Raw genomic sequence first — 188369 nt, 5'->3', positions numbered from 1 at the left:
AGGACAATATTCAAATCTGCTGAGTAGCTGAATTGAACTTTACCCTCAGAGATACAGGTGGCTACTATCTCGTATTTTCAAACCCACAAAATGACAATTAAGGGTTCGATAATTGGTTTTTAACTAAGCAAGATGCGTTATTAAATCTAGACGATTGGCAAATTAATATCATATGGGCATTGTCAAGTTAACCGCTTGCGCCGTGTTCGGGGCAGGGATAGCGTATCGGTATGACCAGTAGATGCCCATTTAAATATTTCAAATCCAGTCGTGATGTCATCCGTTTCGCCGTGAAGTTGCGGATCCATTATGGGCTCTCGCTTCGGCAATGAGAGGATATGCTGGCCGAGCGCGGCATTGATGTCAGCGAGCCGTAGGGTAGATGATATTTGCCCACCGCTTTTGGGTGCCATGGAACTTCACGTCATTCGCTCACCCTGATGGCCGTCCCTTAGCCTTGCATCACCACTCCGTCCGCGCGCCCCTCCTTTGCGTACCAAACCCGCGTACAACCTGTACACAATTTCCAGCGGCGGGCTTTTATGAAACGGGTTAGATTTTGCTGGTCTCGCTCATAGGTAGGGTTGACCTCCTTTCCTCCATGAAATATCAGGTGAATCTGTTGAGCGGGCGTTGTGTAGTGGTAAGACCTTAGCCTTCCAAGCTAATGACGCGGGTTCGATTCCCGCCGCCCGCTCCAGAAATTCATTTCCGACAACTTACCTGCAAAAGAAAAACTTAACCTTTGTTAATGCATTGATAATACGCGGTTTATGTGTTTTTGAACGTTTGTCTTCCAATCTAATGACCCGGTTTCCATTCCCGCGGCCCGCTCCATAAATCTTCCTTTGACTTCATGGGCTAATCAATCCGCAAGCGGTTTGCTGCTACAAACGTTTATGGTTTATACGAAAGTGCGGTTGCGGGGCTACATTGGGCGGGCAGGGGGGTAGCGATGAAAACGGCGTTTCGTGATATCAGGGATGAGCTGCGGCGACGTATCATTGAAAACGAATGGCCACCCGGTGCTTTGATTCCAAATGAAATGGAGCTTTGTGCTGAGTTCAGCTGCGCGCGGGCCACGGTTAATCGGGCCATGCGCGAATTGGCCGAAGAAGGGCTGGTTGTGCGCCGTCGCAAGGCGGGCACGCGCGTGCGGGACGTACCGCGCAAGCAGGCCACGTTTGAGGTTCCGGTGGTGCGCAAAGAAATTGAGGCACGTGGCGAGCGATACAGGTTTGCATTGATCAACCGCACTACATGTCCCGCCCCTGCTTGGCTCTGTGCCCGGTTGGGACTGCCGGCGGAGGCGGCCGTTTTGCATTTGACGTGCCTGCATTCTGCGGATGACCATCCCTATCAGTATGAGGATCGCTGGATCAATCTTGCCGCCCTACCACAGGCTGAGCAAGCTGATTTCTCGACCATTGGCCCCAATGAATGGCTGCTGGCTACAGTTCCCTATACCGACGCGCAGATCAGTTTTGGTGCGGCAAATGCAGACGAAGATCTGGCGCACCACTTAGGGTGCTCGTTCGGGGATGCCTTGTTCACGGCAGAGCGGATGACATCATTTCAGGGTCAGCCGATCACCTATGTACGCATGCTACATCAGCGTGGTCATAAGATGTCGATGCAATATTAGGCTCTAATCCAGTTAATTACAGACATTCGAGCAGAGAGTGGATGGCTTTGCTATAGCGCGCAGTAATCTGCGCCCGTGCAATGTGTTGTCCTTCGCGAACCATATGCCTGCCAGCAGACCAAGTGTCAGTTATGACCTGATCGGACGCGGCAAAACATAACCCGTCCAGAACCTGAGCATCACTCAGGGCGGATAACGTTGGATGTGTTCGATCCACGGCCACTAAGTCAGCCAACTTCCCGATAGAGATCGCCCCGGCGTCGCGATTTAGTGCCTGCGCACCACCCCGTGCGGCCCCACAATATAACGCGGCACCAGTCGATCCACCATCAACGGCCAATACATTGCGCTGCATGTCGCGCAGACGTTGGGAGTATTCCAACACACGCAGTTCTTCAGTCAGGGAGATGCGCACATTCGAATCTGACCCAAGGCCAAAGTTTCCGCTATGTTGTAGATAAGTTGGACCATTGAAAGCCCCGTCGCCTAGATTGGCCTCGGTAATTGGACATAGCCCAGCCACAGCGCCGCTTTCAGCCATGGCGATGGTTTCAACTTTGGTCATGTGGGTGGCATGGATCAGACACCAGCGAGCATTAACGTCGACGTTGCTCAACAGCCATTCCACTGGCCGTTGCCCCAGTTTCGTGGACACTTCTGCCACTTCTTGCAGCTGCTCGGAAACATGAATGTGCACTGGCCCATCGGGTGCGTTCGCCAAGGTTTGCGTCAAATCGCCCGGGGAGGTTGCCCGTAGTGAATGTGGCGCAATGCCAATACGTGCGTCATCGGGGAGGGCGCTGAGGTTATGGCGACACTCTTCAACCAATCTCAAAAACCGCTCAACATCGTTGCCAAAGCGAAGTTGCCCCCCAGCCAAGGGTTCTTGGTTAACTCCGCCATAGGTATAGAGTACGGGCAGATGGGTCAGGCCGATGCCGGTTGTGGTCGCTGCGGCAAAAATACGTTGGCTCATTTCTGACAACTTGGAGTAAGCTGCCCCGCCAGGTTGGTGATGGAGGTAGTGAAATTCACCAACCGAAGCGTATCCGGTTTCCTGCATTTCCATGAACACAAGTGCCGCGATCGCTTCAACTTGTTCTGGCGTCAGGTGATCAAGGAAGCGGTACATTAGGCTGCGCCAGCTCCAGAAACTGTCTTTGCCAGTTACGCGGGTTTCGGTCATGCCCGCCATTGCGCGCTGAAAGGAATGGCTGTGCAGATTGGCGAGTGCAGGCAAGAGGCAATCAACGCCAAGATCCTCTGCCTTACGGCCAACGCCAGTGTCGATGCTGGCGATTTTACCGTCTTGTACGGTCACTCTGACATCGTTTGCCCAGTCGTTTCCCAGCAAGACGGATTGCGCGTGGATTTGCATGGTGTTTCCATTATGTATAGACAATAAATACCTACAGCGTTATAGACAAAACATCAAGGGTTCTAGGTTCTGGTAAAAATTCGATGAAAAAATGGATTTTATACAACATTCAGTTGGCAACGATGGTTGCGTCATCTCTACCTTATAGTCTGATCAAAAATGCCTCTGTTGTGATTGAGGCAGGGAAAATTGCGTGGGTTGGCCCTTTGGATGCGCTGCCGGAGACGCATCAAGCGGCTGAGCGGTGTGATCTGGGCGGCCGTCTGGTGACGCCGGGTTTGATCGATTGCCATACGCATGTAGTGTTTGGCGGCGACCGTGCGGCAGAGTTTGAGATGCGTCTGAATGGGGCTGGGTATGAAGAGATTGCTCGGGCTGGGGGCGGGATCAATTCGACAGTGCGGGCCACGCGCGCGGCCAACCTTGAAACACTGGTCACTGATGCTTTGCCGCGGGTTGATGCGCTGATCGCAGAAGGACTGACCACGATAGAGATTAAGTCCGGCTACGGGTTGGAGCGAGACGCCGAACTGAACATGCTGCGCGCCGCGCGCCGCATTGCAGACCTGCGGCCCGTTATGGTTAAAACAACATATCTGGGCGCCCATGCCGTTCCATCAGAATATGCAGGGCGCGATGACGCCTATATTGACGAGGTAGTCATTCCGACCCTGTGCGACGCCCATGCAGAAGGGTTGGTGGATGCGGTCGATGGGTTTTGTGAGGGCATCGCGTTTCAGCCAGCGCAAATCGCGCGGGTTTTTGACACGGCAAGGGCGCTGGGTCTGCCGGTCAAACTTCATGCCGAGCAGCTCTCAAATCTGGGAGGAGCTAAACTGGCCGCCTCATATGGCGCATTGTCCGCTGACCACATCGAATATCTGGATGAGGATGGCGTGATTGCCATGGCGCAGGCGAACGCAACAGGCGTGATCTTACCTGGGGCGTTCTACACGTTACGTGAAACACAACAGCCACCGATTGACCTGTTGCGCAAACATGGGGTGCCGATGGCATTGGCCACCGATTGCAATCCGGGATCATCGCCGCTGACATCTCTATTGCTGACCATGAATATGGCTTGCACCCTGTTTCGGATGACACCGGAAGAAGCGCTGGCGGGTGTGACACGCAATGCGGCTGACGCGCTGGGGCTAGATGACAGGGGTGTGATTGCGGCAGGAAAACGTGCTGATCTGGCGGTTTGGGATGTGGCGCACCCGGCCGAGCTTTCTTATCGCATCGGGTTCAACCCGCTGTATCAACGCATCTTTCAGGGACAGACAAACCCATGCTGACACTTATTCCCGGCCAAACCGATCTAGTGCAATTACACGAAATTTATTGGACTCAGCCCGCGGTCACATTAGATAACGCTTGCAAGCCACAGGTGGTGTTAGCAGCTGAAAAAGTGGCGGCAGCTGCGGCAGGTGATGTACCGGTTTACGGGGTAAACACTGGCTTTGGTAAACTTGCGTCTCTTAAAATCGAGCCGGAAAATACCGCGCAGTTGCAGCGCAACCTGATCCTGTCGCATTGCTGTGGGGTGGGTGACCCGGTTGACCGCCGGATAACGCGCCTGATGATGACATTGAAGCTGCTGTCATTTGGGCGCGGGGCCTCTGGCGTGCGTTGGGAACTGGTCCAGCTATTGCAGGAAATGCTGGCGCAGGGGGTGACACCGGTTATTCCGGCCCAAGGGTCCGTCGGGGCTTCGGGTGATCTGGCCCCGTTGGCCCATATGACGGCTGTCATCATCGGCGAAGGTGAGGCTGAATATAACGGTCAGGTGTTGCCGGGGGCCAAGGCACTGGCGCAGGCTGGGTTGGCTCCAATTGATTTGGGCCCAAAGGAAGGGCTGGCCTTCATTAATGGCACACAGTTTTCCACCGCCTATGCGCTTGCCGGCCTGTTCGAGGGTTGGCGCGCGGCGCAAAATGCACTGGTGATCTCGGCCTTGTCGACAGATGCGATCATGGGATCCACTGCACCATTGCAACCTGAAATTCACGAACTGCGCGGCCATCGTGGCCAGATCGAAGCGGCGGCTTCCATGCGTGCGGTGTTGTCGGGGTCAGAGATTCGCGAAAGCCACCGCGAAGGGGATAGCCGTGTGCAGGATCCGTATTGCATTCGTTGTCAGCCACAGGTCACTGGGGCGGCAATGGATGTACTGCGACAAGCGGCACAAACGCTGTTGATCGAGGCGAACGCAGCGACTGATAACCCGCTGGTTCTGACTGAAAGTGACATGATTGTCTCGGGTGGTAATTTTCATGCCGAACCCGTGGGTTTTGCTGCCGACATGATGGCCTTGGCCCTGTCCGAAATCGGCGCCATTTCGCAACGCCGCATCGCGCTGATGGTCGATCCGACGCTGAGTTTTGATCTGCCACCGTTCCTGACCCCCGAACCGGGGCTGAATTCTGGCCTGATGATTGCTGAAGTGACAACTGCTGCCCTGATGAGTGAAAACAAGCATCTGGCCAACCCGTGCGTGACCGATAGCACGCCAACCTCTGCCAATCAGGAAGATCATGTGTCCATGGCCGCCCACGGCGCACGGCGTTTGGGTCGGATGGTTGGGAACCTGCACTATATCCTTGGGGTCGAACTGCTTTGTGCCGCGCAGGGGGTAGAGTTTCGCGCGCCGCTCAGCACCAGCCCAGCCCTGCAAGTCGTGATTGGGCGGTTGCGGCAAGACGTCGAAACCCTTGGGGATGATCGCTATATGGCCCCTGATCTGGAAGCCGCCAAAACCCTCGTTGCAGAGGCAGCGTTGCTTGCCGATGGTGATTTACCCTTGCCGGAACTGATCTAATGCAGGTGGTCACGGTACAGCCGGGCGATAGCCCCATTGTTCTGGGTCAACCGCATGGTGGCATATCGGTGCCAGATGAAATTCTGGTGCGACTGAATCAAAATGGGCGTGTTTTGGCAGACACGGACTGGCATATCGATAGGCTCTATGATGGGCTTTTGCCCGGTGCAACGGTGGTGCAGTCGCATATCCACCGCTATGTGATTGATGCCAATCGCGATCCGCAGGGCGTGTCGCTTTATCCCGGGCAGAACACCACGACACTGGTGCCGCTGACGGATTTTGACGGCGTGCCGATTTGGCATGACGGGCAAGAACCTTCAGCAGATGAAGTCGAAGAGCGAAAAGTGTGGTTTCACACACCTTATCACGCGGCACTGACGCAGGAATTGGAGCGTGTCAAAGCCAAACACGGCGTGGCGATCTTGTTCGATTGCCATTCGATCCGTTCAAACATTCCTTTCCTGTTTGACGGTAAGTTGCCGATTTTCAATACCGGCACCAACAATGGTGAAACTTGCGCCGCCAGAATTCAGCAGATGGTTCATAGCATTGCTGAAACTTCGGGGATGTCGGCGGTTCTGAATGAACGTTTCAAAGGTGGCTGGACAACACGCCACTATGGCCGCCCTGAAACCGGCATCCACGCGGTGCAAATGGAAATCTCGCAGCGGGCTTATATGCACGAGGGTCCACATTGGAATTTCGATGCGACATACGCAGCTAAGATCAGACCGCACTTGCGGAAAATGCTTAAAAAACTCAACACACTTGCCCGTTCGGGCAGCTTGCAATCAGAAGGGAATGCCCAATGAGCGATCCTCGTAAAAACACCCGCGATGTATTTCCACCCACGGGCACGGAACTGAATGCCAAAAGCTGGCTGACCGAGGCGCCCTTGCGGATGCTGATGAACAACCTGCATCCTGACGTGGCTGAAAACCCGCATGAATTGGTGGTTTACGGCGGCATTGGGCGTGCGGCACGGACTTGGAAAGATTTTGACCTGATCTGTGAGAGCCTGAAGGATCTGGAAGAGGACGAAACCCTTGTGGTGCAGTCGGGCAAACCCGTAGCCATTGTGCGCACGCATAAGGATGCGCCGCGCGTGTTAATTGCCAACTCCAACCTTGTGCCACATTGGGCGAACTGGGATCATTTTAACGAGCTCGATAAAAAAGGCTTGATGATGTACGGGCAGATGACGGCTGGATCCTGGATCTACATCGGTAGTCAAGGTATCGTACAGGGGACATATGAGACCTTCATGGAAGCTGGTCGTCAGCATTATGGCGGTAATCTCAAGGGCCGCTGGATCCTGACTGGAGGTCTTGGCGGTATGGGTGGGGCGCAGCCCCTAGCGGCAGTGATGGCCGGGGCCTGCTGTCTTGCGGTCGAGTGTGACGAGAAAAGCGCCGAGTTCCGCAAGCGCACCCGCTATGTTGATGAGATCACTCATAGCCTTGATGATGCTTTGGGTATGATCGACCATTGGACCAAGGCAGGAGAGGCCAAATCTGTTGGCTTGATTGGTAATGCTGCAGATATTTTCCCAGAGATTTACCAACGTGGTGTGCGGCCCGACATCGTGACGGATCAGACCTCTGCGCATGATCCGGTGAATGGCTACTTGCCGCAGGGTTGGACTGTAGCGGAATGGCGCTCGCGTATCGAAACAGAGCCTAAAACAGTGGAAAAGGCCGCGCGCGCGTCGATGAAAGTGCAGGTTGCCGCAATGGTGGATTTTCACAACGGTGGCGTGCCGACAGTTGATTACGGTAACAACATCCGCCAGATGGCACTGGAGGAAGGGCTGGAAGATGCCTTTGCCTTCCCCGGCTTTGTGCCGGCTTATATTCGACCGCTGTTTTGTCGTGGCATCGGCCCGTTCCGCTGGGCGGCCTTGTCGGGCGATCCCGAGGATATCTATAAGACCGACCAAAAAGTGAAAGAGATCCTGCCGGATAACAAACACCTGCATAATTGGTTGGATATGGCGCGTGAGCGGATTGATTTCCAAGGTCTGCCTGCGCGGATCTGCTGGGTTGGTCTGGGGGACCGTCACCGTCTAGGGTTGGCCTTTAATGAGATGGTTAAAAGCGGCGAGTTGAAAGCTCCGGTTGTGATTGGGCGTGACCATTTGGATTCAGGTTCAGTTGCTTCGCCCAACCGCGAAACCGAGGCGATGCGCGATGGTTCTGATGCCGTGTCCGATTGGCCTTTGCTGAATGCGTTGGTCAATACGGCATCCGGCGCGACATGGGTGTCGCTACACCATGGCGGCGGGGTTGGCATGGGTTTCAGTCAACACTCTGGCGTTGTGATCTGTGCCGATGGCACGGATGAGGCGGCCAAGCGGCTGGAACGGGTGCTGTGGAACGATCCAGCCTCGGGCGTTTGGCGTCACGCGGATGCAGGGTATGAAAGCGCTAAGGATTGTGCGCGCCTACATGGTTTGCGCCTGCCGGGTATCCTTGGCTGACATTTGGCAATGGCATGCTGAGCAGAGAAATCAACTTGATGCCACCCATGGGGCGATGATAGAGCAAAAGCCAGCGGCGGGTATGGTGAAATGGTCTCATGCGAGCTTCCCAAGCTCTAGTTGCGGGTTCAATTCCCGCTACCCGCTCCAATGTATTCAACTTGCGGCTTCTTTGTACATTTTCAGGAAACGCTGTGCGCCATAATCTGCATAGTTTAGAGCCTTGCCATGTAGAAAGCCATTGGGAAGGGTTTCGATCGCTTCACGAATGACCGAAGAACGGCTGGATTGAAGGTCAGCTTGTTTGCGCAGGCGGCGCATCACTTTTCCTGCCAATATGCGGCTTTCCAGAAACGTATTCGAAAACACCCCGCCTGAATATTGCGATGGGGGCGCTTCGCCATTAATCGAAATGTGCAAGCAGTTTGCTAGATACTCTTTGATCAGGGCTACGTGGTGTTCGCATTTAAGGCCATGCCCGAGGCCCGACATCGCATGACGGGCATAAAACGGGCTAAGCCTTTGTCTGCCTTCGCGCGCCAGTTTTTGATTCCAGATGCCAAAACGCTTGGTCATGTAAAATCTATCCAGCATTTCGGCTTGCGATTGGCTTTGCGCAGACAGGGCGTGAACCGTTTCTGTTAACCTCTCTGATGCGCCAAATTTTTGCGTAAACGCATCAATGGCATCACCGGTGTTACGTTGAAAGAGTCTTTGGAAAGGGTGATATGGGTAAAAGTAACCGCCCCCCCCATCGCCGCATATGGTCGGCTCTGCTGCGTGTCCACGTGAGGCGAGGATAGGGTTATGATTTTTGATTTTAGCTGTGCAAGCATGGATAAAACATGATTTTATGCCCCTTCCACATCAACCTTAACCGGCTTGTTCCAGTAATTCTCTGATTTCGCGTAGTTTTTCGGCAGCCAATTCCGGTGTTTCTCGTATTTGGTCAAGGACATTTACGATTTTTTCCTTTGTAGCGTCGCCCAAAGAGCTTTCTTTCAAGGCCTGAACAGCAGTCTTGAAATCAAAGCCGTCCTCGGAAATGATACCTGTGTCCTGCCATGAGGCCACAAGATCCTTGGCTTGCTGGCTCAGGCTTTGCGCCGAGTCCGCTGCATAGTCTGCAAATTCATCCGCGGCTGATCGCAATTCCTTCTGCAGAGTTTCTTGTGTGCCTTTCACGCTATCCACAAGCGCATCCCCGACGCCAGTCGCAGCATTCCCCAAGTCCTGAAACGCGGTCCCCAGTTTTTCTGAAGGTGTTGGTTCTGGGCGGTTGAATGCCACTACAATCACTGCAAGGACTGTGACACCAATCGCCGCGAAAGTGATTTTGCTCATTGTTAACTCCACTATAATTGGGTCTGGGGCCTATCAGTCTATTGTCGAATTGCGTTTGTGGCAGCCCTAAAACAGACCAAAGCACTAGGTTTTTGAAGTATGTGCTCAGATTTACTTTACGGCACGTTGTCTGTTGATCAAGTGGGTTGCCGGCCATACGCGGCTTCCCACAAATCTGTTTTTGTGGAAGATACTGGCTCGCTTCTGCCCGTTGGGGTTGGTAACGTTTGAATATGTTCCGGGGTGTTCTTCTCTTCTTGGTGTTATTGGCGGCCTGTGGGAGGCCGCTGACCTCATCTGAGGTCTCATTTGCGAGCCAGCTTTATGGCGAGAGCCTGAACATCAATCGCATAAGGGTGATGAATGGTGCTTTGATTGGTAAGGTCACGTATGATCGCCAAAAACGCCCCCGCCTAACCTGCCGTGAACGTATTTTACCAGAGCCGACAACTGAAAAGGTGACGGTCTCAGCCGCTGCTATTGTGTTACATAATAAGGTCTTTTTTTCGAAAGACTGGTTTGAGTCGAATTTTTTGCCCGCTTATCCAGAACGTTTCAGCCTGATCCACGCGATGTTGTTTGCGCATGAGTTGGCCCATGTCTGGCAATGGCAAAACCGTGCCCTGACAGGCTATTCCCCGTTCAAGGCGGCGCGTGAGCACAGTAGCGGCAATGACCCCTATCTGTTTGATGTCGCGACCGATACGTCACTGCTGGATTATGGTTATGAGCAGCAGGCTAGTATTGTCGAAGAATATGTCTGCTGCGCCACGCTGGATCCTACGGCGCCTCGGACAAAAAGGTTAGAAACCCTTCTTCGGGGCAGCTTCCCTTTGCAGAAGCTCAGTATTCCGCAACAGGTAGCCCTGCCCTGGGGTGAGGCGCAGATCGACGGTATTTGCCGATGATCACAAAATGCTGAACAAAGGTGCTGTATCTTGCTCAAGGGGCCATAGAGGCATTAAATTTTTGACATCACATATCAGGGTAAGGTGATGGCTATGGATAACCAACTGCTCTTTTTGATCCTTCCTTTCACGGTTGGGATTATCGGCACGCTGTTTTTGTTCCGCAAACCCGCCGGACATCGTGTCTGGAAGGTGGCTGATTTGCTCTGGATCGTGTTGGGCGGATTTGGTGCATTTGGCGCTATACTGGCCGGGGTATACACCGATGACAGTTCACGGATCGAGCGCCAAATTGATATCGCCTATGCGACAACGACGGCCTTTGACCGTGATGCCGCGCGTTTTCGCCTGCATTACTGCCAATCTGATATTAACCAATATGTTTCGATTTTGTGCGACAAGGTCGATTATCTGTCGGCGTCAACGGCAGGGAATGCCGAATTACCTTTATTCATCGAAGTGACCAATCAGGTTTCTCCATTACAAGGGTTGCGTTTTGTTTTAGGTCGCCCAGGTAGTGAGAACACAGATATGGAAACCATGGTCGAAGCCGCAGATAATTTTGATCCAGACCAGTTTCTGGCCTTCGCCGCCTTTGATGAACATACCCTGATGGCGATGGGGGCCTTACGGGGTATACAGCCCGGCGTGGCTGGGGATTTTCAAATTCTTGCGCAAAGCTATGAAAAGTTGATTTCGCAGGTTCGAACACTCAAAACAGAATGGGAGTTCTTGCAAGAAAACGCGTTTCTTTTGTTGCTGCAAATTATCTCACTCTCTTTGGTGAGCTTTGCTGCGCCTTTTCGGTTGGGAAAGTCGTTGGTGGAGCTCCGTGCAGCGCGATAAATTTTGCGCCGCACGGAACGGTACCCAGTGGAGGGGTATTGGCCAACATCCGTGCACAAAACACAGAACCAGATAAAGGATGTTGGTCGCGCCCTTGATCATAAATACCAAGTTGCAATAGTTACCTTCGGGTTGGTTCCCTAATGACACGCGAGAACAGATGTTCGAATCCGAAAGTCACGAATGTCGCATTCTGCTCATGAATGGCGGGGTTGTGCAGTTCACGCTGCGCGAATTGCGAGGATTTGTTCGCAGTAAGAATATAATTGTTCTTTCTTTTGCGACATTGTTTCTACTTGTTCTAGGGAATCCAGTGCTGTTTCCGACCTTACCGCACTATACATCACGGGCATTCTATTGGGGCCTGTGTATCGTACTTTATCTTTTGATCGTGCCAAGCTGGGTCAAATATACTTTCTCACTCTGGACGAAGCTGACCTCAGCACCCTTGCCTTTGTTGTGCTGTACTCCTCTTTTAGTGGTTGCTCTTTCGTATTTTGCGGACAATTTATCCATTGCTATGGGAGACTGGGCACCAGACCGAGGTGTCGAAATGACCTGGGTCACTGTTGTAAAGAACTGCCTGATCGGTCAAATCTTAGACACGGTAAGTTTGAGTTGGCTTTTGCCACTGTATCGCGCCCGTCAAGCCGATGAACAAGGGCCAAACCAAGCCGATGATCTGCGAGTAGAAGAAACGGTCACATCCGCCGAGACGGATATGATTGGTGAATTCGTGGTCTTGAACGGGCGATCCATCCCGTGGCGCAGTGTGCTCCATGTGAAAAGTGCAGAACACTATCTGGTTGTGACGACAAAAACTGGGGCGACTGAATACCGCGCGCGGATGAAAGACTTTATCCGCCAAATGAGCGCAGAGAGCGGTTTGCAGACGCATCGATCGTACTGGGTGTCCGCAGACGATGCTTTGGAGTTGTCGGGTAACGTCATCAAAACACGATCAGGTGTTGATATTCCGGTATCTCGAGGGCGGGCAGCGGAGGTTCGTGATTGGTTTCGATCTCAAGTCAAGTTGCATTAGCCAGCGTGAGTAACCGATCATTACCCGCTCCATCTGTTGCGTTGTCGCTCCCAGTGCCACCGGTCAGGGTATCGTCGCCTATACCTCCGGTAATGGTATCGTTCCCGCCACGCCGATCAATGGCAATACCTGCCGTGTTTGTAGAAGCATAAGCGTCTCAGCAGAATCTGTGGTCAGATAGCTATCTGTGTTATCAAGTAATTCTGGCCCGGTGATATCAAAGCCATTTGTCAGTGTTGACTTAACATCAAGAAATTTGACTTCACCAATCAAGTCATCGTCTGCAGTAAAGTTAGACTTACCAAACAGGCTAGGCTCTGTGGCAAAGTTAGTTAAATTGACGTGCCGTGGATCCTCTCTCAATGATACGCAATTCACACTTCTCTTTAACCAAATCGGCGTGCTTATCAGCTATTTCGTCGGTTAGGTGCTTTGCAGCTAGCGAGCCAATGTTTTTGGCAGGAATCCGAATAGTCGACAAGCCTGGTTCAATTTCACCAGAACCTTTGAAATCGCCAATTCCCATAACCGAAAGATCTGCGGGAACATCTATAGATAGTTTCTGAGCTGCATATAGTGCACCTTGGGCGATGATGTCATTGCCACACAAAATAGCTGTGGGAATGTTGTTTTCTTTTAACAATGATAAACAGGCGCGTTTTGCCTCGGCGATATTATAAGGGGCCTCTAATATCCAATTTTCGGGGACCTCAACATCTTTGCTTCGCAATTCATTTAAGGCACCATGAAATCTATCATATGCGCGATCATTCCCTGCCGTGCTAGGGAACACGAGGCTAATTTTTCGATGTCCGAGCGATAGAAGGTGATGGGCTGCCAAGCGACCGGCTTCGGTGTTTTCTACACCTACACATGACATATTGGTGTTCTCGCTATAGTTCCAAATCGCAATAATCGGTATACCTTGTTGTTCGATCAAATGATGGGTCGCATCTGAATGCTCAAGGCCAATCACAGCCAATCCGTCAACCCGGTGCTCAAGCAGCTTGCGCAGCATTGCGTACTCACGGTCAAGATCGAACCCATGTGACGCAATCAACATTGTAAAACCACAAGCGTCGAGCTCGGTCGTAAACGACTGAATAAGTTCAGCAAATATTGCGTTATCAATTGTTGGTACAACCAGGCCAATTGTTCCACTTCTCTTGCCATGCATTACTTGAGCGGCGCGATTACGGATGTACCCAAGTTTTATGACCGCGCGTTCGACCCTCCTTCGAGTCGTTGGGTTCACCAGATCCGGGTGATTAAAGCTTCTCGATACGGTTGAAATGGAAACTCTTGCAGCCTTTGCTACATCCACAATATCTGGTTTATTATCATTAATAACAGTCATTTAGGATACATTTTTCCAATTTTTATGAAAACGTTTGCAATACTATTTTCATGACGTAACCTTTTCTGTCAATCAAAAGCTTTTGGTGGGATGAGAACTTGGAATTTCTTTATTACTTCGGAGATGTCTTTGCCCCTGTGTCCTTTGGGCTCTTAATCTTGGGCACGGTTGGTGGCTTAATTTTAGGGGCAACACCGGGGCTTTCTCCCACAATGGCAGTTGCTCTACTGATCCCGTTCACGTTTCACCTTCAACCCGTCCAAGGTTTGATTTTGTTGGGTGCTGCCTATACCTCAACGGTTGCGGGTGGTGCAGTAAGTGCAATCTTGCTCAAGATTCCCGGCGCACCAGCGAATATCGCGACAACTTTGGATGGCCACACAATGGCCAAACAAGGCAAAGGCGCAAAAGCGCTTCAACTTAGCTTTCTAGCATCGGCAGTGGGTGGGGTGATCGGAGTTCTTCTGTTGATTTTCTTGACCCCAGTTTTGTCTAAATGGGCGCTTGCTTTTGGGCCAAGTCATCTGTTTTGGCTGGCCATCCTCGGCGTCACCGTAATTGGGTCTTTGGATTCTTCATCTGTAGTGAAGGGGCTATTGTCCGGCTGTATTGGATTGTGGCTTGCCACGATTGGATTTGACGACATCATGGGCGCACAGCGCTTTATCTTTCATCCTGCGCTTGGGGGCGGGATCAACATTATAGCTGCTTTGATTGGCCTGTTCGCGATCCCTCAAGTTCTGACCATGTTTGCAAAAGGGCGTAGCGACAAAGGAGCCGAAGTGATCGCCGTTGAAAAACATTCGGTGATCGACGCTGTTCGAGAAGTCGCTCGACAACCACGCGCCCTTTCCATCGGAACTATAACCGGATCAATCATTGGACTTATTCCCGGGGTCGGAGGGCAGATCGCAGGCCTAGTTGCCTATGACCAAGCCAAAAAATTCAGCCCACACCGGGATCAATTTGGCAAGGGACACCCTGAAGGTGTCATTGCCGCAGAAGCAGCAAACAACGCCATGGTTGGCCCCAGCCTTGTGCCCTTATTGACGCTATCAATTCCTGGTTCACCAACCGCAGCCGTCTTACTTGGGGGCTTGCTGATACACGGAATTTTCCCCGGTACTGATCTTTTTGACAATCATCCAGACGTTGCTTGGACCTTCATCAACTCGATGCTGATCGGGCAAATTTTGATGTGTATTTTTGGGCTCTATGTTGCTGGGTTGGCCGCACGCGTTGCTCAAGTCCCACAGAGTGTGATGGCTGCCGTGGTTTTGGGGCTGGCAGTCTTTGGCAGCTATTCAGTCCAATCATCAATGGGCGATGTCTACGTCATGGCCGCACTTGGTGTGATGATGTATTTTCTGGAACGGTTTGGGTTTTCCGCAGCCCCACTTGTATTGGGCCTGATCCTCGGCCCAATTGCCGAAGCCAACTTCATCCAGGGCAGCATGATTGCAAGTGCCACTGACGGGCTTGGTGCGTACTTCTTGAGCGGCGCTTTGAACATCGCGCTCATCGGAGCGGTCGTCGCATCGATTATTTATTCGTCATGGATGGAAATCAAATCTCGCCGCTACACGTCAAAAGAGGAGATCATGGGATGACGGTACCTTCTTTGCCCCGCGTACAGCACATTGTCGCATCTGGAGTTATTGCAGCAGTTGGGTGCTGGGTTGCTTGGGTTAGTTACACGCAGCAACCAGCAGAAGCATTCTTGTTCCCAAGACTGATATCTACGGTCTTCGTTGTTCTTGCACTATGGACATTTGCCAAGGCGCTTATGGGATGGACCAAAGTCGGGCACGGGCTAGGCAGAACAGATGTCATCAATCTGTTTCCGGGTTTGATCATCGCTTTGATTTACGTGTTCTGGCTTGCCAAGGCGATTGGGTTTTACACTGCAGGTGCAATCGTCTTTTTCATCCTGCTTTCAATTTACGATCCGGCATCTCATCGCGAGCTAAAAACCTGGATCAAACGCATGATCATTACTGCCTGCTATTTGGTCGTTATGTACGGCCTCTTTGCCAAGCTGTTGAAAGTCTACACACCACGCGAGATCTTTTTCTAAAACGTTGCGGAAAACGCAACTGAGCAACAATCCTAGGGAGGAAAAAATGAAGAAACTTATTTTAGGAGCAACTTTAGCTCTCACAACATTAGCTGGCGGCGTAGTTTTCGCAGACGCTTACCCTGAGCGCCCCGTCATGATGATGGTCAGTTACGGCGCTGGTGGCGCGACAGACTTTCAGGCACGCATTGTGACTATGACAGCTGGCAACGAAGATGCTCTTGGCATGCCAATTGCTATCATCAACAAACCTGGTGCAGGTGGCCGTGTTGGCTGGAACTGGTTTGCGACACAAGCTGAAGCTGACGGCTACACCCTTGGGGCTTACAACGTCCCGCATTTCATTGCGCAATCAATCAAAGGCGGTGTCGAATATTCCACTGACAGTTTTGAACCAATTGCGAATTGGGGTGCGGACCCTGCCGTTTTCGTTGTGGCAACAGACAGCCCGATGAATTCTATGGATGATGTTGTCGCTTTTGCCAATGAGAACCCCGGTAAGCTTACTTTTTCTGGCGCGGGTCTGTTCGTCGGGCACCACATTGCAGCGTTACAGCTTGAAAAAGCAGCAGGTGTGAAAATGGCTTATATCCCCACCAAAGGTGGCGGGGCTGCAGCAATGAAGGCCGTGATCGCCGGCGAGGTCATAGGAGGGGTGAATAATTTGTCCGATGCCTTTCGCGCGCAAGAGGCAGGGAATGTAAAAATTCTTGGCGTGTTCGATCTTGAGCGTAATGCATTCTTACCGGACGTCCCAACCCTGAAAGAGCAAGGCTATGATATCGACAATGCCAGCGTGAATTTTCGCGGCATCATGGTGCCAAAGGGGACGCCGCAAGAGGTGATCGATACCTTGGCCGCAACAGTTCCGGAAATGTTCAAAAACGGAAAAGTTTCCAAAAAAATGGATGCGGGCGGATCCCCAATGCACATCATGACCCGCGATGAAGTCATCGAAATGTGGGCCGCTCGGGAAGAAACACTCAAAGAACTGCTGGCAGGACTTTAAGCCACTGCTCACCAAAGGACGGGGCCGATTGCTGCCCTGTCCAAACCAAGGGAGATTTCCAAGATGAACGCACATGATGACATCGCTCAGGTGGAGCTAATCATGGCGCGCGCTCGTGTCGCTCAGAAAAACTACGAGTTCGGGGCGACTCAGGGTCGATATGACCGCGCTGCTGAAGCCGCTGCATGGGCCATCATGGAACCAACGCGCAACCAGGAACTGGCCGAACTTGCGGTGAAGACAACTGGCCTTGGGAACGCTCCGGACAAGGTTACAAAAAACCACCGCAAAACACTTGGCCTGATGCGTGATATCAAGGATGTTCAAACCTGTGGAATTCTGTCCGATGATCCTGACACCGGAATTACAGAAATCGCGCGTCCTTTGGGTGTTGTGGGGGCTGTGGTGCCATCCACAAATCCCGCGGCAACGCCAGCTAACAACATCATCAATGCCCTGAAATGCGGCAATTCAATTGTCGTGGCTCCTTCGCCAAAGGGTGTTGCGTGCTGTGAAGTGTTATTAGAATACATTCATGCGGAGTTTGCTAAAATCGGGCTGGATCAGGATTTGGTTCAGATGTTGCCAGCCCCTGGTTCTAAGGCAAAGACGCAGGCGATGATGGAATTGGCCGACCGGGTGATATGTACCGGCAGTCAAAATAACGTGTATCGCGCGCAAACCTGTGGCACCCCGGCTGTTGCTGTTGGTGCAGGAAATGTCACAAGCATTGTAGATGAAACTGCTGATCTGGTAGCAGCGGCGCAAAAGATTACGGCGTCTAAAATCTTTGACAACGCAACATCGTGCTCTTCGGAAAATTCAATTATTGTTGTTGATGCAGTTTACACTGATTTTGTTACAGCTTTAGCAGCGGAAGGCGGTGCGCTTGTCACGGATGAGGCTGCGATTGTTGAAAAGCTGTGGCCAGATGGGCACCTGAACCGGGAGGTGATCGCCCAAGATGCTGATAAAATGATCGCAGCGCTTGGCATGGCGAAAAATGTGCCGTCCAACACCAAGTTCCTTGCCGTTGAAACTTCGGGCATTGGGGCAGATAATCCGCTGTCTGGTGAGAAATTGAGCCGAGTTGTCGCGGTGTACCGTGCCAGAGATTATGAAGACGCCCGAAGCATTGCCGCACGCATTTTGAATTACCAAGGTGCGGGCCATTCGCTTGGCATACACACCAGCGAAGACCAACGCGCGATTGAACTGGGTCAACAGATGCCAACTTGTCGGGTCATCGTAAATCAGGCTCATACCTTTGCCACAGGCGGGTCATTCACGAATGGCATGCCCTTCTCCCTCTCGATGGGATGCGGGAGCTGGGGCGGCAATTCGATAGACGACAATCTGCATTGGAAGCACTTTATCCAGACGACGAGGATCATTCGAGAAATTGCGCCAAGGCAACCTTCGCTTGAAGACATCTTCAGCGACTATTGGGAGGCATCAGGGCAATGATATTTGATCCTGAGATACCTCCCCTAGGAACCGTTCGTGATTGGTTAGATCATCGAGCTGCGGTATCCGGTGACACAATAGCGTATCACTTTTTTGACGGATCCCCGCCACTTAAATGGGCAAGCCTTCGAGATAAGGCGCGCAACATCGCTTGGCACTTGACCTCAACTGGATTGGAAAAAGGGGAAAGCGTCGCGATCCTTCAACCCAATGGTCAAGACGCTATCGAATGCCTTTATGGCGTTCTGTACGGAGGATTTTGTGCAGCAATTATCAACCTTGTCGCTGGGGACGAGGCGATTGGTTATGCTCTTGGTCACTGTGGTGCTCGTGTAGCTTTTGGTGGCAATCAGCAGATTGATCTCTTTGAACGTGTGCGACCGGTCAAGTTGGAACTTATGACGGATATGCCAACGCTCCAATCGGGCAAACTGCATGATATATCTTCGACAGATGCTGCATTGCTCATGTACACGTCTGGCACAACTGGGCGGCCCAAAGGTGTTGTTCACAGCCACTCCAGTTTACTTGCAGGGGGCTGGACCCCCACCGTTTCGCACAAACTGACATCCGAAGATTGTGGATTGTGTGTGCTTCCGATTTACCACATCAATGGCCTTTGCGTCACCATACTCAGTGCCCTTATCTCAGGCGGTTCTGTTGCCGTCGCTGAGAAGTTCTCCTCTCGAAATTTCTGGAATCAATGTTCTGAATCGCAAGCGACGTGGTTTTCAGTTGTTCCGACTATCATTTCTCACTTGTTGCACTCGGACGTCACGCCCGATCAAGCAACGCGCGACAGATTGCGGTTTGGACGATCTGCAAGCTCACCTCTGGCGCCCGATGTTCAAAACAGCTTTGAAAATCGATTTGAAGTTCCGATTGTCGAAACCATGGGACTGACGGAGACGGCTGCTCAGATTTTATCAAACCCTTTGCCTCCCGGAATTCGTAAAATTGGTTCCCCTGGTAAAGCCTATGGGAACGAAGCCTGTATTTTGTCGTCTGACTTCACTCCGCTGGGACCAAACATTCAGGGCGAAATTGCGGTACGCGGACCAAATGTGATGCGCGAATACCTTAACAATCCGCAGGCTACGAAAGATACTTTCACGCCCGATGGTTGGTTGCGTACCGGGGATTTGGGGCATGTCGATGAGGATGGGTATTTCTTTGTCACGGGCCGCCTGAAGGAACTTATTATTAAAGGCGGGGAAAACATCGCCCCCCGAGAAATCGATGAAGCCCTGTATTCGCACCCCGATGTAATCGAGGCCGCTGCTTTTGCGCGACCTTGCAAAATTTACGGCGAAAGGGTCGAAGCTGCTGTTAAGCTAAAAGAAGGCTCCGAATTGGGGTCAGATAGACTAATCAAAATATGCAATGACAAAGTAGGGAAGTTTAAGTCCCCCGAAATAGTGCATGTCCTAGACGACCTGCCAAAGGGACCTTCTGGTAAAATTCAGAGAAAACAGCTTGTGCATTTAACAAAGAACGCCTCTGCATAGCTTTGATTTGTAGGTGCAGCGAAAGACTGCTTCCCGACCCCCTTACCATGGGTATTCTGTCTCCTTATCTAAGTTGGTGGAGTTTAGGCGCAAAAGCCATGTGCCGCCGACCTCAAGACATTGCCCGTCATCATAGCCGGGCTCTCGACGTTCCTGCAGAACATTTCTTCGATGCGGTCATTAAGGCTGTGCCACCTGGGGAACGGATTTAACACTCTGATTTCGTGCGTTAATCACGCAATCCACAAAGGGTTTGTACGGCTTTTCGTGTGACCAAAGAGTGATCTTCGCGTCCAAAAATTTCCTCGAACCCCATACTCAAATAGAGACGGCTTCACCCCGAAAGCATCGTTGTGAAGCCGCTCAATGTACACCTTATGTATAGATAATGGACCCGAGTTTGCCCATTTGACCTCATGTAACTTATTGTTTTTACTATGACTCATATTTGAATGTGACTCTTTGGCGTCCATAAAATACACATAGCATGTACATTAATTCTAAGTACTATTTGTCATGAAATTTGAGCCCTCAGTTTGAGCTGATGGTTGTTCTGATGCCTTATGGCCCACGAAGTCGCCCTCTCGCATCACAGAAAATCAAAGACCAACTGCTGTGAGGCATTCAGCAGCCTGATTTTTCGCCCCATTGATGCTTCTGCTTTCAAAGTAACTTCGGCAGCAGCACGTGCATCTTCTCCAGCATCATGGTGTTTGAATTGAAGCCCTAACACCTTTTTGAGATTGGCCAGACCATGCCCACCATTGCCCCGCAACTCCGGCCAGGCTTGGCGAGCGATGGCAACGCTGTCTGACCATACCGACTTCAACACTTGAAGTCCTGCAAGTCGGCACGCTGCATCAAAGGCTTTCTCATCGTAACGGCTATGTTGAATAAGCGGATATGTCTCAAGAACCGGACGCAGGTCAGGCAATATTTCTGCAAATTTGGGGGCGTTCTTGATAGTTGCAGCATCAATGCCATGCAATCGCGTATTGCCTGCGGCGAATGGCGTGCGAGGATCGATGTAAGTGCTGTAAGTCGCAATTGAGTTGTCAAACCCAACAAAAGCCAGGCCGATTTGACAGATGCTCGCGATGTCATATCCGGCAGTCTCTACGTCTACAGCTATGAATCTGAGATTGTCGCTTAGCGGTTCGACCTGATTGAAACAGGTTGGTAAAGACAAAGGTGCAGCATTGGCCATGACAACGACTTTCCCACGTTCATCGATCAACGCAAAGCAGCTTTGTTGCTAATGGCCAAAGCCGGGTTTTCACTCCTGGCACGCTAAACCCGATAGCAGACATTAATGCGAAACGCAGAGAATGACGGTAGAGAGCCGACCTGAAAATCTCCTCAGAGGTCGGTAAAATTGAAAGACCAGCCGCGCATATCCACCCAAAACGCAGGTGATCCTTAGATCACTGGCTTAGAGTGCAAAAATTAAGATAGTGTGCAAATCTATAAAGAGTCGTGCGGGTCAGTGTAAAAACGAGGATCCAACTGCTAAATGGAAGGTAAATTTTTTGCAAAATGGCATCTCTGATCATCCTAGGCTACAGGATGCGGACCTGAAGCTGTTGCATGTGTTTGCTCATGTGGTCGAGGCCGGTGGGTTATCGTCAGCACAGTACAGCCTGAACATGAGCCTGCCTGCAATTAGTGCCGCCATATCAAACCTTGAAGCGCGATTGGGATTTCGGTTGTGTGATCGCGGTCGAAGTGGCTTCAAGCTTACTGAGGGTGGGCATTTAGTTGTCTCGCAGATAAAGCCATTGAGCAACGCCCTAAGCCAATTTGAAAAGTCAATTGACGCCTTCAGAGGGGATCTGCGAGGTCAGATCAAAATTGCAATGGACGACGCTATTTTGACCAATTTACGATGCCCGATCTATAAGGTTATCCGCAAATTTTCCACCCTGGCACCGGATGTGGATTTTAATATCGTTTTGATGAACGCGCCACAAATGGAACGCGCGTTGCTTAACAATGAACTAAACTTGGCAGTGGGCCCGTTCCGAGAAGTTTCCAGTGCTCTCGATTCAGTCGTGATTTACAATGAGATGCAGCTTCTGTGCTGCGGAAGCACGCATGCTGCCTTTGGAATTGAGAACAAGGATGAGTTGGCTGCTATTGTGTCGAGCTCGAAGTTTTCCGCGCGCAACTTTGATGATAGCCACAAGGAAACTAGACCCACAATTTTTGCCAAAAGTGCGACTGTTGCGACAGTTGAAGCAATGCTCGGGATGGTTCTGAGCGGGGCTTATCTTGGCTATTTGCCTAGACATGCTTGTGAACATTGGATCGATCAAAACGAAATCTGGCCGTTGTTACCCGAAATTTACTCTTACGGAACGGACATCAAAATTGTCTACCATAGAGTCAGTAACGACAAACGCGTGGACATGTTTCTGAAAGCCCTGACAGAGGTTCAGGCAATCGATTGAACTATACTTTTGCTGGGCAAAAGTTAACTTTTGTAAATTGTGATTTTAGCCGAACTAAAACTTCCCTTGAATGCTCGCAACACTCGAGGGGATTGATGAACTATGGGACGCCTTCCATCCGTTTGCGCAGCAAGTATCGTTCCGTTATTGGCGAACGGCAGTATTGATCGGGGTAAACTAATCGGCCATTGCCGTTGGCTTTTGGCCAATGGCTGCGACGGGATCGTGCTGTTTGGAACAACCGGGGAAGCTGCGTCGTTTGGACTGGCGGAACGTCGGGAAGTGCTTGAAGCCCTGATCGCATCAGGGATTAATGCAAATAGCGTGATTGTTGGAACCGGCTGTTGCTCAGTTGCTGATACAGCTCTGCTCAGTGCTCATGCGCTTGATCTGGGCTGTGCCGGAATTCTGGTTCACCCGCCATATTTTTTCCGCCCCGCATCAGATAACGGCGTGTTCGGTTTCTATTCTGAGCTGCTCGAGAGCCTGAGCGACAGCGCGCGTGATATAATCTTTTACCATTTCCCTGAGGCAACCGGCGCACCTGTCAATCCAAATGTCATAAGTCGGTTGATTGACCGCTATCCGGAGGTCTTTGTGGGCATAAAGGACAGCACCGGGTCGCTGGAAAACATGATTTACTTGGCAAAAACGTTCCCACAGCTCAAGGTCTTTTCGGGTGATGACAATTTGTTGTGGCCGTTGCTGCAAGAAGGCGGCCATGGCGCAATTACGGCGACGGCGAATCTGACGCCCAATCTTCTGGCGCGCGTATATGCCGAATGGTCAGAAAACACTCCAATGGCGCAAGAGGCACAAGATTTGCTTGTTCGGCTTTGGGAAGAAACGTTGCTGAAGTTTCCAATCAGCGAAGCGGTCAAAGACATTGTTGCGAATGCCTCTGGTGATGAGAACTGGCGTCTGGTTCGGCCGCCGCTCGAAACATTGCCGGAGGCGCGTTGCCAGCAACTTTCGGAAATGGTGGTACCGTTTTCGCCCCATTTCCCGGCTGGCCTGGGAACAATGCGATGAGGGTCCCTGCCAAATTTCTGGCGCTGCAGGATATCATGACGGCGCATCAACGGATAACGCCGATCATTCGTCGCACACCCTTGGTGTTTTCCGAAGTTTTATCTGAACGCGCTGGTTTTGAAATCTGGCTCAAATTGGAAAATCTGCAAATCACAGGAAGCTTCAAGTTAAGGGGGGCCTCCAACCGCATTCTACAACTGACCGAAGAAGAAAAATCACGCGGTGTTGTTGCCGTATCAAGTGGTAATCACGGACGGGCGGTTGCCTATCTGGCAAAGAAACTTGGGATTCAGGCAAAGATTGTAGTGTGCGATCTCTGTCCCGAAAACAAACGGAAGGCGATGCGTTCGTATGGGGCCGAGGTGATTGTCCATGGTGATAGCCAGGACGAGGCCCAGGCCCATGCAGATCAGTTGATAGAGACACACGGATACACTTGGGCCGATCCATATGATGACCTGAGAGTTATTGCGGGGCAGGGCACCATTGCACTTGAGGCTCTGACCGATCTGCCAGACGCTGATATGATCGTAGCCCCTCTTTCTGGTGGAGGATTGTTGTCGGGTATTGCACTTGCGGCCAAATCGGTTTCCCCAAACCTGACCGTCGTTGGTTCGTCAATGGAGATCGAACCGGGAATGGTTCGCAGCCTAGAGGCGGGTAAGCCGGTACATGTGGATGAATTTCCCAGTCTGGCAAGTTGCATTACCGGGGCGATCGGTATGCGGAACACTCACACCTTTCCGATTGTACGAGATTTCATGGACAGGGCTGTCCTTGTTTCCGAAGAAAGTCTGGCACCGGAAATGCATCACTTTGCTGACAGCGAAGGGCTGATTGTCGAGGGCGGTTCAATCACTTCGGTTATCGCTGCACTAAGTCCCGAAGTTCGCGAACATAACCCGGATCGCGCGATTGTGGTGATCAGCGGCCGCAACATCGACTTACCCACATTCACATCGGCAATTAATGGAGCGAGCTGAACCATGAACTCAACCAAAAAAATAATTGAGCACGGTAAGCCAAGCGAAGAAGACTTGCCATATTCTACCTATGTCCGGGCCGGGGATATGATCTACGTTTCCGGCTTGGTTGGGTTTGGCGCAGACTTTGAGATCGTACGGGGCGGTGTTGTCGCTGAAACTCATCAGATCTTGGCAGATGCCAAACGTATCCTCGCACAGGCGGGTGCCACGCTAGGAGACGTCATCAAGACAAATGTTTGCTTGCCGAATGCGGATGACTTCGACGCGTTTAATGCCGCCTATACAGAGTACTTCAAATCAAACGCCCCGGCACGCGCGATAATTTGTGCGGGTCTAACAATCGGCGCTGCGGTGGAAATCGAGTTCATCGCCTACTGCCCCCCAAATTAACAGCAATAAAAGAGATCCGCGGATGCGGCACCACGACAGAGGAGAAAACTCATGAAAACCATCGTCAAATCACTTGTAGGACTGGCAGTCCTCACATCTCTTTCAGCTACAGCAGTCAATGCTCAGGATACACTGCGTCTGGGTACTGAAGGTGCCTTTCCCCCCTTTAACTATATCGATTCCTCCGGTCAACTTGCTGGTTTTGATGTAGATATTGGTCTTGCGCTTTGTGAAGAGATGGGTCGCGAATGTGAATTGGTTGCACAGGATTGGGACGGAATTATTCCCGGCCTGATTGCCAACAAATATGATTTTGTGATTGCCTCGATGTTCATCACTGAAGAGCGCAAAAAGCAGGTAGCCTTCTCGGACCCGTACTATCTGGCAGCAATGAGCTATGTTGCCGCAAAAGATGCAGGCATCACCGACTTTTCGCCTGAGGCCCTGTCTAACAGGACTTTTGGCGCGCAAAGCGGAACGACACAGGCGGATTTTATTCAAGCGGTCTATCCGCAAGCTGACCTTCGACTTTATGCAAGCCAGGATGACGCCAATCTGGATATGGCAAGCGGTCGGTTGGACCTGATGGTGGGCGACACGATTCCCCTTTCAGATTGGACGTTGAAAACCGAAGATGGTGCTTGTTGCGAAATCATTGGTGACCCAATCACGGACCCAGAATTTGTTGGGGATGGTGTCGGCATCGCTATCCGCCAGGCAGATACGGATCTTGTTGAGGCCATTAATGCAGCCCTTGCCACGATCATCGAGAATGGAACCTACAAGGAAATCAACGACCAATACTTCGATATCAATGTTCGAACCATGAAAGCTGAGTGATAGAATCTGATGCTTGAATTGTTTGCATATGGAGACACGGGGTGGGGAGATGAGCTATTGGCAGGCCTCGGCATCACGCTGCAGCTTGCCATACTAGCACTGCCTGTCGGGCTACTGCTGGGGTTCGTTTTTTCCGGCATGTCTTTGGCAAACTCAAGAGCTCTAAGGGCGGGCGCGCGTCTGTACACAACGACAATGCGCGGCCTGCCTGAAATTCTAACACTGTTCGTGATTTATAATGGCGCAGGGATTCTTCTGAACGCGATTATGAGTACGATGGGCGCTGAACCGGTAGAGTTCTCGCCAATGGCGGCAGGCGTTATTGCACTTGGCATGGTGTTTGGTGCGTTTGCGGCCGAGGTTCTGCGCGGGGCGTTTCAATCGCTTGACCCGGGTCAGACCGAGGCAGCTCAAGCCATCGGCATGACACGGTGGCAGATTTTCATACGTGTCAAAGTTCCTCAAGTCTGGCGGTTTGCTCTACCTGGGCTTGGCAACCTTTGGATCAATCTTTTGAAAGACACGGCACTTGTCTCGGTCATCGCGCTCGACGATCTGATGCGCATGACTAAGGTTGCCGCCGGTTTCACAAAACTTCCGTTTAACTTCTATCTGGCAGCCTGCCTGATATATTGGGTTCTGTGCCTTGCCTCCGAGGTCGGGTTAGCGAAATTGGAACGCCGAGCCAATCGCGGTGTACGGAGGGCAGGCGCATGAACCCGATTGAGCTGCTCATACAATATTGGCCGAAATACCTGGAAGGGCTTTGGGTCACGATCCAACTGGCAGGGATTGGCGCGATTTTGGCGGCGATCATCGCGCCGGGGTTGGCGTTGGTGCGACTGAATGGTCCTGCAATGTTCAGCGTTCCAGTGCGCGTCTATGTCTCTTTTATTCGCGGCACCCCGATGCTGGCACAGTTGTTCCTGATCTACTACGGCTCAGGACAGTTCAGACCGTTCCTGCAGGACTGGGGGCTGTGGTCGTTATTCAGAGAGCCCTACAACTGTGCGATGCTGACCTTTGTCATCAGTTCCACCGCTTACCAAATCGAGATTTTGCGCGGAGGCCTTATGGGGGTTCCCTATGGCGAAATCGAAGCTGCGAAAGCTGTTGGTATGTCACCAATTACACGCTACCGCCGAGTGATCTTTCCACACGCTTATCGTATCGCCTGGCCAGCACTTGGTAACGAGGTCATCCTGTTAGTCAAGGCCAGCGCTCTGGCAAGTGTAGTCACAATCTTCGATCTTCTGGGTGAAACCCGGCTGATCTTTTCGAAGACCTTCGATTTGTCGGCCTATCTCTGGGCAGCGTTGCTTTATCTGGCTTTGACGGCAGTCCTTGTTTGGGTTTGGTGTCGTGCAGAAATTTTACTGAATCCACAGTTTTTCAAATCTGACCGCGTGTAGGGGGAAATCTCATGCAAGAACAAGACGCAGTCGTAAAGGCCGAAGGCATTCGGAAATCCTTTGGGGCCATAGAAGTACTGAAGGGGATCGACCTGACAGCCAATGCACACGATGTAATTTCGATATTGGGATCAAGCGGTTCAGGCAAAAGCACATTTCTGCGTTGCCTGAACGCACTCGAAGTTCCCTCTGGTGGGCGCATCCACGTTCATGGCGAAGAGATCGCGTTCAAGGATGGAAAACCGGCAGACCGGAAGGCCATAGAACGGCTACGACAACGCCTTGGTATGGTGTTTCAACAGTTTAATTTGTGGACCCACCGGACCGTCATCGAAAACGTCATGGAAGGACCTGTCCAGGTACTGAAAAAAAGCAGGCAGGAAGCACGCGAAGAGGCCGAACACATTCTGAACCGCGTCGGTTTGAGCGAGCGAATGGAGATGTATCCCTCCGCCCTGTCCGGGGGGCAACAGCAACGGGTTGCCATTGCACGGGCATTGGCAATGGAACCAGATGCGATCCTCTTTGACGAACCAACTTCAGCGCTTGACCCGGAACTAGTTGGCGAAGTTCTGAAGGTTATGAAAGAACTGGCTGGTGAAGGCCGTACGATGATCATCGTGACCCATGAAATGGCATTTGCCCGGGATGTATCCACCGAGGTTGTGTTTCTTCATCAGGGGGAAATAGCAGAGCGCGGTGCACCCCAAAAAATGTTTACGAACCCCGATACTGAGGTTTTCGCAAACTTCATCTCAGACTTCAAATAGCACAGACATTAGAAGATAGGACGAGCTTCATGAGTGAACACGGATATGAATCAGGTCGGCTGGACCTGCCATTTGTCGGCATTTCGACTTTTGGCAAAAACTCTTATGTTCAGGACTGGGATGCAATTGACGCCGATGTGGCAATTCTGGGAGCACCATTCGATTTTGGCACCCAGTTTCGGTCTGGAGCACGTTTCGGTCCACGCGCCATCCGTGAGGCATCGACTTTGTTCTCATTTGGCCATGGCGGGGCTTATGACCACGAGGGCGATATAACTTATCTGCCTGCCGGTGAGATAAATATCGTCGATATCGGCGATGCAGACATCGTGCACACCGATACAATCAAAAGCCACGCCAATATCGAATATGGCGTGCGTCAGATACTCAAAGCTGGTGCCATTCCGATCACTCTGGGCGGAGATCATTCAATCAATATCCCCTGTGTCAACGCCTTTGATGATCAGGAACCCATTCATATCGTTCAGATCGACGCGCATCTGGACTTTGTCGATGAACGCCACGGCGTGCGCTATGGTCATGGAAACCCCATGCGCCGCGCGGCTGAAAAGCCTTATGTCACAGGGCTCAGCCAGATTGGTATTCGTAATGTCTCGTCCACTGCGAAAGACGGCTATGACGATGCCCGCGCTATGGGGTCAGACATCCTAAGCGTCCGGCAATTCCGCAAACTAGGCGTGGGCAATGTACTGTCACGTATTCCCGAAGGCGTACGTTATTACGTGACTATCGACATTGACGGGTTCGACCCCTCCATCGCGCCGGGCACCGGAACGCCCAGCCATGGCGGTTTTCTCTATTATGAGGTGCTGGAGCTGTTTGATGGGCTGTGCAAACGGGGCAATATCGTTGGGCTTGATTTGGTTGAGGTTGCCCCGGATTACGACCACACGGGTACCACATCCATCCTAGCCGCTCAGATACTGATGAACACGATCGGGCGGATGCTGCATCACCGTGGCGAGCGCAACAATGACTGAACTTCACAACAATTTTTCTGGCAAAACAGTTTTGGTCACCGGTGGCAGCAGGGGCATCGGATTTGGCATCGCCGAAGGTTTTGCTGCCGCTGGGGCCAACGTGACGCTGTTGGCTGACGATCCGCAGGTGAAACAGTCCGCCGCCCGACTGAGCGCGCAAAGCGGTGCCACTGTAGCTGGGATCGAATGCGATATAACCGACTCTGCTGGCGTGCAGCGTGCGCTTTCGCAGATAGACCGGATCGATGTGCTTATCAACAATGCCGGGCTGGAGCGGATTACGCCCCTGCTGGATGATGATCCGGCCGTCGAGAACATGTTTCGCAGGATTGTTGACATTAACATAATGGGCACCTTCCTGATGACTCGCCACAGCGTATCTAAAATGGATTCTGGCGGGCGGATTATCCTGACCGGATCGATCTGGAGTCGCACAGCTGTACCCGAGTTTTCCGCCTATTGCTGCACCAAACATGCAAATCTCGGCTTCATGCGATCCATCGCGAAGGAACTTGGACCCAGAGGAATTACGGTTAATGCGGTTTGCCCCGGTTGGGTTAGAACCGAAGCCTCGATGCTTTCCTTGAAAAACATGTCGCTTCAAAGCGGGCGCAGCGAAGAAGAACTTCTGGATGAGATCACCGGTGCGCAAGTGATTGGCGGGCTGTTAGAGCCGCAGGATATGGCTTCAATCTATCTTTATCTGGCGTCAGACGCGGCGCGAAATATCACCGGGCAGGCGTGGAACGTCGACCGAGGCGAGGTGATGGCATGATCGGCATTGCAGGAAAATCTGTCCTTGTGACAGGGGCCTATGGCGGCATCGGGGCTGCCGTCGCGAAGGCTTATGCCGCTGCCGGTGCAAAAGTCCTGTGTGCGGACTTGAAAAACCCGACGTCTACGGTTGAACAGATCACACAGGCTGGCGGCACGGCCGCTGGCATTCAATGCGATGTTGCTGATGAAGTGTCGGTCGTCGAAATGATGAACCAATTGCAGTCCCACCAAGGGGCTGTGGATGTTGTGGTGCATTGCGCTGGTGTCATTCACGAACGCCCGCTACTTGATACGCCGGCGGCCGAGTTCGACAAGGTGATCGCCGTCAACCTGCGCGGCAGTTTTCTGGTGGGACAAGCCGCGATCCGCCAAATGCACAGCCGATCAGGCCGGGTGATCCTGACCTCGTCGGATCTGGGCTATTCCGGACGCGAGACATTTTCGCCCTATGTCGCCTCAAAACACGGTGTCATGGGATTGGTTCGATCCTGGGCCAAGGAGTTCTCGCCTGACATTCAGGTAAATGCTTTATGCCCTGGTCCTATTGATACAGAAATGCTGGGGGCCGAACAGATGACTGAGAAATGGCGGCAAAAAGAGTTGGATATTCCTGCGGCGCGATTTGGTTCTGCAGAAGAAATCGCACATATGGCACTGTTTTTAGGCAGCGACATGGCGAGCTTCATCACCGGCCAGGGGGTCGGCATCAATGGTGGGAGTGTCATGCCATGATCAAGAATCCAATTCCGTGGCCAAACGACGCAAAATGTGCGGCCTGTGTAACATTTGATATGGATGCGGACAGTCTGATCCACATCGCGCATCCAAATGACGGACATCGGCGGTTGTCTGGCATTTCAATGCTTCAATACGGGCCCAAGGTGGCTATCGCGCGCATCGTTGAAACTTACCGCAAGCTTGGCATTCGCCAAACTTTTTACATCCCAGCTTGGTGCATTGAAAACTATCCCGAAGCGATAGAGATCATTCTCGAAGGCGGGCACGAGATAGCCCATCATGGTTATCTGCATGAACATCCCAACGAACTCCCACCCGAAGAAGAAGCCTATTGGCTTGACCGTGGAATTGCCGTGATCGAAAAAGCCACGGGCCAGCGCCCACGCGGCTGGCGCGCACCACTTTACAATATTTCTGACGTATCACCCGCGTTGTTGGTCGACCGGGGCTTTCAGTACGATGCCTCGCTGATGGGCGATGATATCCCTTACATTCTGAAGACCGATAATGGTTCCCTGGTTGAGTTACCTACCCACTGGGGCTTGGATGACTGGCCGCAATATGTGCAATCTGCCGATCTTGACTACATGATGCCGATCCGTGCACCACGTACCGGTTTCGATGCATTCCGCCAGGAATATCAAGTCATCAAAAAATACGGCGGCCTATGGGTGCCGGTCGTGCATCCTTTTGCTACGGGCCGTTTGGCCCGGTGGGAAGTGTTCGCAGAATTTCTTGAACAAGAAGTCACCGCTGGTGAAACTTGGTTTGCTCCGATGGAGGAGATTGCTGCATACGTTCGTTCCGTCAAAAAATCCGGCGAAGTGCATCTGAGAACTGAATCTGTGCCCGCCTACACAGGACCCATCGATGTCGTAAAAGGTTAGTATTGGACGAACTTATTATATGATAAATTGAGGCTTTGCCGTTGATGTTCATTGCGTAAAAATGACCCTCCGAAAAGTACTTAGGCCTTACAATTCACGGTTGCTCGCGGTAATGATTGCCCACATTCAATCAATGAAAAAGTTACGTAAAAGGCCAAGTTGTCATTGAAAAAATGGCTGCAAACCAATTTAGAGTGGATGGCGAAAATGCCATCTAAACAGCCGTTCGTGTTTGCGCAACAAAGGCTCGCTATGTCCGCACCTTACCAGTTCAGACAGCACGCAGCGAATGCCGTTATTTCCCGAACCGGCCACTCATGACCAGCGCGGCGAAGGTGCCGGGAGAGCCCATATTTTCAAATGCTGTCCCGCAGCGTATCGAACGTGCGGAAAATTCAGCCTGTTGGGCCGCGGCCCGTTGGTGCCGTTGGCCAACCTGTCAAGATGCTGCGGCGCGGTCAGCCAGAGGTGACATTCGCTGCACGCGCGAAATCGGGCAATCTGCGAACTGGTAGTCTGCGGTACGAAGCAGGCCTTTGCTGGGGCAACTTTCGCAATTGCTTCCAGTCACAAGGGCGCCTCGGCAATCTGTATCCGGCTCCCCGTCAAAACGTGTGGGATCTATGCCCCAATCAATCCCGAGCGTAGTGGCACAACGTATTTAGCTGGTTCTGAGGTCCATCCTGCAATTCAACGAAGTGCGAGATAGAATCCCAGGGAAGTTCCAGTGTTGGCTTGTGATCATGGTTGCCAACGACCAGATGACGCTCAGCACCCGGCAACTGATTGAATATCTGCTCAACATAAACGCTGTCCTTGGCTTTGGAACCAAAAGCGAAGTCGCCCATAATCCATAGCTGGTCTTCCGGGCCAACCACCTTCCACATGTTTTCCAGCATCGCGGCATCCATCTGTGATGTCGAAACGGAAGGGCGGTTACAAAACCGCATGATGTTTTCATGGCCGAAATGCGTGTCAGCCGTATACCAGATTGTCATTGTGTGTTCTTTCGGTTCGGTCGGCCCGCCAGAGCCCGTAAATCCCAAAATCTCTCACAAGCAGCCTTGGCAGAGCGGTTAAGGTGTCATCAATCGTTCGTCGCGCGGATCGAGTCGGGGCAGCGGCGTATTGATGTGCCAGAATTGGTGATCATTGCGCGAGCGCTCGATGTTCCTGCGGAACACTTTTTCGAAGCCGTCATTAAGGCAGTGCCACCGGGTGAACGGATTTAAGGATCTGATTTCGTTTACTAACCATGCAATCTACAAAGGGCTTGTACGGTTTTGGGTGTGACCGAAGCATGATTTTCGCGTCCAAAATCCACTCAAGCCCCATACTCAAAATAGAGACGGCTTCACCCCGAAAGCATCGTTTTGAAACCACTCAATGTACAACCTATGTGTAGATAGTGTACCCAAGTTAGAACGAAATGGGCAAACTATGGGTCACTTCACAGTTCTGTAAAATCGCTTGATTATAACCCATATCCATCAAGTATGATCTCGGTAAGGTATTGAATTATAATGATATATTAATTTGGGTAAACCTTTGTAACGGCCAAATCACCCATTCCTCCAACCCATTGTCACCCACAAAAGAATTTTCAGTTAGCAACAAAAAAACCGCCCCGAAGGGCGGCGTGAACTCATCTGAGTTAAGATTTAGAGATCTTGTCTTCTATAGATTTCTGATCCCAAGTTCTTAGGATCCCAAACCGGCAACACCCCGTTTTCTTGCAGCGTTTTCCTTGCAACAGGTTTGGGCAAATTCAAGTTCTTGGCGACATCAGTTAGCCTTCGAAACCCTAACCTGAATTTTGTGATGCTGCAGGGATCCACCAGTTTTCGAAACTTTCCCATGTGTCGAAATTGACCGCAAATTTGCAAGACTGGGGCTTCACCGTTTGGAGAAGCCTGCATAAGAAATTCCACGGTGCGGCTCGACAATCCGAGTGTCCGTGCCGTTTCCGAAAGCGTCATTCCCGGCTTGCCTTCCAACACTCCAAGTTTGGCTGCGACCTCATCGACGTGGACAAGAATGGAATCAAATTTCGGATCGACCCCCAAAAGTTCAACCTGTTCGAGATTTCTGTCTAGAATTTTCTTAACGATATCGAAAGTCTGAACTCTCAGTTTTTCGGCCGTTTTTGTAACAGAGTGCATCCTGTGCGACGGCTTAAGAACGCAACTGCCAGATACTCTAATTAGACCCAAAAAGGCATCTAGATCTGCTGCGTGAATACCCTGCGCGATGCTGCGTCGACCATCTCTGCCCCCAGCAATTGGTTTGAGAATACCTTCTTGAAGCAATGCTGTAACGAGGGGCCTTTTACAGCCCAGGTACTCTGGAACGCGAGAAACTGGAACTGAATGCTTCAGCTTATTCAATAGGGCTTCCGCCTTAGCAGCAGATACATCCCCAAGATCTCTTGCTGGATCGTAGTTTTGGTCAAGCAGTCCACCAACCATCAAAGCGTTCTGAACCGTTTTGGGATTCATGTTGTGCTTACGGCTGAGAGAAGAAACCGAATGCCTTCGTCGATGTGCAACAGGCTCCCCAAATAAATTCACACCCGTAGCCAACGGAATCGTATCCAAAATATGCTCTCTGAATACATCTCGAAATGGCCCAACAGGTTTGGTGTTTTTTTTGAATTGAATCCACTGGTAGAGAACGCCAAAGACAGCTTGTGGCCCGGCATGGATCTTTGAACATGATGCAACTCTTTGGACTTCCTCAAGGCCTTCCATGATGCCTTGCTCGCCTTGGCTGACATACTCAAATCCGATACTAGCCGCCGTGTCCCATTGCGCTTGATTTAACGTCGGCAAATTTACGAAGGCGCCAAAAGCGATACAGGCACCCAACATCTCGGTCGCCCGAGTGGCTAGGTCAATTTGCTGCCCGTCCAACCAACTGGGTCCTGAGCCGCCTGCCAATCTATTCTCAACATACATTTGAAGGCTTGAAGCTTCCCGCTTTTCAGAAAGATCCACAATTTTGGATAGTTTTGCCCGATCAGGTAAGTGGGCGGCGACATCCAAGAAGGGAATTCCGGCCTTCAAGGTTCGTTCCCGTACCAATGGGCTCGAATGGGCAGTGCAAGTTCGCACAGGTGAGAATGCCCAATTGATTAAACCTACCGGTAGCCCCTCAGAGCATTGAGAAGCTTCGAGGTTGTTTAAGATGCATTGAGGGCAATAGGTAATACGGTTTGCCGCTAGAAATTCTGAATGGAATTCTTCGCCTCTGTGAAGATAATAGCGAGGTCCGATTTTTTGATAACTGCCTTGCATAAGTCGGTCAGTCGAAATCCCGGATAACTCATGCATCCGTTCAACAACGTAATCTTTCACGCAGACCACATCTTGACGTTTCATGCCCATAAAAGGCGAAAACGCCATTGCAGACATATTGCAGTGATAACGACCATATCGGCTGACCAAAGAGACGAGACTTTCCCCAGGTAGCATCGGTAGAAAAGGCTGTAAGCGTTTCATTGTTTTATCCCCGCCCTACTTGCCGGCGCTGCCGAGATGTTCGTTCCCCTTCAAACTCATCAGCTTCAGCATCCAGATCCAGTGACGCCCAATCTTTGCAAACAAAAACGTTTTGGTCCCAAGAACACGCCTCCTGAATGGTCCAGGCTTCGGCAAAATGTTGAATGCTAAGGGTAGAGCTTTCATCGTACAAAGCGCTTTCAATGGCAGCCAGAATGATTTCGATGGCTCTTCCGAACCTAAATCGACTGCCATGAATTAGACGCATGATTGCGTTTTGGTCAATTTGTGGCTTTAGCCTCGCGAGTTCACAATACGTCTCGACCAACTGCAAAATTTTCGGCTCGTCGTGCCCAATGGCTAGAGGAGCGGTGACAACTTTTCGAAATCGGCGATCAACTTGCTGGTCGTATCGAGCTACATCAAGCAAGCGATCTGTACCGCTCAAAATGACGATGACGGCCCCGTCTCCCTGCATTAATGACTTCAGAGTTTTCAGCATGTCGTCGATTTCTCGAGCGGACTTAGAAAGGAAAACGTCTTGAGCTTCGTCAATCCACAGCACCACGATACCGAGTAATTTTAGCCGGTGCCCAATAGCGCTCCAGATATCCATAGCTGAAGTGCGATCCGAAACCCCTGTTACGCCAAGTGCCGCCAAAATCGCTTTCCCGAGGCTTTTTAGTGTCGCCGGACTAGGAACTATGATCCTCACATATTTTGGAGAACTGGCGTCATTTGCTTCCCCTAGTGCAGGATGTTGCCTGAGCACTCTTGCAATAGCGGTTGTCTTCCCATCGCCTGATTTAGCCGCGATCAAGAACCCCTTGGTCTCCAGATTGTCAGTGAAGCGAACGGGAACGGCAATCTGAGGGTCTCTCTCATCGACGCTCAAAAGTCGATCCAACTCGCGCTGAATTTGGCGATGCCGTTGTGTTTTGAAGTACTTCGAACGCAATTTCTGCATGATTGACTGAGGGTCATGGCTATCGATCATCTGGTTCATTTCTCGTCCCCCTCGTCCAGTTCCCAGGTGTCATTCAGTTGACTTGGTGGACCGAATTTTGCCACATCTTCAGGCTCCACGAGCCATTCCGGTTTTTCTGGAATAACTGTTTCACCAAACTGACCTGCATTTGCATGAATGGCTTTTGGCGCCTTCGAGACTTCGAAGCTGGAATAGAGCTCATGTTCCAGTGATTTCATACGTTTGGGCCCCCAATCTTGAGTGACCATACGAAATTCAAGTGACCGCTTCAGGTTCATTGCATCGATTGCTTCTACTGCTGCTGATACTGTTTCAAGGTCCCATGATTTACGAGATGGGTCGGAAATTTTCATCTGGCGACGTGCCGCCACCCATTGCTGTGCATCGACGCCGTTAAACTCTTCATAGACCGCGGGAACTTCATGCCACTCGCCATCTAACAACGCCTCGATGGACCCAATATTATCAGGCAACCAACGCACATCGATTTTCTGCGATCCAAACCGACTAAATGATTTTGCCAACTCTTTTGAGTGATACGACACTCCAAGTACTGCGATGCCTTTCTTGCGTACCTTACGGGTTAGCTTGGATCCGAAATTCAAACGCTGGCGGCGCAAATCAGGGAGAGCACGAGTAGGAAAGTTCCCTTCGGCCATGTCCGTTTCCCATTGCTGCAAAGGCGTGCGCCCGTGGAGCTCTGCGTGAGGGGTGTTATGGTAGATGTCTACGACCCAACGAACTAGGGCAGTACACAGGTCGTCTGTGTTTAAGACCGCACGAGCATCGGTTGGATGGCTCCCGCGTTCTGCTGCAGAAGAAAAGGTTCGGCCATACAAGCGAGAGCAAAGGTTTACAGAGGATGTTTTGAAAAAACGCTCCACGGTCGCTCGCAGATCTGGTGTTTCCGCTGTCGTTCGGAGGTGAGTAATGCCAAGGTCAAGGCAAGTATTGGTGAAGTCTTGCGCCTTGTATCCAGGCCCATTGTCCGTTGCCAGCACCTCAGGTACACCAAACATATCCCAGTTTGAAACCGCCCCAACTGCATCTTTCCAAGCGCCTTTGTCCCGCATCGCCATCTTCAGAGAATCGATTGCAGTTGCAGCTTTTGTGCTCTTCGTTAGATTCATGGCCAAGATGCATCGTGTCCGGCAGTCGATAATGACTGAAAGCCACCACCGTGTCTTTTTTCCCTTTTTATCAGGGTAATACCCAAGCTTTTTCAGTTCTTTCTTGGAAAAGATAGGGCTCAGTTGGGAGTCTGAGATAATTGTGCGGAGATCAATCTTCCATTCATCCATCTCACAGCGCTCAAGAGGTCGATAGACCTCGATTCCCCGCTGAACTGGTTTGCAGCGTTTCATCGCCTCTTTATACCCGAGGCGAGCCACGTCGGTTTCAAACTTTCCGAAATTGTTAATACACCTATGCACCGCGTCACGACTGGGTACGCGTAACTGCGCAAGGCCCTGTTGCTCTCTTTCTGTGTTGACCTTTGCAAATGCGCGCTGAACATCATCGACCGTCTGTTTCTTGGTGGGTCGATTGAGATGGAGATAAAATTCGCGTGTTTTTTCTGCTAGAAGTTCGCGTTCTTCAGTTGAAAAATAGCTATATCGATTGCCTCGGTTGTGCACGCAATCGACTAACCCAAGCCACCCCAATCGGGCATGATTTTTAACCCATTTTCTCAAAGTTGTCGGGTGAACCTCAATGGCTAGTTTCGCTTGCCGATTCCCACCTTGTCGGCCTCTACGCTTTTCAATGCTAATCTCTTCATCGCGGATCAAATCATCCGGGTTAGGAAGCTTAGCCTGCATGTATGTGTCAGCCAATTTACAAATGTCATCCATCGCATCTGCGATGGATCGGTCGTTTGGTAAAACCTTCTTCTGTTCTTGCAAATCAAGAAAGGCTTTTACCAAAGCGTACCTCTGCGAGAACCGTTCAAGCTGTTTTTCGGTCAAATCAAAAATGGAATTGGTGTTGAGTTTTGGCTGAGGTTTTGCTTCTTCGGGAAGATAGTAACCTTTCTCATGGTCAATCTCACCAGCTGCATTGAGGCGGCTAAGCTGCTCATAGCAATACAACTGCGACAATCCTTCTCCATTAGCCGGGTAAAGGATGTACCCTTCAGAGGTCTTCTGGCTCAACCGCATGTGCTGCCCATAAATGGTAACCCTGTCATCTGGTGTGATGATAAAACGACTCTTTGACGAAGTGTCGGCGATGCGCGTTGCACGAGAAACATTGTCGAGGAGGTCAGTGTGAATACTCATTGGAAAACTTCTTTCTTTTGAACCAGAGTTTTAGGGGTAATAATTTCGTGTTTGAGTGGGATCAGATGCTGAACGACGATCAGTCGAACCAAGGCTCGGTAACCTTCTGCGCCGGCCTCTGTTTGAATGCTCAAGTCACGAAGCGAGGTCGTACCATGAAGATCCGAAGCTACCCTACGCGCTCGACGATCTGCGTCGTCATTGGGCTCACGTACGGCCCAAAAAAGCTGCGCATTTCGCTGTTCAATCCGATCACAACTATGTTCGGTGAGAATGCGGACCTCTGAACAAAACCCCGAACTTTCAGCAAACCATGCAATTTCCTGCATTTTCTTCAGGAAATCGGGAGATTCTGCGCGAAAGGCTGGCTTGACAGCAAACCCAATTTTCTTGCCGTTACGCAGCCGTGCAACGTAGTCAAAGAAATGCTTATGCAACTTACCGATCTGATCACGCCAAACAAAAAGCACTTGGTCAAAGATCTCTTCAACATCGAGTTTTGCGTTGAGAACAAAAAGGTTTACGAGCTCGAGATGCGAATCCGCTTGAATGCGGACTCCGGCTTCTGATCCTAAAACCGTGAATGCTTTACAGTTGTGTTTGGATACGCTTTGGACACTACGGTCGCCGCGAAATTGGGCGGGGAGCTTGATCCCCTTAATGTCTTTCTTACTCATGGGAGTACCTCACGACTATCGAGCGCCGTCGAACCAAGTCGACGAAGTTGCTCGAAGTTGAATTTTTGTGGGATTGGGGCGGCCGAGACCGCTGGGATCACACAGCTATTCGCGTGAAGCGATGAGTGTCATGGATTACACTATTCAGTCGCAGCTGCCACAAAGGGTCAGATGCAAAGCAATCTTCCAGAGTGTGTAAAAAACAAAGAGCCATAATAACGGTCCAAAATCGATAGTCATTCGAAATGGTTGCTCGAGGATAGTTTTGAGAGATTTGACGAAAGCTCAAGCAGCCAAAGATACAGGGAATTAGCCCCGTATTTGATTGGATCCGTAGATGATGCGTGCGTTTGTCATGAGTGCGATAACACAACAAAAGGCATATGAAAGTCAATCGGCAATTTTTCGATTCTCTCAAATATTTTCAACCTTGGGGAGTGGCGATGTTTTCGCAACTGCTCCGTATGTCAAATCATAATCAGTGAGGTGTAGCTCGCATCCAGGAAATATTAGGCCATTCATCTGTTGCCCACATACCTGTGCAGCCAGGGATGGACTTTGATCAAGTCATAAGCCTGTTGCGCAGATTGAGCTAAACGGGATGTCATAAGAGTCAGAGATCCCTCCGAGCAAACGATTGTAGCATGCTGAGTGTCCAAGAATAACGACTGGATTGGCCTTCTGTTTTACCAATTTATCCTTCACTGAAAAGGAAGAATAATTCAGATATCTGCCCATCTATTCTTGAAAACTATCCGGCCTTAAATTTGGGCTATGCCCAAATTCGGGTGCCCCGAGTTTATTTTATATATAATTTCCAAGAATAGATATTAAAAACAATTAGTTATTGACTCGAATCGATTCCGAGATCACACTGAGTGGCAACTGAAATCGATGACGCTAGGGGCTCTCTCCCGTGGTGTTGGCAGCGAAAAGGAGGCCTTGAATGTCTAAGCTTAAGAGGGTTTCGAATTGCGTTTGCGTGCTGACGTTTAAAGATCCATTGAATAGTGAAGCCTTGAGAGCGTCTTCCGTGGAGTTTCAATAGGCAGTCTTCTGCTAGAAGGCGCTAATGGCAATCTCAGGAATATGGCATGCGGACTTCTGCAGAACGTGGTGTTCGCATTGCTTAATGATTGGCGAAAGTTTTAACCAAACAAACACTACCAAATTTTTCAGTGAACTAATCTAAGATCAATTAAAGGCGCAATGTGAAACCTCATTGCCCTGTGCGCTCAGTGTTTTGAAAACCATTGATGTTGAATTCAAAGAAACTGCCGATAAACCACAGGCTGAGCAGAATCCAGAGTAAATTTTGGCAATATTAGTGCGTTAAACGGTGACAAATTTGGCCGTTTCAAGCTCTTTCTTTCATCCGAGATGGAGGACTTAAAATGCAATACTATCGTCCGCTGCGGCTAAGGCCAGGCAATCAGAAACGCCCATGCAAAAGTTACCAGTTTGGGGCCAACTGCGCCTTAAGCTATTTCCTCTTACTTAAGGCCCTTCAGTCAATACGGATTGACCATAGAAGGGCGGAAGGCGGACTTTCACTGCATTGTGCGCTAACATCAACTGAGTGGTCAAAACTGCCGTTTAATGCTTTGATACCTATGTCTGCTTTGAGGCCGCTGAGGTCAATGCAAAGAGGAGAGTGACACAGAATACTTTTTGCCCCTAAATTTCGGAAAATGTTCGATTGGTAAATCAATAGTAGTTTTAAGAGATCATGGCATTTTTAGACAGTTCAGTTTTCATTAGTGCCAAAAAAGCTGCCGCGACCTTTGAAACTGGTTTATCCTGGGGTGTCAGAACGCCAATTTGGTACTGAATGGAGGGCTTGAACGGTATGCTGACCAGTTCTTCATCTAGGCCTTGTCTGTTGATGGGGTCGACCAGTGCAACCGCGTTTCCTGACCGTACAAATTCTATTAACGATGCAAAGTACTGCGCTTCCAGAACTACATTCCAGTGAGCCTTCGCATCCGAAAATGCTCGGGCTATCTGATAGGTGGTCATGTGATCGCGAAACAATGCCGCGAATGGGACACCGTCCAGATTGCGCGGTGTCAAAAGCTCTTGTTTTGCCAGCGGGTGATCAGGCGCCATAATGCAGTGACATCTATAGGTGAATTGCTCGGCATCGACTCCAACAAACTGTGATGGCTTTTCCGCCACGGCAATGTCGAACATCTGACTTGGAAGTTGCTCAATGAGGATGTGTGAGCTTCGGGACAACAGGCGGATTTTCACATTCTCTCGGGTTGCCAAAAAACGGCTGATTAAGTCAGGCAGGAACTTGATCGATACTCCGGGAAAGGCAGAGATGGTCAAATGACCAGATTCTCCTTGTCGCAGTCGAGTTGCCGCCTCGTTCGCCCGCACCACGGCCTCAAGCAACCTCTGCGCATCTTCATAAAAAATCATAGCTTCAGGTGTAGGTTGCAGCCGCCCTGACTTGCGCAGAAACAACTGAAATCCTAGCCTATGCTCTAATGTTGATATCGTATTGCTGACTGCTGGTTGCGATATTCCCAGCATTTGTGCCGCCCGCGTCATGGTCCCGGCAGTCATAATGGCTTGAAAGCATTCAATTTCTCGGATTTGCATATCACTACTATAATTATTTATTATAACTAAGCCAACTAAAATTATTATATTTGATTGCCCCGACTTCGTAAATTACCGACGTTTCCGGTCAAATCTCGAGGGAGGATAAAATGAGGAAATTTATAACAACATCAGCGTTGGCTGCTTTAGTGTCGCTTGGCGTATCGGCCCCAGCACAAGCTGAAAACCAATTCATTACAATAGGCACTGGCGGACCAACTGGCGTCTACTTTGTCGCAGGAAATGCGATCTGCCGCATGATTCACAAGGAGGCCGCGGAAGGACGCAAAGAAGGGCGAAAGCACGGCTTTCGTTGTGCGGCCCCGTCGAGCAATGGCTCGACATATAACTTAGCCCAAATATCGCAGGGAGAGTTCGAATTCGGCGTTTCTCAATCTGACTGGCAGTACTACGCCGTCAACGGAACCTCGGACAAAGTGGTAAATGACGAAGGATTTCGCGCGGTATTTTCAGTTCACCCTGAGCCGTTTCAGCTGATCGTTTCAGCCGATTCAGGTATCAAATCCTGGATGGACCTCGAGGGTAAAAAGTTGAATATCGGCAATCCTGGTTCGGGCCAGCGCGGAACCACCGAGTTGTTGATGGAGCGCTATGGAACTGATCGGGATTTTTACGGCCTGGTTACAGAAATGACATCATCAGAGCATGCGAGTGCACTGTGTGATGGCAATATTGATGCCTTCACTTATGTCGTAGGCGTACCCAACTCCGGTGTTGCGGTTGCAACAGAGGGTTGCGGCGCACAGATCGTTTCGCTGAACACGGAAGTCGAGCAAGCTCTTATTGAAGAGCGTCCGTTTTATGCCGCAACAAGCATCCCTGCGGGAGTGTATTCTTCCCAAAAAGAAGATGTGACCACATTCGGGGGGTATGCGACGATTGTATCGCACGAAAGCGTAGATCCGGAAGTCGTTTATGAGGTTGTGCGCGCTGTGTTCGAAAATCTCGATGACTTTCGTGGGTTGCACCCGGCATTCGCAAATCTCGATCCCGAGAGCATGATCAACAATGGCAACTCGGCGCCATTGCACGAAGGCGCGGCACGGTATTACCGCGAACAAGGCTGGATCGAATAAGCTCTCCCTCCCGTTCGATCCACTCAGGTCTCTGCCATAACGGCAGAGACTAACCACACACACATTTAAATCGGGAAAAGTTATGTCCGAGAAATCACTGCAACAAGAAGCCGTAGAAGAGGCGTTGAAAATTGAGCGCCGCGACTATTTTGGCGCCTGGCCCAAAACCTTTATCACTTTCGGGGCGCTTTGGTCTTTGTACCAGCTCTGGATCGCTTCTCCGCTCCCTTATTCACTGGGGTGGGGGATTTTCGTGGATTTGCCTGCACGAGGGGTACACTTGGCGTTTGGTCTGTTCCTTTGTTTTCTCCTTTTCCCAGCCAAGTTTGAAGAGAAGCGCAGCGGAAAGGCTTGGTTCAGTCTTGTTTTGGCTACTATTGCGGCAGCCAGTGCCATGTATGTTTACTTTGGCTATGATGGCATTGTTCTTCGCGCCGGCATTTTGCTGAATATTGATTTCTTAGGGTTTAGCATTCCCATCGAAGTTATAATATCGGCGGTTGGCATGCTGTTGCTGCTGGAAGCAACACGACGCGGTGTCGGATTGCCGTTGGTGATCGTATGCGGCGTGTTTATGATCTATTCTCTCTTCGGCCCTCATATGCCTGAGATTATCTCGCATAGAGGCGTCTCGCTTTCCCGTATGGTTGGATACAACTGGTTGACCAGCGAGGCAATTTTCGGCATCCCCATTGCTGTTTCACTAAGCTATGTTTTTCTGTTCGTTCTGTTTGGCGCTTTCATGGATACCGCCGGGGCAGGAAAGTTCTTTCTCGATATGTCCTTTGCAGCAGTTGGCAAATACCGAGGTGGTCCCGCCAAAGCGGCGATCCTGGCATCCGGTTTGACTGGTATGATTTCTGGATCGTCGATAGCAAATACTGTCACCACTGGTGCATTTACTATTCCAGTGATGAAGAAAACGGGTTTCCCTGGAGACAAGGCCGGCGCCATTGAGGTCTCTGCTTCAATCAACGGTCAGCTTATGCCGCCGATCATGGGGGCATCGGCCTTTATCATCGCTGAATTCATCGGAATATCATACTACGATGTGATTGTGCATGCGATGATCCCAGCATTTATTGCTTACATCTCGCTGTTCTATATCTCGCATTTGGAAAGCTTGAAGATGGGCCTTGTGGGCCTCCCCAAAGCTGATTTGCCAGCCATGCGTAAGACCTTCAAAGAGGGGGCCTATTTTCTTGTTCCAATCGGGATGTTGGTCTATCTGCTCTTGGTCAAACGTTGGAGCCCCGGCAGTGCGGTATTCTGGTCCATCATGATGATGGCCGGTATAATCGTGATCCAGCAGGTTTTGCTGGCCCGTGAACACAAACTGTCCGTGCTTAAAGGGGTGAAATCTGGCGGGATTATCATTTTCTATTCGCTGGTCGCTGGCGCCAAATCGATGACAGCGGTTACTGCGGCTGTCGGTGCTGCGGGCATTATCGTTGGCATCGTGTCTTCGACGGGCTTGAACAATGCAATGCTGGGTATTGTAGAGGCGCTATCACAGGGCAATATTTATATCCTCTTGTTTTTGGTCGCCGTGGTTTCCATCGTGCTGGGGATGGGGTTGCCAACAACCGCGAACTACATTGTTGTGGCGTCGTTAATGGCCGGGGTGATGGTCGAACTTGGCAATGCTTCTGGCCTTGTACTGCCCCTGATCGCGGTGCACCTTTACGTATTTTACTTCGGGCTTATGGCAGATGCGACGCCACCGGTCTGTCTGGCGGCCTTTGCCGCATCGGCAATCTCTGGCGCTGATCCGATGAAAACAGGCGTTCAATCCTTTAAATACGCGATCCGCACAGCGATCCTGCCAGTTGTGTTCATCTTCAATCCCGAACTTTTGTTAGTTGGCGTTGAGAGCATCTGGCATGGCATCATGATCTTTGTTGTTGCGCTGATGGCAATCTTTGCCTTCTCTTCGTTGACGCTCCAATGGATGTTTGTGCGCCTCAAACTGGTCGAGGCTGTTTTGCTTGTCTTCGTGGTGATTAGCTTATTTCGACCTGACTTTGTGCTGGATCGTTTCAGCCCTGCCTTCAGTGATGTGCCGATGGCGCAGGTTGTGGCAAACGAAACCCCTGTGGAAGCGGGGCAAAAGGTGCGCCTCTATGTCACCCGCGAAACGGAATATGGGGATCGCTTCAAGCTCTTTACCGCAACAGTTCCGACAGCATCCAAGAATGTACTGGAGGCAGTTGGCGTATCCCTTGGTACAGAGGATGATGGCCGCACGAGTGTTTCGGATGTGGCGTTCAATGGCCCCGCTGAACAGCTGGGGATTACTTGGGGCGACTATGTGACATCCGTTGGCCTTGAACAATCCGGTCGCATGCCAAAGGAAATCATCTATATTTTCGGTATTTTGGCCTATGCCGCCGTCGTTGTGATGCAGCGTCGCCGATTGAAGGCAATCGAAGAAACCGATTTGGTGAAAGCGTGACAATGGAACTGAACAAAACTGAACAGAACTTGCGCAATAAGATTTGGTTTTGGCTCAATGAAAACCGCAATCAAGTTGTCGACCTGACGTTACGTCTGGTGAAAATCAAAAGCCAACAGCCCGAAGGCGATGTTCGGGCGATGGCGAATGAGATTGAAACCATCGCCAGAGAGATACCCGGAACCATAGTAGAGCGCTTTATTTCAGAAGAGCCTGTGCACAATCTGGTCATCCGTCTCCCGGGCAATCGCCCGGGAAAGCGCCTGATATTCAATGGGCACATGGATACATTCCCTGCCGGGGATCTATCTGGCTGGACGCGTGATCCAAAGGGCGAAGTCGATGGTGACAAAGCCTATGGCCTGGGTATTTCTGACATGAAAGGCGGTATTGCGGCCAGCCTTCTGGCGATGAAATGTCTCGCTGAGACCGGTGCGGATTTTCCGGGAGAAATTGTCGGCACATTCGCAGGTGACGAGGAAACCATGGGTGTGTTGGGGACGCAATTTCTGCTTGATAATGTCCCGCATGCGGTTGGTGATGCGATGATCAGCGGTGATGTCGGTTCGCCCCACATTTTGCGCTTTGGCGAAAAGGGGATGGTTTGGGCAAAGGTCACTGCAAAAGGCAGGTCAACTCATGCGGCACATGTGCACCGTGGCGAAAGCGCAATCGAGAAGTTGACTGCCGTTATGGAAAGTTTCAAATCCTTGCGGTCATTTCCAACAGACACCACGGGTCACAACGTTGTGTCGGCGATTGATCACTGGTCTGAGAGGTCTGAAAACCTGTCGGGCGAAGGTGAAACGAATGTCTTGAAGAACGTCACAGTTACTTTTGGCACCATGAATGGCGGAAGGCTGTCCAACCTGGTCGCAGATCGAGCAGAGTTCACCTGTGATGTCCGCTTGCCGGTTGGCGTTTCCGTTGCACAAGTCGAAGCAGAGATGATGCGCCTTTGCGAGGCCGATGAGGGAATCGAGCTAGAAATTACGCGCCGCTATGAACCCAGCTGGACCGCCCCAGATCACCCGGTGATAGAAGCGGTTCGCCAGAATTGCACAACGGTTCTGGGGAAGGAGCCCGCAGTGACTATGCGCGTAGGCGCATCTGATGCGAGGCTCTATCGGTATGCTGGAGTCCCCTCTGTTGTGTGCGGTTTGATGGCCTACAACCTTGGCGCGGCAGATGAACATATCATGCTTGATGAGCTATACGCATTGGTGGATATCTTCGCATTGTCTGCTCATGATTATCTGGTGCATAATGCTTGATGTTGTCCTGATCTCTCTCGCTGCCTTTTTCGCGGGTGTTTTGAATGCGATTGCCGGGGGTGGCAGCTTTCTGACCTTCCCTGCGCTTGTCTTTATTGGTGTGCCTGCTATTGCGGCGAATGCAACAAGTGCCGTCGCGGTTTTCCCCGGGTATCTGAGTGGCGCTGCGGGTTTTTTATCAGAGATTAAGGCCTTTGACCGGCGAGAGCTTTATTGGCTGTTAGGTTTGTCCGTCATCGGTGGCGTCGCAGGGGCTCTCTTGCTGCTTGTCACACCATCAGAAGTGTTCAGTTTCATTGTCCCGTGGTTGTTGCTTTTTGCAACGCTACTTTTTGCCTTTGACAAAAAGATACGCGCTTGGACCAAAGGTGACAAAGACACAAACCCCATCGGTAAGACCGCCGCCACATTGGCCGTCACGACCTACGGTGGTTACTTCAATGGCGGATTGGGAATTGTTCTGCTTGCATTGTTTTCAGGCTTGGGCTTTCGCGACATGAACCTGATGAACGGCCTCAAGAATGCATTGTCCTTCATTTTGTCCGGCGCATCGGTTGTGACCTTTTTACTGGCGGGCATCGTTTATATGCGAGAAGCGGCGATTATGATGATGGCCGCAACAATCGGAGGTTATGTGGGTGCAAGACTGGCCCGAAAATTACCTGTCCCCGTGATCCGGGCAATCGTAATTATGGTCGGTCTGAGTATGACGGTAGTATTTTTGGCCAGAAGCTAAAATTGGTAAGTGGCGCATTTCTCACTTTAATCATCACCCAGTTCTTGCGCTCAACAGCATAAAGGTCGTGGTGTAGAGTTTCTTCTCAAATTCAGGCTTTTGACTAAATACAATTCACAATGTTTTGGCTGCGAATACCACAGTCATTGCTAAACCAATACAAACAACGATTGCCCGAACGACGCCCGCCGAAAGACGCCGTGCGACGATAGCACCGCAATAGCCGCCAATAGTTGCGGCAACCATCATCAATAAGGCCTGCGGCCAGACTACGATGCCGGCCAAGGCGAAAGTAACAACCGATGCGCCAGACAGTACGAATGACATACCATTCTTAAGCCCATTCATCAGGTTGATGTCGCGCATGCCCAACGCAGAAAATAATGCCAAAAGGACGATGCCCAGACCACCATTGAAGTAGCCGCCGTAGATACAAACCAACAACGTTGCGAAGTTTCCAGTGAAGCCTTCAGCCTTTATGTTTCGCTCAGCCCAGGCCGAGACGCGGTAACCGAGGGCGAATATGAGGGTCGCAAACCCTAGAAGCCAGGGCACTACGGCCGCAAACACACTTGCGGGTGTTATCAATAGCAACAGCGCTCCCAGCACGCCGCCCAGTAATGACAACCCTAAGAGCACCAGCCATTGCCGGAGCGGGAAGTCCCGCAACTCTTTAAGAAAGCCTAATGCGCCGCTGAGATAACCAGGGAAGACAGCCACAGCACTCGTGGCGTTGGCGGCAATGGTCGGCACGCCCGTGAACACTAACGCGGGGAAGGTCAGAAAGCTGCCGCCACCCGCAATCGAATTAACGATGCCAGCAAAGAATGCGGCCATAGCCAGTAGAGATATGTCAAAGATAGTCAATTCCTCAATCCGCTTTAACTTGTTTGGCAGCAACAGATTTTTCGCTTTGTGTTTCTGTCCGTGCCTTCATGGCTATTAGAGTGGCGCACTCCATCGCAACCGTTCCGGCTAGAAATGCGGTCATGCCTCCTACGTCATGATCGGGACTGACGGTATTGATATCCACTGCGACGATGTTTAACTCGGACAGCCATCGCAACAAGGTCAATCCCTCGCGCGCCGTCGGGCCACCCCAGGTCGGTGTACAGACACCCGGCGCACAGGACGGATCAAAAAAGTCCATGTCAAAGCATAGATAAACCGGCTTGTTGCCAATGGTTTGATGCACCTCTTCTGCGACGTTTGGAATTCCACGCTCAAGCATTACATCAGTTGTGATCAATTGATATCCTAGTCCCTGAGCGTGCTTGTATGTTCCTTGCAGCGGCAAAGTCCCTCTCGCACCGATGTGAAATGAGCGGGACGTATCCACTAGGCCTTCGTCAGCGGCTCGGGTGAAGGTGGTCGCGGTGTTGTAGCGATCATCGTAGTTTGGTCCATCGCCGATGCTGGCATCCGCATGAGCATCTAAATGCACAACGCACAATTCAGGATACTTGCGGTAGACCGACCGCAACTGAGGAAGTGTCACCGCCCCATCGCCGCCAAATGTGATGGGCACCGCTGAGTTTTTGAGTATATAATCTAAGGACGCCTCAATCTGCTGTGATGCGTCTTCAAGTTTGGCTGACGTTACTGATACATCTCCCATGTCAACAACATTTAGTTCTTCCAAGGGGTCGAAATCAGCGAAGGGTGGCTGATATCGCCTTACTAAAGAAGATTGTGCACGGATTGCACGGGGCCCACCACGGGCCCCGATACGTGTTGGGTGCTGGCCGCAATCAAAGGGGATGCCCAGGATTGCAGCCTCACATGTTTTCAGATCCGATGAGAATGGCACGCCCATGAAGGTCGCGGGTTCACTCATGCCATGCAGGAAAGGAAGTTCACTCTTGTTGGTCATTGAAATCTCCTAGTCCAGCGATGGGCCCATGACGAGATCGGGCAACCAGGTCACCCAGTCTCCCCAGAAGCAGAGAAGAACGATGATGAAAAGGTAAGGGATCAACAGTGGAATAACGCCCACTGAGATATCCTCGACGGATGTTTTTGTCAGTTTGGAGGCAACAAAGAGGTTCACTCCAATAGGTGGCGTTAAGAAACCTACCTCGCAAGCCATCACGGTGAAGACACCAAACACAATCGGATCAACACCAATTTGGGTCGTGATTGGCAGCATGACCGCAGTGAAGATGATGATCTGTGGGATTGATTCCAACCACATACCAACAAAGATGTAGACCACACCGATACAAAGCATCACCAGCCAAGGATAATCAATGATGCCTGAGAAGGCAGCGCCAACCATGTCCGGGATGTCAAAGATCGTGACCAGTTGACCAAAGGCTTTGGTTGAACCCAGAATGAACAGGATGGAACCAGCAAGGAGCGCCGTAAACCGCAGGGATTCGTAGACACCGCGCCAGGTCAGGCCACGATAGATAAAGAGGCCGACAAAAAGCCCATAGAAAACGGCGGCCGCAGCGGCTTCTGAAGGTGTGAAGAAACCAGCATAGATACCACCCAGAATAAAGACTGGTGCACCGATGGCCCATTTTCCTTCCCAAAGTGCCCACAGGAGAGGGACAAGCGTGAACCTATCGCCGGTGCCGCCATAGTTATTCTTTTTGGCTATGCCGTAAGTAACGACGCAAAGCAGGAAGCCTAGGAACAACCCTGGAACAATGCCCGCCAGGAAGAGACGCGGAATGCTCTCGTCTGTAACGAGGCCATAGATGATCAGCAGGTTGCTGGGCGGTATCATACTGCCCATCGCTCCTGCCGCCGCTGCTACCGCACCAGCGAAACGAGGGCGGTATTTTTCCTTTAGCATGGTCGGAATGGTGATCGACCCGATAGCGGCAGTTGTTGCTGGACCAGATCCGGAAAGAGCCGAGAAAAACATGCAGGCTACAACGGTCACAAGACCAATGCCACCCTTGTAGGCCCCGATCATCCGTTGAGCGATCTCGATCAGTTTTTCGGACATACCACCCTTTTCCATGAGCTGGCCTGCCAGAACGAAAAGCGGAATTGTGGTCAGTGGAAAGGGCTCAAATGCGTTGTAGGCACTCTGCGCCAACAGCGTGAGCGGGATATCGGCAATATAGAGGCCAATAACCGTTGCGATACCCGCAGCGAAGGGGATTGGGACCCCGATAACGATGGTGAACAGAAAGACTGCCGCCATCCACGTTGGACCGTTCATAGCGGCAATCCTTCTTTGTTGTCCCGAATGATCCACCGGTAGTAGACTTGAATCATGCGTCCGATCATTAGACACAAGGCAAGTGGGACTACAGATTGGGGGTATTTTTGATCAATTCCCAAGGCGGGTGATATGTAATCAAACTGGATCAACAGCTGGATCCAGGCGATGCTTTCTTTGAGCAACAGCAGAATGAATGCAAACCAAAGCAGATCTGCCATGACGATACAAAAGACTTGCCCTTTGTGCGGAAGCTTTTCGACGAGGAAGGTAATCCGGATATGCGCGCGTTCGCGAATGGCCATTGAACATCCAAGATAAACGGCGGTCACCATGCCGTAGACAGCGAGTTCTTCCGCGCCGTGAAACGCGGATTCAAAGAACACACGCAGAACGACTTGCGCAAAGATGCATGTGGCCATGACCGACAGGCCAATAACGCAGAATATCTCTTCGAAACGCGTATCCAATTTATGCAGAGCATTCGCAAACATGCTTGTCTCCAATTCTGAAAAAGGGGGTGCGCATATTTCACGCACCCCAAAAGGTGGACCCAAAAAGCCACGGGAGGTGTGCTCGTTATTCGGCCGCCGCGCGAATATCGAGGATCAGCGTCTTGGTCGCCTCATTGGCACCTTCTTCGATGAACGTGTCCTGCACTTCGATACCTGCAGCGATAAAGCCTTCCTTGTCCGGGAAGGTGATTGTCATGCCACCGTCTGCCGCTAGGAATTCACGGGCTTCTTCCAACTGACGCGCCATTTCTTCACGCTGGTGTTGTCCCGCATCCAGCGCGGCTCGGCGCACAGCGTCTTTTTGGGCTTCGTCCAACTTGCCCATAATCCGGCTGCTCGCGAGCATCGGTGTGAAAAAGGCAAAATGTTCAAGCACGGCCAGATTGTCAGCGATCTCGTAAAACTTTTGTGACTTAACAAAAGACGCGCCACTGTCACCCGCAGAAACGGCTCCGGTTTGCAAAGCGGCCAGAGTTTCGGACCACGCAATCGGCAATGGCACTGACCCGAATGCTTCGTGCGTTTTGATCATCACATTGTTTTGTGGAACGCGCACGCGGATACCCTTGATATCGTCGATGCTGTTGATAGGGCGTTCGGTATTGTAAAAATCGCGGTATTCGACGTAACCGAAGGTCAGCAATTCCAGTGACGTCTTCTGCTTGATTTGCGCGGCTATCCCTGCACCAACTTCGCCGTCCAACACGGCATAGGCGTGATCCGTGCTCTGGAAGATATACGGCAGTACAAACGCTTCCATCGGCGCAAAGTGGGGCGAAATATTGTTGTGGGTCATGATGTACATGTCCACCGTGCCCAATTGCATTGCTTTGAAAGCTTCGTCTTCAGTGGCGAGTTGTGTACAGCACCGGACTTTCACATCGATGGTCCCGCCCGAGTATTCCTCCGCCAGTTCTTCGAATTTCGCGGCTAGAACGCCATAGGCGCTTTCTACCGGCGCTGCAAATCCTAAGTTTATTGCGACTTCATCTGCATATGCAGCACTCGAACCAATGGCAAAAGCCAGGCCCGACAAAGTAAATTTGATTTTATTGATCATGGTTCGCTCCCCTAGCATTCATGCTTATCATTTGGTGAGCGTAGCCAAGATTAATATACAATAATAATAATATAATTTGCGTTTAGTATACGATATTAAAATACCTGTATTGAGCCGACACGAGGGACTAGATGAATTTAAAACAGCTTCAATGCTTTAAGATGATCATGGCGCACAAAACGGTCTCGAAAGCAGCCGTCGCGCTCAACATGTCCCAACCCGGCGTCAGCACAATGATCGCAAATCTGGAACATCAATTGGGCTTTTTGCTTTTTGATCGTCGATCAGGTCGGCTGCATCCAACGGTTGAAGCCACATACTTCTATGAAGTCACTGACCGTCTTTTAGGCGATTTGGACCTTGCCAACCAAGTCGCCAGCCAGATCCGTCAGGGAAAATTTGGCGCCATTACGATAGCCACGCTTCCCGGTTATGGTTTGACCGTATTGCCACAAGCGATTGCCCGAATGCACCTCAATTATCCAGATGTGAAATTCGATATCCAGACCCGAAGTTCCCACATGGTCCGCAGCCTGTTTCCTTCTCAGCAATATGACATTGCCTTGGTCGAACCGCCGGTGGAACCGTCAGGAAATGTCTACCGTGAAATTAGCCTGCGATGTGTTTGTGCTGTCCCAGCAGGCCATAAGTTGGCCGGGCGGGATGTTTTGTCTGTCGAAGATCTGGTATCTGAAAAACTGGTGGCGCTATTTAGCGATCACTCCACGAGCCGGCAGCTATCTGCAGCTTTTGCGCTTGCCGGCTTCGACTGGGCGCCGTCGATACACACTCAGTTCTTTGCAACCAATTGCGAATTGGTTGCAAAAGGTGTCGGGATTTCAATTATTGATCCTATTACTGCGGCACATTTTCAAAACAGAAATCTTGTAGTTGTTCCAATCGAGATGGAAGTATTTCACGAAGTCGTTCTTCTTCACCCTCCACCAGGAGAGGCATCAGACCTTGTTGGTGAATTCGTCCGCGAATTGTTGGCCGTTGTTTCCCAGTATGAAAAATAAAAATGTCGTTTCAACAGGCTTACGACGTGACACTGCTCAACCAATAAATACAAATGATCGCTTATTTCCGGTCTTGCCCTTGGTATACTTTAGGCCAATGGCAGTTTTGTACGCTAGACGGTAAGTTCGCATAACCCCAGACTTTGCCATCGCAGCGAAAGTCCGCAATGACGGGTCGCTTCGCAGCATCCTGATAGCTGGGTCAATGTCAGGTTTGGGCCGTTTGCGTCGCAAGATCTTGCGTATTACGGTGCAGATGCAGCACCGCATCCGTGACTGGCAGAGAGCCCATAATGACCAATGCTGCGCCGAGCGTGAATAGCCGAATTGCCAGTAAATTGCGCTGTTAATGGAGTACCTTTCTCCGAGAGAGTCTAATAGCAACATCATCCAGTATGGCGGGAAGGAAACCGCGTACGTTACATCACGCGGTGCCACTCGGCCGCAAAATGATCAGGCCGCCCAATCCTCCGACCGTTCCAAGAACATGGTTCATTTCGGCAGTAATGTTTGGGGCATGCAGGCCCCAGATCGGCCATGCCGCCCACCAACCTAGGTAGTAGAAAACGGTCATGAAGGTCACGATGCTCCAACCTTCTCGCGTGAGTTTTGCGGCGTTGAACGCGACCCAGACGAGAAGCAGGTTAACTCCGAGCGCCAGCATAGCGCCGCGAAATGCATGATAGTTTGCGTGCGTCGGCGCATCTGGAAGGTTTACGGACTGAAACTCAGGATTCCATGTGAAGCTGACCGTGTACCAGAAACTAATAAAGCCCCCGATAAGACCAAGCAGGATTAAAAACCGACCGATCAACAGTCTTGCGTTCATTTCGATTTTCCTTTGATGCAGCGCGTAATCGCATATGTCGTTCCTCGGCTGCGAACCTCATCAACACACGGCAAAATGTGGCCGTTGCCAGAGAGCGCCGCGCCCTTCAATGCGGGCTTTACAAGGGGGCGCGTCGCGACGCCTTATCGTTTGTTAAGAGAGTGCGATCTTTTTTCGAATACGGCTGAGCGAGACCGGCGTGATCCCAAGATATGACGCGATGTAGTGCAGCGGCACTATGTCGAGAATGGCGGGGTCTTCTTCGATCAAGGCACGATAGCGCTCTTCCGGTGCTTTGGCGATCCGGTCGACAAACAGGTCCTGATAGTTCACCAGGCAGTGCACCATGACCGATGAGATGTAATCCTTCAGGCCAGGCGTTTCAGCCGCTTCTCGCTCCAGTTCAGATTTGTCCAACATGCTCACCACACAGGGGGTAATGGTTTCGAGCTCGTATTTACTGGGTTCTTCGCGATGCATGCTTTGCAAGGAGGCGCAAAGCTCGCCGGGTAGAAAGAACTTCACGGAGACATCTGCGCCGTCGTTGTTGTGCCAGAGGCGAATACAACCGGTTTCGATGAAGTAGGCGTGTCGGCTTACGTCGCCCTCATGCAAAAGAGTGAAGCGTTTCGGGAATGTTTTGGCAACGCCGAGCCGTGAAAACAGTCCTTGTAGCTCCTGCGAAATCTTCATGTGTAATTCCCCATCAATTTGTCACGCATGAGTACAGTCCTTTTCATACGAAGTAGCACTTCGTAACACGCAAGTTGACAGCATGTTCGCGGCAGAATGTTAGCCGATCAAGCGCTAAGGTTTCAGTTTAGTTTGCAAAACCCGCAAGTAAAGTTATCCTTTTTTCCGTTTTTTGCCGAAGATTACCTCACTAACGTCACCCCAATTAATTTGGCCAGCCTTGACGGTCGAACCAACAAAAATGGGTAGATGCCACAATGAAATACCTGGAAGACAACCCGACATTCTCTGGGATCATCGATGCCGGACGACAGCGCAGGATATCGCGACGCAGCTTTATAGGCCATGCCACGGCTGCAGGTTTGACGACAAGCACCGCCTCAACCCTCTGGTCAAATCAAGTCGCTGCGGCCACGCCTCAACAAGGTGGAACGTTTCGCGTGGGCGTCCATGAGGCCGCCACGACGGATTCCATGGATCCGGCGCATTATGTCACGATATTCATGATTCAGCTGGCACATGCCTCGCGCAGCTATCTAACCCTTATCGAACCCGATGGGTCGCTTGGCCCGGACCTTGCCGACAGCTGGAGTGCGACGCCAGATGCAATGGTTTGGACGTTCGAGTTGAACACAAATGCCACGTTCCACGATGGGCGCCCTGTCACGTCGAGAGATGTAATAGCGTCGATTCAGCATCATATCAGCGAAGACAGCTCGTCAGCGGCAAAGTCGCTTTTGGCCGCTGTTGTGGATGTACGAGCGGATGGCGATCACGCGGTTATCATGGAATTGGACAGCGGCGTTGCAGATCTTCCATATATTCTGACCGACTATCACATCGCTATGGTTCCAGCGGATGCCGATGGGAAAGCTGACTGGAAAGGCGGCATGGGATCGGGACCTTACCGGATCGAAAATTTCAATCCTGGGGTCGGTGCAAGTTTGGTCAAGCATGACGGCTGGCACAGAGAAGGTGCCTGGTTTGACGCTCTTGAGCTGATCGCCATCAACGACCCGAACGCACGTCAGACCGCGCTGGTGTCGGGTGATGTGGATGCGGTGAGTTCTGTCGATCTTAAAACACTTGCTCTGCTTCAACGTCGGTCAGGTGTTGAGGTTCTCAACATTCCGTCGGGATCAACCGTTACCTTGCCGATGCTTACCAATGCTGCACCTTTTGACAATAATGATGTGCGCATGGCCATGAAATTTGCCATCGACCGCGAAGAAATCATCGGAAAAATCATGTTCGGGACGGCGACGCTCGGGAACGACTTCCACATCTCACCGAACATGCCATATTTCCCTGACGATATTCCGCAGCGCGGCTATGATCCTGACAAAGCCAAATGGCACCTCAAGCAAGCCGGTCTGGACAGCCTAGATACTGCATTGTCGGCAGCCGACGGGGTGATGCCTGGCGCGGTTGATCTGGCCGCGCTCTATTCCGAGCAGGCCAAGGCTGCAAATATCAACCTCAAGCCGGTTCGCGAACCAAATGATGGATATTGGGACAGCGTTTGGCAGAAAAAGCCTTTCGTCTTTTCAAAGTGGGGTGCACGGCCCACGCCTGATATGATCTTCTCACTCACCTACAAGTCCGGCACTGACTGGTCCGAGACGTTCTGGGGCAATGACCGTTTTGACGAGCTTCTTGGCATGGCCAAAGGCGAGCTGGACGATGTGAAACGGGCGGAAATCTATCGGGAAATGTGCATGATTTCCCGTGATGAAGGGGCCACCCTCATACCGATGTTCACAAACTACGTCTATGCGCATTCTGACAAGGTTGGTCATGCTGAAACAATAGGTTCGACCTGGGAACTTGACGGCGGACGTGCCTTTGAGCGTTGGTGGTTCAAAAGCTAGCTTCCAGGATAATAAATCAGTCCTTTCCCAGTTTTTGAGAAATGGAAAAGGAAGGTTTTGAGACCCTTCTGCCGCACCGCATCCCGGCGATAGGCAAGGTAGAACTGAACAAAGAAGGGAGCTTCCTTGACTGGAAGCTCGACCACGTCATCTCGGTGGACGGATTCGACGAATTTTACAGGCATCAACGCGCATCCCGCGCCAGAAAGTACGGCCGCAAGAACCGCTTCGAGATTTTCACACCGGCTGACGACGCTAAGTGGATAGCGTTCTTCAAACTTTTTGAAGCCATCCGTCTGCTCTCTTCGTGCGATGTAGGGTAGCGGTTTTTTTATTTCTGTGGGGGCTTTACCCAGAGAGCGTCGAACTTCATCCAAAAGCGGGCAGTTGGTTCCAACATAAAGGCGATGCTCTTCCAGAAAGAGCTTTGTATACTGTAACGGCTGCAGCCACGCGGGCTGTCCGGTTACACCGACATCCAGACGCCTTTCTCGTATCGATACGTCGAGTGTGGTTGTTTCATGCACGCTGACATTTATCAGGGTGTCAGGAAATTTTTTCCGCATTTGGACCATGGCCGCGACCAAGCCACTGTCGGTATTTGCAATAAGGTGGTCGTTGATCCCTATATTGAAACTGTCCGAGACAACATCCTTGGCCGCCTGCACCTCAAGCTCAAAAACCTGTATGCGTTTTTGCAAGTCGACTGCAGCACGATAAATTGCCTCGCCTTGAAGGGTAAGGGAAAATCCACCCCGTCCACGATTGCACAGCTTTACACCCAAGCGCTCCTCCAACGATGTGAGGTCGCGGCTGATGGTCGACAAAGCAACGCCATTAGCAAACGCGGCGGCGCTCACCCCTTCATTTTCCACAACGGAGATGAAGACGCGCAGATGCCGGAGATCAAAATTGGATAGATTAAAAGAATTCATTTAGCTCCTTACTTGCAAAAAGCGCAAGTGAAGTGTTCATATTTATTGTTCAAAGTCGAGCTAAATCTTACTAGCGTGACGTAGCATCAATAGACGTATGGCGACCCGGGAACTATCGTCGCGAAACTCACTGTTCGATGCGGACCAGCACGAATGTGGCCCGAGCGGCCCTGCAGTTTGAGAAACTAAAAAGGAGATCAGCATGTCGGAGAAACTCGTAAAACGCCCATCCCAGGGCCCGAGCACTTATATGGGTTTTCCGTTTGAGGGTGATCTAGACAATCTGAGCGCAGATATTGCGATTTTGGGGATTCCGTTCGGAATGCCTTATTCTCCCGATGCCATGGCGAATGATCAAAGCTTCGCACCTGATGCGCTGCGCCACGACATTTCCGAAGCCGATGCTTTCTACGATCTCAATCATTATGATTTTGACGTGGGCGGACCCCTACTGGACAACCGCGACATCAAAGTCGTCGATTGCGGGAACGTCGTTGCAGACATGGGCGATCACGCCGCGCATTACCGTAACGCCGAAGCGGCTGTTCGCAAGATCATGAAATCCGGCAGTACGCTGATCTCGATTGGGGGCGATCATGGTATCCCAATTCCGATACTGCGTGGTATGGAAGAGCTGGGTGAGAAAATTACGCTTGTGCAGGTCGATGCCCATATCGACTGGCGTGATGATGTGAACGGCGAAACCAACGGTTACTCCAGCCCGATCCGCCGCGCCTCGGAAATGGATTGGATCGGTGATATCGTTCAGATCGGCATTCGCGGAACCGGCAGCGCCCGTACTGGCGAAGTCGAACTTGCCAAGTCTTACGGCGCTGACATCATAACCGCCTATGAAATGCATGACATGGGTATGCAGGCGGTGCTGGACCGCATTCCCGATGGCGGTCCATATTATCTGACGGTGGACGCGGATGGGCTTGACCCAACCATCATGCCCGCCGTAATCACACAAGCGCCAGGCGGACTGTCCTGGGTTCAGATGCACAAGCTGATCCATGGGTTGGTGAACAAAGGCCGTGTGGTGGGTATGGACCTGGTGGAAATCGCTCCAAGCAAGGACGTCGGCAACACCACGATGGTGCATGCAAGGAGGCTGATTAACAACTTCATCGGGGCAACTGTCAGAGCCAACTATTATGAAAAGAAAGCTTAGAAGGTTCTTCTTTGATCCTGGCGTCGAGCTGCGTTGAGTTCTGAAAGCGGACTTTGGCACAGCTGCAGCAAAAGCCCGTAATGTCCCGCTCCATTCTTTTTCTGCCAGCAAGCAGCGAAAGGGTAGATTGGATTTCGGATCTGGTGATGGGTTTTAACGACCGCTTCGATGACAATGACAGCATCGCTGCAAAAGTCTGCCGCAGGTGCGAGGAAATACTGCGTCAGCAATAGCGGCGCCGGCAAAAGGCAAGTTTGTCCACACTGCCGTCAATTCTGTTCCTAGAATGCTGCACGATGAACGAACGGCTGGTCTTGTGAAGCCGCACTGCGGCGTGAGGCATAGCGATCAAGATCTCCTAGGGCCGATCTTGCTTCCACCTACGGCTTGAAGGGGATGACGTTTGACCCGCCATTGGCAAATGCAAGGGCACCTTCAGTGCGAATGGTTGTAAGTGCCTCTTCAAGGGCTGCCTGGTCGTCGTCGAAAAGATCATCCCAGACAATGGATGTTCCATCTTCGGTCACAACTTCCAGCGACCAGCCATCGCCACTTTCCAATTTGTAGATATCCACTTTGAACGGCACACCATCCTCAATGATGCGCTGTGAGGCGCTTGATATGACAAGATTGGGTTCACGTTCCATCTGAATGCCTCGCTGGTCTGCCGGAGCTTTATAGGATCGTTGAGTGCAGAAGCCAATGTCTGCAATGAGGATGCTACTTAGCAGCATTTTTATAGCTGCTCAAAGACCGGAAAGGGCCGTTTGCGTCGCAAGATCTTGCGTATTACGGTGCAGATGCAGCGCCGCATCCGTGACTGGCAGAGAGCCCATATTGACCAATGCTGCGCCAAGCGTGAATAGCCGAATTGCCAGCAAATTGCACTATTAATTATGTGCCTTTCTCCGAGAGAGGCTAATAGCAACATCATCCAGTCTGGCGGGAAGGAATATGGGCTTGTACTCAGGATTTGTATGCGCCGCGTTTCGAATGATTTGTTCGACAAACAATTGGGAGTTCTGCATTGTAGACAATCACGAGGGCATGTTCCAAAATTCCGAAACTTGCTCAGTGATTGATATAAAAGCAGGTAAGTTTCGATGAGTAATGACAACCTAAAAGCCAATCTTCGGTTGTTGTTCAGCTATGGAACTTCAATCACGAAAACGAGCGACATTCTCGGGATCAATCGACAACAAATTCACCGGTACCTCAACGGAGAAAACCGACCTTCGATGCGGGTCATGCGAGAGATTTGTGACTACTTTGGTGTTGAGGAGAGTGAATTGCTTCTCGATCATGCATCGTTCAAGTCTTTAATCTCGCTTCGAAAACCACGCGTTGCCGAGATGGATCCATTTGGCGAGTACATCGCGAAAATCCATCGGATCAATCCTGACGCTTACGAGAACATGAAGCCCTATTTAGGCTACTATAGATCCTACTTCTTGCCTGCTGATTTTCCGGGCAAAATTCTTTGCTCATTAGTGAAGCTGCATTCAAAACACGGGTTTGTGTATCTGAAGAACGTTGAAAATTATTCTTCCGCCACACGGCGGTCGCGTCGTACTCTTAAGTTTACGGGTGTCGTATTTCATACGGGTGAACGCATCATGGCCCATGAACGCGAAGTGAAAGCCGGTCAGATGATGTGGACAACAGTTCTTCATCCGCCCAATACAGATCAGACAAACCTCCTGACTGGGCTTACAATGGGTGTGAGCAGTTCTGCTATCCGCGACATTGCTTGCTACCGCGTCGTTTGGGAGCCATTGCCTGCACCAGTGAATCTCAGAAATGCATTGGGATCCTGTGGACTTTTTGATGTTACTGATGAATGCATTCCTTCAGACATAAGAGAAGCAATTCGCAACGACGTTCGAGATGACGAAAGCGCGTTCGTTGGCAGGGCTTGGCAACATCAATAGCCATTTATTCAAATTATATATGTAACGTTATGTACCGTTATTAACGACAATTAGCGACTTCCTCAGCCGTGCATCTTTCTCTTAACTGAGCGTAGTGTGAGCCGTTCTAAGTGGGCGAAGTCTATCAATTGACGGATGCCAACTCTTCCGGTTCTCAAAAACAAACACACTATAAACAGGTGAGGGGAACATGGACAGCTTGATGACTTTTATTGTTGGGGCAACCGTCCTGACGTCAATCGTTTTAACGGGATTGGTCCTGTTAAGATATGGAAACATGCGCGTAGCTGGGAAATATCCTCTGGGTATGTTTCCCTTTGTGGCCGTACTTTTTTGTTCAGGCTTGGATATCGCAATCATAACATACCCGCTAACAGAGTTCCCGATCTATGAGGAAGACGCAGCATATAGTTTTGCATCTCCCATCGCGATTGAGATCGGATTTTGGGGTTTTATAATTTGGAGTTTCTACTTCCTCACCGCATTTTATTTTCTTTGCATAGAACCTCGGTTGAAGCTGTTTGAAATACTCTGGATTAAAGTGATCAACAACTTTGTGGTCATGGCCACCTGTGCATTTGGCGGATATGTATTGCTTACATCTCTTCCATCTTATTTTCCTGGCCTGCCTGATTGGTCGCCCATAGTCATCACAGCTATCGTTATTATCGTTGCCTGCTATTCGGCCTCTGACATTATCTTCATGAAATGGTTGTCGATCTGCTCGATGTACGGCTTTTTTGCGCTGATTGTTGGGATGTGGTTCAATTCCGGAGGTGATGTGGTGTTACTAGGGCAAACCCTCGGGGAGGCGTCAGAGTACATCGTGAATATATACCGATTCATATTGCCGCTTGGAGAATATCACGAGTTTTACCTTCTATGGTGGTTCGCCTGGAGCATTATGATCGGCCAATTCATGTCAAAATTTGCGACACCAACGAGTGTACGCATGTTGTTCGTGATGATGGTGATATTTCCGTCAATCCCACTGTCGATCTGGTTTTCGGTTCTTTACATCTATCACTCCGGCGGCATTGAAATCTCACCAACCTGGAACCTGGCGATGATGACTATTGGTATTGTGTTCGTGATCAATACTTTCGACAGTTTGATCCGGCTCTACACAGACAGCCTGAACTTGACGACCGAGCGGTTAGGCCGGGGCAAGTTCATCGGTGGAAACTTTGCCATCATGGCTGGATTGACCGCCGCATACGCCTTCCTTGGGTTGAAAATGGAATATGTCGGGTTGACGGTGATCTTCATCTACGGCGTCGTTTACTTTAACATTTTGCGGAACCGCCAGACAGTTTTCACAAATCTGAACTGCCCCGAAGTCGAGGGGGAAAGTGAGCAAGAAAAGATGGCGTAGCGCTGCCATGTTTCAGATACAACCAATGCTTTTCGACTGCTGACGGAGGTGGTCGAAAAGTCCGGGTCGCCTACTCGTCCCTGTGTGGGCGGCCCAACGACTTAGAAATTAGGTAACACGCCCTAAACTGACAATCGTTTGTCGGCTAAATTCGGAAGGTAAAGTATGATGAACCCGGATGAGCTTGAACTCTGCTTTGCGTCGGCAACCAACCTTTTGCAACGATTCAAATCCAAAGACTTATCTCCGGTTGATGTTGTAGCCGCCATGATCAAACGGGCTGAAGAAATCACGCCCTCGGTCAACCCATATGCAGATACTTTTTTCGAACAAGCCTATGACACGGCAGTACTTGCAGAGCAACGATACCAAAAAGGGACCGCCCTACCTTTGGATGGTCTACCGTTATTGATCAAAGACAATGTTCCTATAAAAGGCACCCGCGCAACCGTCGGATCAAATATACATGTGAATTCCGTGGCAGATGCCTCTGACCCTTCGGTGGATCGCCTTTTGCACAATGGTTCTATTTTCTTGGCGCGCAGTACATGCCCTGAATTTTGCTGGTTGTATTGTTGTTATTCACGCTTGTGGGGCGTTACTCGAAACCCCTGGAGGCTTGATATATCACCCGGTGGGTCGTCCGGTGGGTCTGCTGCGGCACTGGCCTGTGGGGGAACCACATTAGCAATTGGAACGGATAGTACTGGTTCAACTCGTCAACCGGCGTCGCAGTGTGGAGTGGTTGGATACAAGCCGCCATTTGGCCGCAATCCGGCTCATTATGCTGCGTCTTACCTGACATACAACAGTGCAGGTCCTATGGCGCGGACAGTGAATGATATTGTCCTCATGCAAAATGTAATGTCCGGGCAGCATGCGCTCGATCCGTATTCCCAGCCAAAAGATGAGACGCTTGTTGTCCCAACGGGCGATATCAAAGGAAAACGAATTGCGTGTTCGATGGATCTGGGATGTTACGAGATTGATCCAGATGTGCGACAAAGCCTGCAAGATACCATCGCAGTTTTGGAAGATGCGGGGGCAACAGTCGAACACGTCGAGATCGACTGGGCAGAAGAGGCGATTGAGCTGGCGCACAAGAGTGAGATTTTCCTGATGCTCAATGTCTTCGAAGACGTAGCGGAAAATCATCTGGACCAGGTCAGCGGCTATATGCACGACGTCATCGCACGTGCACGTTCTGTTTCACCTTTGGACTATGGTCGGGCAAAGTCTATCGCTGGAGAGGTATGGCATACACACCTCGGCCCACTCTTTGAACAGTATGACGCTTTGATAACGCCTACTGTTTCATGTCCCGAAGTGCCCGTCGAAAATGGGCCGTTCGATCCCATTGAAGTTAATGGGAAAAAGGTTACCGACACCGATACTTCGATGAATGCACTTTTCAACATGTTCAATCAATGTCCAGCGCTGAGCGTCCCTTGTGGGTTAACCAGAAGGGGTTTGCCTGTAGGTGCGCAGGTAGTATCGAAACCTTACGATGATCAAACAGTAATGGATATCGGGCGGGCAATTGAGAGTGGCGTCTCACCCCTTGGGCTTCCCAAGATCTAAGGTGCGACATCAGTTTATCATACGACGTGATATGGAGAAAATCATGCCGCAAAAATTCACCGAACGCCCTTTACGCGTTCCGAGCACATATATGAATTTCCCATTTGAAGGCGATCTGGACAGGCTAAATGCCGATATTGCGGTTTTGGGTGTACCGTTTGGCATGCCCTACGCGCCGTATGCCATGGCCAATGAAGAAAGCTCTGCACCCGATGCATTGCATTTGGCTTTCAGCGAAGAGGATTCGTCTTACTTCATCAATCACTACGATTTCGATCTAGGTGGGCCTTTTCTGGATAATCGCGACATCAAGATTGTTGATTGTTGATTGTTGATTGTTGATTGTTGATTGTTGATTGTGGAAATGTGGCGGCAGATATGCACCCTTCTTGTCGGCTTGCCCCGTAAGATCGATCACGTGATGCACAAGGAACGCCTCAATCCAAGACAGGGCGTAGTCTCGGATATTTCAGTACGCTGAAAAGATCGATCATGTTGCTAAAACTTGTCGGTATTTTTGGATTGGCTAGCATAGCTATAGGCTTTCTTGAACAGGTGTGCGTCCTCTTCAAGAAAACGTGGCCCTGTACCATTTTCACCAATTTCATCTTTAGGATTGAGCAGGTTGCAACGTTTCATCGAAAGACACCCACAACCAATGCACTCGGCCATGCCATCACGCAATCGCTGGAGTCGTGAGATTCGATCATCGAGCCGTTCTGTCCATCGTGCTGAAAGTTTCGCCCAGTCTCTTTGTTGTATCTTCGCTTCTGGCGGCAAGAAAGACATCGTTTCCGCGATCTCCTTTAAAGGTATGCCTGCTCTTTGTGCTACCTGGATTACTGCGATTTTTCGCAACACTGATGGCGCATATCGACGATGGTTCGCGGGTGTTCGATCAGAGTGAACCAGCCCTTTGCGCTCGTAAAAATGAATTGCTGACACCGCAATTCCGCTTCGTTCAGAGACTTCCCCGACAGTTAAACCGCCCGCCATTATCTTCGTCCTTTTTTCTCTTGACCTAAACTAATGTTGAGGAATTAGAAGGTCAACACAGCAACGAATCTGACTATTTGAAAGGACAAGAGATGAAGAGAACTGGCTATGAACATAAGAACCTGTCGACACTGCCGTGGTTCCATTGGGGGCTGAACGTCGAAGGAGCAAAAGAGTTCTTTTTCGTTACAGGCCAATGTGACTACGACAAAGATAGCGTGACCAAACACATGAACGACCCAGTTGGTCAGGCCCGCCACATTCTTCAGCAGATGGAAGAGACATACGCCCAGGCAGGATACACTCGTGACAACATCATCAAAATCAACTGGTGCGTCACGAAAGATGTAACAGAAGTGCAAACTACGGAAATTCTCGACGTATGGGCCGACTTTATAAAAGATAATGAAGTCAAACCAATGGGCGGGACATGGAAACGTATCCATGGTCTGATCCATCCAAACATGATGGTCGAGCTTGAAGTGGTCTTAGCTAGATAGTGATATCAGGCTGAATATCGCGCCCTGCTCAATAGGTCGGCTTAAGCAAAAACGGTTCTTCCGGGTCAAGTATTCGGTAGAACGCACATTCAAGTTTGAAGGAAAATGGACCTTAACCGTCATGAACGTCGAAGCCTATCTAAAGAGAATCAAGTACTCCCAAAAAGTAAAACCAGACCTAGCGACGCTTAACGGTCTGGTTCAGGCACAGTTGAGTGCCCTTCCATTCGAGAACCTTGATCAGCAAATGGGCGTCAAGGTTTCGACCGCTGTAAACCGTGTTTATGAAAAGGTGGTTATTGGAAACCGTGGCGGCTGGTGTTTCGAACTCAATGGGCTGTTGGGATGGGCGCTGAAAGAAATCGGTTTTGACGTCACCATGCTTGCGGCTCATGTTGGATCAGACAAGCCGGAAATGAACGAAGCCAATGACCACATGTTACTGCTCGTGAATTGTGGTGGTTCATTGCTTGTTGATGTCGGTTTTGGCGGCGGGCCAATCGAACCAATCCCGCTGCGTCCCATCACGCTATCACAGCGACCCTATAAAATTTCCATCAGCAAGGAAGGTGACGGGTTTTACAGATATGCAGAACGGGCTGGCGGAAATGAAGGAAGCTACTGGTTTACCTTGACCGAAGTGGACACCGATTATTTCGATGGGGCAAACCATCGCTTGCAATCTGACCCTAATTCACCGTTTAGACGCACCCTCACAGCGCAACGGCGTCTGAAGAACAAGCATATTGTTCTCCGCGGACTTGTAAAGAAAACGATTGATGAAACCGGTACCAAAACGGAACTGTTGTCGGATGAAAAAGAGCTTGTCGAATGCCTGCTGATAGATTTCAATTTAGATGTTCCGGGAATCTCAACCTATTGGCCAACAATTAGACTACGCCACCAAGAATTGTTTGGAACCTAGAAATAGAATCCATATTCACCGCAGTTTCGCCTCGAACTGCCGTGAATCCGCGAAAGCGGATGTTGGCGCAATTACAGCGAAATTCGGTAATGTCCCGCGAAATCGTTATGCAGTGAGTAGACAATAGTGCTGTTGCAGCGAATGTCCGGATTGACGCTCCGCACGGCAGCATCGAATTTGCGCGCCCAATGTCCGGTTTGGGCCGGTATCGACGCTCTCGCCGACCCTAACGGAGGAGATGCTGTACCGCATCCGAGGCCCGTTATGAGCCCAAACCCACTGAACTGACTCCATGATTGCATCCTGCCGTGAGCGCATCAGAAGGATTTGTTACAGTAAGATGTTAGCACCGATTTTCTATATTTTCTGTGTGTTCTGATCCAATTCTCTATTTAGGAATATCTTCAGAGTACGACCATTGTCTTGCGTTGCAATTTCTACGCTATGACAACCGTGCTTTACAAATTCTCGGCCTTTTTCACTTATAATCTCTACGCGAGTTACTTCGGTTGTAGCTTCAGTTTTATCCTGCATTTTCGCCCTCAATTCTTTGATCTGTGTTCCCCGGTCTGTTCCTATACGAAGGACAACTTTGACGAAAGTGGTGGATTTATTGATGATGGTCGATTGGCAAAAAGTCCGCTTTGCAGAACGACAAGAAAGGGCCGACTGCGCCGCTGGTCAGAGCTTGGCTGGTTTGCCACTTTCAAGAAGCTTCTCCAGAGGCACTGGGATGTTAACCTACAAAAAATAATTTGTAGGTTAACTGCAAAGGCTAATTAATGCCCGCTTGGTTGGGAAAGCGGTAATATAACACGAGTGTAATATTACATCAGTGTTATATTGAAAAAGCTCATTAAAATCATGCTCGTTACCTGTGTTTATACCGCACTCTGATGGCCGACATGATCTACGCACGGCCCAAATCACCCTGACGTAAATCCACCAAAATTCGAATAAGCTCTTTAGACCGACGCAGGCTGGTGTGTTGAGTGAAGTCATCAATCACCGCCTCACGATCTTCCAATGTCAGGGGGATCATTCTTGGGTCGACACCTCGTTCATCTGCATAGGCCGCATGCATTGACCGCAGGATCGCGGGGAGTTGGCTCTGTGTCGGTGCACCCATCTTATAGATGACACAGCGGCTTCTCAGTGCCTCCGGGATGCGTTCAAGGGAATTGGCCGTGAACACCCAGCTGATGGCGGAACAGTCGGTGGCCGTTGACAGGAATTTGTCGCGGTAGGTTTTGGCATCCGTTGGCTCAGTGAGAAGGAGTAGTTCCGCATAGATGTCACCGTTGTGCGAGGGGCGCACCTTGTCGATCTCATCTACAACCAAAACAGGGTTCAGGACGCCCTGTTTTAGAATAGCTGTCGTCATGACGCTGGGCATGGCACTGCTCCAACCGGCAGAGACACCGAAGATCTGAGAGTCGTTGTGGCCGGCAACGGAGATAATTTCTGGTACAACACCAAGACCTTCCAGCATGGCCCGCACCATTGTGGTTTTCCCAACACCTGGGGCGCCAAGAATGATGGTTGGGCGAATGCGAATAGTGTCATCAGCCAAAGAAAACCCGCGCCGCATTTCCCCTAAAAGGCCGTCAACCACGTTGCCCGCATTCGGAAAACGCTCTTTGATAGCGGATGCATTCGAGAGCGCCTCTTGGTCAAAACGAGCGACATTGCGAATTTCAAAGAGCCTTTCACAATTGTCCAAACCATTTCGAACAGACCGGGGGAATTCATATTGGTTTTGGGTACCCGTAATGTAGCGCCTCCCGGGCGTTTCCTGATCAGAGGGCATTTGCACCCTCAGCGCTTCGGCAAGTGTGCGAAACTCTGATTCATTGGTGATGCGTTGCAGTCTTCTCAACAGGGCCACTGTCTCTCTTACATTGGCGTAGCCGGCCGACTTCCATGCCACGCCATAATGGACCTCCCAGGCCATGGCCCATTGCTCATCTTCTTGCCATTGCGCGTGATCCAGCCTCTCTCTCAGTTGTTGGCGGGTGCTGGCGGCTTGAATGGCTGCTTCGACAAGCAGGAAGTCCACGTGATCCCAGCCTTGAAAGAGATCCTTCAGCACGGTGAACTCCACAACGCCAAAAGCTTCGAGTTTCCTGAGTTCGGCTTTAAGTCCTTTTTCCATATCCGCCTCATAAAATGTCATTGGTAAATGGTAGGAGGCGTCGGACTTGAACCGACTCGTGCACTCTAATCTGGAGCTACAGGGTTATAAGTCCCGCCCGCATACCCATGCTGCCTCCCGTGATCCGGGGTTATCGGTTGGTCACCGATATTCGTTGGCAGGAGAGGATGGGTAGGAGGGGCATAAACTGATCTTTATATTGGGTAGCCGTTGTCGGCTGATTTACAAAATTCAGACTTTAATCTGAAAAGGTGTCGCGAGGACAAACCTGTTTGCAGCTTTAACGTTATGATTTCAGGATGCTTCTAACCCGCGCCTGAATGCGCGACTGATCATATGACGTCAGTTCCAGGCCATTGGTGAGGTCCTGTTCAAAGCGTGCGAAATCACCTCCAACAATGTTACTAGAAAAATCGTCATCTCCTCGAAGGACAAGCGCTAGATTGCGTTTACGTGTTTTGAGTAAGAAATTGGAGAAGCGTTCAGTGAGTTTGACGAATTGGATGTTCTCACCGACATTTGTCAGATTGGTTGCTTTTGTCATTTTGGATTTTCCTAAGGGGTTCGATCTCTAGCTAAGTCGTGTTGAGCGACAAGCTCGGCACACTAATGTTCAGCAAACAAATGCTGGTTGTATGCGACGTATGAGTTTTCTCGAATCCATGCACCTAGAATGAGCAATTACGACTTTCTGTCAACTGGCCAGCTTTTCCCCATTGCTTGCACTCTGACATGCGTTCTACCCAAGAAGACCCAGAATTCTGATTTTAAATCAATGACTAAAGCCTGGCTGTGCGCTGAATTTCCATTTCGCGGTTGAACCTGAAAGGTCCAGACAAAAGGTGCCCAAAATGACAAATCCCTAAGTTGTTTTAAATCAACAACTTAGGGATTTGTGGGTATTAATGACCCGCCATATGGGCGGAGAATTCGCAATTATGGGCTATTTATGCCCGTTGTAACAAGTTCCACAAAAAGCAAAACGATGTGCTACCCACACTTGCTGTGACCACAACTGCCGCAGGTCATGCAGCCTTCGACCATACGCATGTCGTATTGGCCGCAGGCGGGGCAGGCGGGGCCGCGGTTATTGCCAAGATTGACGACCTGCGCTTGGGGGTCGGATTTGAGCCCCAGACCTTCGCCCTCTAAGAACCCGGTGCGAACCAGATGTTGCTCCAGAATGCCGCCGATGGCCGCTAAGATCGAAGGCACGTATTTGCCGCCCATCCATGCGCCGCCGCGCGGGTCGAACACGGCTTTCAGCTCTTCGACGACAAAGCTGACGTCACCACCGCGACGGAACACGGCCGAGATCATCCGCGTCAGGGCCACGGTCCAAGCGTAGTGCTCCATGTTCTTGGAGTTGATAAACACCTCGAACGGACGGCGACGCCCGTTGAGCAGAATGTCGTTCACAGTGACATAGATCGCATGGTTGCTGTCGGGCCATTTGAGCTTGTAAGTCGCGCCGTCCAGCTCCTCGGGGCGGCCCAGTGGATCGGCCATATAGACAACATCGCCGCCCTCAGATGGCATTGCGCCTTCAACCTGCGCCGGGGCTTCGCCGGGGGCTTTGTCGGTGTTTTCCGACACGCTCAGAACAGACCCTGTCACATCATTCGGGCGATATGTGGTGCACCCTTTGCAACCCGAATCCCACGCTTGCATGTAAACGTCTTTGAACGCTTCAAAGCTGATGTCTTCGGGGCAGTTGATGGTCTTGGAAATAGAGCTATCGACCCACTTTTGCGCCGCCGCCTGCATTTTGACATGCGCGCCGGGGGCCAGTGTTTGCGCGTTGACGAAATAGTCCGGTAGCTCTTTGTCACCAAACTTTTCACGCCACAGTTTCACGGCGTAATCAACAACCTCTTCCTCGGTCCGGCTGCCGTCTTTTTGCAGAACTTTACGCGTATAAGAATAGGCAAAGACCGGCTCGATGCCGGAACTCACGTTGCCCGCATAAAGGCTGATTGTTCCTGTCGGCGCGATCGAGGTCAAAAGTGCGTTGCGAATGCCATGTTTCTTGACGGCCGCCCGCACATCTTCGTCCATGCCCTGCATGGTGCCACTGGCCAGATAGGCCTTAGCGTCAAACAGCGGAAAGGCACCCTTTTCTTTGGCCAGATCAGTGGACGCCAGATAAGACGCCCGTGCAATCGCCTTCAGCCATGCCTCGCATTGTGCTGCGGCCTCATCCGTTCCGTATTCCAGCCCAACCATCAACAGCGCGTCAGCCAACCCAGTCACGCCCAAACCAATCCGACGCTTGGCTTCGGCTTCGCGCGCCTGTGCCTCCAATGGGAAGCGGCTGGCATCAACAACGTTGTCCATCATCCGCACGGATGTGGCGACCAAGTCGGTCAGCTCGGCCTCGTCCAGATGCGCACCGGCCTCGAACGGCTCTTTGACCAGTCGCGCCAGGTTGATGCTGCCCAACAGGCAGGCTCCATAAGGGGGCAGGGGCTGTTCGCCACACGGGTTGGTTGCCGCAATCGTTTCGCAATAGGCCAGATTGTTGGCGGTATTGATCCGGTCGATGAAAATCACGCCGGGTTCGGCGAAATCATAGGTGGCCTGCATGATCTTGTTCCACAGATCGCGCGCTTGCAGCGTGTGGTAAACCTTGCCGTCAAACACCAGCTCCCATGAGCCATCTGATTTGACCGCTTCCATAAAGGCATCGGTCACTAGAACCGACAGGTTGAACATGCGCAAACGTGCCGCATCGGACTTGGCGCTGATGAATTGTTCAATATCCGGGTGGTCGCAACGCATCGTTGCCATCATCGCACCACGACGGCTACCGGCCGACATAATAGTGCGGCACATCGCATCCCAAACATCCATAAAGCTGAGCGGTCCACTGGCGTCTGCAGCCACACCTTTGACCTCGGCACCCTTGGGGCGGATGGTGGAAAAGTCGTAACCGATTCCCCCACCTTGCTGCATCGTCAGCGCCGCCTCGCGCAGCCCGTCAAAGATGCCACTCATGTTGTCCGGGACTGTGCCCATGACAAAACAGTTGAACAGCGTAACAGACCGGCCCGTGCCCGCACCCGCCGTGATCCGGCCGGCTGGCAGAAACTTGAAATCCTCCAAGGCACTGTAAAACTTGTCTTCCCAGCTCTCAGGGTCATTTTCCACCACGGCCAACGCCCGCGCAATCCGGCGCCAGCTGTCCTCAACGGTGCGATCCTCCGGCGTGCCATCTGCCGCCTTCAGGCGGTATTTCATGTCCCAAATGGACTCGGCAATCGGGGCGGAGAATCGGCTCATATCAGGCTCTCATATAAATAAGGGTAGTAGTGCGACAGGCTAAAGACACTACCCCTTGCGGCGTCACCGGTCAATAAACAGATTGTGAATTTCAGACGTTACGTATCGGAAAATCCAGCCCGGACGGCCGTCAGATACGCCTCTCGCAATTTGAGCGTCACAGGACCCGCCGACCCATCTCCGATCTGCTGGCCATCCACATGGCTGACCGGCTGCACATAGGACGACGCCCCGGTGACAAAGGCCTCATTGGCATCAAAGATCTCTTCCAGTTTGTAGCGATTGTCCCTGATCTCCAGCCCCAACTCCTCGGCCACGCGCAGCATGCTCGCACGGGTCACGCCGGGCAGCAGTTCGCCGCGCAACGGGCGGGCATAAAGTACTCCATCCTTGACCATGAAGAACGACACAGCCCCGCCTTCGGTGACATAGCCCTCCGGGTCGATCATCAGGGCTTCATCCGCCCCGGCATCCCGCGCCGCCACCTTGGCCAGCACCTGACCTAGCAGGTTGGTGGTCTTGATATCCCGCCGGGCCCAGCGAATGTCAGGTGCCGTGCCCAATCTCAAAGCTTCGGGTGCCTCATCCGCACCACCACCATGTTGCGGTTGGGTAAACGCGAACATGTTTGGCTTTAGCCCATCCGGGTACAAATAATCCCGGTCATGTACTCCGCGGGTGATATGCAGATAGATGAACCCTTCTTCCACTTCATTGCGCGCAATCAACTCGCTTAGAATGGCCTTCCATTCAGCCTCACCCATCGGCTCATCTATCTTGAGCTCGGACAAAGACCGCTTCAGTCGCGCCATGTGATAGGGTAAATCGACAATCTGCCCATCCAGCACGCCCAGCCCCTCGTAAACCGCATCGGCAAACAGCAATCCACGATCAAAGATAGGCACCTGCGCCTGATCTTCCGTCATGAACGCCCCATTCATCCAAATCGTTCTGCTCATCACATGTCCTCTAGCTTAGAAATGCGCCTGCGCGCGTGGTTGTCTGTTGCCCATCCGCCAGGGCCAGTGCCCCGTTTACCATCACATGGCTGATCCCCCGACTGGGCCGGGTAGGGTGATCAAAATCCGCCATATCCGCCACCTGATCGGGGTCAAAGATGACCAGATCGGCGATACATCCGGCACGCACCACGCCCCGATCTATCATGCCGAACTGTGTTGCCGACAGGCCTGTCATCTTGTGAATCGCCTGCGTAAGCTCCAGCAGTTTCAATTCACGCACATAACGTCCCAGAACACGCGGGAAAGTTCCCCAAAGGCGTGGGTGCGGCTTATCTACGCCCGGCAAGCCGTCTGATCCGATCATCGCCGCTGGGTGCTGCATGATCCGCTGCAAGTCACCTTCATCCATGTCGAAATAAATCGCCCCGGCTGGCTGCAGCCGCGTAACCGCCATTTCTCGGCTCACGCCCCAATCTGCCGCAATCTCGTTCAGCATCCGCCCGTCCTGTTCAGGATGCGGCGTGGACCAGATCACCTTGATATCTTCGGCTGAGGGCAGGAAGCGTTCGATCAATGATGTCGATGAGGCCACGTAAGGGTAAACATCCAGCGCCACCTCATGACCGCACCGCGCCGCATCAATCAGCTTCAACGTCTCAACGCTTTTGCCAAAGTTCGCCTTGCCCGCGCATTTATGATGCGAGATCACCACCCGCGCGCCAGACCGTTGCCCGGTTTCCAGCGTTTCGCGAACTGAGGCGATCACCGTGTCGCTCTCATCCCGCATATGACTGGTATAAACCGCTCGGTCATGGCCCTTCAGAACACCTGCCAGCTCGATCATTTCCTCCATCGGCGCGGATAAAGCTGCCGGATAATCCAGTCCACTCGACAGGCCTGCCGCGCCTTGTCGCAAGGCCAGCTCCAGCGCGTCTCTCATTGCGTTAATTTCAGATTCCGTCGCGGCCCGCTCCAGATCTGCCCCCATCACACTGGCCCTGAGCGATGAATGCCCGGCCAACAGGCGCACATTCACCGCTGGGCGTGCCTCAGTCACAGCGCTGGCATAGGCCTCCACTGTGTCAAACCGCCCCGCGGAAATACCCGGAATCACATCAAACGGCGCTGGTAAATCGCCCTTGGCCGAAAACGGCGCGGCACTGATCCCGCAATTTCCTGCCACCACGCTGGTCACCCCTTGGGTCACCTTGAACGCCATATCTGGCGTCGCTAACAATGCCCAATCGTCATGCGTGTGCACATCAATGAACCCGGGCGCAATCACCTGACCCGAGGCATCAATCACCTCATCAGCCTTGATCTCGCTGCAATCCCCGACATGCAGAATGCGACCGCCTTCCATCGCCACATCGGCGCGCTGCGCTGTCGCTCCGGTGCCATCAATTACCGTGCCATCTTGTAGTATGATATCACAACGCTGCATGGCTCTTATCCTTGCCTTGAACCAAGCCACCCTAGCAACGAACTCAGCAAAGTCATCCAAGAATTTTGCACGATCTCTCTCCCCAGAAGCTGTTTACCATATGCAGCTGGTGGCGGATAAATGGCGCGGTATTGACATCTTTGTGACATAATCTAAGAGGGTCAACGGATCATAATCCATAAGCACGCACGTAAGTCGCCAGCCAGAAATGTTCACTGGAATTGGAGACTACATGAATACTCATTCCATATATTTATTTGCTACCTTGTCTGTTTTGCCGGTTTTGTCCAATGCGGCGACTGTATCTTTGCTGGTTGGCGATTTGAGAAACGAGGGCATTTACCGTTTTTCCGATCTAGACGGTGATGGACAGGCCTCTGGGCACGAAGGGACAGTCTATTTCGATGGTTCTTCCCTCGGTTTGGATGGGCTAAGCGTCTTCACCATCGAAGGCAAAAACGGCGTTTACTACGCGGGAGAGGGGGATACAGACACAGTGTACCGCCTTGAAGATACCGATGGGAATGGCAACGCCAATGGTAACGGAGAGGCCAGTGTCTGGTTCTCATCTGACAACGCCGAAGGCTACAAACTCCACACACCTAACGGGATGGCGATCGGGTCTGATGGAGCCATTTACATAACAGAGGCGGACGTCTTGTCAGATCAAAGCGGTGATTTCATCTATCGCACGGTTGATTTGGATGGTGATGGAGATGCCAATGATGCAGGTGAAGTTACGCCTTGGCTCGACCTAAAAGCGCTAAATGACAAATCCTCACCGTTCGAGATCTCTTTTGATGGCGATGTCGCTTATATCACTGATACTGTTGGGACGGACGATAACGTTATTTATCGGGCCGAAGATATCGATGGTTCGGGTATTGTCGAAGCAGATGAGGTTTCGATCTTTATCTCAGAGTCAGAATCTTTTGGTGCCCCGATTGATTTTGGCATGACGGCCTTGGACGGAACTGTCTATTCGCTCGAATTATTCGATTTCCTGAACCCGGCATCGCTCTATGGGTTAAATGATCTGAATGGAAACGGCGTGATCGATTCTGAAGATGAAGTGACCGAGGTTTGGAACGGATCATTCCTGCCCGAAGGGTTCGGTATCGATTTTGGGTTCGACCTGAATTCAAATGGAACCGATACGCTGACAATCGTCTCAAACGGGTTAACTCCGGAAACGAACGGGGTATTTTTGCTGACCGATCTCAACGGGGATCAGGATTTCTTCGATGAAGGTGAAACAACCGTATTCGCCTCTGAGCAGGCTTTCCCGGGTATCTTTGGAAAGCCGCGTCCAGTTGCGTTCTACGATGGCATGGTGCCAGCTGTTGTTCCGCTTCCTGCTGGATTGCCACTCTTGATTTGCGGTGTGGCGGGGCTTGCTCTTGTGCGCCGTCGAAAAACCCAAAGGTAAGGTACCTGTTCAAATTCAATGTGCGACGAATGATTGTTGCAAAGGCCCCCGATCAGTGGGGGCCTTTTTTGTCGCTCTGAGGGGCAAGTTCCGAAATGTCATCATTGAACTTTCCCCCCCATGCCATAGTGTTAACAAACACCGAACTGGAGAGCCGCCGTGTCCGATCCAAAACTCCATCTGATCAAGCTGAGTGTCGGCTCTGAAAGCGTCGATAGCCTGATCGAATGGCAGGCCGAAAAGCGCACAGATTGGCCCGAGGGCCTGCCGCGTCATGTCACCCGCATGTGGCCGCGCCGCGAGGAAGAACTGCTACAAGGTGGGTCGATCTTTTGGGTGGTGCAGGGGCTGGTGCAATGTCGCCAACGTATCCTGCGGCTGGACGAGGTGATCGGCAGCGACGGTATCCGCCGTTGCGCCATCGTGTTGGAGCCTGAGGTCATTCGCACGACAACTGCTCCAAAGCGCCCATTCCAAGGCTGGCGCTATCTCAAACCCGAAGATGCGCCAGTTGACCTTCCCAAGACACGGCAATCCGAAGACACATTACCACCAGATCTCTCCGCCGCTCTGGCCGATATTGGTCTCTTATAAACTCCTTTTGGGTCTAGCGCGCGATGGCCTCATTTCAAGAGGTCACACTGCACGACTGGGTGATAACTTAGCGGAAAATACCAGTTTCAGCGGATTTTAGCGCAGCCAATTTGCGCTAATCGGCCCGTTTTGGCCGACAAGGGTTTTGCGTTCAAATCCGGCCTCACGTGCACTTGATGCACCGCGATCAGCGCCCCACTTGTCTTGCACAGACGGCAGGACGATATGCCCTGTTACCATCCGGGCCAATGCAAAAGGTCCGGTCCACATCCCTCCCGCGGTAACACGGGCATATCTGACTGATCGAAGCAGACGAAAAGGAAAACGAAATGCTTAAATCTCTTTCAATCGTAGCCGCCAGCACACTGGCCGCAGCGCCCGCATTTGCCGGTTCAGACACATCTGCACCGGTCGAACCTGCTGTAACACAGGCAGCTCCTTACAATGCCTCAACCCCAAACTGGACAGGCTTCTACGGCGGTTTGCAATTGGGTTTTGCTAATGTTGACGGTTCCGGCGTTGGCGATGACGACGGCTTCATCGGTGGTTTGATTGCTGGTTACGACTATGACCTTGGTGACTGGGTCATCGGTGCTGGCATCGACTATGATTTCACCGATACGGACGTTGGCAATTCAAATACTTCATTGGAGGAAGTCTTCCGCCTCAAGGCGCGCGGTGGTTACAAAATTGGTAATGGCCTTCTCTATGCGACAACCGGTTACGCCAATGCCGACACCAACAATCTGGGTAGCGACGATGGCTACTTCCTGGGCGGCGGTTATGAATACCTGGTCTCTGAGCAGTTCAGCGTCGGCGGCGAACTGTTGTACCATGATTTCGACAATTTCAACTCCTCCGGCACAGACGTCGAAGCCACCACCCTGCAGGTCCGCGGAACTTTCCGCTTCTAAAGCGAGCCCCACTCACGGGAAGAATGGCACCGGGTTTTCCGGTGCCATTTTTTTGCGGTCATCACTGTGTGCCTGCGATTAACCCGTCGAATAGCCGTTGTTGGCATGCTTCGCGATCTGCTGACATTTCCGGATGCCACTGCACGCCAATCAGATAGGGGTGATCGGGCACTTCCAATGCCTCAACAATTCCATCAGCGGCGGAGGCCGAAACAACCAGTCCCTCTGCCACATCCTTGATCCCTTGGTGATGGCCAGAATACGGCGCTGGGGCTTGCGCCTGCATCACCCGGTAGAGGTTCGATGCCTCCTCGACCTGCACCTCTTGCTGCGTCCACAATCCATCCGCGCCACGGTGAATATCCTGCCCCAGCGCGGATTTAATATCTTCATGCAACGTACCGCCCAAGGCGACATTCATCATCTGCATGCCCCGACACACAAACAGCGCTGGCTTATTGCGCTGTTCAAGCAACGCGCGTGTCAGGTCTAATTCTGACTGATCGCGTTTAGGCGATGCCGGAAACAGGGAAGGGTGGCCTGGATCCCCACCATAGAGCGTAGGATCAATATCTGTCCCCCCCGACACCACAAAGCCATCCGCCAGTTCCAACCACTCCGTCACATCCGACACGTCGGGGGGTAATAGAACCGGCACACCACCAGCCCGCCGCACCGCATCAACATAAAGCGCAGGCGAGGTGTAATGCCGATTATAGAGCGCATCCTGAACAACCTGGTCGTTCGGTGCATGTGTGGTGATGCCAATAATGGGGCGCATTATCTGTCTCTCTATGATGTCGGCGAAAGCCAGAAAGCCATCTTGATGCAATGTCAAGCTAGGTAGAAAAAACCATCAAGCAAAAATTAACGTGATCGACACGTGAGTGGTTCACTTTTGGGTTGTTCTTGCTGGAGAGGTGATTCTGCAGTAAGCTGAAGAGAGTGAGGATTCTCATATGGTTAAGTCTTTTGTGATCATATCTTCTGTTGCGGTGTTATGCGCTGCACCAGCGTTGTCGCAGGAATGGACCGGATTTTATGTTGGGGCCGAGCTTGGCTTTGCCGATGTCGATGCCAACTCTGCCAACTCTGCCAACTCTGCCGGCTCGGATGACGGGCTGATTGGTGGGCTTTTAACCGGCTATGACTATGATCTTGGCGAATGGGTTGTCGGGGCCGGCTTTGATTATGATTTTGCCGATATTAGCCTTGGAACAACGACGGTCGATTCTGTGTACCGGGTCAAGGCGCGTGGTGGCTACAAGGCCGGCGATGGCCTGATTTACGCAACAACAGGCTATGCCCATATTGATACTGATAACGCCGGGGATGACGGTGGGTATTTCATCGGTGGCGGGTATGAACACTTGCTGACAGATCAGTTCAGCGTGGGCGGAGAGTTGATCTACCATAAGATAGATACCTTCAATTCAGGCCCTGATGACCTTGATGCGACCTCAGTCCAGTTTCGCGGATCTTTTAGATTCTAACTCATTGAACACAGTTAAAGTGTAGAAACCCTTTCAACGGTATTTGAAACGTTGAAGGTTATCTCCGTGGCGAAAACTTCAGTGTTGGTGGTGAAATCGCATTCAACGGCTTCAACGACAGTGGAATAAGCACGATTGATATGGATGCGACAACATATCAGATCCGCGCATCATACCGCTTATGATCTGTCGTGATCTTGACCTAAAAGAGGTCGTCTCAGTTCGAGGCGACCTCTTCGTTTTTGAGCAAGATCAGCAAGGCAACAACGGTCAGAGCGACCCCAATTAAAATCAACCCTTGTGGCACCTCATGCCCCAGCGCGACCTGCCAACAGATCACCCAGCTGGGGGTCAGATAAGTATAGGCCATAACTTTGGCGCTGGGCAGGCGCAAAGAGGCAAACTGCAACAGCACAAAGGTCATCGCCGTGGCGGCAATGGCTGTGTACAAAATGGTGATCCAGACGATCGGCGGCAGGCTAGCCCAATCGGTGGCCCGGATGTCACCCCAACCCGCAATGACCAGCAAAACGACAACAGCAACGGTTGTTCCAAACGAGAACACCACCGGGCGCTCTCCTCGGTTAAGCTTGCGTACTAAAGGGGTGTAAAAGGCATGTGCCATGCAGCCAGCCAGATAGATCAACTCGCCTCGACCAATCTCAAAGGCTTGAAAGGCGCTCCAGTCAGCCTTGAATATCACCCAAAGCGCACCAACCGCACCAACCGCCAGCGCCAGGGCCATGCGCGGCGTGGTGATCTGGCGCATCAAAAAATATCCAAACACCCCAGACATTACTGGCGTTAGTGTAAAGACCGCAGCTGCAGACACCGGTGGGGCGGTTTTCAGCCCCTCGAACATCAAAACAAAGTACAAGCCCATCATCGCGCCCATCGCCAGATACCGCCAAGGCGCGGCCAGTGCTTTGCGCGGAATGCCACCAGTCAGACTGGCTGCGATCCCAACAACGATTGCTGCGATGGCAAATCGTACTGCGTTCAATGCCGTGGGTGCGATTTCACCTGCCGCTATTGATCCCAAAGCAAAGGACCCCGCGACTAGGCCGGAAAACGCCAGCATCGCCAGATGCCCACGCCATTCCTGCGTCATGAAGTTTCCCAGGATTTGGCGCGCTCTTTAAGGAATGACAAAAAGGCCTGCACTTTAGTGGTCCGGTGCAGGTCCATATGCGTGACCAGCCACAGCGGCGATTCCCACTCTGTGCGTGGCTCACAAACCTGCGTAAGACCATCGGTCTCCTCTGCGTGCTGTATTGGGGCAAATCCTATTCCAGCACCTTCTTGGATGGCGCGGCGCTGGGCGTGAATATCGTCGCTCCTGAAGACGATACAGTGATCTGGGACGGTCTCCTGCAGCCATTTGAAAAACGGCGCGCGGGAATTGCGATCATCGGCACAGACAAACCTGTGATTGACCAGATCGTCCTCGCCGGACGGCATGCCGTGCTCCTGAATGTATTCTTGGCTGGCATAGAGCGTAAATCGGTGGGTCATGAAGGGCTGCACCACGTTGTCAGGTTGATCGGGAATGTTCCCGGCCCGGATGGCAACGTGCGCTTCGCCGTATTCCAGCCGAAACAGGCGGTTCCCGGTCAGATAACGCACGATAAGCTCGGGGTGCTGGCGCTGAAAATCAGCCAATATCGGCACGAACAAGTGGCTTTGACCATCCAACGATGTCACGATCAATTCGCCACTGACATCGTTGCCGCGCCCCTTAATGCGCCCTGCCAACTGGCTGAACTGGTCATCAGTGGCTTGCGCCACACGCAGCAGGTCCTCGCCCGCTTCGGTCGGGGAATAGCCCCGTGCATGGCGTTGAAATAGCTTCACGCCCAGCCGCTCTTCAAGCGCATCAATGTGCCGGATGACAGTGGCGTGATGTACTCCCAGAACTTCTGCGGCACCACTGACCGTTCCAATACGAGCCACATTAAAGGCTGTGCGAATTTCGTCCCAATTGTCCAAGATCAACCTGTGCAGTGATTAACATTACTCTTTACTGCTTTCCGATTGCGTTAAGAAATGCAAGGTAATTCCCTAAGATGGAACTGGGAAGAATGACGGATGAAAATCAAATATGACACGCCGGACTTGTTGATTGCCGGTGAAACCCCTTGGTTCATTGCAATCATGTTGCTGTTTTTCACACTGGTTTTTGTTGGCATAGGCATGCTGGTGGTGTCCGAAGGTATTTGGGCCGGGTTGATCTTTGTGGTGGTTGGCGGGGGCCTTGGTCTCGGTGCGATGGGCGTCTTTGTCGAACGTCTTCAGGTCATACTGGATGCGCAGGCAGACACCCTCACCATGCGCAGCCGCACGCTGTTTCAATATAAGGAAGATGTCATTCCCCTCAACGATGTGGTTCGCGCAGGCACCGAAAGCAGCCTCAGCGGCACGTCCACACAAGATACCAGCAAGCCGCGTCAACGGGTTTCGCGGTTGGTATTTATATTGCACGATGGCGCGGGCACAGGTGGTACGGTTGTTCAGCCTATGACCTCTGTGATGTCCTCAGGCGGTGCGGCGGGCAATGTCACCCGTGAAATTAACGAGTGGTTAAAAGCCTTGCGCGGCGTTGATGAGCTGCCTGATCCTGAGCGAATCTAAGGAGAGACCCCTGAAGATCGAACACAACACTTCGGACTTGTTGATTGTGGGCGAAAAGCCTTGGTTCGTTTGCATCGCCACGTTCATTTTCACCATGGCTTGGGCTGTTCCTGGCGTGCTGCTTTTGACAATGGGCGATTGGGTTGGGGTTGTGATGGCACTCCTTGGGGTTGGCATGGGCGTGGCGGCTATGGGGGTCTTTGGTGAACGCCTGCAAATCATCCTCGATGTAAAAGCGGGAACAGCCACCCTGCGTAACCGTACCATATTTCGTCACAAAGAGGATGTGTTCCCGCTCAAAGATCTGCGCAAGGCAGACCGGGAAACGACCTTAACCAGCAGTGCCGCTGACCCGACCAAACTGCGCTATGTGGTGGGTCGTCCGACGCTGATACTGGACGATGGATCGGGGCAAGGGACTGTGCGCCATCTGATCACCGGAAATTATTCCAACAGCGGCAGCGCCGAAATTCTGGTCAAGGCGATCAATGATTGGCAGGAAATGCGTCAGAAAGCGTGACGTTATACAGTATCAGTCAAAGCTGAACCTTTGACTTCGAGCTGGGGTCAAAAGTGCGGGCGATAAAGCAAAGCTTTTCCAGGTCCAATGGGTAACGGGATTCCGCCGATTTTAGCCGGTTTCAAGTGCGATAATCTGCTGATTGAATTTAGAGAGATAAAAGGCATCTTTTTTGGCAAAGACATGCTGATAGATGACCTTCAGATTGGCAATGGACCGCAGGTTTTAGCTGGAACATGCAGTCGACGCTGACAGTCGATGGATGGGTGCACATGTTGTCTTTCGAGGCCATCAACAGGTGGCTTCATGATTGAAAAATGACCACAGGAGACCTGACATGAAAAAGGTTCTGATCACGACTACAGCAATTTTTGCCCTTTCCGGGCCCGCGCTTGCAGCTCTTTCAGATGTGGATACAGATGGCGACGGTGTTGTATCCTTCAATGAACTTCTTGCGGTGTACCCAACGCTCACCGAAGAAGGCTTTAGCGCCATTGACACAAATGACGACGGTGTCATCGACGATGCGGAAATGACCGCCGCACAAGAGGCGGGTATTATCCCCCAAGGATAAATTTATGTAAAATGGCCTGCGCAAGCCAGAGCAGAGAACACGCTCTGGCTTGCGCGGATTGTGGGGTCGTAGATTTAACCAAAAGACTTAGAAGTCCAACCAGTTCACCTTAGCACCCCATCGCTCAAGCACGGCCAGCAGATCGTCAGGTGTCATTGCCACGGTCCGGTCATTGACCAGCGGGTGGGCATGGATCAGCTCCGCCTCGCGCAAGGCCGGGTCCAGATAGATTTGCACGCCTGTTTGTGCACCCGTCACCATGGTCAGCGGGCTGACGGCGCCGGGGCGCACGCCCAGATGTTCCAGCAACCGATCAGCCGAGCCAAAAGACACGTTGCCGGCCCCAATTGCCGTGCCCAGCTCTTTCAGGTCAATCGTCCGGTCTTGTTCCAACACGATCAGGTAGTTGCGTTTCTTTTTGTCGCGCATATACAGGTTCTTGATATCCACCCGGCCCGTGCCTGCCGGGATCACACTGCCTTGCAAAGACTTGGCATCCTCCACTGTGCGCAGGGGGGTATGCTCGTAATACTCAAGCGCAATGCCCCAGCCGCGCAGCGTCTCCAGCAGCGCGTCTGAACTGACGGGCAAGGTATCTTGATAGGTAGATGAGGCATCCATGGGCGCGTTCTCCTAGGTTTGACTCTGCTCTAGAGAATTCGCGGTGAAAGGCAAGCGAGCGAGGCAGTTGTATCTCTATTTCCGCCATTCCATCAACATCAGATACGGGCAGGCGTCGTACCGTTGGTCATCTACGGCATTGGCGCGCGGCTCATCAAAATGCGTCAATGTTAGCCCCAACTCCAAAAAGTGCTGCATGTAAAACGATAGGGGGCGGTGCCAGTTCTGTATCCGAATGCCATCCCACTCTCCCCAATGGGCGTGCTCTTCCAAATAGCGATCTATTGTCATCGTTGTTGCGCCACGTTCGTCCCGGCTCCAGCCGCCGTGCTCTTGCGATGCGGTCACCCAACCGGTCAGATTGGTAATCAACACCCGTCCACCGGGGCGCAGGACACGTATCATTTCACGCAACGCGGTCGAAACGTCAGATATATCAATCAGTGACAGATAGCTGACAACAAGATCGAAATGCCCGTCTTTAAACGGGAGCGCCTCGGCGACGCCCTCTACGTATTCTGCACCACCTTTGCCGCGCGCCAGCTCTAACAGCCTGACAGTCGGATCAATGCCAAACACCTCCGGAATAGTCTCTGCCATCTTTCTGCAGAACCGCCCTTCGCCGCAGCCCACGTCCAGCACGCGCAGGGGGGCTGCCAATCGCACCCGTTCCAACATCGGCGAATCCAGTACGGCCCAGCGGCTGAAATCGCCGTGCTTGCCCATACTGTTGACCCATGCCTCGGCCGAGGCTTCCCACCCATTATCCATAATCCACCTCTAACCCAGCATCTGTTGACTCTTACGTCACATGTCAGTATCAGCTCTCTCAATTATCCGGAAGTCCGTCAAACTTCCGGTCCCATGGCTTATGCCGGGATCGCCCTCCGTCAGCGCGTTGCGCCCACGGGGGCAATCATGTTTGGGACGGTCTTTGACCTTGGCAATTGGGCCGGTCCGATCCTATCTTCGGGCCAGATGGAAACGGTGATAAAGGAGCCGCCGAGATGTTTGAAAACCTATCCGAACGCCTCTCAGGTGTCTTTGACCGGCTGACCAAACAGGGCGCCCTGTCCGAGGATGATGTCAAAACCGCCCTGCGCGAGGTCCGCGTGGCCCTGCTTGAGGCCGACGTTTCCCTTCCCGTTGCCCGCGAATTTATAAAGAAAGTTCAGGATCAGGCCACGGGTCAAGCCGTCACCAAATCCATCACCCCTGGCCAGCAGGTTGTCAAAATCGTGCACGATGCACTGGTTGACACGCTGACCGGTGATGTTGATCCCGGCGCCTTGAAAATTGATAGCCCCCCTGCGCCGATCCTGATGGTCGGTTTGCAAGGTTCGGGTAAAACCACCACCACCGCCAAACTGGCCAAGCGTTTGAAAGAGCGCGAAGGCAAGCGCGTGCTGATGGCGTCTTTGGACGTTAACCGCCCCGCCGCGATGGAACAGCTAGAGATCTTGGGCCGTCAGATCGGCGTCGACACGCTGCCCATTGTCAAGGGCGAAGACCCGGTTGCCATCGCCAAACGTGCCAAAACGCAGGCCGCGCTGGGTGGCTATGATGTTTATATGCTCGACACCGCTGGTCGCTTGCACATCGATGCAGAGCTGACCCAGCAGGCCGCCGATGTCCGCGATGTTGCCAACCCACGTGAAACCTTGCTGGTGGTCGATGGCCTGACTGGTCAGGATGCGGTCAATGTCGCGACCGAGTTCGACGATAAGATCGGTGTTTCCGGCGTGGTCCTGACCCGGATGGATGGTGACGGTCGCGGTGGTGCGGCGCTTTCAATGCGTGCTGTCACCGGCAAGCCGATCCGCTTTGTCGGCCTTGGCGAGAAAATGGACGCGATCGAGACGTTCGAGCCTGATCGGATCGCTGGCCGTATCCTTGGCATGGGCGACATCGTCAGCCTTGTCGAGAAAGCTCAGGAAACCATCGAGGCCGAACAGGCCGAGCGCATGATGAAGCGCTTCCAGAAGGGTCAGTTCAATATGAACGACCTGAAAATGCAGCTTGAGCAGATGCTCAAGATGGGCGGCATGGAAGGCATGATGGGCATGATGCCCGGCATGGGGAAAATGGCCAAGCAGGTGCAGGATGCCGGTTTTGACGACAAGATCATTGTCCGTCAGATCGCCCTGATCCAGTCGATGACCAAAAAAGAACGCGCCAATCCAAAGCTGCTGCAGGCCAACCGCAAAAAGCGTATCGCCAAAGGCGCGGGTCAAGAAGTGAGCGAGCTGAACAAACTGCTCAAGATGCATCGCCAGATGGGCGACATGATGAAGAAAATGGGCAAAATGGGCAAAGGCGGCATGCTGAAACAGGCCATGAAAGGCATGTTCGGCAAAGGTGGCCCTTCACCAGAAGAGATGGCCGCAGGTATGGACCCCAAAGCACTGGAACAAGCGGCCAAGGCCATGGGCGGCAAAATGCCCGGCGGTCTTCCCGGTGGCCTGCCCGGTTTGGGCGGCGGCGGATTACCTCCCGGCCTGTCTGGATTTGGCAAAAAGAAATGACAATGGCTGCGCCACATGATCGGTGCCTGACGCCAAACGCCCCTCGGTTAGAGACCGAGCGTCTGATCCTGCGTGGACCTGAGCCCGAAGATGCGGAAAAGGTCATTGCCTTTTACGCCGACAAGGACCGGTCTTGGGGCTTTGGCGGGCCTATTTCCCGCGCGGATGCATGGCGTTGGTTTGCGCTTTCTGTCGGCCATTGGGCGATGCGCGGATATGGCTTCCTGACCATGGAGCTGAAAGAATCCGGCGAAGCCTGCGGCATGACTGGCATCTGGGACCCGGATGGCTGGCCTGAACCAGAAATCGGCTGGCTCATGTTTGACGGTTTTGAAGGCAAAGGCCTCGCGATGGAGGGGGCCTTGCGCGCTCGCCAATGGGCCTTTGAGGATCTTGGGTTTACCACACTGACGTCAAATATTTTGCCCGGGAATGATCGCTCGGTTGCACTGGCCGAACGTATGGGTGCGTGGTTCGAGAAAGCCTATGACAATCCGCACATGGGTCATGATCACATGTACCGCCACCCGGGGCCGGAGGCTGCGTCATGATTACGCTATGCCAGAAAACCCGATTTGCGTACACAACCCGCGTACAGCCTGTACAGGATGTACACAATTTTACCTGTGCAGGAGGCGCCAATGTCTGATGCAAGCACCCGTGCGGCGGAGCTTTTGAAAGAGCACCGCAAATCGATCGACCGGCTGGACGCTGTGCTGGTTTACACGTTGGCTGAACGCTTCAAGCACACGCAGGCGGTTGGCGAGCTTAAGGCTCAGCACACCCTGCCACCTTCTGACCCGCTGCGCGAAAGCCAGCAGGTTGAACGCCTTCAGCGCATGGCGCTGGATGCAGAACTAGACCCCGAATTTGCCAAGAAGTTCCTGAACTTCATCATTGGCGAAGTGATCCAACATCATAAGAAACATCAGGAATGACGGGCTTGTAAGCCCTTCAAATAGCTACGTAATAGGAGAAAACATCATGGCTATGAAAATTCGTCTCGCCCGCGGCGGTTCCAAGAAACGCCCTTTCTATCGCATTGTTGCGGCTGACAGCCGTATGCCGCGTGATGGTCGTTTCATCGAGAAACTGGGTACCTACAACCCACTGCTGCCAAAAGACAGCGAAGACCGCGTGAAAATGGACATGGAGCGCGTTCAGCACTGGTTGAACGAAGGCGCGCAGCCAACCGATCGTATCAGCCGTATGCTGGAAGCAGCTGGCGTTATTGCGAAAAAAGAGCGCAACAACCCGAACAAAGGTACGCCTGGCAAGAAAGCTCAGGAACGTGTTGAAGAGAAAGCTGCTAAAGCCGCCGCTGCTGCTGAAGCCGCTGCTGCGCCTGCTGAAGAAGCTGCTGCAGCCGAAGAATAAGACAGGTAACGAACTGGAATGTCATCATTTTCCGCAGACTTCCAGAACAACTTGCTTGATCTGATGCGGTGGCGGCGCGATGTGCGCCGCTTCCGCACTGATCCGGTGGACGAGGTTGTGCTGCAAGCCTGCCTCGACACTTTTTTGTTGGCCCCCTCTGTTGGACTGTCCGAGCCATGGCGTGTTGTGCGCGTCACAAGTTCCGATGCTTTGGCGAAGGTGCTGACAAATTTTGAGGCTGCCAATGCCGAGGCCCTGAATGGGTACCAAGGCGAAAAAGCCAAACTTTACAGTAATCTAAAACTATCCGGCATGCAGGATGCACCTGTACAGCTCGCTATTTTCTGCGACGAAGATACGGAAAAAGGCGCGGGCTTGGGCGCGGCCACCATGCCCGAAATGCGCCGCTATTCTGTGGTTGGCGCGATCACTCAGTTCTGGCTGGCGGCTCGTGCGCAGGGCATTGGCGTTGGTTGGGTGTCCATTCTGGACCCTAAGCAATTATCGCGTGACTTATCTGTGCCGGAGACATGGTCTCTGGTGGCCTATCTATGTATTGGCTGGCCCGAGGACGAAAGCTTGACACCCGAACTTGAAACCGCAGGTTGGGAAGAGCGGCGTAATGGCCTGCCGGTTGAGGAGCGCTAGGCGATGTTTCGACTGATCCGTCTGGTCGTACTGTGCCTGTTTGCGTTCATTGCGGGCGTTTTCTTTGAGCGCAACGGCCAAAAAGAACAATGCACTGAGGCCAATGGAAATTGGAGCCGCAGTGGTTTTTGCCAAGTGGGGGCAAACTGATGGACGACTATATCTGTGTGGGCGCAATTGCCGGGGCATATGGCGTAAAGGGCGAGGTACGCCTCAAGAGCTTCACGGCTGAGCCTGATGCGATCGCCACCTATGGGCCTTTGCGGTCTGAAGACGGTGCACAAACGTTTGAGATTGAACTGACCCACCAGCTGAAGAACGGCTTTTCGGCGCAGATCACTGGCGTGTCCACGAAAGAGCAGGCCGATGCCCTGCAGGGCACCAAGCTTTACGTCGCGCGTGATACCTTGCCGTCGCTGCCCGATGATGAATTTTACCACAATGATCTGGTCGGGCTTGAGGTCTATGACACCGGTGGCTCACTTTTGGGGCGGGTCAAATCGGTGCAGAATCACGGCGCGGCGGACCTGCTTGAAATTCAGGGGCCAGGTCTGAAAACTGAGGTTTTGCTGCCCTTCACGCAAGAAGCTGTACCAACGGTTGACCTATCTTCGGGCCGGATTGTAGCCGACCCGCCAGAAGGGGTGTTTTGAATGGCTGAAGGCCCATCAAAATCCCACGGCCGCAAAACCATACGTCCCACATTGCAACCTCGTGAACTGATCAATCCCGTGGAGGAGTTGCATGGCGCGTGGCAGGCACGGATCATCACCCTGTTTCCGCAGGCCTTTCCGGGCGTGCTGGGTGAAAGCCTGACCGGCAAGGCCCTTAAGGATGGGCTGTGGTCATTGCATCCGATTGATCTGCGTCCTTTTGGGGATGGAAAGCATAGGAATGTTGATGATACCCCCGCTGGTGGCGGGGCTGGGATGGTCCTGCGCCCGGATGTTATGGGGCGTGCGATTGATCAGGCGATGATGGGAACGCCTTCTGACTGGCCCATCATTTACCTCAGCCCGCGCGGTAAACGCTTTGATCAGGCGATGGCGCAGGATTTGGCACAAAAGCCAGGGCTGACAATGATCTGTGGCCGGTTTGAAGGCATGGATGAACGGGTCATCGAGCATTACGGCATTCAAGAGGTCAGTCTTGGCGATTTTGTCCTGACCGGCGGCGAGATTGCCGCGCAGGCGATGATTGACGCCATCGTGCGCCTGCGCCCCGGAGTATTGGGAAATCAGGCCTCGATCGAGGAAGAGAGCTTTTCTTCTGGCTTGCTGGAACACCCACAATATACCCGCCCCTCCGAATGGAAGGGGCGTGTGATCCCTGATGTTCTGATGTCTGGACATCACGGCAAGGTGGCCGAGTGGCGCCGCGACATGAGCGAGCAAATCACCAAAGACCGCCGCCCTGATTTATGGACAGCGCATCTGGCAAAAAGTGGCAACAAAGGCACCTGAAAATCGTGACCATTGCGGCTTTGCCGAAGTCATGATTAAGTTCCGGCATAATTTGTAACCAACAGGAGTATGGGCTGTGGCCGGAAAGTTTGAACTATATACTGACAATGCAGGCGAATTCCGTTTCCGTCTAAAAGCGGGCAATGGCGAAAATATTCTGGCCAGCGAAGGCTACAAGCAAAAGGCCAGTGCAGAAAATGGCATTGCTTCTGTCCGCAGCAACGCAGGTGACGATGCACGGTACGAGCGCAAAGAAACCGCAGCTGGCAAGCACATGTTCAACCTCAAGGCCACAAATGGTCAGGTCATCGGCACATCGCAGAGCTATGCAAGTGCTTCTGGTCGTGATGGCGGCATTGAGTCGGTCAAAAAGAACGCGCCCGATGCAAAGATTGACGATCAAACCTAAGCCTCAAGGCTCATCAATGAACAGGCACAGGGCCCGCCTTTGGGGCCTTGTTGCATCATGGGTTGTTAGCGCCACAAACACCCTTGATTAACTCACTTATTCTTTTTATACACCGCCTGTCCGCCACTCTTTTGAGTCGCGGACCTGTTTTATATGGCTGATGCGTTCTTCTTCTGACGTTGGTTGTCTCGAAACAGATTATAAAGAACATACGACTGTATCTCCTGCGGGCGCTTTGGCGGACCCGATTGAAGACTAGGAGCTCTGAGACGTGCACACCTTTGCGGACCAAACCGCAAGCAGAATTAGGAGATGATCAGATGGACCTGATCGCACAGCTAGAGGCGGAGCAAATTGCCGCCCTCGGGAAAGACATTCCCGATTTCAAAGCCGGCGACACCGTGCGCGTAGGCTTTAAAGTGACCGAAGGTAGCCGGTCACGTGTTCAGAATTTCGAAGGCGTTTGCATCAGCCGTAAAGGCGGATCGGGCATTGCCGGCGCATTCACCGTTCGTAAGATCTCGTTCGGCGAAGGCGTAGAGCGTATGTTCCCGCTGCATTCGACCAACATCGACAGCATCACTGTCATTCGCCGCGGTCGTGTTCGTCGTGCGAAACTGTATTATCTGCGTGCTCGTCGCGGTAAATCCGCACGTATCGCCGAAGATACAACATACAAACCCAAAACAGACAAATCTGCGTAAGGAGTGGCACGATGAAAAAAGATATCCACCCCGACTATCACATCATCGACGTCAAAATGACCGATGGTACGATCATTCAGATGCGTTCGACCTACGGCAAAGAAGGCGACACGCTGGCACTGGACATCGACCCAACCGTACACCCGGCCTGGACCGGTGGCGGCACCCGTCTGCTGGACGCTGGTGGTCGTGTATCCAAGTTCAAAAACAAATACGCTGGTCTGGGCTTCTAAGCTTTTCACCACGCGAGTGTTTCAACGCCATCCCAACCGGGGTGGCGTTTTTCATTTGGGTGGGGAGTTCGAATTTTCCACAGAAATGCCCAGTTCAATGGCTTTCCAAACAGGTAACCACAATATATTGTGCCGCGAAACTCACGAACCATAACGTGGAACAAAGGAACGGGTCATGGCGCATATCATCGTCGTCGGAAATGAAAAGGGCGGCGCGGGCAAGTCCACGGTATCGATGCATGTGGCAACGGCGCTGGCACGTATGGGACATAAGGTCAGCGCGCTTGATCTGGACCTGCGGCAAAAGACCTTTGGTCGTTATGCCAGCAACCGCCAGAAATTTCTGGAACAATCAGGCCTTGAACTGCCCAGCCCTCGGTATCACGACTTGCCCGAGGTTGATCAGGAAGGCCTGCAGCCCGGCGAGAACATCTTTGACCGACGTTTGTCGGCGGCGGTTGCCGCTCTTGAGCCAGAGTCGGATTTCATCATTATCGACTGCCCCGGTTCCCATACGCGGTTGAGCCAAGTGGCACACAGTCTGGCGGATACATTGGTTACGCCTCTCAATGACAGTTTCATCGATTTTGATCTGCTAGCGCATATTGATACGGACGGTGTTAAGATCCTTGGCCCTTCTGTTTATTCCGAAATGGTTTGGAATGCGCGCCAGCTGCGGGCGCAGGCTGGGTTGAAACCGATTGACTGGATCGTGGTACGCAACCGTCTGGGCGCACAACAGATGGTGAACAAAAAGAAAATGGGCGATGCGCTGGATAATCTGGCAAAACGCATTGGCTTCAGAACTGCGCCCGGTTTCAATGAGCGGGTGATCTTCCGTGAACTGTTTCCACGTGGCCTGACCCTTCTTGATTTGAAAGACATTGGCGTACAGGGGCTGAACATTTCCAATGTAGCGGCCCGTCAGGAATTGCGTGATCTGATCCGCGCACTGGAACTGCCCGGTGTCGAAGTCGATTTCTAAACCATCGAGTTAAGATTGGCGTGCTTTGCGTGGCCTAAACATAACCACCAGGTTTGAGACGATCAGCGCGCCAATCACCACAAAACCACCCGCCAGCGCCCATTTGCCGGGGTTCTCATCCAGCACTGCCCAGACCAGTAATGGGGCCAAGACAGATTCCAGCAATATCAGCAAAGAGACCTCTGCTGAACTGATGTAGCGCGGGCCAAGGGTCAGAAAACACGTGGCAATTGCGATGAACGCGCCATGCGCTAAAATCAGCCCCCATTGGGTTTGTGCCGCCTCCAAAGGTGTCGTGAAAAATGCCAAAATCACAGCAGCACCGATATAGGCGATCGGGATCGCCGGGATCATCGAAATATCCTTAAGCCGACGCACAGCCGTTAATGCAGCCGCGTATGCGGCAGAAACAGCGACGGCCCAGAGATCACCTTGCCACGAGGCGATATCAGATTCCGTAGAACCATAAGCGATAATGCCCATGCCGATGATGACAACAATCATGGTGAGGGTCATGCGCAGGCTGACAGATTCGTTCAAAAAGACGCGTCCGAATATGGCAGCAAATACTGGCATTGTGGCAAAGATGAAAACGACATTGGCGACACTCGTATTAGCAACAGCCAGAACAAATCCCGCTGTGGTGAAGCCAATTAATGTTATGTAGATAAACGAGGGCCATCCACCGCGCAGAACTGCCCCAAACCCTTTGCCTCTTTGAAGTAATAGCAATCCGATTAGAATCATGCTGCCAGAGCTAAGCCCACGCCAAAAGGCCGTTGCAAGTGGTTCGGCGTCAATCAGGCGAACGAATAATGAATCGGGTACTACAAACAGAACGCCTAGCGCCGTAATTATCAAGCCTTTGAAATGCTCATCCATGCTGCAAGATGTCGCGTGATGTCCTGAGAAAGTAAAGAATTTTATTGCCTGATATGCATTTCTGGGTGTTGGGGGCAGGTTGTGACTTAACTCAGAAACCCTGCAGATGTCAGTTCGGCCTGGAGCTTTTGAAAGTTAATCGGCTCTTCAAGTGTTGTGTGAGGCGGCGAGTTGTCCAGTAGGCAGTTGATTGCGGTAACTTCGGCATCACTGAATGCTGCAATTTGTGCAACGAAGGAGTTGTACACATTTTGCCGGTTGCGACGTTGGATCAATCCAACCTTGCAATCTGGCGAAAGGAAGAAACCAGCCAAATGAAAGGCCGACCCGTCTCCGCCAACAATTATGCGGGCGGCACGGTAATGTTCGCATTGCTCTTGGATTGAGTGGAGTTGAGGATGAAAGATCGTATACCCCGCGGCCTGCATTAGCCTTTCTATCCTGTCTTCCTGATCAACGGCTGGAAGCCCTTCTTTCAGGCGTGAGCGGGAAATATAAAGCCGCGCGGGGCCGTTGGCAGTCACTTTCGAAACCAGCGTGTCTCTGACGTGTTTGCGAAACTCTGGCGTTCCAGTGATCCAGTGACCGTGACCAAAGCCGGGTGTGGGAACATGCAATTTCTCGATCTGTGTGGGATGCGTGACGAAATGAAATGGTATGCCTTGGCCTAAGGCGGAATAAAGAAAGGCATAATTTTTTGTCAGGGCCCTCTGCGGTTCATGCGTCGGGCGGTGTAGAAAAATGATACCGTCAATATCACCCCGAATTTGAGTGCTCGCCCAAAGGCGAGTGAGACTTTCCAATAGGAAATGACCAAAGTGAACGCGAGCAACGCCACCAAACAAGTATTGCCCTTTGAGCTGCTTGGTTGGGGTGTCGGGATGTCTTGCCATGTCTGAAAATCGCCGGTGCCCTAGCAAGCTGCGTGCCATTTGGCAGGAGGAACCATCAGGGCGAAAGACGCCATAGGGAAGACACGCGCCATCTTGGATCGGGGCAATGATTGCCTGATCAATGGTCTCGATCGCAGCCGTTGGTAAGTGACGTGCGGAAAGCTCTACGTTGTTAGGGTCAAGGGCCTGAGAAGCACGCCCGGATTTGTCAGCTGTCATTCGATAGCTCTGCTTTGAGAAAGCGTTCGAAGTCGTCGAGGTTAATCGCCTCAAATTGGCCAAACCCCTGCATCCAAATGCTCGTGCCGCGTAAGGCGTCGGGTTCCAGTTTGCACCATTTGACGCGCCCACGCTGTTCCTGACTTATCAGACCTGCGCGGGTCAGGATGCCTAAATGCTTGGAAATGGCGGCAAGTGACATCTCAAACGGGTCAGCTACATCGCTGACGGCCATATCATCCTCTAGCAGCATGGCAAGGATTGCCCGGCGGGTTGGGTCGGCCAATGCGGCAAATACGGTATCAAGGGGGTCTGACATGGTGTCTGGTTATCGGCTGCAAGGTGAGGTCGTCAACCATGCTTCATAAAGGCCTGATAAAGATCAACCAATCGGTTGAATATAGGATTGTAGGAGCGGTTAGCTGGATTCATCCATACCTGAAAGAATTCGGCGTCAAGTATGCGTATTATTATTGTTTTATTTCAGCACATTAGGCGGATTATTTGTTTGCAATCACTTGGGTTGACTCATTGCCCTCCGCACCTTAGCACAGGGGCAGATATTCCGAGGGGGCCGGTGTGACAGATCCTGAGCAAAGCGAGCGCATGGCGCAGCTTGAGAAACGGATCGATGCGCTGAAAAGCAAAGACACACCGAAACCCCAACAGGAAGAACACTACAGTCAGGCGCAACATGCTTGGCGAATGGTGATCGAACTTGTTGCCGGTCTGCTGATCGGTTTTGGTATGGGGTACGGCTTGGATGTCCTGTTTGGGACGATGCCGATTTTCCTCGTGCTGTTTACACTTCTAGGCCTCGCGGCCGGCGTCAAAGTAATGATTGCCAGCGCCGCAGAGATCCAGAAGGACAACGAATAGGCGGCCAAAGCGTCGCATAAAAGAACAAGACGAGGCGAGGCCTCGCGAAGGAGAGACGGAAGAAATGGGTAAGGTATTCTTTTGGATCATGGTCGCACTGGCCGTTACATCAGGCTTCCTGTTTGCACCAGAGCACGCCGGTCTTGTTATCCATCCGATGGACCAGTTCGAAGTTGCTCCACTGTTTGGTCACGGTGAGATCGGAACCTTTACGATCACCAATGTAACCTTGTGGATGGCTCTGTCGGTCGTCGCGACGATCGGCCTGCTTGTGCTGAGCACCTCAAAGCGAGCCACAATCCCGACGCGGATGCAATCCATCGCCGAGATGGCTTATGGTTTTGTCTATAAAATGGTTGAAGACGTCGCCGGTAAAGACGCGATCAAGTTCTTCCCATACATCATGACACTGTTCATGTTTATCGTGACAGCCAACTTCCTGGGTCTGATCCCAAGCAGCTTCACCACAACCTCGCACATTGCTGTAACGGCGGTACTGGCGATGTTGGTATTCCTGACAGTTACAATCGTTGGTTTCGTCAAAAACGGTTTCGGCTTCCTAGGCCTGTTCTGGGTGTCGTCTGCACCTCTCGCGCTGCGTCCCATCCTGGCAATCATCGAATTGATTTCCTACTTCGTACGCCCTGTTAGCCATTCTATTCGTCTTGCGGGTAACGTTATGGCGGGTCACGCTGTTTTGAAAGTTTTCGCCGGCTTTGCTGCGGCGTCGGCGATCATCGCACCCGTATCAATCTTTGCAATCACCGCTGTTTATGCGCTCGAATTGCTCGTGGCCTTCATTCAGGCCTACGTTTTCACCATTCTGACCTGTGTCTATCTGAAAGACGCATTGCATCCGTCACACTAAGATCGGATCGGTCTGAACCCTCATCTGCTAATTCCAACGTAAGGAGAAATTCAATGGAAGGCGATATCGCACAAATGGGTCAATTCATCGGCGCAGGCCTGGCCGCAATCGGTTCTGGCGCAGCTGCAATCGGTGTGGGCCACGTTGCTGGCAACTTCCTGTCAGGCGCTCTGCGTAACCCATCTGCCGCTGGTGGCCAAACAGCCACTCTGTTCATCGGTATCGCGTTTGCCGAAGCTCTGGGGATCTTCTCGTTCCTCGTCGCGCTTCTGCTGATGTTCGCCGTTTAATCCTGACAGAGCATCCTTACGTGCGGGTGGCCCGATAATAGGGCCCCCCGTAGTAATTGAGGTTCCTGGAGGACGAAATGGCAAACACGACGCATACTGCCGAAGACCTTGCCCACAAAGCTGAAGAAGCACATGGCGCAGCAGAAGCTGTCGGCATGCCACAGCTGGATTTTGGGACCTTTGGTAACCAAATCTTTTGGCTCGCGATTACTCTGATCGTGATCTTCTTTATCCTGACCCGGATCGCTTTGCCGCGTATTGCTGCAATTCTTGCCGAACGTCAGGGTACGATCACAAATGATCTGGCCGCTGCCGAAGATCTGAAGGCTCAGGCGCAAAACGCCGAAGAGGCCTACAAACAAGCATTGGCTGATGCCCGTGCTGAAGCTCAGAATATTGTCGCTGCCACCAAGGCAGAGATCAAAACCGAATTGGACGAAGCCACTGCCAAGGCCGACGCTGAAATTTCAGCCAAAGCTGCGGAAGGTGAAAAAGCCATTGCAGAAATACGTGCAGGCGCTGTTGAGAGCATCAACGTGGTTGCCAAGGACACGGCCAAAGCATTGGCTGCGTCACTGGGTGTCGACGCTGATGCGCGCACGATCACCGCGGCTGTGACTGCACGGATGAAAGGGTAACGAGATGCTACGTATAACTGCGACTTTTCTTGCCCTGACTGCCGCAAGCCCGGCTCTGGCGGCGTCTGGCCCGTTCTTTTCGCTCGGAAACACCAACTTTGTTGTACTTCTGGCGTTCTTGCTGTTCATCGGCGTTCTGCTCAAGCTGAACGTGCCATCGATGATTGGTGGCCTGCTGGACAAACGTGCCGAAGGCATCAAGTCCGAGCTGGATGAAGCTCGCGCCCTGCGCGATGAGGCCCAAAGCCTGCTGGCCAGTTACGAGCGCAAGCAAAAAGAAGTGCAAGAGCAAGCTGACCGGATCGTGAAACAGGCCAGCAGTGAGGCAGCTGAAGCTGCTGAACAAGCCAAATCCGATCTGAAAGCCTCGATCGCACGTCGTTTGCAAGCAGCTGAAGATCAGATTGCATCTGCAGAAACTAATGCGGTGAAAGAAGTGCGTGATAGCGCCATCAACATCGCGATTGCTGCAACAAAAGATGTGGTCGCCAAGAAGATGACAGCTGCTGAAGGCAACAAGCTGATCGATGCCGCAATTGGTGACGTAGACGCCAAGCTGCACTAAGATCAGGTTTGATTTTGATTTATAAAACCCGGGCCATGTGCCCGGGTTTTATGTTTGTGGCTTGCCCACAATGGTAAAGCATTGCTGTGCCGGACCACGAAGGGACGATGGTGCGACGGACATACTCTTGTGTCCACACGAATGACTTCCCACGTGTACCGGTTTCATACCTCAACGGCTCTCAACCCCGTCGCCCCCATCTGCGCTTCGATCTGTTTGGTCAAAGTGTTTCGTGTTGCTGATGCAAATTCATTTGGCAGAGCACCCAGTTCCTTGGTGCGTGCTACCACCGTAATTTTCCGCGACAGGCCCGCCACGGGCAAAGGGCGGATGTTCATGGGCATCTGCTCGACAAAACCATCAATCAACAGCGTCGGCGTCAGAAAGGTAAACCCCAATCCTTGTGCCACACAGGCCGTGACCATGCTGGACCGATCCGCTTGGATCAATCGGGGTACTGGCAATTTCAATCTCCGCAAATGCTGTTCGATCTGACGACCCACACTTGTGGTATCAGCAAAGCGCACCAATGGCAGACGTGTCAGGATTTCCTCCAGGCTATCCGTCGGACCATCATAGGAGGCAGGTAAAACCAGCAGAAACGATTCACTCAGCACCGGATGCCGCTCCAAACCGTCCATGTCGTAAAATGGATTCGAACTGATTACGATGTCCGCCTTCTTGGTCCGCAACAGCCCCTCATGATCACCACTTTGTCCGGCACGCAGGGATATATCCTGAACCCCGAATTTGTCCTTGGCCAGTTTCACCAACGGCACCGTAATTGTCGTTGCAATTGACGCCAGCATTCCAACGCGTAATACGCTGATTGGATGTGGTCCCTGATGTCGCAGGTCGGTGGCCAAATCAGCGACAGAATTCAGAATGCGCGTGGCATGGCGATACATCAACGCCCCGGCTTGTGTGGTCTTGATTGGGCGGGTAGAGCGGTCAATCAACTGGGTGTCGTACGCCCGCTCTAGATTGGCCAGATGCTGTGAGGCCGCCGGTTGCGTCATGCCCAGCAGACGTGCAGCCGCCGTCATCTGGCGGGTTTCTACAACCGCGACAAAGACCTCCATCGCCTTGATTAGATTGGTATCGGTTGAAATGCGATTAGACATGCAAGAACCCCCAAGAAAATTTAACAGTATTAGAAATCCTTATGATGCGCGAAGTCAATTGATCGAAACGCCTGCCCTAAGCAATATGTCCGTCAGGAGGATCACCAGATCATGGCGGACACAGCAGCGAGAAAAAGACGGCGCGGTGCACGGGTAAAGGTGCAGCAATCCGCGCCGCCCTATGTCACCCGCAATATCGGCCCGCTGAATATCCTCAGCGAGGAGGGCCTGTGTTTGATCGAAGAAAACGCCGACCGGATCTTGCAAGATACCGGAATGGAGTTCCATGATGATCCTGAGATCTTGCAAATATTCCGCGACGCGGGCTGCGATGTGCAGGAGACGCGCGTGCGGTTCGAGCCGGGATTTTGCCGCAATACCATTCAGGCAACGGCGCCAAATGAGTTCATGCAGCACGCCCGTAATTCAAAGAAATCGGTCAAGATGGGCGGTAATGCCACAGTGTTTTGTCCATCATGGGGGCCACCCTTCGTGCACGATCTGGACAAAGGGCGGCGTTATGCGACCTATGATGATTTTCAAACGCTGGTGAAACTGCACCAGACAATCCCTTGGCTGCACCATTCCGGTGGCGTGGTGTGCGAACCAGTCGATCTGCCCGCCAACAAACGCCATCTGGATATGCTCTACACCCACATCCGTTATTCAGACCGCCCTTTCATGGGGGCCTTCATCGGGGCAGAACGGGCAGGTCACGCTATCGATATGGCGCGGATCGTGTTTGGCGAGGAATATGTTGCCAACAATCCCGTGCTCTACTGCGTCTCGAACACCAACGCCCCGTTGGTGATGGACAGCCACATGTCCGGCGCATTGAAAACATATGCCCGCGCCGGTCAACCCGTGGCCACGGCCCCTTGGGTTCTGGCTGGCGCAATGAGCCCCTGCACCGTGGCGGGCACAATGGCGCAGGTTCTGGCAGAGGCGCTCGCTTGTCTGACGCTTGCGCAACTGATCAAGCCCGGGGCGCCGGTACTAATGGGTAGCTTTGCGTCGACCATGTCGATGCAATCCGGTGCGCCCACGTTTGGCACGCCGGAAGCCGGGCAAATGGTGCTGGCTGCTGGGCAATTGGCGCGACGCTTGGGCGTGCCGCTCCATACGGTGGGCACGTTGTCTGCTTCCAAGATTCCGGATGCTCAAAGCCAGCAAGAGGCCACTTGGGGGTTGATGATGTCGATGTTCGCAGGTGCGAACTTGATAAACCATGCCACGGGCTGGTTGGAGGGTGGCCTGGTCACTGGCTTCGAGAAAACCATGATTGACGCTGATCTTTGCGGCAAACTTGGTCGGTTCTTTGAGGGCATTGACCTGAGTGAAAACGCACAAGCGATGGATGCGATCGCCCAGACCGGGCCAGGGCAGCATTTCCTTGGTTCCGATCACACGCAGGCGAACTTCATGACTGCACTCTTTCGCCCTGAAACGCCAGATAACAATTCTTACGAGCAATGGCAGGCAGCCGGCGGCCTTGATGCGGCCCAACGCGCCAACGCCCTCTGGAAATCACACCTGGAGGCTTATGAGGATCCGGGGCTCGACCCGGCCATTGATGAGGAACTTCAGGATTATATCGCGCGTCGTAAGGCCGAAGTGCCTGATCAGGAGTATTTTTGATGGGCCGAACAGTCATCATCGGTGGCGGGGCCATCGGCCTCAGCCTTGCCTATCATCTGGCCAGACGTGGAGCCGAAGATGTGGTTTTGCTGGAGCGTAACCAACTGACCAGCGGCACCAGTTGGCATGCAGCGGGCATTGTTGGCCCGTTGCGAGCGACCCCGAATATGACAAAGCTTGCGATGTACGCGGTCGAGCTGTTCCCACAGCTTGAGGCCGAAACCGGGATGAGTACGGGGTACAAGCGCACTGGGGGCTATTGGTTAGCGCGCCGTCCAGAGCGGATGGATGAACTCAAGCGTATCGCCTCTTTGGGTCGTCACTTTGGGCTGACACCTGAGATCGTCACGCCCGAGGTGGCAGCGAAGGCCGTTCCCGGGCTGAATGTGGCCAGTCACGCCGGGGCGATGGCCGTGGCCGAGGATGCGAACGTCAACCCGGTTGATCTGTGTATGGTCTACGCCCGCGCTGCCAAGAATACGGGCGTGGAGATCCGGGAAAATGTTGCGGTTTCTGGGGTCGTCACCACGGCGGGTCAGGTGACAGGCGTCATGTTGGAAGACGGCAGCGTAATCGAAGCTGATCAGGTGGCAATCTGTGCTGGCGCGTGGTCGAAACCATTGGCTGCAACGGCGGGTCTGGCGCTGCCGCTACAGGCGGTCGAGCACATGTATGTGGTGACCGAACCGATGCTGGGCTTGCCCGATCCGTTCCCGGTTCTGCGGGATATGGATACAGGGATTTATATCAAAGGCGACGCTGGTAAACTGGTGATCGGTGGGTTTGAGCCGAACGCCAAATGCTGGGACGCCTTTGGCCCCGAGGGCAATCGCCCGTTTCTTGAAATGCCCGAAGACTGGGATCAGTTCATGCCCTTCATGGAAGCAGCGCTTGAGCTGATGCCCGCACTGGCAGACGTCGGCATTCAGCATTTCATGAACGGTCCGGAAAGCTTTACCAACGATACCCGACCCTTGGTGGGTGAGGCCCCATCGGTGGACGGACTCTTTGTGGCGGCCGGAATGAATTCTGTTGGCATCATGTCTTCGGCTGGAATTGGCCGCGCACTGGCCGATTGGATGGTGGATCAAACGCCTGCCATGGATCTGTGGGAGGTCGACATCGCCCGCGCTGACCCCAAGACCGCTACGCAAGACCATATGGATGCGCGGATGCAAGAGGCGGTGTCTGATCTAATGGCGATGCACTGGCCGTTCAAACAGCCTAAGGCCGGGCGTGGTTTGCGCCAATCCGCCCTGCATGATCATTGGTCAGCACAGGGCGCGGTCTTTGGCTTGGCTGGCGGTTGGGAACGCGGGCTATATTACGCTAATGATGCATCCGAGCGGGATCTGCCTTATTCCATCGCTGATCAACCGTGGTGGCCACTGGCAGAGCGCGAAGCCGCAACAATGCAAACGGGGACCGCACTGCTTGATCTGACACCATTTGGCAAGTTTGACATAGAAGGCCCAGAGGCGCTGAGCTTTTTGGAACTGCTCTGTACGGCCAGGATTGACCGGCCTCATGGGCGGGCGATCTACACGCTGGCCCTCAATGATGCTGGCGGGATCGAACTGGATGCAGCTGTCACACGGCTCGGGGAACATACCTTCCGGGTGACTTCTGGCGCGGCAACCCGTTGGCGCGATGCTGGGCTGCTCCGGCGGCGCGCGCAGGGTTTTGATGTGACCATTACAGATGTCACAGAAGCAGAGGCCGTTATTGGCGTCATGGGCGCAGGATCGCGTGATATGTTATCTGATTTGTCGCCTGATGACTGGACCCAATTCCCATTTTCAACCTGTCAGGAAATCACAATTGTAGGCATTCAATGCCGCGCCACCCGGATGAGTTTTGTCGGCGAACTGGGGTGGGAGCTTTCGCTTCCCGCAGAAGAAGCAGGGGCAGTGTTCAATGCGCTGACCAAGGCCGGGGCGAAACCGCTTGGTCACTACGCACTGGATGGTTGCCGGTTAGAGAAGGGCTTCAAACACTGGGGCCATGATCTGGGACCTGAAATCACACCGCTTGAGGCCGGTCTGGGATTTGCCATCAACTGGGATAAGACCTTCATCGGAAAATCAAGTCTTGTACAGCAACACGAGAGCGGTGTTTCCCAGCGTTTGTGTCTGTTTAAGGTCTCTGGCGGGCCGCTGATGCTGCATGATGAACTGATCGTTGAGGCTGGGCAGGTCGTCGGCCTGACCACCTCAGGCGGGCGCGGGCCGCGCACGGGGGAAACACTGGCCTTTGGTCTGATCCGCGTGGTCCCAGATGAGACACAGGCCGACACTTGTGCACGAGAGTTTGAGATTGAAGTGGCCGGAAAGCGCTACCCGGCACAGGCGCTGTTGCAACCGCCATTTGACCCGAAATCAGAAAGGATGCGCGGATGATCAAGGCGCAGGTTGTCATCATTGGTGGCGGTGCGATGGGCACCTCGCTGCTCTATCATCTGGTCAAAGCTGGGTGGTCTGATGTTGTTTTGGTCGAAAAGAACGACCTGACGCATGGCTCAACTTGGCATGCCGCCGGTCTGTGCACGCATTTCGCCCACAACCCGACCATTCAGGAACTGCGTGCCACGTCCGTGCGGCTCTATCGGGATATCTTGCCCGAAGAGACCGGCCAAAGCTGTGGCTTCCACCGTTCGGGTGCGATGCGGATCACTCGCAACCCGGATCGCATGGATGAGTTCGCCCATGTCGCGGGCCTGTCAGAGTTCACCGGCTACCCGCTTGAAGTGCTGACGCCCGAGCGGATCGCTGAGCTACATCCCTTGACCGAGCTCGATGGTCTACTAGGTGGAATATACGAGCCGGATGACGGTCACGTTGATCCTACTCTGGCCACCAACGCGATGGCGCAGGTTGCAGTTCGGGGCGGGGCAACAATCAAACGCTACAATCCGGTCCATACGATCCGGCGCGAGGGCAATGAATGGATAGTTGAGACCGCCAAAGAAACCTATCACACCACGCACATTGTGAATGCGGCGGGCACATGGGGCTGGGAAATTGGCCACATGATGGGGCTGAACATCCCCTCCGTTCCCGTGCTTCACCAGTATCTGGTCACGGACACCGTGCCAGAAGTATCTGAACGGATTGCGGCAGGCCTGCCCGAACTACCAATGATTCGCGACCCAGAGGAAAGCTGGTATATCCGGCAGGAACGCGATGGTCTGATCCTTGGCCCCTACGAGAAGGACGCACAGGTCTGGTCAGTTGATGGCGTGCCGCCTGAATTCGGTGCAGACCTGATGCCGCCGGATTTGGACCGGGTTGAGCATATCATCGAGGCGGCGATGAGCCGCGTGCCCGCCGTTGGGAATGGCGGTGTGAAATCGGTGATCAACGGCCCAATCACCTTTACCCCCGATGCCAACCCGCTGATCGGCCCGGCGCATGGCTTGGAAAACGTCTGGCTCCTGACTGGCTCCTCAATGGGCGTGATGGAGGGCGGCGGATCGGGCTGGTTCCTGGCCCATTGGATGACCCATGGCGCGCCGCCAATGGATGCACTGGCTGTTGATAGTCGCCGGTTCGGGAAGTGGGCCGATCGTGATTACCGGGTTGAAAAGGCAATCGAATGCTTTGGCTTGCAGTTCGGCGTGCACTACCCGCACGAAGAACGCCCTGCCGGGCGTGGCCTGCGCCTATCGCCCCTGCATAACTTGATGGTCGAGCGTGGCGCCGTTATGGGCGCGGCTTATGGTTGGGAACGGCCCAATTGGTTCGCGGACACATCTGAAGTTGTGGCCGATGAAACCTTCCGTCGCGCCAATTGGTTTGACCTCGTCGCACGCGAATGCCAAGCAGTGACCGAAGCCGCTGCACTGGCCGACCTGTCGGTCTTTGCGAAATTTGAGGTGACGGGCTCAGGGGCGCTCGCTTTTGTGGACAGTCTTGGGGCCAATCACGCCCCTACAAGTGGCCGGGTTGGGCTGACCCATGTTTTGACACCAGCGGGCGGGGTGACTTCAGAATTCACCGTGGCGATGCTGTCGGATGAACTGGTCTACCTGACGTCAGCGGCCGCAGCGGAAGAACGGGACTGGGATGCGCTGCAGGCACATGCCGAAAACTTCGACGTTGAAATCCACAACCGCTGCGAAGAACTGGCGGTGATTGGCCTGATGGGGCCGAAATCACGCGAGATCCTGCAAGCCTTATGCTCGGAGGATCTTGGCCCGTGGCTCAGTGTGCAACAGATCACTGTGGCGGGCATCCCTGCCCGGGCCCTGCGCGTGTCTTATGTGGGCGAGTTGGGGTGGGAACTGCATGTCGCACGCGATGACGCCGCCAAACTGTTCCTTGCGCTTGAAGAGGCTGGAAAACCTCATGGCGTAGGGCTTTACGGGGCTTATGCTGCCAACGCCATGCGGCTCGAGAAAGGTTATCGCGGTTGGGGCAGTGACCTGACGACGGAACGCACACCCGACGAAAGTGGCGTGGGTTTTCTGGCCCGTCCCGAAGGGCGCGATTTTACCGGGCGCGAGGCCATGCTGGCACGGCGCGGTGACGCAGCATGGGATATGGTTTTGCTCGAAGCCGAACCCGACGAGGTAGATCCGTTCTATGCCCATCCGGTGTACCAAGGTGACCGAGTGGTCGGTGTGGTCACCTCGGGCGCCTATGGCCACCGGACCGGCAAGGTGTTGGCGCTGGCTTATCTGCGCGATGCAAGTGCGCGCGACAATCTGAGTATTGAAATCCTGGGAAAACGACGAACGGCAGAGATCCTGTCTGAGCCGCCGTTTGATCCGCAAAATAAACGACTGAAAGCCTGACGTGAGGGACAAGACATGACACTGACAACTGATTGGTCAATTGACGCAACCGCCAAGCGACGCGACACCTACTATGCGGCAAGCCAGCGCAAGTTTGTCCCCTTTGCAGAGCCGATGGTGTTCAAGCGCGGTTCAATGCAATACCTGTGGGATGCCGAAGATCGCAAATATATCGACCTGTTGGGCATGAACGTCTGCATCTCGGTTGGTCACTCGCACCCCAAGGTGGTCGCCGCCGCAATGGAGCAGGCCCAGACCCTGACCCACTGCACGACAATGTTCTATCATCCCACACCTGCACATCTGGCCGAGGAATTGGCCGCCACCATGCCCGCAGGCCCCGAATGGGTTGTCCACTTCACCAACTCGGGTTCCGAGGCGGTGGATCTGGCGATGACCATGGCGCGCACCTATACCGGCAACCCTGATCTATTGGCGCTTCGCACGGCTTATCATGGTCCCACCGCCGCGGCGCAATCGGCCACGGGCATTAGCGGCTGGCGTCACCCGGGCATGCCGGGCAATGTGGCCTTTGTCGCGGAGCCAAACCAGTATCGCGGCATCTTTGGTGAAAACGCCGGTGCCGCGCCCTATCTGGAGGAAATCGAACGTACCATCGCCAGTGCCACGACGGGCCAAATCGCGGGCATGCTAATCGAGTCTGTTCAAGGGTACGGCGGCATCATTGAGATGCCCAAGGGTTATATGTCCGGCGCGGCAGAGCGTGTGCGTGCCGCAGGTGGCCTGTATATTGCCGACGAAGTGCAATCCGGCTTTGGCCGTACCGGCGATCACATGTGGGGATTTGAGGCTGACGGCGTCATTCCCGACATCGTTGTCATGGCCAAGGGCATCGGTAATGGCTTCCCTCTGGGCGCGGTGGTAGCACGCAAAGAAATTGCCGCCCCGATGGCTGAAAAATTCATGTTCCACACCTATGGTGCCAATCCAACCAGCTGCGCCGCCGGACGTGCAGTTCTTCAGGTGATCCGCGAAGACAAGGTGCAAGAAAATGCGCAGGTCGTTGGCGGCGCATTGCTTACGCGTCTGAATGAGCTGAAAGACAAGTATCCCGTCATCGGCGATGTCCGGGGGCGCGGGTTGATGCTGGCGATTGAGATGGTCAAAGACCGCAAAACCAAGGAACCTGACCGGGAAACAACCTCAGCTGTTTTTGAGCAATGTCGCACGCAGGGGTTGATTTTATCGAAATCAGGCCCATATCAGTCATGCCTGCGAATGGTTCCACCGATGTGTTTATCGATGGACGATGTCGCTCAGGTAGCGGATGGGCTGGACAGGGCCTTTTCTAATCTTTGAAGCATAAATGAGCGCCATAGATTTATTCCGCTTTTCCAAAATCTGACACAAGCATGACTTGTACTTGACATCTTTGGGTGGGCATTCTGCTTGTATCATGGGTTGTGACTGGCTCTGCTTTGGCGTGTCTCGCCAAGAGGGCCGATGCGAGGGGGACGTGAATGGATCTATTGTTGGAGCCGGGTCTGAAGCCGTTTGTGTTTTTTGGCGCTTTGGTGATTGGCTTTCTGCTACTCGAAGTGTTGCTGATGTCCATCGGGGTCGATACGCAGATCGGCGGCGACGCAGATGCGGATTTCGATCTGGATGCGGATTTTGATGCCGATATAGATGCAGACATAGACGCCGATTTTGACCCCAGTATGCCCACCGACCTGGGCCCTGATATTGAATTCGATGTCAGTGCTGATCTCGATGCAGAGGCTGGCGTTAAACCCAGACTTGAGACGAGTGGGGGCTTTCTTGATCTGATCGGTCTGCGCAAACTGCCACTCACAGTCTGGCTGGCGTTGTTCTCGACGTTCTTTGCCGGGGTTGGCCTGTCTGGGCAAACATTGATTTCGGTTGTGACGGGGGCGGTGCTCCCGGCTAGAATCGCTGCCCTGATGGTGCTGCCTGTAGCATTGTTTTTGACACGCTACTGCGCCGAAGCGGTGGGCAACTGGGTTCCACGCGTTGAAACCAGCGCCATTTCTGAGCGCAGCTATGGCCGTCGTAAAGGTGTGATAACAGTTGGTGCTGCCCGCCGGGGGAAGCCGGCACAGGTCCGGTTCACGGATGGGCACGGCAACATGCATTACGTCATGGCCGAACCTTTGTCAGATGAAGATACCCTGCCCGAAGGGACAGAGGTGCTGATCTTGCGCCGACGTCAGGGTGATCTGAAACTTGTCCGCATTTCGTAAAAATTGAAAGGAAAACTGAATGGAAGCTTTAATTACAGGCATATTGTTCCCAGTGGTACTGGTTCTGATCGCCTTTATGATCCTTGGGTTTGTCATGACCCGCATGTATCGTCGCTCAACCCGTGAGGTCAGCCTGGTGCGGACCGGGGCCGGTGGCCGCAAGGTGATCATGGATGGCGGTGTCTTTGTCGTGCCAGTGCTGCACGAAATTACGTTTATAAACATGAAGACCACCCGGCTGGAGGTTCGCCGTGATGGGGTGTCAGCGCTGATCACCAAAGACCGGATGCGGGTTGATGTTGGCGTGGAATTCTACGTCACGGTGCAGGGATCGTCAGAAGGGATTGCCCGTGCAGCGCAAACATTGGGCGATCGCACATTTAACACCGATGCTCTGCGTGAAATGGTCGAAGGTAAGCTGGTTGATGCCCTGCGCTCGGTTGCGGCGCAGATGTCGTTGGATGAGCTGCATGAAAACCGTTCGGACTTTGTCCAGCAGGTGCAACAGACAGTGGCCGAAGATCTGACCAAAAACGGTCTTGAACTGGAATCCGTTTCATTGACTGCGCTTGACCAGACGCCGATGGACACATTGGACGAAGACAACGTCTTCAACGCGACCGGTATGAAAAACCAGGTAGAGCGTATCGCCGAAAGCAAAAAACGCCGCGCCGAGATTGATGCCGAAACCAAGGTTGCTGTTTTGCGTTCTGTGCAAGAGGGTGAGATCAAAGCCTATGAGATTGAACGCCAGCAGGAAGAAGCCCGCGTTGCCCAAGCGATTGAGCTGGAAACCCTAAGATCACGCGAAGCCATCGACCGTGCGAAGAAAACTCAAGAGGCCGAGCGTGAGGCGGAACAAGCCCGGATTGCGCGTGAGAAATCGGTTGAGGCGGCGCAGATTGAGCGCACGAAAGAATTGGAAATCGCCGAACAAGATCGCCAGATCGCCATCCAGCAAAAGTCTGAGGAAGAAAGCCGGGCCAAAGCCGCCGCTGATACTGCGCGCGCAGAGGCAGTGAAAGCTGAGGAACAGGTTAAAACCGAACGCGACGTGGCCGAGGCTGAACGTCAGAAACGCGTGACCATTCTGATTGCCGAGCAGGAGGCCGAGGAAAAGGCCACGGGTATTCGGGTGACTGCTGCTGCAGAAAAAGAAGCGGCTGTGGACCGCGGTGCAGCCCTGCGTGAAATGGCGCAGGCGGAAGCGGACGAAAAAGCGATCGCCATTCGTGTCTCTGCGGCCGCCGCCAAAGAAGAGGCGGTTGATAGGGCAGCCGCTTTGCGTGAAATGGCACAGGCGCAAGCCGAAGAGATCACCATTCGCGCAGAGGCCCTCAAGAAAGAGAAGCTGGCTGATGCCGAGGGTAAACGCGAGCAGATCGCGGCGGAAAATACGCTGTCTGAGGCCGTTATTCAGTACCGTCTGGATATCGAGAAATATACGGTTCTGCCTGAAATCGTGCGTGAAATGGTCAAGCCCGCTGAGAAAATCAACGGCATCACTATTCATAAAGTTGATGGCCTGGGTGCTGGCGGTGGATCAAACGGCGGAAGCGGTGGAAACGGTGAAACCGGACTGGTCAATCAGGCGTTTGATGAATTGCGCGCCATGGCCTTTCAAATGCCCGCGCTCAAATCCATTGGTGAATCTGTTGGCGTGAATTTGGATAATGGCATCAATGGTGTGTTGGGCGATAACTTTGCGCCATCCAGCAAACCCGCGGGCACAGATGCCAAACCCAATGGCAAGGCCGCAGAATAAACACACATACAAAAAGAAAGGGGGCCGTTGATCGGCCCCTCATTCGTTCCTGCCACGGTATTCGTGTCAGACCTTCGGTGGCGTTTTCCTTTGTCATCAAGGAATTGGGCACACCTATCAACGCGTTGCGCGGGATGCGTATGTACACTCAAGCGCAGGTTATCTGTTGCATCAATGTATAAGCGAATCATACCGAATCGGTCAATAGAAAGTGATTTGGGTTTTCTCTTCCGTTGGACGTTCCGTGTGGTCTGATCAAACTAAAACAATGCACGCGTTGTATAGTGTATACTATAGTGGCAAAAGTGACGAAAATTTACACAAGTAAACGGTTAATGTTTTCGACCAATCAAAATTGTTCCGGTGTCATCAACCTCGATGCGGTCTGACGGTTTCGAAGCGACTTTTGGTGTTGGCGTGCTTCCTTGTTGACCGAGTACGACCCATTCGCCTTCTAGGCCGATCAACGATCCCAATCGCGACGGAGTTGTATTACGTCGCACCTCAGGCGAGTGTACCTTGTAGCGATTTTCAAAATTTACGCGGGGCTGTGCAACACCATTCGTGTCGTCGAGTTCACAAAACCACCCAGTGAGGATACCTGGGTATTCCATCTCGTGTAAAAGAGCGAATGCCGATGTGATTTCGACTGCAATAACAGAAACATTTGCATTGCCCATCGCGCTGAAGCGTGAATTCCACTCTACGAGTTCTAAGGTTTCTACATATACAAATACGCAGGTCCCACTGGCCTCTTCAGGGTGTGACGCAAGAGTGCGGCGCACTTTTTCTAGCATCCGCAGTTCATCAATAGGATCATCCGAGGTTTCCAAACTATGTTCAGTTGATTGGATCAGTAAATTATGGGTGCGTATCTCAACTTTCAGAGAAGGATCATCACTGAAAACTTTAGCAAGTGCTTGGGCTGATTGAGTATTGCCCTCAACATAGGCCAGCTCAGGAAATTCGATTTCCTCTTCGTAATCGTCGGCTAAACTTTGAAGGTATGCATATTGCAAGCTCCGCCTGTTCCAAGCGTATGTTTCAATTCGATCTCTCAGTGTTTGAAACGAAAGCCCTACAATATCAATGTCTTCTGAAAATTCGTATTGTTTGCGCTGATAGCTTTTCGTGCTGTCATTATGTAGCTCAAAGATGGTCAAGGGCCCTGGGCGTTGGGATTGGCTATCGTGAGACAGCAAAACAATATCGCTTGCTGACAAGTCATCTTTGCTTCCCAGCATGAAAATTGCTGAGGCACGGCTTGCAATGGCCTGTCGCCAGATTTTTGGCTCTGTCAAATCTCCTGAAACGACCTGAACACTCTGCCCAAAATCTAAATCTAACTGCTCTACGCCATCTGTCTCCTCGTCCACGAGTATGAAAATATCTCGCTGCGCATTTTTGTGAAATACATGTACGAACTCTTCCAGAGTCCCTTCATAACCTTCAATATCGTTCAAACAGAAAATTATGTGCGCTTCGACCAATTCCGTTGCCGCAAGTTGCTTTTGTTGTTCGGAAATTTTGCCCATAATGGGCATGAAGATAATTGCGATCATGTTTGCAATAGCCGCAAGCACGAAGATTGATGCAATGGTTGTGGTTCCCGAAGCTGCGCTATTGGGTTTTAGTGCGTCGATCACCTGTGCGATCAATTCTGCAAATTTTAGCCAAGGGTCACTACCTGCAATCAGAAACGCACAAAACAGTATGACAATCACAATGAGGACTGCAAATAAGGCGCAGCTAAGCAAGGCTGTTGCATAGGGCCGAGCAGATCGAATGAATCTTCGTATGTGCCGCCATTCAGCGAGATAGCGGAAAATTTTCGCGATGCGGATTAGACGGAATAACCGGAGTGCACGAAGCACGCCGCCTGCGCCGGTCCCGTGACTTGTGCCAAATAAACCAAGGAAAAACGCGCTCGAAACGCCGTCAATTAGGATCACCAGAAGGTCGATCAAACCCCAGGGCCGCATGTACTGCCAACCCTTTAAGAAGAAACGTATACAAAACTCGAGACAAAAGATTATGAAAAATGAGACGGTTACCCATCCGAACAAATTTGGTTTGTCTTTTAGCGGGGGGAACTCGAAATATTCAAAGACAGGGGCGGCCAGAACCAATAGTTCCCAAATCGCGAATATGATGGCTATCACTACAACAGGTGCGATACATTTGTCAGCAGGAGCGATTTTTCGGCGAGATCTTGGATAGAACTTTACCAAAAACCAATGCCAATCACGGGCGCGGGGGGGCGTTTCGCGCGCTATTTCCGCATCGCGTTTCTTAGCGTAGGCTAAGAAAATCTGGAATGGTCGTAAAAGAAATCGTAAAATGAGCAAAAACGGAAACATGAATAAGGCTGCCATTCGGCAAAGAATTACATACATTTAATAATGCTCAAAAAACGATTGAGATAAGTATGAGCCGCCGGGCCCGTGAAAGTCAATTTTTTTGGATGCGTGTAGCTCTGCATCGCGTTGCAACTTAACGGAGCGGTATAAGATGAAGCATAGATTATGGGCAAAAATCTACACTAAATCTTTGGCGGCGGGCTGTGTTGCAGGCGACCTACATTATTTTACCTTTGCATACTCCCCTTGACTTATTCCCCTAACACCCCGATATGGCCCTCAGTGCAGCATGCCCATTGATGATCAGGGGGCATTGCAATCAAATTTCCCTTTTCCACATTGCGCAGTGGTACTGATCTGGATGCATCTTGTTCTTGCACGATGTTTTCTACCAACGCGCCCCGACGATACGGCCTGAGCACCGCTTAGGGCCGTGCTATGTAATTTCCGGCGCGCAGCTGGCAGACAGGAACCTGTTGAATGAACTTTGAAGAACTGGGGCTCAAGCCCCGCCTTGTGGCCCAATTGGCTGCACAAGGCATCACTGAACCGACTCCGATCCAGTATAAGGCGATCCCCCTTGCCTTGGACGGACGTGACATTATGGGGCTGGCGCAGACCGGCACCGGTAAGACGGCGGCCTTTGCCCTGCCATTGATTGATGCCATCACCAAGATGGGCACCAAGCCGGCGCCGAAATCATCGCATGGTCTAATTTTGGCACCCACGCGCGAGCTGGCCAAGCAGATCCAAGACAACATCATCGCTATGACCAAAGGCGCGCACATCTCAACTAAGTTGATTGTTGGCGGTGTATCATTGAACCGTCAGGTTGAAGTGATGCGCAAAGGCGCGGATCTGGTTGTGGCCACGCCCGGTCGTCTGATCGATCTGATCGAACGCAAGGCTGTTGATCTGGGCCAGACCCGTTTTCTGGTGCTGGATGAGGCGGATCAAATGCTTGATCTTGGCTTTATTCATGCCCTGCGTCGGATTGCACCACTGCTGCGCAAAGAGCGCCAGACCATGTTGTTTTCCGCGACAATGCCAAAGCAGATGGCAGAGCTGTCAACAAGCTATCTGACGAGCCCGGTCCGGGTAGAGGTTGCGCGCCCCGGCCTGCCGGTTGCGAAAATCCAGCAGTCCGTGCATTTTGTGGCCCAGAAAGAAAAATACGGCCTGCTGCGCGAGTTGCTGTCAACCAAGATTGGCGAGCGCGCCATCGTATTTTCCCGCACCAAACACGGTGCTGAAAAGATGATGAAAAACCTTGAGCGTGACGGTTTTAAGGCCGGCTCGATCCATGGCAACAAAAGTCAGGGTCAACGGGACCGCGCGATCAAAGCCTTCAAAGATGGTCAGATCACTGTGCTTGTGGCCACCGATGTGGCAGCGCGCGGTATTGACATCAGTGATGTCAAATATGTCTTTAACTTCGATCTGCCCAACGTGGCTGAAAACTATGTCCACCGGATTGGCCGGACCGCACGTGCCGGTGCCGAAGGTGAGGCCATTGCGTTTTGTTCAACCGATGAAGTGTCAGAATTCAAAGCTATCCAAAAGGTTCTAAAGGCTGACATTCCTGTCGCAAGCGGCACGGTCTGGGCCGAGTTGAAAGACGCCGGAAACAAAAAGCCTGGCGGTGGCCGTGGTGGTCCCGGCCGTAACCGTCGTCGTGGTGGCGGTGGTGGACACAGTGGCGGCGGAAATGGCGGCCGTGGTCATGGTGGTGGCAACGGCGGCGGTGGAAACGGTGGTGGCGGACGGCGCAGACGCGCCGCCTGATCAGCCGTTTTCGCGTAAAATGGCCCCGGCCAGATAAAGTGACCCACAGATGAGGATCCGCGCTTGCGGGTCCTCTTTTGCAATCTGCTGGACCGCGCTAAGCGCCGTATCTGCCGTATCTGCAGTCATGCCCACAGCTTTGGCGGCTGCGGCTGTTTCATCTGCCGGAAGTGTATTTGCCTCACCGGGGATCGAAATGGCGATTAGCTTTTGCGCTCGTGCGACCAGTGGGTTCAGATACCCCGAGATATCCTTGGTGTTGAGCATCCCACAGATCAGATAAGTTGGACGTGGGGGCAGGGTGCCAAGATGCTGACCCAAAGCTTGCCCCGCAGCGGCATTATGACCGCCATCCAGCCACAACTCGGCCTCAGGTGCCGCATCAATCAATGGGCCAGTAGCCAGCTTTTGCATACGGGCAAGCCATCGCGCCTGAGAAACCGCAGCCTCATAAGCTTTGTCACCCATCTCAAGATAACGCAGGGCAGCAAGCGCGGCTCCAGCGTTCTGGATCTGGTGTGCGCCGGGCAGGTTGGGCAGGGGCAGATCGCGCAGGCCGGTTTCGTCCTGATAAATCAGCCGCCCGCGTTCTTCAGAGATATGCCAATGCTGCCCATGGGCAATCAGTGGCGCACCAAGGCGGGCGGCAGTAGCCTCGATGACGTCCATCGCCTCATCGGGCTGTGGGCCGACAACGCAGGGTACACCGCGTTTGATGATGCCTGCTTTTTCGGTGGCAATTTTGGTCAGCGTGTCACCAAGGAACTGCTCATGATCGATCGAGATCGGCGTGATCACCGACAGTGCAGGTTGATCCATCACATTGGTTGCGTCCAGACGGCCGCCAAGGCCAACCTCAAGCAAGGTGAAATCTGCAGGTGTACGCGCCATGGCCAGTAGCGCCGCGCAGGTGGTGATCTCAAAGTAGGTGATATTGCCGCCATCATTGGCAGCATAACATTCATCCAGCACGGCGGTTAGGTCAGGTTCTGAAATCAGCTCCCCGGCCAGACGGATGCGCTCATGAAAGCGCGCCAGATGTGGCGAGGTATAGGCGTGAACGTGTTTGCCTGCCGCCTCAAGCCCGGCACGGATCATCGCTTGCGTCGAGCCTTTGCCATTGGTGCCCGCCAGATGAATCACAGGTGGCAGGTCATTTTGCGGATTTCCAAGCGCATCAAGCAGACGCCAGACGCGATCCAGTGTCAGATCAATGATCTTGGGGTGCAGCGCCATCATCCGTTCAAGGACGACATCCGATGTCTGTGTGGTCATTTCTCGGTGGTCTCTTCGCTGGCGTCGGCCTCAGCCGGGGCTTCCAATGCGGCCTCAGGCGCGTCGTCAGGGGGCGGTAGGTCACCGGCAACTGCCGGGGGCAGACCCATCAACATGCGGGTGATGGTGATCAGCTCGTCGCGCATCTCGGTCCGCGATGTGACGCGGTCCAGCATGCCGTGATCCAGCAGGTATTCAGCGCGTTGGAACCCGTCGGGTAGTTTTTCGCGAATGGTCTGCTCAATCACCCGTGGGCCAGCAAAGCAGATCAGTGCATTGGGTTCGGCAATGTGCACGTCGCCCAGCATGGCATAGCTGGCAGTTACGCCGCCGGTGGTGGGGTGTGTCAGCACGACAATATAAGGCAGGTTTGCCTCTTTCAGCATCTGCAGGGCCACGGTGGTGCGCGGCATCTGCATCAAGGACAGAATGCCCTCTTGCATGCGTGCGCCACCAGCGGCGGAAAACAGGATCAGTGGGCGGTTCAGCTCAACCGCCTTTTCAGCGGCTGCGATGATGGCGTTGCCAACATACATGCCCATCGATCCGCCCATGAACGAGAAATCCTGCGCTGCGGCCACAATCGGCGTGCGGCCCATATCGCCAGTGGCGACCAGCATGGCTTCTTTTTCGCCGGTCTTGCGCTGTGCGGCTTTCATCCGATCCGGGTATTTTTTCTGATCGCGAAATTGCAACGGGTCGGTTGTTGGGGCAGGGACGTCGATCTCGGCGAAGGCACCACCATCAAACAGACCGATAAAACGATCACGCGGGGTGATGTTCATGTGGTGGCCGCAATTGGTGCAGACGTTCAAGTTGTCTTTTAACTCACGGTGAAACAGCATGGTGCTGCAGCCATCACATTTGGTCCAGAGGTTCTCAGGGACTTCACGCCGCGAGAAAATCGAGTTGATCCGCGGGCGGACGTAATTTGTGATCCAGTTCATGGGCTGCTGTCCCTAGGTAATGTTATCGCACTGAGATAATGGTCAATGTCTCGAATTGCAATCAACGTTGCAACGTGAGGCGTATGGCAAGCCAAGCGCAGAAAATCCAGAGAATATCGACGGGAGCCCAGATCAAAACGGCATCAGCATCATCCATCGAGAACGGATAGGTATAAAGCGCCAGCCCATCCAACCACCCGGTGGGTGCTGCAATCAAGATTGCACCGGCGTTATTGATGAAATGAAACGCCATCGCTGGACCAAGAGAGCCTGCGCGCGCTGTCAGATCCGCTGCAGCAAGACCAAAGAGCGTGGCCCAGCCCACGATCAGCCAGCTGTGTGCGCCGTTTAAGCTCGGATCATAGTGTACCAGTCCGAACAGTATTGACGGCAAGCCCAGCCAGATCAGAGGGTTGGCAAAACGCGCGGCCAACTGGCTTTGCATATACCCTCGAAACAGCGCCTCTTCTGCGGTGGTCTGGATCAGGACCCCGAACAGCCCCGGAGCCAAAAACGCCAACCACAGGGTGGTTGAAAGATTTCGTTGTGGCTCCATTGTATCGGGTGATGGCAAAAGTAGGATCACAAGTGACAACAGTATCAACGGCCCAAGGGCCCGACGAAACTGAAAGATGACCAGACGCGGTGGCCCAAAAATTGTCCAAAGAGGACGATCATGCACAAGCCGCAACGCCAGCCATAACGATATAAAAGCCAAAGTGAAGCCATATAGCGTCAACAGTGCTCCACCGGGCGAAGTGCCATAAATCAGATGATCCCGCGCGCTCTGGTCGGAGGGCAGAAATGGACTGATCGCCTGTGACATAAAGGATTGCAACAAGATCAGTGTGATGAATACCACCATCATCCCGCCAGCAAGGCGTGGTAACCCAGCGCTGGGTCGGGCAGGGTCCGTCAAAAAGCAATGAGCATCATATCGCATAACATCACGCTATTGCGGTGTTCTGGCAGTTACAATCGGATGTTTGCGCAGATCAGGGGGCAAAACGGTGCGAAATCAAGCCGCAGATCGTTTAGTGCCGCTTGTATCGCGCGCGCGGCGCGTCTATGCCCTTTGTGACAAGATTTCGGGAGCCCGCCATGACCAAATTTGATAAAGCAAAACTTCCCAGCCGCTATGTGACCGAAGGTCCTGCGCGCGCGCCGCACCGTTCGTATCTTTATGCGATGGGCCTGAGTGAGGAAGAAATTCACCAACCACTGGTAGGTGTTGCCACCTGTTGGAACGAGGCGGCCCCTTGTAACATCGCCCTGAACCGTCAGGCGCAATCGGTGAAGATGGGCGTCAAACAAGCGATGGGGACACCACGTGAGTTCACCACCATCACCGTCACCGACGGCATCGCGATGGGCCACGAGGGCATGCGCTCGTCACTGGCCAGCCGTGAGGCGATTGCCGACACTGTTGAGCTAACCATGCGCGGCCACGCCTATGACGCGATTGTCGGCCTTGCCGGTTGTGATAAATCCCTGCCCGGCATGATGATGGCGATGGTGCGTCTGAACACGCCATCGGTTTTCATCTACGGTGGGTCGATCCTTCCGGGCCGCTATGAAGGGCGCGATGTGACCGTTCAGGACGTATTCGAAGCCGTCGGTCAGCACCAAGCGGGCAATCTGTCGACCTGCGAGCTGGAAAAGCTCGAAGCCGTGGCCTGCCCATCTGCGGGTGCTTGTGGTGGTCAGTTTACTGCCAACACCATGGCTTGCGTATCCGAGGCGATCGGTCTTGCACTGCCAAACTCATCTGGCGCACCTGCGCCATATGAAAGCCGTGACCAATATGGCGAGGCCTCGGGCCGTGCCGTGATGAACCTGATCGCGAAAAACATCCGTGCGCGGGACATCGTGACATTGAAGTCGCTGGAAAATGCAGCGCGTGTTGTGGCCTGCACAGGTGGCTCAACCAACGCTGGTCTGCACCTGCCTGCGATTGCGCATGAGGCGGGGCTTGAGTTCTTCCTTGATGACGTCTGTGAGATCTTCAAAGACACGCCGTATTTCGTCGACCTGAAACCCGGTGGGGCCTATGTCGCCAAAGACCTTTACGAGGCGGGCGGCGTTCCTGTCGTGATGAAAGAACTGCGCAAAGCGGGCCTGATCCACGAAGACTGCATCACCGCAACCGGCCGCACCATGGGTGAAGAGCTAGATCTGGTTGAACGCGAAGCCGACGGCAAAGTGATCTATCCGGTTGCGACACCAATCACCAAAACCGGTGGTGTTGTTGGTCTCAAAGGTAATCTGGCGCCAGCCGGTGCCATCGTGAAGGTCGCGGGTATGAGCGATGAACAGCAAGTGTTCACGGGCCCTGCACGGGTGTTTGAATGCGAAGAAGATGCTTTCGCCGCTGTGCAAGAGCGCGCCTATGAAGAAGGCGAAGTTCTGGTTATCCGCAATGAAGGCCCCGCAGGCGGCCCGGGCATGCGTGAAATGCTCTCCACCACCGCCGCACTCAGCGGGCAAGGCATGGGCAAAAAGGTTGCCTTGATCACCGATGGCCGTTTCAGCGGCGCAACCCGCGGGTTCTGCGTGGGTCACGTCGGACCAGAGGCCGCGCATGGCGGACCGATTGCCATGCTGAACAACGGCGACATGATCACGATCAACGCCCTCACCGGCGAGATCAGCGTTGACCTGAGCGAAGACGATCTGGCTGAGCGCAAGAAAAACTGGGCTGGCCCGCGCGAAACGATCTACGCCAGTGGTGCTTTGTGGAAATATGCGCAGCTTGTAGGTGAGACCTACAAAGGTGCCGTAACCCACCCCGGTGGCCAGGCCGAACGTCACACCTATTTTGACGATATCTAAAACCTCACTGGCCCGGCCGCTGTTGTCGCCGGGCCAACCCACTTTGCATTGCTGACAAAACGTTAAGGATGTTAACGTGCCCGGACCGGAAATGGTGCAGGCAAGGCAAGCAGGATAGACCCAATATGAGCGAGCTGCGCAAATCGTTGAAGAAATGGCTCGGTTCATGGGCGGGAACACAATCCGGATTGCCCTCCGGGCACCTCCCTGCTGCGACGTCGTCAATCCAGCGACACATTGGCTCCGACAAATTTCTCATACCCCATGGTACAGATTGGTTCTGGCGCCCTGAGATGTGGCGGTCCGCCTTGTCTGAACCTCGCCCGAAATCGGTTCAGAACGGTGCAAAATTGGGATCTGAAGTGAAGTTGTTTCACGATTGCCGCTTGGCTGAAATTTCGCTGGGCCAAGTGCCGAGCGGCGAAATCGCTGATGCCGCGCCTTATGGACTCAGTCTAGAGGTGTCTGGGTTTGATGGATCATTTCTGTCACTGGTTCTGGACTTGCCCGAGGAGGCTCTGCAAGGATTGCAGAAACGGCATCTGATCCGGCTCGATGCGATGATTGACCTGGAAAAACCGCTACCCCTTTTCGCGCGGCTAAATATCAAACACGGCCCCAATGTCGTTCAGGTCATCCGGGAATTAACGTTAAAGCCGACTGAAATGACTGTAGAGTTCGACCTTGGCTATAGTGATCTGAATGAAAAGCGGCTTGAACGGGCATGGATCGACCTGATTTTCAAAGAGCCACAGAACAACAACGTAATGATGCGCGATATGATCTTGTGCCGCTTTCCCCGCGCGGAAGTGTAAACGATCGTGATGTTTTGAGGATTTTCTGGGTTGGCTGAGGCCAGCTTTGGGGTAAAGGTTCAATCGCTTTGGTGTGCCCTAAGTATTTGTTATAAAATAAATTTGGTGACCCCGGCAGGATTCGAACCTGCAACCTGCCCCTTAGGAGGGAGTTAGTCATATGCATATTCCTTATTTGATTTCAGTTATTTGCCGTCGTCTTTGGCCTGCAGCTGTACAAGTTTTGTACGAAACAGCGCCCTAATCTGCGCTTCATCGGTTTCTGAATGCGCATAAACTCTTAGCGGCAAGGAAACGTCGGACCAACGTCCGGCTTCAGCTGCAGTCACTGGGTCAACACCCTGTCGCACAACCAGTTCGGTATAGAATCCATGTCTGCCAGCGGCATGTGCGGAAAGATAAGGTATGTCCGCCGCGTTGCAGATCGTCTTCCACCTACCATTGTAGCCTGTCGAACTCCCATAACCGAATAGCCTTTCTTCTATGAAACCGCCGGTCTTCCGGTTCCTTGGCCTCTTTGGCTTTAACGCTGTGAGTTCGTCCATCATCTCGGGGCTGACTGCGACCAGGCATTTTGGATGCCCTTTTTGGGCTTTGAGGCTCACCGCAAGCGATTCCGGGAAGACTTCCGCCGGTTTCACTGAGATGGCCTGATCAATCCTTGCTGCAGTCTCAAACATGAAGCGAACAAGTGCCGCATTATAGGGGTCAGCCTCTCGACAGAATGCTTCGATCCATCCTCTAGTTGCTGGGACCCGCTTTACACGGCTTGTTTTCCCGCGCTTTGTGTCTTGAGCGACAACTTCGCTTGTCTTGAAAGCTCGAACTTTCAAATAGGGTGTTCTCTTCAGTTCGTGGGCATTGTTAACGACCGCACGGACGGGTGTGATTATCTCCCGCAGCCATGTATCAACTGACACGTCTGGCATTAGCTTAGGGCCTAAGCTCTTGAGAAAGGCTCCAGTGATATCGGATAGTGGCACCTCCCCAATTTCGTCGAGCAACTTTTCTATTCGAGCCGCAGTCTTGGGGTCGGGATCATAAAGCTCAAGGGCATCTAAGAACCTGAGTGCTTTATCCTCTCCAACAAGATGCTTTCGGATTTGGTATTCAGTTTCCTGAGCTATCCAGTCCCGCGCGCCAGCTTCTGTAGTCGACTCCGTGCTTTTTCGATATGGACCGGCGATCGGGCGACCGTTGTATTCGATCCAGCCGACCGCATAGTAGATGCGGTCCCTTTTCCTCGGTTCGAGCGGCAATGGGTGCCCTCCTTTAAAATTGTATCGATTTGGGCCGCTGTGATGATCATTGCATTGCCAAGCTTGTGGCAGGCACCGAGCCTGTTGGCTTTCTCACGAAGCGTTCGTTCGGTGATTGCGAGACCCCGAGATGAAAGGACCGCCACCCACTGGGTCGGCGACTTTCCGTTATCCAGAACTTCCGACCCAAGGGGCTCGATAGATTGCTTTGGCATTCTCAGCCTCCCGACGGTTGACCGTCGACGGTCTCGGAAGATGCGATGATCAAATTTTCGATCTGGAGCGGCGTAAGAAGCATCAACCTACCGATTTTGTGGAAATGCCCAGTCTTGTGCGCTTTTGCTCGGATCAAACGAGGTGAAACATGCACCCCGTGCTCCATTAGCTGCTTACTCCAAGCTTCAGGGGTTTGGCCTTTTGAAAGTAGATCTGGCATAGCTTCCTCGCAAAAATTGCAATCTCTTGCAGAGACTTGTCACCCTGATGTAATGAGTTACAAGTTGCTCACGCAACGCATATTAATCGGTACGTTCGTTCCGATCATCGGGAGGGCGAGCTTTGGCTAAATTCAAGTTAAGGTCAGAAAATACAGCTACCATCAGGAAGATTACGGACAGACTGGATAAGCTGGAGAACTTCAGAGAGGGCTACGTTCGGAACACTCCCACCTCAGCTGTGCACACAAACGTGCAAGCCTTACGCGAAAAACTTGGGCTGCAAAAAAATGAAATGGCCGAACTGCTGGGGGTAACGTCACGCACGTATTATGCGTACGAGCGTGGATTGCGACCGATACCATCCACGACACTCGTAAAACTCGCGATGGTCACTGGGGCAGATCTCAATGAAATTTTGCTGGGCCGCCCTGCTCGGACAAACTTTGAAACTGTTCGTCATGCCGTTGATGATCTAATGTCGATCAGAGCCTACTTAGTTAGCGAATACCCTGAAATGGACGAACCAACACGGACAAAAGTCGCCCGGTTCGCAGTTACAACCGATTGGCAAGGGTGGTCCCGAATGCATCCATCAGTGATCCGAGATGCCGTGAGAATGGTGACGTGTTATCGCTTTCATCCTGAAGACATACCTGCGCCTCCATATTGGGAAGAATATGAAGGAAGAACAGATGAGTACGAAGAAGCAATGACAGAGTGGCAGGCAAAGATTGATAGAGATTTTCCTCCTCAGGACGAAGAAGCTGCCCATCTCTAAGGCATTGAAGTCAATGGAGTTTATGCAGCATTCGGCGGGGAGCGGCCTTTCGCTGCGCATTGCGCTAAGGTCAGCTGTGCGGACTTTGCTGCCGTTTATGAAAGTCTATCTAAGGTCTGCTTTGCTCTGATCCCAATTCCCCAAAACCATCTTTCATCAGAGCATCGAGCATCGGACAGGCCGCTGTCCCATCATCGCAGTTCGCAGATAGGTTTAGAAGCGCTTCGCGAAGAAGCACCAGGTTTTCTATTTTGGCGTTGATCTCAACCAAGTGATCTTCCGCCAAGGTTTTCACCTCGCCACATGAACGATCTTTTTGCACGGTCAAAGACAGGAAGGTTCGGATGATCGAGATAGGGAAACCCAAATCTCTGCATCGGCGAACAAACCTCAGTTTTGCGATCTCATCGGGTGAATAGAGCCTGCGTCCGCCTGCGGTTCGTCCCGGCTTAGGCACAACGCCTTCGCGTTCATAATAGCGGATCGTTTCGATCTTCACGCCGCTTTGTTCTGATGCCTTCCCAATCGTGAACATTTTGCTTGCTCCTGTAGCCACTACAGGAATTAGAAGGGCAAAATGAACGTGAATGCAAATGAACAAACAGCGACTGAACCCGGCTTGATCGGTCGGATGCTCATGCCCCTCGCAGCAGCCCTCGCTTTGTTGTCAGCGTCATGTTGCGTTCTGCCTATCGGTCTATCGATCATTGGCCTTGGTGGCTCATGGTTGACGATGCTTGGACCGTTCATCGCTTATCGCGGTTTCATTTTGTTAGGTGTTGCCATTGCGCTTGTCTGGGCATGGTATCGGGTTGCTCGGCCAAAACCATGCGTGACGCGTAGGCGGTCCGCTATCGTCTGGACCTCTCTTGCAAGTATTGCCTTTTTGCTCGCGCTGTCTTCGCCATATTGGGAGGCCTCAGCGCAAAGGTTCATGTGGGATTTGTGGAGATCGACCCGATGAAGAACAAGTTACTGGCACTTGGAATCGGCGGCACGATCTTGGCGACCCTGTGCTGCTTCACACCGCTCTTGCCGGTCGTACTGACGGCACTTGGCCTTACCGGATTACTCGGCGTTCTATACAACGATGCCGTTCTACTGCCGGTTTTGGCAGGTTTTCTCATGTTGACGGGGTACGCGCTATGGCGACAGAAGAAACAAAAGTAGTCTTGGAATCCACTTTGACCTGTCCGTCTTGTGGGCATGTGGAGACCGAAACCATGCCCACAGATGCCTGCCAGTGGTTCTATGAATGCAAGTCCTGTCAGACAGTGCTGAAACCGCTTGAGGGTGACTGTTGCGTGTATTGCTCATACGCAACTGTTCCTTGCCCACCGATCCAAGAGGGCAAGTCTTGCTGCGCATAGCAGTCGTTCGCGACGTCGCAGCAATTTGGTAGCTATGGGCTCGATGCAGACCTTGGCTGCGAAGACCACCAATGGCCGCTATGGGCCGTCTTTGATGTTATTAACTATATCCCTAAATCCGGGCTCCAAGTGGTACAGCGCTAGATACCTTCGTCAACAAGACTGATGCGTCAGCGTCAAGTGCTCGCGATAAAATAACAAGCTCGGGGACATCGATCCGACGTTGACCCGACTCAATCCGGGCGACGAATGACTGATGACACTTCAATAATGTCGCTAACTCGGCTTGAGAAATGCCTTTGGCCTTCCTTGCCTCGACCAGAGCCCTGATGAGAGCGATATGGCCTTCTGATCTAAGAGATTTCGTCACTTTGTACCCAATTCGTAGCTTTGGGTACTTCCGATAATCTTAAAAATAGATTATCTTAAAAGTAGATAATTTGTGGTGATCATCATGCGACTATTAACTGTTTTCTTATGCTCAACACTGTCGGTAACGTCTGCGCTAGCTGACGATACTTCAGATGATTTGCACGCCCTTACACCCCCTGCTGCAGCAACGGCTCATCCGCATGCCATTCTAGGTGTGTCGCCGAATATGGATGCTGAATCTGCGCTAACTGCATTGTCGGCTCACTTAGAACGCGATCTTGTTCCAGAACAAGTTACTCTGAGCATACAATCGCCAGAGGGCCGCCAGTTCCAATATGTGTACACACAGCGCCTGACGACCCCTTGGGTGGACCCGTTCGTGCGGATGGGCAGTGATGACTATGAGGAGATTACCGTAGACCTCGCAACAGACGTGCTTGATGGACGAGTCCTCGCAATTCATCGGACAATTGCAATATTCGGCAACGATCGTCCCTCTGCAGAGGCCGTTTTTGCTCAGTTGATCGAGAGCTACGGTCAGCCCTCGGCTATGGTGACTGGGTCCTACGATTCCGAGTTGATCTATGCATATGGAACAGATGGATTCATCCCTGATCTACCAGCGCTCGAGGCGTCGATGCATCCTGTCGTCGCAGGGCAACCAATGACGGCCTCAATTTCGCGGTTTGGTTCATTCTTCCATGATGATGTGCCGTGTATTAACGCCATAGGGCGAGACGCATTCTATGAATTTCGAATGCCTCGACCCGAGGATCCGCTAGCATCTTGCGACACTGTCTTAAGGATACGTGTGCAAAGTTCAGGTCTGAAAACCATGATCCACTTTGATCTCATGGACTATCGACTGATCAGGGCTAACCGCGCTGCAACCGACCAGCAAATACTAGAGGCTCTTGATGAGGAGCAGGCACCAAGCAGGATAAAGCTATGAAAGATAACATCTGGCATCTGCGTTCGCGCATGGAAGAGGCCCTGAATCCCATATTTGAAATTTTTGACGAGCGTCAGTTTAGCTTGCTCGGAATGAAGCCGCGAACCAACTTGTCTGAGCTGCAATATGACGCGGACAAGTTGGACATGGCCCTCTTGTTGTTATGTGAGCGCATGCCCCAATACGTTATGGACCCACCAGACCAAGAGCAGAGCGCCTTGACCGCTCGTGAGGTTATTGGGTTTGTTGGAGAACACGACTTCCTGATTTCTGTGAACCAGTTCGCTGGCTACGATCTGGTGGTACGTGCCGAAAACGAAGAAAACTGGCTGCATCACAAAGGCCTAAAGCTGGCTGCGGTAATCGGTACGATATGTAGCCTTTTCTACAGCGAGATTGGTGCCGATCCGGATGACACCTACGGAATTCTCAGCTTCACGCCGGGCGAACAGTAGGGAACTAGGTCATGGACCTGTGATGAGGGATAGCCAGAATGGCTCAAAGCAGCTATGAGACCCGAATGATCACATTGCGCAAACATATCACCCAAACCTAGCGCCCCCAAACTGGCGGGCGGCTTCGCGCTGTTCGCCTCTGATGATCGTCATCTCCGCATTCGCCGTCGCCGTCCGCGCTACCAACGCACGACGGAAAAAACACATGACCAATTGGTATACAGCAGACACCCACTTCGGGCATGAGAACGTCATCGCGTTCTGTGGCCGCCCCTTCCGCAGCGCCGGACAGATGGACGCGATCCTGATCGAAAACCTATGGTCGAAGGTTGGCCCAGACGATGATCTCTGGATCGTCGGAGACTTCGCGTTTGGCCCGAACGCCAAAGATGCAACCTACCTCGAAGGGCTCTTCGGTCAGCTCCCCAGAGCGCGCAAACATTTGATCGTCGGCAACCATGATCTGGAACCGACGCTGGCGTTGCCATGGGACAGTATCTCGCACATCGCAGAGGTCAGGGACGGCCCTAAGAACCAGGCGCATACGCTGTGCCACTACCCGATGATTACCTGGAACCACGCCCGCAGGGATGCGCTCCAGATCTTCGGCCATGTTCACGGGAACTGGAAAGGTTCGAGGAACAGCGTCAACGCCGGTGTGGACGTCTGGGACTTCATGCCTGTTCGCTTCGAGGACATTGCGCGGCGGGCAAAGACGCTGCCGGTGAACAAGCACTGGCAGGACGTCGAACACAATGCGAAGGAGATTTAAGATGTCCCGATCTTACCGCAAAACACCCATTTGTGGGATGACCACGAAAGACAGCGACAAGCCGTTCAAGAAAGCAGCGCACAGACAGGCGCGGCGTGCTCTAAACGCACGTGACTTGACCCTCGACGATCCACCCGCGGCAAAGGCGTTTGGCAACCCTTGGGGCGCACCCAAAGATGGCAAGCAGTGGATCGACCCCCGTCGTTTTCCTGAGATCATGAGAAAGTGAAACTGATGGCGCGTTTTCTGGTCTGGAGTGACCTGCATGATGAATTCTGGGGCCACTTTTAACAACGCAATTCGTCTGCGACAGTGGACGGAGTTCTTATCGCTCGCGACATTCAAACCAGCGTCACGCTATATCCTGAAAAGGAAAACCGGACGTTCGTGCTACGCGCGGCGAAGGTCTCCTCAGAGCCCATTGCAGAAGTGTCAAAATTTCGCTGCATGCGCGCGCAGCAGAGATTTTTACGAAGCGGCGAAAGATTTTATGCTGCCTGGCGGCGGAAACAGCAGCCGTTCATGCAACGCGCAGCAAATCTGAAACCATGAATTCGAAAATTGCGGAACAATCCCGCCTTTTTGCTTTTGCCTCTTTCGCTGACGCAGAAAACCTTGGTAAATTCGGCGCAGAGCGCGGTGTTCTTGCAAATTTCCCCAAAACCGCCGTTCATGAGCTGAACGTCCACAGGATTTCAAGCCCGCCTCTCGCTGCGATCATTTTCAGCCCGCAACCAGTCCAAGAATGCCTCTGCGCCCTGAGACATCGGCTGGTCCGTGAAAACGACAAAGTAACCCGCGTTTTCAACTCTGACATCGGACAAGCGGACAAGCGTGCCATCGTCAATTTCTGGCGCGATCAGATCATCCCAAAGCGCCAACCCCTGACCATCCACCACCGCCTGAACGCGGCTGTTTGAGTCAGGAACCGTCAAGCTGGACCGACTGGGTGCGTACGGCAGCCCTGCAGCTTTGTGCCAGGCGCGCCACCCCGCATCGCCGGAGCTGTCACCCAAGAGCGGAAGCTGCTTGACCGCCTCAGCCAATCCAAGTTGGCTTACCTGCTCAGCAACTGCACGGCTGGCGGTTGGCACGGCAGGCAGGGACAGAAGAAGTTCGCTCTGGTGACCCTCCCAGCCGTCAATTCCCCAGAGGATTGCCATGTCGACCTTGACCGATCTCATCATGTCGACCGAATTGATCGGCTCAATGCGCAGGCTGATACCGGGATTGGCCTCAAAAAAGCGGGTGAGCCTTGGCGACAGCCAGCGTGAAGAGAAGTAGGTCAGCGCGCCAACGGTCACGGCACCCGAGGCCGTTCCGCGCAGGTCTTCGATTTCACGGTCGATCTGGCTCAGGGACGTCTGGGACACATGCCACAATCTGCGCCCTTCTTCTGTCAGTCCCAGTTTTGCGTGCGCGCGCTCGAACAGTCGAAACCCAAGCTCGGCTTCAAGCTTGTTGATTTGGTAACTGATCGACCCTTTCGATTGATGCATCTCGTCCGCCGCCTTGGTCATCGACAGAGTGCGGGCAACGGCATCAAAGATCTTGAGGGCATCATAAGAACGAAAGCGCATGAATATTGTCTAATTTTTTCGAACGACTTGTGCAAATCATTAGATTTGCGCTGAGCGCAGTCGGTCCAATATCACCAACTCAATGCGTGGCACCCATCTGTCCTTGTCGAAGATCACCCGCAGGCGTCTAACAACTCTGAACGGTGAACAATATGACAACTGACCTTTCCCACTTCCGCTTCGTCGCCAAGGCTCTCCCCAATCAGGGCGCGCGCCCGCGCGAGCTTGCCCGCACCATGCCTGCCCATCCGCTGAGCTACATGGAACTGCCCTATGATCCCGAGTACACGCTCTATAACTCGCGCTTGACGCCGGAGAAACTCGACACGGCCACAGATGACGAAATGTATTGGGCGGTGCGCACCAGCGTCATTTTCCGCCACACCGGAGAATTGCCGATCGAGATTAGCGGGCCGGATTCTGAGGCCCTGCTGAACAAAGTGTTCACCCGGAGTGTCAGCAAGGTGAAGCCGGGCCGCTGTTCCTATCAGTTTGCTTGCTACCATGATGGCGGCATGATCACCGATGGGGTGTTGCTGCGGTTGTCGCAGGACAGGTTCTGGATGGCGCAGGCAGACGGCGATCTCTTCAGTTGGTACAAGGCACACGCCGAAGGGCTGGACGTGAAAATCCACGACCCGAATGTCTGGGTCAGCCAGATTCAAGGCCCACGATCACTGGACCTGCTGGCTGCCGTGCTTGACGGTGGGGTGCCCGACCCATTCCGCTATTTCGATTGCGCCGAGGTTTCCATCGCAGGCCAGACCTGCTGGATCAGCCGCTCGGGCTTCACCAATGAACTGGGCTGGGAAGTCTACATGTTACCCGACACTGATATCCCCGCCATCGGTGACAAGATCATGGAGGCAGGTGCTGCCTTCGGTATTCTGCTGACCGGAACGCCAGTGTTCCGGGGACGGCGGATCGAGGCCGGGTTGCTCAATGCCGGGTCGGATTTCGGGGCGGACACCACGCCGTTTGAGGCAGGGCTTGGTGGTTTTGTCGAGTTTGATGATCGCGATTTTGTTGGCCGCAAAGCGCTGGAGGCAGCGGACAAATCCTGCCGAACCTGGGGCATGCGGGTCACCAGCGGTGTCGCACAGCTTGGCCGCGTCATGACCATTGATGGCGAAGAGGTCGGCCGGGTCTGTTCTTCGGGCTATTCGCCCTATCAGGGCTGCGGTGTCTGCATCGTGCGCATGGATGTCCCGGCGCAGGGTCCGGGCACGCATGTCGATGTGCTCTGCGCCGATGGCTCCACTCAAAACGGTGAACTCTGCACCCTGCCGATGTACGACGCCGACCGCCTGATACCACGCGGCAAGCTGGTGGACGTTCCAACCAAACCCATTGCTGCAGAATGACTTGGCAACTAGGCTGCGTTCGCAAGGAACCCTGCGAGTGCAGCCGCGGCCACTGACGCGCGTTCAACATGAAGGAAATGTCCGCATTCATGGAAGATTTGAAGCTGAGCCTTTGGAATAGCTTGCGCCATGGCATTGATTTCAGCGGTTTTCACCAAGCGATCTTCCTGCGATGCAAGGATCAATGTCGGGACTTGAAGCGCTGCCAACTTTGCGCTCAGGTCCAGTTTTGAACATGCAGTGAAATCGTTCAGCAGAACGTTTCCTCCTGCAGACATCATCCTTTGCTGTGTGGTCTTCACGAAGTGTTCTGGCGTTGATTTGTGCCAGCAAGAGCGGGCGATGGCGGCGACGGTATCTTCGGTTTGGTTCTGCAACCCCTTCAGCAATTCGGGTGTGACTGGCATTCGCGCCGCCCCGGCGATCAGGCATAGTGAGGAAATCCGCTCGCTAGATTGCAACGCGGCTGACAAGACAACGCCGACACCCATTGAGTGCCCCACCAGACAGACGTTTTCCAGATTGAGCGCCTGCAGGAAACCGGTGACTGCGCGGCTATGGCCAGTGATATCAGGCAAGCTTAGGCCACCCGAGCCACCATGGCCCGGAAGATCAATCGCAATCACGGGATGCGCGTGCAGCGCTTGCCCCCCTTGACCGGGCAGAACAGCCGTCATTGAGGGAAGGCCAAACGGGGCAGTCGCCTCGGCCACACTCCGCCAAGATTGCGGCCAGTCGAGTTTGGACCCTCCGGCACCGTGCACCAGAACAAGTGTGGGCCGCTCCGGCGTCACTGCAATTCCGTTGGTGCTAAAGCAGATTTTTTGCCCGCCGATGCTGACTTTTTGGTTGGCGTATGTCTCAAAGCGAGGGTGAGGCGTCATAACGATCACACCAGCTTGTGCATGGCTTCCAGATCTGTGGACCCGATCTCGTCTACAATTTTGCTGCGCAGTTTTCGCATCGCGCCCAGCCATTTGTCGTAGTTGGCAGACTTGAATTGGATGAATTGCGCGACATCCGCGTGCGGCAAAATCAGGAAGCTTTCCTGCGCAACACCCTCAACCACGGTTTGAGCAAGTGCTTCTGGTGTGATCACACCCGGCAGATCGCTTGATGCGCCTTTATCGGCATACCCCAGCATCGGGGTTGCCACATATTGCGGACAAATGACCGAAACCTTGATCCCGTCACCGCCATGGGTGATCGCGACGGATTCAGCGAACCCAATGGCCGCATGTTTGGTCGCGGAATAAGCCGCATCACCGATTTGGCTCAGCAACCCGGCAGCCGAAGACATCTGCAACAGATAGCCGCTCCCGCGTTCGATCATGCCTGGCAGAACCGCGCGGGCGGCATAGACATGCGCCATCACATGAACGTCCCAGCAAAGGCCCCAGGTGTCATTGCTGGCCGAGGCTGAATGTGATGGCTCGCCTAAACACACACCCGCGTTTGAGCAGAACATATCCACCGGGCCAAAGTGCTGCTCTGCCTGCTGAACCAACGCCTGCACATCGGCCTCCTTGGTGACGTCGCATGCCACAGCCAAACCATCAATCACGGCCGCGGTTGCACGAGCCGCACCTTCGTCCAGATCGGCGACAACAACCTTTGCACCCTCCTTGGCGAACCGAGTGGCTAAGGCCGCACCAATGCCGCGTGCACCGCCGGTGATAATGATCGTCTTATTCTTAAGATCCATGGGACTTTCCTATCGCAAATTTTTACAGAAGAGATGGCAGCCACAGCGCCATCGAGGGAAATGCAATCACAAGGCCAATCATCACGAACATGGCGAAAACGAACGGGATCGCCCCTTTGATTACGTCTTTGATTGGTCCGCTTTGGCGGATGGATTGCACAACATAGAGGTTCAGCCCAATAGGCGGTGTGATCAAAGCGGTTTCCAGCAGCAACATCAGCACCACACCGAACCAGATCGGATCGTACCCAAGGGCGACGATCACCGGCACGACAATGGGGGTCGTTGTGATCAACATGGACAGGCTCTCCATGAAACACCCCATCACTAGATAGATGGCGATAATGATCAACAACACCTGAAACGGGGACAGGCCCAGGCCTTCGATAAAGCTTTGGAATGCGGCCGCGAGGCCGATGACGGCAAGCACGAAGTTCAAGAAGGCCGCTGCCAGAATGATCAGCATGATCATCGCTGTTGTCCGCATGGTGCCTTCGAATGATTTCAGAAGCATATCCCGTGTCAGCTTGCCGTTTTTCCACGACAGCAAGAGTGCCGCAAGAACGCCCAGAGAGGCACTTTCCGTCGGCGTCGCCCAACCCGCATAAATGGAGCCGATGACCACAATGAAAATGAACAAAGGTTGCAACAGATTTGGCAGGCTCGCGAAACGCTCAGACCACGAAATTGAGATCTTTTCGCCGCCCCAGCCTTTGTTGGCGAGGCAGAGAAGGACGATGGTAAGACTGTAGAGCCCCGCCAAAACCAGCCCCGGTAAGATTCCCGCGAGGTAAAGCTTGGGCACGGATGTATTGGTCAAAAGCCCGTAGATGATCAGGCCAACGGAAGGCGGTATCAGAATGCCAAGTGTCCCACCGGCGGCAAGCGAGCCAAGAAACAGGGGTGTGTGATAGCCGCGCTTGTCGATCTGCGGCACCGCAACCGTCCCAACGGTGGCCGCCGTGGCAACGGAAGACCCAGAGGTCGCCGCAAAGATAGCGCTGGAACCGATATTGGAATGCATTAGCCCGCCCGGCAGCCATGACAGCCATTTTGCCATCGCATCATACATCTTTTCAGCGATGTCCGAGCGCAGCATGATCTCGCCCAGCATAACAAACATGGGCACCGCAACGAGCAGAAATTCGATCGAGTTTTCCCACATCATGTCACCAATGGCGCGACGCAAAGGCATGATGGAAAAGCTCTCGTCCAGCACCACACCCAACAGGCCAAGTGCTGCAGCAACCGGAATTGCAAGGAAGATGAACAGAAGTAGAAGTGAGAAAGTGACGATAAGGATCATGATTTGCCCTCCGTCTCGACCAGCTCCGCTTTGATTTCGCCTTCGATGCCTTCGGAACCGATAAGCTCAGAGACTGCATCCCAGTTGCGGCGCAGGACATTGCCTGTAACGCGAAGCGCAATCAAAACCCACATCGCCAAAGCAAGTCCGATCCCGCTGATCCAGACAATCTGAGGAATAGATAGCGGTGTGCGTAGGGGCGTGACCGAGATACGGCCGGTTTCAACCGTCCCTTTGACCAATTCAAACCCGTACCAGCCAATAAGGGCGAACAGCGCGCCAAGTGCGAGAAAGCTGAGAATGTCCAATGCAATACGCAAAGGGCGCGGCATCAGATTATAGACAACGTCGATCCGCACATTTCCTTTCTTTCTGATCACGGCGGCGTAGGACCAGGCCGTAGCTGCCGCGAAGACATAGCCTGAAATTTCATCCGCACCCCCAAGCGACGAGTTAAAAAGCTTACGCATGATGACTTCCAATCCAACCATGAAAGCTGTCATCAAAAGGGCCGCCCCTGCGACCCAAACGGCAATTTCTGAGACACGGTCAAGCGCGCCTTGTGTTCGGATCAACATGGTAAACCCCCTGCAAAGTTGGATGGCGGCACCAGCATGCCAGTGCCGCCAAGCGCGTTACTGAATGGATAGACCGTTGGCCGCGCCGATCGTGGCGTTCCACGGGCCTGCGCAGTCCGCGTCGCCGCAGCGCTCGAGCCAGCCTGGGAAGACATGGCTTTGCAGGATCCCTTTGGCCTGCGCGCTATCTTCTTCGGTCATCGGGATAAGGCTCATGCCGACGGCATCACCTTTGGAACAACCCGCGTCATCACCCGTCAGACAGGCCAACCCCTCGTTTTCTTCGGTGACATAGTTCGTCCAGGTCGTGTCTTCCCAATTGCTGATCTGCTCGGCCAGTGCGGCGCGAGATGCGTCATCAATGCTCTGCCATTTGGAAAGGTTCGCGTAGAGCCCCGCCATGCCCATGTTAATCGGCAGTTCGCCAACATAGTTGATCACCTCGTGCCAGCTAGCGTCATAGGCTGGGATCGCACCAGTGACCGCGCAATCGACGACGCCGTTCTGAATGGCAGGAACAACTTCACCGAATGCAATCGTCACGTTCGTCGCCCCTGCGCCGGACAAGAAGTCTGCGTGGGTGGCGCTTGAAGTTCTGATCTTACGGCCTTCAAGTCCGGCCAAGCCATCGAACTCGTCCTTGCAGAACACGAACTGGCGACCAAAGGGGTAATGCGCCAGCATGATCAGGTTCTGCTCCGCCAGACGTGCATTGATCACGTCGCGGTAGGCATCGGCGTTCGCGCGTGCGCTGGCCATATCGGTTGCGACACCAGCAAGATCGATGCCTTCCATCTCGGGCGTCGATCCGGTGACATAGGCAACAACCATGTTGCCCATATCGAACACACCGTTTTGTAGCAAGTTGAGCGTCTCGTACCCTTTCAAGCCCATGACAGAGATGGAGACGATTTCGCCGCTCATCTGACCTTCGGTGTTTGCAGACAAGGTTTCGGTCCAGAACGGCGCTTCGTAGTTTTTGAACTGGCTGAGACTACTCCAGGTCCCAAGCACCTTAAACTGGTGCGGCTGGATGTCGTCTGCCTCTGCCGTTCCAGCGGCGACTGCAAGACTTAGCCCTGCGATGGTGGCGAGTGATTTCAACATAAGTTTCCTCCCTTGGATGTGTTGAATATGTGCCGCTGCGGTTATTCCGAGCGGTCGTTGATGGGTGTGTTGGTGGTCCAGTCAAAACGGCCCGTGTCGCGTTCCTGAACGGCCTGTTTCCAGCCGACCGCCTCGACGCGGGCCTTGAAATTCATCCCTTCGGGCGAATGGCGGGTGATCCCGTCAAAGACGGTGGCCAATCTTTGGGTCTGGTTGATCTTTTCTTCCACAGCCGCGTTGATCACCATCTTCTGCATCGCCAGCTGGTTGATCGGAACGCTCGCCATTCGCTGCGCCAGCGCCTCGACCTCGGTATCCAATTGCGCATCTGGCACGGATTTCAGCACCAGCCCCATCTCGGCAGCCTCAATCCCGGTGATCTTGTCGCCCGTAAACATCATGCGCTTGGCTTTTTCCGGCCCCAACCGATGCACCCACATCGCCGTCGTCGGGCAGCCCCAAACACGGGTGGGCATGTAGCCGATCTGCGCTGTGTCTCCCATAATCGTAAGATCCGCGCAGAGCGCGATGTCTGACCCGCCAGCAACGGCGAAACCATGCACCTTGCAGATAACTGGTTTCATCGCTCGAAAGAGAGACATGAAGGCCTGCGTATTGGCCCACATAAACTGGAAATCCTGCATCGGATCCCAAGGCATCTCCTGCACAACCTGATTTGTGCCCTTGCCTTCGGCGTAATGCGCCAGGTCATAGCCCGAACAGAAAGCCTTGCCCGCACCCGACAAGACCATCACATGCACGTCCCTGTCGGCATCCGCTTGCGCCACCGCCGCAGCCAACTCGCCGGGCAAGTCATCGTCGATGGCATTCATCACCTCGGGACGGTTCAGGGTGATCCGACCAATGCGGCCGTCTTTCTCGTAAAGAACTTTTGGCAAGGTGCGTTGCTCCAGTTGTGACTCTCGGTTCGCTGACCGGTTATGGGAGCATGGTTGGCAAACCTGATATTTTCCATTATTAGTTTTCTATGTTTTGATAACTTTGGAATATCAATAATGCTACCAACACTTCGCCAACTCCTCGTCTTCAAAACCGTAGTTGAGCAAGGCAGTTTTCGAAAAAGCGCTGACGTCCTGAACACATCCCAGCCAGCGCTGTCGAACTCTGTTAAGGCGCTGGAGGATGTTCTGGGAACGTCGGTGTTCTTCCGAACAACACGATCTGTGGAACTGACTGCGGCTGGCACCGCGCTTTATGCGCGCATCGATCAGATTTTTGAGATGGTTGAGACTGCCACATTGGAAGCCCGCGATGCGGCAGACGGCAAAGGCGGCAGGCTACGACTAAATTACGTGGATTTTGCGATCCTGGGTGGATTGCCCGATGTGCTGGAAAATTTTCGGTCGAAAAACCCGAAGATACAGATTGACATAGGTTTCGCCCGCACGCTTGAACAGATTGAAAAAATGCAGAAAGGCCAGATAGATATCGGGTTTATTTTTGACATGGACACGCCTATTCCGCCGGATTTCCGGCGATTGGTTTTCAGTGTTGAAGGACTTGCCGCTGTTGTGCCCAGAGCGCATCGGTTGGCCAAGAGGGCCACGCTGGAGCTGGAAGAGCTCAAAGGCGAACCCATCATTGCGGGCGACGCCAGATGGGAGCGGTATACGGATATGGTCAACGAGCATTGTATTGCCCGTGGCTTCTCGCTCGAGATTTCTCAGCGGGCTTACTTGCGCGACGAGATGCTGTCCCTCGTTCTGGGCGGCATGGGGGTTCTAATCTATCCCAATTGCATCATGAACGCCGCGCGCTTTGGTTTGCGGGCTATTCCGATCAGCGATGTTGGCGATGTTATCACGACCTCACTGATTTGGCGCAGCGACAGCGCGAACCCAATTGTAGCCCCGTTTGTCGACGCTGTGCGCAAGTCGTTAGCCAACGCCGTTGATACAAAGTAATTATCAATACATAGATTTTTGATATTTGAGAATTCGCGGCACGTTGCCTCTGATATTTTATGAGAACAATGAATAATCAGAGCCACAAATGTACAACTTACACCTCGAAAAAGCGTATTTCCCAGCTCAGTCAGACATGGATGCAATCGATGTGCCTATTGGCGAAGGCCTAAGGGAGGTCACAGCAAGCAACATCTACAGGCCGGCACTGACTGAGATCCGTCAAGATGGGTCTCGGGGACGCTCCTGGACATACGGCGCGCTTTGGGATGATTGCGAACGACTAGCGCTTGCTTTGAGTTCGCGTTTTACCAAGGGCGAAAAGATTGTGGTCTGGTCTCCAAACAGCCCTGAATGGGTTTTGATGGAATATGCCTGTGCGCTTGCCGGTCTGGTGCTTGTAACGGCCAATCCATCGCTGCAAGCCAAAGAACTTCGGTATGTACTCGAGCAGTCTGGCGCTGTTGGCCTGTTCCATGTTCAGGAATTCAGGGGCAACCCTATGGCACAGATCGCCACGCTTGCCAGCGACGGCAATACGACCCTGCGGGAAGTAACTGATCTTGATGATCACGACGTTTTGTTCGCACGAGGCTCAAACGAGGCACGTCTTCCAGAAGTGTCGACCTCCGATCCGGCACAAATTCAATACACGTCAGGAACGACCGGGTTTCCAAAGGCAGCACTTTTATCCCATAGGGGGCTGTTGAACAATGCGCACTTCTATGCAAACCGCTGCGGCGTCACACAAAACAGCATCTGGATCAATATTATGCAGATGTTTCACACATCCGGCTGTGGGATGGTGACGCTGGGCGCAATGCAGGTAGGCGCGCATATGGTACTTGTCAGTTTGTTTGACGCGCCGCGCATCGTCGATCTACTTGAAAGCGAAAAGGCCGATGTCATTCTGGGCGTTCCGACAATGGTGGTCGCCCTCCTTGAGGAACAGGAACTTAACCCACGTGATACAACTGCGCTGCGCGTGATCAGCTGCGGCGGTGCAAATGTCGCCGCGGATTTGGTACGACGGGTGAAGAAAGCGTTTGGATGCGGATTTTCGACCCTCTATGGCCAAACGGAGCACTGCCCAGTTATCACCCAGCACCACTTGGACGACAGCATTGATGATATCTGCAAGACGATTGGCCAGCCGATCCCGCGAACAGACGTGTCCATCCGACGTTTGAGCGACAATTCCTGCGCTGAGCTGAACGAGCCAGGTGAAATCTGCGCGCGCGGTCCGTGCACTATGCTTGAATATCACGACAACCCGAAAGCCACGCAGGCGACGATTGACGCAGATGGTTGGCTTCATACTGGTGATTTGGGCACAATGGACGATCGAGGCTATCTAAAGATCACCGGTCGGGTCAAAGAGATGATTATTCGTGGCGGAGAGAACCACTTCCCTGCGGAAATCGAGAATGCGATGCTAACACATCCAGAGATTCAAGAAGTCGCTGTGGTCGGTATCGCCGACGAGAAGTGGGGCGAGTTAATTGCGTGTTTCCTCCGGCCATCGGGCGATGCAACTTTGAGCGCGGCGGAACTGAAATCTCATTGCCGATCCGAATTGTCTCCACAAAAAACGCCAAATCTTTGGATTGAGGTCAAAAGCTTTCCGATGACCGGGTCCGGCAAGATCCAGAAATTCGCCTTGCGCGATATGTTCGAACGCGGTGAACTCACACCTTTAACGGCATAGGTGATCCAATGACGAAATCCGAACGGGATCTGCTCACAAGCACGCATTGGGGCACCTACCGGGTGGATGTTGAGAATGGTCGTGTCACCAACCTTCGTGGGTTTGAGCATGACCCAGATCCCTCGCCAATTGGGCCGGGGATAGTGGATGTGCTTGACGGCCCAACACGGATCACGGCCCCGATGGTGCGCAAGAGCTGGCTGGAAGGTGGCCCGGGCACGGCGGGTGACAAACGCGGGTCGGACGCATTCGTGGAGGTTACCTGGGAGGAAGCCAACCGGCTGGTCGCTGCAGAGCTTACCCGCGTGCGCTCTACCCATTGCAACCGCGCGATTTATGCCGGGTCTTACGGCTGGGCAAGTGCTGGGCGGTTTCACCACGCGCAAAGCCAACTCAAACGGTTTCTGAACTGTATCGGTGGATATACCGGTTCCAAAAACACGTATTCCTTCGCTGCGGCAGAGGTGCTCGTACCTCATGTCCTCGGCACCTTCCGCGGGCATTTGGATACAACCACAAGCTGGGAAAGCATTGCATCAGATTGTGACCTGTTCGTCGCTTTCGGCGGTGTGCCTCTGAAGAACGGGCAAATCAGCCAGGGTGGGACCGGCGCACACGTACAGAAAGGCGGATTGCTTGCGGCACACAAGGCAGGCGTCAAGTTCGTCAATATCTCCCCTCTCAGGGCGGACCTGCTGGACCGGGTCAACGCAGATTGGCTGCCCATCCGGCCCAATACAGACGTGGCACTGATGCTGTCGCTGGCCCATGTGTTGCTCAACGAAGACCTGCACGATCAAGCGTTCCTTGACCGCTACACCGTCGGTTTTGCGCGTTTTGCTGACTATCTGTTGGGCAAAACGGATGGCATTCCCAAATCACCTGAATGGGCCGCAGACATTTGCGAGATTCCTGCCGACACCATCCGTGATTTGGCCCGTCGCATGGCGCGCAGCCGGACCATGATCTCAACAGCTTGGGCTTTGACACGTCAGGATCACGGCGAACAACCGTTTTGGGCGGCCATCGCACTTGCGGCGATGCTGGGGCAGATCGGCCTGCCGGGGACGGGCCTGGGTTTTGGCTATTCGGCGATGAACAACACCGGATTGAACCGCACGCCAATCCACTATGCGTCCTTTCCGCAAGGCCATAATCCTGTGCCGGATTTCATCCCCGTGGCGCGCGTGACAGACATGCTGGAGACCCCCGGGGGGAAATTCGACTATGACGGCGCGTCTTACAAGTATCCCGACATCCGGCTCGTCTGGTGGGCCGGTGGCAACCCTTTCCACCACCATCAGGATCTGAACCGTATGCGGCGGGCCTGGGCCAAGCCCGAGACCATCATCGCCAATGAATGGTGCTGGAACGCACTGGCCAAACATGCCGATATAGTGCTGCCCTGCACCACGCCGCTGGAGCGCAGCGACATCGCACTGACGCCCAAAGACCCCTATCAAGTGGTGATGGACCGCGCCATCAAACCCGTGGGACAGGCGCGTGATGATCACGAAATCCTACGTGGCATTGCCGCTGAAATGGGCGTGGAAGAGGCGTTTACCGAAGGGCGCAGCCCGCAGGATTGGCAACGCTGGATCTGGGAGGTTTCGCGCCAACAGGCCGCAGGACAACGTGTTGAGCTGCCCGGTTGGGAGAGCTTGCAGCGCGACGGCTGGGTCAAGGTACCGGTGCCGGACAAGCCCACTGTCATGCTGGACGCTTTTCGCACCGACCCAGAGGCCAACCCGCTCGCCACACCGTCGGGCAGGATCGAAATCTTTTCGCAGACCATCGCAGACTTCGGCTATGACGATTGTCCCGGCCACCCCGCGTGGATGGAACCGACCGAATGGCTGGGCGCTGCTGCCCCGGATGACCTGCACATGATATCTAACCAGCCCCGCAACAAGCTGCACAGCCAGTTAGATCACGGCGCGGTCAGCCAGGCTGACCGGCCAAAGGGCGTTGAACCGATGACGATGCACCCGAGAGACGCTGCGGTGCGCGGGCTGATCGAAGGTCAGATTGTCAAAATTCACAACACCCGCGGCGCATGCCTTGCTGAACTGCGGATCAGCGACATGACCCGACCCGGCGTTATCCAGATTGCGACCGGCGCATGGCTCTATTCTGACGGCGACCTCTGCCGCAATGGCAACCCGAACGTGCTGACCCGTGACAAAGGCACATCAAGACTGGCCCAGGGTCCCGTGGCGCATTCTTGCCTTGTCAAAGTAGAGACTATTGCAGGCAAAGATCATCGTCTAAAAAGGTGAACTGGACGCCGAACAGCAAAACAAGACTTCAAAATTCACATGAGATGACCATAGTACTTGTCCGGCTGGGCGGACCTATTTGCATTGGCTGACGCGCGCCACAAGTAAAAAAGCTGTCCAAGTCCAATCGGACACGCGTCTCTCTTGTCCGGATATCATGCGGCGAAGTGCAGTTTGAATGGTGACGCCGAGACCGGCTGGGGATGACCGCTTCGACGATTTGAATTGCGACGCCGCATGAACGCCGCTGCATGTGTTGGCTAATGCTGCGTGAGCAATAGCTGCGCCTGCACAAGTCCGGAAAGTCCGCATAGCCGACAGTCGCGATACTGGAGATAAATGTTGGCATTGCCTCCGCGCCTGAGCTTCCGGAGCTCATCATATTCGAAATTAACGCCAATATATTTAAGTCGTTGCGATTGATGGCGCTAAACAGGGGGAACACTGGTTTAGTCTGAGAGCCGATACATGCGTCCGTTCAAATGTGCGACTTCGGACAGATCATCCGCCTGCCAACGCCTGATACGAGCTCCTTCTGGGATAACAACTAACGTATGGCCACGAAAATCCAACAACTGGATACCAACCCTGTCCCGTAGTGTGATGAAATGCTCAAGCTCTTGCCGTACAGCATCTCTTTCTTGAGACATTGCAGAAATGTCCTCCCCGATTTGGGTAAGCTGTTCAGCGGCTAGTTCACTCTGACGCAACACATTGCTTTCCAGTTCAGCCAACGCCATTTCACCGTCCAGACGTGATGCCTCAACTTCGGCAGAAATTGTTTCACGAAGAAGGGAAGTTTCAATCTCGGCAGCAGCTTTGACCTTTGCCGCAGACCAGAACGCAAAAGCGACGACAAATGCTGCTGCAACAACAGAGACAACAACTCCAGCACCAACAAGCACCCAGATCTGCCGAATGCGTCGTTCTAAAGAGGAGGCGCGTTCATCAATCAGATCTGTCCGTGCATTCAGACCTCCAACGGTAAAGGACGCCTGACGGACGGCCTCGTGTAGTTCCCCAACAACTTGTTCAGCGTCACGCACCGTCGCCAAGCTGTTCGTCCGCCGCTTTGCTTCAAGGGTAGCAATCCGATTGTCGAGATCATTTGTCATGGCTGCATTCCTCCCGATTGTGGCCTTGAAATAGGCTTGAGCACCTCAGAGATTTGTTCACGTTCATGCTCAGCCTCTAAGGTGGACAGCTTCCCGGTAAGCTTGGCCCAGACCTTACTGACCAATACGACGACCTTTTCGATCACCGGTGCAATTTCCAACCGCTCCACATCCTGGGCGAGTCTAGGATCATCGAATTGTAGTTCTGATTTTTTGTCATCGAAGCGAACACTCCCGGTAAGGACGCCGATCAGAACCCGCGCTGTCACAGACGCTGCGCGTAACACAACTTCCCTTAAGAACGTCCGTTTTTCATCTTCAAACGCGAAACGGTCAGATAGAAGGCTTGATGCCTGCTGTTCCAGTGTTTCCGTTTTCTGGGCCAGCTCAGTTCGCGTCATCTGCTTCATTTCTGCACTCTCAGTCTCAGCCCGCCTTAGGATCTCTTGAGCTTCCGCCTCAGCATCGCCTCTTGCCAACAACGCCTCTTCGTAAAGCGCCTCGACACGTGCCAACTTATCCGCGACCTCGGCTGCCTTTTGATCGGCGTCCGCATCAAACTGGGCCTCAGCATCGGCGAGGTTCTCAACACGTTCAGACATTTGCTTGTGCAATTCAGCATCGCGCCGAGCCTGCTCTTTTCGTTTCTTCCACTGTTCTCGCGATAAACGCTCTCGCTTGGGCCCTAAGCGGGTCAAACCAGCAGGCAATCCAACCTCGGCAAAATACTCATCCTGTAGTTCACGACCACGCGCGCGGTAGGCGCGATTGCCAAGCTTAACGGCTTCCTTGGCTGGCTTGCCGCTCTCTCTGGCCAACGCTTCGGCTTCTTCTTTGACCTCCCAGGCTGGGTTCAAATGACGGGCAGAACAACTGGCATCTCCCAGAGGCAAAATGAACGCGTGGACGTGCGGGTACTCCTCATCTACATGCTCAACAACTGAAACAAGTCGATCGCCAAACATTTCCTTCAGCCAGCGAATATTCAGCTCAATCCAGCGTTCATATTCCGCTCGGTCAGCAGAACCCTCCTCGACCTTCGCAGTCGGCAAGGGATAGGAAGCGACGGCAGTCAGAAGGGTATGGCGATCCTTTCGGATGCCCCGCCTCGCAACGGTGCCATCCTTCAACGTCACATCGACATATCCAGTCGCTACGATTTCGTCATGCTTCTTGCGGACCTGTTGCGGCGTAATGCCGTAGACAATGTTCGGCGGTTTTGGGCTTTCGACGTGTACGGAAAATTCAGGCTCACGTGCCGCCTCATCCAAGACCTGTTGGGCGCTTTGGCCAATCTTGTTGGGTTTGCGTGAATAGCTTTGAAGGTGCAAAAACTGCGGGCCAGACATGATCAGCTGTCCCGCCAAAAGAAACACAATACTGACCGACTATTGAGTTGATAAACAACTCGCCGGGCAAGGCGCTGCGCCCCTGCACCCAACCAAGCGGCTACGCCGCCGATCCGTCCCGAATCGAAGCCGCCGGTGGCGACTGCAACCTCATCCCGCGCCAGCCTTGTCGTGGGCGCACGGTCTGATGTTGCGACGAGGTCTCGATGACAAATGAAAGCACGTGGAAGCGATGTATCATGCGCCATTTCGTTGCTCTCCCACGGTGCCAATCAGTTCCCCGAGCAGGCTGTTGACGACTAAGCCCTGACGCGCTTCTGAACGTGCCATGCCAATGAACGCAGCTGCGGCATCCCGCACTCGATAGCCATCCAGACGTTCGGCATTGCGATCTGCGATCATAAAGCAAAGCGCCGTGCGTTCCTCACCCAACACTCTGCTAAGTCGTTCCCAGACGCTGGGGTTTACCCCAAGCTGATATGCTCGCTCCTTTGCCGCCCTCTGGATTGTTTGCGGACTGAGCGCGCCACGGTTGTCTAGCGCGCTCCAGTAAAACTCGATGATCGCTCGCAGCGGCTCGCTCGCTAGCAGCGCCACTTGCGCAGGCGTTGTACGGAGCGGCTGAACATCATGCCGTTTCTCAGGCATACAGGTTTTGTTATTATTTTCCTTACTTGTATTGAGTGTGGGTGAAATGTCGCACTGGTGGGACTTTTCACCCATACCAATTCGTGCGGAAAAATCCTCCCAGACAGCTTCCAGCGCTTCGGCCACCTGCCTCAGTCGTTCGAAGCTTTGAATGGTCGAGGGACGACGATTGGGCAGGACCTCCTCAGCGGCCTCCATCGCACCTTCGAAGCAAAGTCTACGAATGTCCCCAAACAACGTTTTGATCCGGTTGCGAAGCCGTTCGGCTTCCGCTTCCTCGAAGGCAGCCTTCCGTGCGGCAGCCTGAATCTCGGTGGCGCGCGCAATCAATGGCGCAAGATTGATGCCGAACTCATGTCCAATCTTGCCATCTTTACGTGATCCAGCACGACGGCTGTGATCTGAGGCTGTCTTGATGAGAAAGCCATTTTCAATAAGCCACGCCTCGATCCGAGCAACCTGCCGCCGGTCTAGCCTCGCTCGTGCGGCGATCTTTGTGACTGAGGTCCAGAAGCTGCAAATCCTGCCTGCTGCAAAATCCTCATCCATTGTGTTTGAAATCGCGACCTTCAGATAGGCGATTGCACCCTTACTGAGGCCGAGCTGTTGGCGTGCAGCCTCAATCAACCCAAAGAACTGCCAGCGTGTCATGCCCTCAGGCAAGCCGTTGTGGGTAAGGTGTCGTGTCATTGTCGCACCTCGCCACTGGACGAGGGGTCTCTCGCGATGTTATGAAGATCGAGAAAGCTGGAGGCTTTTACTATCGAATTGATCCCGGTTTCGGTTGCCGCCGAGCCGGGATTTTTCTGTTTATGGAGTCGCTCGCATTCTTTGCTCCACAATGCTGACTGTACGGGTTTTGTACGAGTGTTCTTTACATGTTCTCGTATATGAACCGCACAATCCTGCACAATCTTGCAAATCGAATTGCAGCAAGCTCTGTAAGACACTGTATTTATTGGCAGGTTTGGTGACCCCGGCAGGATTCGAACCTGCAACCTGCCCCTTAGGAGGGGGCTGCTCTATCCAGTTGAGCCACGGGGCCACACTACTGCACATGTGTCGACAGTGGTTTGGTTTTCGCACACTGTACCGGCATGCACAACACTGTGCTCAGTAGTATGTAACGATCCGAAAAAGCCGCGCAAATTTTGCCCGAAATGCAACGGTGCGTAACTTGGAATGTGTTTCAGACCGAGCGGTTATTTTGCTTGGCGAGTGGTTTGGCACATCGCAATCTTTGAAGGGCGGTGCGAATAATAAAACCGAACTTCTCATGATTTCGCCTCGTGATGCATTTACGCCCCTTTTATGCCTTTATTGTGCCATGATTAAATCCCAACAATGACATTGTGTTGTAGGGGCTGGGGGAACGGCATCTGCGGCTAAGATTTTATAATTTTTTTATTTAAGAGAAGATCCGTGGTTAAAGAAACTTTAGACTCGCATAGCGGGGTGTCGCGGTATGCTGACACATCGCAACAGAGCAATGATACGCCGAAACATGAAACACAACGCATCGAGCAATCTGTGCGGGAACTGATGGCGCAGGAATGTCGTTCCGCCAAGCGGGACTGTTTACCAGAGCTTTCACCAGCAGATGCAATATCAGAATCGCTGCCGCTGCGCAGGGAAGTCAAGCACCCCAGGGCATCAGACAGATGGTATAGGCTCGCCCAGCACGGAAAATTGAACCGCCCGGTGCGTTCTGGCACTAATAAGCGATTTCGCTTAAGTCGGGCGCATGGAGGGATCATCCTACTGGCGATGCTGATGTTTTTATTCCCACTGTTGATCCCGACCATTTTACTGCTGACGTTTTGGTTGGTGTTGATCAGTTACCTTTCACTGGGGCCAGACCGAGTGGCAGAAGTGGCAAAAGATAAATGGTTCAAGCTGGCATATCGCCGTCCGGATATGGCGGCGCAGCTTCGCCAAAATGCCGAAGAGGCGGCGTTCAGGATCGATCGTTGCCTAGATCGTTTGCCCGACAATTGGCGGGATTCGATCAACTTGCCAGAGTTCGCAGATTCTTTGCGCGCCGAGGTCGAAGCTAAGGCTGATCCTTTTGGCCGTCTCCGGACCCAAGAGCGTCAATGACCCGTTTTCGTGCAACACACCAACGTAGGTTCGCAACGGGATAGCCTTTGTTCTTGAAATCCACAGGCACGCGGCGTATGTCGCGAACCTGAACATTTGTATTTCCGGGAAAGACAGGCGCATGGCCATCACTAATCCGCTTCAGTTTATTCAGCAGGTTCGCTCGGAAACGAGCAAAATTGTCTGGCCCACGCGGCGTGAGGTTCTGCTGACCACGATCATGGTTTTGATCATGGCAACCCTGACGGCCATTTTCTTCGCGCTTGTAGATCTGTTGATCCGTACCGGTGTGCAAGGCCTCTTGGGGTTCTTCGGTTAAGCGCCGATAAAACGCGACTTCCTCTTGAAATCTGAGGGAAATAGGGCTATTCGGCAGCTCACTTTGGAACATGGCGCGTGGCGATTCGAGTTGCGCGCCGATTTTTGTTTCAAACCGTCTGGGGCGAATGTACTTAAGCCTCTGACGATAAAATGAAATTCGGCGTAGGGCTGAGCAAGGCAAGGACGTAGGTCAAACATGGCGAAGCGGTGGTACTCGGTCAGTGTTCTCTCGAACTTTGAGAAGAAAATCGCTGAACAAATCAGAACATCGGTGATCGAAAGCGGTCTGGAAGATTCGATCGAGGAAGTTCTCGTGCCGACCGAAGAAGTGATCGAAGTGCGTCGCGGCAAAAAAGTGACCGCTGAGCGCCGCTTTATGCCTGGTTATGTTCTGGTTCGCATGGAAATGTCCGATCAGGGATATCACCTGATCAACTCAATCAACCGCGTCACAGGTTTTCTGGGCCCGCAAGGTCGCCCGATGCCGATGCGCGATGCCGAAGTGAACACGATCCTGAACCGTGTCCAAGAAGGCGAAGAAGCACCACGTACCCTGATTCACTTCGAAGTGGGTGAAAAGGTTAAGGTCAACGACGGTCCGTTTGAGGACTTCGATGGTCTGGTTGAAGAGGTTGATGATGACAATCAGCGCCTCAAGGTGACGGTTTCGATCTTTGGTCGGGAAACCCCGGTCGAGCTGGAATTCACACAGGTCACCAAACAAGGCTGATTGTGTCTGCGTGACCGCTCCGCCGTTGTGATTCTATCAACGGTGGAACGGTTCAGCATCTACTTGAGCTTGATCACAAAGTGCTTGAGTACTTTTTCTTTGATCTCCCATGTGCCGGCGAAATTTGCCTCCACGACAAAAGCATCTCCGGGGCCGACTTCATTTGGCTCCCCACCATCTGGCGTGATGACAATTTTGCCTTCGATCAGGTGCACAAATTCCCAAGCGGCATATGTGGCGTGATAGATGCCAGGCGTAGCCTCCCACCAGCCGCTGATGATTCCGCCATCTTCCGCAGTGTATTCAATCCAGGTTTTCATGCTGGGGTCATCGCTGACCTTTTTCCAACCATCAAGATCATCCACTAATGGGGCGACTTGACGATCGGCAAGTTTGGAAAAGACCGGGTGCGACATAATAGATTCCTTTATACTTGTATTAATAGGGTTACTATTCATGGTGGGAATTATTTTTTCACACTAATATATTTTTGCAAGCTGTTTTCTTGCATTGCTGGCAAGGCCGCGCTGGGCAGCTCATCCCGCTTGCAAAGCGTATTATCGTGGTGTAAAGGCGGCTGGTCGCTCTTGGGCGACACCCATGTGGGAGGTTCTTTCAATCGCGACTGAAAGACCGGACCACATCAACCCAATCCGACTGGGCGCGCCCATCGGAGTTGAAAAGGAGAAGGCCAATGGCCAAGAAACTCGCAGGTAAGATGAAGCTGCAGGTCCCTGCAGGTAAAGCTAACCCATCCCCACCAGTGGGCCCGGCGCTGGGTCAGCGCGGGATCAACATCATGGAATTCTGTAAGGCGTTCAACGCCAAGACACAGGACATGGAGCCAGGCGCACCTTGCCCAACCGTGATCACCTATTATCAGGACAAGTCCTTTGATATGGACATCAAGACGCCACCAGCGTCCTACTACCTGAAAAAAGCGGCCAAGCTGACATCCGGTGCAAAACTGCCGGGTCGCGAAACCGTTGCCTCTGTTTCACCAAAGCAACTGCGCGAAATCGCAGAAGCAAAGTGGAAAGATCTGAACGCAAACGACGTAGAACAAGCCATGAAAATCATTCAAGGCTCGGCGCGTTCCATGGGCATCGAGGTGAAGTAAGATGGCAAAATTTGGAAAACGTACAACCGCCGTTCGCGCAGCCACAGCTGGCAAAGAGAACCTGAGCGTTGAAGACGCCGTTGCGCTGATCAAAGCCAACGCAACCGCCAAATTCGACGAAACCGTTGAGATCGCGCTGAACCTGGGCGTTGACCCACGTCACGCTGACCAAATGGTTCGTGGTGTTGTTGGTCTGCCAAACGGCACCGGCAAAACCGTTCGCGTTGCGGTTTTCGCCCGTGGCCCCAAAGCTGAAGAAGCGCAGGCCGCTGGTGCAGACATCGTTGGCGCCGAAGACCTGATGGAAACCATCCAGGGCGGCACAATCGAATTTGATCGCTGCATCGCCACACCAGACATGATGCCAATCGTTGGCCGTCTGGGTAAGGTTCTGGGTCCACGTAACCTGATGCCAAACCCTCGGGTTGGCACGGTGACCATGGATGTTGCAGATGCTGTGAAAAACGCCAAAGGCGGTGAAGTACAATTCAAAGCTGAAAAAGCGGGTGTTGTGCATGCCGGTGTTGGTAAAGCATCTTTTGACGAGGCGAAGCTGGTCGAAAACGTTCGTGCCCTTGTTGGTGCGGTTGCCAAAGCCCGCCCAGCCGGTGCCAAAGGTGCCTACATGAAGAAAATCTCGCTGAGCTCCACCATGGGCGCAGGCGTAAGCATCGACGTCTCAAACGCAGTGTCCGAATAAGCTTACACCTCAGTGTGAAATTTAGAACCCCGGAGCGTGCAAACGCTCCGGGGTTTTTGTTTGTAGGGTGGGCAATTCCTGCCCACCTTTCCCATAGGAACGCAAACACAGATGGCTGTTATCTGTCCTTGTGTCACACTCATAGATTGCGCATCGCTTGAAGCCCGGGCATACTTTGCCTATGCAAACTCTTGAAGCCACTATCCCAGCCAACATTGATCCTGAAATCCTCAAAAAGATCGCCGTCCTGCGCGCGCAGGTGCGTGAAAGCTTTGGCAAGGTTGCGATGGCGATGATGGCATTGCCGCGCTACCGGCATAACACGCTGGCTGATCTGAACCATATCGTGCTCGAGCCGCTGATCCGCGACCGTATCGCCATCGCCTATGCACAGGCGGAAAAGGAAAACCCGATGGCCGATGTCGCGGGCATGGCGATCTGGGCGAGCGTGTCGGAAGAGGTGGATGCCAAGATCCGTGAGCAGATCAAGGCGAGTGTCTTCCCGGTGCGCCTGAAAGCCGATGAATGGGCCAGCGGCGAGATCAACTGGCTGCTGGACGTGATCGCGCCCGATCAGAAAACCACCACCAGCGTGATTGCCAATTTCAAACAGGTGATCAAAGATGGAGACCTGCGCCTGCACCCGATCATCACCCGGTTGGTGGATGCTGAAACGCTGCAGAAAATGGGCGCCAAACAGGCCTCTGCACAGGACGTGCTGCAATGATCTGGTATTTAAAAGAGGGTGTCGGCCCGAATGATCCCGGAGACAGCGGTCGCAGCACCGACATTGATCCCTTGGATGGAGATTGGCAACATATCCGACCGGTGGATTGGAGTATCGACATTGGGAAGTCCAAAATATCAGTCACAGCGATCTGGCAATCAGGGCGGCATTTGGACCCAACTAATCTCCCAACGCGATTGAAAGTGACGGTGTTGCGAGGCCGCAAAGATCTGCCTGCACTCTATGAGGACTATGTGGATTGGGGTGGGGGGCAACGACAACTGGCCTCTGAAGCCTTCCGTGATGTCGTCGAAGCGCATGACCCGGGCGTACATCAATTTGTACCGGTGCAGGTCGAAAACAGCAAAGGTGAGCCGGTTGAAAAACAATACTTCTGGTTTGTGCCGGGGCATCGGATTTTTGCAATGAATGCGGAAAAAACCGAACCACCGATGAAAATGTTTCCTGATACGCCAGATATCACCAACCCACACCCCGGCAGGCCAGCAGGAGTTTATCGTCCACGGCCTCCAGTCGAAGCATGGAAGCCAGTATTTTACAGGGAAATAATTGGTGACCGCGACCTGTTCTGCGATGGCGAATACCCGCGTAAAATTTTCATCTCGGATCTGTTGAAGCAAGCATTTGAGGATGCTGGTTTGATCGGGGCCTGTGGGCGCGGCCCGATCTTGGCCGAGTGATTTTTCACCACGAAATTATAAAAATTTTTGAAGGTTTGAGTTATGTGGACAACATTCAGCGGCCGGGCTGAAAATGCCAAAACATTATCCGATGAAAGAGGTGTGAGGCCAAAAGCAAGCGTAGGGTGGGCAATTTCTGCCCACCGCCACGCTCTCCACACGGGCAAACATCAATGTGAAACACATGGTGGGCAAAACTGCCCACCCTACGGGTCACTGTCGAAGAGACGAAAGATGATGCAGAACAAGAACAGCCAGTAGGGTAATCAATCAATGATTTTATTGCGGCCAGGATTTGAGCCGGGTAAAGGCCCGCGCCGTTTGCAGTGGGGTTGGAGGCTTCTGCTCTGGCTGATCGCCCTTTTGATTGTGGCGAGCACCGTAGTTCATTTGGTGATGACGCATTATTTCACCGGCTACGCCTATCATTGGAACCAGCGGATCAGCGCCGTGATCGATACCCCGCAAGGGCCGGTCACCGCCAGCAGCGTGCAGGCGGTGGAGGTGCGTTATTACCCTGACGGTATGTTCTTAGCCACGACCGAGCGTAGCTATGACTTGCGCGGCGAGGCGGTGGTCGCTGATCTGGGTGAGGGTCGGTATCTGTTTGTGCTGATCGGTGGTGATGAGATGGCCGAGCGCGCCTATTGGGATCTCAAGGGTGACGGCTCGCGCGGTGATCTGCTCAAGGCGATCCGGCGACAGCGCGACAAGGGCGCCCGCCCGATCCCACCCCGTAACCGGCCCACGCTGGTGACCTTTGCCGATATCAACGACCCAGCCACGGTGGCGCAAGTCGACCCCGATGATCTGGCCGCAACTTTTGGCGAGGGGTATGCGCTGCGATCCCTGACGATTGAAGCGACCAGAGATCCCGCGACTGTGGGGCAAGTAGAGACGACACTGCAATGGATTGCGAAGGCGCGCTTTATCGTCCCACCAGAACAACAACCACGTTATGTCAAAGATCAAACACCTGAACAAAGATTAATGCCGAGTAATTTTATTACCCGGAGTATTTTGCGTGCAGCTAAAGAAGTGAAGTAATAAATGGCGATTTCTAAAGATCTGTTTCTCTCAATCCTTGCAATGGATGCGTATAACCGAGGTTATGATGCGGGTATCAATGATGAGGGTGAGAATGATCTAGATGGCTTAGGTCATGGCCAAATTGGCAGCAGCAAGCGTAGGGTGGGCAATGTCTGCCCACCGCCACCCTAAACACACGCGTAAACATTCTTTGCGAAGCGCATGGTGGCAAAACTGCCCACCCTACAAGTCGCTACTCTGTGAGCGCCTTCGTCCGATTTGTGTACATAACCCGCGTACAGGCTGTACAACCTGTACGTAAAATGGGTCCGTAGCTCGATCTGCCAATACCCGCAAATTACCCCTTGGAAAACCCGTCTGGAGGGCCTAAAGAGGGGCACGAAGTAAAGCGTGCGATTCGTCGTGCGCTTTATTTTGTTTCGTCCAAGACGGTGGGTGGCCTCATATGAGGTCTTAATCTCCTGCCTGAGACGGGAAAGACCCAAGAATTACGAGGGCTTAGCTCTCGGGTGATTTTGGCTCCACCCCGTAATACGGACCCGAACGCCTCGGTTTTACCGGGGCAGAACTGAGCCGGGGGGAAACCCCCAAATTTGGAGTGAAACTGTGGATAGAGCCCAGAAAGAGAAATTGGTCGACGAGCTCGGCCAGATCTTCGAAAGCTCTGGCGTCGTAGTGGTTGCCCACTACGAGGGTCTGACAGTTGCAGAAATGCAAGATCTTCGTGCTCGCGCCCGCGAGTCCGAAGCATCTGTTCGCGTTGCCAAAAACAGGCTCGCCAAAATCGCCCTTGAGGGTAAGCCTTGCGCAAGCATTGCTTCTTACCTGACAGGCATGACCGTTCTGACTTTCTCGGAAGACCCTGTGGCAGCTGCCAAGGTCGCCGAGGGCTTCGCCAAGGATAACAAGAAATTTGAAATCCTCGGCGGCGCAATGGGTGAGAACGCTCTTGACCGTGCTGGTGTTGCATCCGTATCGAAAATGCCTTCGCGTGAGGAGCTTATTGCTTCGATCGTTGGCTGTATCGGTGCGCCTGCTTCGAACATCGCCGGTGCAATTGGCGCTCCTGCTTCGAACATCGCGAGCATCCTTTCGACCATCGAAGAGAAGGCCGAGGCGGCATAACGCAATTGGAACGATCCGCGTAGTGGCAAATGCCCGACGTTGGAACACAAACTTGAAAACGGAAAGAGCTGAACATGGCTGATCTGAAAAAACTTGCTGAAGAGATCGTTGGTCTGACCCTTCTCGAAGCACAAGAACTGAAAACCATCCTGAAAGACGAGTACGGCATCGAGCCTGCTGCTGGTGGCGCTGTCATGATGGCTGCTGCACCTGGCGAAGGTGGTGACGCTGCTGAAGAGCAGACAGAATTTGACGTAATCCTGAAATCTGCAGGCGCGTCAAAAATCAACGTCATCAAAGAAGTCCGCGCCATCACTGGCCTGGGTCTGAAAGAAGCCAAAGAGCTGGTCGACGCTGGCGGAAAAGCTGTCAAAGAGCAGGTTTCCAAAGACGAAGCAGAAGACATCAAGAGCAAGCTGGAAGCAGCTGGCGCAGAAGTCGAAGTGAAGTAATTCACTCCGGGGTAACCCGGAAATTCAGGCTGGATCCGGAAATTCCGGGTCCAGCCGAACCTGTCTTAGAAAGGGCTTTTTGTCTAAAGCGTAAAGCCCTTTCTAAGGCGCGGTTTAAAGATCGGGAGGCTTCTGGTGGGACAGAGGCCGGGAATGGATCAAATCGGCTGTCTCGGATGGTGGCGGTGTCGGAGCCCGACGACACGCGTGACCGGTGAGAAATGAAAGGTGACATCGACCATGGCTCAAAGCTATCTTGGCCAAAAACGTTTGCGCAGATACTTCGGCAAAATTCGCGAAGTTCTGGACATGCCAAACCTCATTGAGGTTCAAAAATCCTCTTATGATCTGTTCCTGAAATCAGGTGATCAGCCGCAGCCACTGGATGGCGAAGGTATCATGGGAGTTTTCCAATCGGTATTCCCGATCAAGGACTTTAACGAAACCAGCATTCTGGAATTCGTCAGCTATGAGCTGGAGAAACCGAAGTACGACGTTGAAGAATGTATGCAACGTGACATGACGTACAGCGCACCTTTGAAGGTGACGCTGCGTTTGATCGTGTTTGATATCGACGAAGATACCGGTGCTAAATCGGTCAAAGACATCAAAGAGCAAGACGTCTTTATGGGCGATATGCCACTGATGACGCCAAACGGCACATTTGTTGTAAACGGCACCGAGCGGGTGATCGTTTCGCAGATGCACCGCTCGCCTGGTGTGTTCTTTGATCACGACAAGGGAAAAACCCACTCTTCGGGAAAATTGCTTTTTGCTTGCCGTATTATCCCATATCGTGGCAGCTGGCTGGACTTTGAGTTCGACGCCAAAGACATCGTGTTTGCGCGCATCGACCGTCGTCGGAAGTTGCCTGTAACAACCTTGCTGTATTCGCTGGGCCTGGATCAAGAAGGCATCATGGATGCCTACTATGACACGGTTAACTTCAAGCTGAAGAAGAACAAAGGTTGGGCAACCAAGTTCTTCCCAGAGCGGGTTCGCGGTACGCGCCCTCTGTTTGATTTAGTTGACGCCAAATCCGGTGAAGTGATTGCTGAATCAGGCAAGAAGGTTACCCCACGCGCGGTTAAGAAGCTGATCGATGAAGGTGAAGTCACTGAACTGCTGGTTCCGTTTGAGCATATCGTCGGCAAGTTTGTTGCCAAGGATATCATCAACGAAGAAACTGGCGCGATCTATGTCGAAGCTGGTGATGAGCTGACGCTAGAGCGCGACAAAGACGGCGACGTGATCGGTGGATCCCTGCAAGAGCTTCTGGACGCTGGTGTAACTGATATTCCGGTTCTGGATATCGATAACATCAATGTCGGCCCCTACATGCGTAATACCATGGCGGCAGACAAAAACATGAGCCGCGAAACCGCGCTTATGGATATCTACCGCGTTATGCGCCCGGGCGAGCCGCCCACCGTAGAAGCGGCTTCGGCTCTCTTTGACACGCTGTTCTTTGATAGTGAGCGCTATGATCTGTCGGCTGTTGGCCGGGTTAAGATGAACATGCGTCTTGATCTGGATGCACCAGACACGCTGCGCACTTTGCGCCGCGAAGATATTGTTGCTTGTATCAAAGCATTGGTTGAACTGCGCGATGGCCGTGGTGATATCGACGATATTGACCACCTTGGTAACCGTCGTGTGCGTTCCGTTGGCGAGCTGATGGAAAACCAGTACCGTGTAGGCCTGCTGCGTATGGAACGCGCGATCAAAGAGCGTATGTCCAGTGTCGAAATCGACACCGTTATGCCGCAAGATCTGATCAACGCGAAACCCGCCGCTGCTGCGGTACGTGAATTCTTCGGCTCTTCGCAGCTGTCACAGTTCATGGACCAAACCAACCCATTGTCTGAAGTGACGCACAAGCGTCGCTTGTCAGCGCTTGGGCCCGGTGGTCTGACCCGTGAACGTGCTGGTTTTGAGGTGCGCGACGTTCACGCCACGCACTATGGTCGTATGTGTCCGATTGAAACGCCCGAAGGTCCAAACATTGGTTTGATCAACTCGCTGGCGACATTCGCACGGGTGAACAAATACGGCTTTATCGAAACGCCTTATCGTAAGGTGATCGAAGGTCACGTGACCGATGACGTGCAGTACATGTCAGCAACCGAAGAAATGCGCCACACTGTTGCGCAGGCCAACGCGACGCTGGATGAAAACGGCAACTTCATCAATGATCTGGTTTCGACCCGTCAATCCGGTGAATACATGCTTGCCCCACGCGAGAATGTTGACCTGATCGACGTTTCGCCCAAGCAGTTGGTCTCGGTTGCGGCTTCGCTTATTCCGTTCCTGGAAAACGATGACGCCAACCGCGCTCTGATGGGTTCGAACATGCAACGTCAGGCGGTTCCAACCCTGCGTTCCGAGGCTCCGCTTGTCGGGACTGGGATCGAAGGTGTTGTTGCACGCGACTCTGGTGCGTCAATCATGGCAAAACGTGGCGGCATTATCGACCAAGTTGATGCCCAGCGTATCGTTGTTCGTGCGACTGAGGATCTGGAACTGGGTGATGCGGGCGTAGACATCTACCGTCTGCGTAAATTCCAGCGTTCAAACCAGAACACATGTATCAACCAGCGTCCGCTGGTGAAGGTGGGTGATACGGTTGGCAAAGGCGAAGTTATTGCTGATGGTCCAAGCACCGACATGGGTGAACTAGCCTTGGGTAAAAACGTGGTCGTCGCGTTTATGCCTTGGAACGGTTACAACTACGAAGACTCGATCCTGATTTCAGAGCGTATTGCTCGTGATGATGTCTTTACTTCGGTACACATCGAAGAATTCGAAGTTGCGGCCCGTGACACAAAGCTTGGCCCTGAAGAGATCACTCGCGACATTCCGAACGTCGGTGAAGAAGCGCTGCGCAACCTCGACGAGGCTGGCATCGTTTACATCGGTGCGGATGTTGAGCCGGGCGATATTCTGGTTGGTAAAATCACCCCCAAAGGTGAATCGCCAATGACACCCGAAGAGAAACTGCTGCGGGCGATCTTTGGCGAAAAAGCCAGCGATGTGCGTGATACTTCTCTGCGCGTTAAGCCAGGTGACTTCGGGACTGTTGTTGAGGTTCGTGTCTTCAACCGCCACGGCGTTGAAAAAGACGAACGTGCCCTGCAGATCGAGCGTGAAGAGGTCGAACGTCTGGCCCGTGACCGTGATGACGAGCTGGCCATTCTGGATCGCAACATCTACGCCCGTCTGAAATCTATGGTTCTGGGTAAAGTGGCTGTCAAAGGTCCAAAAGGTGTGAAGCCGAACTCGGAAGTCACCGAAGAGCTGCTGGAAACTCTGACCAAAGGTCAGTGGTGGCAGCTGGCGCTGAAAGACGAGAAAGACGCACAGATCGTCGAAGCCCTGAACGAGCAATATGAGGCGCAAAAGCGCGTTCTGGATGCCCGTTTTGAGGACAAAGTCGAGAAAGTCCGTCGCGGCGATGACCTTCCACCGGGTGTGATGAAGATGGTCAAAGTCTTTATCGCGGTGAAGCGTAAGCTACAGCCGGGTGACAAAATGGCCGGTCGTCACGGGAACAAAGGTGTTATTTCCAAGGTCGTACCGATGGAAGACATGCCGTTCCTGGCCGATGGTACGCCAGTTGACTTCTGTTTGAACCCGCTGGGTGTTCCGTCACGGATGAACGTTGGTCAGATCCTTGAAACCCACATGGGTTGGGCCGCTCGCGGTCTGGGGATCAACGTTGACGAGGCTCTGAAAGAGTACCGTCGTTCCGGTGATCTGACGCCAGTTCGTGAAGCGATGCGTATTGCTTATGGCGATGAGGTCTACGACGAAGGCATCAGCGACATGGACGAGCGTTCGCTGGTCGAAGCCGCGGGCAATGTCACTCACGGTGTTCCGATTGCCACACCAGTGTTTGACGGTGCGAAAGAAGCCGACGTTAACGATGCGCTGCGACGTGCAGGCTTTAGCGAAAGCGGACAGTCGGTCTTGTTTGATGGTCGCTCGGGTGAGCAATTCGCCCGTCCGGTGACAGTGGGTGTTAAATACCTGCTGAAACTGCACCACCTTGTTGATGACAAGATTCACGCACGTTCAACTGGACCTTACTCGCTTGTTACACAGCAGCCGCTGGGTGGTAAGGCGCAGTTCGGTGGTCAGCGTTTCGGGGAAATGGAAGTCTGGGCTCTGGAAGCTTATGGCGCTGCATATACCCTGCAGGAAATGCTGACTGTGAAGTCGGACGATGTGGCCGGCCGGACCAAAGTCTACGAATCGATCGTCAAGGGCGAAGACAACTTCGAGGCCGGTGTGCCCGAGTCGTTCAACGTTCTCGTGAAAGAAGTTCGTGGCCTTGGCCTGAATATGGAACTCCTGGACTCGGAGGAAGGTGAGTAAGGGCGAGAATATCGCCCCACTCTACCCCCTCTGACCGAATTCAAGGATTTGAAAATGAACCAGGAACTGACAAACAACCCGTTCAACCCGAACACCCCTGCAAAGGCGTTCGATGAGATCCGCGTCTCTCTGGCTAGCCCAGAGCGCATTCTCAGCTGGTCGTATGGTGAGATCAAAAAGCCAGAAACCATCAACTATCGGACGTTCAAGCCCGAGCGTGATGGTCTGTTCTGCGCACGTATCTTTGGCCCGATCAAAGATTACGAATGTCTGTGTGGCAAATATAAGCGGATGAAATATCGCGGCGTTGTCTGCGAAAAATGCGGTGTCGAAGTCACACTGCAAAAAGTCCGTCGTGAGCGCATGGGCCACATCGAATTAGCTGCGCCTTGCGCCCACATCTGGTTTCTGAAGTCGCTGCCTTCGCGCATCGGCCTGATGCTGGACATGACCCTGCGTGATCTGGAGCGGGTTCTCTACTTTGAGAACTACGTGGTGATCGAACCCGGCCTGACAGACCTGACTTATGGTCAGATGCTGTCTGAGGAAGAGTTCATGGATGCGGAAGATGCTTACGGCATGGATGCATTCACCGCCAACATCGGTGCTGAAGCCATCCGCGAGATGCTGCAAAACATTGATCTGGAAGGCGAAGCTGAGCAACTGCGCGCTGAGCTGAAAGAAGCCACTGGCGAGCTGAAACCAAAGAAGATCATCAAACGTCTGAAAGTGGTCGAAAGCTTCATCGAATCCGGTAACCGTCCGGAATGGATGGTTCTGACAGTGATTCCGGTCATTCCTCCAGAGCTGCGCCCACTGGTGCCGCTAGATGGTGGTCGTTTCGCGACCTCAGACCTGAACGATCTGTATCGTCGTGTGATCAACCGGAATAACCGTCTGAAGCGTTTGATTGAACTGCGTGCGCCTGACATCATTGTCCGTAACGAAAAGCGGATGCTGCAGGAATCTGTTGATGCGCTGTTCGACAACGGCCGTCGTGGTCGCGTGATCACCGGTGCCAACAAGCGTCCGCTGAAATCGCTGTCTGACATGCTGAAAGGTAAGCAGGGTCGTTTCCGTCAAAACCTTTTGGGTAAACGGGTCGACTTCTCTGGCCGTTCGGTGATTGTGACGGGTCCGGAACTTAAGCTGCACCAATGTGGCCTGCCGAAAAAGATGGCGCTCGAGCTGTTCAAGCCGTTCATCTATTCACGTCTGGAGGCCAAAGGTCTGTCCAGCACCGTGAAACAGGCGAAGAAGCTGGTTGAAAAAGAACGTCCCGAAGTTTGGGACATCCTTGACGAGGTGATCCGCGAACACCCTGTCATGCTGAACCGTGCGCCTACACTGCACCGTTTGGGCATTCAGGCGTTTGAGCCGGTTCTGATCGAAGGGAAAGCTATTCAGCTGCACCCACTGGTCTGTTCCGCCTTTAACGCTGACTTTGACGGTGACCAAATGGCCGTGCACGTCCCACTGAGCTTAGAGGCTCAATTGGAAGCGCGCGTTCTGATGATGTCCACGAACAACGTTCTGTCGCCTGCAAACGGCGCACCGATCATTGTTCCATCGCAGGATATGATTCTTGGTCTGTACTATACGTCGATCATGCGTGAAGGCATGAAAGGCGAAGGTATGATCTTCTCGTCTATCGATGAAGTTCAGCACGCATTGGACGCAGGCGAAGTTCACCTGCACGCTAAAATCACCGCTCGCATTCCCCAGTTTGATGGGGAAGGCAATCAGGTGTTCGAACGTGTGGAAACCACGCCGGGTCGTGTTCGTCTGGGCGCATTGCTGCCAAAGAACGTCAAGGCTCCATTCAGCCTAGTCAACAAACTGCTGCGCAAGAAAGAAGTGCAACAGGTGATTGACACCGTCTACCGTTACTGCGGTCAGAAAGAGTCAGTTATCTTCTGTGACCAGATCATGACCATGGGTTTCCGTGAGGCTTTCAAAGCTGGGATTTCCTTTGGTAAAGACGACATGGTCATTCCAGAAACCAAATGGCCAATCGTTGAAGAAACTCGCGGTCAGGTCAAAGGTTTCGAGCAACAGTACATGGACGGTCTGATCACTCAGGGTGAGAAGTACAACAAAGTGGTTGATGCCTGGTCGAAGTGTAACGACCAAGTTACTGACGCCATGATGGGTACGATCTCGGCTGAGCGCACAGATGAAAACGGGGCAGTGATGGAGCCGAACTCGGTTTACATGATGGCTCACTCTGGTGCGCGTGGCTCGGTCACTCAGATGAAACAGCTGGGCGGTATGCGTGGTCTGATGGCCAAACCAAACGGCGACATCATCGAGACACCGATTATCTCGAACTTTAAAGAAGGTCTGACCGTTCTTGAGTACTTCAACTCAACCCACGGTGCCCGTAAGGGTCTGTCGGATACCGCTCTGAAAACAGCGAACTCGGGATACCTGACCCGTCGTTTGGTTGACGTGGCACAAGACTGTATCGTTCGTGATATTGATTGTGGCACAGATCGTGCGATCACTGCTGAAGCGGCTGTTAATGATGGCGAAGTTGTTGCTTCTCTGGCCGAGCGTGTGCTGGGCCGTGTGGCTGCCGAGGACATTGTTAACCCATCAACCGGTGAAGTTCTGGTTACTGAAGGTCAGCTGATCGACGAACTGACCTCGGATGCTATAGATGTTGCTGCAGTTCAAACGGCACGTATCCGTAGCCCGCTGACCTGTGAAGCCGATGATGGTGTTTGTGCAATGTGCTATGGTCGTGACCTGGCACGCGGTACAATGGTCAACACTGGCGAAGCTGTCGGTATCATTGCGGCGCAGTCAATCGGTGAACCTGGTACACAGTTGACGATGCGGACCTTCCACATCGGTGGCGTTGCTCAGGGTGGTCAGCAGTCCTACCTCGAAGCCAGCCAAGAGGGCACCATTTCATTCGAAGGGGCACAAACCCTTGAGAATTCTCGTGGTGAAACTTTGGTTATGGGCCGGAACATGAAGTTGCGGATCATGGGTGAAGATGGCGCAGAGCTTGCCAATCACAAGGTTGGTTATGGCTCCAAACTGTTTGTCAAAGATGGCGACAAGATCAGCCGTGGCGACAAGCTGTTTGAATGGGATCCCTACACTCTGCCGATCATCGCCGAGAAGAGCGGTACTGCGAAGTTCGTTGATCTGATTTCAGGTGTTGCTGTTCGTGACGTGACCGACGATGCCACTGGTATGACGCAGAAGATCGTGACCGACTGGCGCGCCGCGCCAAAAGGCAACGAGCTGAAGCCTGAGATCCTGATCGCAGATAGCAATGGTGAACCTGTTCGTAACGATGCAGGTAATCCGGTTACGTATCCGATGTCAGTCGACGCAATTCTGTCGATTGAAGAAGGTCAGGAGGTTCATGCAGGTGATGTTGTGGCACGTATTCCACGTGAAGGTGCCAAGACCAAAGACATTACCGGTGGTCTGCCACGTGTTGCCGAACTCTTTGAAGCGCGCCGTCCAAAGGACCACGCGATCATCGCCGAAATCGATGGTTACGTGCGTTACGGTCGCGACTACAAGAACAAGCGCCGTATCAGCATCGAGCCAGCGGACGAGTCGATGGAACCTGTCGAATACATGGTGCCCAAGGGTAAGCACATCCCGGTTGTCGAAGGTGACTTCGTTCAAAAGGGTGACTACATCATGGATGGTAACCCAGCACCGCACGACATCCTGAGCATCATGGGTGTTGAGGCGCTGGCGAACTATATGATCGACGAAGTTCAGGACGTTTATCGCCTGCAAGGTGTGAAGATCAACGATAAACATATCGAGGTTATCGTTCGTCAGATGTTGCAGAAATGGGAGATCCAGGACAGTGGCGACACAACGCTGCTGAAAGGTGAAAACGTTGACAAGGCCGAGTTTGACGCGGCCAACGAAAAGGCGTTGTCCAAAGCTGGTCGTCCGGCACAAGGTGAGCCGATCCTTCTGGGGATCACTAAGGCAAGCCTGCAGACACGTTCGTTCATCTCAGCAGCGTCGTTCCAGGAAACCACGCGTGTTCTGACCGAAGCTTCGGTTCAGGGTAAACGCGATAAACTGGTCGGCCTGAAAGAGAACGTCATCGTTGGCCGTTTGATCCCAGCCGGGACCGGTGGTGCCACGCTGGACATGCGTCAGGTTGCTCAGCAACGTGACAACGTCGTGATCGAAGCGCGCCGTGAAGAAGCAGAAGTTGCTGCAGCACTTGCAGCCCCTTCAGCAGATGATCTTTCTGCTGCGGGTGACGACTTTGAGGTCTTCATGGACCAACCGGAAAGCCGTGAAGATTAATCTTCAATGCTGTAAGATAGAAAAGCCCCGCCATTTGGCGGGGCTTTTTTTGTTGGTGAATGGCTCTTTCGCTCATAACGAAATCTTTTGAAGGGGCAGAAAACGTCTGATTATCTCACCACAATAGGTGCGAATTTCTATAGATCCTTCACAAGTCGAAGTGCATCATAGATCGCCGCATGCGTATTGCGGGCGGAAACGGCGTCACCTATGCGGAAGAGTTGGAATACGCCTGTTTCATTCCGTGTAATGGTTTGAGGCTCACCTGTTATCAAAGCGTCATGATCGACGGCCCCCTGATTTGAGCTTAGGCTTTTGAGGTCAAAATACAGTTCATCCAAGGGCAATGTCCCATAATTTAGGATGACTTGATCGTAGTCATTTTTGTGGAAATGGTCGCTGTAATCAGTGCCGATTGTTGCGGTTAATTTGTTGCCGATGCGCTCTACCCTCAGCAAGCGGCGGGTCACGGTGAAGGTGACATCTTTGTCTTGTAACGACCGCATATAAGGAACCAGGTTCATTGCCATAATATCCGGGGCAAAGGTGCGATCAGGCGTCATCACTTCGACTTTGGCGCCGCTTGCCGCAGCGATTTCGGCTGCTTGCAATGCTGGATGGTCACCACTTTCGTCATAGATCAAGACGTTTTGTGCGGGCTTTACATCACCTGAAATAATATCCCATGAGGTCACGGTGTGAGGTGTGCCGACGCCTGCTTCAAACAGCTCTGTATTAGGCATGCCACCCGTGGCGATGATCACAACATCGGGGTTGAGGTCGATGACGTCCTTGGCCTCGGCCCATGTGTTGAAATGAAAAATCACATCACGTGCGGCGCATTGTGCCATGCGCCAATCAATAATTGAGATCATTTCACGCCGGCGGGGGCTTTGAGCCGTAAGACGAATTTGACCTCCTGGGTCAGGCTGGGCTTCAAAAACAGTCACAGCATGGCCGCGCTCTGCAGCAACGCGCGCGGCCTCAAGCCCTGCAGGACCTGCCCCAACGATCACGATACTACGTTTGCTGATGGCTGGTTCGATTTCATGCGGCATCGTTAGTTCGCGGCCCGTCGCTGCGTTGTGAATACATAGGGCATCACCCGCCTGATATATCCGATCAAGGCAGTAGGTGGCACCAACACAGGGGCGAATATCCTCTTCGCGACCTTCCATTATCTTCTTGACCACATGAGGATCGGCCATATGGGCTCTGGTCATTCCAACCATGTCCAAAAGACCTGCCTCGACAGCATAGCGAGCGGTTGCGACATCAGGGATTTTTGCCGCATGGAACGTGGGCATGCCTGTGAGTTTCTTGACCTGCCCAGCGAAATCAAGATGCGGAGCATTGGCCATGCCCTGCACAGGGATCACATCGGTCATGGCCGGGTCGGTATGAATGCGGCCACGTACAACATTTAAAAAATCAAGCTGACCGGTTGCTGCAAGCTTTTGGGAGATTTCCAATCCATCTTCGATGGTGATGCCCCCGCGCTGCGCCTCGTCAGCCGTGTAACGGAATCCAACGATGAAATCAGTGCCGACGCGTTTGCGAATGGCCCCCAAAACATCAAGAGGAAACCGCATCCGGTTTTCTAAGGTATCTGCCCCATAGGGACCAACCAAATCATTGGTGAGTGGTGACCAAAATTGATCCAGCAAGTGGCCATAGACCTGCAATTCAATGCCATCCATGCCACCTGCTTTCATGCGCTCAGCCGCGTCCGCAAAGTCAGTGATGATCCTGTCGATGTCCCAGTCTTCGATCAATTTTGGAAACGCGCGATGAGCGGGCTCTCGGTGTTTCGACGACGACACTGATGGCAACCAATTACCTTTGTTCCACGTCGTTCGCCGACCAAGGTGAGTGAGCTGGATCATAACTGCGCAACCATGCTCGTGGCAGCCGTCTGTCAGATGCTGTATCCACGGAACCACCTCGTCTTTGTAGGCGAGAATATTGTTGAAGACTGGCGGACTGTCCTTGGATACTGCGGCAGAGCCTGCCGTCATCGCAAGGGCCACGCCTGCCTTTGCCCGTTCCGCGTGATAAGCCCGATAGCGATCCTTTGGCATTCCGTCTTCTGGATATGCGGGCTCATGACTGGTGGTCATGATCCTGTTTTTCAGCGTGAGATGCTTGAGTTGGTAGGGCTGCATCAATGGGTCTTTGGACATTTCAGCTTGCTCCAGGTTGGGGTTGGCGGGCTTGACAGATATGTCAGTTCGGTATCTTGGTGCAATTGACATAAGTGTCAAGTCAATTTAACTTACCTCATGTCCACACTCTCTCGCCCACCCGGTTCCAAAGACCTTTGGCTGAATGCTGCCTATGACTTGTTGATAGAAGGCGGCGTTGACGCGGTGAAAATTATGCCGCTAGCTAAGCGCCTCAACCTGACACGCACTGGGTTTTATTGGTATTTCAAGGATATCGCTGAACTCCACCGTGCAATGATTCAGCGTTGGGAGGCCAAAAATACGGGTAACTTAATTGAACAATGCGAGTTGGAAGCCGCAAGCATCTGCGAATCCCTCTTTAATCTGATGGATTGCTGGCTCGTTCCTACGCTTTTTGATGCGCGGCTTGATCTGGCTATTCGTAATTGGTCGCGCGTCGATTCGGACCTTCAACAACGGGTCAAAGAAGCAGACAATCGCCGAATAGAGGCAATCGCGCGGATGTTTAAGCGCTACGGGTATTCTGAGGAGCAGGCCGATGTGTCTAGCCTAACCGTCATTTACACGCAGATCGGATATATCTCGATGCACAGATTAGAAAGCCGAGAGGAGCGGCTTGCACGCGTTCCACATTACGTCGAGCTTTTCTCAGGCATCCGCCCTACCGCGCGGGAAGTGGTTAACTTTAATGACCGCCATCAAAAGAGCATCGAATAGGCAATCGTAGATACGTTAAAGCGGTGGTTTGCTTTATTGTTTATAGGCCCGTTCTGTGGATACACTAGCGGTGGGTATTGGTTGCCATACTAATGAAAAATCAGCCTCATCAATCGATGAATTTATGACTTACGGGCATGCGGTTTTCAGCAAGGTTTGAGCCGCAGACTTTGCATTCTTCGCGGGGTTTTCACCAAATCCCATCACGGCAGTGATGATCGCGCCCTCTTTCAATAGCATGAACTGACTTGCCAAAGTTTCGGGATCGGCCGCGCCCGCCCGGTTCGCCACATTACGCAGATGTTCAAGCAATAGGCGTTTATGATTGGCTGACTGTTGGTGGATCGGGTTGTTATGTTCTTGAAATTCAGCGCTGGCTTTGATGAACATGCAGCCGCGGAATTCAGGTTTGGCAAACCATTCTTCCAGCACGTCAAAAACAGCCAGAAGCTGCCCCCGAGGCGTGTCGGACAATTCTTCCATGCGTTGGCAGAACCATGTCCTGAACAATTCGTCACGCAATTGCAGCGCTGCCAGGATCAGGTCATCCTTGGTTTTGAAATGTTTGTACATTGATGTCTTTGACACACCGGTTTCAGCCACGAGCCTGTCCATGCCAGTGGCGTGAAAACCGTTACGATAAAACACGTCAAGAGCTTTACGAACAAGTTCATCCCGCTTGTTGGGGCGCATCAAAGGTTCCTTGTCTTGTCAGACATCAGGGTAAAAGAGCCAGGCCACGAATGTCTAGCCCCAGGTTGGGTGATACCGGCCAGCGGGAGACAGGGTGAAGATTTCAAAACCGTTCGCAGTGACCCCGATGGAGTGTTCAAATTGCGCAGACAGAGATTTGTCGCGTGTCACGGCAGTCCAATCGTCAGCCAGTACCTTGGTTTCTGAACGGCCCAAATTGACCATCGGCTCGATTGTGAAGAACATACCTTCTTCCAGTACCGGGCCGGTGCCCGCGCGCCCATAGTGCAAGACGTTTGGAGGCGAATGGAATACCCGTCCCAGACCATGGCCACAGAAATCACGGACTACCGCCATGCGGTGACCTTCGACAAAGCTTTGAATGGCATGGCCGATATCACCAAAGGTATTGCCTGGCTTGACGGCTTCAATGCCTTTGAACAGCGCGTCATGCGTGACTTGAATTAGGCGCTCGGACTTGCGGCTCAACTTGCCTGCAACATACATACGTGAAGTGTCACCAAACCAGCCGTCGACGATGACCGTGACATCAATGTTCAGAATGTCACCATCTTTCAGCTTTTTGTCACCTGGGATACCATGACAGACCACATGGTTGACGCTGATGCAGCTGGCGTGGCGATAACCCTTATAGCCAATTGTGGCGGATTTTGCACCTGCATCATTGACCCTGTCTTCGATGATGCGATCAATCTCGCCTGTGGTTTGGCCGACAAAGACATGTTCGGAAATTTCGTCAAGGATGCGCGCAGCCAGTTCACCAGCTTTGTGCATGCCTGCAAAATCTGCATCACTATGGATGCGGATGCCGTCGCGTGTCAGTCTGCCGCGGTGTTCTTCGTTCACGTCGAATCCTCGTCAAAAGGTGTGGTCTTTGTCTCTATTTATGATGGATCAAGCCAAAGGGCCAGAGCGGGAAATCATTCAACGGGAAGACGGTTCCGGATCAGAATCTCTTGCGGTGAAATCGCAGTGTCATAGGCGATGGTTTCCAACCTGGCCTTGAGGGCTGCGCGATAGGCCTCTGCATAGGTTGGGTCGATATCTGTGGCGATGCTAACGGATGCGCAATCAGTACGCTGAACAAGGTATAGGAGCACAGCGCGCTGTCCTTGCCCAGCTACCTTGGCCAATTCGCCTAAGTGTTTGGCACCACGAGCGGTGACACTATCGGGGAATTCAGCCAGTCTGGCGGTGCGGCAAAGCGTGACGGATTTCACCTCGACATAAACATCAGGCAAGCCTGTTTGCTGTAACAGAAAATCAATCCGGCTGTTTTCACCGTATTTCTGTTCCGGCAAAATAGTCTCATATTCGGCAAGTTCGGGGATTTCACGTGCCATCAAGGCCGCGCGTAAGGCGCGGTTGGGCAGGCTGGTATCGACTCCGGTGAAATGCCCGTTTTCATGATCAACCAAGCGCCAACCATATTTTAGCTTTTTCTTTGGATCATCATTTGGCTCGACCCAAATCCGCATGCCGGGTGTCGCCAGTCCCATCATTGATCCGGGGTTGGCGCAGTGGGCGGTGACCTCTTGCCCGTCCTCCAGTTGGATATCCGCGAGAAAGCGTTTGTAACGACGGATCAGTGTGGCGGGGATAAGAGGGGTTTGAAAGCGCATGCCAAGCGGCCTATACCGATCATGACCGCCATTCAAGGAGTGCGTGATGCCAAACCCAACTGCTGCCATGCTTGTGATCGGGGATGAAATTCTGTCAGGGCGCACGCGTGATGCCAATATGCACCATCTGGCGGGCGAGTTGACCAAGGCAGCGATTGATTTGGCTGAAGTGCGCGTGGTCAGCGATGATCCCGATGCTATTACAGCTGCAGTTAAAGCACTCAGCCGGTCCTACACCCACGTGTTTACCTCGGGTGGGATTGGCCCCACACATGATGATATCACCGCAGACAACGTTGCCCGTGCCTTTGATTGCTCGATTGATGTGCGCGCCGATGCGCGGGCATTGCTAGAGGCGCATTACGCCCGTACTGGGCTGGAGATCAACGAGGCCCGCCTGCGCATGGCCCGCATTCCCGATGGCGCCAGTTTGATTGATAACCCGATCAGCACAGCTCCCGGCTTTACGATCGAAAATGTGCATGTAATGGCCGGAGTTCCCGCGATATTTGAAGCCATGCTTGCCGATGTTTTGCCGCGCTTGACTGGTGGACAACCAGTTCTGTCGCAATCTTTGCAGGTTTTGCGAGGCGAGGGTGACATTGCCGGTCCATTGGCAGAATTGGCGACCCAATACTCAGACTTGTCAATCGGATCTTATCCGTTTCAGATGGATGGCCGGTTTGGCTCAAACATCGTTGTGCGGGGCCACGATGGGGCGTTGATCGATGCGGCGATGGCCGAACTGAACAGGATTTTCCCACAATGATGCCAAATGTTAAGACAGTATATGACGTTCTGGAGCGCACATGGCCGGCAGCAGGTTATGCGCTGCAGGGGCCTTGGCAAATCCGGTATGGCAAAGGTGGGGGAAAACGGGTTTGCGCTGCAACTCTTGATGGGACGCTAACTGCGGATGCATTACCTGGCGCTGAGCGGGCGATGCAAGTTTTGGGACAAGTATCGTTGTTCATGGTCCGGCATGGCGAATATGCTCTGGATACCTTGCTTGCCGGACAGGGGTATCAAGTTATTGATCCCGTCAATATCTACGTTGGTGCAACCGCGCCTTTGGCATTGCAGCCGCCGCGTACCGCAAGTTTTGCCATCTGGGAACCGATGGCCATTCAGGTAGATATCTGGGCGCAAGGCGGCATTGGTCCAGCGCGCATGGATGTCATGCGCCGTGTTCAAGGGCCCAAAACATCGCTTTTTGGTCGGTCAGACAGCCGCCCGGCGGCGACCGGCTTTGTTGCGATTCATGACGGTATTGCGATGGTACATGCACTTGAAGTGCTGTCACGTCATCGCCGCTCGGGGATGGGGCGTTACCTGATGCAGCAGGCGGCGCTTTGGGCGCAAGAACAGGGCGCGAGCCACATTTCTGCCGTTTGCACTAAAGAAAACACAAGCGCGAATGCGCTTTATACTGATCTGGGGATGACGCAGGTGGGCGGTTATCACTATCGGCTGAAACAGGAGTTGACCGAATGACTTCAAACAACGACCTTCCCACGGCACTTGATCTTCCTATGGTGGTTCCACTGCCTGAGGACACACAGAAATATTTTGATGTCTGTGTGGATAAGCTGGGGATGGTGCCGAATGTGCTAAAGGCCTACGCCTTTGACATTGATAAGCTCAACGCCTTTGCTGCCATGTATAACAATCTAATGCTGGCTGATAGCGGGTTGAGTAAGCTAGAGCGTGAAATGATCGCAGTTGTTGTCAGCTCGATTAACCGGTGCTGGTACTGTCAGGTGGCGCATGGTGCAGCGGTTCGGGCTTTATCTGGTAAACCGGAGCTGGGCGAGGCGATGGTGATGAACTGGCGCATGGCGGATCTGGATGCCCGACAGCACGCAATGTTACTGTTTTCTGAAAAGGTCACAAAGTCCAGCGCAGAGATTGAAGAACGTGATCGTCAGGCGCTCAGGGTTGTTGGGTTTACTGAGCGTGACATCTGGGACATTGTCAGCGTGGTTGGTTTTTTCAATATGTCTAACAGAATGGCTAGTGCAACTGGGATGCGGCCGAATCCAGAGTATCATGGACAGGCGCGCTGAGCAGTGAGAAATACGAGTTTATGGATGTGGAGTGTAGCCGGAGTGTTGGCCATTTGCGCGGGACCTGCCGCAACGCTTGAGCTGACGATGCCTGGAAATGCCAGGATAACAAGCGAAGTGACATCAGAAGCAGATAGCTATTTCTTTGCGACCGGCCCTTATGAGGGGCAGGCAGTTCCGTCGATTGAAAGCGAAGGTCGTATCATACAGCAAGCCTGGCGCTTGGAGGGAAGCGATCTGACGAGCCAGCAGATCATGTCGCCGATTTGGAAACAGCTGGAAAGTGCAGGATACAGTATCGTATTTGATTGCGTCGATACAGAATGCGGAAGCTTTGATTTCCGCTTTAATATTGCAGTGCTTGATGCGCCAGATATGTTCGTTGACCTGTATGACTTCAGATACTTGTCGGCTTACAAAGACGATAGATTAGGTGGAAAATCCTATGTCGCCCTTTTGGCGAGTCGAAGTGGTGCAGTGGGGCATGTGCAAATCGCACACAGCACACCGGCAGGCAGCGTTGAGCCAGAGATTGCAGCACAGATCATCGAAAGCCCGCAAGATGTAAAAGGGATTGTGACCGCGCTGGTGGCACAAGGCCATGTGGTGCTGGAAGACTTGGAGTTCGAGAGTGGCGCGGTGGCGCTTGGGGCTGGGCCTTATACATCCCTGTCTGACTTGGCACGTTATCTGACAGAAGAGAACACTCGGCGCGTGGCGTTGGTTGGCCATACAGATGCTACAGGGGGAGCGGATGCGAATGTTTTGCTGTCACGCCAAAGAGCTGCGGCAGTGGTGGAGCGCTTAGTTGATGCTCACGGTGTTGATAGGCTTCAGCTCGAGGCGAATGGAGTAGGGTATCTTTCGCCAATTGCGTCTAACCTGACGGCTGAAGGGCGCGAAGCCAACCGTAGGGTTGAGGCGGTGCACCTGAACACGGAGTAAAGCGAAATGGACGTATTATCGGCAAGTTTTGATAGCCCTTTGGGCATGGTCTCGGTTGACAGTCAGGCCGGTGAGATTGTTCAGCTCTATTGGGGAGTAAAAGCACATCAAGGACATGACAGATCACCGGAGCTGATTGAGGCGCAGCAACAGCTGACAGCTTACTTTGAGGGGCATTTAACTGTGTTTGACTTGCCGTTAAGTGTCAAAGGATCTGATTTCCAGCGCGCGGTCTGTGATGCGATGTCAGCTATCCCCTTGGGGGAGACACGAACTTATGGCGATTTGGCAAAAGGCCTTGATGCTTCAGCCCAGGCTGTTGGCAACGCTTGCGGGGGTAATCCAATCCCGATCATCATCCCTTGCCACCGGGTGTTGGGGGCGACGTCTCTGGGTGGGTTTTCTGGCGCCGGAGGGGTGGAAAGCAAGGTCTGGTTGCTGCGGCATGAGAATGCCGCCGGTTTGCTGATCTAGGAGGGATTATCGCATTTTCGGAATGATCTGCTGTGCGATACCGGCGAACAAAAGATAGACACTGGTCAATACCAAACCCCAATGCGCCCAGCTTTCAGGATGAAAATCGACCCAGGCGGCCCAGCCAGCAAAGAACGTCCAAGCAAGGGCAATGGGCAACGATAGCATGCGCCAGCGCTCGGTTCTGACCGGGTGGATAAACTTCAGTGGCAAGAACATCGCAATGGCGAGTGCTGTGACCAAGCATAGAATGACCCAGAAATTCGGCTGAATGGCGAAGATCACAAGAATGAGCATGTTCCAGCATCCGGGAAAGCCCGAAAAAGAATTGTCTTTGGTCTTCATCCGGGTATCCACGAAATACATCGCAGATGAGAAAGTAATGATGATGATCGCGAACCAACCGGTCCAGCCTGCCATCAGCCCTGATTTGAACAAGGCAAACGCCGGGATGAACACATAGGTCAGATAATCGATGATCAGATCAAGCATGACGCCGTCGAATTCAGGCGCGTTCTTTTTGACGTGATATTTGCGTGCTAGTGGGCCATCGATGCCATCAACGGCAAAGGCCACAACCAGCCACAAAAACATCAGGTCCCATTTGCCGTCTGCGGCGGCCAGCATGGACAACATCGCAAACACCGCACCGGTGGCGGTCAGCAGGTGTACGGACAGGGCTTTCATCTGATCAGTCATGCTGCGTGACATGACGGATCACAGCTATAATGACAAGCATCAGTTGCCAGCTTTGGCAAAGATATACTGATTGTGATGCTTATTGTATTTGCTTATGCCTTAGGGTGGGTCTGGTTGTAAACTTCCATCAGCCGGGCAGTATCAACTGCTGTATAGGCCTGTGTTGTTGACAAAGATGCATGTCCCAACAGCTCCTGAATCGCACGCAGGTCGCCGCCCGCATTTAACAGGTGCGTAGCAAAACTATGGCGCATCGCATGTGGCGTGGCGGTTGCTGGCAAGCCCAACTGCATGCGGACTGAGGCGACAACCTTTTGAATCGCTCGCGGATTTAACGGCCCGCCTCGCATCCCTCGGAAAATTGGCGTTTCTGGCTCGCTGGGGTAGGGGCACAGATCCAGGTAATTCTTAACTGCGTCTCGTGCGGGGGTTATCACTGGCACAACACGCTCTTTGCTGCCTTTACCAATGATCCGAATTGTTGCGCCAATTGGTGTGTCACGGCCACACAGGCCAAGCGCCTCAGATATGCGTAAGCCGCAGCCATAAAGCAAAATCACCACTGCCTGATCGCGGGCCGAGATCCACGGGGTCTCACTTTGCATGTCGATTGTATCGATCAGATCCTGTGCCGCATCAGGGGATAGTGGGCGGGGCAGTTTACGTTGGAATTTCGGCGCACGGGCAGACAGCACAGCTGTCGGGTCACATTCCTCTTTTTCAGCCAGATAGCGATAGAAGCCTTTTACGGCCGAAAGTTTGCGCGCAAGTGAGCGCGCGCCAATGTCCTGACCGCGCATGAAGGCCATCCAACTGCGCATCTCGGGCACGGTGATCCGCAGCAAAGGAGCCAACCCCATGGCCTGACCCTTGTGTTCCGTCATAAAGGTTAGAAATTCGGTTAGGTCATGGCCATAGGCCGCAATCGTATGCTCAGATGCACCCTGTAATGCCTTTTGTGTCGCAAGCCAGTTTTGCATCGCATCTCGGGCGGCGGGCGCAATCATGACAACCAGCGGCGCATCGCCCGCTCAAACACACCGGCAAAAAAGGCCAGCAGGTCCGTGCCTTGTTGCGGGCTGAATTGATGCGGATCTTTCGCCCCCATCACCAGTAGACCGGGCAGGCGCCCACGTCCGAAATCCAACTGCAGGCAGGCTTCAGAGTGCACCAGTTCCGCATCGTCTCCATAAATTTTGGTATGGCCTTGTTCAACGTGACGCAGCACGACAGGGCGGCTGGCATGGTTGGAACCAGATTGCAGATAGTTCGCGACGAACCCCGGCTTGGCTGAGATTAGAACATCACCAAGTTTCTTGAGAACTGCATCGTCATCCTCTTGCTGTGATTCGACGACCAGTTTCACATAATCCACGCGCAGGATGTTGGCGACTTCGGTGCCAAGATCCTTGAGGAAATGCTCAAAATCTGCCGGATCAAGCATGCGCAGAATGGCACGGTGAATTTGGTTGGTACCAGCTAGGTTCTCGTAGGCGGCGGCAATCACATTGCGGTGTGTTTCCTCCAATCGGTCAAGCCGGGCTTCCAGTCGCTTCATGGCGATGCCACGCAGGTCAACGATGTTGGCCCCCATGGCACGCTCATTTGCGGCGATCAGGGTTTGCATCAGCTCCTGATCTTCCAAAATGAAATCCGGGTGCGCGATAATCTTATCGCGCAACGCATCTAGGGTTTCGGGCGTACTGCTCATTTAGGCCTCGATATGTTTTTGAAGCCTTTATAACACGCCTTACAGGATTTTCTGCCCTGTTTTTTCCCAATCGGCCATAAACGACGCAAGGCCTTTGTCGGTCAGCGGGTGCTCGGCCATTTGTTTGATAACTTTTGGCGGTGCGGTCATCACATCGGATCCAACCATGGCCGCCTGATAGGCGTGGTTCACCGTACGGATTGAGGCCGACAGGATCTGCGTATCGAAACCGTAGTTGTCATAGATCTGGCGGATGTCAGCGATCAGTTCCATGCCATCAAGGTTGATGTCGTCCAGGCGACCGATGAAGGGGCTGATAAAGGTTGCGCCTGCTTTGGCTGCCAAAAGCGCCTGATTGGCTGAGAAACACAGGGTGACATTGACCATGTTGCCCTCGTCGGTCAGAATGTTGCAGGCTTTCAATCCGGCCCAAGTCAGCGGCACTTTAACAGCGATGTTTGGTGCAATCTTAGCCAGCTTGCGGCCTTCTTCGATCATCTGATCGGCTTCCAATGCGACAACTTCGGCGCTGACAGGGCCCTCGACCATTTCGGCGATCTCTTTGGTGACTTCCAGAATGTCGCGGCCCGATTTCATGATCAGAGACGGGTTGGTTGTGACCCCATCAACCATGCCCAAGGCGTTCAGTTCTGCGATCTCATCGACTTCGGCGGTATCTACGAAAAATTTCATAACAGGGCCCTTTATGCCGGTTGGGGTTTTTCTCTTCTGCATTTACCGCATAGAGTGGAAGGCCGAAACCCCCGATGAAAGCGAAAGGGCCGTAAACGTGACACCCACCGGGCCGGGTTATTTTGACGAAGGTGATCTGGTTGGCGTGTTGACGTCGCAGCCGCTTGACCGCGTGCTGGATTACCGCGCCCCCGAAGGGGGATGTCATGCAGGCGCATTTGTTGAGGTGCCATTGGGACCGCGTAAGGTTTTAGGTGTCGTTTGGGGTTCCGGGCAGGGTGATTATGACAAAGCACGCATTCGATCAATAATTCGGGTACTGGATGCTGCACCGATGCGCGAAGAGTTGCAGGTTTTTTTGCAGCGCGCCGCTGAGTATACGCTGACACCACTGACTGCGATGCTGCGCCTGGCGACGCGGGTGCCCGGGTTAAGTAATCCGCCATCGATGCAAAAAGTATACCGACTGGGCAATGGGAGACCCAATCGCGAAACCGAGGCGCGTGGGCGTGTGCTAGATGTATTGGAAGAATTTGGCGGACTATCATTTACGCTAAGTGAGCTTAGCAAACAGGCGGGTGTGACCCCATCCGTTGTCAAGGGGTTGGTGGCGCAGGATTGCGTGTTGGAAGAGGACACCCCACGTGATTTGCCGTTTGCCCGGCTGGACGTTGATTGCGGGGGTAAAACGCTCAGTGCAGATCAGGCGACTGCAGCCGGGCAATTGCGCACCGCCGCGCAAAGTGGTGGCTATGGCACAACGCTTTTGCGCGGGGTGACCGGATCAGGTAAAACCGAAGTCTATCTTGAGGCTGTGGCTGAGGCTGTGCGCCAAGGGCGACAAGCACTTGTTTTGCTGCCCGAAATTGCCCTGACAGCAGAATTTCTGAAACGATTTGAGGCACGGTTTGGCGCGCGTGCCGGTGAATGGCATTCCGGCGTTACTATGACAGAACGCCGCCGGTTGTGGAAAATAGTCGGGCAGGGCGGTTGTCAGGTTGTGGTTGGCGCGCGTTCTGCTCTGTTTTTACCATATCAAAATCTTGGTTTGATCGTGGTCGATGAAGAACACGACAGCTCTTACAAGCAAGAAGATGGTGTACTGTACAATGCGCGGGACATGGCCGTGCTGCGCGCCTCAATTTGCGGGGCGCAGGTGGTGCTGGCCTCGGCTACGCCAAGTCTTGAAAGTTGGGCCAATGCAGAAGCCGGGAAATACCAACGAATTGAGCTGAGTTCGCGGTTTGGTGCATCTGTGCTGCCGGACTTTCGCGCTATCGATATGCGTTTGGAAAAACTGCCGTCTAGCCGTTGGATTTCGCCGAGTCTTGAGGCGGCTGTTAACAATCGTATTGCCAAGGGCGAACAAGCGTTGTTGTTTATCAACCGCCGTGGCTATGCGCCGGTCACGATTTGCCGGGCTTGCGGGCATCAGGTCACGTGTAAGGATTGTGATGCTACATTGGTAGAGCATCGTTTCCAAAATCGTCTGATCTGCCATCAATGCGGCGAGAGCGAACCGGTGCCCGAGGTCTGCCCGCACTGCGAGGCCGAAGGTCGCCTGGCTGCTGTGGGTCCGGGAGTGGAACGCTTGAGCGAAGAGGCTAGTAATCTGTTTCCACAGGCGCGGGTCGCAACCCTATCATCTGATCTTTATACCTCGGCACGCGCGCTAAAACAGCAGATCGAAGAGATCGCTGCGGGAGCGGCGGATATCATCATTGGCACGCAGTTGGTGGCTAAGGGGCATAATTTCCCGAAACTGACACTGGTTGGGGTGATTGATGCGGATCTTGGTCTGCAAGGCTCTGACCTGCGGGCGGCAGAACGGACGTTTCAACTGATGCGGCAGGTGGCGGGCCGGGCCGGGCGCTCGGAAGCGCCGGGAACTGCGCTGCTGCAGACCTTTCAGCCCGAACACTCTGTGATCCGTGCCATTCTTGCCGGCGATGAGGAAGGGTTTTGGCAGACCGAAGCGGCTGAGCGCAAACAGGTGGGCATGCCACCTTATGGTCGGATGGCAGGGATTATCCTATCATCGCCAGACTTGCAGGAGGTTTTTGAAATCGGTGCAGAGCTTGCGCGCCGTGATGGGCCGATTCGTCAGATTGGCGCGCAGGTGTTCGGGCCAGCTCCTGCACCCATCGCGCGGATCAGAGGGCGGCACCGTGTGCGTCTGCTGATCAAGGCCCCAAAGGGTGTGGCCCTGCAAAAAGCGATCAGCCAATGGATCGCACAGGTCAAAACCCCTAATCAGTTTCGCCTCAGTGTTGATATCGACCCGCAGAGTTTTTACTGAATTATTAAGACGCGAAATCCCGTTAGCATTGAGTAAGTAGTGCGTTGGGTCGCTCGTCTCTTATTCTTTAATCCGCCGGGAAGGCTAACTTTTTAAGCCATTGTCAATAGGGGTAATGGCAGTTGTGCGTCATTGAAGAACCCTGTGTGCGGCGAAGGCTATCGCTATTTCGCGGGTAGAGGCGTAAGGGGGCAGTATGACACAGATAGTTCCCCTTGGTGATGCGCGACACCTGCCATTCTGGCGCCGGCCTGTGGTGTTATTGTTCGTGATGGCGGCCGCTCTGCCGATTGCGTTTTCGACATGGTTTGCACTGCTCAACAACTTTGTCATCGAGGTGGCTGACTTTGACGGTACAGATATTGGCTGGCTTCATACCGTGCGCGAAATCCCCGGATTTCTGGCTGTGGGTGTGATTGCGATCATCATTTTCATGCGAGAACAAGTGTTGGGGTTGATCTCGCTACTGATGCTTGGGGTCGCGACTGCGGTGACGGCGTGGTTCCCGACGATGGGCGGGATTTTGACCATAACCATGCTCAGCTCGATCGGGTTTCATTATTTTGAGACAGTAAACCAGTCGTTGCAATTGCAATGGATCGACAAAAAACGTGCCCCGCAGGTGTTGGGCTGGTTGGTGGCTGCGGGATCAGGGGCGACGTTGGCAGCTTATATCCTGATTGAGCGCCTGTGGGAGCTGCTGAACCTTAGCTATAATCAGGTTTATATGGTCTCAGGTGGGTTCACGGCACTGGTCGCACTGTTTTGCCTGATCGCCTATCCGCAGTTTGATAGCCCTACGCCGCAGGTGAAAAAGATGATCCTGCGTAAGCGTTATTGGCTCTATTATGCGCTGCAATTCATGGCTGGGGCGCGGCGCCAGATCTTCATCGTGTTTGCAGGTTTCATGATGGTCGAAAAGTTCGGCTTTGAAGTACATGAGATGACACGGCTTTTGATGTTAAACTTATTGGCTAATATGCTGCTGGCCCCGTTAATCGGCAAAGCCGTTGGTCGCTGGGGTGAACGCCGTGCGCTGCTGGTGGAATATGTCGGGCTTATTGGTGTATTTTTGTCCTATGGGGGGGTGTATTTCTTTGGCTGGGGCTTGATGATTGCATCTGCGCTTTATGTGATTGACCACCTGTTTTTTGCTATGGCGTTGGCGCTCAAGACCTATTTTCAGAAAATTGCAGATCCGGGGGACATTGCACCTACGGCAGCGGTGGCCTTTACCATTAACCATATAGCGGCGGTGTTTTTGCCTGCGCTGTTGGGCTATCTGTGGTTGGTGTCCCCGGCGGCGGTGTTTTTGCTGGCAGCGGGAATGGCGCTGGTGTCTTTGCTGTTGGCGTTAATGATTCCACGCCATCCTGAACGGGGTTATGAAACGGTGTTCAGTCACGGCCAGCCTAGTCCAGCAGAATAGGCATGCAAGCATGGCGTGGCTTGACCTTGTGAGGGCAAGCGACTAGGCGACACAGGTCTTGCTGAGAAAGGTCCAGCCATGCCTACGTATTCCGCGCTTACCACCCTCAAAGGAAAAGATCAGGCTGAGGCGCTGGGCGCTGCGCTGGAAGAGGTGATGCCAGAGCCAATTGGCGTGGGTGTTTTTGAGATCGAAGACGGATCGGGCCTGTGGGAAGTTGGTAGCTATTTTACCGAAAGCCCGGATGATGTGGCGTTGGCGATTTTGGCAGCTGCATTTGATGCAAAACCTTTCGTTATCTCCGAGGTGCCAGAAACCGATTGGGTGGCCAAAGTCAGGCGCGAGCTTACGCCAGTCGAAGCCGGTAGGTTTTTTGTTTATGGCAGTCACGATGCCGACAAGGTTCCGGAGGGGACTGAGGCGCTGCTAATTGAAGCGGCGATGGCTTTTGGTACCGGTCATCATGGTACGACACATGGCTGCCTGCAGGCACTTGATAATTTGGCGAACGCTGGGTTTGTCGCGAAATCCGTGGCTGATGTGGGGTGCGGTACCGCCGTTTTGGCGATGGGCGCGGCGAAAATCTGGCCGGGCACATTTTGGGCAAGTGATATCGACGAGGTTGCGGTCGACGTTGCATTGGCAAATGTCGCTGCAAACGGTTTAGAAGGACGTGTCAAATGTGTTGAGGCCGCTGGCCTGAATCACCCCGATTTGACGACGGCTGCACCGTTTGACTTGATTTTTGCCAACATTCTAAAGGGCCCTTTGATAGACCTCGCCCCGGCGCTAACCGCCGCCTTGTCTGTCGGAGGGTACCTGATTCTGTCTGGAATCTTGAACGAACAAGCCGATGAAGTGATCGCTGTTTACAGTGGTTGCGGAAACAGTCTTGCCGAACGGATTGAGATTGGTGAATGGACGACGACAGTTTTGCACCGAATTACCTGATTTTCAGGGGAAATACCTCAGCATTCGTTGATCCGCCTTGATCTTGACGCAATTGAAACTTAGTTTTTTCTCATTGCGGTGGGGGCTGCAAATTGTTGAGTGGATGTTGCTATGAGTGGAGCTTTTCAAGATTTCGACACGCGGTTGAAAAAGATAGACCGGAGCCATAATCGACTGGCGCAAGGCTATGATGCTCGTGTTTCAAAAGATGGCCTGATCGTATTTCGGCCAAAACGTCGCCAGTGGTCCATATCACTCCGAGGGGTTGCCCTTCTGATTATTGGCTTTTTGTGTTTCAAAGGATTTATTTTGGCGCACCTAGGGGCCAGCACCTATGATGCTCGTATTGCAGCGCTGCAAGAGGGTACGTTAATTGAGCAAGGCGGAGCCTATGTGATGCAGGTTGATCCGGTGTCTGAGGCGATTTCTATGAAATTGCGTCCAATTCTGAACTGATCTGAGATCTTGTGAAATACTTTTATCAAAATTGAAACAAAAAACCCTGCGCGGTGAATGCTTGCGCAGGGTTTTTAATCACATGAATGGTGATATCAAATTAGCGGTGCTCTGCGACGGCGTCGATGTCACCACGGCAAAGGCCGATGTCATCGAGTTCACGATCCGTCAGTGAAGACAGGGTTGCGCGGGTTTCGCGGGCACGGTTCCATTCAGCGATTGCGCTAAACAGTTTGGAGACGCCTGAAAAAACGCCTGAGAAACCTGCGGTGTGGTTTGTTGTTGTGTAGGCCATGATCGTCATCCTTGAAGTGGTGTTGCCATAAGGCATTTCCTTTGAAGTCCAGATAGGTTTGTAACGGCTTTGCAACAACACACGGTTTTGCATAGTTCCTATGCAATTTGTGCAAGGGTCTGATGGTGATGGCGCAGGTTGCGCTTGGTCTTTGTTCTTGTTTCGTGCTAGTTGTGAAAAAAACAACACGAGCGAGCAGCAAGATGCGTGTAATGGGAATTGATCCGGGATTGCGAAATCTGGGATGGGGCGTGATTGAGATGCGGGGCAATCGGCTGACCCATGTGGCTAACGGGGTTTGCCATTCTAGGGGGGACGATTTAGCACCCCGATTGCTGTCGCTACATCAGCAGCTGACGGATGTGATGACGCAATATCAACCCGACACGGCAGCAGTTGAATTGACATTTGTGAACAAGGATGGCGTGGCAACGCTCAAGCTAGGGCAGGCGCGAGGGATTGCCCTGCTGGTGCCAGCGCAATTTGGGCTGAGCATTGGGGAATATGCCCCCAACAAGGTCAAGAAAACCGTTGTGGGCGTGGGTCATGCAGATAAGGCGCAGATTGCCCATATGGTAAAGGTCCAGCTGCCCGGCGTTGAACTGGCCGGGCCGGATGCGGCGGATGCTTTGGCGATTGCCATATGTCACGCGCATCATCGGCCACCAGCGATAATACAAAGGATGCAGGCATGATCGGACGTATTGCCGGGCGCATAGATTACCGGGCGAGTGATCACGTGCTGATTGATGCGCGTGGTGTGGGCTATCTGGTCTATTGCTCGGATCGTACTTTGCAGGCTTTACCGCAAGCCGGGGAACATGTGGCGCTTTATACGGACCTGATTGTACGCGAAGACCTGTTGCAGCTTTATGGCTTTACCACGCTTGTCGAAAAGGAGTGGCACAGGTTGTTGATGTCCGTGCAAGGTGTCGGGGCCAAGGCTGCGTTGGCGATCATGGGCACGCTTGGGCCTGATGCCGTAGGACGCGCCATTGCGCTGGGTGATTGGAATTCGGTCAAGGCAGCCAAGGGCATCGGTCCGAAAACGGCGCAACGCGTGGTGAATGAGTTGAAAGACAAAGCACCCGAAGTGATGGCGATGGGCGCCAGTCGCGCGGCGACAACCACAACGGTGCCGGATGTTTTGCACGATGAAGTGATTGAGACAGCGGCACCGGTGTCAGTCGCAGCTCCGCCGGAGAATGCCGGGGCGCAGGCTGAGGCGTTATCTGCTTTGACAAACCTGGGCTATGCGCCCGGAGAGGCGGCAGCCGCAGTGGCGCAGGTATCGGGGGAAATGCCTGAGGCGGGTACCTCAGATCTGATCCGGCTGGCGCTCAAATCTTTGGCACCAAAGGGGTAAGGAATGTCAGAGCCAGATCCCACATTGCGGCCTGAACCTTTACCTGAGGATGCAGACCGGGCGTTGCGTCCGCAACAATTGGACGATTTTATCGGTCAGGCAGAAGCACGCGCCAACCTGAAAGTTTTTATTCAATCGGCTCGTCAGCGCGGCGAAGCAATGGATCATACCCTGTTTCATGGCCCTCCCGGTTTGGGGAAAACCACATTGGCGCAGATTATGTCGCGTGAATTGGGCGTCGGGTTTCGTATGACGTCAGGGCCGGTGTTGGCCAAGGCTGGGGATCTCGCGGCGATTTTGACCAATCTGGAACGCAATGATGTGCTGTTCATCGATGAAATCCATCGCCTGAATCCGGCGGTGGAAGAAGTTCTTTATCCCGCGATGGAAGATTTTGAGCTGGATCTGGTGATTGGCGAAGGGCCTGCCGCGCGTACGGTGCGGATTGAATTACAGCCCTTTACGCTTGTGGGGGCCACGACACGGCTGGGTTTGTTGACCACGCCTTTGCGTGACCGGTTCGGCATTCCAACACGGCTGCAGTTCTATACCGAGGATGAGCTGCACGAGATTGTCAGTCGCAATGCGCAGAAATTGAAAATCCCGGCAGAGACCAGTGGTGCGCGTGAGATTGCCAAACGATCCCGCGGTACGCCACGCATTGCCGGTCGATTATTGCGCCGGGTGGTGGATTTTGCTGTGGTCGAAGGGGACGGTACAATCAGCCGTGCGCTGGCAGATAGTGCTTTGACACGGTTGAGTGTTGATGCTCTGGGTCTTGATGGGGCGGACCGGCGGTATCTGCGTCTGATTGCCGAGGCGTATCAGGGTGGCCCGGTGGGGATTGAGACGATGAGCGCGGCGTTGTCAGAATCGCGTGATGCGCTGGAGGAAGTGATTGAGCCGTTCTTGCTACAACAGGGTCTGATCCAGCGCACCCCGCGAGGCCGGATGCTGGCGCAGCGCGGCTGGCAGCATCTGGGTCTGGCGCGACCGCAGAGCAAAAGTCAAAATGATCTGTTTGGGAAGTAGCCCGTTTTTGCAAGCCACCCATCCCATTCCGCCCCGAAAAAATGGCCTGTTTGAAGGTCGTGTACCTCATGAAAGCCTGTTTTGATGATGCAAGCTCGTTCTGACGACGCACGCACTAATCGCATTGGTAGCTTTTGGATGGTGTTGGCGATGATCGGCTTTGCAGTGGAAGACGCTTTGCTGAAGGGCCTGACCGCCACACTGTCAGTGGCGCAGGTGCTTGTGATGTTTGGCAGTATTGGCATGTTGGCCTTTGCCGTCATCGCCACGTCGCGTTCTGAGCCGATCTTCATTCCCGAGGCTGTGTCGCGCGCTATGTGTGTGCGTTATGTTTTTGAGATTGGTGGGCGGTTATTTTACGTCTTGGCGCTTGCTTTGACGCCGTTATCGTCGACGACGGCCATACTTCAGGCGACGCCGATTGTTCTGGTGGCTGGGGCTGCTCTATTCTTTGGTGAAACCGTGGGTTGGCGCCGCTGGTCGGCAGTTGGGTTCGGCTTGATTGGTGTTTTGGTGGTGCTTAGGCCCGCTGGCGACAGTTTCACGATGTTGTCCGTTCTGGCCGTGCTTGGCATGCTTGGATTTGCAGGGCGCGATCTGGCAAGTAGAGCCGCCCCTGCAGCATTGCGTACCTCGGTCTTAGGATTCTATGGCTTTGCGGCATTGATCGTTGCGGGACTTCTCTATGGTTTTTGGGAGCAACGATTTTTCGTTTGGCCGCAAACCCAAGAGATTATGATCTTGGGTGCCGCGGTCTGTGTGGGTATTGTGGCTTATTCATCCTTGATGCTTGCGATGCGTACGGGGGAGATTTCTGCTGTGGCGCCGTTCCGGTATTCGAGGCTGCTGTTCGGGATCGGTCTGGGTATGCTGTTGTTCGACGAAAGCATTGACCTGCAGATGATCATAGGTTGCAGCATGATTGTTGCCTCTGGGCTTTATATTTTGTGGAGAGGCAATCGGATCACATAGACATTATGTTGATCTGGCCACATGGTCTGATAAAGAAACCACATGACAGATGTGATGACCCCTGAAGAGATCGAAGCGCATTTCACCCGCGCAGATGGCCAGTTTTTGTTTGCCCGCTGGGGGCGGCCGATTGTGCCGATTGTGTTCGGTGTCGAAGAACAAACACTTGAAGTTATGAAAGGGGCAGTCGAGGCCGGGGTAACCCTTGCCGGGCATCAGATGGCAGAAACGGACCCCGAGCTGGGCGTCAATCTGATGTTCTTTTTCTTTCGTGACTGGGATGAGCTTCTAGGTGTGCCGGACCTTGGCCGGATGATCCCTGATCTGAATTCGCTGGTGGCACGTCTTAAAACTGCAGGTGCCAATCAATACCGCGCCTTCCGGTTCGAAAAAGTTGGATCGATCCGGGCCTGTTTTGTGTTTTTGCGGATGGATGATGAGTTGAGTGCGGTTCCAGCAGAAGCGTTGGCGCTGGGGCAGGTGGTACAAAGCTTGCTGCTGTGGTCAGATCAGGTCTTTGCTGCGCGGTCCCCTTTGGCAATGGCCGAGGGGCATACGATTTTGCGGCCGGACATCGCCGGGCTGATCCGCGCGGCCTATGATCCAGTTTTGCCTGCGCAGGCTGAGGATACATCACATGCACTGCGTTTGTACGCACGCATGCTGGCCGAGCAAGGTCAGGAGTAGCGCTGTGCGGCTTTTGTGGATCACATGTGGGTTGGTCTGTGTTTGCCTTGGAGCGGTGGGCGTGGTGTTGCCACTCTTACCAACAGTGCCCTTCATGCTACTGGCCGCCTTTTGTTTTGCACGCTCGTCGGAGAGTCTTCATTATTGGCTCGTGACGCACCCACAATTTGGTCCCGCAATTGTGAACTGGCAAGACAATGGCGCAGTGAGTCACCGCGCGAAACGGCTGGCGACGATATCTGTCGTCGTGGTTTGGGGGCTATCGTTTGTGCTGGGGGCTCCAACAACGGTAATTGTAATACAAGCCTTGGTGCTCAGCGGGGTGATGCTGTTTTTGTGGACGCGGCCTGAGTAGATCAAACCGCGCCTCATACATCGCAGGTATTACTTTTTCAAAGAGTCGCGGATTTCCATCAAAATATCCAACTCAGAAGGTCCTGCAGGTGCTTCTTCTGCAGGGGCTACCTCCTCTTTCTTCTTTGCGCGGTTCACAGCTTTGACCAGCATGAATACAACAAAGGCAATGACCAGGAAGTTGATAACAGCCATGATAAAGCGGCCATAAGCGAATACAGCGGCGCCAGCCTCTTCAGCGGCAGCCAGAGAGCCGTAGTTGCCGCCATCCAGAACGGCAAACAGGCTGGCAAAATCAATGCCGCCCATAAACAAGCTGATGATCGGATTGATCAGGTCAGCCACCATTGAGCCGACAATTGCCGTAAAAGCCGCGCCAATGATGATACCTACGGCCATGTCCATGACATTTCCTTTGGCGATGAAGTCCTTGAATTCCTGAATCATGCGAACTGTCCCATTTGTTGTTTGATTAGTGATAGCCTAGAAAGCTCATGAACGCACGCATTGCCGATTTGATTGTTTCAACCAAGGGGAAAGGGACTGCGTTGTTCCCACAAGCAAAAGAGCCTTGTACCCTCTTTTCACGCATCATAGGGTTCTGCCATGAGCCATAGTTTCCCGATCCGCGTTTATTATGAAGACACCGACATGGGCGGTATCGTTTACTATGCCAACTATCTCAAATTCATCGAGCGCGCGCGCAGTGACTGGGTGCGCCAGATGGGCATTGATCAATTGGAAATGATGGAAGACGACGGCGTTATCTTTGCAGTCCGTCGGGTTGAAGCTGATTTCCATATGCCCGCCGGGTTTGATGACGAACTGGTCGTTCACACTAAAACCGTTGCCGTCACCGGTGCGCGGTTGATTGTGGAGCAGCAGATTATGCGCGACGATGAATTGCTGTTTTCCGCGCAGGTGACGATCGTTTGTATCAACGATACGGGGCAACCGGCACGACTTCCGGCAAATATCCGCCTGATCTTGCATTAAATCAGGGGTTTTGTCGTCCCTGACGCTGATGATGTTGGCTTTCCCCTTGGAAATGCGGTAGTTTGCCTCACAAAGGGCCGCAATAAGGCCATAAGAAAAAAGAGCAGGCAGATGGAAGCAGAAACCCTGGCATTGGCACAGGAGGTTGATTTCTCCTTGTGGGCGCTATTCGCACGCGCAACCTTAATCGTGAAATTCGTTATGCTGATGTTGATCGTGGCCTCGTTTTGGGCTTGGTCGATCATTGTGCAGAAATTACTGGCTTACCGTCAGGCTCGCGAAGAGGCGGACCGGTTTGATCGACGCTTTTGGTCTGGCGATCCGCTGGACGAGCTGTTTGATGAAATCGGGCCGGAACCTGCTGGGCATTCAGAACGAATATTTGCCGCTGGTATGACAGAATGGCGGCGCAGTCACCGCAATGATGGCGGATTAATCGCGGGGGCCACGGCCCGGATTGACCGCAGTATGGACGTGGCCATCGCGAAAGAGGCGGAAGGCCTGCAAAATGGGTTACAGGTTTTGGCGACCGTGGGGTCGACGGCACCGTTTATCGGCCTGTTTGGCACCGTTTGGGGCATCATGAATGCCTTTATTGAAATTGCTGAACAGCAAAACACCAACCTCGCCGTTGTGGCACCGGGTATTGCCGAGGCCTTGCTGGCCACCGGTTTGGGTCTGTTGGCGGCGATCCCGGCGGTAGTTTTCTATAACAAGCTGAGCGCGGACAGCGATCGTATCGTCGCAGGCTACGAGGCTTTTGCAGACGAATTTGCCACGATCCTTAGCCGTCAGTTGGATAGTTGAGCCATGGGTGCTGGTGTTGTTCAGAAATCTGGTAACGGCGGGCGCCGTCGTCGCGGAGGCGGGCGTAGTCGCCCGATGGCAGAGATCAACGTCACGCCGTTTGTTGACGTCATGCTGGTGTTGTTGATCATCTTTATGGTAGCGGCCCCGTTAAGTGTTGTGGGTGTGCCGGTGGAACTGCCCAAAACCGCAGCCAATGCCTTGCCGGGTGAGCAAGAGGAACCGCTGACGGTGACGATTGCTGCTGATGGGCAAGTGATGATTCAGACAACGGATGTGGAGCGTGATCAACTGGTCAGCAGATTGCAGGCGATTGCATCAGAACGTGATAGTACGCGGATCTATCTACGCGCGGACGGTGCCGTAGCATATGCGGAGGTGATGCAGGTCATGGGCGCACTTAATCGTGGAGGGTTCTCTGACATTGGCCTTGTCACTGATACAGGTGGTCCCAGCTTGAATGAACCGGACGGCTGAAGCCAAGGGTGATCAGAGGGTGAATACCGGACAGATCATATCAGGAGCAGGCCACGTGAGCCTGATCATGCTCGCCATTTTTGGCGGCGCATTCCGTTCGGAACCCTTGCCGACGCAAGTGACAGAAGTGACGGCAATCTCGAGCGAGGATTTTGCAGCCCTTTTGGCGCAGGAGCAATCCCCCGAAGCGGTTGCCAATATTGATACACCCGAACCACCTGAGGCGGGTGAGGTCGCACCGGATCTGTCATCTGAAACGGATGAGGCGCCAGAGGTCGAGACGCCGGAAGCTGCACAGCCGGAAACCCCGGATGATGTACCAGATGTGTCTGAGATTACTCCGCCAGTTGAGACAGACTTCACAGACGAGGCTCCGGTGTTACAGCCGCCACCCGAGGATGTGGCCGCTGTCGTGCCGCAAATCTCACCCCGGCCGCAGCAACGCCCGGCAGACCGGATCGCACCCGAAGCGGTTGCTCAACCGGAACCGGATGTAAAAATTGACGATGTTGATCAACAAGAAACCCAGCCTGATGAGGCTGCAGAGATTGTTGAAGACGACAAAGAGGAAACGGCCCGCGAAGAAGCCGCAACCCAAATCGTGACCGAGGCGGAAGAAGAAAAAGAGATTGAGCTTGCCGCGCCAACGGCTTCGGTACGTCCCAAACCGCGGCCTTCGCGCCCGGTTGAAGATCCGGTGGAACCGGCGGCGCAAGAGGTTCCAGCGACCAACAACAACGCGGTCGAGGATGCACTGGCCGAGGCATTGGGCACCACACAAACAGACACCCGGCCCTCTGGTCCACCTTTGACTTCTGGGGAAAAAGACGCGCTGCGGCTTGGGGTGCAACAATGTTGGAATGTGGGTAGTCTGAGCACAGATGCCCTGCAAACCACTGTTGTTGTCGCATTTGATATGTCTCAAGATGGAAAACCAGTTAGGGGTTCCATTCAAATGGTCAGTTCCAGCGGTGGCACAAGCAATTCAGCGCGTCAGGCCTATGATGCCGCACGCCGCGCCATTCTGCGCTGTGGCAGCAAGGGCTATGATCTTCCAGTAGAGAAATACGACCGCTGGCGCGAAGTTGAGATCACCTTCAATCCCGAAAACATGAGGATTAAATGATGAAACATGTTCTGACCCTTTTGGCAGCTTTCCTGATCGGGGCCACGCCTGCCGCCGCGCAGGACAGCGGGCCCTTGCAGATCGAATTAGATCAGGGGGTGATCGAGCCACTGCCCTTTGCCGTGCCGGATTTTGTGGCAGGGTCTTCGGGGGCGTCGGAATATGCGCGCAATATTTCGCGGGTGGTGTCTTCGGATTTGACGGGAACAGGATTGTTTCGGGAAATCCCCTCGAATGCCTTCATTAGCCAGATCACCAGTTTTTCCAGCCCGGTGCAGTTTGCCGACTGGAAGGCGATTAACGCCGAGGCACTGATCACCGGATCGGTAAGTACGGATGCCTCTGGCAAACTGGTAGTGCAGTTTCGGGTTTATGATGTGTTCGCCGGGCAGGAAATGTCACAAGGGCTGCAGTTCGTCGGCACGCAGGATGGTTGGCGGCGCATGGCGCACAAGGTGGCGGATGAGGTTTATAAGCGTATCACTGGCGAAGGCGGGTATTTCGATAGCCGGGTTGTGTTTGTCTCGGAAACTGGCCCCAAAAACCAACGCGCCAAACGTTTGGCGATCATGGATTATGACGGAGAAAATGTCTCTTATCTGACGGACAGTTCGTCAATCGTGCTGGCTCCGCGGTTTTCACCTTCCGGATCGCAGGTATTGTATACCAGTTATGAAAGCGGCTTTCCTCGCATCAATGTACTGGACGTCACAAATGTGGCGCGCCGTGCGTTGGAAGGGCAAGATGGTACAATGAGCTTTGCGCCACGGTTTGCCCCGGATGGCCGGACTGTTGTGTATAGTCTAACCCGTGGTGGCAATACCGATCTTTTCACCATGGACATCAATACAGGTGTCAGCCAGCGGATGACTAATGCGCCATCGATTGAGACCGCGCCCAGCTTTAGTCCCGATGGTAGCCAAATTGTATTTGAAAGCGATCGGTCGGGCTCTCCACAGCTCTACGTGATGCCGGTAAGTGGTGGCGAGGGTACGCGCATCAGCTTTGGCAAAGGTCGTTATGGTACGCCAGTCTGGTCGCCGCGTGGCGATTACATAGCCTTTACCAAGCAATCGCAGGGGCGTTTCCATATTGGTGTGATGCGCACGAATGGCAGCGAAGAGCGGCTGTTGACTGCTTCATTCCTAGACGAGGGTCCAACTTGGGCCCCGAATGGCCGTGTAATTATGTTCACGCGTGAGACATCGGGCGCGCAGGGGGCATCAAGCCTGTGGTCGGTGGATATCACCGGCCGGAATCTGCGACAGATCGCAACCGCAACTGGGGCAAGTGACCCTGCCTGGTCGCCGTTGCAGAATTGAACGAGCATGCGTTCCCAAATAAAGGTGCGTATGATACAAATGAACAAGAGCACGTAAAAAAATATAAACGAGGCGAACAGATGAATATCCTTAGCAAGACTATGATTGCCTGTGCCGGCTTGGCACTGGCGGCCTGTACGCAACCTGAATACCTGCAAGGTGTTGACGGCAATGGCGCAGGTGCCGGTGCCGGGGGCTATGGAACAGCCCAGGATCCGGCATCGCCGCTGTATTTCCAACAAACCGTTGGGGACAGGGTGCTGTTCGCGGTTGACCAGTCCACGATAGGCCCGGACGCTGCGGTGACCTTGGATGGTCAGGCGCAATGGCTGCTGACAAATACGGCGTATTCGGCGATTATTGAAGGGCACGCTGATGAGCAGGGCACTCGTGAATATAACCTTGCGCTGGGTGCACGCCGGGCCAATGCAGTGCAGGAATATCTGCTGAGCAAAGGGGTTGCTGGCAATCGCATGCGCGTGGTTAGCTACGGCAAAGAACGCCCGCTTGAGGTTTGCAGTGACGAAGCTTGCTATAACAAAAACCGCCGTGCTGTGACCGTCGTTTCAGCCATTCCGAACAGCTAAGCTAAAGGGTTCGTAGAATGCGTATTTTGTATCCGGTCATTGTAGGTTTGGCGCTAATGGTGCCTGCGGGCGCTTTTGCCCAAAATCAGGATGAGACATTGGCAGACATCCGGCAAGAGTTGTCGGTGCTTTATATTGAGATCCAAAAGCTCAAACGCGAGCTGAGCACGACGGGGGCCTCTGGGCAATTGACGGGCGGCGGTTCGATCCTTGACCGGGTCAATGCGATTGAAAGCGAACTACAGCGTTTGACCTCGAAAACCGAAGAGTTGGAGTACAAGGTTGTGAGTGTTGCACAGGATGGTGGTAACCGGATTGGTGATCTTGAGTTCCGCCTATGCGAACTGGAAGCGGGGTGTGATATTGGCGGGCTTGAGCCGGGCAGTACCTTGGGAGGTATCTCGGCTGGAACTGGCGCTGGTGGTGGTTCTGTCGTGCCATTGCCGCCGGTGGGCGGCGATGACGAACCTGAACTGGCCATCGGCGAGCGCGCAGATTTTGAAACCGCACAGGGCGTATTGGAGGCGGGCAGTTATGTTGCCGCTGCTGAGCAGTTCGCTCAGTTCCAATCCAACTATCCCGGCAGTCCGCTAAGCGCGCAGGCCGGGCTTTTGCGTGGTCAGGCTCTTGAAGGAGCCGGCGATAAAACAGGTGCTGCGCGCGCCTATCTTGATACCTTCAGCGCCGCACCCAATGGCCCGCAGGCATCTGAGGCGCTGTATCAGTTGGGCAATTCATTGGGGCAATTGGGACAGGCAGATGAGGCTTGTGTTACTTTAAGCGAAGTCGGCGTGCGGTTTCCCGGCTCGGCAGCCGAAGCCAAGGCAAGCATTACACTGTCTGAATTGGGATGTCAGTAACAGGTCAATCCGGCCTACTTTATGGCCGGGTAACCGGATTTTTCCACCCGAATCCTCCTGATACTCTGGGTGTAGCGGTTTCCGGTGGCAGTGATTCTTTGGCGCTGTTGCACATTTTGCACGATTGGCAGACTGAGGGCGGACCCAAGCTTTGCGCAGTAACGGTTGATCATGGAATACGTAACGAATCTGCGCACGAGGCCGAAGAGGTCGGGCAGACCTGTCAGAGCTTGGGCCTTTCGCATGAGATCTTGCAATGGCGGGATTGGGACGGGCAGGGTAACTTGCCCGATCAAGCGCGGCGCGCACGATACGGGTTGATGGCAGACTGGGGTGAGGCGCAGGGTATCAGCCATATTGCCATTGGTCATACTGCAGATGACCAGGCTGAAACGTTTTTGATGCGATTGGCCCGCGAAGCGGGGGTGGATGGTCTGTCTGCGATGACGTCGTCTTGGCGACAAGGCTCGGTCACGTTTTGCCGCCCGATGTTGCATGTCACCCGAGCGGAGTTACGCGATGATTTGCGCGCCCGTGCCGTACAGTGGATCGACGATCCAAGCAACGAAGATTTGACTTATCAGCGGGTCCGTGCCCGGCAAGCCATGGGGCATTTGGCTGATTTGGGAATCACTGTGCAGGGATTGTCGCAAGTAGCACACCATATGGCTGAAGTGCGCCAGACCCTTTATTGGTACGTTTTTCTGGCTGCACGCGAACTAGTACGGTTTCATGCCGGCGATCTTGTGATTGATCGCAAAGGCTATCGCACGTTGCGTCCTGAGGTGGCACGAAGGCTGTTGCAGGCGGGGTTGAAGTGGATCAATGGCACAGATTACGCACCACGTGGCAGGGCGATGGACCTGCTGATGGAAGCCATTCGCGGCGGTACGGATATGACGCTTCAGGGTTGCCTGATCCGTGTTGACAAGGACCAGCTGCGGATTGGCCGAGAGGCGGGATACGTTGCAAAAACAGTGACATCAGTAGGTGAAATCTGGGATGATCGTTGGAGGGTGAGAGCACCGGAAAACAAACTTGAAATGAGCGATATCGTGATCCGCGCATTGGGTGAATCGGGTCTTTCACAATGCCCAGACAGGCATGACTGCGGGATGCCTGCGACCTCGCTCAGGGCCAGCCCCGCGGTATGGAAAGGGCAGCAAGTTCTGGCTGCACCACTGGCCGGGCTCCATAATGGATGGCAGGTTGAGTTGATTCGAGACGAAGATCATTTTTTTGCAATGCTATTATCGCATTGAACATAGCCGTATGATCTCTATTTAAGACAGGCAGGGCTTGTGCTATGGGCAGGCCCACCTGAGACGTGAGGAGAGTTTCCTTGGGCAACGCACGAAATATCGCTTTCTGGCTAGTTTTATTCCTGTTGATCCTGGCAGTGTTCAATCTGTTCAGTGGGTCCGGCAATTCCCTGCAAAGCAAAACGATCAAATATTCTGATTTTGTTACAGCGGTAAATGGCGGAGATGTCAGCCAAGTCACAATCGATGGCGAGAATGTGCGCTACCGCGACAGTGCTGGCCAAGACTTTGTCACCATCCGCCCCGAGGATGCAGAGCTGACCAAGCTTTTGTTGGAAAAAGACGTTCCTGTCTTGGTTGAACCTCAGCAACAGTCTGGTTTCCAAACCTTCCTGCTTTCTTTGTTGCCTTTTGTGCTGCTTATTGGCGTCTGGATCTATTTTATGAACCGCATGCAAGGCGGTGGTAAAGGTGGCGCGATGGGCTTTGGGAAATCCAAGGCCAAAATGCTGACAGAAAAGCATGGCCGTGTCACATTTGATGATGTGGCGGGCATTGATGAAGCCAAGGAAGAGTTGGAAGAAATCGTTGAATTCCTGCGCAACCCGCAGAAATTCTCACGTCTTGGCGGAAAAATTCCCAAAGGTGCGCTGCTCGTGGGTCCTCCAGGCACCGGTAAAACACTGCTGGCTCGCGCGATTGCGGGGGAGGCGGGCGTCCCGTTTTTCACCATCTCGGGTTCTGATTTCGTTGAAATGTTTGTCGGCGTCGGTGCAAGCCGTGTACGTGATATGTTTGAGCAAGCCAAAAAGAACGCACCCTGTATCGTGTTTATCGACGAGATTGACGCTGTAGGCCGTCATCGCGGTGCCGGATATGGTGGCGGCAATGATGAACGTGAGCAGACCTTGAACCAGTTGTTGGTTGAGATGGATGGCTTTGAAGCCAACGAGGGGGTAATTATTATTGCCGCGACCAACCGAAAAGACGTTCTTGATCCTGCGTTGTTGCGCCCGGGTCGGTTTGATCGTCAAGTTATGGTGATGAACCCTGATATCAAAGGTCGTGAGAAAATTCTGGGCGTGCATGCCCGTAAAACGCCACTGGGCCCTGACGTTGATTTGCGTATCATTGCCCGTGGTACGCCGGGTTTCTCGGGTGCTGATCTGGCGAACTTGGTGAATGAGGCGGCCTTGATGGCAGCCCGCGTTGGCCGACGTTTCGTGACGATGGAAGATTTTGAGAACGCCAAAGATAAGGTCATGATGGGGGCTGAACGCCGCTCGATGGTCTTGACCGATGATCAAAAAGAAAAAACCGCCTATCACGAGGCTGGCCACGCAGTGGTCGGCCTGGCGCTGCCGCAGTGTGACCCGG

The 188369-nt window shown here is 53.1% G+C and carries 189 protein-coding genes and 3 tRNA genes (1 of these 192 only partly in view); 124 read left to right on the top strand and 68 right to left on the bottom strand.

The features are described from left to right. Positions 1–626 precede the first annotated feature (626 nt). A tRNA-Gly gene (locus tag D9A02_RS19090) sits at positions 627–700 on the top strand. Between the two features lie 255 nt (positions 701–955). After that, complete coding sequence (locus D9A02_RS19085; protein WP_120502433.1) at positions 956–1645, top strand: GntR family transcriptional regulator; 690 nt, start codon at positions 956–958, stop codon at positions 1643–1645. A 16-nt stretch (positions 1646–1661) separates the two neighbouring features. Here D9A02_RS19085 and D9A02_RS19080 read toward each other — a convergent pair whose 3' ends face one another. Next, a complete protein-coding gene (locus D9A02_RS19080) occupies positions 1662–3023 on the bottom strand; it encodes a formimidoylglutamate deiminase (protein WP_120502432.1) in 1362 nt (453 codons plus the stop codon). 83 nt (positions 3024–3106) lie between these two features. Here D9A02_RS19080 and hutI point away from each other — a divergent pair, with 83 nt between their 5' ends. The 5 genes from hutI to D9A02_RS19055 all read left to right on the top strand — a co-directional run bounded on the left by hutI (position 3107) and on the right by D9A02_RS19055 (position 8476). Further along, positions 3107–4321 carry an imidazolonepropionase gene (gene hutI, locus D9A02_RS19075; protein WP_120502431.1) on the top strand — a complete coding sequence of 405 codons (1215 nt, stop codon included), beginning with the start codon at positions 3107–3109 and terminating at the stop codon, positions 4319–4321. Further along, a complete protein-coding gene (gene hutH / locus D9A02_RS19070; RefSeq protein ID WP_120502430.1) occupies positions 4315–5844 on the top strand; it encodes a histidine ammonia-lyase in 1530 nt (509 codons plus the stop codon). The genes hutI and hutH overlap by 7 nt, the downstream gene beginning before the upstream one ends. Continuing rightward, positions 5844–6659: an N-formylglutamate deformylase gene (hutG, locus tag D9A02_RS19065; RefSeq protein ID WP_120502429.1), complete on the top strand. Its 816-nt coding sequence runs from the start codon at positions 5844–5846 to the stop codon at positions 6657–6659. The genes hutH and hutG overlap by 1 nt, the downstream gene beginning before the upstream one ends. Further along, complete coding sequence (gene hutU, locus D9A02_RS19060) at positions 6656–8326, top strand: urocanate hydratase (protein WP_120502428.1); 1671 nt, start codon at positions 6656–6658, stop codon at positions 8324–8326. Before hutG ends, hutU begins: the two co-directional genes overlap by 4 nt. A gap of 76 nt (positions 8327–8402) precedes the next feature. Next, positions 8403–8476, top strand: a tRNA-Gly gene (locus D9A02_RS19055). A gap of 6 nt (positions 8477–8482) precedes the next feature. On the opposite strand, the gene D9A02_RS19050 is transcribed toward D9A02_RS19055, so the two are convergent. Together D9A02_RS19050 and D9A02_RS19045 are read right to left on the bottom strand one after the other, a co-directional pair. Next, on the bottom strand, positions 8483–8902 hold the full coding sequence (locus D9A02_RS19050) for a hypothetical protein (RefSeq protein ID WP_120502427.1): 420 nt from the start codon (positions 8900–8902) through the stop codon (positions 8483–8485). A 297-nt stretch (positions 8903–9199) separates the two neighbouring features. Then, on the bottom strand, positions 9200–9670 hold the full coding sequence (locus D9A02_RS19045) for a hypothetical protein (protein ID WP_120502426.1): 471 nt from the start codon (positions 9668–9670) through the stop codon (positions 9200–9202). Positions 9671–9903: 233 nt separating this feature from the next. Here D9A02_RS19045 and D9A02_RS19040 point away from each other — a divergent pair, with 233 nt between their 5' ends. The 3 genes from D9A02_RS19040 to D9A02_RS19030 all read left to right on the top strand — a co-directional run bounded on the left by D9A02_RS19040 (position 9904) and on the right by D9A02_RS19030 (position 12466). Further along, positions 9904–10578 carry a hypothetical protein gene (locus D9A02_RS19040; RefSeq protein WP_120502425.1) on the top strand — a complete coding sequence of 225 codons (675 nt, stop codon included), beginning with the start codon at positions 9904–9906 and terminating at the stop codon, positions 10576–10578. A gap of 93 nt (positions 10579–10671) precedes the next feature. Then, on the top strand, positions 10672–11424 hold the full coding sequence (locus D9A02_RS19035) for a hypothetical protein (protein WP_254054682.1): 753 nt from the start codon (positions 10672–10674) through the stop codon (positions 11422–11424). Positions 11425–11638: 214 nt separating this feature from the next. Then, positions 11639–12466 carry a LytTR family DNA-binding domain-containing protein gene (locus D9A02_RS19030; RefSeq protein WP_162933138.1) on the top strand — a complete coding sequence of 276 codons (828 nt, stop codon included), beginning with the start codon at positions 11639–11641 and terminating at the stop codon, positions 12464–12466. Here D9A02_RS19030 and D9A02_RS19300 read toward each other — a convergent pair. Further along, entirely contained in the window at positions 12453–12587 is a 135-nt protein-coding gene (locus tag D9A02_RS19300; RefSeq protein WP_301951102.1) for a hypothetical protein, read from the bottom strand. The genes D9A02_RS19030 and D9A02_RS19300 overlap by 14 nt on opposite strands. 207 nt (positions 12588–12794) lie before the next feature. Further along, the gene (locus D9A02_RS19020) at positions 12795–13823 is read right to left on the bottom strand and encodes a LacI family DNA-binding transcriptional regulator (protein WP_120502421.1); all 1029 of its coding nucleotides are present in this window, start codon (positions 13821–13823) and stop codon (positions 12795–12797) included. Between the two features lie 98 nt (positions 13824–13921). Between D9A02_RS19020 and D9A02_RS19015 the strand changes: the two genes are divergently transcribed. From D9A02_RS19015 to D9A02_RS18995, 5 genes are all read left to right on the top strand, one after another. After that, entirely contained in the window at positions 13922–15433 is a 1512-nt protein-coding gene (locus tag D9A02_RS19015) for a tripartite tricarboxylate transporter permease (RefSeq protein ID WP_120502420.1), read from the top strand. Further along, the gene (locus D9A02_RS19010; RefSeq protein WP_120502419.1) at positions 15430–15900 is read left to right on the top strand and encodes a tripartite tricarboxylate transporter TctB family protein; all 471 of its coding nucleotides are present in this window, start codon (positions 15430–15432) and stop codon (positions 15898–15900) included. The genes D9A02_RS19015 and D9A02_RS19010 overlap by 4 nt, the downstream gene beginning before the upstream one ends. Before the next feature lie 46 nt (positions 15901–15946). Further along, positions 15947–16909, top strand: coding sequence for a tripartite tricarboxylate transporter substrate binding protein (locus tag D9A02_RS19005; protein ID WP_120502418.1), 963 nt, complete (start codon positions 15947–15949; stop codon positions 16907–16909). 63 nt (positions 16910–16972) lie between these two features. Next, entirely contained in the window at positions 16973–18376 is a 1404-nt protein-coding gene (locus D9A02_RS19000; RefSeq protein WP_120502417.1) for an aldehyde dehydrogenase family protein, read from the top strand. Next, entirely contained in the window at positions 18373–19884 is a 1512-nt protein-coding gene (locus D9A02_RS18995; protein ID WP_120502416.1) for a class I adenylate-forming enzyme family protein, read from the top strand. Before D9A02_RS19000 ends, D9A02_RS18995 begins: the two co-directional genes overlap by 4 nt. A 589-nt stretch (positions 19885–20473) precedes the next feature. Here the strand turns inward: D9A02_RS18995 and D9A02_RS18985 are convergent. After that, complete coding sequence (locus tag D9A02_RS18985; RefSeq protein ID WP_120502415.1) at positions 20474–21091, bottom strand: exonuclease domain-containing protein; 618 nt, start codon at positions 21089–21091, stop codon at positions 20474–20476. Positions 21092–21338: 247 nt separating this feature from the next. On the opposite strand from D9A02_RS18985, the gene D9A02_RS18980 reads away from it, so the two are divergent. The 12 genes from D9A02_RS18980 (at position 21339) to D9A02_RS18925 (ending at position 31167) form a co-directional block, all read left to right on the top strand. Continuing rightward, entirely contained in the window at positions 21339–22334 is a 996-nt protein-coding gene (locus D9A02_RS18980) for a LysR family transcriptional regulator (protein WP_120502414.1), read from the top strand. Between the two features lie 102 nt (positions 22335–22436). Further along, positions 22437–23366, top strand: coding sequence for a dihydrodipicolinate synthase family protein (locus D9A02_RS18975; RefSeq protein WP_120502413.1), 930 nt, complete (start codon positions 22437–22439; stop codon positions 23364–23366). Beyond that, positions 23363–24349: a pyridoxal-phosphate dependent enzyme gene (locus D9A02_RS18970; RefSeq protein WP_120502412.1), complete on the top strand. Its 987-nt coding sequence runs from the start codon at positions 23363–23365 to the stop codon at positions 24347–24349. The genes D9A02_RS18975 and D9A02_RS18970 overlap by 4 nt, the downstream gene beginning before the upstream one ends. 3 nt (positions 24350–24352) lie before the next feature. After that, on the top strand, positions 24353–24742 hold the full coding sequence (locus D9A02_RS18965) for a RidA family protein (RefSeq protein ID WP_120502411.1): 390 nt from the start codon (positions 24353–24355) through the stop codon (positions 24740–24742). 51 nt (positions 24743–24793) lie between these two features. Continuing rightward, positions 24794–25582 (top strand): ABC transporter substrate-binding protein, encoded by a 789-nt coding sequence (locus tag D9A02_RS18960; RefSeq protein WP_120502410.1) that lies wholly within the window; start codon positions 24794–24796, stop codon positions 25580–25582. Positions 25583–25591: 9 nt separating this feature from the next. Beyond that, a complete protein-coding gene (locus D9A02_RS18955) occupies positions 25592–26299 on the top strand; it encodes an ABC transporter permease (RefSeq protein ID WP_120502409.1) in 708 nt (235 codons plus the stop codon). Beyond that, entirely contained in the window at positions 26296–26994 is a 699-nt protein-coding gene (locus D9A02_RS18950; RefSeq protein ID WP_120502408.1) for an ABC transporter permease, read from the top strand. The genes D9A02_RS18955 and D9A02_RS18950 overlap by 4 nt, the downstream gene beginning before the upstream one ends. A gap of 11 nt (positions 26995–27005) precedes the next feature. Next, complete coding sequence (locus tag D9A02_RS18945) at positions 27006–27764, top strand: ABC transporter ATP-binding protein (RefSeq protein WP_120502407.1); 759 nt, start codon at positions 27006–27008, stop codon at positions 27762–27764. A gap of 29 nt (positions 27765–27793) precedes the next feature. After that, on the top strand, positions 27794–28765 hold the full coding sequence (gene speB, locus D9A02_RS18940) for an agmatinase (protein WP_120502406.1): 972 nt from the start codon (positions 27794–27796) through the stop codon (positions 28763–28765). Beyond that, the gene (locus D9A02_RS18935) at positions 28758–29540 is read left to right on the top strand and encodes an SDR family NAD(P)-dependent oxidoreductase (RefSeq protein WP_120502405.1); all 783 of its coding nucleotides are present in this window, start codon (positions 28758–28760) and stop codon (positions 29538–29540) included. Before speB ends, D9A02_RS18935 begins: the two co-directional genes overlap by 8 nt. Further along, a complete protein-coding gene (locus D9A02_RS18930; protein ID WP_120502404.1) occupies positions 29537–30274 on the top strand; it encodes an SDR family NAD(P)-dependent oxidoreductase in 738 nt (245 codons plus the stop codon). Before D9A02_RS18935 ends, D9A02_RS18930 begins: the two co-directional genes overlap by 4 nt. Continuing rightward, the gene (locus D9A02_RS18925; RefSeq protein ID WP_120502403.1) at positions 30271–31167 is read left to right on the top strand and encodes a polysaccharide deacetylase; all 897 of its coding nucleotides are present in this window, start codon (positions 30271–30273) and stop codon (positions 31165–31167) included. The genes D9A02_RS18930 and D9A02_RS18925 overlap by 4 nt, the downstream gene beginning before the upstream one ends. Before the next feature lie 632 nt (positions 31168–31799). On the opposite strand, the gene D9A02_RS18915 is transcribed toward D9A02_RS18925, so the two are convergent. Beyond that, positions 31800–32165: a metallophosphoesterase gene (locus D9A02_RS18915; RefSeq protein WP_120502642.1), complete on the bottom strand. Its 366-nt coding sequence runs from the start codon at positions 32163–32165 to the stop codon at positions 31800–31802. On the opposite strand from D9A02_RS18915, the gene D9A02_RS18910 reads away from it, so the two are divergent. Then, positions 32136–32399: a helix-turn-helix domain-containing protein gene (locus tag D9A02_RS18910; RefSeq protein WP_120502641.1), complete on the top strand. Its 264-nt coding sequence runs from the start codon at positions 32136–32138 to the stop codon at positions 32397–32399. The two genes, D9A02_RS18915 and D9A02_RS18910, sit on opposite strands and share 30 nt — an antisense overlap. 429 nt (positions 32400–32828) lie before the next feature. Here the strand turns inward: D9A02_RS18910 and D9A02_RS18905 are convergent, their stop codons facing one another. The 5 genes from D9A02_RS18905 to D9A02_RS18885 form a co-directional block, all read right to left on the bottom strand. Beyond that, positions 32829–34667: a TniQ family protein gene (locus tag D9A02_RS18905; protein ID WP_120502401.1), complete on the bottom strand. Its 1839-nt coding sequence runs from the start codon at positions 34665–34667 to the stop codon at positions 32829–32831. A gap of 4 nt (positions 34668–34671) precedes the next feature. Next, a complete protein-coding gene (locus D9A02_RS18900) occupies positions 34672–35673 on the bottom strand; it encodes a TniB family NTP-binding protein (protein ID WP_120502400.1) in 1002 nt (333 codons plus the stop codon). Beyond that, the gene (locus D9A02_RS18895) at positions 35670–37934 is read right to left on the bottom strand and encodes a DDE-type integrase/transposase/recombinase (RefSeq protein ID WP_120502399.1); all 2265 of its coding nucleotides are present in this window, start codon (positions 37932–37934) and stop codon (positions 35670–35672) included. Before D9A02_RS18895 ends, D9A02_RS18900 begins: the two co-directional genes overlap by 4 nt. Beyond that, positions 37931–38611, bottom strand: a complete 681-nt coding sequence (locus tag D9A02_RS18890; RefSeq protein WP_120502398.1) for a hypothetical protein — start codon at positions 38609–38611, stop codon at positions 37931–37933. The genes D9A02_RS18895 and D9A02_RS18890 overlap by 4 nt, the downstream gene beginning before the upstream one ends. A gap of 1719 nt (positions 38612–40330) precedes the next feature. Further along, entirely contained in the window at positions 40331–41221 is an 891-nt protein-coding gene (locus tag D9A02_RS18885) for a LysR family transcriptional regulator (RefSeq protein ID WP_120502397.1), read from the bottom strand. A 110-nt stretch (positions 41222–41331) separates the two neighbouring features. Between D9A02_RS18885 and D9A02_RS18880 the strand changes: the two genes are divergently transcribed. The 4 genes from D9A02_RS18880 to D9A02_RS18865 all read left to right on the top strand — a co-directional run bounded on the left by D9A02_RS18880 (position 41332) and on the right by D9A02_RS18865 (position 46783). Further along, complete coding sequence (locus D9A02_RS18880; RefSeq protein WP_120502396.1) at positions 41332–42318, top strand: TAXI family TRAP transporter solute-binding subunit; 987 nt, start codon at positions 41332–41334, stop codon at positions 42316–42318. 82 nt (positions 42319–42400) lie between these two features. Continuing rightward, on the top strand, positions 42401–44773 hold the full coding sequence (locus D9A02_RS18875) for a TRAP transporter permease (protein ID WP_120502395.1): 2373 nt from the start codon (positions 42401–42403) through the stop codon (positions 44771–44773). Between the two features lie 2 nt (positions 44774–44775). Next, positions 44776–46047, top strand: coding sequence for a M20/M25/M40 family metallo-hydrolase (locus tag D9A02_RS18870; protein WP_120502394.1), 1272 nt, complete (start codon positions 44776–44778; stop codon positions 46045–46047). Beyond that, the gene (locus D9A02_RS18865) at positions 46040–46783 is read left to right on the top strand and encodes a sulfite exporter TauE/SafE family protein (RefSeq protein ID WP_120502393.1); all 744 of its coding nucleotides are present in this window, start codon (positions 46040–46042) and stop codon (positions 46781–46783) included. The genes D9A02_RS18870 and D9A02_RS18865 overlap by 8 nt, the downstream gene beginning before the upstream one ends. Before the next feature lie 114 nt (positions 46784–46897). Here D9A02_RS18865 and D9A02_RS18860 read toward each other — a convergent pair whose 3' ends face one another. The 5 genes from D9A02_RS18860 to D9A02_RS18840 all read right to left on the bottom strand — a co-directional run bounded on the left by D9A02_RS18860 (position 46898) and on the right by D9A02_RS18840 (position 51536). Continuing rightward, on the bottom strand, positions 46898–47650 hold the full coding sequence (locus D9A02_RS18860; RefSeq protein WP_120502640.1) for a sulfite exporter TauE/SafE family protein: 753 nt from the start codon (positions 47648–47650) through the stop codon (positions 46898–46900). 4 nt (positions 47651–47654) lie between these two features. After that, complete coding sequence (locus tag D9A02_RS18855) at positions 47655–48656, bottom strand: arginase family protein (RefSeq protein ID WP_120502392.1); 1002 nt, start codon at positions 48654–48656, stop codon at positions 47655–47657. Positions 48657–48665: 9 nt separating this feature from the next. After that, on the bottom strand, positions 48666–49961 hold the full coding sequence (locus D9A02_RS18850; RefSeq protein WP_120502391.1) for a TRAP transporter large permease: 1296 nt from the start codon (positions 49959–49961) through the stop codon (positions 48666–48668). Next, a complete protein-coding gene (locus D9A02_RS18845) occupies positions 49958–50455 on the bottom strand; it encodes a TRAP transporter small permease (RefSeq protein ID WP_120502390.1) in 498 nt (165 codons plus the stop codon). The genes D9A02_RS18850 and D9A02_RS18845 overlap by 4 nt, the downstream gene beginning before the upstream one ends. Before the next feature lie 85 nt (positions 50456–50540). Further along, positions 50541–51536, bottom strand: coding sequence for a TRAP transporter substrate-binding protein (locus D9A02_RS18840; protein WP_254054680.1), 996 nt, complete (start codon positions 51534–51536; stop codon positions 50541–50543). A gap of 131 nt (positions 51537–51667) precedes the next feature. Between D9A02_RS18840 and D9A02_RS18835 the strand changes: the two genes are divergently transcribed. Next, the gene (locus tag D9A02_RS18835; protein WP_120502388.1) at positions 51668–52555 is read left to right on the top strand and encodes a LysR substrate-binding domain-containing protein; all 888 of its coding nucleotides are present in this window, start codon (positions 51668–51670) and stop codon (positions 52553–52555) included. 424 nt (positions 52556–52979) lie between these two features. Here D9A02_RS18835 and D9A02_RS18830 read toward each other — a convergent pair whose 3' ends face one another. Then, positions 52980–53384 carry a hypothetical protein gene (locus tag D9A02_RS18830; RefSeq protein ID WP_120502387.1) on the bottom strand — a complete coding sequence of 135 codons (405 nt, stop codon included), beginning with the start codon at positions 53382–53384 and terminating at the stop codon, positions 52980–52982. A gap of 153 nt (positions 53385–53537) precedes the next feature. Then, on the bottom strand, positions 53538–54077 hold the full coding sequence (locus D9A02_RS18825) for a Crp/Fnr family transcriptional regulator (RefSeq protein WP_120502386.1): 540 nt from the start codon (positions 54075–54077) through the stop codon (positions 53538–53540). Positions 54078–54334: 257 nt separating this feature from the next. Here D9A02_RS18825 and D9A02_RS18820 point away from each other — a divergent pair, with 257 nt between their 5' ends. Continuing rightward, complete coding sequence (locus D9A02_RS18820; protein WP_120502385.1) at positions 54335–55948, top strand: ABC transporter substrate-binding protein; 1614 nt, start codon at positions 54335–54337, stop codon at positions 55946–55948. Here D9A02_RS18820 and D9A02_RS18815 read toward each other — a convergent pair. Next, a complete protein-coding gene (locus tag D9A02_RS18815; protein ID WP_120502384.1) occupies positions 55945–56883 on the bottom strand; it encodes a LysR family transcriptional regulator in 939 nt (312 codons plus the stop codon). The genes D9A02_RS18820 and D9A02_RS18815 overlap by 4 nt on opposite strands. A 202-nt stretch (positions 56884–57085) precedes the next feature. On the opposite strand from D9A02_RS18815, the gene D9A02_RS18810 reads away from it, so the two are divergent. Then, complete coding sequence (locus D9A02_RS18810) at positions 57086–58057, top strand: agmatinase (RefSeq protein WP_120502383.1); 972 nt, start codon at positions 57086–57088, stop codon at positions 58055–58057. A 380-nt stretch (positions 58058–58437) separates the two neighbouring features. Here the strand turns inward: D9A02_RS18810 and D9A02_RS18805 are convergent, their stop codons facing one another. After that, on the bottom strand, positions 58438–58791 hold the full coding sequence (locus D9A02_RS18805; RefSeq protein WP_254054679.1) for a hypothetical protein: 354 nt from the start codon (positions 58789–58791) through the stop codon (positions 58438–58440). A 369-nt stretch (positions 58792–59160) separates the two neighbouring features. On the opposite strand from D9A02_RS18805, the gene D9A02_RS18800 reads away from it, so the two are divergent. The 4 genes from D9A02_RS18800 (at position 59161) to D9A02_RS18785 (ending at position 63272) form a co-directional block, all read left to right on the top strand. Further along, complete coding sequence (locus tag D9A02_RS18800) at positions 59161–59988, top strand: helix-turn-helix transcriptional regulator (RefSeq protein WP_120502382.1); 828 nt, start codon at positions 59161–59163, stop codon at positions 59986–59988. Positions 59989–60190: 202 nt separating this feature from the next. After that, positions 60191–61363, top strand: a complete 1173-nt coding sequence (locus D9A02_RS18795; RefSeq protein ID WP_162933136.1) for a BCCT family transporter — start codon at positions 60191–60193, stop codon at positions 61361–61363. A 165-nt stretch (positions 61364–61528) separates the two neighbouring features. Further along, the gene (locus D9A02_RS18790) at positions 61529–62944 is read left to right on the top strand and encodes an amidase (RefSeq protein WP_120502380.1); all 1416 of its coding nucleotides are present in this window, start codon (positions 61529–61531) and stop codon (positions 62942–62944) included. Between the two features lie 43 nt (positions 62945–62987). Beyond that, positions 62988–63272: a hypothetical protein gene (locus tag D9A02_RS18785; RefSeq protein WP_120502379.1), complete on the top strand. Its 285-nt coding sequence runs from the start codon at positions 62988–62990 to the stop codon at positions 63270–63272. 170 nt (positions 63273–63442) lie between these two features. Here the strand turns inward: D9A02_RS18785 and soxR are convergent, their stop codons facing one another. Continuing rightward, positions 63443–63940: a redox-sensitive transcriptional activator SoxR gene (gene soxR / locus D9A02_RS18780; RefSeq protein WP_120502378.1), complete on the bottom strand. Its 498-nt coding sequence runs from the start codon at positions 63938–63940 to the stop codon at positions 63443–63445. A gap of 92 nt (positions 63941–64032) precedes the next feature. On the opposite strand from soxR, the gene D9A02_RS18775 reads away from it, so the two are divergent. After that, positions 64033–64440 (top strand): Rid family hydrolase, encoded by a 408-nt coding sequence (locus tag D9A02_RS18775; protein ID WP_120502377.1) that lies wholly within the window; start codon positions 64033–64035, stop codon positions 64438–64440. Between the two features lie 121 nt (positions 64441–64561). Then, complete coding sequence (locus D9A02_RS18770; RefSeq protein ID WP_120502376.1) at positions 64562–65365, top strand: arylamine N-acetyltransferase; 804 nt, start codon at positions 64562–64564, stop codon at positions 65363–65365. Positions 65366–66275: 910 nt separating this feature from the next. On the opposite strand, the gene D9A02_RS18765 is transcribed toward D9A02_RS18770, so the two are convergent. The 5 genes from D9A02_RS18765 to D9A02_RS18745 form a co-directional block, all read right to left on the bottom strand. Further along, entirely contained in the window at positions 66276–67520 is a 1245-nt protein-coding gene (locus D9A02_RS18765) for an AAA family ATPase (RefSeq protein WP_162933135.1), read from the bottom strand. Between the two features lie 286 nt (positions 67521–67806). Continuing rightward, positions 67807–68064, bottom strand: coding sequence for a hypothetical protein (locus D9A02_RS18760; protein WP_120502374.1), 258 nt, complete (start codon positions 68062–68064; stop codon positions 67807–67809). A gap of 446 nt (positions 68065–68510) precedes the next feature. After that, a complete protein-coding gene (locus tag D9A02_RS18755) occupies positions 68511–70802 on the bottom strand; it encodes an adenosylcobalamin-dependent ribonucleoside-diphosphate reductase (RefSeq protein WP_120502373.1) in 2292 nt (763 codons plus the stop codon). A 98-nt stretch (positions 70803–70900) separates the two neighbouring features. Continuing rightward, entirely contained in the window at positions 70901–71761 is an 861-nt protein-coding gene (locus D9A02_RS18750) for a D-amino acid aminotransferase (RefSeq protein WP_120502372.1), read from the bottom strand. Between the two features lie 10 nt (positions 71762–71771). Continuing rightward, positions 71772–73208, bottom strand: coding sequence for an amidohydrolase family protein (locus D9A02_RS18745; RefSeq protein ID WP_120502371.1), 1437 nt, complete (start codon positions 73206–73208; stop codon positions 71772–71774). Positions 73209–73440: 232 nt separating this feature from the next. Between D9A02_RS18745 and D9A02_RS18740 the strand changes: the two genes are divergently transcribed. Both D9A02_RS18740 and D9A02_RS18735 read left to right on the top strand, forming a co-directional pair. After that, complete coding sequence (locus D9A02_RS18740; RefSeq protein ID WP_162933134.1) at positions 73441–74637, top strand: VPLPA-CTERM sorting domain-containing protein; 1197 nt, start codon at positions 73441–73443, stop codon at positions 74635–74637. Positions 74638–74796: 159 nt separating this feature from the next. Continuing rightward, on the top strand, positions 74797–75231 hold the full coding sequence (locus D9A02_RS18735; RefSeq protein WP_254054678.1) for a DUF1489 family protein: 435 nt from the start codon (positions 74797–74799) through the stop codon (positions 75229–75231). A gap of 96 nt (positions 75232–75327) precedes the next feature. Here the strand turns inward: D9A02_RS18735 and D9A02_RS19295 are convergent, their stop codons facing one another. Next, complete coding sequence (locus D9A02_RS19295; protein WP_162933133.1) at positions 75328–75501, bottom strand: hypothetical protein; 174 nt, start codon at positions 75499–75501, stop codon at positions 75328–75330. A 59-nt stretch (positions 75502–75560) separates the two neighbouring features. On the opposite strand from D9A02_RS19295, the gene D9A02_RS18730 reads away from it, so the two are divergent. Beyond that, positions 75561–76145 carry an outer membrane protein gene (locus tag D9A02_RS18730; protein WP_120502369.1) on the top strand — a complete coding sequence of 195 codons (585 nt, stop codon included), beginning with the start codon at positions 75561–75563 and terminating at the stop codon, positions 76143–76145. A gap of 61 nt (positions 76146–76206) precedes the next feature. Here D9A02_RS18730 and D9A02_RS18725 read toward each other — a convergent pair whose 3' ends face one another. Continuing rightward, the gene (locus tag D9A02_RS18725) at positions 76207–76926 is read right to left on the bottom strand and encodes a gamma-glutamyl-gamma-aminobutyrate hydrolase family protein (protein ID WP_120502368.1); all 720 of its coding nucleotides are present in this window, start codon (positions 76924–76926) and stop codon (positions 76207–76209) included. 178 nt (positions 76927–77104) lie between these two features. On the opposite strand from D9A02_RS18725, the gene D9A02_RS18720 reads away from it, so the two are divergent. Beyond that, entirely contained in the window at positions 77105–77638 is a 534-nt protein-coding gene (locus D9A02_RS18720; protein WP_120502367.1) for an outer membrane protein, read from the top strand. Positions 77639–77855: 217 nt separating this feature from the next. On the opposite strand, the gene D9A02_RS18715 is transcribed toward D9A02_RS18720, so the two are convergent. Then, positions 77856–78749 carry a DMT family transporter gene (locus D9A02_RS18715; RefSeq protein ID WP_120502366.1) on the bottom strand — a complete coding sequence of 298 codons (894 nt, stop codon included), beginning with the start codon at positions 78747–78749 and terminating at the stop codon, positions 77856–77858. Further along, entirely contained in the window at positions 78746–79627 is an 882-nt protein-coding gene (locus tag D9A02_RS18710) for a LysR family transcriptional regulator (RefSeq protein WP_120502637.1), read from the bottom strand. The genes D9A02_RS18715 and D9A02_RS18710 overlap by 4 nt, the downstream gene beginning before the upstream one ends. 99 nt (positions 79628–79726) lie before the next feature. On the opposite strand from D9A02_RS18710, the gene D9A02_RS18705 reads away from it, so the two are divergent. The 3 genes from D9A02_RS18705 to D9A02_RS18695 all read left to right on the top strand — a co-directional run bounded on the left by D9A02_RS18705 (position 79727) and on the right by D9A02_RS18695 (position 81363). Beyond that, complete coding sequence (locus tag D9A02_RS18705; protein ID WP_120502365.1) at positions 79727–80269, top strand: hypothetical protein; 543 nt, start codon at positions 79727–79729, stop codon at positions 80267–80269. Continuing rightward, on the top strand, positions 80241–80789 hold the full coding sequence (locus D9A02_RS18700) for a hypothetical protein (protein ID WP_254054677.1): 549 nt from the start codon (positions 80241–80243) through the stop codon (positions 80787–80789). The genes D9A02_RS18705 and D9A02_RS18700 overlap by 29 nt, the downstream gene beginning before the upstream one ends. A 337-nt stretch (positions 80790–81126) precedes the next feature. Beyond that, on the top strand, positions 81127–81363 hold the full coding sequence (locus D9A02_RS18695; RefSeq protein ID WP_120502364.1) for an EF-hand domain-containing protein: 237 nt from the start codon (positions 81127–81129) through the stop codon (positions 81361–81363). Between the two features lie 87 nt (positions 81364–81450). Here the strand turns inward: D9A02_RS18695 and D9A02_RS18690 are convergent, their stop codons facing one another. Further along, a complete protein-coding gene (locus tag D9A02_RS18690) occupies positions 81451–81984 on the bottom strand; it encodes a prolyl-tRNA synthetase associated domain-containing protein (RefSeq protein WP_120502363.1) in 534 nt (177 codons plus the stop codon). 75 nt (positions 81985–82059) lie between these two features. After that, entirely contained in the window at positions 82060–82755 is a 696-nt protein-coding gene (locus D9A02_RS18685) for a class I SAM-dependent methyltransferase (RefSeq protein ID WP_120502362.1), read from the bottom strand. Positions 82756–82991: 236 nt separating this feature from the next. Here D9A02_RS18685 and ffh point away from each other — a divergent pair, with 236 nt between their 5' ends. The 12 genes from ffh (at position 82992) to D9A02_RS18630 (ending at position 90328) form a co-directional block, all read left to right on the top strand. After that, positions 82992–84509: a signal recognition particle protein gene (gene ffh, locus D9A02_RS18680; RefSeq protein WP_120502361.1), complete on the top strand. Its 1518-nt coding sequence runs from the start codon at positions 82992–82994 to the stop codon at positions 84507–84509. Positions 84510–84511: 2 nt separating this feature from the next. Beyond that, positions 84512–85060 carry a GNAT family N-acetyltransferase gene (locus tag D9A02_RS18675; RefSeq protein ID WP_120502635.1) on the top strand — a complete coding sequence of 183 codons (549 nt, stop codon included), beginning with the start codon at positions 84512–84514 and terminating at the stop codon, positions 85058–85060. Between the two features lie 90 nt (positions 85061–85150). Further along, on the top strand, positions 85151–85447 hold the full coding sequence (locus tag D9A02_RS18670) for a chorismate mutase (RefSeq protein ID WP_120502360.1): 297 nt from the start codon (positions 85151–85153) through the stop codon (positions 85445–85447). Positions 85448–85493: 46 nt separating this feature from the next. Next, a complete protein-coding gene (gene rpsP, locus D9A02_RS18665; protein WP_120502359.1) occupies positions 85494–85886 on the top strand; it encodes a 30S ribosomal protein S16 in 393 nt (130 codons plus the stop codon). An 18-nt stretch (positions 85887–85904) separates the two neighbouring features. After that, positions 85905–86534, top strand: a complete 630-nt coding sequence (bluB, locus tag D9A02_RS18660) for a 5,6-dimethylbenzimidazole synthase (protein WP_120502358.1) — start codon at positions 85905–85907, stop codon at positions 86532–86534. A 3-nt stretch (positions 86535–86537) separates the two neighbouring features. After that, positions 86538–86684 carry a hypothetical protein gene (locus tag D9A02_RS19290; protein ID WP_162933132.1) on the top strand — a complete coding sequence of 49 codons (147 nt, stop codon included), beginning with the start codon at positions 86538–86540 and terminating at the stop codon, positions 86682–86684. Further along, complete coding sequence (gene rimM / locus D9A02_RS18655; protein ID WP_120502357.1) at positions 86684–87187, top strand: ribosome maturation factor RimM; 504 nt, start codon at positions 86684–86686, stop codon at positions 87185–87187. Before D9A02_RS19290 ends, rimM begins: the two co-directional genes overlap by 1 nt. Next, the gene (gene trmD / locus D9A02_RS18650; protein ID WP_120502356.1) at positions 87188–87997 is read left to right on the top strand and encodes a tRNA (guanosine(37)-N1)-methyltransferase TrmD; all 810 of its coding nucleotides are present in this window, start codon (positions 87188–87190) and stop codon (positions 87995–87997) included. A gap of 76 nt (positions 87998–88073) precedes the next feature. Continuing rightward, entirely contained in the window at positions 88074–88406 is a 333-nt protein-coding gene (locus tag D9A02_RS18645) for a YegP family protein (protein ID WP_120502355.1), read from the top strand. 320 nt (positions 88407–88726) lie between these two features. Next, positions 88727–89110, top strand: coding sequence for a 50S ribosomal protein L19 (rplS, locus tag D9A02_RS18640; RefSeq protein WP_085804169.1), 384 nt, complete (start codon positions 88727–88729; stop codon positions 89108–89110). Between the two features lie 11 nt (positions 89111–89121). Continuing rightward, positions 89122–89343, top strand: coding sequence for a 50S ribosomal protein L31 (gene rpmE, locus D9A02_RS18635; protein WP_120502354.1), 222 nt, complete (start codon positions 89122–89124; stop codon positions 89341–89343). Positions 89344–89518: 175 nt separating this feature from the next. Beyond that, positions 89519–90328, top strand: a complete 810-nt coding sequence (locus tag D9A02_RS18630) for a division plane positioning ATPase MipZ (RefSeq protein WP_120502353.1) — start codon at positions 89519–89521, stop codon at positions 90326–90328. 9 nt (positions 90329–90337) lie between these two features. Here the strand turns inward: D9A02_RS18630 and D9A02_RS18625 are convergent, their stop codons facing one another. The 3 genes from D9A02_RS18625 to D9A02_RS18615 form a co-directional block, all read right to left on the bottom strand. Further along, on the bottom strand, positions 90338–91210 hold the full coding sequence (locus D9A02_RS18625; protein WP_120502352.1) for a DMT family transporter: 873 nt from the start codon (positions 91208–91210) through the stop codon (positions 90338–90340). Between the two features lie 86 nt (positions 91211–91296). Then, on the bottom strand, positions 91297–92322 hold the full coding sequence (locus tag D9A02_RS18620; protein ID WP_120502351.1) for a DUF563 domain-containing protein: 1026 nt from the start codon (positions 92320–92322) through the stop codon (positions 91297–91299). Further along, positions 92312–92641, bottom strand: coding sequence for a metalloregulator ArsR/SmtB family transcription factor (locus D9A02_RS18615; protein WP_120502350.1), 330 nt, complete (start codon positions 92639–92641; stop codon positions 92312–92314). The genes D9A02_RS18620 and D9A02_RS18615 overlap by 11 nt, the downstream gene beginning before the upstream one ends. 260 nt (positions 92642–92901) lie before the next feature. Here D9A02_RS18615 and D9A02_RS18610 point away from each other — a divergent pair, with 260 nt between their 5' ends. The 5 genes from D9A02_RS18610 (at position 92902) to D9A02_RS18590 (ending at position 95562) form a co-directional block, all read left to right on the top strand. Continuing rightward, positions 92902–93201 carry an AtpZ/AtpI family protein gene (locus D9A02_RS18610; RefSeq protein ID WP_120502349.1) on the top strand — a complete coding sequence of 100 codons (300 nt, stop codon included), beginning with the start codon at positions 92902–92904 and terminating at the stop codon, positions 93199–93201. Positions 93202–93265: 64 nt separating this feature from the next. Beyond that, positions 93266–94069: a F0F1 ATP synthase subunit A gene (locus D9A02_RS18605; RefSeq protein ID WP_120502348.1), complete on the top strand. Its 804-nt coding sequence runs from the start codon at positions 93266–93268 to the stop codon at positions 94067–94069. 53 nt (positions 94070–94122) lie between these two features. Then, positions 94123–94359 carry a F0F1 ATP synthase subunit C gene (locus D9A02_RS18600; RefSeq protein WP_085804176.1) on the top strand — a complete coding sequence of 79 codons (237 nt, stop codon included), beginning with the start codon at positions 94123–94125 and terminating at the stop codon, positions 94357–94359. A 77-nt stretch (positions 94360–94436) separates the two neighbouring features. Further along, positions 94437–94997: a F0F1 ATP synthase subunit B' gene (locus D9A02_RS18595; RefSeq protein ID WP_120502347.1), complete on the top strand. Its 561-nt coding sequence runs from the start codon at positions 94437–94439 to the stop codon at positions 94995–94997. 4 nt (positions 94998–95001) lie between these two features. Continuing rightward, on the top strand, positions 95002–95562 hold the full coding sequence (locus tag D9A02_RS18590) for a F0F1 ATP synthase subunit B (RefSeq protein ID WP_120502346.1): 561 nt from the start codon (positions 95002–95004) through the stop codon (positions 95560–95562). 164 nt (positions 95563–95726) lie between these two features. Here the strand turns inward: D9A02_RS18590 and D9A02_RS18585 are convergent, their stop codons facing one another. Further along, the gene (locus tag D9A02_RS18585) at positions 95727–96686 is read right to left on the bottom strand and encodes a LysR family transcriptional regulator (RefSeq protein WP_254054676.1); all 960 of its coding nucleotides are present in this window, start codon (positions 96684–96686) and stop codon (positions 95727–95729) included. Positions 96687–96797: 111 nt separating this feature from the next. On the opposite strand from D9A02_RS18585, the gene D9A02_RS18580 reads away from it, so the two are divergent. From D9A02_RS18580 to D9A02_RS18555, 6 genes are all read left to right on the top strand, one after another. Beyond that, positions 96798–98324: a trimethylamine methyltransferase family protein gene (locus D9A02_RS18580; protein ID WP_120502345.1), complete on the top strand. Its 1527-nt coding sequence runs from the start codon at positions 96798–96800 to the stop codon at positions 98322–98324. After that, positions 98324–100723 carry an FAD-dependent oxidoreductase gene (locus D9A02_RS18575; RefSeq protein WP_120502344.1) on the top strand — a complete coding sequence of 800 codons (2400 nt, stop codon included), beginning with the start codon at positions 98324–98326 and terminating at the stop codon, positions 100721–100723. The genes D9A02_RS18580 and D9A02_RS18575 overlap by 1 nt, the downstream gene beginning before the upstream one ends. After that, on the top strand, positions 100720–103119 hold the full coding sequence (locus D9A02_RS18570) for an FAD-dependent oxidoreductase (RefSeq protein ID WP_120502343.1): 2400 nt from the start codon (positions 100720–100722) through the stop codon (positions 103117–103119). The genes D9A02_RS18575 and D9A02_RS18570 overlap by 4 nt, the downstream gene beginning before the upstream one ends. 15 nt (positions 103120–103134) lie before the next feature. Continuing rightward, a complete protein-coding gene (locus D9A02_RS18565) occupies positions 103135–104439 on the top strand; it encodes an aspartate aminotransferase family protein (RefSeq protein WP_120502342.1) in 1305 nt (434 codons plus the stop codon). 161 nt (positions 104440–104600) lie between these two features. Further along, entirely contained in the window at positions 104601–105344 is a 744-nt protein-coding gene (locus D9A02_RS18560) for an OB-fold-containig protein (RefSeq protein WP_120502341.1), read from the top strand. Between the two features lie 19 nt (positions 105345–105363). Then, a complete protein-coding gene (locus tag D9A02_RS18555) occupies positions 105364–107109 on the top strand; it encodes a flotillin family protein (RefSeq protein ID WP_120502340.1) in 1746 nt (581 codons plus the stop codon). 332 nt (positions 107110–107441) lie between these two features. Here D9A02_RS18555 and D9A02_RS18550 read toward each other — a convergent pair whose 3' ends face one another. Beyond that, positions 107442–109505 (bottom strand): ion transporter, encoded by a 2064-nt coding sequence (locus D9A02_RS18550; protein ID WP_120502339.1) that lies wholly within the window; start codon positions 109503–109505, stop codon positions 107442–107444. 444 nt (positions 109506–109949) lie between these two features. On the opposite strand from D9A02_RS18550, the gene D9A02_RS18545 reads away from it, so the two are divergent. After that, entirely contained in the window at positions 109950–111254 is a 1305-nt protein-coding gene (locus D9A02_RS18545; protein WP_120502338.1) for a DEAD/DEAH box helicase, read from the top strand. Here the strand turns inward: D9A02_RS18545 and D9A02_RS18540 are convergent, their stop codons facing one another. From D9A02_RS18540 to D9A02_RS18530, 3 genes are all read right to left on the bottom strand, one after another. After that, complete coding sequence (locus D9A02_RS18540; protein ID WP_120502337.1) at positions 111255–112529, bottom strand: folylpolyglutamate synthase/dihydrofolate synthase family protein; 1275 nt, start codon at positions 112527–112529, stop codon at positions 111255–111257. Then, positions 112526–113476: an acetyl-CoA carboxylase, carboxyltransferase subunit beta gene (gene accD / locus D9A02_RS18535; RefSeq protein WP_120502336.1), complete on the bottom strand. Its 951-nt coding sequence runs from the start codon at positions 113474–113476 to the stop codon at positions 112526–112528. Before accD ends, D9A02_RS18540 begins: the two co-directional genes overlap by 4 nt. Before the next feature lie 61 nt (positions 113477–113537). Continuing rightward, entirely contained in the window at positions 113538–114419 is an 882-nt protein-coding gene (locus tag D9A02_RS18530) for a CPBP family intramembrane glutamic endopeptidase (RefSeq protein ID WP_120502335.1), read from the bottom strand. Positions 114420–114577: 158 nt separating this feature from the next. Here D9A02_RS18530 and ilvD point away from each other — a divergent pair, with 158 nt between their 5' ends. After that, entirely contained in the window at positions 114578–116308 is a 1731-nt protein-coding gene (gene ilvD / locus D9A02_RS18525) for a dihydroxy-acid dehydratase (RefSeq protein WP_120502334.1), read from the top strand. 125 nt (positions 116309–116433) lie between these two features. Then, positions 116434–117123, top strand: a complete 690-nt coding sequence (locus tag D9A02_RS18520; protein WP_254054675.1) for a DUF6478 family protein — start codon at positions 116434–116436, stop codon at positions 117121–117123. Between the two features lie 185 nt (positions 117124–117308). Here D9A02_RS18520 and D9A02_RS18515 read toward each other — a convergent pair whose 3' ends face one another. Further along, on the bottom strand, positions 117309–118382 hold the full coding sequence (locus D9A02_RS18515) for a tyrosine-type recombinase/integrase (RefSeq protein WP_120502333.1): 1074 nt from the start codon (positions 118380–118382) through the stop codon (positions 117309–117311). 558 nt (positions 118383–118940) lie between these two features. Between D9A02_RS18515 and D9A02_RS18505 the strand changes: the two genes are divergently transcribed. Next, the gene (locus D9A02_RS18505; RefSeq protein ID WP_120502331.1) at positions 118941–119597 is read left to right on the top strand and encodes a helix-turn-helix transcriptional regulator; all 657 of its coding nucleotides are present in this window, start codon (positions 118941–118943) and stop codon (positions 119595–119597) included. Between the two features lie 109 nt (positions 119598–119706). Here D9A02_RS18505 and D9A02_RS18500 read toward each other — a convergent pair whose 3' ends face one another. Then, on the bottom strand, positions 119707–120132 hold the full coding sequence (locus D9A02_RS18500; protein WP_120502330.1) for a helix-turn-helix domain-containing protein: 426 nt from the start codon (positions 120130–120132) through the stop codon (positions 119707–119709). Positions 120133–120174: 42 nt separating this feature from the next. Here D9A02_RS18500 and D9A02_RS18495 point away from each other — a divergent pair, with 42 nt between their 5' ends. The 3 genes from D9A02_RS18495 to D9A02_RS19490 are packed head-to-tail and all read left to right on the top strand — an operon-like array spanning position 120175 to position 120967. Continuing rightward, positions 120175–120561, top strand: coding sequence for a hypothetical protein (locus tag D9A02_RS18495; RefSeq protein WP_120502329.1), 387 nt, complete (start codon positions 120175–120177; stop codon positions 120559–120561). Then, positions 120558–120767 carry a mercury resistance system transport protein MerF gene (gene merF / locus D9A02_RS18490; protein ID WP_120502328.1) on the top strand — a complete coding sequence of 70 codons (210 nt, stop codon included), beginning with the start codon at positions 120558–120560 and terminating at the stop codon, positions 120765–120767. The genes D9A02_RS18495 and merF overlap by 4 nt, the downstream gene beginning before the upstream one ends. Further along, on the top strand, positions 120743–120967 hold the full coding sequence (locus D9A02_RS19490; protein WP_120502327.1) for a GDCCVxC domain-containing (seleno)protein: 225 nt from the start codon (positions 120743–120745) through the stop codon (positions 120965–120967). Before merF ends, D9A02_RS19490 begins: the two co-directional genes overlap by 25 nt. 112 nt (positions 120968–121079) lie before the next feature. Here the strand turns inward: D9A02_RS19490 and D9A02_RS18480 are convergent, their stop codons facing one another. Next, positions 121080–121337, bottom strand: a complete 258-nt coding sequence (locus D9A02_RS18480; RefSeq protein ID WP_120502326.1) for a helix-turn-helix domain-containing protein — start codon at positions 121335–121337, stop codon at positions 121080–121082. An 84-nt stretch (positions 121338–121421) separates the two neighbouring features. Between D9A02_RS18480 and D9A02_RS18475 the strand changes: the two genes are divergently transcribed. The 4 genes from D9A02_RS18475 to D9A02_RS18460 all read left to right on the top strand — a co-directional run bounded on the left by D9A02_RS18475 (position 121422) and on the right by D9A02_RS18460 (position 123747). Next, positions 121422–122291 (top strand): hypothetical protein, encoded by an 870-nt coding sequence (locus tag D9A02_RS18475; protein ID WP_162933131.1) that lies wholly within the window; start codon positions 121422–121424, stop codon positions 122289–122291. Further along, a complete protein-coding gene (locus tag D9A02_RS18470) occupies positions 122288–122746 on the top strand; it encodes a hypothetical protein (RefSeq protein ID WP_120502324.1) in 459 nt (152 codons plus the stop codon). The genes D9A02_RS18475 and D9A02_RS18470 overlap by 4 nt, the downstream gene beginning before the upstream one ends. A 205-nt stretch (positions 122747–122951) precedes the next feature. Further along, entirely contained in the window at positions 122952–123518 is a 567-nt protein-coding gene (locus D9A02_RS18465; RefSeq protein ID WP_120502632.1) for a metallophosphoesterase, read from the top strand. A gap of 1 nt (position 123519) precedes the next feature. Beyond that, complete coding sequence (locus D9A02_RS18460) at positions 123520–123747, top strand: hypothetical protein (protein ID WP_216824970.1); 228 nt, start codon at positions 123520–123522, stop codon at positions 123745–123747. Between the two features lie 259 nt (positions 123748–124006). Here the strand turns inward: D9A02_RS18460 and D9A02_RS18455 are convergent, their stop codons facing one another. Both D9A02_RS18455 and D9A02_RS18450 read right to left on the bottom strand, forming a co-directional pair. Next, positions 124007–124192, bottom strand: a complete 186-nt coding sequence (locus tag D9A02_RS18455; RefSeq protein WP_120502323.1) for a hypothetical protein — start codon at positions 124190–124192, stop codon at positions 124007–124009. A 21-nt stretch (positions 124193–124213) separates the two neighbouring features. Beyond that, positions 124214–125098 (bottom strand): LysR substrate-binding domain-containing protein, encoded by an 885-nt coding sequence (locus D9A02_RS18450; protein ID WP_120502322.1) that lies wholly within the window; start codon positions 125096–125098, stop codon positions 124214–124216. A 152-nt stretch (positions 125099–125250) separates the two neighbouring features. On the opposite strand from D9A02_RS18450, the gene D9A02_RS18445 reads away from it, so the two are divergent. Beyond that, a complete protein-coding gene (locus tag D9A02_RS18445; protein ID WP_120502321.1) occupies positions 125251–126462 on the top strand; it encodes an aminomethyltransferase family protein in 1212 nt (403 codons plus the stop codon). Between the two features lie 8 nt (positions 126463–126470). Here the strand turns inward: D9A02_RS18445 and D9A02_RS18440 are convergent, their stop codons facing one another. From D9A02_RS18440 to D9A02_RS18415, 6 genes are read right to left on the bottom strand one after another with little or no spacing between them, the layout of a single operon-like run. Continuing rightward, complete coding sequence (locus tag D9A02_RS18440) at positions 126471–127346, bottom strand: alpha/beta fold hydrolase (RefSeq protein ID WP_162933130.1); 876 nt, start codon at positions 127344–127346, stop codon at positions 126471–126473. A 5-nt stretch (positions 127347–127351) separates the two neighbouring features. Then, positions 127352–128167 (bottom strand): SDR family oxidoreductase, encoded by an 816-nt coding sequence (locus D9A02_RS18435; protein WP_120502320.1) that lies wholly within the window; start codon positions 128165–128167, stop codon positions 127352–127354. A 22-nt stretch (positions 128168–128189) separates the two neighbouring features. Beyond that, the gene (locus D9A02_RS18430) at positions 128190–129473 is read right to left on the bottom strand and encodes a TRAP transporter large permease (protein ID WP_058274576.1); all 1284 of its coding nucleotides are present in this window, start codon (positions 129471–129473) and stop codon (positions 128190–128192) included. Next, complete coding sequence (locus D9A02_RS18425) at positions 129470–130051, bottom strand: TRAP transporter small permease subunit (protein WP_120502319.1); 582 nt, start codon at positions 130049–130051, stop codon at positions 129470–129472. Before D9A02_RS18425 ends, D9A02_RS18430 begins: the two co-directional genes overlap by 4 nt. 57 nt (positions 130052–130108) lie before the next feature. Next, positions 130109–131158, bottom strand: coding sequence for a TRAP transporter substrate-binding protein (locus D9A02_RS18420; protein ID WP_108816688.1), 1050 nt, complete (start codon positions 131156–131158; stop codon positions 130109–130111). Positions 131159–131199: 41 nt separating this feature from the next. After that, positions 131200–132072: a crotonase/enoyl-CoA hydratase family protein gene (locus D9A02_RS18415; protein ID WP_120502318.1), complete on the bottom strand. Its 873-nt coding sequence runs from the start codon at positions 132070–132072 to the stop codon at positions 131200–131202. Positions 132073–132174: 102 nt separating this feature from the next. Here D9A02_RS18415 and D9A02_RS18410 point away from each other — a divergent pair, with 102 nt between their 5' ends. The 3 genes from D9A02_RS18410 (at position 132175) to D9A02_RS18400 (ending at position 137070) form a co-directional block, all read left to right on the top strand. Beyond that, on the top strand, positions 132175–133083 hold the full coding sequence (locus D9A02_RS18410; protein WP_162933129.1) for a LysR family transcriptional regulator: 909 nt from the start codon (positions 132175–132177) through the stop codon (positions 133081–133083). Between the two features lie 88 nt (positions 133084–133171). Further along, positions 133172–134791, top strand: a complete 1620-nt coding sequence (locus D9A02_RS18405) for a class I adenylate-forming enzyme family protein (protein WP_120502316.1) — start codon at positions 133172–133174, stop codon at positions 134789–134791. Between the two features lie 8 nt (positions 134792–134799). Then, complete coding sequence (locus D9A02_RS18400) at positions 134800–137070, top strand: molybdopterin-dependent oxidoreductase (RefSeq protein WP_120502315.1); 2271 nt, start codon at positions 134800–134802, stop codon at positions 137068–137070. Positions 137071–137519: 449 nt separating this feature from the next. Here D9A02_RS18400 and D9A02_RS18395 read toward each other — a convergent pair whose 3' ends face one another. The 5 genes from D9A02_RS18395 to D9A02_RS18375 all read right to left on the bottom strand — a co-directional run bounded on the left by D9A02_RS18395 (position 137520) and on the right by D9A02_RS18375 (position 141227). Continuing rightward, positions 137520–138185 carry a hypothetical protein gene (locus D9A02_RS18395; protein ID WP_120502314.1) on the bottom strand — a complete coding sequence of 222 codons (666 nt, stop codon included), beginning with the start codon at positions 138183–138185 and terminating at the stop codon, positions 137520–137522. After that, positions 138182–139534, bottom strand: a complete 1353-nt coding sequence (locus D9A02_RS18390) for a hypothetical protein (protein ID WP_120502313.1) — start codon at positions 139532–139534, stop codon at positions 138182–138184. The genes D9A02_RS18395 and D9A02_RS18390 overlap by 4 nt, the downstream gene beginning before the upstream one ends. A 2-nt stretch (positions 139535–139536) precedes the next feature. After that, entirely contained in the window at positions 139537–139782 is a 246-nt protein-coding gene (locus D9A02_RS18385) for a hypothetical protein (protein WP_120502312.1), read from the bottom strand. Then, on the bottom strand, positions 139772–140872 hold the full coding sequence (locus D9A02_RS18380) for a helix-turn-helix domain-containing protein (RefSeq protein WP_120502311.1): 1101 nt from the start codon (positions 140870–140872) through the stop codon (positions 139772–139774). Before D9A02_RS18380 ends, D9A02_RS18385 begins: the two co-directional genes overlap by 11 nt. Positions 140873–141150: 278 nt before the next feature. Continuing rightward, positions 141151–141227, bottom strand: a tRNA-Arg gene (locus D9A02_RS18375). A 728-nt stretch (positions 141228–141955) separates the two neighbouring features. Here D9A02_RS18375 and D9A02_RS18370 point away from each other — a divergent pair. The 3 genes from D9A02_RS18370 to nusG all read left to right on the top strand — a co-directional run bounded on the left by D9A02_RS18370 (position 141956) and on the right by nusG (position 143333). Further along, positions 141956–142282 carry a hypothetical protein gene (locus D9A02_RS18370; protein WP_162933128.1) on the top strand — a complete coding sequence of 109 codons (327 nt, stop codon included), beginning with the start codon at positions 141956–141958 and terminating at the stop codon, positions 142280–142282. A gap of 121 nt (positions 142283–142403) precedes the next feature. Continuing rightward, complete coding sequence (gene secE / locus D9A02_RS18365; RefSeq protein ID WP_120502309.1) at positions 142404–142601, top strand: preprotein translocase subunit SecE; 198 nt, start codon at positions 142404–142406, stop codon at positions 142599–142601. Positions 142602–142799: 198 nt separating this feature from the next. After that, entirely contained in the window at positions 142800–143333 is a 534-nt protein-coding gene (gene nusG / locus D9A02_RS18360; protein WP_120502308.1) for a transcription termination/antitermination protein NusG, read from the top strand. 59 nt (positions 143334–143392) lie between these two features. On the opposite strand, the gene D9A02_RS18355 is transcribed toward nusG, so the two are convergent. Beyond that, positions 143393–143749, bottom strand: coding sequence for a cupin domain-containing protein (locus D9A02_RS18355; protein ID WP_120502307.1), 357 nt, complete (start codon positions 143747–143749; stop codon positions 143393–143395). A 278-nt stretch (positions 143750–144027) separates the two neighbouring features. On the opposite strand from D9A02_RS18355, the gene rplK reads away from it, so the two are divergent. The 10 genes from rplK (at position 144028) to rpoC (ending at position 157887) form a co-directional block, all read left to right on the top strand. Next, the gene (gene rplK, locus D9A02_RS18350; protein WP_120502306.1) at positions 144028–144453 is read left to right on the top strand and encodes a 50S ribosomal protein L11; all 426 of its coding nucleotides are present in this window, start codon (positions 144028–144030) and stop codon (positions 144451–144453) included. A 1-nt stretch (position 144454) separates the two neighbouring features. Continuing rightward, positions 144455–145153 carry a 50S ribosomal protein L1 gene (gene rplA, locus D9A02_RS18345; protein WP_120502305.1) on the top strand — a complete coding sequence of 233 codons (699 nt, stop codon included), beginning with the start codon at positions 144455–144457 and terminating at the stop codon, positions 145151–145153. Between the two features lie 181 nt (positions 145154–145334). After that, positions 145335–145880, top strand: coding sequence for a toxin-activating lysine-acyltransferase (locus D9A02_RS18340; protein ID WP_120502304.1), 546 nt, complete (start codon positions 145335–145337; stop codon positions 145878–145880). Beyond that, positions 145877–146581, top strand: a complete 705-nt coding sequence (locus D9A02_RS18335; RefSeq protein WP_120502303.1) for a DUF1629 domain-containing protein — start codon at positions 145877–145879, stop codon at positions 146579–146581. The genes D9A02_RS18340 and D9A02_RS18335 overlap by 4 nt, the downstream gene beginning before the upstream one ends. 273 nt (positions 146582–146854) lie before the next feature. Next, positions 146855–147628: a hypothetical protein gene (locus tag D9A02_RS18330; protein ID WP_120502302.1), complete on the top strand. Its 774-nt coding sequence runs from the start codon at positions 146855–146857 to the stop codon at positions 147626–147628. A gap of 3 nt (positions 147629–147631) precedes the next feature. Further along, positions 147632–147802, top strand: coding sequence for a hypothetical protein (locus tag D9A02_RS19285; protein WP_162933127.1), 171 nt, complete (start codon positions 147632–147634; stop codon positions 147800–147802). A 435-nt stretch (positions 147803–148237) separates the two neighbouring features. Then, positions 148238–148756, top strand: coding sequence for a 50S ribosomal protein L10 (gene rplJ / locus D9A02_RS18325; protein WP_120502301.1), 519 nt, complete (start codon positions 148238–148240; stop codon positions 148754–148756). A gap of 74 nt (positions 148757–148830) precedes the next feature. Further along, positions 148831–149208 (top strand): 50S ribosomal protein L7/L12, encoded by a 378-nt coding sequence (gene rplL, locus D9A02_RS18320; protein ID WP_120502300.1) that lies wholly within the window; start codon positions 148831–148833, stop codon positions 149206–149208. A gap of 240 nt (positions 149209–149448) precedes the next feature. Continuing rightward, positions 149449–153585, top strand: coding sequence for a DNA-directed RNA polymerase subunit beta (gene rpoB / locus D9A02_RS18315; RefSeq protein WP_120502299.1), 4137 nt, complete (start codon positions 149449–149451; stop codon positions 153583–153585). Positions 153586–153639: 54 nt separating this feature from the next. Next, the gene (rpoC, locus tag D9A02_RS18310; protein ID WP_120502298.1) at positions 153640–157887 is read left to right on the top strand and encodes a DNA-directed RNA polymerase subunit beta'; all 4248 of its coding nucleotides are present in this window, start codon (positions 153640–153642) and stop codon (positions 157885–157887) included. Between the two features lie 137 nt (positions 157888–158024). On the opposite strand, the gene D9A02_RS18305 is transcribed toward rpoC, so the two are convergent. Continuing rightward, entirely contained in the window at positions 158025–160070 is a 2046-nt protein-coding gene (locus tag D9A02_RS18305) for an NADH:flavin oxidoreductase (RefSeq protein ID WP_120502629.1), read from the bottom strand. Positions 160071–160169: 99 nt separating this feature from the next. On the opposite strand from D9A02_RS18305, the gene D9A02_RS18300 reads away from it, so the two are divergent. Beyond that, complete coding sequence (locus D9A02_RS18300) at positions 160170–160790, top strand: TetR/AcrR family transcriptional regulator (RefSeq protein WP_120502297.1); 621 nt, start codon at positions 160170–160172, stop codon at positions 160788–160790. 129 nt (positions 160791–160919) lie between these two features. Here D9A02_RS18300 and D9A02_RS18295 read toward each other — a convergent pair whose 3' ends face one another. The 3 genes from D9A02_RS18295 to sfsA all read right to left on the bottom strand — a co-directional run bounded on the left by D9A02_RS18295 (position 160920) and on the right by sfsA (position 163126). Next, on the bottom strand, positions 160920–161483 hold the full coding sequence (locus D9A02_RS18295) for a TetR/AcrR family transcriptional regulator (RefSeq protein WP_120502296.1): 564 nt from the start codon (positions 161481–161483) through the stop codon (positions 160920–160922). Positions 161484–161537: 54 nt separating this feature from the next. Then, positions 161538–162350: a type I methionyl aminopeptidase gene (gene map / locus D9A02_RS18290; protein ID WP_120502295.1), complete on the bottom strand. Its 813-nt coding sequence runs from the start codon at positions 162348–162350 to the stop codon at positions 161538–161540. A 74-nt stretch (positions 162351–162424) separates the two neighbouring features. After that, complete coding sequence (sfsA, locus tag D9A02_RS18285; protein ID WP_120502628.1) at positions 162425–163126, bottom strand: DNA/RNA nuclease SfsA; 702 nt, start codon at positions 163124–163126, stop codon at positions 162425–162427. Between the two features lie 46 nt (positions 163127–163172). Here sfsA and D9A02_RS18280 point away from each other — a divergent pair, with 46 nt between their 5' ends. The 5 genes from D9A02_RS18280 (at position 163173) to D9A02_RS18260 (ending at position 166611) form a co-directional block, all read left to right on the top strand. After that, positions 163173–163895, top strand: a complete 723-nt coding sequence (locus tag D9A02_RS18280; RefSeq protein ID WP_120502294.1) for a molybdopterin-binding protein — start codon at positions 163173–163175, stop codon at positions 163893–163895. Further along, the gene (locus tag D9A02_RS18275) at positions 163892–164620 is read left to right on the top strand and encodes an N-acetyltransferase (protein WP_120502293.1); all 729 of its coding nucleotides are present in this window, start codon (positions 163892–163894) and stop codon (positions 164618–164620) included. Before D9A02_RS18280 ends, D9A02_RS18275 begins: the two co-directional genes overlap by 4 nt. Further along, the gene (locus tag D9A02_RS18270) at positions 164617–165192 is read left to right on the top strand and encodes a peroxidase-related enzyme (protein WP_120502292.1); all 576 of its coding nucleotides are present in this window, start codon (positions 164617–164619) and stop codon (positions 165190–165192) included. Before D9A02_RS18275 ends, D9A02_RS18270 begins: the two co-directional genes overlap by 4 nt. 117 nt (positions 165193–165309) lie before the next feature. Then, positions 165310–166137, top strand: coding sequence for an OmpA family protein (locus D9A02_RS18265; RefSeq protein ID WP_254054673.1), 828 nt, complete (start codon positions 165310–165312; stop codon positions 166135–166137). 6 nt (positions 166138–166143) lie between these two features. After that, on the top strand, positions 166144–166611 hold the full coding sequence (locus D9A02_RS18260; protein ID WP_120502290.1) for a methylated-DNA--[protein]-cysteine S-methyltransferase: 468 nt from the start codon (positions 166144–166146) through the stop codon (positions 166609–166611). Between the two features lie 6 nt (positions 166612–166617). Here the strand turns inward: D9A02_RS18260 and D9A02_RS18255 are convergent, their stop codons facing one another. From D9A02_RS18255 to fsa, 4 genes are all read right to left on the bottom strand, one after another. Next, the gene (locus D9A02_RS18255; protein WP_120502627.1) at positions 166618–167310 is read right to left on the bottom strand and encodes a phosphatidylcholine/phosphatidylserine synthase; all 693 of its coding nucleotides are present in this window, start codon (positions 167308–167310) and stop codon (positions 166618–166620) included. 92 nt (positions 167311–167402) lie between these two features. Further along, positions 167403–168317: a tyrosine recombinase XerC gene (locus tag D9A02_RS18250; RefSeq protein ID WP_120502289.1), complete on the bottom strand. Its 915-nt coding sequence runs from the start codon at positions 168315–168317 to the stop codon at positions 167403–167405. Next, positions 168314–169021, bottom strand: a complete 708-nt coding sequence (locus D9A02_RS18245; protein WP_120502288.1) for a DUF484 family protein — start codon at positions 169019–169021, stop codon at positions 168314–168316. The genes D9A02_RS18250 and D9A02_RS18245 overlap by 4 nt, the downstream gene beginning before the upstream one ends. A 39-nt stretch (positions 169022–169060) precedes the next feature. Next, positions 169061–169714: a fructose-6-phosphate aldolase gene (fsa, locus tag D9A02_RS18240; RefSeq protein WP_120502287.1), complete on the bottom strand. Its 654-nt coding sequence runs from the start codon at positions 169712–169714 to the stop codon at positions 169061–169063. Between the two features lie 13 nt (positions 169715–169727). On the opposite strand from fsa, the gene D9A02_RS18235 reads away from it, so the two are divergent. From D9A02_RS18235 to D9A02_RS18220, 4 genes are all read left to right on the top strand, one after another. Continuing rightward, positions 169728–172013 (top strand): primosomal protein N', encoded by a 2286-nt coding sequence (locus D9A02_RS18235; RefSeq protein ID WP_120502286.1) that lies wholly within the window; start codon positions 169728–169730, stop codon positions 172011–172013. A 196-nt stretch (positions 172014–172209) separates the two neighbouring features. Continuing rightward, complete coding sequence (locus D9A02_RS18230; protein WP_120502285.1) at positions 172210–173442, top strand: MFS transporter; 1233 nt, start codon at positions 172210–172212, stop codon at positions 173440–173442. 78 nt (positions 173443–173520) lie between these two features. Further along, positions 173521–174393, top strand: coding sequence for a 50S ribosomal protein L11 methyltransferase (locus tag D9A02_RS18225; protein ID WP_120502284.1), 873 nt, complete (start codon positions 173521–173523; stop codon positions 174391–174393). A gap of 111 nt (positions 174394–174504) precedes the next feature. Then, positions 174505–174849, top strand: a complete 345-nt coding sequence (locus tag D9A02_RS18220) for a hypothetical protein (protein WP_120502283.1) — start codon at positions 174505–174507, stop codon at positions 174847–174849. A gap of 100 nt (positions 174850–174949) precedes the next feature. Here D9A02_RS18220 and D9A02_RS18215 read toward each other — a convergent pair whose 3' ends face one another. Beyond that, complete coding sequence (locus D9A02_RS18215) at positions 174950–175144, bottom strand: DUF1127 domain-containing protein (protein ID WP_120502626.1); 195 nt, start codon at positions 175142–175144, stop codon at positions 174950–174952. A gap of 203 nt (positions 175145–175347) precedes the next feature. Between D9A02_RS18215 and ruvC the strand changes: the two genes are divergently transcribed. The 6 genes from ruvC to D9A02_RS18185 all read left to right on the top strand — a co-directional run bounded on the left by ruvC (position 175348) and on the right by D9A02_RS18185 (position 179556). Then, positions 175348–175839: a crossover junction endodeoxyribonuclease RuvC gene (gene ruvC, locus D9A02_RS18210; RefSeq protein WP_120502625.1), complete on the top strand. Its 492-nt coding sequence runs from the start codon at positions 175348–175350 to the stop codon at positions 175837–175839. Continuing rightward, on the top strand, positions 175836–176510 hold the full coding sequence (ruvA, locus tag D9A02_RS18205) for a Holliday junction branch migration protein RuvA (protein ID WP_120502282.1): 675 nt from the start codon (positions 175836–175838) through the stop codon (positions 176508–176510). Before ruvC ends, ruvA begins: the two co-directional genes overlap by 4 nt. Positions 176511–176513: 3 nt before the next feature. After that, entirely contained in the window at positions 176514–177542 is a 1029-nt protein-coding gene (gene ruvB / locus D9A02_RS18200) for a Holliday junction branch migration DNA helicase RuvB (RefSeq protein WP_120502281.1), read from the top strand. An 84-nt stretch (positions 177543–177626) separates the two neighbouring features. Next, positions 177627–178514: a DMT family transporter gene (locus D9A02_RS18195; protein ID WP_254054672.1), complete on the top strand. Its 888-nt coding sequence runs from the start codon at positions 177627–177629 to the stop codon at positions 178512–178514. 54 nt (positions 178515–178568) lie between these two features. Further along, on the top strand, positions 178569–179201 hold the full coding sequence (locus tag D9A02_RS18190; RefSeq protein ID WP_120502623.1) for a hypothetical protein: 633 nt from the start codon (positions 178569–178571) through the stop codon (positions 179199–179201). Beyond that, positions 179113–179556 carry a YbaN family protein gene (locus D9A02_RS18185; protein WP_367946760.1) on the top strand — a complete coding sequence of 148 codons (444 nt, stop codon included), beginning with the start codon at positions 179113–179115 and terminating at the stop codon, positions 179554–179556. Before D9A02_RS18190 ends, D9A02_RS18185 begins: the two co-directional genes overlap by 89 nt. A gap of 29 nt (positions 179557–179585) precedes the next feature. Here the strand turns inward: D9A02_RS18185 and mscL are convergent, their stop codons facing one another. After that, positions 179586–180002: a large conductance mechanosensitive channel protein MscL gene (gene mscL / locus D9A02_RS18180; protein ID WP_120502279.1), complete on the bottom strand. Its 417-nt coding sequence runs from the start codon at positions 180000–180002 to the stop codon at positions 179586–179588. 159 nt (positions 180003–180161) lie between these two features. Here mscL and ybgC point away from each other — a divergent pair, with 159 nt between their 5' ends. The 9 genes from ybgC to ftsH form a co-directional block, all read left to right on the top strand. After that, on the top strand, positions 180162–180551 hold the full coding sequence (gene ybgC / locus D9A02_RS18175) for a tol-pal system-associated acyl-CoA thioesterase (RefSeq protein ID WP_120502278.1): 390 nt from the start codon (positions 180162–180164) through the stop codon (positions 180549–180551). A gap of 111 nt (positions 180552–180662) precedes the next feature. Beyond that, the gene (gene tolQ / locus D9A02_RS18170) at positions 180663–181358 is read left to right on the top strand and encodes a protein TolQ (RefSeq protein ID WP_120502277.1); all 696 of its coding nucleotides are present in this window, start codon (positions 180663–180665) and stop codon (positions 181356–181358) included. A gap of 3 nt (positions 181359–181361) precedes the next feature. Continuing rightward, positions 181362–181835 (top strand): protein TolR, encoded by a 474-nt coding sequence (gene tolR, locus D9A02_RS18165; RefSeq protein WP_120502276.1) that lies wholly within the window; start codon positions 181362–181364, stop codon positions 181833–181835. 55 nt (positions 181836–181890) lie between these two features. Further along, positions 181891–182961: an energy transducer TonB gene (locus D9A02_RS18160; RefSeq protein ID WP_367946759.1), complete on the top strand. Its 1071-nt coding sequence runs from the start codon at positions 181891–181893 to the stop codon at positions 182959–182961. Beyond that, a complete protein-coding gene (tolB, locus tag D9A02_RS18155; protein WP_120502275.1) occupies positions 182958–184283 on the top strand; it encodes a Tol-Pal system beta propeller repeat protein TolB in 1326 nt (441 codons plus the stop codon). Before D9A02_RS18160 ends, tolB begins: the two co-directional genes overlap by 4 nt. 80 nt (positions 184284–184363) lie before the next feature. After that, entirely contained in the window at positions 184364–184870 is a 507-nt protein-coding gene (gene pal / locus D9A02_RS18150) for a peptidoglycan-associated lipoprotein Pal (RefSeq protein WP_120502621.1), read from the top strand. A 17-nt stretch (positions 184871–184887) separates the two neighbouring features. After that, entirely contained in the window at positions 184888–185730 is an 843-nt protein-coding gene (gene ybgF, locus D9A02_RS18145; RefSeq protein ID WP_120502274.1) for a tol-pal system protein YbgF, read from the top strand. Next, positions 185721–186992: a tRNA lysidine(34) synthetase TilS gene (gene tilS, locus D9A02_RS18140; RefSeq protein ID WP_120502273.1), complete on the top strand. Its 1272-nt coding sequence runs from the start codon at positions 185721–185723 to the stop codon at positions 186990–186992. Before ybgF ends, tilS begins: the two co-directional genes overlap by 10 nt. Before the next feature lie 80 nt (positions 186993–187072). After that, on the top strand, positions 187073–188369 hold the 5' portion of the coding sequence (ftsH, locus tag D9A02_RS18135; protein WP_120502272.1) for an ATP-dependent zinc metalloprotease FtsH. 626 nt of this gene lie beyond the right edge of the window; 1297 of the gene's 1923 nt are visible here — the first part of the coding sequence; it begins with the start codon at positions 187073–187075; its stop codon lies beyond the right edge, outside the window.

The sequence above is a fragment of the Roseovarius sp. EL26 genome (genome assembly GCF_900327775.1).
Classification (GTDB): domain Bacteria; phylum Pseudomonadota; class Alphaproteobacteria; order Rhodobacterales; family Rhodobacteraceae; genus Roseovarius.
Note: the sequence above shows the minus strand (reverse complement) of the source record. Positions and strands in the feature narration are given on the sequence as shown.

What these genes read in the sequence shown, in the direction of transcription:
- D9A02_RS18300 (WP_120502297.1), top strand. Translation starts at nt 160,170, where the DNA reads ATGTCCACACTCTCTCGCCCACCCGGTTCCAAAGACCTTTGGCTGAAT.
- merF (WP_120502328.1), top strand. Translation starts at nt 120,558, where the DNA reads ATGAAGAACAAGTTACTGGCACTTGGAATCGGCGGCACGATCTTGGCG.
- tolB (WP_120502275.1), top strand. Translation starts at nt 182,958, where the DNA reads ATGATGAAACATGTTCTGACCCTTTTGGCAGCTTTCCTGATCGGGGCC.
- D9A02_RS18885 (WP_120502397.1), bottom strand. Translation starts at nt 41,221, where the DNA reads ATGCAAATCCGAGAAATTGAATGCTTTCAAGCCATTATGACTGCCGGG.
- accD (WP_120502336.1), bottom strand. Translation starts at nt 113,476, where the DNA reads ATGAACTGGATCACAAATTACGTCCGCCCGCGGATCAACTCGATTTTC.
- D9A02_RS18435 (WP_120502320.1), bottom strand. Translation starts at nt 128,167, where the DNA reads ATGGATCTTAAGAATAAGACGATCATTATCACCGGCGGTGCACGCGGC.
- D9A02_RS19080 (WP_120502432.1), bottom strand. Translation starts at nt 3,023, where the DNA reads ATGCAAATCCACGCGCAATCCGTCTTGCTGGGAAACGACTGGGCAAAC.
- D9A02_RS18585 (WP_254054676.1), bottom strand. Translation starts at nt 96,686, where the DNA reads ATGTCTAATCGCATTTCAACCGATACCAATCTAATCAAGGCGATGGAG.
- D9A02_RS18385 (WP_120502312.1), bottom strand. Translation starts at nt 139,782, where the DNA reads ATGGCGCATGATACATCGCTTCCACGTGCTTTCATTTGTCATCGAGAC.
- rplK (WP_120502306.1), top strand. Translation starts at nt 144,028, where the DNA reads ATGGCCAAGAAACTCGCAGGTAAGATGAAGCTGCAGGTCCCTGCAGGT.
- tilS (WP_120502273.1), top strand. Translation starts at nt 185,721, where the DNA reads ATGTCAGTAACAGGTCAATCCGGCCTACTTTATGGCCGGGTAACCGGA.
- D9A02_RS18985 (WP_120502415.1), bottom strand. Translation starts at nt 21,091, where the DNA reads ATGGCCAATGCTGCACCTTTGTCTTTACCAACCTGTTTCAATCAGGTC.
- D9A02_RS18675 (WP_120502635.1), top strand. Translation starts at nt 84,512, where the DNA reads ATGGCTGCGCCACATGATCGGTGCCTGACGCCAAACGCCCCTCGGTTA.
- hutU (WP_120502428.1), top strand. Translation starts at nt 6,656, where the DNA reads ATGAGCGATCCTCGTAAAAACACCCGCGATGTATTTCCACCCACGGGC.
- tolR (WP_120502276.1), top strand. Translation starts at nt 181,362, where the DNA reads ATGGGTGCTGGTGTTGTTCAGAAATCTGGTAACGGCGGGCGCCGTCGT.
- D9A02_RS18465 (WP_120502632.1), top strand. Translation starts at nt 122,952, where the DNA reads ATGACCAATTGGTATACAGCAGACACCCACTTCGGGCATGAGAACGTC.
- D9A02_RS18790 (WP_120502380.1), top strand. Translation starts at nt 61,529, where the DNA reads ATGATGAACCCGGATGAGCTTGAACTCTGCTTTGCGTCGGCAACCAAC.
- D9A02_RS19295 (WP_162933133.1), bottom strand. Translation starts at nt 75,501, where the DNA reads ATGTGGACCGGACCTTTTGCATTGGCCCGGATGGTAACAGGGCATATC.
- D9A02_RS18750 (WP_120502372.1), bottom strand. Translation starts at nt 71,761, where the DNA reads ATGAGCAGAACGATTTGGATGAATGGGGCGTTCATGACGGAAGATCAG.
- D9A02_RS18605 (WP_120502348.1), top strand. Translation starts at nt 93,266, where the DNA reads ATGGGTAAGGTATTCTTTTGGATCATGGTCGCACTGGCCGTTACATCA.
- D9A02_RS18815 (WP_120502384.1), bottom strand. Translation starts at nt 56,883, where the DNA reads ATGAATTCTTTTAATCTATCCAATTTTGATCTCCGGCATCTGCGCGTC.
- D9A02_RS18915 (WP_120502642.1), bottom strand. Translation starts at nt 32,165, where the DNA reads ATGACAATCTGGTATACGGCTGACACGCATTTCGGCCATGAAAACATC.
- D9A02_RS18370 (WP_162933128.1), top strand. Translation starts at nt 141,956, where the DNA reads ATGTTTTTATTCCCACTGTTGATCCCGACCATTTTACTGCTGACGTTT.
- D9A02_RS18270 (WP_120502292.1), top strand. Translation starts at nt 164,617, where the DNA reads ATGACTTCAAACAACGACCTTCCCACGGCACTTGATCTTCCTATGGTG.
- D9A02_RS19000 (WP_120502417.1), top strand. Translation starts at nt 16,973, where the DNA reads ATGAACGCACATGATGACATCGCTCAGGTGGAGCTAATCATGGCGCGC.
- D9A02_RS18670 (WP_120502360.1), top strand. Translation starts at nt 85,151, where the DNA reads ATGTCTGATGCAAGCACCCGTGCGGCGGAGCTTTTGAAAGAGCACCGC.
- D9A02_RS18855 (WP_120502392.1), bottom strand. Translation starts at nt 48,656, where the DNA reads ATGACCAACAAGAGTGAACTTCCTTTCCTGCATGGCATGAGTGAACCC.
- D9A02_RS18395 (WP_120502314.1), bottom strand. Translation starts at nt 138,185, where the DNA reads ATGACAAATGATCTCGACAATCGGATTGCTACCCTTGAAGCAAAGCGG.
- D9A02_RS18795 (WP_162933136.1), top strand. Translation starts at nt 60,191, where the DNA reads ATGACTTTTATTGTTGGGGCAACCGTCCTGACGTCAATCGTTTTAACG.
- D9A02_RS18760 (WP_120502374.1), bottom strand. Translation starts at nt 68,064, where the DNA reads ATGACAAAAGCAACCAATCTGACAAATGTCGGTGAGAACATCCAATTC.
- ruvA (WP_120502282.1), top strand. Translation starts at nt 175,836, where the DNA reads ATGATCGGACGTATTGCCGGGCGCATAGATTACCGGGCGAGTGATCAC.
- D9A02_RS18800 (WP_120502382.1), top strand. Translation starts at nt 59,161, where the DNA reads ATGAGTAATGACAACCTAAAAGCCAATCTTCGGTTGTTGTTCAGCTAT.
- D9A02_RS19285 (WP_162933127.1), top strand. Translation starts at nt 147,632, where the DNA reads ATGGCGATTTCTAAAGATCTGTTTCTCTCAATCCTTGCAATGGATGCG.
- D9A02_RS18865 (WP_120502393.1), top strand. Translation starts at nt 46,040, where the DNA reads ATGCTTGATGTTGTCCTGATCTCTCTCGCTGCCTTTTTCGCGGGTGTT.
- D9A02_RS18745 (WP_120502371.1), bottom strand. Translation starts at nt 73,208, where the DNA reads ATGCAGCGTTGTGATATCATACTACAAGATGGCACGGTAATTGATGGC.
- D9A02_RS18810 (WP_120502383.1), top strand. Translation starts at nt 57,086, where the DNA reads ATGTCGGAGAAACTCGTAAAACGCCCATCCCAGGGCCCGAGCACTTAT.
- hutG (WP_120502429.1), top strand. Translation starts at nt 5,844, where the DNA reads ATGCAGGTGGTCACGGTACAGCCGGGCGATAGCCCCATTGTTCTGGGT.
- D9A02_RS18280 (WP_120502294.1), top strand. Translation starts at nt 163,173, where the DNA reads ATGCCAAACCCAACTGCTGCCATGCTTGTGATCGGGGATGAAATTCTG.
- D9A02_RS18215 (WP_120502626.1), bottom strand. Translation starts at nt 175,144, where the DNA reads ATGGCCTACACAACAACAAACCACACCGCAGGTTTCTCAGGCGTTTTT.
- D9A02_RS18530 (WP_120502335.1), bottom strand. Translation starts at nt 114,419, where the DNA reads ATGCGATATGATGCTCATTGCTTTTTGACGGACCCTGCCCGACCCAGC.
- D9A02_RS18925 (WP_120502403.1), top strand. Translation starts at nt 30,271, where the DNA reads ATGATCAAGAATCCAATTCCGTGGCCAAACGACGCAAAATGTGCGGCC.
- D9A02_RS18970 (WP_120502412.1), top strand. Translation starts at nt 23,363, where the DNA reads ATGAGGGTCCCTGCCAAATTTCTGGCGCTGCAGGATATCATGACGGCG.
- D9A02_RS18405 (WP_120502316.1), top strand. Translation starts at nt 133,172, where the DNA reads ATGTACAACTTACACCTCGAAAAAGCGTATTTCCCAGCTCAGTCAGAC.
- D9A02_RS18455 (WP_120502323.1), bottom strand. Translation starts at nt 124,192, where the DNA reads ATGAACGGCGGTTTTGGGGAAATTTGCAAGAACACCGCGCTCTGCGCC.
- ffh (WP_120502361.1), top strand. Translation starts at nt 82,992, where the DNA reads ATGTTTGAAAACCTATCCGAACGCCTCTCAGGTGTCTTTGACCGGCTG.
- D9A02_RS18615 (WP_120502350.1), bottom strand. Translation starts at nt 92,641, where the DNA reads ATGTCAGACCCCCTTGATACCGTATTTGCCGCATTGGCCGACCCAACC.
- D9A02_RS18580 (WP_120502345.1), top strand. Translation starts at nt 96,798, where the DNA reads ATGGCGGACACAGCAGCGAGAAAAAGACGGCGCGGTGCACGGGTAAAG.
- D9A02_RS18245 (WP_120502288.1), bottom strand. Translation starts at nt 169,021, where the DNA reads ATGAGCAGTACGCCCGAAACCCTAGATGCGTTGCGCGATAAGATTATC.
- rimM (WP_120502357.1), top strand. Translation starts at nt 86,684, where the DNA reads ATGGACGACTATATCTGTGTGGGCGCAATTGCCGGGGCATATGGCGTA.
- D9A02_RS18700 (WP_254054677.1), top strand. Translation starts at nt 80,241, where the DNA reads ATGAGCTGCCTGATCCTGAGCGAATCTAAGGAGAGACCCCTGAAGATC.
- ilvD (WP_120502334.1), top strand. Translation starts at nt 114,578, where the DNA reads ATGACCAAATTTGATAAAGCAAAACTTCCCAGCCGCTATGTGACCGAA.
- D9A02_RS18695 (WP_120502364.1), top strand. Translation starts at nt 81,127, where the DNA reads ATGAAAAAGGTTCTGATCACGACTACAGCAATTTTTGCCCTTTCCGGG.
- D9A02_RS18720 (WP_120502367.1), top strand. Translation starts at nt 77,105, where the DNA reads ATGGTTAAGTCTTTTGTGATCATATCTTCTGTTGCGGTGTTATGCGCT.
- D9A02_RS18880 (WP_120502396.1), top strand. Translation starts at nt 41,332, where the DNA reads ATGAGGAAATTTATAACAACATCAGCGTTGGCTGCTTTAGTGTCGCTT.
- rpmE (WP_120502354.1), top strand. Translation starts at nt 89,122, where the DNA reads ATGAAAAAAGATATCCACCCCGACTATCACATCATCGACGTCAAAATG.
- D9A02_RS18840 (WP_254054680.1), bottom strand. Translation starts at nt 51,536, where the DNA reads ATGATCAATAAAATCAAATTTACTTTGTCGGGCCTGGCTTTTGCCATT.
- D9A02_RS18870 (WP_120502394.1), top strand. Translation starts at nt 44,776, where the DNA reads ATGGAACTGAACAAAACTGAACAGAACTTGCGCAATAAGATTTGGTTT.
- D9A02_RS18590 (WP_120502346.1), top strand. Translation starts at nt 95,002, where the DNA reads ATGCTACGTATAACTGCGACTTTTCTTGCCCTGACTGCCGCAAGCCCG.
- D9A02_RS18545 (WP_120502338.1), top strand. Translation starts at nt 109,950, where the DNA reads ATGAACTTTGAAGAACTGGGGCTCAAGCCCCGCCTTGTGGCCCAATTG.
- D9A02_RS18685 (WP_120502362.1), bottom strand. Translation starts at nt 82,755, where the DNA reads ATGGATAATGGGTGGGAAGCCTCGGCCGAGGCATGGGTCAACAGTATG.
- rplS (WP_085804169.1), top strand. Translation starts at nt 88,727, where the DNA reads ATGGACCTGATCGCACAGCTAGAGGCGGAGCAAATTGCCGCCCTCGGG.
- tolQ (WP_120502277.1), top strand. Translation starts at nt 180,663, where the DNA reads ATGGAAGCAGAAACCCTGGCATTGGCACAGGAGGTTGATTTCTCCTTG.
- D9A02_RS19035 (WP_254054682.1), top strand. Translation starts at nt 10,672, where the DNA reads ATGGATAACCAACTGCTCTTTTTGATCCTTCCTTTCACGGTTGGGATT.
- D9A02_RS18575 (WP_120502344.1), top strand. Translation starts at nt 98,324, where the DNA reads ATGGGCCGAACAGTCATCATCGGTGGCGGGGCCATCGGCCTCAGCCTT.
- D9A02_RS18785 (WP_120502379.1), top strand. Translation starts at nt 62,988, where the DNA reads ATGCCGCAAAAATTCACCGAACGCCCTTTACGCGTTCCGAGCACATAT.
- D9A02_RS18945 (WP_120502407.1), top strand. Translation starts at nt 27,006, where the DNA reads ATGCAAGAACAAGACGCAGTCGTAAAGGCCGAAGGCATTCGGAAATCC.
- D9A02_RS19045 (WP_120502426.1), bottom strand. Translation starts at nt 9,670, where the DNA reads ATGAGCAAAATCACTTTCGCGGCGATTGGTGTCACAGTCCTTGCAGTG.
- D9A02_RS18430 (WP_058274576.1), bottom strand. Translation starts at nt 129,473, where the DNA reads ATGATCCTTATCGTCACTTTCTCACTTCTACTTCTGTTCATCTTCCTT.
- D9A02_RS18440 (WP_162933130.1), bottom strand. Translation starts at nt 127,346, where the DNA reads ATGACGCCTCACCCTCGCTTTGAGACATACGCCAACCAAAAAGTCAGC.
- trmD (WP_120502356.1), top strand. Translation starts at nt 87,188, where the DNA reads ATGGCTGAAGGCCCATCAAAATCCCACGGCCGCAAAACCATACGTCCC.
- fsa (WP_120502287.1), bottom strand. Translation starts at nt 169,714, where the DNA reads ATGAAATTTTTCGTAGATACCGCCGAAGTCGATGAGATCGCAGAACTG.
- D9A02_RS18225 (WP_120502284.1), top strand. Translation starts at nt 173,521, where the DNA reads ATGCCTACGTATTCCGCGCTTACCACCCTCAAAGGAAAAGATCAGGCT.
- D9A02_RS18895 (WP_120502399.1), bottom strand. Translation starts at nt 37,934, where the DNA reads ATGAGTATTCACACTGACCTCCTCGACAATGTTTCTCGTGCAACGCGC.
- ruvC (WP_120502625.1), top strand. Translation starts at nt 175,348, where the DNA reads ATGCGTGTAATGGGAATTGATCCGGGATTGCGAAATCTGGGATGGGGC.
- D9A02_RS18450 (WP_120502322.1), bottom strand. Translation starts at nt 125,098, where the DNA reads ATGCGCTTTCGTTCTTATGATGCCCTCAAGATCTTTGATGCCGTTGCC.
- D9A02_RS18220 (WP_120502283.1), top strand. Translation starts at nt 174,505, where the DNA reads ATGAGTGGAGCTTTTCAAGATTTCGACACGCGGTTGAAAAAGATAGAC.
- D9A02_RS18975 (WP_120502413.1), top strand. Translation starts at nt 22,437, where the DNA reads ATGGGACGCCTTCCATCCGTTTGCGCAGCAAGTATCGTTCCGTTATTG.
- D9A02_RS18995 (WP_120502416.1), top strand. Translation starts at nt 18,373, where the DNA reads ATGATATTTGATCCTGAGATACCTCCCCTAGGAACCGTTCGTGATTGG.
- D9A02_RS18630 (WP_120502353.1), top strand. Translation starts at nt 89,519, where the DNA reads ATGGCGCATATCATCGTCGTCGGAAATGAAAAGGGCGGCGCGGGCAAG.
- D9A02_RS18770 (WP_120502376.1), top strand. Translation starts at nt 64,562, where the DNA reads ATGAACGTCGAAGCCTATCTAAAGAGAATCAAGTACTCCCAAAAAGTA.
- nusG (WP_120502308.1), top strand. Translation starts at nt 142,800, where the DNA reads ATGGCGAAGCGGTGGTACTCGGTCAGTGTTCTCTCGAACTTTGAGAAG.
- D9A02_RS18820 (WP_120502385.1), top strand. Translation starts at nt 54,335, where the DNA reads ATGAAATACCTGGAAGACAACCCGACATTCTCTGGGATCATCGATGCC.
- D9A02_RS19290 (WP_162933132.1), top strand. Translation starts at nt 86,538, where the DNA reads ATGTTTCGACTGATCCGTCTGGTCGTACTGTGCCTGTTTGCGTTCATT.
- D9A02_RS18195 (WP_254054672.1), top strand. Translation starts at nt 177,627, where the DNA reads ATGATGCAAGCTCGTTCTGACGACGCACGCACTAATCGCATTGGTAGC.
- D9A02_RS18600 (WP_085804176.1), top strand. Translation starts at nt 94,123, where the DNA reads ATGGAAGGCGATATCGCACAAATGGGTCAATTCATCGGCGCAGGCCTG.
- D9A02_RS18460 (WP_216824970.1), top strand. Translation starts at nt 123,520, where the DNA reads ATGTCCCGATCTTACCGCAAAACACCCATTTGTGGGATGACCACGAAA.
- D9A02_RS18540 (WP_120502337.1), bottom strand. Translation starts at nt 112,529, where the DNA reads ATGACCACACAGACATCGGATGTCGTCCTTGAACGGATGATGGCGCTG.
- D9A02_RS18775 (WP_120502377.1), top strand. Translation starts at nt 64,033, where the DNA reads ATGAAGAGAACTGGCTATGAACATAAGAACCTGTCGACACTGCCGTGG.
- D9A02_RS18850 (WP_120502391.1), bottom strand. Translation starts at nt 49,961, where the DNA reads ATGAACGGTCCAACGTGGATGGCGGCAGTCTTTCTGTTCACCATCGTT.
- D9A02_RS18620 (WP_120502351.1), bottom strand. Translation starts at nt 92,322, where the DNA reads ATGACAGCTGACAAATCCGGGCGTGCTTCTCAGGCCCTTGACCCTAAC.
- D9A02_RS18330 (WP_120502302.1), top strand. Translation starts at nt 146,855, where the DNA reads ATGATTTTATTGCGGCCAGGATTTGAGCCGGGTAAAGGCCCGCGCCGT.
- D9A02_RS18935 (WP_120502405.1), top strand. Translation starts at nt 28,758, where the DNA reads ATGACTGAACTTCACAACAATTTTTCTGGCAAAACAGTTTTGGTCACC.
- rplA (WP_120502305.1), top strand. Translation starts at nt 144,455, where the DNA reads ATGGCAAAATTTGGAAAACGTACAACCGCCGTTCGCGCAGCCACAGCT.
- D9A02_RS19490 (WP_120502327.1), top strand. Translation starts at nt 120,743, where the DNA reads ATGGCGACAGAAGAAACAAAAGTAGTCTTGGAATCCACTTTGACCTGT.
- D9A02_RS18420 (WP_108816688.1), bottom strand. Translation starts at nt 131,158, where the DNA reads ATGTTGAAATCACTCGCCACCATCGCAGGGCTAAGTCTTGCAGTCGCC.
- bluB (WP_120502358.1), top strand. Translation starts at nt 85,905, where the DNA reads ATGTCATCATTTTCCGCAGACTTCCAGAACAACTTGCTTGATCTGATG.
- hutI (WP_120502431.1), top strand. Translation starts at nt 3,107, where the DNA reads ATGAAAAAATGGATTTTATACAACATTCAGTTGGCAACGATGGTTGCG.
- D9A02_RS18235 (WP_120502286.1), top strand. Translation starts at nt 169,728, where the DNA reads ATGCCGGTTGGGGTTTTTCTCTTCTGCATTTACCGCATAGAGTGGAAG.
- D9A02_RS18845 (WP_120502390.1), bottom strand. Translation starts at nt 50,455, where the DNA reads ATGTTTGCGAATGCTCTGCATAAATTGGATACGCGTTTCGAAGAGATA.
- D9A02_RS18830 (WP_120502387.1), bottom strand. Translation starts at nt 53,384, where the DNA reads ATGAACGCAAGACTGTTGATCGGTCGGTTTTTAATCCTGCTTGGTCTT.
- D9A02_RS18565 (WP_120502342.1), top strand. Translation starts at nt 103,135, where the DNA reads ATGACACTGACAACTGATTGGTCAATTGACGCAACCGCCAAGCGACGC.
- D9A02_RS18965 (WP_120502411.1), top strand. Translation starts at nt 24,353, where the DNA reads ATGAACTCAACCAAAAAAATAATTGAGCACGGTAAGCCAAGCGAAGAA.
- D9A02_RS18555 (WP_120502340.1), top strand. Translation starts at nt 105,364, where the DNA reads ATGGAAGCTTTAATTACAGGCATATTGTTCCCAGTGGTACTGGTTCTG.
- D9A02_RS18410 (WP_162933129.1), top strand. Translation starts at nt 132,175, where the DNA reads ATGCTACCAACACTTCGCCAACTCCTCGTCTTCAAAACCGTAGTTGAG.
- D9A02_RS18730 (WP_120502369.1), top strand. Translation starts at nt 75,561, where the DNA reads ATGCTTAAATCTCTTTCAATCGTAGCCGCCAGCACACTGGCCGCAGCG.
- D9A02_RS18400 (WP_120502315.1), top strand. Translation starts at nt 134,800, where the DNA reads ATGACGAAATCCGAACGGGATCTGCTCACAAGCACGCATTGGGGCACC.
- rpoB (WP_120502299.1), top strand. Translation starts at nt 149,449, where the DNA reads ATGGCTCAAAGCTATCTTGGCCAAAAACGTTTGCGCAGATACTTCGGC.
- D9A02_RS18255 (WP_120502627.1), bottom strand. Translation starts at nt 167,310, where the DNA reads ATGACTGATCAGATGAAAGCCCTGTCCGTACACCTGCTGACCGCCACC.
- D9A02_RS18275 (WP_120502293.1), top strand. Translation starts at nt 163,892, where the DNA reads ATGATGCCAAATGTTAAGACAGTATATGACGTTCTGGAGCGCACATGG.
- D9A02_RS18390 (WP_120502313.1), bottom strand. Translation starts at nt 139,534, where the DNA reads ATGTCTGGCCCGCAGTTTTTGCACCTTCAAAGCTATTCACGCAAACCC.
- sfsA (WP_120502628.1), bottom strand. Translation starts at nt 163,126, where the DNA reads ATGCGCTTTCAAACCCCTCTTATCCCCGCCACACTGATCCGTCGTTAC.
- D9A02_RS18950 (WP_120502408.1), top strand. Translation starts at nt 26,296, where the DNA reads ATGAACCCGATTGAGCTGCTCATACAATATTGGCCGAAATACCTGGAA.
- D9A02_RS19020 (WP_120502421.1), bottom strand. Translation starts at nt 13,823, where the DNA reads ATGACTGTTATTAATGATAATAAACCAGATATTGTGGATGTAGCAAAG.
- D9A02_RS18295 (WP_120502296.1), bottom strand. Translation starts at nt 161,483, where the DNA reads ATGCGCCCCAACAAGCGGGATGAACTTGTTCGTAAAGCTCTTGACGTG.
- D9A02_RS18625 (WP_120502352.1), bottom strand. Translation starts at nt 91,210, where the DNA reads ATGGATGAGCATTTCAAAGGCTTGATAATTACGGCGCTAGGCGTTCTG.
- D9A02_RS18550 (WP_120502339.1), bottom strand. Translation starts at nt 109,505, where the DNA reads ATGTATGTAATTCTTTGCCGAATGGCAGCCTTATTCATGTTTCCGTTT.
- D9A02_RS18740 (WP_162933134.1), top strand. Translation starts at nt 73,441, where the DNA reads ATGAATACTCATTCCATATATTTATTTGCTACCTTGTCTGTTTTGCCG.
- pal (WP_120502621.1), top strand. Translation starts at nt 184,364, where the DNA reads ATGAATATCCTTAGCAAGACTATGATTGCCTGTGCCGGCTTGGCACTG.
- D9A02_RS18890 (WP_120502398.1), bottom strand. Translation starts at nt 38,611, where the DNA reads ATGAGTAAGAAAGACATTAAGGGGATCAAGCTCCCCGCCCAATTTCGC.
- D9A02_RS19085 (WP_120502433.1), top strand. Translation starts at nt 956, where the DNA reads ATGAAAACGGCGTTTCGTGATATCAGGGATGAGCTGCGGCGACGTATC.
- D9A02_RS18805 (WP_254054679.1), bottom strand. Translation starts at nt 58,791, where the DNA reads ATGCTGCTAAGTAGCATCCTCATTGCAGACATTGGCTTCTGCACTCAA.
- D9A02_RS19010 (WP_120502419.1), top strand. Translation starts at nt 15,430, where the DNA reads ATGACGGTACCTTCTTTGCCCCGCGTACAGCACATTGTCGCATCTGGA.
- D9A02_RS18875 (WP_120502395.1), top strand. Translation starts at nt 42,401, where the DNA reads ATGTCCGAGAAATCACTGCAACAAGAAGCCGTAGAAGAGGCGTTGAAA.
- D9A02_RS18355 (WP_120502307.1), bottom strand. Translation starts at nt 143,749, where the DNA reads ATGTCGCACCCGGTCTTTTCCAAACTTGCCGATCGTCAAGTCGCCCCA.
- rpsP (WP_120502359.1), top strand. Translation starts at nt 85,494, where the DNA reads ATGGCTATGAAAATTCGTCTCGCCCGCGGCGGTTCCAAGAAACGCCCT.
- soxR (WP_120502378.1), bottom strand. Translation starts at nt 63,940, where the DNA reads ATGGCGGGCGGTTTAACTGTCGGGGAAGTCTCTGAACGAAGCGGAATT.
- D9A02_RS18475 (WP_162933131.1), top strand. Translation starts at nt 121,422, where the DNA reads ATGCGACTATTAACTGTTTTCTTATGCTCAACACTGTCGGTAACGTCT.
- D9A02_RS18500 (WP_120502330.1), bottom strand. Translation starts at nt 120,132, where the DNA reads ATGTTCACGATTGGGAAGGCATCAGAACAAAGCGGCGTGAAGATCGAA.
- D9A02_RS18335 (WP_120502303.1), top strand. Translation starts at nt 145,877, where the DNA reads ATGATCTGGTATTTAAAAGAGGGTGTCGGCCCGAATGATCCCGGAGAC.
- D9A02_RS18715 (WP_120502366.1), bottom strand. Translation starts at nt 78,749, where the DNA reads ATGACGCAGGAATGGCGTGGGCATCTGGCGATGCTGGCGTTTTCCGGC.
- D9A02_RS18445 (WP_120502321.1), top strand. Translation starts at nt 125,251, where the DNA reads ATGACAACTGACCTTTCCCACTTCCGCTTCGTCGCCAAGGCTCTCCCC.
- D9A02_RS18380 (WP_120502311.1), bottom strand. Translation starts at nt 140,872, where the DNA reads ATGACACGACACCTTACCCACAACGGCTTGCCTGAGGGCATGACACGC.
- D9A02_RS18495 (WP_120502329.1), top strand. Translation starts at nt 120,175, where the DNA reads ATGAACGTGAATGCAAATGAACAAACAGCGACTGAACCCGGCTTGATC.
- D9A02_RS18560 (WP_120502341.1), top strand. Translation starts at nt 104,601, where the DNA reads ATGGATCTATTGTTGGAGCCGGGTCTGAAGCCGTTTGTGTTTTTTGGC.
- D9A02_RS19050 (WP_120502427.1), bottom strand. Translation starts at nt 8,902, where the DNA reads ATGACCAAGCGTTTTGGCATCTGGAATCAAAAACTGGCGCGCGAAGGC.
- D9A02_RS18340 (WP_120502304.1), top strand. Translation starts at nt 145,335, where the DNA reads ATGCAAACTCTTGAAGCCACTATCCCAGCCAACATTGATCCTGAAATC.
- D9A02_RS18955 (WP_120502409.1), top strand. Translation starts at nt 25,592, where the DNA reads ATGCTTGAATTGTTTGCATATGGAGACACGGGGTGGGGAGATGAGCTA.
- D9A02_RS18755 (WP_120502373.1), bottom strand. Translation starts at nt 70,802, where the DNA reads ATGAGCCGATTCTCCGCCCCGATTGCCGAGTCCATTTGGGACATGAAA.
- D9A02_RS18960 (WP_120502410.1), top strand. Translation starts at nt 24,794, where the DNA reads ATGAAAACCATCGTCAAATCACTTGTAGGACTGGCAGTCCTCACATCT.
- D9A02_RS18725 (WP_120502368.1), bottom strand. Translation starts at nt 76,926, where the DNA reads ATGCGCCCCATTATTGGCATCACCACACATGCACCGAACGACCAGGTT.
- D9A02_RS18930 (WP_120502404.1), top strand. Translation starts at nt 29,537, where the DNA reads ATGATCGGCATTGCAGGAAAATCTGTCCTTGTGACAGGGGCCTATGGC.
- D9A02_RS18185 (WP_367946760.1), top strand. Translation starts at nt 179,113, where the DNA reads ATGATCCAGTTTTGCCTGCGCAGGCTGAGGATACATCACATGCACTGC.
- rplL (WP_120502300.1), top strand. Translation starts at nt 148,831, where the DNA reads ATGGCTGATCTGAAAAAACTTGCTGAAGAGATCGTTGGTCTGACCCTT.
- D9A02_RS18190 (WP_120502623.1), top strand. Translation starts at nt 178,569, where the DNA reads ATGACCCCTGAAGAGATCGAAGCGCATTTCACCCGCGCAGATGGCCAG.
- D9A02_RS18470 (WP_120502324.1), top strand. Translation starts at nt 122,288, where the DNA reads ATGAAAGATAACATCTGGCATCTGCGTTCGCGCATGGAAGAGGCCCTG.
- D9A02_RS18835 (WP_120502388.1), top strand. Translation starts at nt 51,668, where the DNA reads ATGAATTTAAAACAGCTTCAATGCTTTAAGATGATCATGGCGCACAAA.
- D9A02_RS18595 (WP_120502347.1), top strand. Translation starts at nt 94,437, where the DNA reads ATGGCAAACACGACGCATACTGCCGAAGACCTTGCCCACAAAGCTGAA.
- D9A02_RS18765 (WP_162933135.1), bottom strand. Translation starts at nt 67,520, where the DNA reads ATGGAAAAAGGACTTAAAGCCGAACTCAGGAAACTCGAAGCTTTTGGC.
- D9A02_RS18690 (WP_120502363.1), bottom strand. Translation starts at nt 81,984, where the DNA reads ATGGATGCCTCATCTACCTATCAAGATACCTTGCCCGTCAGTTCAGAC.
- mscL (WP_120502279.1), bottom strand. Translation starts at nt 180,002, where the DNA reads ATGATTCAGGAATTCAAGGACTTCATCGCCAAAGGAAATGTCATGGAC.
- ruvB (WP_120502281.1), top strand. Translation starts at nt 176,514, where the DNA reads ATGTCAGAGCCAGATCCCACATTGCGGCCTGAACCTTTACCTGAGGAT.
- speB (WP_120502406.1), top strand. Translation starts at nt 27,794, where the DNA reads ATGAGTGAACACGGATATGAATCAGGTCGGCTGGACCTGCCATTTGTC.
- D9A02_RS18910 (WP_120502641.1), top strand. Translation starts at nt 32,136, where the DNA reads ATGCGTGTCAGCCGTATACCAGATTGTCATTGTGTGTTCTTTCGGTTC.
- D9A02_RS18250 (WP_120502289.1), bottom strand. Translation starts at nt 168,317, where the DNA reads ATGATTGCGCCCGCCGCCCGAGATGCGATGCAAAACTGGCTTGCGACA.
- D9A02_RS18305 (WP_120502629.1), bottom strand. Translation starts at nt 160,070, where the DNA reads ATGTCCAAAGACCCATTGATGCAGCCCTACCAACTCAAGCATCTCACG.
- ybgF (WP_120502274.1), top strand. Translation starts at nt 184,888, where the DNA reads ATGCGTATTTTGTATCCGGTCATTGTAGGTTTGGCGCTAATGGTGCCT.
- hutH (WP_120502430.1), top strand. Translation starts at nt 4,315, where the DNA reads ATGCTGACACTTATTCCCGGCCAAACCGATCTAGTGCAATTACACGAA.
- D9A02_RS18570 (WP_120502343.1), top strand. Translation starts at nt 100,720, where the DNA reads ATGATCAAGGCGCAGGTTGTCATCATTGGTGGCGGTGCGATGGGCACC.
- D9A02_RS18260 (WP_120502290.1), top strand. Translation starts at nt 166,144, where the DNA reads ATGGACGTATTATCGGCAAGTTTTGATAGCCCTTTGGGCATGGTCTCG.
- D9A02_RS18900 (WP_120502400.1), bottom strand. Translation starts at nt 35,673, where the DNA reads ATGAACCAGATGATCGATAGCCATGACCCTCAGTCAATCATGCAGAAA.
- D9A02_RS18230 (WP_120502285.1), top strand. Translation starts at nt 172,210, where the DNA reads ATGACACAGATAGTTCCCCTTGGTGATGCGCGACACCTGCCATTCTGG.
- D9A02_RS18425 (WP_120502319.1), bottom strand. Translation starts at nt 130,051, where the DNA reads ATGTTGATCCGAACACAAGGCGCGCTTGACCGTGTCTCAGAAATTGCC.
- secE (WP_120502309.1), top strand. Translation starts at nt 142,404, where the DNA reads ATGGCCATCACTAATCCGCTTCAGTTTATTCAGCAGGTTCGCTCGGAA.
- D9A02_RS18825 (WP_120502386.1), bottom strand. Translation starts at nt 54,077, where the DNA reads ATGAAGATTTCGCAGGAGCTACAAGGACTGTTTTCACGGCTCGGCGTT.
- D9A02_RS19040 (WP_120502425.1), top strand. Translation starts at nt 9,904, where the DNA reads ATGTTCCGGGGTGTTCTTCTCTTCTTGGTGTTATTGGCGGCCTGTGGG.
- D9A02_RS18705 (WP_120502365.1), top strand. Translation starts at nt 79,727, where the DNA reads ATGAAAATCAAATATGACACGCCGGACTTGTTGATTGCCGGTGAAACC.
- D9A02_RS18905 (WP_120502401.1), bottom strand. Translation starts at nt 34,667, where the DNA reads ATGAAACGCTTACAGCCTTTTCTACCGATGCTACCTGGGGAAAGTCTC.
- rpoC (WP_120502298.1), top strand. Translation starts at nt 153,640, where the DNA reads ATGAACCAGGAACTGACAAACAACCCGTTCAACCCGAACACCCCTGCA.
- D9A02_RS18520 (WP_254054675.1), top strand. Translation starts at nt 116,434, where the DNA reads ATGAGCGAGCTGCGCAAATCGTTGAAGAAATGGCTCGGTTCATGGGCG.
- D9A02_RS19005 (WP_120502418.1), top strand. Translation starts at nt 15,947, where the DNA reads ATGAAGAAACTTATTTTAGGAGCAACTTTAGCTCTCACAACATTAGCT.
- ybgC (WP_120502278.1), top strand. Translation starts at nt 180,162, where the DNA reads ATGAGCCATAGTTTCCCGATCCGCGTTTATTATGAAGACACCGACATG.